The sequence below is a fragment of the Bradyrhizobium sp. CCBAU 45321 genome (assembly GCF_028128975.1).
GTDB classification, from domain to species: Bacteria; Pseudomonadota; Alphaproteobacteria; order Rhizobiales; family Xanthobacteraceae; genus Bradyrhizobium; species Bradyrhizobium yuanmingense.
On the sequence record NZ_LFKZ01000016.1, the window covers coordinates 1 to 225,779 of the forward strand.

The 225,779-nt window shown below is 63.5% G+C and carries 205 protein-coding genes and 2 pseudogenes (1 of these 207 running past the window's edge); 87 read left to right on the plus strand and 120 right to left on the minus strand.

The genetic code is table 11. From position 1 onward, the window contains the following. Positions 1-263: 263 nt before the first annotated feature. Both moaB and ypfJ read right to left on the minus strand, forming a co-directional pair. On the minus strand, positions 264-824 hold the full coding sequence (gene moaB, locus ACM43_RS04215) for a molybdenum cofactor biosynthesis protein B (RefSeq protein WP_271538261.1): 561 nt from the start codon (positions 822-824) through the stop codon (positions 264-266). A 158-nt stretch (positions 825-982) separates the two neighbouring features. After that, positions 983-1,924, minus strand: coding sequence for a KPN_02809 family neutral zinc metallopeptidase (gene ypfJ, locus ACM43_RS04220; RefSeq protein WP_036006315.1), 942 nt, complete (start codon positions 1,922-1,924; stop codon positions 983-985). Between the two features lie 418 nt (positions 1,925-2,342). On the opposite strand from ypfJ, the gene ACM43_RS04225 reads away from it, so the two are divergent. The 3 genes from ACM43_RS04225 to ACM43_RS04235 all read left to right on the plus strand — a co-directional run bounded on the left by ACM43_RS04225 (position 2,343) and on the right by ACM43_RS04235 (position 4,805). Beyond that, positions 2,343-3,473 carry a site-specific DNA-methyltransferase gene (locus tag ACM43_RS04225; RefSeq protein WP_036037228.1) on the plus strand — a complete coding sequence of 377 codons (1,131 nt, stop codon included), beginning with the start codon at positions 2,343-2,345 and terminating at the stop codon, positions 3,471-3,473. A gap of 195 nt (positions 3,474-3,668) precedes the next feature. Then, on the plus strand, positions 3,669-3,995 hold the full coding sequence (locus ACM43_RS04230) for a hypothetical protein (RefSeq protein ID WP_157287823.1): 327 nt from the start codon (positions 3,669-3,671) through the stop codon (positions 3,993-3,995). A gap of 129 nt (positions 3,996-4,124) precedes the next feature. Then, the gene (locus ACM43_RS04235; RefSeq protein ID WP_271538271.1) at positions 4,125-4,805 is read left to right on the plus strand and encodes a glutathione S-transferase family protein; all 681 of its coding nucleotides are present in this window, start codon (positions 4,125-4,127) and stop codon (positions 4,803-4,805) included. A gap of 161 nt (positions 4,806-4,966) precedes the next feature. On the opposite strand, the gene ACM43_RS04240 is transcribed toward ACM43_RS04235, so the two are convergent. From ACM43_RS04240 to ACM43_RS04255, 4 genes are all read right to left on the minus strand, one after another. Next, complete coding sequence (locus ACM43_RS04240; protein ID WP_271538273.1) at positions 4,967-6,976, minus strand: methyl-accepting chemotaxis protein; 2,010 nt, start codon at positions 6,974-6,976, stop codon at positions 4,967-4,969. A 268-nt stretch (positions 6,977-7,244) separates the two neighbouring features. Further along, complete coding sequence (locus tag ACM43_RS04245) at positions 7,245-9,791, minus strand: HWE histidine kinase domain-containing protein (RefSeq protein ID WP_271538276.1); 2,547 nt, start codon at positions 9,789-9,791, stop codon at positions 7,245-7,247. Next, a complete protein-coding gene (locus ACM43_RS04250; protein ID WP_271538278.1) occupies positions 9,788-10,372 on the minus strand; it encodes a biliverdin-producing heme oxygenase in 585 nt (194 codons plus the stop codon). Before ACM43_RS04250 ends, ACM43_RS04245 begins: the two co-directional genes overlap by 4 nt. 182 nt (positions 10,373-10,554) lie before the next feature. Beyond that, a complete protein-coding gene (locus ACM43_RS04255) occupies positions 10,555-10,998 on the minus strand; it encodes a nuclear transport factor 2 family protein (RefSeq protein WP_271538280.1) in 444 nt (147 codons plus the stop codon). 91 nt (positions 10,999-11,089) lie between these two features. On the opposite strand from ACM43_RS04255, the gene ACM43_RS04260 reads away from it, so the two are divergent. Then, positions 11,090-12,013, plus strand: coding sequence for a LysR family transcriptional regulator (locus ACM43_RS04260; RefSeq protein WP_271538282.1), 924 nt, complete (start codon positions 11,090-11,092; stop codon positions 12,011-12,013). Positions 12,014-12,116: 103 nt separating this feature from the next. Here the strand turns inward: ACM43_RS04260 and ACM43_RS04265 are convergent, their stop codons facing one another. Then, positions 12,117-12,737 carry a glutathione S-transferase family protein gene (locus ACM43_RS04265; protein ID WP_271538285.1) on the minus strand — a complete coding sequence of 207 codons (621 nt, stop codon included), beginning with the start codon at positions 12,735-12,737 and terminating at the stop codon, positions 12,117-12,119. 124 nt (positions 12,738-12,861) lie between these two features. Here ACM43_RS04265 and ACM43_RS04270 point away from each other — a divergent pair, with 124 nt between their 5' ends. After that, positions 12,862-14,139 (plus strand): flavin-dependent oxidoreductase, encoded by a 1,278-nt coding sequence (locus ACM43_RS04270; protein WP_271538287.1) that lies wholly within the window; start codon positions 12,862-12,864, stop codon positions 14,137-14,139. A 195-nt stretch (positions 14,140-14,334) separates the two neighbouring features. On the opposite strand, the gene ACM43_RS04275 is transcribed toward ACM43_RS04270, so the two are convergent. Beyond that, complete coding sequence (locus tag ACM43_RS04275; protein WP_157287807.1) at positions 14,335-14,754, minus strand: PaaI family thioesterase; 420 nt, start codon at positions 14,752-14,754, stop codon at positions 14,335-14,337. A gap of 65 nt (positions 14,755-14,819) precedes the next feature. Further along, the gene (gene mutY / locus ACM43_RS04280; RefSeq protein WP_271538289.1) at positions 14,820-15,920 is read right to left on the minus strand and encodes an A/G-specific adenine glycosylase; all 1,101 of its coding nucleotides are present in this window, start codon (positions 15,918-15,920) and stop codon (positions 14,820-14,822) included. A 201-nt stretch (positions 15,921-16,121) separates the two neighbouring features. Between mutY and ACM43_RS04285 the strand changes: the two genes are divergently transcribed. The 8 genes and pseudogenes from ACM43_RS04285 to ACM43_RS04320 all read left to right on the plus strand — a co-directional run bounded on the left by ACM43_RS04285 (position 16,122) and on the right by ACM43_RS04320 (position 25,832). Then, positions 16,122-16,619, plus strand: coding sequence for a DUF721 domain-containing protein (locus ACM43_RS04285; protein ID WP_128263036.1), 498 nt, complete (start codon positions 16,122-16,124; stop codon positions 16,617-16,619). A 139-nt stretch (positions 16,620-16,758) separates the two neighbouring features. Beyond that, the gene (locus ACM43_RS04290; RefSeq protein ID WP_271538294.1) at positions 16,759-17,415 is read left to right on the plus strand and encodes a DsbA family protein; all 657 of its coding nucleotides are present in this window, start codon (positions 16,759-16,761) and stop codon (positions 17,413-17,415) included. A 217-nt stretch (positions 17,416-17,632) separates the two neighbouring features. Next, positions 17,633-21,097, plus strand: coding sequence for a chromosome segregation protein SMC (gene smc, locus ACM43_RS04295; RefSeq protein WP_271538296.1), 3,465 nt, complete (start codon positions 17,633-17,635; stop codon positions 21,095-21,097). A 124-nt stretch (positions 21,098-21,221) separates the two neighbouring features. Next, positions 21,222-22,199 (plus strand): small ribosomal subunit Rsm22 family protein, encoded by a 978-nt coding sequence (locus ACM43_RS04300; protein WP_271538298.1) that lies wholly within the window; start codon positions 21,222-21,224, stop codon positions 22,197-22,199. A 138-nt stretch (positions 22,200-22,337) separates the two neighbouring features. Then, positions 22,338-22,898 carry a LemA family protein gene (locus ACM43_RS04305; protein ID WP_036037187.1) on the plus strand — a complete coding sequence of 187 codons (561 nt, stop codon included), beginning with the start codon at positions 22,338-22,340 and terminating at the stop codon, positions 22,896-22,898. Between the two features lie 32 nt (positions 22,899-22,930). After that, positions 22,931-24,140 (plus strand): annotated as a pseudogene (locus ACM43_RS04310) (M48 family metallopeptidase). A gap of 208 nt (positions 24,141-24,348) precedes the next feature. Further along, positions 24,349-25,101, plus strand: coding sequence for a hypothetical protein (locus ACM43_RS04315; RefSeq protein ID WP_271538302.1), 753 nt, complete (start codon positions 24,349-24,351; stop codon positions 25,099-25,101). Between the two features lie 62 nt (positions 25,102-25,163). Then, entirely contained in the window at positions 25,164-25,832 is a 669-nt protein-coding gene (locus ACM43_RS04320) for a hypothetical protein (protein WP_271538304.1), read from the plus strand. Positions 25,833-25,850: 18 nt separating this feature from the next. Here the strand turns inward: ACM43_RS04320 and ACM43_RS04325 are convergent, their stop codons facing one another. The 6 genes from ACM43_RS04325 to petA form a co-directional block, all read right to left on the minus strand. After that, a complete protein-coding gene (locus ACM43_RS04325) occupies positions 25,851-26,390 on the minus strand; it encodes an adenine phosphoribosyltransferase (RefSeq protein WP_036024845.1) in 540 nt (179 codons plus the stop codon). A gap of 9 nt (positions 26,391-26,399) precedes the next feature. Continuing rightward, positions 26,400-28,565: an anthranilate synthase component I gene (locus ACM43_RS04330; RefSeq protein WP_271538308.1), complete on the minus strand. Its 2,166-nt coding sequence runs from the start codon at positions 28,563-28,565 to the stop codon at positions 26,400-26,402. 217 nt (positions 28,566-28,782) lie between these two features. Then, positions 28,783-28,944 carry a hypothetical protein gene (locus ACM43_RS04335; protein ID WP_271538310.1) on the minus strand — a complete coding sequence of 54 codons (162 nt, stop codon included), beginning with the start codon at positions 28,942-28,944 and terminating at the stop codon, positions 28,783-28,785. 4 nt (positions 28,945-28,948) lie between these two features. Beyond that, positions 28,949-29,623: a dienelactone hydrolase family protein gene (locus ACM43_RS04340; protein ID WP_057026276.1), complete on the minus strand. Its 675-nt coding sequence runs from the start codon at positions 29,621-29,623 to the stop codon at positions 28,949-28,951. Between the two features lie 213 nt (positions 29,624-29,836). Beyond that, complete coding sequence (fbcH, locus tag ACM43_RS04345; protein ID WP_271538313.1) at positions 29,837-31,909, minus strand: cytochrome b/c1; 2,073 nt, start codon at positions 31,907-31,909, stop codon at positions 29,837-29,839. Between the two features lie 62 nt (positions 31,910-31,971). Continuing rightward, positions 31,972-32,502 carry a ubiquinol-cytochrome c reductase iron-sulfur subunit gene (gene petA, locus ACM43_RS04350; RefSeq protein ID WP_036006265.1) on the minus strand — a complete coding sequence of 177 codons (531 nt, stop codon included), beginning with the start codon at positions 32,500-32,502 and terminating at the stop codon, positions 31,972-31,974. A gap of 279 nt (positions 32,503-32,781) precedes the next feature. Here petA and ACM43_RS04355 point away from each other — a divergent pair, with 279 nt between their 5' ends. From ACM43_RS04355 to ACM43_RS04370, 4 genes are read left to right on the plus strand one after another with little or no spacing between them, the layout of a single operon-like run. After that, positions 32,782-33,249: a tRNA (cytidine(34)-2'-O)-methyltransferase gene (locus ACM43_RS04355; protein WP_271538316.1), complete on the plus strand. Its 468-nt coding sequence runs from the start codon at positions 32,782-32,784 to the stop codon at positions 33,247-33,249. 10 nt (positions 33,250-33,259) lie between these two features. Continuing rightward, entirely contained in the window at positions 33,260-33,892 is a 633-nt protein-coding gene (gene queE / locus ACM43_RS04360) for a 7-carboxy-7-deazaguanine synthase (RefSeq protein WP_271538319.1), read from the plus strand. A 20-nt stretch (positions 33,893-33,912) separates the two neighbouring features. After that, positions 33,913-34,800 carry an oxygen-dependent coproporphyrinogen oxidase gene (gene hemF / locus ACM43_RS04365; RefSeq protein ID WP_271538832.1) on the plus strand — a complete coding sequence of 296 codons (888 nt, stop codon included), beginning with the start codon at positions 33,913-33,915 and terminating at the stop codon, positions 34,798-34,800. Then, complete coding sequence (locus ACM43_RS04370; RefSeq protein WP_157286432.1) at positions 34,797-35,540, plus strand: HAD family hydrolase; 744 nt, start codon at positions 34,797-34,799, stop codon at positions 35,538-35,540. The genes hemF and ACM43_RS04370 overlap by 4 nt, the downstream gene beginning before the upstream one ends. Before the next feature lie 282 nt (positions 35,541-35,822). On the opposite strand, the gene ACM43_RS04375 is transcribed toward ACM43_RS04370, so the two are convergent. The 5 genes from ACM43_RS04375 to ACM43_RS04395 all read right to left on the minus strand — a co-directional run bounded on the left by ACM43_RS04375 (position 35,823) and on the right by ACM43_RS04395 (position 42,634). After that, complete coding sequence (locus ACM43_RS04375; RefSeq protein ID WP_271538321.1) at positions 35,823-36,806, minus strand: Bug family tripartite tricarboxylate transporter substrate binding protein; 984 nt, start codon at positions 36,804-36,806, stop codon at positions 35,823-35,825. Between the two features lie 164 nt (positions 36,807-36,970). Beyond that, a complete protein-coding gene (locus tag ACM43_RS04380; protein WP_246732427.1) occupies positions 36,971-37,342 on the minus strand; it encodes a hypothetical protein in 372 nt (123 codons plus the stop codon). Positions 37,343-37,372: 30 nt separating this feature from the next. Next, positions 37,373-40,492 (minus strand): efflux RND transporter permease subunit, encoded by a 3,120-nt coding sequence (locus ACM43_RS04385; protein WP_271538326.1) that lies wholly within the window; start codon positions 40,490-40,492, stop codon positions 37,373-37,375. 6 nt (positions 40,493-40,498) lie between these two features. Then, positions 40,499-42,199 carry an efflux RND transporter periplasmic adaptor subunit gene (locus tag ACM43_RS04390; RefSeq protein WP_271538328.1) on the minus strand — a complete coding sequence of 567 codons (1,701 nt, stop codon included), beginning with the start codon at positions 42,197-42,199 and terminating at the stop codon, positions 40,499-40,501. A 51-nt stretch (positions 42,200-42,250) separates the two neighbouring features. Continuing rightward, positions 42,251-42,634: a hypothetical protein gene (locus ACM43_RS04395; protein ID WP_036037130.1), complete on the minus strand. Its 384-nt coding sequence runs from the start codon at positions 42,632-42,634 to the stop codon at positions 42,251-42,253. A gap of 259 nt (positions 42,635-42,893) precedes the next feature. On the opposite strand from ACM43_RS04395, the gene ACM43_RS04400 reads away from it, so the two are divergent. Next, positions 42,894-43,943 carry a hypothetical protein gene (locus ACM43_RS04400; protein ID WP_128263021.1) on the plus strand — a complete coding sequence of 350 codons (1,050 nt, stop codon included), beginning with the start codon at positions 42,894-42,896 and terminating at the stop codon, positions 43,941-43,943. Positions 43,944-44,046: 103 nt separating this feature from the next. Further along, on the plus strand, positions 44,047-44,250 hold the full coding sequence (locus ACM43_RS04405) for a DUF2158 domain-containing protein (RefSeq protein WP_036024831.1): 204 nt from the start codon (positions 44,047-44,049) through the stop codon (positions 44,248-44,250). Between the two features lie 153 nt (positions 44,251-44,403). Here the strand turns inward: ACM43_RS04405 and ACM43_RS04410 are convergent, their stop codons facing one another. Continuing rightward, positions 44,404-44,757 carry a cupin domain-containing protein gene (locus tag ACM43_RS04410; protein ID WP_036024830.1) on the minus strand — a complete coding sequence of 118 codons (354 nt, stop codon included), beginning with the start codon at positions 44,755-44,757 and terminating at the stop codon, positions 44,404-44,406. Positions 44,758-44,870: 113 nt separating this feature from the next. Here ACM43_RS04410 and ACM43_RS04415 point away from each other — a divergent pair, with 113 nt between their 5' ends. Further along, positions 44,871-45,557 (plus strand): glycosyltransferase family 29 protein, encoded by a 687-nt coding sequence (locus tag ACM43_RS04415; RefSeq protein WP_271538333.1) that lies wholly within the window; start codon positions 44,871-44,873, stop codon positions 45,555-45,557. A 173-nt stretch (positions 45,558-45,730) separates the two neighbouring features. Here the strand turns inward: ACM43_RS04415 and ACM43_RS04420 are convergent, their stop codons facing one another. The 6 genes from ACM43_RS04420 to ACM43_RS04445 form a co-directional block, all read right to left on the minus strand. Next, positions 45,731-46,561: an outer membrane protein gene (locus tag ACM43_RS04420; RefSeq protein WP_271538335.1), complete on the minus strand. Its 831-nt coding sequence runs from the start codon at positions 46,559-46,561 to the stop codon at positions 45,731-45,733. A 268-nt stretch (positions 46,562-46,829) separates the two neighbouring features. Then, a complete protein-coding gene (locus ACM43_RS04425) occupies positions 46,830-47,600 on the minus strand; it encodes a sulfite exporter TauE/SafE family protein (RefSeq protein WP_271538337.1) in 771 nt (256 codons plus the stop codon). Continuing rightward, entirely contained in the window at positions 47,597-48,853 is a 1,257-nt protein-coding gene (locus ACM43_RS04430; protein ID WP_271538339.1) for a CCA tRNA nucleotidyltransferase, read from the minus strand. Before ACM43_RS04430 ends, ACM43_RS04425 begins: the two co-directional genes overlap by 4 nt. A 10-nt stretch (positions 48,854-48,863) precedes the next feature. Next, complete coding sequence (locus tag ACM43_RS04435) at positions 48,864-49,127, minus strand: DUF6111 family protein (protein WP_036013774.1); 264 nt, start codon at positions 49,125-49,127, stop codon at positions 48,864-48,866. After that, positions 49,124-49,795 carry a CoA pyrophosphatase gene (locus ACM43_RS04440; protein WP_271538342.1) on the minus strand — a complete coding sequence of 224 codons (672 nt, stop codon included), beginning with the start codon at positions 49,793-49,795 and terminating at the stop codon, positions 49,124-49,126. The genes ACM43_RS04435 and ACM43_RS04440 overlap by 4 nt, the downstream gene beginning before the upstream one ends. 2 nt (positions 49,796-49,797) lie before the next feature. Next, entirely contained in the window at positions 49,798-50,409 is a 612-nt protein-coding gene (locus ACM43_RS04445) for a DUF1285 domain-containing protein (protein WP_271538344.1), read from the minus strand. Positions 50,410-50,677: 268 nt separating this feature from the next. Between ACM43_RS04445 and ACM43_RS04450 the strand changes: the two genes are divergently transcribed. The 6 genes from ACM43_RS04450 (at position 50,678) to ACM43_RS04475 (ending at position 60,798) form a co-directional block, all read left to right on the plus strand. Continuing rightward, entirely contained in the window at positions 50,678-51,676 is a 999-nt protein-coding gene (locus ACM43_RS04450; protein WP_025038173.1) for an AAA family ATPase, read from the plus strand. Continuing rightward, entirely contained in the window at positions 51,676-52,620 is a 945-nt protein-coding gene (locus ACM43_RS04455; RefSeq protein WP_036024824.1) for a DUF58 domain-containing protein, read from the plus strand. Before ACM43_RS04450 ends, ACM43_RS04455 begins: the two co-directional genes overlap by 1 nt. Next, a complete protein-coding gene (locus ACM43_RS04460; RefSeq protein ID WP_271538346.1) occupies positions 52,617-55,427 on the plus strand; it encodes a DUF4159 domain-containing protein in 2,811 nt (936 codons plus the stop codon). Before ACM43_RS04455 ends, ACM43_RS04460 begins: the two co-directional genes overlap by 4 nt. 7 nt (positions 55,428-55,434) lie before the next feature. Beyond that, a complete protein-coding gene (locus ACM43_RS04465; RefSeq protein WP_271538348.1) occupies positions 55,435-57,498 on the plus strand; it encodes a hypothetical protein in 2,064 nt (687 codons plus the stop codon). Between the two features lie 372 nt (positions 57,499-57,870). Next, positions 57,871-58,275: a DUF2946 family protein gene (locus ACM43_RS04470; protein ID WP_271538351.1), complete on the plus strand. Its 405-nt coding sequence runs from the start codon at positions 57,871-57,873 to the stop codon at positions 58,273-58,275. A gap of 144 nt (positions 58,276-58,419) precedes the next feature. Continuing rightward, a complete protein-coding gene (locus ACM43_RS04475) occupies positions 58,420-60,798 on the plus strand; it encodes a TonB-dependent receptor (protein WP_271538353.1) in 2,379 nt (792 codons plus the stop codon). 279 nt (positions 60,799-61,077) lie between these two features. On the opposite strand, the gene ACM43_RS04480 is transcribed toward ACM43_RS04475, so the two are convergent. The 3 genes from ACM43_RS04480 to ACM43_RS04490 form a co-directional block, all read right to left on the minus strand. Continuing rightward, complete coding sequence (locus ACM43_RS04480) at positions 61,078-61,593, minus strand: GNAT family N-acetyltransferase (RefSeq protein ID WP_271538355.1); 516 nt, start codon at positions 61,591-61,593, stop codon at positions 61,078-61,080. Between the two features lie 245 nt (positions 61,594-61,838). Then, positions 61,839-62,780, minus strand: a complete 942-nt coding sequence (locus ACM43_RS04485; protein WP_271538357.1) for a glycosyltransferase family 2 protein — start codon at positions 62,778-62,780, stop codon at positions 61,839-61,841. 87 nt (positions 62,781-62,867) lie between these two features. After that, a complete protein-coding gene (locus tag ACM43_RS04490; RefSeq protein ID WP_036037090.1) occupies positions 62,868-63,359 on the minus strand; it encodes an NUDIX domain-containing protein in 492 nt (163 codons plus the stop codon). A 108-nt stretch (positions 63,360-63,467) separates the two neighbouring features. On the opposite strand from ACM43_RS04490, the gene ACM43_RS04495 reads away from it, so the two are divergent. Then, positions 63,468-64,352 (plus strand): metallophosphoesterase family protein, encoded by an 885-nt coding sequence (locus ACM43_RS04495; protein WP_157286436.1) that lies wholly within the window; start codon positions 63,468-63,470, stop codon positions 64,350-64,352. Between the two features lie 106 nt (positions 64,353-64,458). Here the strand turns inward: ACM43_RS04495 and ACM43_RS04500 are convergent, their stop codons facing one another. From ACM43_RS04500 to ACM43_RS04510, 3 genes are all read right to left on the minus strand, one after another. Beyond that, positions 64,459-65,016 carry a hypothetical protein gene (locus tag ACM43_RS04500; protein WP_157286400.1) on the minus strand — a complete coding sequence of 186 codons (558 nt, stop codon included), beginning with the start codon at positions 65,014-65,016 and terminating at the stop codon, positions 64,459-64,461. Between the two features lie 184 nt (positions 65,017-65,200). Beyond that, positions 65,201-65,410, minus strand: a complete 210-nt coding sequence (locus ACM43_RS04505; protein ID WP_036013800.1) for a DUF4170 domain-containing protein — start codon at positions 65,408-65,410, stop codon at positions 65,201-65,203. Positions 65,411-65,481: 71 nt separating this feature from the next. After that, on the minus strand, positions 65,482-67,116 hold the full coding sequence (locus ACM43_RS04510) for an isocitrate lyase (RefSeq protein WP_036013803.1): 1,635 nt from the start codon (positions 67,114-67,116) through the stop codon (positions 65,482-65,484). Between the two features lie 433 nt (positions 67,117-67,549). On the opposite strand from ACM43_RS04510, the gene ACM43_RS04515 reads away from it, so the two are divergent. Beyond that, positions 67,550-68,995 (plus strand): helix-turn-helix domain-containing protein, encoded by a 1,446-nt coding sequence (locus ACM43_RS04515; protein ID WP_271538366.1) that lies wholly within the window; start codon positions 67,550-67,552, stop codon positions 68,993-68,995. Between the two features lie 179 nt (positions 68,996-69,174). Here the strand turns inward: ACM43_RS04515 and ACM43_RS04520 are convergent, their stop codons facing one another. Then, complete coding sequence (locus ACM43_RS04520) at positions 69,175-69,468, minus strand: hypothetical protein (protein WP_036013813.1); 294 nt, start codon at positions 69,466-69,468, stop codon at positions 69,175-69,177. Between the two features lie 227 nt (positions 69,469-69,695). On the opposite strand from ACM43_RS04520, the gene ACM43_RS04525 reads away from it, so the two are divergent. Continuing rightward, a complete protein-coding gene (locus ACM43_RS04525; protein ID WP_225189523.1) occupies positions 69,696-70,496 on the plus strand; it encodes a hypothetical protein in 801 nt (266 codons plus the stop codon). A 160-nt stretch (positions 70,497-70,656) separates the two neighbouring features. After that, positions 70,657-71,004, plus strand: a complete 348-nt coding sequence (locus ACM43_RS04530) for a hypothetical protein (RefSeq protein WP_271538373.1) — start codon at positions 70,657-70,659, stop codon at positions 71,002-71,004. A 202-nt stretch (positions 71,005-71,206) separates the two neighbouring features. On the opposite strand, the gene ACM43_RS38565 is transcribed toward ACM43_RS04530, so the two are convergent. The 3 genes from ACM43_RS38565 to htpX form a co-directional block, all read right to left on the minus strand. Further along, positions 71,207-71,599 (minus strand): DUF3551 domain-containing protein, encoded by a 393-nt coding sequence (locus tag ACM43_RS38565; RefSeq protein ID WP_333919200.1) that lies wholly within the window; start codon positions 71,597-71,599, stop codon positions 71,207-71,209. Between the two features lie 210 nt (positions 71,600-71,809). Beyond that, positions 71,810-72,451, minus strand: a complete 642-nt coding sequence (locus tag ACM43_RS04540) for a tetratricopeptide repeat protein (protein ID WP_271538375.1) — start codon at positions 72,449-72,451, stop codon at positions 71,810-71,812. Positions 72,452-72,586: 135 nt separating this feature from the next. Further along, positions 72,587-73,525 (minus strand): zinc metalloprotease HtpX, encoded by a 939-nt coding sequence (gene htpX, locus ACM43_RS04545; RefSeq protein ID WP_271538377.1) that lies wholly within the window; start codon positions 73,523-73,525, stop codon positions 72,587-72,589. A 286-nt stretch (positions 73,526-73,811) separates the two neighbouring features. On the opposite strand from htpX, the gene ACM43_RS04550 reads away from it, so the two are divergent. Together ACM43_RS04550 and ACM43_RS04555 are read left to right on the plus strand one after the other, a co-directional pair. Further along, positions 73,812-75,158 (plus strand): HlyD family secretion protein, encoded by a 1,347-nt coding sequence (locus ACM43_RS04550; protein WP_271538379.1) that lies wholly within the window; start codon positions 73,812-73,814, stop codon positions 75,156-75,158. Next, complete coding sequence (locus ACM43_RS04555) at positions 75,155-77,095, plus strand: glycosyltransferase (protein WP_271538381.1); 1,941 nt, start codon at positions 75,155-75,157, stop codon at positions 77,093-77,095. Before ACM43_RS04550 ends, ACM43_RS04555 begins: the two co-directional genes overlap by 4 nt. A 39-nt stretch (positions 77,096-77,134) precedes the next feature. Here ACM43_RS04555 and ACM43_RS04560 read toward each other — a convergent pair whose 3' ends face one another. Continuing rightward, on the minus strand, positions 77,135-79,519 hold the full coding sequence (locus ACM43_RS04560; protein ID WP_271538383.1) for an AI-2E family transporter: 2,385 nt from the start codon (positions 79,517-79,519) through the stop codon (positions 77,135-77,137). Positions 79,520-79,736: 217 nt separating this feature from the next. On the opposite strand from ACM43_RS04560, the gene ACM43_RS04565 reads away from it, so the two are divergent. The 3 genes from ACM43_RS04565 to ACM43_RS04575 all read left to right on the plus strand — a co-directional run bounded on the left by ACM43_RS04565 (position 79,737) and on the right by ACM43_RS04575 (position 82,934). Beyond that, the gene (locus ACM43_RS04565; RefSeq protein WP_271538385.1) at positions 79,737-81,038 is read left to right on the plus strand and encodes a lytic murein transglycosylase; all 1,302 of its coding nucleotides are present in this window, start codon (positions 79,737-79,739) and stop codon (positions 81,036-81,038) included. 112 nt (positions 81,039-81,150) lie between these two features. Beyond that, positions 81,151-81,654 carry a DUF1993 domain-containing protein gene (locus tag ACM43_RS04570; protein WP_271538387.1) on the plus strand — a complete coding sequence of 168 codons (504 nt, stop codon included), beginning with the start codon at positions 81,151-81,153 and terminating at the stop codon, positions 81,652-81,654. 179 nt (positions 81,655-81,833) lie between these two features. Then, positions 81,834-82,934: an alkene reductase gene (locus ACM43_RS04575; protein WP_271538389.1), complete on the plus strand. Its 1,101-nt coding sequence runs from the start codon at positions 81,834-81,836 to the stop codon at positions 82,932-82,934. A 218-nt stretch (positions 82,935-83,152) separates the two neighbouring features. Here the strand turns inward: ACM43_RS04575 and ACM43_RS04580 are convergent, their stop codons facing one another. The 7 genes from ACM43_RS04580 to glpD all read right to left on the minus strand — a co-directional run bounded on the left by ACM43_RS04580 (position 83,153) and on the right by glpD (position 90,869). Next, on the minus strand, positions 83,153-84,895 hold the full coding sequence (locus ACM43_RS04580; protein ID WP_271538835.1) for an ABC transporter substrate-binding protein: 1,743 nt from the start codon (positions 84,893-84,895) through the stop codon (positions 83,153-83,155). Between the two features lie 130 nt (positions 84,896-85,025). After that, the gene (locus ACM43_RS04585) at positions 85,026-85,355 is read right to left on the minus strand and encodes a DUF2160 domain-containing protein (protein WP_157286412.1); all 330 of its coding nucleotides are present in this window, start codon (positions 85,353-85,355) and stop codon (positions 85,026-85,028) included. A gap of 10 nt (positions 85,356-85,365) precedes the next feature. Next, positions 85,366-86,172: a carbohydrate ABC transporter permease gene (locus tag ACM43_RS04590; RefSeq protein ID WP_036013847.1), complete on the minus strand. Its 807-nt coding sequence runs from the start codon at positions 86,170-86,172 to the stop codon at positions 85,366-85,368. Then, on the minus strand, positions 86,172-87,146 hold the full coding sequence (locus tag ACM43_RS04595; protein WP_157286414.1) for a carbohydrate ABC transporter permease: 975 nt from the start codon (positions 87,144-87,146) through the stop codon (positions 86,172-86,174). Before ACM43_RS04595 ends, ACM43_RS04590 begins: the two co-directional genes overlap by 1 nt. Further along, on the minus strand, positions 87,146-88,231 hold the full coding sequence (locus ACM43_RS04600) for an ABC transporter ATP-binding protein (protein WP_271538392.1): 1,086 nt from the start codon (positions 88,229-88,231) through the stop codon (positions 87,146-87,148). The genes ACM43_RS04595 and ACM43_RS04600 overlap by 1 nt, the downstream gene beginning before the upstream one ends. Positions 88,232-88,245: 14 nt before the next feature. Next, complete coding sequence (locus ACM43_RS04605; protein ID WP_057026248.1) at positions 88,246-89,322, minus strand: ABC transporter ATP-binding protein; 1,077 nt, start codon at positions 89,320-89,322, stop codon at positions 88,246-88,248. After that, entirely contained in the window at positions 89,319-90,869 is a 1,551-nt protein-coding gene (gene glpD, locus ACM43_RS04610) for a glycerol-3-phosphate dehydrogenase (protein WP_271538394.1), read from the minus strand. Before glpD ends, ACM43_RS04605 begins: the two co-directional genes overlap by 4 nt. A gap of 270 nt (positions 90,870-91,139) precedes the next feature. On the opposite strand from glpD, the gene ACM43_RS04615 reads away from it, so the two are divergent. After that, positions 91,140-91,397: a type II toxin-antitoxin system prevent-host-death family antitoxin gene (locus tag ACM43_RS04615; protein WP_271538396.1), complete on the plus strand. Its 258-nt coding sequence runs from the start codon at positions 91,140-91,142 to the stop codon at positions 91,395-91,397. Next, entirely contained in the window at positions 91,397-91,813 is a 417-nt protein-coding gene (locus ACM43_RS04620; RefSeq protein WP_271538398.1) for a type II toxin-antitoxin system VapC family toxin, read from the plus strand. Before ACM43_RS04615 ends, ACM43_RS04620 begins: the two co-directional genes overlap by 1 nt. 3 nt (positions 91,814-91,816) lie before the next feature. Here the strand turns inward: ACM43_RS04620 and ACM43_RS04625 are convergent, their stop codons facing one another. Next, positions 91,817-92,662 carry a DeoR/GlpR family DNA-binding transcription regulator gene (locus ACM43_RS04625; protein WP_036013860.1) on the minus strand — a complete coding sequence of 282 codons (846 nt, stop codon included), beginning with the start codon at positions 92,660-92,662 and terminating at the stop codon, positions 91,817-91,819. Between the two features lie 89 nt (positions 92,663-92,751). Then, positions 92,752-93,438, minus strand: coding sequence for an HAD family hydrolase (locus ACM43_RS04630; protein ID WP_271538401.1), 687 nt, complete (start codon positions 93,436-93,438; stop codon positions 92,752-92,754). Positions 93,439-93,590: 152 nt separating this feature from the next. Between ACM43_RS04630 and ACM43_RS04635 the strand changes: the two genes are divergently transcribed. Continuing rightward, complete coding sequence (locus ACM43_RS04635; RefSeq protein WP_157286420.1) at positions 93,591-94,043, plus strand: nuclear transport factor 2 family protein; 453 nt, start codon at positions 93,591-93,593, stop codon at positions 94,041-94,043. Positions 94,044-94,325: 282 nt separating this feature from the next. Here ACM43_RS04635 and ACM43_RS04640 read toward each other — a convergent pair whose 3' ends face one another. The 13 genes and pseudogenes from ACM43_RS04640 to ACM43_RS04700 all read right to left on the minus strand — a co-directional run bounded on the left by ACM43_RS04640 (position 94,326) and on the right by ACM43_RS04700 (position 110,732). Continuing rightward, on the minus strand, positions 94,326-94,517 hold the full coding sequence (locus ACM43_RS04640) for a hypothetical protein (RefSeq protein ID WP_036013862.1): 192 nt from the start codon (positions 94,515-94,517) through the stop codon (positions 94,326-94,328). A gap of 222 nt (positions 94,518-94,739) precedes the next feature. Further along, positions 94,740-95,143, minus strand: a pseudogene (locus ACM43_RS04645) (acyl-CoA thioesterase). 7 nt (positions 95,144-95,150) lie between these two features. Beyond that, positions 95,151-97,247 (minus strand): 3-hydroxyacyl-CoA dehydrogenase NAD-binding domain-containing protein, encoded by a 2,097-nt coding sequence (locus tag ACM43_RS04650; protein WP_271538837.1) that lies wholly within the window; start codon positions 97,245-97,247, stop codon positions 95,151-95,153. A 2-nt stretch (positions 97,248-97,249) separates the two neighbouring features. After that, the gene (locus ACM43_RS04655; RefSeq protein ID WP_157286423.1) at positions 97,250-98,533 is read right to left on the minus strand and encodes an acetyl-CoA C-acetyltransferase; all 1,284 of its coding nucleotides are present in this window, start codon (positions 98,531-98,533) and stop codon (positions 97,250-97,252) included. After that, entirely contained in the window at positions 98,533-100,800 is a 2,268-nt protein-coding gene (locus ACM43_RS04660) for an acyl-CoA dehydrogenase (protein ID WP_271538404.1), read from the minus strand. Before ACM43_RS04660 ends, ACM43_RS04655 begins: the two co-directional genes overlap by 1 nt. Positions 100,801-101,085: 285 nt before the next feature. Next, on the minus strand, positions 101,086-101,709 hold the full coding sequence (locus ACM43_RS04665; RefSeq protein WP_271538405.1) for a flavin reductase family protein: 624 nt from the start codon (positions 101,707-101,709) through the stop codon (positions 101,086-101,088). A 178-nt stretch (positions 101,710-101,887) separates the two neighbouring features. Further along, entirely contained in the window at positions 101,888-102,487 is a 600-nt protein-coding gene (locus ACM43_RS04670; protein ID WP_157286426.1) for a TetR/AcrR family transcriptional regulator, read from the minus strand. Positions 102,488-102,520: 33 nt separating this feature from the next. Next, positions 102,521-105,658, minus strand: coding sequence for an efflux RND transporter permease subunit (locus ACM43_RS04675; RefSeq protein WP_271538408.1), 3,138 nt, complete (start codon positions 105,656-105,658; stop codon positions 102,521-102,523). 227 nt (positions 105,659-105,885) lie between these two features. Further along, entirely contained in the window at positions 105,886-106,992 is a 1,107-nt protein-coding gene (locus tag ACM43_RS04680; RefSeq protein WP_271538410.1) for an efflux RND transporter periplasmic adaptor subunit, read from the minus strand. A 242-nt stretch (positions 106,993-107,234) separates the two neighbouring features. Further along, on the minus strand, positions 107,235-108,566 hold the full coding sequence (locus tag ACM43_RS04685) for an MFS transporter (protein WP_271538412.1): 1,332 nt from the start codon (positions 108,564-108,566) through the stop codon (positions 107,235-107,237). 289 nt (positions 108,567-108,855) lie between these two features. Continuing rightward, positions 108,856-110,016, minus strand: coding sequence for a winged helix-turn-helix domain-containing protein (locus ACM43_RS04690; RefSeq protein WP_271538414.1), 1,161 nt, complete (start codon positions 110,014-110,016; stop codon positions 108,856-108,858). 114 nt (positions 110,017-110,130) lie between these two features. Beyond that, complete coding sequence (locus ACM43_RS04695; protein ID WP_271538416.1) at positions 110,131-110,376, minus strand: hypothetical protein; 246 nt, start codon at positions 110,374-110,376, stop codon at positions 110,131-110,133. Between the two features lie 119 nt (positions 110,377-110,495). Further along, positions 110,496-110,732: a hypothetical protein gene (locus ACM43_RS04700; RefSeq protein ID WP_271538418.1), complete on the minus strand. Its 237-nt coding sequence runs from the start codon at positions 110,730-110,732 to the stop codon at positions 110,496-110,498. 372 nt (positions 110,733-111,104) lie between these two features. Here ACM43_RS04700 and ACM43_RS04705 point away from each other — a divergent pair, with 372 nt between their 5' ends. Next, complete coding sequence (locus ACM43_RS04705; RefSeq protein ID WP_128262984.1) at positions 111,105-111,746, plus strand: OmpA family protein; 642 nt, start codon at positions 111,105-111,107, stop codon at positions 111,744-111,746. Between the two features lie 55 nt (positions 111,747-111,801). On the opposite strand, the gene ACM43_RS04710 is transcribed toward ACM43_RS04705, so the two are convergent. Next, positions 111,802-113,091 carry a phospholipid carrier-dependent glycosyltransferase gene (locus tag ACM43_RS04710; RefSeq protein WP_271538839.1) on the minus strand — a complete coding sequence of 430 codons (1,290 nt, stop codon included), beginning with the start codon at positions 113,089-113,091 and terminating at the stop codon, positions 111,802-111,804. Between the two features lie 191 nt (positions 113,092-113,282). On the opposite strand from ACM43_RS04710, the gene ACM43_RS04715 reads away from it, so the two are divergent. Both ACM43_RS04715 and ACM43_RS04720 read left to right on the plus strand, forming a co-directional pair. Then, a complete protein-coding gene (locus ACM43_RS04715; protein WP_271538421.1) occupies positions 113,283-113,984 on the plus strand; it encodes a FecR family protein in 702 nt (233 codons plus the stop codon). A gap of 2 nt (positions 113,985-113,986) precedes the next feature. Beyond that, positions 113,987-115,144: a hypothetical protein gene (locus ACM43_RS04720; protein WP_271538423.1), complete on the plus strand. Its 1,158-nt coding sequence runs from the start codon at positions 113,987-113,989 to the stop codon at positions 115,142-115,144. A 160-nt stretch (positions 115,145-115,304) separates the two neighbouring features. Here the strand turns inward: ACM43_RS04720 and ACM43_RS04725 are convergent, their stop codons facing one another. From ACM43_RS04725 to ACM43_RS04735, 3 genes are all read right to left on the minus strand, one after another. Then, a complete protein-coding gene (locus ACM43_RS04725) occupies positions 115,305-115,793 on the minus strand; it encodes a VOC family protein (protein ID WP_271538425.1) in 489 nt (162 codons plus the stop codon). A gap of 34 nt (positions 115,794-115,827) precedes the next feature. Next, positions 115,828-116,256, minus strand: coding sequence for a VOC family protein (locus tag ACM43_RS04730; protein ID WP_128262979.1), 429 nt, complete (start codon positions 116,254-116,256; stop codon positions 115,828-115,830). 129 nt (positions 116,257-116,385) lie between these two features. Further along, on the minus strand, positions 116,386-116,904 hold the full coding sequence (locus ACM43_RS04735) for a cupin domain-containing protein (protein ID WP_128262978.1): 519 nt from the start codon (positions 116,902-116,904) through the stop codon (positions 116,386-116,388). 128 nt (positions 116,905-117,032) lie between these two features. Between ACM43_RS04735 and ACM43_RS04740 the strand changes: the two genes are divergently transcribed. Next, positions 117,033-117,251, plus strand: a complete 219-nt coding sequence (locus tag ACM43_RS04740) for a CsbD family protein (protein ID WP_036013900.1) — start codon at positions 117,033-117,035, stop codon at positions 117,249-117,251. A gap of 207 nt (positions 117,252-117,458) precedes the next feature. On the opposite strand, the gene ACM43_RS04745 is transcribed toward ACM43_RS04740, so the two are convergent. The 5 genes from ACM43_RS04745 to ggt form a co-directional block, all read right to left on the minus strand. Then, positions 117,459-117,923 (minus strand): FKBP-type peptidyl-prolyl cis-trans isomerase, encoded by a 465-nt coding sequence (locus tag ACM43_RS04745; protein WP_271538428.1) that lies wholly within the window; start codon positions 117,921-117,923, stop codon positions 117,459-117,461. A gap of 62 nt (positions 117,924-117,985) precedes the next feature. Further along, complete coding sequence (locus ACM43_RS04750) at positions 117,986-120,277, minus strand: xanthine dehydrogenase family protein molybdopterin-binding subunit (protein WP_271538430.1); 2,292 nt, start codon at positions 120,275-120,277, stop codon at positions 117,986-117,988. A 2-nt stretch (positions 120,278-120,279) separates the two neighbouring features. Next, positions 120,280-121,296 (minus strand): FAD binding domain-containing protein, encoded by a 1,017-nt coding sequence (locus tag ACM43_RS04755; RefSeq protein ID WP_271538432.1) that lies wholly within the window; start codon positions 121,294-121,296, stop codon positions 120,280-120,282. A gap of 4 nt (positions 121,297-121,300) precedes the next feature. After that, the gene (locus ACM43_RS04760; protein WP_271538434.1) at positions 121,301-121,915 is read right to left on the minus strand and encodes a (2Fe-2S)-binding protein; all 615 of its coding nucleotides are present in this window, start codon (positions 121,913-121,915) and stop codon (positions 121,301-121,303) included. A 167-nt stretch (positions 121,916-122,082) separates the two neighbouring features. Further along, the gene (ggt, locus tag ACM43_RS04765) at positions 122,083-123,669 is read right to left on the minus strand and encodes a gamma-glutamyltransferase (protein WP_271538436.1); all 1,587 of its coding nucleotides are present in this window, start codon (positions 123,667-123,669) and stop codon (positions 122,083-122,085) included. A 196-nt stretch (positions 123,670-123,865) separates the two neighbouring features. On the opposite strand from ggt, the gene trhO reads away from it, so the two are divergent. Further along, entirely contained in the window at positions 123,866-124,633 is a 768-nt protein-coding gene (gene trhO, locus ACM43_RS04770) for an oxygen-dependent tRNA uridine(34) hydroxylase TrhO (protein WP_271538438.1), read from the plus strand. Continuing rightward, positions 124,623-124,841, plus strand: coding sequence for a SlyX family protein (locus ACM43_RS04775; RefSeq protein ID WP_036024763.1), 219 nt, complete (start codon positions 124,623-124,625; stop codon positions 124,839-124,841). Before trhO ends, ACM43_RS04775 begins: the two co-directional genes overlap by 11 nt. A gap of 6 nt (positions 124,842-124,847) precedes the next feature. Here the strand turns inward: ACM43_RS04775 and ACM43_RS04780 are convergent, their stop codons facing one another. Next, positions 124,848-126,749 carry a diguanylate cyclase gene (locus tag ACM43_RS04780; RefSeq protein ID WP_271538441.1) on the minus strand — a complete coding sequence of 634 codons (1,902 nt, stop codon included), beginning with the start codon at positions 126,747-126,749 and terminating at the stop codon, positions 124,848-124,850. A gap of 173 nt (positions 126,750-126,922) precedes the next feature. Next, positions 126,923-127,138 (minus strand): hypothetical protein, encoded by a 216-nt coding sequence (locus ACM43_RS04785; protein ID WP_036035323.1) that lies wholly within the window; start codon positions 127,136-127,138, stop codon positions 126,923-126,925. Between the two features lie 106 nt (positions 127,139-127,244). On the opposite strand from ACM43_RS04785, the gene hemE reads away from it, so the two are divergent. Continuing rightward, positions 127,245-128,279: a uroporphyrinogen decarboxylase gene (hemE, locus tag ACM43_RS04790; protein ID WP_271538444.1), complete on the plus strand. Its 1,035-nt coding sequence runs from the start codon at positions 127,245-127,247 to the stop codon at positions 128,277-128,279. Positions 128,280-128,439: 160 nt separating this feature from the next. Here the strand turns inward: hemE and hemC are convergent, their stop codons facing one another. From hemC to ACM43_RS04805, 3 genes are read right to left on the minus strand one after another with little or no spacing between them, the layout of a single operon-like run. Then, the gene (gene hemC, locus ACM43_RS04795) at positions 128,440-129,420 is read right to left on the minus strand and encodes a hydroxymethylbilane synthase (RefSeq protein ID WP_271538446.1); all 981 of its coding nucleotides are present in this window, start codon (positions 129,418-129,420) and stop codon (positions 128,440-128,442) included. Between the two features lie 24 nt (positions 129,421-129,444). Next, a complete protein-coding gene (locus tag ACM43_RS04800) occupies positions 129,445-131,070 on the minus strand; it encodes a GMC family oxidoreductase (protein ID WP_271538448.1) in 1,626 nt (541 codons plus the stop codon). A gap of 53 nt (positions 131,071-131,123) precedes the next feature. After that, complete coding sequence (locus tag ACM43_RS04805; protein ID WP_271538450.1) at positions 131,124-131,714, minus strand: TetR/AcrR family transcriptional regulator; 591 nt, start codon at positions 131,712-131,714, stop codon at positions 131,124-131,126. A gap of 99 nt (positions 131,715-131,813) precedes the next feature. Between ACM43_RS04805 and ACM43_RS04810 the strand changes: the two genes are divergently transcribed. Further along, positions 131,814-132,179, plus strand: a complete 366-nt coding sequence (locus ACM43_RS04810; protein WP_271538452.1) for a nuclear transport factor 2 family protein — start codon at positions 131,814-131,816, stop codon at positions 132,177-132,179. A gap of 11 nt (positions 132,180-132,190) precedes the next feature. Here ACM43_RS04810 and ACM43_RS04815 read toward each other — a convergent pair whose 3' ends face one another. Then, a complete protein-coding gene (locus tag ACM43_RS04815; protein ID WP_271538454.1) occupies positions 132,191-133,135 on the minus strand; it encodes a hypothetical protein in 945 nt (314 codons plus the stop codon). A 284-nt stretch (positions 133,136-133,419) separates the two neighbouring features. Between ACM43_RS04815 and ACM43_RS04820 the strand changes: the two genes are divergently transcribed. The 3 genes from ACM43_RS04820 to ACM43_RS04830 all read left to right on the plus strand — a co-directional run bounded on the left by ACM43_RS04820 (position 133,420) and on the right by ACM43_RS04830 (position 137,044). After that, positions 133,420-133,980, plus strand: a complete 561-nt coding sequence (locus ACM43_RS04820; protein ID WP_271538456.1) for a TetR/AcrR family transcriptional regulator — start codon at positions 133,420-133,422, stop codon at positions 133,978-133,980. 70 nt (positions 133,981-134,050) lie between these two features. Next, positions 134,051-134,911: a DMT family transporter gene (locus tag ACM43_RS04825; protein ID WP_271538458.1), complete on the plus strand. Its 861-nt coding sequence runs from the start codon at positions 134,051-134,053 to the stop codon at positions 134,909-134,911. Between the two features lie 171 nt (positions 134,912-135,082). Next, positions 135,083-137,044, plus strand: coding sequence for a putative bifunctional diguanylate cyclase/phosphodiesterase (locus ACM43_RS04830; protein WP_271538460.1), 1,962 nt, complete (start codon positions 135,083-135,085; stop codon positions 137,042-137,044). A gap of 232 nt (positions 137,045-137,276) precedes the next feature. Here ACM43_RS04830 and ACM43_RS04835 read toward each other — a convergent pair whose 3' ends face one another. The 4 genes from ACM43_RS04835 to pgm all read right to left on the minus strand — a co-directional run bounded on the left by ACM43_RS04835 (position 137,277) and on the right by pgm (position 141,933). Beyond that, positions 137,277-138,257, minus strand: coding sequence for a PDR/VanB family oxidoreductase (locus tag ACM43_RS04835; RefSeq protein WP_271538462.1), 981 nt, complete (start codon positions 138,255-138,257; stop codon positions 137,277-137,279). An 11-nt stretch (positions 138,258-138,268) separates the two neighbouring features. After that, the gene (locus ACM43_RS04840) at positions 138,269-139,021 is read right to left on the minus strand and encodes a GntR family transcriptional regulator (protein ID WP_271538464.1); all 753 of its coding nucleotides are present in this window, start codon (positions 139,019-139,021) and stop codon (positions 138,269-138,271) included. A gap of 3 nt (positions 139,022-139,024) precedes the next feature. Continuing rightward, complete coding sequence (locus tag ACM43_RS04845; RefSeq protein WP_271538465.1) at positions 139,025-140,074, minus strand: aromatic ring-hydroxylating dioxygenase subunit alpha; 1,050 nt, start codon at positions 140,072-140,074, stop codon at positions 139,025-139,027. A gap of 212 nt (positions 140,075-140,286) precedes the next feature. Next, positions 140,287-141,933 carry a phosphoglucomutase (alpha-D-glucose-1,6-bisphosphate-dependent) gene (gene pgm / locus ACM43_RS04850; RefSeq protein ID WP_271538467.1) on the minus strand — a complete coding sequence of 549 codons (1,647 nt, stop codon included), beginning with the start codon at positions 141,931-141,933 and terminating at the stop codon, positions 140,287-140,289. Between the two features lie 164 nt (positions 141,934-142,097). Here pgm and ACM43_RS04855 point away from each other — a divergent pair, with 164 nt between their 5' ends. Then, positions 142,098-143,234 carry an alpha/beta hydrolase family protein gene (locus ACM43_RS04855; protein WP_271538469.1) on the plus strand — a complete coding sequence of 379 codons (1,137 nt, stop codon included), beginning with the start codon at positions 142,098-142,100 and terminating at the stop codon, positions 143,232-143,234. Positions 143,235-143,286: 52 nt separating this feature from the next. Beyond that, positions 143,287-144,057 carry a transglycosylase SLT domain-containing protein gene (locus ACM43_RS04860; RefSeq protein ID WP_271538471.1) on the plus strand — a complete coding sequence of 257 codons (771 nt, stop codon included), beginning with the start codon at positions 143,287-143,289 and terminating at the stop codon, positions 144,055-144,057. Between the two features lie 67 nt (positions 144,058-144,124). Here the strand turns inward: ACM43_RS04860 and ACM43_RS04865 are convergent, their stop codons facing one another. After that, positions 144,125-144,910, minus strand: a complete 786-nt coding sequence (locus ACM43_RS04865; RefSeq protein ID WP_271538473.1) for a response regulator transcription factor — start codon at positions 144,908-144,910, stop codon at positions 144,125-144,127. Between the two features lie 245 nt (positions 144,911-145,155). On the opposite strand from ACM43_RS04865, the gene ACM43_RS04870 reads away from it, so the two are divergent. Then, the gene (locus tag ACM43_RS04870) at positions 145,156-146,004 is read left to right on the plus strand and encodes an MBL fold metallo-hydrolase (RefSeq protein WP_271538475.1); all 849 of its coding nucleotides are present in this window, start codon (positions 145,156-145,158) and stop codon (positions 146,002-146,004) included. A 62-nt stretch (positions 146,005-146,066) separates the two neighbouring features. Here ACM43_RS04870 and ACM43_RS04875 read toward each other — a convergent pair whose 3' ends face one another. Continuing rightward, the gene (locus tag ACM43_RS04875) at positions 146,067-146,954 is read right to left on the minus strand and encodes an aldose 1-epimerase family protein (protein WP_271538477.1); all 888 of its coding nucleotides are present in this window, start codon (positions 146,952-146,954) and stop codon (positions 146,067-146,069) included. A 181-nt stretch (positions 146,955-147,135) separates the two neighbouring features. Here ACM43_RS04875 and ACM43_RS04880 point away from each other — a divergent pair, with 181 nt between their 5' ends. From ACM43_RS04880 to ACM43_RS04910, 7 genes are all read left to right on the plus strand, one after another. Further along, positions 147,136-148,239 carry a glycosyltransferase family 4 protein gene (locus tag ACM43_RS04880; protein WP_271538841.1) on the plus strand — a complete coding sequence of 368 codons (1,104 nt, stop codon included), beginning with the start codon at positions 147,136-147,138 and terminating at the stop codon, positions 148,237-148,239. A 253-nt stretch (positions 148,240-148,492) separates the two neighbouring features. Then, positions 148,493-149,632, plus strand: a complete 1,140-nt coding sequence (locus ACM43_RS04885) for a glycosyltransferase (protein ID WP_271538479.1) — start codon at positions 148,493-148,495, stop codon at positions 149,630-149,632. After that, complete coding sequence (locus ACM43_RS04890) at positions 149,632-150,972, plus strand: hypothetical protein (RefSeq protein ID WP_271538481.1); 1,341 nt, start codon at positions 149,632-149,634, stop codon at positions 150,970-150,972. The genes ACM43_RS04885 and ACM43_RS04890 overlap by 1 nt, the downstream gene beginning before the upstream one ends. 30 nt (positions 150,973-151,002) lie before the next feature. After that, on the plus strand, positions 151,003-152,271 hold the full coding sequence (locus ACM43_RS04895; RefSeq protein WP_271538483.1) for a glycosyltransferase family 4 protein: 1,269 nt from the start codon (positions 151,003-151,005) through the stop codon (positions 152,269-152,271). After that, entirely contained in the window at positions 152,268-153,659 is a 1,392-nt protein-coding gene (locus ACM43_RS04900) for a hypothetical protein (protein WP_271538485.1), read from the plus strand. The genes ACM43_RS04895 and ACM43_RS04900 overlap by 4 nt, the downstream gene beginning before the upstream one ends. A gap of 534 nt (positions 153,660-154,193) precedes the next feature. After that, complete coding sequence (locus ACM43_RS04905) at positions 154,194-158,102, plus strand: RHS repeat protein (protein WP_271538488.1); 3,909 nt, start codon at positions 154,194-154,196, stop codon at positions 158,100-158,102. Positions 158,103-158,326: 224 nt separating this feature from the next. Next, positions 158,327-159,451, plus strand: coding sequence for an acyltransferase family protein (locus ACM43_RS04910; RefSeq protein ID WP_271538490.1), 1,125 nt, complete (start codon positions 158,327-158,329; stop codon positions 159,449-159,451). A gap of 25 nt (positions 159,452-159,476) precedes the next feature. Here ACM43_RS04910 and ACM43_RS04915 read toward each other — a convergent pair whose 3' ends face one another. Further along, positions 159,477-160,958 carry a lipopolysaccharide biosynthesis protein gene (locus ACM43_RS04915; protein ID WP_271538492.1) on the minus strand — a complete coding sequence of 494 codons (1,482 nt, stop codon included), beginning with the start codon at positions 160,956-160,958 and terminating at the stop codon, positions 159,477-159,479. Positions 160,959-161,067: 109 nt separating this feature from the next. On the opposite strand from ACM43_RS04915, the gene ACM43_RS04920 reads away from it, so the two are divergent. Continuing rightward, positions 161,068-161,901 (plus strand): polysaccharide pyruvyl transferase family protein, encoded by an 834-nt coding sequence (locus ACM43_RS04920; RefSeq protein ID WP_271538494.1) that lies wholly within the window; start codon positions 161,068-161,070, stop codon positions 161,899-161,901. A gap of 1 nt (position 161,902) precedes the next feature. Further along, positions 161,903-163,018, plus strand: a complete 1,116-nt coding sequence (locus tag ACM43_RS04925; RefSeq protein ID WP_157286758.1) for a glycosyltransferase family 4 protein — start codon at positions 161,903-161,905, stop codon at positions 163,016-163,018. A gap of 17 nt (positions 163,019-163,035) precedes the next feature. Here ACM43_RS04925 and ACM43_RS04930 read toward each other — a convergent pair whose 3' ends face one another. From ACM43_RS04930 to ACM43_RS04945, 4 genes are read right to left on the minus strand one after another with little or no spacing between them, the layout of a single operon-like run. Continuing rightward, positions 163,036-164,127: an acyltransferase family protein gene (locus tag ACM43_RS04930; protein ID WP_225151646.1), complete on the minus strand. Its 1,092-nt coding sequence runs from the start codon at positions 164,125-164,127 to the stop codon at positions 163,036-163,038. After that, positions 164,124-165,230 (minus strand): acyltransferase family protein, encoded by a 1,107-nt coding sequence (locus ACM43_RS04935; RefSeq protein WP_271538497.1) that lies wholly within the window; start codon positions 165,228-165,230, stop codon positions 164,124-164,126. Before ACM43_RS04935 ends, ACM43_RS04930 begins: the two co-directional genes overlap by 4 nt. Before the next feature lie 9 nt (positions 165,231-165,239). Continuing rightward, positions 165,240-166,577, minus strand: a complete 1,338-nt coding sequence (locus ACM43_RS04940) for a hypothetical protein (RefSeq protein WP_271538499.1) — start codon at positions 166,575-166,577, stop codon at positions 165,240-165,242. A 7-nt stretch (positions 166,578-166,584) separates the two neighbouring features. Then, positions 166,585-167,820, minus strand: coding sequence for an acyltransferase family protein (locus ACM43_RS04945; protein WP_271538501.1), 1,236 nt, complete (start codon positions 167,818-167,820; stop codon positions 166,585-166,587). A 460-nt stretch (positions 167,821-168,280) separates the two neighbouring features. Here ACM43_RS04945 and ACM43_RS04950 point away from each other — a divergent pair, with 460 nt between their 5' ends. The 3 genes from ACM43_RS04950 (at position 168,281) to ACM43_RS04960 (ending at position 171,900) form a co-directional block, all read left to right on the plus strand. Further along, positions 168,281-168,955 carry a hypothetical protein gene (locus ACM43_RS04950; RefSeq protein ID WP_246732458.1) on the plus strand — a complete coding sequence of 225 codons (675 nt, stop codon included), beginning with the start codon at positions 168,281-168,283 and terminating at the stop codon, positions 168,953-168,955. Between the two features lie 31 nt (positions 168,956-168,986). After that, a complete protein-coding gene (locus ACM43_RS04955; protein ID WP_271538505.1) occupies positions 168,987-171,218 on the plus strand; it encodes a Wzz/FepE/Etk N-terminal domain-containing protein in 2,232 nt (743 codons plus the stop codon). A 394-nt stretch (positions 171,219-171,612) separates the two neighbouring features. Next, positions 171,613-171,900: a hypothetical protein gene (locus ACM43_RS04960; RefSeq protein ID WP_036013954.1), complete on the plus strand. Its 288-nt coding sequence runs from the start codon at positions 171,613-171,615 to the stop codon at positions 171,898-171,900. A 134-nt stretch (positions 171,901-172,034) separates the two neighbouring features. Here the strand turns inward: ACM43_RS04960 and ACM43_RS04965 are convergent, their stop codons facing one another. Then, positions 172,035-173,465: an undecaprenyl-phosphate glucose phosphotransferase gene (locus ACM43_RS04965; RefSeq protein WP_036024717.1), complete on the minus strand. Its 1,431-nt coding sequence runs from the start codon at positions 173,463-173,465 to the stop codon at positions 172,035-172,037. Positions 173,466-174,078: 613 nt separating this feature from the next. Here ACM43_RS04965 and ACM43_RS04970 point away from each other — a divergent pair. Further along, complete coding sequence (locus ACM43_RS04970) at positions 174,079-174,816, plus strand: metallophosphoesterase (protein ID WP_081492935.1); 738 nt, start codon at positions 174,079-174,081, stop codon at positions 174,814-174,816. 66 nt (positions 174,817-174,882) lie between these two features. On the opposite strand, the gene ACM43_RS04975 is transcribed toward ACM43_RS04970, so the two are convergent. Next, the gene (locus ACM43_RS04975) at positions 174,883-175,161 is read right to left on the minus strand and encodes a hypothetical protein (RefSeq protein WP_271538510.1); all 279 of its coding nucleotides are present in this window, start codon (positions 175,159-175,161) and stop codon (positions 174,883-174,885) included. Between the two features lie 639 nt (positions 175,162-175,800). Between ACM43_RS04975 and ACM43_RS04980 the strand changes: the two genes are divergently transcribed. The 3 genes from ACM43_RS04980 (at position 175,801) to gmd (ending at position 178,460) form a co-directional block, all read left to right on the plus strand. Continuing rightward, entirely contained in the window at positions 175,801-176,064 is a 264-nt protein-coding gene (locus ACM43_RS04980; RefSeq protein WP_271538512.1) for a hypothetical protein, read from the plus strand. Positions 176,065-176,556: 492 nt separating this feature from the next. Next, positions 176,557-177,102: a transglutaminase-like cysteine peptidase gene (locus ACM43_RS04985; RefSeq protein WP_271538513.1), complete on the plus strand. Its 546-nt coding sequence runs from the start codon at positions 176,557-176,559 to the stop codon at positions 177,100-177,102. A 266-nt stretch (positions 177,103-177,368) separates the two neighbouring features. Continuing rightward, positions 177,369-178,460: a GDP-mannose 4,6-dehydratase gene (gene gmd / locus ACM43_RS04990; protein ID WP_271538516.1), complete on the plus strand. Its 1,092-nt coding sequence runs from the start codon at positions 177,369-177,371 to the stop codon at positions 178,458-178,460. A 94-nt stretch (positions 178,461-178,554) separates the two neighbouring features. On the opposite strand, the gene ACM43_RS04995 is transcribed toward gmd, so the two are convergent. The 4 genes from ACM43_RS04995 to ACM43_RS05010 form a co-directional block, all read right to left on the minus strand. After that, on the minus strand, positions 178,555-179,862 hold the full coding sequence (locus tag ACM43_RS04995; protein ID WP_271538518.1) for a WcaI family glycosyltransferase: 1,308 nt from the start codon (positions 179,860-179,862) through the stop codon (positions 178,555-178,557). A 59-nt stretch (positions 179,863-179,921) separates the two neighbouring features. Beyond that, positions 179,922-180,896, minus strand: a complete 975-nt coding sequence (locus ACM43_RS05000) for a GDP-L-fucose synthase family protein (protein ID WP_271538520.1) — start codon at positions 180,894-180,896, stop codon at positions 179,922-179,924. A gap of 292 nt (positions 180,897-181,188) precedes the next feature. Next, positions 181,189-181,461: a hypothetical protein gene (locus tag ACM43_RS05005; RefSeq protein ID WP_271538522.1), complete on the minus strand. Its 273-nt coding sequence runs from the start codon at positions 181,459-181,461 to the stop codon at positions 181,189-181,191. 221 nt (positions 181,462-181,682) lie between these two features. After that, the gene (locus ACM43_RS05010) at positions 181,683-182,672 is read right to left on the minus strand and encodes an ABC transporter substrate-binding protein (protein ID WP_271538524.1); all 990 of its coding nucleotides are present in this window, start codon (positions 182,670-182,672) and stop codon (positions 181,683-181,685) included. Positions 182,673-182,935: 263 nt separating this feature from the next. Between ACM43_RS05010 and ACM43_RS05015 the strand changes: the two genes are divergently transcribed. The 4 genes from ACM43_RS05015 to ACM43_RS05030 all read left to right on the plus strand — a co-directional run bounded on the left by ACM43_RS05015 (position 182,936) and on the right by ACM43_RS05030 (position 187,831). Beyond that, the gene (locus ACM43_RS05015) at positions 182,936-184,435 is read left to right on the plus strand and encodes an undecaprenyl-phosphate glucose phosphotransferase (RefSeq protein WP_271538526.1); all 1,500 of its coding nucleotides are present in this window, start codon (positions 182,936-182,938) and stop codon (positions 184,433-184,435) included. Positions 184,436-184,512: 77 nt separating this feature from the next. Beyond that, complete coding sequence (locus ACM43_RS05020; RefSeq protein ID WP_271538529.1) at positions 184,513-186,729, plus strand: polysaccharide biosynthesis tyrosine autokinase; 2,217 nt, start codon at positions 184,513-184,515, stop codon at positions 186,727-186,729. A 71-nt stretch (positions 186,730-186,800) separates the two neighbouring features. Continuing rightward, a complete protein-coding gene (locus ACM43_RS05025; protein WP_271538531.1) occupies positions 186,801-187,457 on the plus strand; it encodes a hypothetical protein in 657 nt (218 codons plus the stop codon). Then, a complete protein-coding gene (locus tag ACM43_RS05030) occupies positions 187,448-187,831 on the plus strand; it encodes a hypothetical protein (protein WP_271538533.1) in 384 nt (127 codons plus the stop codon). Before ACM43_RS05025 ends, ACM43_RS05030 begins: the two co-directional genes overlap by 10 nt. Before the next feature lie 92 nt (positions 187,832-187,923). On the opposite strand, the gene ACM43_RS05035 is transcribed toward ACM43_RS05030, so the two are convergent. From ACM43_RS05035 to ACM43_RS05050, 4 genes are all read right to left on the minus strand, one after another. Continuing rightward, positions 187,924-189,558 carry a hypothetical protein gene (locus tag ACM43_RS05035; protein WP_271538535.1) on the minus strand — a complete coding sequence of 545 codons (1,635 nt, stop codon included), beginning with the start codon at positions 189,556-189,558 and terminating at the stop codon, positions 187,924-187,926. 235 nt (positions 189,559-189,793) lie between these two features. Further along, positions 189,794-191,281, minus strand: a complete 1,488-nt coding sequence (locus ACM43_RS05040) for a hypothetical protein (protein WP_271538537.1) — start codon at positions 191,279-191,281, stop codon at positions 189,794-189,796. A 27-nt stretch (positions 191,282-191,308) separates the two neighbouring features. Continuing rightward, on the minus strand, positions 191,309-192,646 hold the full coding sequence (locus ACM43_RS05045; protein WP_271538540.1) for a lipopolysaccharide biosynthesis protein: 1,338 nt from the start codon (positions 192,644-192,646) through the stop codon (positions 191,309-191,311). Positions 192,647-192,668: 22 nt separating this feature from the next. Next, positions 192,669-193,826 (minus strand): acyltransferase family protein, encoded by a 1,158-nt coding sequence (locus tag ACM43_RS05050; RefSeq protein WP_271538542.1) that lies wholly within the window; start codon positions 193,824-193,826, stop codon positions 192,669-192,671. Positions 193,827-194,077: 251 nt separating this feature from the next. Between ACM43_RS05050 and ACM43_RS05055 the strand changes: the two genes are divergently transcribed. Continuing rightward, a complete protein-coding gene (locus ACM43_RS05055) occupies positions 194,078-194,323 on the plus strand; it encodes a hypothetical protein (RefSeq protein WP_271538544.1) in 246 nt (81 codons plus the stop codon). A 131-nt stretch (positions 194,324-194,454) separates the two neighbouring features. Here the strand turns inward: ACM43_RS05055 and ACM43_RS05060 are convergent, their stop codons facing one another. The 9 genes from ACM43_RS05060 to ACM43_RS05100 form a co-directional block, all read right to left on the minus strand. Then, complete coding sequence (locus ACM43_RS05060) at positions 194,455-195,591, minus strand: glycosyltransferase (protein WP_271538546.1); 1,137 nt, start codon at positions 195,589-195,591, stop codon at positions 194,455-194,457. A 22-nt stretch (positions 195,592-195,613) separates the two neighbouring features. Beyond that, positions 195,614-196,531 carry a glycosyltransferase family 2 protein gene (locus ACM43_RS05065; protein WP_271538548.1) on the minus strand — a complete coding sequence of 306 codons (918 nt, stop codon included), beginning with the start codon at positions 196,529-196,531 and terminating at the stop codon, positions 195,614-195,616. Continuing rightward, a complete protein-coding gene (locus ACM43_RS05070) occupies positions 196,524-197,657 on the minus strand; it encodes a glycosyltransferase (protein WP_271538550.1) in 1,134 nt (377 codons plus the stop codon). Before ACM43_RS05070 ends, ACM43_RS05065 begins: the two co-directional genes overlap by 8 nt. 7 nt (positions 197,658-197,664) lie before the next feature. Then, on the minus strand, positions 197,665-198,813 hold the full coding sequence (locus ACM43_RS05075; protein WP_271538552.1) for a glycosyltransferase: 1,149 nt from the start codon (positions 198,811-198,813) through the stop codon (positions 197,665-197,667). Positions 198,814-198,863: 50 nt separating this feature from the next. Then, entirely contained in the window at positions 198,864-199,532 is a 669-nt protein-coding gene (locus ACM43_RS05080) for a class I SAM-dependent methyltransferase (protein ID WP_271538554.1), read from the minus strand. A gap of 12 nt (positions 199,533-199,544) precedes the next feature. Continuing rightward, on the minus strand, positions 199,545-200,159 hold the full coding sequence (locus ACM43_RS05085) for a hypothetical protein (RefSeq protein ID WP_271538556.1): 615 nt from the start codon (positions 200,157-200,159) through the stop codon (positions 199,545-199,547). A 142-nt stretch (positions 200,160-200,301) separates the two neighbouring features. After that, positions 200,302-201,750 carry an O-antigen ligase family protein gene (locus tag ACM43_RS05090; RefSeq protein WP_271538558.1) on the minus strand — a complete coding sequence of 483 codons (1,449 nt, stop codon included), beginning with the start codon at positions 201,748-201,750 and terminating at the stop codon, positions 200,302-200,304. 67 nt (positions 201,751-201,817) lie between these two features. Then, positions 201,818-202,561 (minus strand): hypothetical protein, encoded by a 744-nt coding sequence (locus tag ACM43_RS05095; RefSeq protein ID WP_271538560.1) that lies wholly within the window; start codon positions 202,559-202,561, stop codon positions 201,818-201,820. A gap of 9 nt (positions 202,562-202,570) precedes the next feature. Then, positions 202,571-203,773, minus strand: a complete 1,203-nt coding sequence (locus ACM43_RS05100; RefSeq protein ID WP_128262902.1) for a polysaccharide biosynthesis/export family protein — start codon at positions 203,771-203,773, stop codon at positions 202,571-202,573. A gap of 274 nt (positions 203,774-204,047) precedes the next feature. Between ACM43_RS05100 and ACM43_RS05105 the strand changes: the two genes are divergently transcribed. From ACM43_RS05105 to ACM43_RS05115, 3 genes are all read left to right on the plus strand, one after another. After that, positions 204,048-204,620 carry a hypothetical protein gene (locus ACM43_RS05105; RefSeq protein WP_271538565.1) on the plus strand — a complete coding sequence of 191 codons (573 nt, stop codon included), beginning with the start codon at positions 204,048-204,050 and terminating at the stop codon, positions 204,618-204,620. Between the two features lie 75 nt (positions 204,621-204,695). Further along, entirely contained in the window at positions 204,696-204,971 is a 276-nt protein-coding gene (locus ACM43_RS05110) for a hypothetical protein (RefSeq protein ID WP_036011249.1), read from the plus strand. A gap of 197 nt (positions 204,972-205,168) precedes the next feature. Continuing rightward, complete coding sequence (locus tag ACM43_RS05115; RefSeq protein ID WP_271538569.1) at positions 205,169-206,332, plus strand: hypothetical protein; 1,164 nt, start codon at positions 205,169-205,171, stop codon at positions 206,330-206,332. 11 nt (positions 206,333-206,343) lie between these two features. Here ACM43_RS05115 and ACM43_RS05120 read toward each other — a convergent pair whose 3' ends face one another. Next, positions 206,344-206,970: a transglutaminase-like cysteine peptidase gene (locus tag ACM43_RS05120; RefSeq protein WP_271538571.1), complete on the minus strand. Its 627-nt coding sequence runs from the start codon at positions 206,968-206,970 to the stop codon at positions 206,344-206,346. A 193-nt stretch (positions 206,971-207,163) separates the two neighbouring features. On the opposite strand from ACM43_RS05120, the gene ACM43_RS05125 reads away from it, so the two are divergent. Both ACM43_RS05125 and ACM43_RS05130 read left to right on the plus strand, forming a co-directional pair. Beyond that, positions 207,164-207,901, plus strand: a complete 738-nt coding sequence (locus tag ACM43_RS05125; protein WP_271538573.1) for a metallophosphoesterase family protein — start codon at positions 207,164-207,166, stop codon at positions 207,899-207,901. A 20-nt stretch (positions 207,902-207,921) separates the two neighbouring features. After that, entirely contained in the window at positions 207,922-208,575 is a 654-nt protein-coding gene (locus ACM43_RS05130) for a hypothetical protein (RefSeq protein WP_271538575.1), read from the plus strand. 1 nt (position 208,576) lies between these two features. On the opposite strand, the gene ACM43_RS05135 is transcribed toward ACM43_RS05130, so the two are convergent. Beyond that, positions 208,577-208,954 carry a hypothetical protein gene (locus ACM43_RS05135; protein ID WP_271538577.1) on the minus strand — a complete coding sequence of 126 codons (378 nt, stop codon included), beginning with the start codon at positions 208,952-208,954 and terminating at the stop codon, positions 208,577-208,579. A gap of 459 nt (positions 208,955-209,413) precedes the next feature. Between ACM43_RS05135 and ACM43_RS05140 the strand changes: the two genes are divergently transcribed. Then, positions 209,414-209,740 (plus strand): Ig-like domain-containing protein, encoded by a 327-nt coding sequence (locus tag ACM43_RS05140; protein WP_244941382.1) that lies wholly within the window; start codon positions 209,414-209,416, stop codon positions 209,738-209,740. Between the two features lie 77 nt (positions 209,741-209,817). Here the strand turns inward: ACM43_RS05140 and ACM43_RS05145 are convergent, their stop codons facing one another. Beyond that, entirely contained in the window at positions 209,818-210,060 is a 243-nt protein-coding gene (locus tag ACM43_RS05145; RefSeq protein ID WP_271538582.1) for a hypothetical protein, read from the minus strand. 77 nt (positions 210,061-210,137) lie between these two features. Beyond that, positions 210,138-210,380 carry a hypothetical protein gene (locus ACM43_RS05150; RefSeq protein ID WP_036035522.1) on the minus strand — a complete coding sequence of 81 codons (243 nt, stop codon included), beginning with the start codon at positions 210,378-210,380 and terminating at the stop codon, positions 210,138-210,140. A 176-nt stretch (positions 210,381-210,556) separates the two neighbouring features. Between ACM43_RS05150 and ACM43_RS05155 the strand changes: the two genes are divergently transcribed. Then, positions 210,557-211,768 (plus strand): hypothetical protein, encoded by a 1,212-nt coding sequence (locus ACM43_RS05155; protein WP_271538585.1) that lies wholly within the window; start codon positions 210,557-210,559, stop codon positions 211,766-211,768. Between the two features lie 15 nt (positions 211,769-211,783). Here ACM43_RS05155 and ACM43_RS05160 read toward each other — a convergent pair whose 3' ends face one another. The 4 genes from ACM43_RS05160 to ACM43_RS05175 form a co-directional block, all read right to left on the minus strand. Beyond that, a complete protein-coding gene (locus ACM43_RS05160; protein ID WP_244941397.1) occupies positions 211,784-212,005 on the minus strand; it encodes a hypothetical protein in 222 nt (73 codons plus the stop codon). A gap of 357 nt (positions 212,006-212,362) precedes the next feature. Further along, the gene (locus ACM43_RS05165) at positions 212,363-212,779 is read right to left on the minus strand and encodes a hypothetical protein (protein WP_271538586.1); all 417 of its coding nucleotides are present in this window, start codon (positions 212,777-212,779) and stop codon (positions 212,363-212,365) included. A 41-nt stretch (positions 212,780-212,820) separates the two neighbouring features. After that, a complete protein-coding gene (locus ACM43_RS05170) occupies positions 212,821-213,111 on the minus strand; it encodes a hypothetical protein (RefSeq protein ID WP_271538588.1) in 291 nt (96 codons plus the stop codon). 309 nt (positions 213,112-213,420) lie between these two features. Beyond that, positions 213,421-213,582: a hypothetical protein gene (locus ACM43_RS05175; RefSeq protein ID WP_271538590.1), complete on the minus strand. Its 162-nt coding sequence runs from the start codon at positions 213,580-213,582 to the stop codon at positions 213,421-213,423. A 565-nt stretch (positions 213,583-214,147) separates the two neighbouring features. Between ACM43_RS05175 and ACM43_RS05180 the strand changes: the two genes are divergently transcribed. The 3 genes from ACM43_RS05180 (at position 214,148) to ACM43_RS05190 (ending at position 216,950) form a co-directional block, all read left to right on the plus strand. Then, positions 214,148-214,321 (plus strand): hypothetical protein, encoded by a 174-nt coding sequence (locus ACM43_RS05180; RefSeq protein WP_271538593.1) that lies wholly within the window; start codon positions 214,148-214,150, stop codon positions 214,319-214,321. 580 nt (positions 214,322-214,901) lie between these two features. Further along, positions 214,902-216,494 carry an EAL domain-containing protein gene (locus tag ACM43_RS05185; protein ID WP_442869263.1) on the plus strand — a complete coding sequence of 531 codons (1,593 nt, stop codon included), beginning with the start codon at positions 214,902-214,904 and terminating at the stop codon, positions 216,492-216,494. A gap of 90 nt (positions 216,495-216,584) precedes the next feature. Then, positions 216,585-216,950 carry a VanZ family protein gene (locus tag ACM43_RS05190; protein WP_036035545.1) on the plus strand — a complete coding sequence of 122 codons (366 nt, stop codon included), beginning with the start codon at positions 216,585-216,587 and terminating at the stop codon, positions 216,948-216,950. Positions 216,951-216,994: 44 nt separating this feature from the next. Here the strand turns inward: ACM43_RS05190 and ACM43_RS05195 are convergent, their stop codons facing one another. The 4 genes from ACM43_RS05195 to ACM43_RS05210 all read right to left on the minus strand — a co-directional run bounded on the left by ACM43_RS05195 (position 216,995) and on the right by ACM43_RS05210 (position 218,858). Next, on the minus strand, positions 216,995-217,441 hold the full coding sequence (locus ACM43_RS05195; protein WP_271538597.1) for a CHRD domain-containing protein: 447 nt from the start codon (positions 217,439-217,441) through the stop codon (positions 216,995-216,997). 134 nt (positions 217,442-217,575) lie between these two features. After that, on the minus strand, positions 217,576-217,860 hold the full coding sequence (locus tag ACM43_RS05200) for a hypothetical protein (RefSeq protein ID WP_036011293.1): 285 nt from the start codon (positions 217,858-217,860) through the stop codon (positions 217,576-217,578). A 158-nt stretch (positions 217,861-218,018) separates the two neighbouring features. Further along, positions 218,019-218,462 carry a hypothetical protein gene (locus ACM43_RS05205; RefSeq protein ID WP_271538600.1) on the minus strand — a complete coding sequence of 148 codons (444 nt, stop codon included), beginning with the start codon at positions 218,460-218,462 and terminating at the stop codon, positions 218,019-218,021. A 144-nt stretch (positions 218,463-218,606) separates the two neighbouring features. After that, complete coding sequence (locus ACM43_RS05210) at positions 218,607-218,858, minus strand: hypothetical protein (protein WP_271538602.1); 252 nt, start codon at positions 218,856-218,858, stop codon at positions 218,607-218,609. Positions 218,859-219,113: 255 nt separating this feature from the next. On the opposite strand from ACM43_RS05210, the gene ACM43_RS05215 reads away from it, so the two are divergent. Next, positions 219,114-219,782, plus strand: a complete 669-nt coding sequence (locus ACM43_RS05215) for a hypothetical protein (RefSeq protein ID WP_271538604.1) — start codon at positions 219,114-219,116, stop codon at positions 219,780-219,782. A 34-nt stretch (positions 219,783-219,816) separates the two neighbouring features. Further along, positions 219,817-221,967 carry an adenylate/guanylate cyclase domain-containing protein gene (locus ACM43_RS05220; protein WP_271538606.1) on the plus strand — a complete coding sequence of 717 codons (2,151 nt, stop codon included), beginning with the start codon at positions 219,817-219,819 and terminating at the stop codon, positions 221,965-221,967. A gap of 57 nt (positions 221,968-222,024) precedes the next feature. Here ACM43_RS05220 and pobA read toward each other — a convergent pair whose 3' ends face one another. Further along, on the minus strand, positions 222,025-223,197 hold the full coding sequence (gene pobA / locus ACM43_RS05225; RefSeq protein ID WP_157285478.1) for a 4-hydroxybenzoate 3-monooxygenase: 1,173 nt from the start codon (positions 223,195-223,197) through the stop codon (positions 222,025-222,027). A gap of 50 nt (positions 223,198-223,247) precedes the next feature. On the opposite strand from pobA, the gene ACM43_RS05230 reads away from it, so the two are divergent. Continuing rightward, positions 223,248-224,153, plus strand: coding sequence for a helix-turn-helix domain-containing protein (locus tag ACM43_RS05230; protein WP_271538609.1), 906 nt, complete (start codon positions 223,248-223,250; stop codon positions 224,151-224,153). Positions 224,154-224,496: 343 nt separating this feature from the next. Beyond that, complete coding sequence (locus tag ACM43_RS05235) at positions 224,497-225,108, plus strand: LabA-like NYN domain-containing protein (protein ID WP_271538611.1); 612 nt, start codon at positions 224,497-224,499, stop codon at positions 225,106-225,108. A 23-nt stretch (positions 225,109-225,131) separates the two neighbouring features. Here ACM43_RS05235 and pcaG read toward each other — a convergent pair whose 3' ends face one another. After that, entirely contained in the window at positions 225,132-225,758 is a 627-nt protein-coding gene (gene pcaG / locus ACM43_RS05240) for a protocatechuate 3,4-dioxygenase subunit alpha (protein ID WP_271538613.1), read from the minus strand. 5 nt (positions 225,759-225,763) lie between these two features. Next, positions 225,764-225,779, minus strand: partial view of a protocatechuate 3,4-dioxygenase subunit beta gene (gene pcaH, locus ACM43_RS05245; protein WP_271538615.1) — the 3' portion only. It continues 773 nt past the right edge of the window; 16 of the gene's 789 nt are visible here — the last part of the coding sequence; its start codon lies off the right edge, out of view; the stop codon is at positions 225,764-225,766.

Consider the following 225,779-nt stretch of genomic DNA (forward strand, 5'->3'; position numbering starts at 1 on the left):
CAACTCCAGGAGTCACCTTCAGAATCGATTTCTCTCCAAATCGCAATGCCTTAGGATTACATGCGATTCCCCTGCCCCTGGAGGGAGGGTCGGCTCACATGGAGCGCAGCGAAGTGTGAGACGGGGTGGGGTGACGGTCTCTCCACATCCGACACTGCCCGAGCGGAGAGATCACCCCACCCCGCTCGCGCTGCGCGCGATCGACCCTCCCCCTCCAGGGGAGGGTGAGCTCGATCAGCTAGACAACACCGTCACCAACGCGCTCACACCGTCGCGCCCTGCGCCTTTGGCCTTCGCAGATGCTCGTCCAGCCGCGGCATGATCTCGACGAAGTTGCAGGGGCGCGTGCGGTAGTCGAGCTGAGCCGCCAGGATGCCGTCCCAGCCGTCGCGGCAGGCGCCGGGCGAGCCCGGCAGGCAGAAGATGTAGGTGGCGCCCGCCACGCCGGCGGTGGCGCGACTCTGGATCGTCGACGCCCCGATCTTGGCGTGGCTCAGCATGTGGAAGGCGATCGAGAAGCCGTCCATGCGCTTCTCGAACAGCGGCTCGATCGCCTCGGGCGTGACGTCGCGCCCGGTAAAGCCGGTGCCGCCGGTGGTGATGACGACGTCGATGCCGCTATCGGCGATCCAGCGGCGGATCACGTCGCGGATCGCCTCGACATCGTCGGTGACGATCTCGCGCGCGGCGAGATGATGACCCGCAGCGGTGAGACGATCGGCGAGGGTCTGACCGGACTTGTCGTCGCTGAGCGCGCGCGTGTCGGACACCGTGAGCACCGCAATGTTGAGCGGGATGAATTGTTTGGATTCGTCGATGGCCATGTTGCGTCTTTCGTGTCCCGGACAAGGTGCGGCGCATCAGCGCCGCGCCGCAGAGCCGGGACCCACTTCAGAGGCTTGGGCAACCGGCAATATGGGCCCCGGCTCTGCAGCGCACCGCTGAAGGCGCGCCGCGCTGCGTCCGGGGCACGAGCCTTTCCTTACAACGCCCCCGCACCGAACGTGTTGCAGGCCTGGACCGTGCCCTGCTGGTACCCGATCATGAACCATTGCTTGCGTTGCGCCGCCGAGCCGTGGGTGAAGGAGTCGGGCACGACGCGGCCGGTGGCCTGGCGCTGCAGCGTGTCGTCGCCGATCGCGCTTGCCGTGGTCAGCGCGGCCTCGATGTCGCCGGGCTCGAGGAAGTTCGGACGCTTCTTCGCCTCGCGGTTGACCCAGACGCCGGACAGGCAGTCGGCCTGCAGCTCCACCTTGACCTGGAGCGCATTGGCCTCGGCCTTCGAGCCGACCTGCTGCTGCAGCCGCGTCACACGCGGAATGATGCCGAGCAGGTTCTGGATGTGATGGCCGACCTCGTGCGCGATGATGTAGGCGGTGGTGAAATTGCACGCCGACTTGCCGGAGCAGCCGCGAAAGCGGGTCTCGACCTCGCGGAAGAAGGCGGTGTCCAGGAAGATGGTCCGGTCGGGCGGACAATAGAACGGCCCCATGGCCGACTGCGCCATGCCGCAGCGGCCGCCATTGGTAGCGTTGCGGAACAGCACGATCTTCGGGCCGGTGTACGACTGGCCGTTGGCCTGGAAGATCTCGCTCCAGCGATCGTCGAGCTCGCCGAGGATGCCGGAGATCATGCTGCCCATCTCGTCGGTCGGCGCGCCGCGCTTGCCCGAGGAGGCCTGGCGATCGGTCTGGTAGGTCGGCGCATGGCCGCCGCCGGAGAGGATCTCGGCGCCGCCGATCAGGATGCGGGGATCGATGCCGAAGGCGTAGCCGACCAGGCCGAGGATGATGATGGTGCCGATGCCGAGCCCGCCGCCGCCCATCGGCAGGCCGAACCCGCCGCCTCCGCCGCCGCCAAAGCCACCACCTTCGTCGCGACGATCCTCGATATCGTCGCTGCGGCGGAAGTCATCGTAGCGCATGGCGGCCTTTCCTCTGGGGTCCCTGATTTAAGTTTCGACGGCGCACAGAAACGCGAAAGCTCAACGCGCCACATACGTAAAATTTCCGTTGCTTTTATCAATATCGTGGCCGGCAAAAATTGCCTAGTGCGACAGCCTGTCGATGCCAGCAAATTTTTCCGAGGGCCGAGCAATTTTTTCCGAGAGAAATTTACAGCCTTTTTCCCGCCACGATCGATCTCGCGAGGCGCGCAAGCGCGAAATACACTGTAAAACAAGGCGAATGCGCGCAACAATTTGCGCGCGAACGATGATGCGGGGAGTGCTCACGAAAGCGGCGGGTTAAGTCGATTTTTACTTTGCCCCTTCAATGTAACGGCCAGTCGGTTGTTTGGTCCCGCGTCGCCGACAGCGTCGCCTGAGTCAGAGTTCTTGAGTCATGGTAGAGTCGCGTCGCGGGGCGTCTGCAAGGGCGCCCCGCACAAATTTTGAGTCCCCATCGCATCGCATCATCGTCGGCGATTGCGTCGCCGAGATGTCGAAGCTCCAGGCAGGCAGCGTCGACCTGGTGTTCGCCGATCCGCCCTACAATCTGCAGCTCAAGGGCGACCTCAAGCGTCCCGACGAATCCCATGTCGATGCCGTCAACGACGACTGGGACAAGTTCGATTCGTTTGCCGCCTACGACGATTTCACCCGCGCCTGGCTGCTCGCCGCACGCCGCGCCATGAAGCCGTCGGCGACGATCTGGGTGATCGGCTCCTATCACAACATCTTCCGCGTCGGCGCCATCATGCAGGATCTCGGCTTCTGGCTGCTGAACGACATCGTCTGGCGCAAGACCAATCCGATGCCGAATTTCCGCGGCCGCCGCTTCACCAACGCGCACGAAACCATGATCTGGGCCGCGCGTGACGAGAAAGCCAAGGGCTACACGTTCAACTACGAGGCGCTGAAGGCCGCCAACGAGGACGTGCAGGCGCGGTCCGACTGGCTGATTCCGCTCTGCACAGGCGAGGAGCGCCTCAAGGGCACCGACGGCAAGAAGGTGCATCCGACGCAGAAGCCGGAAGGCCTGCTGGCGCGCGTGCTGCTGTCCTCGTCCAAGCCCGGCGATCTCGTCATCGACCCGTTCAACGGCACCGGCACCACCGGCGCGGTCGCCAAGCGCCTCGGCCGCTCCTATATCGGCTTCGAGCGCGACAAGACCTACGCCAAGGCGGCCGAGGCGCGCATCGCCAAGGTCGAGCCGTTGCCGGAAGAGAGCCTTGCCCCGTTCATGACCGCGCGCGAGGCACCGCGCGTTGCGTTCTCCGAGCTGATCGAGCGCGGCATGATCATGCCCGGCACCAAGCTGTTCGACGCCAAGAAGAAGCTCGGCGCATTGGTGCGCGCCGACGGCGCCATCATGCTGGGCGACAAGGTCGGCTCGATCCACCGCATCGGCGCGGTGGCGCAGGGCGCACAGGCCTGCAACGGCTGGACCTTCTGGCACGTCGAGACCAAGAAGGGCCTCAAGCTGATCGACGAGTTGCGTGCCGAGATCCGCGCCGGCATGGCGGCGGAGTAGCTTTCCTCTCCTAAGTCATTCCGGGGCGCGCGCAAAGCGCGCGAGCCCGGAATCCATCCAACAGCGTCCCATGCCGCCCAATGGATTCCGGGCTCGCGCTTCGCGCGCCCCGGAATGACGGCGGCGTGAGTTGAAAGCCGCGCCAACCAGGACTAGATTCGCCCGACTAGCCCCCTCCTGACCGGTTGGGCTCCCATGCGACGACAGTCCGAGACATTGCTGCTGGTGCCGCTGCTGCCGATCTTCCTGGTCGGCATGTTTCCGATGTTCCTGATCGCGCTGCTCGGATTCTTCGGCCTGGCGCTGTTCGGCGTGCTCGTGATCTGCGTCGGCCTCGCCAGCAGCAACGAGGCGCACGACACTTTCAACCACGACGTCATCGTTCACGGCTATGCGCGCGGTTCGGAGCGCGCGGCGCGCGCCTCCGACATGCATCTCGCAGCGCGGCTCGGCCTGCGGCTGGAAGCCGTTGGTGCGGCCATGGTCATCGCGGCGGCAATCGGCCTTTGTTACGCCGCCTGATCTGCGTACCGCGCAGACACCGCCCGGCAAACTCGCCGGTTGCTCTCTCGGACGAGGTTCAGGCAAGACAAGGCTCGCCCAACGACGCCGCGTCCGCGCGCGGCAATATAGACACCGGGGAGATGCTGGATGCTCAAGTTCTATTTCAATGGATCACCGAACCCGACCAAGGTCGCGCTCTTTCTCGAAGAATCCGGCCTGTCTTTCGAGCCGGTGAAGATCGACACCCGCAAGGGCGAGCAGTTCACGCCGGAATTCCTGAAAATCAATCCGAACGGCAAGGTGCCGGCGATCGACGATGGCGGCACCATCGCGTTCGATTCGAACGCCATCCTGCTCTATCTCGCCGAGAAGACCGGCAAATTCCTGCCCGCCAACCGAGCCGAGCTCCTGTCCTGGCTGATGTTCGTGGCCACCGGCGTCGGGCCCTATTCGGGTCAGGCCGTGCACTTCAAGCATTTTGCGCCGAAGGAGCAGAACCACGACTACGCCCATAACCGCTATCAGTACGAGACTGACCGCCACTACAAGATTCTCGACGCTCACCTGAAGGACCGCCGCTACATGGTCGGCGACAGCTATTCGATCGTGGACATGGCGATGTGGGGCTGGGCGCGGATGGTGCCGTTCAAGCTCGGCGACGAGGCCTTTGCGCGATACCCGAACGTGAAGCGGCTGGTCGACGAGATCTCGGCGCGCCCGGCGGCGGCGCGCGCCATCGCCCTGAAGGACAAGTTCACCTTCAAGGCCGAGATGGACGACGAAGCGCGCGCCAACATGTTCAAGCACATGACGACCAAGGTGGCTTGATCGCGCCGCACGCTATTCGAGGCCACGCGCATGCGCGTGGCCTCTTGCGTTCGAGACTCTAAAGCGCGATGCGATCAGGATGAAGCGTCATCGCGCTTTAGGTTGGTTGTTCAAAGCATGATCTCTTCGGAAAAGCGCTGCACACTTTTCCGGATCATGCTTTAGGCGGCGTGGACCGAGCTCAGGAACTTGGCGACTTCCTGCTTCAACCGGTTGCTGTCGGCCGACAGCGAGCGCGCCGCCGACAACACCTGCGAGGAGGCCGAGCCGGTCTCGGAGGCGCCGCGCTGCACGTCGCCGATGTTGGACGAGACGAGCTGGGTGCCCTGGGCCGCCTGCTGGACGTTGCGGGAGATCTCCTGCGTCGCCGCGCCCTGCTGCTCCACGGCCGCGGCGACCGTCGACGCGATCTCCGACAGCCGCTCGATGGTGCCGCTGATCTCCCGGATCGAGCCGACAGACTCCTCGGTCGCGGTCTGGATGCCGGAGACCTGCTGGGCGATCTCGCCGGTGGCCCTGGCCGTCTGCTCGGCGAGCGCCTTGACCTCGGTAGCGACCACCGCAAAGCCGCGGCCGGCTTCTCCCGCACGCGCCGCCTCGATCGTGGCGTTCAGCGCCAAGAGGTTGGTCTGGCCGGCAATGGTGCTGATCAGTTCGACCACGTCGCCGATCCGCGCGGCGGCCTTGGAGAGCGCGCCGACGCGCTCGTTGGTCCGGCTTGCCTGACCCACCGCCTCGGTGGCGATGCGGGCGGATTCCTGCACCTGGCGGGCAATCTCGGAGACCGAGGAGGAGAGCTCCTCGGTCGCAGAGGCGACCGCCTGCACATTGGCCGAGGCCTCCTGCGAAGCGCTGGCGACCTCCGTCGAGAGGTCCTGGGCACGTGCGGCAGTCGTCGTTAACGTGCCGGCGGAGGCTTCGAGCTCGCCCGATGCCGACGACACCGTGTTGACGATCTCGCCGACGGCCTGCTCGAACTGATCGGCGAGCCTCGCCATGTCTTTCCTGCGGTTCTCGGCCTGCCGCGCCTCGAGTTTGGCCTGCTCGGCGCGCATGCTCTCGGTCTCGATCATGTTGTCCTTGAAGACCTGGATCGCCTTGGCCATGTCGCCGATCTCGTCGGCCCTGCCGCGGCCGGGAATCTCGATCTCGAGATTGCCGCCGGCAAGCCGCCCCATCGCCTGCGTCATCGAGGTCAGCGGACCGACGATGCTGCGGGCGATGAGGAAGGCCACGATGCCTCCGAACAGGATGGCGAGGCCGCCGGCGATCTCCTGCACGGTCGTCGTTCCCGCGATCACGGCCTCGGCGGTGGTGCGCGATGCCTCGTAGTCCTCCTTCAGCGTCGTTTCCGCCACCTTGAGCTTGCCGATGCTGTCGACGATGAGGGGCGCGAGGCTCTTGTTGTAGATCTCGTCCGCTTTAAGCATTGCTGCGGAGGTCGTCTCGAACGCCGTCTTGTAGGTTTCAAGCGAGGTCTTCACCGGCGCCAGCGTGGCGCGCAACGCCGCCGCCTGCGGGCTCTTTTCGAGTGCCCCGAGCCGTTGTAGTGCCCTGTCGATGCTCGCCCTGAAGGTCGCGGGGCCCTGCGCATCGCGAAGAGCCAGAAAACGCCAGTTTACGATCCTCACGAGCAGGATTCGGGATTCGAGATCGGCGACGAGGGAAGCGGTATCTTCATCGACGGCGGCGCGCGCCACGTCGACGAGCTTGTTCGTCTTGGTGGCCAGGTCCTCGCCACTCGGCAGCAGCGTCGCCTTGCCCGTTCTCGTCTCGTTGACGGCGTCGCCGAGATTGTCACGCAGGCGTCGCATTTTCGCGATCTCGTCGATCAGGCCGTTGTAGAGCGCGCGCCGCTCCTCGGAGAGCGTCCCCTGAGCGCCGACCCGGAGCAGCTCGCTCGCCGCGGTCTCGCGCTCTTGCGCTTCCTTCATTGCGGACTCGTTGCCGTCGTAGACGTAGCGCAAATTGGCCCGCTGAATAGCCTGCAGATGGGCCGATATTTCCAGCACCCGCGCCGTGCTGTCCGAGAGGGCGGATTGTCTTGCGACCTGATCCTGCACGTCCCGCAAATTCCAGACGGCAACCACCGCCATTACGACACCCACCGCCACCAGGGCCATGAAGCCTGCGTACAGGCGTCCCCTGATCCGCAAACGAAATTTCGGCATTCCCACTGTCCACCCAGATGCATGTGAATTCGAGGGGCCGAACGACTCCGGCGATCGTCACGGCCACTCCGACAGCCGCACGCCGCGCCCCGGCGGCCTACGCTGCACCGCGACACAATGGGGGACACTTCTTAATTGAACCTTCAAATTCCTCGCGCGCCCGATCTCGACCCGCACCAAATCTGCCGATTTTGGCAGCAGCTATGCAAAGCCGCATGCGAATCCGCTGTGCCATGCACGCCGATGCATGCTGTTCGTGAGGGGATGCCTATTGGGCGCCGGCCTGCTGCAACTTGCCGAGTGCATTCTCGACCACTTCCAGCGTGTAGGGCTTCTGGACCACCGGCGCGGAGGCCAATTGCTCGGGGATCGGCGCGCGCTCGCCATAGCCGGTCGCGAAGATGAAGGGCACCCCGATCTCCTTCAGCTTCTGCGCCACCTTGATGCTGCTCTCGCTGCCGAGATTGAGATCGAGCAGAGCAAAGCTCGGCCGCGAACGCTCGATCGAGCGCAGTGCCTGGTCGACGGTTGCGGCGGTGTCGACGTGGCGGGCGCCGAGGTCGAGCAGGATGACCTCCGCGGCCATCGCGATGATCAGGTTGTCCTCCACGATCAGGGCCGTGTCGGAAATCCGTGGACGGGCAGATTGCTGCTCCTCGATACGCATGGCGGCTCCCGCAATGGATGGGACGAGCTGGACGAAGTTGGGCGGAATGACGAACTTCGCCTGGACGCCCAGGAGGTCGAAACGGATCTCGGCATCGCCCTTGAGATCGAACGGCACCGACCGCTCGATGATGGTGGTGCCGAAGCCGCGCCGCGACGGCGGCTGCACGGGCGGACCGCCGCTCTCCTTCCACTCGATGACGAGGCTGGAAGACGGGTCGAGGCGCCAGACCACCTCGACACTGCCGGTGGAATCGGCAAGCGCGCCGTACTTGGCGGAATTGGTCATCATCTCATGAACGACGAGCGCCAGCGTCGCGAACGCCTTTGGATCGAGCGCGACGTCCGGACCGCCCATCTTCACCCGGTCTGCGCGCGCACCGAGATACGCGCCGGCCTCGGACTCGACCAGGGTGCGGAGCGCGACGGGTGCCCAGTTCAGGTTCGTGATCTGGTCGTGGGCGCGCGCGAGGGCCTGGATGCGGCCGCCGAGCACGCTCGCAAACTCCTCGATGCCGGTCGCGGTGTCCTTGCTCTGCGCCACCAGGGCGCGCACGAGGCTCAGGATGTTGCGGACGCGGTGATTGAGCTCGGCGATCATCAGTTCCTGCCGCTCCTGTGCCCCGCGACGCTCGCGCGCGGCGAGGTCGGACAGTTGCAGGATCACCTCCAGCAGCGTGACGCGCAGGCTCTCGGCGATGCGGATATCGGCCGCCGACCACGGCTTCGACTGCCCCGCCACCGTTTCCTGCCATAGCTCGAAGCTCTTGCGCGGGGTGAGACGCGGCCCGTGCGGCCCTTCGTCGTAGACCTTGTTGGGATCGGCGGCCCATTTCACCGATCGCGTGACCTCGCGGCGGAAGAAGATCAGGCAATCGCGCGGGGTCCGCGAGATCGGGATGGCGAGAAAGCCCGCCGCACGGTCACGGAAGGCCTGGCCGGCGGCGTAGACCTCGGCGATCTCGGCGCTGGCGAAGATCCGGCCCGGCGAAGTCCGGTTGATGAAGCCGACGAGATCCGTGACCTCGTCCTCGGTCGGCGTCTCGCCTTGAAGCGCGATCTTGTTGTCGGACCACACCGCGACGCCGTCGCATTCGATCATCTTGCGGTAGTCGCCGAGGAAGTCGACGATGGCGCGACGGCTGTGCTCGTGCGAGGCGGCGACCTCGATCAAACGTTCCTGAATCTGATGCGCGCGGGCCTCATAGGCGACGTCGCCCTCGCGCTCGCGGCCTTCCACGATCCACGAGAACATCTGACCGAACAGTTCGGAGGCCGTGCGCTTGTCGAACGAAATGTAGCGCGGCGAATAATGGTGGCAGGCAAACAGACCCCACAGCTTGCCGTCGCGCAGGATCGACACCGACATGGAGGCGGCAACGCCCATGTTGCGCAGATATTCGATGTGGATCGGCGACACCGAGCGCAGCACGCTCATCGACAGGTCGAGCAGTCCCGCATTGTGCGTGGCCGTGGACATCAGCGCGGCAGGCCGCGCGTCGACGTCGGCGATGATGCGCAGCCAGTTGCGCTGATAGAGCGCGCGCGCCTGCCTTGGGATGTCGGATGCAGGGTAACGCAGGCCGAAAAAGGATTCGAGCCCGGGCTCCGCCGTCTCGGCGATCACCTCGCCGGACCCGTCCGGGTGAAACTGATAGACCATGACGCGGTCGAAGCCGGTCAACACCTTGAGCTGACGCGCCGCCTCGCGCGCCAGATCGGCCATCCCGCGTGTCTTGCGGATCCGTTCGAGCATCAAGCGCACGAGCTCGCCGGAATTGACGCCGGGCTCGTGGACGCTCGGCTCCGCCTCGATGATCAGATAGACGCCGGAGAGATGAATCGAAAGATCGAAGGGTGGCTTGCCGGGCTGCAGCTCGACGCCGAACAGGCGTTCGGTCGCATCCGGACCGCCGAGATGATCGACCCGGCTGCGGATCGTTTCGACCGCCGCCTCGGAGATCACGCCCGACAGCGGCCGCTGCAGCAGGTCGGCAACATCCGTTCCAAGGAAGCTCGCGACGTTGTCCGACGCCATGCAGATCGTGAAATCCGAGAGCACGGCCAGCAGGAAGCCAAACGGCTGCACGCTGCCGGGAATGTGGATCGGCTCGCGATCGCAATTGGTGAGATTGACGGCCTGGTTCATGCCCGGTCCGCCGCCTGCTCGAATGCGGCGAAGGTGATGCGAGCCGCCTCGATCGCCTCGTCTTCGTCCCAGCGCTCGTCGGTTGCAAGCTTTGCCAGGAAACTTTGCCAGAATCGCCTGCCGGTGCCGTGACTGAGATAGGCGACAGCTTCGCAAGGCCGCGGATCGGCGGAATCGGCGACCATCTTCAGCAGGAACTTTGCCCCGAGACGGGAGCCTTCGAGCACATACATCGTGCCCACAACGCCGCTGCGCGTCAGTGGGGGTACGGACACCAGCCGCGGCACCGCGCTGCCGAGGCGCTCGAGATCAGCCAGGATTGCCACGCTTCGCGACCGCTCCGGCCAGTCCGGGAAAACCGCACTGACACCGGCCTCGACGAGTGCCGTCTCGAGCGGCAGCAGCGCACCGGCACTGGCTTGCAGAAAGCGTCGATAGCCGGAGAGCTCGGTCAGATCGAATGCCGAGAGCTGCGCGTCGAGGTCGCGGTGCGCAGCCGACGTTGCGTCTCTTAATCGTTCGCGGAGTCCGGAGAAGCTGCGGCCTACCTGCGTTGAAACGTCCGAAGCCCCAGCCAGCATGAATTTCCCGAGAACGCAGGTTGGCGCGGGCGCGGCGCGCCCGGCAACCGAGGGAACGTCGGCGGCATGCGAAAGTTCCGCGCCGAGTCTGCATGAGTTCCAGCAGCGTCCGACAGGCCCGCACAAATATCGCGGGCCGTGACGAACAGGAGCGGCCGGTGGACACGACCTCGTCCAAGCCGTTAGCCCGCGGCCCTCGCGGGGGCTTGCGGAAACGGGCCGAGCGCCTTCTCGGTCAGCATGGAGTCGCAGTACTCGCGAATCTCCTTGATCTTGCCGTCCTCCAGACGAAAGACCAGGCAATAGTCGTTGTCATAACGCACGCCCTCGGGCGTGACGTTATCGCCCTTGGCTTCCACCACCACGATGTCGCCATCGACGATGAAGCGATGGGCGATGGTTCGCGTACGGTCGCGCAGGCGCGTGCGGACATAGCCGTGGAGATCTTTGAGGATCGCCTCCTTGCCGGCAAAGGTGCGCGACCAGGAATATTGCCCCGTGACGACCCATTTGGCGTCGTCGGCGAGACTTGCGCTGAACAGGGCGCGGTCGCGCGCGGCCGGATCGGGATTGGCGGCCGCAGCAAAGATATCCTGCAGCAGTTTCTTGTTGGCGCTCGCGTTCATGGCGGCATCTCCTCGTGGTGACAACGCCGAGATCATCGCCGGGCCAACGTCATTCTTCAAATCGATATGAAATATGATATCTATTCACCCCATGAATTTGAATTCGCTCGACCTTAACCTGTTGACCGCGCTCGACGCATTGCTCCGCGAAGCCAATGTCAGCCGCGCGGCCCTGAGGATCGGCCTGTCACAGCCGGCCACGAGCCACGCCTTGCAGCGCCTGCGCGACATCTTCGGTGACCCGCTGCTGGTGCGCACGGGCGTACGGATGGAGCTGACGCCGCGGGCGCTGGCCCTGCGTGCGCCGCTGGCGCAGGCGCTCGACCAGGTCCGCGGGCTGTTCGTGCCCGATGACTTCGATGCCGCGCGCAGCGAGCGGCAGTTCCGCCTGATGATGCCGGATCTCGCGGTCGAGCTGTTGATGCCGCCCTTGATGGCGAAAGTGACGCGCCTTGCCCCCAACGTCCGCATCGACGTGGTGCCGTGGCGGGGACCTGCGATCTTCCACGCCGAGTTCGCCCGCACCATCGATCTCGTGATCTCGATCGGCAACGCCTTCAAGGGGTTTCATCGCCAGTTGCTCTACACCGACAGCGACGCGCTGGCGGTGCGGCGCGGCCATCCTGTGGGAGCGAGGCTGAAGCGGCGCGAGGCGTTCCTCGCCGCCCGCCATGTCGGCGTGATCATCCGCGGCCAGCCTGAGGATCTCATCGACACCTGGCTGCGCAGCAAAGGCGTCGAGCGACATATCTCGCTGGTCGTGCCGGGCTATCTCGAAGCCTTGCACGTCGCCGCGCGCACCGATCTCGTCGCCTTCGTGCCGCGCCGGCTGATCGCCGCGCTGTCGAAGCAGCTCGGCATCGTCGCGGTGACGCCGCCGTTCGATCCCGGGATCGACGAGCAGTTCATGTTCCATCCGACACGCGCGCAGATGGACCCCGGCTCGATCTGGCTGCGGCGGCTGATGCTGGAGACGGGGCGGGAGCTGGAGCAAGCCAGGCGCCAGCTCTCGTAGGGCGGGCAAAGCGAAGCGTGCCCACCACCTTTGTTGCAATCTTGGAAAGATGGTGGGCACGGCGCTCTGCGCCTTTGCCCACCCTACAAGAATCGTCGGGTTGTTACGCCTTCTGCGCCACCATCACCTTGCTCACCGCGGGGCGATCGGACATGCGCTTGAAGTGATCGGCGATCTTCGGCGTCGCATTGATGTCGACGCTGTCGCCTTCGAGCCAGGTCGAAAGCGTATAGAGATAGGGATCGCAGATCGTGTACTGATCGCCCATCACCCAGGGTCCCCGAAACATCTTCTGCTCGATCAGCTTGAAGCAGGCGCCCATGGTCTTCGGCACCATCGCCTTCATGTCGGCAAACGAGCTCTCCTCCGTCGCCCAGCGCGCGCCGCGCATCTTGTGGGCGTGGTTGATGTGCACGGTCGAGCAGAGATAGGAGTTGAACGACTGCACCTGGGCGAAGTCGAAGGGTTCGTCGAGCGGCGCGAGCTTCGCCTTGGGAAAGGTCTGCGCGAGATAGGCCAGCATCGCCGGCGTCTCGGTCAGGACGCCGCGGTCGGTGACCAGCGCCGGCACCCGGCCCTTCGGGTTGATGGCGAGATAGTCCGGGCTGTTCTGCTGGTTGTCCTTGAAGCTCAGCCGCTCAGCCGTGTACTCGGCGCCGGCCTCTTCCAGGGTGATGTAGGTGGCAAGCGCGCAGGTGCCGGTGGCGTAGTAGAGCTTGAGCATGTCGGACCTCATGGGGAAAACCGGAGGTTAACGGTCCTCCGCCGCGCCGTCCATAGGCGGCCTGTTCGCAGTTGCCCACGGCCGCCCGGCTGTGCCAAGACGCCTCCATCGGAGGGGTTTTCTCATGACGGTACTCATCGCCGGTGGCGGCATCGGCGGACTGACGCTTGCGCTCAGCCTGCATCAGATCGGCGTTCCCGTGAAAGTGTTCGAGAGCGTCGCGGAACTGAAGCCGCTCGGGGTCGGCATCAACGTGCTGCCGCATGCGGTGCGCGAACTGATCGAGCTCGGCCTGCTGGACAAGCTGGACGCCAGCGGCGTGCGGACGCGCGAGCTCGCCTATTTCTCCAAGCACGGCAAGCCGATCTGGAGCGAGCCGCGCGGCCTGGAGGCCGGCTACAAATGGCCGCAATTCTCGATCCATCGCGGCACGCTGCAGCAGATCCTGCTCGACACCGCGCTCGAGCGGCTCGGCCGCGACAACATCCTCACCAGCCATCATCTGACCGGCTGGACCGAGACGGCGGGCGGCGTGCGCGCCGACTTCGTCGACAGGGCGATCGGCAAGGCCGCCGGCACCTACGAGGGCGCGATCCTGATCGCCGCCGACGGCATCCATTCCGCCGCGCGAGAAAAGCTCTATCCGAACGAAGGCCCGCCGATCTGGAACGGCCGCATCCTCTGGCGCGGCGTCACGCCGGCCAAAGCCTTCCTCACCGGCCGCAGCATGATCATGGCCGGCCACGAGATCCTGAAATTCGTCTGCTATCCGATCTCGAAAGAACCGGATGCAAACGGCAACCACCTCATCAACTGGGTCGCGGAGCGCCACATGCCGCCGACCTATCAGTGGCGTCGCGAGGACTATAACCGCACCGCGCGGCTGGAGGAGTTCCTGCCCTGGTTCGAGAGCTGGACGTTCGACTGGCTCGACGTGCCCGCCCTGATCAGGAACTGCCCGCACGCTTACGAATATCCGCTGGTCGACCGCGATCCGGTGTCGCAATGGACCTTCGGCCGCGTCACGCTGATGGGCGATGCCGCGCATCCGATGTACCCGATCGGCTCGAACGGCGCCTCGCAGGCGATCCTCGACGCGCGCGTCATCACCCGCGAGATCCTGGCGCACGGTCCGACGCAGGCGGCACTGCTCGCCTATGAAGCCGAGCGGCAGCCCGCGACCACCGACCTCGTCCTGCTCAACCGCAAGAACGGCCCCGAGCAGGTGATGCAGCTGGTCGAGGAGCGCGCGCCTGACGGGTACAGGGTCGTCACCGACGTGCTGTCGCAAAAGGAGCTGGAAGACATCGCCGGCAACTACAAGCGCGTTGCGGGATTCCAGGTCGAGGCGCTGAATGCGAAGCCGCCGATCGTGAGCAAGGACGCCCGCGCGAGCGCTTGAGGGTCTGATCAATCAACTCGCGCGGCGCATTCCTCTTCACCTCTCCCCGCTTGCGGGGAGAGGTCGGATTGCATCGAAGATGCAATCCGGGTGAGGGGGTACAGGTCCCTCGTGGATCTCCCGTGTTGAGAGAGGCCCCTCACCCCACCCTCTCCCCGTAAGAACGGGGCGAGGGAGCGAGAGACCAGTGCCCGCTCACTTCACCACCCTCGCCGCCTCCAACAATCGCTCGCTGGCGCTTGCCGTCGCCAGCACGGTGCCGTCCTCCGCCATCAGCTTGGCTTCGACGAAGGCGATGGTCTTGCCGAGCTGCGTCACCTTGGCTTCGCCGATGATTGTCCCCGGCCTTGCCGGGTTGAGAAAATTCACGGTCATGCTGATCGTGGTGGTGTAGAGCCGGCCCTCGCTCATCACCAGCACCGCCGGACCCATGGTGTCGTCGAGCATGGCCGAGAGCATGCCGCCCTGGATGAAGCCCGCGGGGTTGCAGAACTCCGGCTTGCCGTCGAAGCCAAGCTTGATCCAGCCCTCCTCCGGACGGGCATCGAGCAGGCGCCAGCCGAGCAGCTCGGCGCATGGGGGCCTTGGGAAGTTATCGAGCGCGGTCTTGACCATGCGAGATCTCCTTTGCCCCCTGCTAGCGCAAGACTGCTGACAGCCTGCTGTCAGCAGGATGGATGCTAGAGATCCAATCCATGCGCGATGACCTTGCGCATGACGTTGGGCAGCGCCTCATCTGCCAGAGTCGCGATCGGTACCCAACGCATGCCCTCGGGCGCGCGGACCCGGGCCTCGGCCTTGGCCGTGTAGACCACCAGCTCGAGCGGAAAATGCGTGAAGACGTGGGTGACGACGCCCACCTTGCGCTGCCAGCGCGACAGCCCCTTGAGCTGCGGCGCCTGCTGCTTCGCCGTTGCATCGTCCTGGCCGGCGAGCCAGTCCGAGCCCGGCACCTCCGTCATGCCGCCGAGCAACCCCTTTTCGGGCCTCGAGCGGACAAGCAGCTCGTCGCCGCGCGTGACCACGAAGGCGGCGCCGCGCCTGAGCGTCCCGCTCTTCTTCGGTGCCTTGCGCGGGAACGTCTCCTGGGTGCCCTGCGCGCCTGCCGTGCAGTCCTCTGTGAACGGACACAGCGAGCAGGCCGGCGTCTTCGGCGTGCAGATCGAGGCGCCGAGATCCATCAGCGCCTGCGCGCTGTCGCCGGCGCGAGACTCCGCCAGCAGCGTCGCGGCCAGTTGCTGGATGAGCGGCTTGGCTTGCGGCAGCTCCTGCTCGACCGCGAACAGCCGCGACACCACGCGCTCGATATTGCCGTCGACCGGCATGGTGCGGCGGTCGAACGCGATCGCCGCAATCGCCGCCGCCGTGTAGGGCCCGATCCCCGGCAGCGCGCGCAGCCCCTCCTCGGTATCCGGAAACACGCCGCCATGTTCGCGCGTCACCGCGACCGCGCAGGCGTGGAGGTTGCGTGCGCGCGAGTAATAGCCGAGCCCGGCCCACATCCGCAGCACGTCATCCTGCGAGGCGCGTCCTAGCGCCGTGACGTCAGGCCAGCGCGCAACGAATTTTTCGAAATAGGGGCCGACCGCCTTCACGGTGGTCTGCTGGAGCATGATCTCGGAGAGCCAGACGCGGTAAGGATCGGACGCCTCGCCCGGCGCGGCGCGCCAAGGCAGTCGGCGCCGGTGGCGGTCGTACCATTGCAGGAGCGCGAGCGGGCGCGATGAGGTCTCCGGCTGAGAAGGTTCCGGCTTCGGCTTGCGTGCGGATCTGGGGCTCATTCCTCACTGTAGCGGCAATGCACTGGCCTCTCCACGTCATGCCCGCGCTTGTCGCGGGCATCCACGTCTTTCTTCGCAGGAAGAACGTGGATGGCCGGGCCTCCGCCTCGCCGAAGCGGCTTCGGCCGCGCAGGCGGGACAAGCCCGGCCATGACGGGCCCGGGGGTCTGTGGCCCGGCGTTCGAAGTGCTATAAGGCCTCATGTCCAAATCCGGCCCCATCTTCAAGCCCGGCCCCGTCAGCGCCAAACCGCTCGGGATCCTGCTCGACGACGTCTTTGCCGAGGCCTATGCCAAGCAGGGCTTTGCGGCGCGCGAGTTGGTGACGCGGTGGGCGCAGATCGCGGGGCCGGAGATCGCGGCCCATGCCGAGCCGCTCAAGATGCAATGGCCACGGCCGGTCGAGGGTCAGCCGCAGGAGCCGGCAACCCTGGTGCTGCGGGTCGAGGGGCCGATGGCGCTGGAGATCCAGCATTCGGCCGACGTGATCCTGGAGCGGGTCAACCGCTTCTTCGGCTGGAGCGCGGTCGGCAAGCTGGCCTTCCGCCAGGCGCCCCTGTCGCGGCCGCAGGCCCGGAAGCGGCCCGGCCCGCCCGACCCCAAGGCCGTCGCCAAGGTGGCGGAGAACCTGACCGACATCGAGGATGAAGAACTGAAGACCGCGCTGGCGCGCCTCGGGGCCGCCATCAAGCGAAATTGAGCCTCATTCCGCGGCCAAACTGGACCTGTCCGTAGCGCCCGCCATTGCCTCAAACGACGTTTCAAGCTAGCGACAGGCCGTCCGAGCAGGAAACCTTGACCGTCCTTTGGGCGAACCTTGCCAATCCCGGGAGCCGACCTTGATCATCACCCGCCGCGCCTTCACCACGATGCTGTCGCTGACCGGGCTTGCCGCGTTCGCCGGGCTCTCGCCGCTGCGGTTCATCACGGAAGCGATGGCTCAGTCGGCCGCCGACGTGGCCAAGCCGGTGTCGCTGCCCGACATGGCGCTCGGCCCGAAGGATGCCGCCGTCACCATCACCGAATACGCCTCGATGACGTGCCCGCACTGCGCCGCCTTCAACGAGCAGGTGTTCCCGAAGATCAAGACGGAATACATCGACACCGGCAAGGTGCGTTACATCTTCCGCGAGTTCCCGCTCGACATCAAAGCCGCCGCCGGCTCGATGCTATCGCGCTGCATCGCCAAGGACGATGCCCCGAAATACTTCGCGGTCACCGACATGCTGTTCCGCCAGCAGAATGACTGGGTGATGAAGAACACCACTGAGACCCTGACGCGGATCGGCAAGCAGGCCGGCCTCACCCAGCAGCAGGTCGAGGCCTGCCTGAAGGACCAGGCGCTGCTCGACAAGATTGCCGCCGACCAGAAATATGCCAGCGACGTGCTCAAGGTGGATTCGACGCCGACCTTCTTCATCAACGGCGAGAAGATCAAGGGCGACACCTCGTTCGAGGAGTTCGCCAAGAAGATCAACCCGCTGCTGAAGAGCTGATTCGCGCGTCAAGATCCTGATTCGCATCTCGAAAGCCGTATCTTTCCCGGCATAAATCCCTTGGGAAAAGCGGCTTTCGCCGGTTGCCCTCGCGGCGCACCGCGGCCATTGTCCAGCCGCATGAGGCGCCTCGCGCGACTCACCCAGACAGCGACATTGCCTTCCATGGTATTGTCCCGGCAGGGGGATTCGCGCCTGCCAACAGAGATGCGTGCTTATGAAAATCACCCGCCTGCGCCTTCACGGTTTCAAGTCCTTCGTTGAGCCCACGGACTTCGTCATCGAGCCCGGCCTGACCGGCGTGGTCGGCCCCAACGGTTGCGGCAAGTCGAATCTCGTCGAGGCGCTGCGCTGGGCGATGGGCGAGACCTCCTACAAGAGCTTGCGCGCGGCCGACATGGATGCAGTGATCTTCGCCGGCTCCGGCAATCGTCCGGCGCGCAACCATGCCGAAGTGACGATGACGATCGATAATGCCGATCGCACCGCGCCGGCGGCGATGAACGACAGCCAGATCCTGGAAATCTCCCGCCGCATCGAGCGCGAGGCGGGCTCGGTCTACCGCATCAACGGCCGCGACGTGCGCGCCCGCGACGTGCAGATCCTGTTCGCGGACGCCGCCACCGGCGCGCGCTCGCCCGCCCTCGTCCACCAGGGCAAGATCGGCGAGATCATCCAGGCCAAGCCCGAGCAGCGCCGCCGCGTGCTGGAAGATGCCGCGGGCGTTGCCGGCCTGCATGCCCGCCGTCACGAGGCCGAGCTGCGGCTGAAGGCGGCCGAAACCAACCTCACCCGCGTCGAGGATGTGATCGGCCAGCTCTCCGGCCAGATGGAAGGCCTGAAGAAGCAGGCTCGCCAGGCCGTGCGCTATCGCGAGGTCGCCGCCAAGGTCCGCAAGGCCGAAGCCACGCTGTTCCACCTGCGCTGGGTCGGTGCCCATGCCGACGTCAACGAATCCGGCCAGACCCACGATCTCGCCGTGCGCGAGATGGCCGAGCGCACTCAGCACCAGGCCGAAGCCGCCCGCATCCAGGCGATCCGCGCCGCCGAGATGCCGGCGCTGCGCGATGCTGAAGCGCGCGCCGCGGCCGGCCTGCAACGCCTGACCAATGCCCGCGAGCAGCTCGACCGCGAGGAAGAGCGCGCCAAGGAGCGCGTCGCCGAGCTCGAGCGCCGCCTCGCCCAGTTCGAGGGCGACATTTCGCGCGCCCAGCAGCAGACCATGGACGCCGACGTCGCGCTGCAGCGGCTCGACGCCGAAGATGCCGAGCTGAAGGAAGAGATCAAGTCGCGCGTCGAGAAGCGCTCCGGCGTCGACGAGCGCGTCGCCGAGGCCGAGGCGGTGCTGACCGAGACCGAGCAGCGCTTCGCCGAGCTCACCACCGCGCTCGCCGACCTCACCGCTAAGCGCAATCAGTTAGAGGCCAACGTCCGCACCCATCGCGACAAGCTCGCCCGGCTCGATCAGGAGATTGCGAACGTCACGGCGGAAGAGCAGAAGCTTGCCGCCGATACCGGCGGCTTCGGCGATCTCGACGAGCTGACCGCGCTGGTCGAGACCGCGGAAGAGACGCTGGCCGCCTCCGAAGCTGCGGCGCAGGCGAGCGAAGCGGCGCATGTCGCGGCACGCCAGACGCTGGAATCCTCGCGCTCGCCACTGGTCGAGGCCGACAAGCGCGTGCAGCGGCTCGAGACCGAGGCGCGCACGATCTCGAAGATCGTCAACGGCGAGACCAAGAATCTGTGGCCGCCGATCATCGACGGCATCACCGTCGACAAGGGCTTTGAAAAGGCGATCGGCGCAGCACTCGGCGACGATCTCGATGCACCGATCGATCCGTCGGCGCCGATGCGCTGGACCAATGTCGGATACACCGAGGGCGATCCGGAGCTGCCCGAGGGCGCCGTTCCGCTCTCCAACCATGTGCAGGCGCCGGCCGAGCTGGCGCGTCGCCTCGTGCAGATCGGTGTCGTCCCGCGCGAGCGCGGCGCCGAGCTGGTGTCGCAGCTCAAGACCGGCCAGCGGCTGGTCTCGCCCGAGGGCGACGTCTGGCGCTGGGACGGTTTTGTTGCCGCAGCGCATGCCCCGACCGGCGCCGCGCGGCGCCTGGCCGAGCGTGCCCGCCTCGTCGACATCGAGAACGAGCTGGAGCAGGCCCGCATCGACGCGCAGATCAAGCGTCAGGCGCTGGAGAACGCCGAGTCCGAGCTGCAGATGGCGGCGAGCACCGAAGGCGCCAGCCGCGAGGCCTGGCGCGCCGCGCAGCGCGAGCTGAACGTCGCGCGCGAGCGCCACGCCAATGCCGAGCGCGAGATCAGCCGCCATGCCGCGCGCAAGGCGACGCTGTCGGAAGCGCACAGCCGGCTCGCCGCCGATCGCGCCGAAGCCGAGGCCGCCTACGAATACGCCCAGGCCGGCATCGGCGAGCTGCCGTCGAGCGAAGACACCGAGACCCAGCTCGCCGCCGTCCGCAGCGACATCGAAGGCCGCCGCCGCATGGCCGCCCAGGTCCGCGCCGAGGCGCAGGCGCTGGCACGTGAGGCCGAGCTCGCCGATCGCCGCGTGCAGGCGATCCTCGCCGAACGCACCGAGTGGCAGAACCGCAAGGAGAGCGCGGCCTCCCATATCGACACCATCCAGGCCCGCATCGCCGAGCTCACGATCGAGCGCAGCGAGCTCGAAAACGCCCCGGCCGTATTTGCCGAAAAGCGCAGCGCGCTGATCACCGAGATCGAATACGCCGAGAACGACCGCCGCATGGCCGCCGACGCACTTGCCACCGCGGAAACCGCAATGGCCGAGACCGACCGTGTCGCCAAGCTGACGCTCGAGGCGCTCTCCAGCGCCCGCGAGGCCACCGCCCGCGCTGAGGAGCGCATGGAAGGCGCCCGCCGCCGGCTCGAGGACATCGAGCGCGAGATCCGCGACATGCTCGAGGTCGAGCCGCAGGCCGTCGCCGGCCTTGCCGAGCTCGAGCCCGGCGCCGAGCTGCCGCCGCTGCACGAGATCGAGGAAGACCTCGAGAAGATGCGCCGCGACCGCGAACGCCTCGGCGCCGTCAATCTGCGCGCCGAGGAAGAACTGCGCGAGGTCGAGACCCAGCACACCGGCCTCGTCACCGAGCGCGACGACCTGGTCGAGGCGATCAAGCGGCTGCGCCAGGGTATCCAGAGCCTCAACAAGGAGGCCCGCGAGCGGCTGCTGACCTCGTTCGACGTCGTCAACGACCACTTCAAGCGCTTGTTCGTCGAGCTGTTCGGCGGCGGCGAGGCCGCGCTGCACCTGATCGAGAGCGACGACCCCTTGGAAGCTGGCCTCGAAATCATCGCCAAGCCGCCGGGCAAGAAGCCGCAGACGCTGTCGTTGCTCTCGGGCGGCGAGCAGGCGCTGACCGCGATGGCACTGATCTTCGCGGTGTTCCTCACCAACCCGTCGCCGATCTGCGTGCTGGACGAAGTCGACGCGCCGCTCGACGACCACAACGTCGAACGGTACTGCAACCTCTTGCACGAGATGACCGGCTCCACCGACACGCGCTTCATCATCATCACGCACAACCCGATCACGATGGCGCGGATGAACCGGCTGTTCGGCGTCACCATGGCCGAGCGCGGCGTCTCGCAGCTGGTGTCGGTGAGCCTCGCCGAGGCCGTGGACATTCTCGACCAGAACGTGGCGTGATCTTGGACCGTCATTCCGGGGCGATGCGCAGCATCGAACCCGGAATCCATGGTGCGACCGACGCTGCGGATAAATGGATTCCGGGTTCTCGCTTCGCGAGCCCCGGAATGACGTGGGGTTGCTGATGATCTCCCCCACCCTTCCCGCCGAACTGAAAGCCGCCCTCGACGGCAAGCTGCAGGGCTTGTCCCGCAGCGACGCAGCCCAGCGCTCGCAGAAGATCTCGACTACGTATCGCGCCGGCGGCACCTCCAGCACGATCAAGTCGGACGCCGATGCGCTCGCTTATGCGCTGGCGCGCATGCCCGCGACCTACGCGGCGGTGGCGGCCAGCCTCAATGCGCTCACCGAGATCGCGCCTGATCTCGCCCCCGAAACATTGCTCGACGTCGGCGCCGGCCCGGGCACGGCAAGCTGGGCCGCCGCGGAAGCCTTTCCGTCGCTACAGGATTTTACCCTGCTCGATGCCAACACCACGCTGAGCCGGCTCGCGCTCGAACTGGCACACGGCAGCTCGCGATTGGCGGAGTGCCGTTATCTGCCCGGCGATGCCGGCGGCAACCTCGCCGAGGTCTCACAGGCCGATCTCGTCATCGCCAGCTACATCATCGGCGAGCTCAGCGAGGCCGATCAGCGCAAGCTGACCGAGGCGATGTGGGCCAAAGCGCGCCACGCGCTGGTGGTGATCGAGCCCGGCACGCCCGCCGGCTATGCCCGCATCCTCGCCGTGCGGCAGCAGCTGATCGCAGCTGGCGCTTTCGTCACCGCGCCCTGCCCGCACGAAAGGCCGTGCCCGCTCATCGCGCCCGACTGGTGCCATTTCAGCCAGCGCCTGCCGCGCTCGCAGGCGCACCGGCAGATCAAAGGCGCCGAGGTGCCGTTCGAGGACGAGCGCTTCATCTACGTCGCCCTGACCCGCACGCCGCCCGCGAGCCGCGCCGCGCGCGTGCTGGCACCGCCGGACGTCGGCAAGGCCGAGATCACGGCCAAGCTTTGCACGGAGGCCGGGGTCGCGCCGGCAAAAGTCCCGCGGCGGGACAAGGTGGCCTATGCCGAGGCCCGGCGCTGGCGCTGGGGCGATGCCGTCATGTCCGAAAGTTAATTTCGCTGGCCGTGCCTGCCTTGAACTCGGGCCGTTCCTGATCCGACCAAGTCTTACCTTCCCTCCGCGCCGGGCTCTCATCCTGCGTTAATTTCGTCTACCCTAGCGCCCGCCTTCTTCCCTCTTCAGGAGTTCTCCATGTCGACCGGCTGGATCGTCCTCGGCGTCATCGTCGTCCTCGCGCTGATCGCTTTCAGCGCCTACAACCGCCTGGTGGCGCTGAGCCAGCGTGTCGGCCAGGCCTTTGCCGACATCGACGTGCAGCTCAAGCAGCGTCACGACCTGATCCCGAACCTGGTCGAGACGGTGAAAGGCTACGCCTCGCACGAGCGCGGCACGCTCGACGACGTCATCAAGGCGCGCAATTCGGCGATGTCGGCGCAGGGCCCGGCGCAGGTGTCCGCGGCCGAGACCCAGCTCTCCGGCGCGCTCGGCCGGCTGATCGCGCTGTCGGAGGCCTATCCCGACCTCAAGGCCAACGCCAATTTCCAGCAGCTCGCCTCCGAGCTCTCCGACCTCGAAAACAAGATCGCGGCGAGCCGCCGCTTCTTCAACAACGCGGTGCAGGAATACAATACCGGCATCCAGCAGCTGCCCGCAGCTCTGTTCGCCGGCATGTTCGGCTTCACCAAAAAGGACTTCTTCGATCTCGGCGCCAGCCGCACCGAGGTCGAGACCGTGCCGCAGGTGAAGTTCTGATTTGAGCCGATAGGCCGGCGGGGCATCGCGTCATGGCCGCGTATGGTCTCTACACGCACATCGCCTCGAACAAGCTTCGTTCGATGCTGCTGCTCGCCGGCTTGTTCGCGCTGGTCTATGTGCTGGTCTATGCCGGCGCGCTGGTGGCCGAAGTGTTCATCGATGACAGTGAGACCGTCGCGTACTATCTCAGACACGCCTTCTCGGACCTGCTCAAGGCCGCGCCCATTGCAACGGTCGTGGCGGCGGTCTGGATCGTGATCGCCTATTTCTTTCACCAGTTGATGATCGATGCCGTGACCGGCGGCCACAGCGTCACCCGGCAAGAACAGCCGCGGCTCTACAATCTGCTCGAGAATCTCTGCATCTCGCGCGGTCTCACCATGCCGAAGCTGAAGATCATGGAGAGCCCGGCGCTGAACGCCTTCGCGACCGGTCTCAATCCGCGGCAATATTCCATCACGGTCACCACGGGTCTCCTCGATGCGCTCAACGACAAGGAGATCGAGGCGGTGCTCGGCCACGAGCTGACCCACATCAAGAACGGCGATGTGCAACTGATGGTGGTCGCCGTCATCATCGCCGGCGTGGTCGGCTTCTTCGGCGAATTGTTCTTCCGCCTGTTCACGAATCTGAACTGGAGCTCCGGCGGCTCCTCGTCCTCCGGCTCCTCCTCGTCGTCGCGGTCGTCCTCGTCGTCGAGCGAAAGCAAGAGCTCCGGCGGCGGCGCGATCATCGTCATCATCATCGCCATCGTGCTGATCGTGCTGGCCTGGCTGCTGTCGCAGGTGGTGAAGCTCGCACTGTCGCGGTCGCGCGAATATCTAGCCGACGCGGGTTCGGTCGAGCTGACGAAAGACCCCGACGCCATGATCTCGGCGCTGCGCAAGATCGAGAATCGCGGCGAGCTTCCCGGCGCGACCTCGGCCGTGATGGAGCTCTGCGTCGACAATCCACGCGAGGGCTTTGCCGACCTGTTCGCGACCCACCCTTCCGTGCAGTCCCGGGTCGACGCGCTGGTCAAGTTCGCCGGCGGGCGCGATCCGGGACCGCTGCCGGACCCCGCCGAAGAGACGGAACAACTCGAGACCGAACAAGCCGGCGCGCAGGACGGGCCGCCGCCGCTCTCGCAGGGGCCGTGGAGCGATGCGGCCGGTCCCGCGAGCCCGCCCGCCCGTTCCCGCGCCCAGTCCCTCAGGAGCCCCGGCAGCCAATCCGATGGGACCGTGGGGCCGTCACTGACGGCGTGATTTGCCGCTTCATGCGCCGGGTTTCCCGGCAATCGGGAAAATCCTCGGGAATTGCCGTAAGTGGAGCGCGAGGAATTGAATTCTCCCTTGTTTCTGCCATGTTCGCGCCCAACAGCAGACTCGGGACGTCTTTCGGGACATCGATTTGGGGCCCGGCCGATTGCGACCTCGCGATCGGGGGCGCGCGTTAGGGGACAGCAATGGCAAAGCCGGCAGTGGTTGTGGTGGGCGCGGACAAGGGCGGGGTCGGCAAGACCACGGTATCGCGCACCCTGCTCGATTATTTCTCGGCCAACAACGTGCCGACGCGGGCGTTCGATACGGAGTCGCCGCGCGGAACCCTGAAACGCTTCCACCCCGACATCACCGAGATCGTCGACATGACGACGACGGCCGACCAGATGAAGATCTTCGACACGCTCAACGCTGTCAGCCCTTCGGTCACCGTGATCGACGTCCGCGCCGGCCTGCTTTCGCCGGCGCTGGCCTCGCTGCGCGACATCGGCTTCCTCGACGCCGCCAAGGCCGGCCAGATCACCTTCGCCGTGTTCCACATCCTCGGACCCTCGATCGCCTCGCTGGAGGAGATCGCGGAGACCGCAGGCTTCATGGGGGGCGCGAAATATTTCCTGGTCAAGAACTTCATCAACGACACCCAGTTCTTCCAGTGGGACCAGGCGACCTACAATTCCTACTTCCACCGCATCAAGGACGCGACCGAGCTGACGATCCCCAAGCTCAACGAAATGGCCTATGAGCAGGTCGAGGTGTCCTCCGTCCCGTTCCTGAAATTCGTGGCCAACAAGGGCATCAGCGACGAGGCCGCGAACTATTCCTTCGTGCTGCGCGGTTATGTCCGGCACTGGCTGGCCAATGTCTGGAGCGAGTTCGACCGCATCCGCCTGACCGACATCGTCGGTTCGAAGCCGGTGACCCGCAACAGCGAAAAATAGTTGCGCAAGCCGGGTGGATACGGCTGGATTGGGCGGTGAGTTGGCCCAGATAATAGCTGTCGATGCCCGCAACGCCCGTCTACATCATCTGCTCGCCTCGCCCGCAGGTCGGCAAGACCTTGCTGGCGCGGCTGCTGACGGAATTCCTGCTGCTCAAGAACGGCAACGTCGCGGCCTTCGACGTCAACCTGAAAGAGCCGTCGCTGCTCGATTACCTGCCGAAGGTGACCGAGACCGCCGACGTGATCGACACCTTCGGCAAGATGCAGCTGATGGACCGCGTCATCGTCGATGACGGTATTGCCAAGGTGATCGACCTCGGCTTCCACGCCTTCGACGAGTTCTTCAAGATGACCGACGAGATCGGCCTGCTGAAGGAGGCGGCGCGGCGCCACGTTGCGCCGATGATCCTGTTCGTCGCCGACACCGACCGCGTCTCGGCCCGCGCCCACGAGATGCTGCGTGGGCAGATCCCGCGGATGAACCTGGTCACGGTGGACAACGAATATGTCGTCCGCGGCGAGCTGCCGCCGGCAATGGGAGGCGGCCGGCTGTTCCGCCTTCCCGCGCTGCCCGGTTTCCTCAAGACCTATATCGATCGGCTAAATTTCTCCTTCACCGGCTATCTGCGCCAGGAGAAGGACTCTTCGACCGAGTTGCACCAATGGACCCGGCGGAATTACATCGCGTTCCGGGAGCTCGAGCTCAGCCTGATATTGCAGCGGTCGTAGGCGAAACGACCAGGACGCTCAGTGCCCCTCGAACGACATCAGCGTGCGCACGGGCACGTCCATGGCGCGCAGCTTGGCGGCGCCGCCGAGCTCGGGCAGGTCGACGATGAAGCAGGCGGCAACCACGTTGGCGCCAATCTGGCGCAGCAGCTTGACCGCGCCTTCCGCGGTGCCGCCGGTGGCGATGAGGTCGTCGACCAGGATCACGCGCTCGCCGGGTGCGACCGCGTCGACGTGCATCTCCATCTCGTCGATGCCGTATTCGAGCGAATAGGCGATGCGCACCGTGGTATGCGGCAGCTTGCCCTTCTTGCGGATCGGCACGAAGCCCGCCGAGAGCTGATGCGCCACCGCGCCGCCGATGATGAAGCCCCGCGCCTCCATGCCGGCGACCTTGTCGATCTTGTTGCCGGCCCAGGGATTGACGAGCTCGTCCACGGCTCGGCGGAATGCGCGCGCATCCGCGAGCAAGGTGGTGATGTCGCGGAACATGATCCCGGGCTTGGGATAATCCGGGATGGTGCGGACGCTCGCCTTGATGTCGTGGTCAAAAGTCATTCGTGCCTCTCAATTGACCGGCGCATCCAGCCGGAACGCGTTTTCGACAATACGTAGCCCCACCTCGCCGCCGAGCGACATCAGCGATTCCGGGTGGAATTGCACGCCGGCGATCGGCAGGGTCTTGTGCTCCAGCGCCATGGCGACGCCGTCCTCGGTGCTGGCGGTGACGGACAACACCTCCGGCATGCTGTCGCGCTCGACATAGAGCGAGTGATAGCGGCCGATGACGATCTCGTTCGGCAAATTGCGCATCAGCCGTCCGCCGCGCACCTGCACCCGCGAGGGCCGGCCGTGGGCGGGATGGGTGAGCTGGCCGAGCTCGCCGCCGAAATATTCGCCGATCGCCTGCACGCCGAGGCAGACGCCGAACACCGGCAGCTTCTTCTCCAGCGCCGCATCGATCGTCGTCTTGATCCCGAAATCCTCAGGGCGCCCGGGGCCGGGCGACAGCACCAGCAAGTCCCACCTCTTCTGCTTGAGCATGTCGAGCGCATGCACATAGCGGACCACGGTGACGCTGGCGCCGACCTGGCGGAAATAATCGGCGAGCATGTGCACGAAGCTGTCGTCATGGTCGATCAGCAGCACCTGCTTGCCCGAGCCAGTGGCATCAGGCGCAAAGGTCGAGAGCGGCTTCGGCGGGTCGCCGCGCAGCGCCTGGAACAGCGCGGCGGCCTTGACCTGGCACTCGCGGTCTTCTGCGGCGGGGTCTGAATCGAACAGGCAGGTGGCGCCGACGCGCACTTCGGCGAGGCCATCCTTCATGCGGATGGTGCGGATGGTGAGGCCGGTGTTGATACTGCCGTCAAAATTCACCGCGCCGATCGCGCCGGCATACCAGCGCCGCGGCGAGCGCTCGTGGTCCTCGACGAACTGCATCGCCCACAGCTTTGGCGCGCCGGTGACGGTGACGGCCCAGGCGTGGGTGAGGAAGGCATCGAGCGCGTCGAAGCCGGGGCGCAGCATGCCCTCGACGTGGTCGACGGTGTGGAACAGCTTCGAGTAGGTCTCGATCTGGCGGCGCGCCAGGACCTTGATGGTGCCGGGCACGCAGACGCGCGCCTTGTCGTTGCGGTCGACGTCGGTGCACATGTTGAGCTCGAACTCGTCCTTCTCCGAATTCAGCAGCTGGCGGATCTGCTCGGCATCGCCGATCGCATCAAGGCCGCGCGCGATCGTGCCCGAGATCGGGCAGGTCTCGACGCGGCGGCCGTCCGAGCGCACGAACATTTCGGGCGAAGCCGAGACGAGAAACTCGCCTTCGCCGAGATTCATCAGCGCACCATAGGGCGACGGGTTGATGACGCAGAGGCGCTGGAACACTTCGGCCGGCGAGCGGTCGCAGGGCTCGGCGAACAGCTGGCCCGGCACGGCCTCGAACAGATCGCCACGGGCAAAGGCGGCGCGCGCTGTCTCGACCGTGGCCTGATATTCGCCCGGCGCGTGATCGGCAAAGCCCTGACGCGGCGTCTTCAGATAGGGGCTGTCGGCGGTCTCGCGCGGCAGGCCTTCGGTCGATTTGCCCTTCCAGGCGAAATCGTAAGAGAGCACGACGCCGCGGCCGGTGGCACGGTCGTAGGCGAGCAGGCGATCGGGAATATAGAGCACGATATCGCGCTGGTCGGTCTCGCGCGGGCGCTTCTGCACGAGGTCCTCGATCTGGAACACGAGGTCGTAGGCGAAAGCGCCGAACAGGCCGAGCAGGCCGTCGTCACTGGCGGAGAAGGCAGCGACGAGATCGCGCACCAGCGACATCACGCTGGCACGCCGCGTGCGCTGGTCCTCCTCGACCGGCGCATCGCCGCGGATGATGTGGCCGGAAAGGCGCGTCGCCGTCTTTTCGGAGATCACCACGCAGGGTTCGTGCAGCACGTCGCCGAGGAAGGCGATCAGCACCTCTCCGCGCGCGTTCAGCGCTTCCAGCTTGAAATTGACGTCAACGGTCTCGAGCTTGAGCGGCGGGTCAGAGAAGGCGAGATCGAAGCTCTCGTAGCGGCCGGGCACGGTCGTGCCCGAGGACAGCACCACGCCGCGGCGGCGGTCGAGCAGGTTGATCAGGTCGTCGAGCCGGTTGGCGCCGCCGGTGAACTGCTCGGCCACACGCGTGATCGCAAGACCGGCGCGGGTCGCGTACGCACTTCTGGCCGGGAGGGCAAAGACTGTCCTGTTCATGTCGTCGTCTTACGAAACTTGTCGAGGGAACGCCACACAGGACAAACGATCAGGCCGCCGCACTGCGTGGCGACCTTCGACGATTTTGAGAAATGAAATCGCACCGGCCACCTCTTTAGGAGGTGCGCCACCAAAGACGGGCTGGGCGGACGGCGGTGCTCATGGGCGGATACTCACCATGGCGCGGGGGCGGCGTCAAGGGTGGCCGAGCTGCGGGTCAGAGGCTACCCTTCTTCCAGAGGGCTGCCATCTCGGCGTCGCTGGCAAACTCGCCGCGCTCAGCTTGATCGAGCCCCTCGCGAACGGCCGCCCTGTGCTCCTCCGGGATCGCGAAGACCTCGCGCTCCCGACGCCTTTTGTTCTCGGATCGGTCTGGCACGCTCCTACCCCAGATGCTTCCTGAAAAACTCCGTCGCGCGGCCCCAGGCGAGCTCGGCGGCTTCGCGGTCGTGCACGGCCTGGCGCTGCTCGTTGACGAAGGCGTGCTCGGCGTCATAGCGGAACAGCTCCAGCGACTTGCCGGCGGCCTTCATGGCCTTCTCGAAGCCGTTGACCAGCTCCGGCGTGCACCAATCGTCCTTGTTGGCGAAATGGGCCTGGAGCGGGATCTTGACGTCGGCGGGCTTGGCCGCCTGCTCGGGCGGGATGCCGTAGAACACGACGCCGGCCGCGAGCTCCGGGATTTTGGTCGCGCCGATGATGGTCACGGCGCCGCCGAGGCAGAAGCCGGTCAGCCCGACCTTGGCACCGTTGCGCGACAGATATTGCGTGGCGCCGCGCACGGTCTGCGTGGTGGCGTCCATGAAGTCGAGCGAGTTCATCTCCTTGTTGGCGCTGTCCGTGTCGTGATACGGCACCACCTTGCCCTTGTAGAGATCGGGCGCCAGCGCGTCGAAGCCGGCCAGCGCGAAGCGGTCGCACAGGCCCTTGATCTGATCGGATAGGCCCCACCATTCCTGGATCACCACGACGCCCGGCGCATTGCCGCGCCCGGCATTGGCGAGATAGCCCGAGGCGTCCTTACCGTCCGGGCGCTTGAAGGTGATGCTGGTTCCCATGGTGTCCTCCGGTGAGTTTCTGGGGGATCGGTTGGCGGTATTTTGGCGGGTGGGAGCGCGCGGCGCAATCCACACTCTCGTCATTCCCGGCGGTGTGCAGCACCGAACCGGAATCTCGATATTCCGGGTTCGCGCGATCACGCGCCCCGGAATGACCAGTCAACAAAAAGCCCCCTCGCGGGGGCTTCTTCATCTCGTCTCGTCCTTCGCCGCTCAGTGCGAGGCGGCCCAGACCTTCTTCTTGGTGAAGTACATCAGGCCTGCGAAGACGATCAGGAACACGAAGACCTGGAAGCCGAGGCGCTTGCGCGCTTCCATGTGCGGCTCGGCGGTCCACATCAGGAAGGTGGTGACGTCCTTGGAGTACTGCGCGACCGTAGTCGGCGAGCCGTCGTCATAGGTCACCTGGCCGTCGCTGATCGGCTTCGGCATCTTGATGGCGTGGCCCGGGAAGTACTTGTTGTAGTACGAGCCCTCCGGGAGGGTGACGCCCTCCGGCACCTTGTCCTCATAGCCCTGAAGCAATGCGGCGACGTAGTCAGGCCCCTGCTCCTGGTACTGGGTGAAGACGTCGAAGATGAACCAGGGGAAGCCGCGCTTGTAGGAGCGCGCCTTGGTGATCAGGGACAGGTCCGGCGGCGCCGCACCGCCGTTCGCGGCACGCGCGGCCTGCTCGTTCGCGAACGGCGAGGGGAAATAGTCCGCCGGCCGGCCCGGGCGCTCGAACATGTCCCCCGCATCGTTCGGGCCGTCCTTGACCTTGTACTCGGATGCAAACGCCGCGGCTTGCGCCACCGAATAGCCGGGCCCGCCGGGCTCGGCGAGGTTACGGAAGGCGACGAAGGACAGGCCGTGGCAACTGGCGCAGACCTCCTTGTAGACCTTGAGGCCGCGCTGCAGCGCGCCGCGATCGAACGTACCGAACGGGCCCGCGAACGACCACTTGTTGCCCGGAGGCTTGTCGCCGCCTTCGGCCGCTTTCGCGCTGTCGATCGAGCCCGCGAACAACGAGCCGGCGAGCGCCAGCACGATCGCGGTCGAGACCATCGGCGTCGACCGGCTGCCGGTCTTAGCCAGCACGGCATCCGAGATCGAGTTCGGCACCGGCCGCGGCTTCTCGATGCGCGCGAGCAGCGGCAGCACGATCAGGAAGTAAGCGAAGTAGCAAAACGTCAGGATGCGGCCGGCGATGACGTAGATGCCTTCCGGCGGCTGTGCGCCGAGATAGCCGAGCAGGATGCAGACCGCGACGAAGATCCAGAAGAACTGCTTGGCGAGCGGACGGTACTTCGAGGACTTGGTCTTGGCGGTGTCGAGCCAGGGCAGGAAGCACAGGATGATGATCGCCCCGAACATCGCGATGACGCCCGCGAGCTTGTCGGGAATCGAGCGCAGGATCGCGTAGAACGGCAGGTAATACCATTCCGGCACGATGTGCGGCGGCGTCACGCCCGGGTTCGCCGGAATGTAGTTGTCGGCGTCACCGAGATAGTTCGGCATGTAGAAGATGAACCAAGCGTACAGCAGCAGGAAGCAGGCGACGCCGAACATGTCCTTGATGGTCGCATGCGGCGTGAACGGCACCGTGTCCTTTTCCGTCTTCGGCTCGACGCCGTCGGGATTGTTCTGGCCGGCGACGTGCAGCGCCCAGACGTGGAGCACGACGACGCCTGCGATCACGAACGGCAAGAGATAGTGCAGCGAGAAGAAGCGGTTCAGCGTCGGGTTGCCGACTGCATAGCCGCCCCAGAGCAGCGTCACGATGCTCTCGCCGACATAGGGAACGGCCGAGAACAAATTGGTGATGACGGTGGCGCCCCAGAAGCTCATCTGGCCCCAGGGCAGCACGTAGCCCATGAAGCCGGTCGCCATCATCAGGAGGTAGATGATGACGCCGAGGATCCACAGCACCTCACGCGGCTCCTTGTACGACCCGTAGTACAGACCGCGGAACATGTGGACGTAGACGGCGACGAAGAACATCGAGGCGCCGACCGCGTGCATGTTGCGCAGCAGCCAGCCGTAGTTCACGTCACGGACGATCAGCTCGACCGACTTGAAGGCGAGATCGGCGTTCGGCGTGTAGTGCATCGCCAGGATCACGCCGGTCAGGATCTGCATTCCGAGCATGAAGGAAAGAATGGCGCCGAATGTCCACCAATAGTTCAGGTTGCGCGGGGTGGGATAGGCGACGAAGGAGGAATGGATGAGACCAAAAATCGGCAGGCGCCGCTCGATCCATTGCAGGGCCGGATTGCTCGGCTGGTAGTCGGATGGTCCGCTCATGATGCGATCCTGAGGAAATAGTACGACGAGACGGCGCGAAGCTTCGGACTTGAGTCCGAAGCTCAGCCGATCTGGATTTTGGTGTCGGAAACGAACTGGTACGGCGGCACTGCCAGGTTCGTGGGCGCTGGGCCCTGGCGGATGCGGCCGGACGTATCGTACACCGAACCATGGCAGGGGCAGAAGAAGCCGTCGTAGCTGCCTTCATGAGCGATCGGGATACAGCCGAGATGGGTGCAGATGCCGATCACGACCAGCCACTGCTCGTGGCCCGACTTGACCCGGGCCTCGTCGGTCTGCGGATCCGGCAGGCTCGCCACGTTGACGGCGCGCGCCTCGTCGATCTGCTTCTTGGTGCGGTGGCTGATGTAGATCGGCTTGCCGCGCCAGAACACCTTGATGTCCTGGCCTTCCGCGATCGGGCTGAGATCGACCTCGATCGGCGCACCGGCGGCGATGGTCGAGGCATCCGGATTCATTTGGGAGATGAAGGGCCAGAGCGCAGCCGCGCCCCCTACTGCTGCAAATGCCCCTGTTGCAACAAATAAGAAATCACGGCGTGTCGGATGGTCCGCCGAAGACGCTGTCGTCACGATTCCAACCCTTTCTTCTTGCGCTACCGGTGGAACCGCTCCGGGGGGCGCCCAAGAGGTCCCCGGAAAGGCTGCCGGCGCCCGCGGCCCCCCGCGGCGGCAGAACTTGGCTTATTCACCTCTAAACGGGTGAAACAGCAGTCCAGAATCGTTCTATTGGCACCCTTGCCGGGCGAGCGCAAGCCCGCTAACGGCGTGGGAGCGTGCAATGCACGAATTCCCGGGCGGGCGATGTTTTATTGAGACATTTTGCGCCCGCAAGCCAACTCGCCGCCGCCCATGCAGATCGCACTTTTCCAGCCCGACATCCCCCAGAACACCGGCACGATTCTTCGCCTCTGCGCCTGCCTGGGGCTCGATGCCCATATCATCGAACCGGCGGGCTTCCCCATCTCGGACCGCCTGTTCCGCCGGGCGGGAATGGACTACCTCGACCATGTCAGGCTGACCCGCCACGTCTCCTGGGCGACATTCGAGGACTGGCGCGCAGGCCAGGGCCACCGGCTGCTGCTGTTCACCACCAAGGCCGCCACCGACTACCGCGATTTTCATTACCAGAGCTCGGACATCCTGCTATTCGGGCGCGAGAGCGCCGGCGTCACCGATGCCGTGGTCGAGGCGGCCGATGCGCGTCTGGTGATCCCGATCAAGGCGGGGCTGCGGTCGCTCAATGTGGCCATGAGCGTGGCCATGGCCGCCGGCGAGGCGCTGCGGCAGATCCGGAACCGGCAAGGTTTGACAGGTTGAGGAGAGAGGCTTGAGTTACGCGGTCAAGGAGATCTTCCTGACCCTGCAAGGCGAAGGCGCCCATGCCGGGCGCGCCTCGGTGTTCTGCCGCTTTGCCGGCTGCAACCTCTGGAGCGGGCGGGAGGCCGATCGCGCGGATGCGACCTGCAAGTTCTGCGACACGGATTTCGTCGGCACCGACGGCACGCTCGGCGGGCGCTATGGCTCTGCTGCGGAACTCGCCGATACCATCGCCGCGCAATGGACGGGGGCTGCCGCCAATCGCTATGTGGTGCTGACCGGCGGCGAGCCGCTGCTCCAGGTCGACGCTGCGCTGATCGAGGCGCTGCACGAAAGAGGCTTCGAGATCGGCGTCGAGACCAACGGCACGATCGCAGCTCCTGATGGGCTCGACTGGATCTGCGTCAGCCCCAAGGGCGGCAGCGAGCTGATCCTGCGCCAGGGCCACGAGCTGAAGCTGGTCTATCCCCAGGCCTTGGCGATGCCCGAAGCATTTGAGGATCTCGCCTTCGAGCGCTTCTCGCTGCAGCCGATGGACGGGCCTGAGATCATCGAGAACACCGCGCGCGCGATCGATTATTGCCTGCACCATCCGCAATGGCGGCTCAGCGTGCAGACCCACAAATCGCTCGGCATCAGATAGGACGCGACCCGCGAATGCAGATGGACGTGACGACGATCGAAGCCCGCAAGGCCCGCGCCCGCGCCTGGTTCGAGCGCTTGCGCGACGACATCTGCGCGAGCTTCGAGCGGCTGGAGGACGACGCGCCGCAAAGCCTCTATCCGGGCGAGGTCGGCCGCTTCAAGCGCACGCTTTGGCAGCGCACCGACCATTCCGGCGCGGCCGGCGGTGGCGGCGTGATGTCGATGATGCATGGCCGGCTGTTCGAGAAGGTCGGCGTGCACTGCTCGACGGTGCACGGCGAGTTCGCACCCGAATTCCGGGCCCAGATCCCCGGCGCGGCGGAGGATCCAAAATTCTGGGCCTCCGGCATCTCGCTGATCGCGCACATGCGCAATCCGAATGTCCCTGCCGTGCACATGAACACGCGCTTCGTCGTCACCACGAAGGCCTGGTTCGGCGGCGGCGCCGACCTGACGCCGGTGCTGGAGCGAAGGCGGACGCAGGACGATCCCGACAGCATCGCCTTCCATGCCGCGATGAAACAGGCCTGCGCGCAGCCGAGCGGTGTTGCCGACTACGACAAGTACAAGAAATGGTGCGACGAGTATTTCTACCTGCCGCACCGGAAAGAGGCACGCGGCATCGGCGGCATTTTCTACGACTGGCACGACAGCGGCGACTGGGACGCCGACCTCGCCTTCACCCAGGACGTCGGGCGCGCCTTCCTGAAGCTCTATCCCGAGATCGTGCGACGCAATTTTGCGAGCGCCTGGACGCCTGCTGACCGCGAGGAGCAATTGATCCGCCGCGGCCGCTACGTCGAGTTCAACCTGCTCTACGACCGCGGCACCATCTTCGGGCTGAAGACGGGCGGTAATGTGGACTCGATCCTGTCGTCGCTGCCGCCGGAGGTGAAGTGGCCATGAACGCCGTGCTGCCGCCGCTGCCCCGCGCCATGCTGATCGACATGGACGACACCATCCTGTCGGCCTATGGCCGGCCGGAGATCGCCTGGAACACGATCACGGCCGAATTCGCCGAAGAGCTCGCTCCGCTTCCGCCGCCGATGGTCGCAACCGCCGTGCTGGCCTTCGCGCGAAACTTCTGGGCCAGTGCGGAAGCCGCGTGGCGGATGAAGCTCGCCGAGGCGCGGCACCTGACGGTGAAGGGCGGCTTCGCCGCGCTCGCGGCCGCTGGCCACCGCGCCCTGCCCGACGATCTCGCCATTCGCCTCGCCGACCGCTTCACCGCCTACCGCGAGGAGGAGATGTTCGTCTTTCCCGGTGCGCATGAAGCAATCGACCAGTTCAAGGCGCTCGGCATCAAGCTCGCGCTGGTCACCAACGGCGCCGCCGACATGCAGCGCGCCAAGGTCGAGCGCTTCGAGCTGGCGCATCGCTTCGACCACATCCAGATCGAGGGCGAGCACGGCTTCGGCAAGCCCGAGGAGCGCGCCTATCTGCACGCGATGCAGGCGCTCGGCGTCACCGCTGAGGACACTTGGATGATCGGCGACAATCTGGAATGGGAAGTGGTGACGCCGCAGCGCCTCGGCATCTATGCGATCTGGATGGACGTGCATGGCGAGGGCCTGCCCGAAGGGTCGACGGTCAGGCCCGACCGCATCATCCGCTCGCTCGGCGAGCTGCTGCCGGACCGGCCGTAATCAGCCGGTCAAAACAAGACTCGAAAAACAACCCCATGCACAGTAGCGCGCTGCTGTAAAATCAAGGGCTTACGGATTTTACGAAAAATTTCTGACCCGTCGGGCAAAACAGGGGTATTATGGCATCGTCGCGAGGGTTGTCATCGAGCCTAGAGCGCGATGCGATCAGGATGAATCGTCATCGCGCTTTAGCTTATGTTCGAGCATGATCTTTTCGGAAAACCGCTACGCACTTTTCCGGATCATGGTCTATCGCGCTCCCGCGAGCACGCCCAAGGCAACCTATTCCACGGTGATATTGCCGGTCTCAATGACCCGCTTCCAGCGGGCCAACTCAGAGACCAGAAACTCCTGGAATTGCTCCGGGGTGTTGGCCACGATTTCGAGGCCGATATCCTCCATTCGTTTGCGTACGTCCGGTGCCTTCAGCGCCGCGACGATCTCGCCATGCAATTTTGCTTTCACATCGGCAGGAAGCCCCTTCGGAGCAGCCACCGCCTGCCACGAAAAGACATCGACACCATCAATCCCAAGTTCCTTCAAGGTGGGCACTTCGGGCAAAAGACGGGATCTGGCATCACCGGTGATGGCGAGAACCTTGAGCTGCTTGGATTGAATTTGCCCGATGACGGCGTTGATGTTTTGAAACGATACGTTGACATGCCCCGCGAGGAGATCACTCACAGCGGGCGCCCCGCCGCGATATGGCACGTGGAGACCGGTCGTCCCAGTGCGCTGCCAGAACAGCGCCGCCGTGAGATGATCGGACGAACCCGCACCCGAGCTTGCAAAAGTGATCTTGCCGGGGGTCTTCTTCAGGTGGTCAACCAACTCGGCGACGGTGTTTGCCGGAAAGTTCAAGTTGGCGACCAGGACGTTCGGTGCGCGCACAGCGACCGTCAAAAGGTCGAAGTCCTTCAGAGGATCATACTTCAGATTGGGCTGAAGAAATGGATTCGTCGCATAGACACCGATCGAGCCGACGAGAACGGTGTATCCATCCGCTGCGGCCCGGGCCACCGCTGTTGCTCCAAGCGCGCCCGTTGCGCCGGAGCGGTTTTCGACGACCACCGGCTGCCCCAGCGTATCGGAGACCTTCTGTCCGATTGCGCGCGCGACCATGTCGGACGAGCCTCCCGCCGGGAATGGAACGATGAAGGTGATATTCCTTTCCGGCCAGGCCGCGTATGCCATCGAGGTCGCGGCAAGAAGCATGATGCCAGCCGCACCAAAACGAATCTTCGATAAGAGAGTTGCATTGCCCATTGTCGATCCTCCGTTGCGACATTTTTTCTGAGGGCCTATTTTACGTGCTCATACCATCCCGATTGATGCTCAGATTGTATTGATTGATCCACTATTTATCACGGGCGCTTTGTCGCGGTGAAATCGCCGATGTGCAAACCTGCCGAGGGGTGGCGCTTCGTCAATCATTGCGCAGCGTATCTCGCGGTCAGCGAATGACCGTGCAAGCTGCCGGAGAACACCACGATCGCCTTCGGCGACAGCTCGGCCTGCAGCTTTCCCGTCATCATGTTGGGATTGGCCGGCGCAAGCGGAACGGTGACCGTCTTGCCGCCATCCTGAATCGTTGCGCGTCCCCGCATATCCTTCGTCGACAGCGGCGATCCATCGTCGTCCCCAACGTAAAAGACGATGTCGGTCCCTTTGCTGACGAATTCGATCGGATGCCCCTGCGACTTGACGACGGGGCCGCCGTTGCTGCCCTTCGTCTGCGCCGCGGCAACATCCAGCGTCGCAATCATCACAGCCGTCATGACGAGGCCGATATATGTTCTCATTGCAGGCTCCTCGGTGGTTTTCCGCGCGCATCAATAGGCTTCCGCGGGGGTGAACGTTGCGGCGTGTCCGGCCACCAGCCGCTGCAGCGGCTGTTTGCCGAACATCAGAAACAGGATCGGGGTCACGATTGTGTCGAGGACCGTGGCGCTGAGCAGGCCGCCGAAGATCGTCACGGCCACCGGGTGCAGGATTTCCCGACCCGGCTCGTCCGCGCCGATCAAGAGCGGCGTGAGCGCTAGTCCTGCGCAAAGCGCCGTCATCAGCACCGGACTGAGGCGCTCCATGCTGCCGCGAATGACCAGCCCGGCCCCGAAACTCTCGCCTTCGTGGATGGCGAGATTGATGTAGTGCGAGATCTTCAAGATCCCGTTGCGCGCCGAGATGCCGGCCAGCGTGATGAAACCGATCATCGATGCCACCGACAAGGGCTGCCCGGAGATCTTCAGCGCGGCGACGCTGCCGATCAGGGCGAGCGGAATACCTCCCATGATGATCAGCGCCAGTGCGATCGACCGGTAGCGGCTGTAGAGGACGACGAAGATCATCGCCATGGAGGCAAGCGACAGAATGCCGATGCGCCAGGACGCCTCCTGCTGGGCCTGGAACGCGCCTTCGAGACGGGTCGTGTAGCCTTGCGGGAAATCGAGCTCGCGAACCGACCTCTGAATGTCGGCAGCGATATCGGCGATGTCGCGGCGCCCGTCCCCGTTGCCGTAGACGACGATCCTGCGCTGGGTCCCCTCCCGCTGAATTTGGTTGGGCCCGTCGGTCTCGACGATATCGGCCAAAGCGCTCAGCGGGACGAACTCCGACCCGGTCGGGATCAGCAAATTGTGCAGTCCGGTCGTCGAACGGTCCTGCTCCGACAGGCGCATCACGACGTCGAAGCGGCGATTGCCGTCGACGATCTGGGAGACCTTCCGGCCATTGGACAGCGCGTCGAGTGCCTGGGTGACCGCAGCCGGCGTCAGGCCGTAGAGCGCTGCTCGGGCATGGTCGATTTGAACCCGCACTTGCGGAATCAACACCTGCTTCTCGACCTGGAGATCGACCAGACCCGGGATCGTCGATAGACGCTGGCGCACCGTTTCGGACAGCCGCCGCAACGTCTCGATGTCCTGGCCGAAGATCTTGAGCACGATCTGGGCACGAACACCCGACTGGAGATGATCGAGGCGGTGGCTGATCGGCTGTCCGATGGCCAGCGACGCCGGCAGCGCCGACAGGGCTTCGCGGATGCTCGCATAGATCTCCGCCTTCTGGCGCTTGGATGGCGTCAGATCGACATCGATCTCGCTGTAGTGCACGCCTTCGGCGTGCTCATCGAGCTCGGCACGGCCGGTGCGGCGTCCGACCGACTTCACCTCGGGCACTTTTGCGAGCAACTGCTCCGCCAATAGGCCAAGACGGTTCGATTCCGCGAGCGAAATGCCTGGATTGTACTGCAGCGACAGGACCAGCGTCCCCTCGTTGAAGGGCGGAAGAAAGCTGCGGGGCATCTGGCTCGCGGCATAGCCCGCCACCGCGACCGCGGCGGCGATGCAGACCAGCACCAGGCCCTGCCGCTCGAAGGCCCAGCCGAGCACCCGCCGATTGGCCTGCTTCAGTTTCGTGACGACAAAGCTCTCGCGGTCACCTGAATAGGCCCGTCCCGAAAGCAGATAGGAGGACAGCACCGGCGTCACCGTGATCGAGGTCAGCAGCGAAGCAAGGATCGAGACCACATAGGCGACGCCAAGCGGCGTGAACAGCCGCCCTTCGATTCCCGGAAGGGCGAACAACGGCACGAAGACGAGAACGATGATCATCGTTGCATAAACGATGCTGGAACGAACCTCCTGGCTCGCGCCGGAGATCACGTCGAGGACGGAACGCGGCGCGCTCGACGCGGCGTTCTCTCGCAGGCGCCGCAGGATGTTCTCGACGTCCACCACGGCATCGTCGACCAGCTCGCCGATCGCGATGGCGAGGCCGCCCAGCGTCATGGTGTTGATCGTGAGGTCGAAGGCGCGAAACACCAGAACCGTGACCAGGATCGATATCGGAATGGCGGTCAGCGAGACGAACGCGGCGCGACCGTTCATGAGGAAGACGAACAGGACGATTGCGACGACGATCGCGGCCTCGATCAGGACGCGCTCGACATTGCCGATCGAGGTCTCGATGAAGGTGGCCTGCCGGAACTGCACGTTGGTGATGCTGATGCCCCCGCGCATGGTGCGTTGCAGGTCGCGCAGCGTGGACTCGACATTGCGCGTCAGTGCCACAGTATCCGCAGCCGGCTGCTTCATGACGCTGACGATGACGGCGGGCTTGCCGTTATATCCGGCGTCACCGCGCTTGGTCCGCGCGGAAAAATCCACCGAGGCAATCTGCTTCAGTAGGATCGGCTGCTCTCCGCGGTTGACGACGACGGTGTTGCGGAGGTCCTCGATACGCTTGGTGAGACCGACATTGCGGATCAGATATTCGCGGCCATGCTGGTCGACGAAGCCGCCGCCGCTGTTGGTGCCGAATCTTGCGACCGCCTGCTCGATCTGATCATGGGTGACGCCGAGCGCCTGCATGGTGGCGACGTTCGGCGTCACGCGGTATTGGCGGACCTCGCCGCCGATGGGTATTACCTGGGCGACGCCGGGAATGGCGAGGAGTTGGGGCCGGACGACGAAGTCGGCGATCTCGCGCACGTCCATGGGTGAAGCCGTGCCATCGCTCGTCAACGCGATCAACATGATCTCGCCCATGATCGAGGTCACCGGGCCCATCTGGGGATTGACCGCAGCCGGCAATTGCTCGCGGATCAGCGCCAGCCGCTCCGAGACGAATTGCCGGGCGCGGTAGATTTCGACGCCCCAGTCGAACTCGACATAGACGACTGACAGACCAACGCCCGAGACGGAGCGCACCCGGATCACACCGGGCATGCCGTTCATTGACGTCTCGATCGGGAACGTCACCAGCTGCTCGACCTCCTGGGGGGCCAGTCCCTCTGCCTCGGTCAGGATGTTGACGGTCGGGCGGTTGATGTCGGGCAGGACGTCGACCGAAACGCTCGGCAGCACGAACAGGCCGTAGCCGACCAGCGCGGCGGCGACGGCCAGCACGAACAGGCGATTGCGCAAGCTGGTCTGGACGATGAGCTTGAACATGGCCGGCTACCGGATCTGGTTGATGAGGTCGGTGCCGCGAACGACGATGTGTTCGCCTTCCCTGACTCCGGCAGCCACGATCACGCGGGCGGCGTTCACCGGCACCACGCGAACCGGTCTCGGCTCGAAGCGTTCGGGCGCCGTGTGCAGCCAGACGATATTTTCACCATTGCCACTTCGAACGACGGCATTGCGCGGCACGACCAGGCCAGACACGGGCGCTCCGGCCTGGATCATCACGTTCAAGGGTTGACCGATGTTGAGACCTGCCGGTGGCTCCGGAATGGCGAAGTGAACCACGGACGCATGCTGGCGCAGCGCCCGGCTCGTTCCGACGAAGCTCAGCGCAATCTGCTGCCCGTTCGGGGCCATAGCCGTTGCGGCTTCTGGCTGCTTCAAGCCTATTTCGTCATAGGCGAGCGCCTCGACCCAGAGGCTGCCGGGGTCCGCGATCTGAAACAGGACGTCCTGCGGCTGTATGACCTGGCCCGGCGCGACCTTGGCGGAGGTGATGATTCCGTCGGTCGATGCCCGCAGCTCCTCGAAGCCGGTGCGGGAATTGCGAACGGTCTCGCGGCGGGCCCGCAGGCCCTCCAATTCGCTTTCGAGATCGTTGACCTGCCCTTGCGGCACCGCGCCGCGTTCGGCCAGCGGGCGGAGACGCCGCAGCTTGTTGTCCGTGATGGCCATCAGCTGTTCGATCTCGCCGACCTTCTCGAGGATCGTCGTGCGATCGGCGATCGGCAGATGCGGCTCGATCCGGAGGAGCAGATCGCCCTTGCGGACGGTTTGCCCGATGCGGGGGATGCCGTCATCGCCGGGAACCACGCGGCCGCCGTAGATGCTCTGCACGATGCTGCTGCGGTTGGGGTCGGCCATGACACGGCCGATCAGGGTGACGGCGGGATGAATCGTCTGCGGCTCGGCTGCAGCGGTGCGTACCTCGAGCAGACGCTGCGTCGGCTTGGCCGCGAAGACGGTGCCGTCTTGCAGGCGGCGCGGGGCATCGCTCAGCGCGGGAACATCAGGCGGATTTGGTTGCGTTGCATTGGTCCGGCCCTCGCCGAACATGACGGAGGCGAGAATGACCAAAGCCCCCGCCAACACCGCGGACATCGAGGCCGCCATGAAGCGGCCACGCCGCTTCCAATAGGCGAAGAGACCGCCGAAGCCCAAGGCGGCGAGCACGGACGCGCCGATGGCGGCTCGGTTCGAGAGAAGCCAGCCGGGCGCGTGCTTCTGCTCTGCGGGCCGGGCCTCTGCACGCGGTATGAACGAGTTGACCAGCAGATCATTTCCCCTGCTAGCGTTGATCGAGAAGATCACCTCGACCGATCCGGACGGTGTGCCGTTCGGAATCGGGGCGGTGTAGACGCCGTTCTCCTGGCTCAATGCCTCGATCGGGGCGGAATCGCCGATCGTGGCCTGCAAGGCGGCGTCCGAGACCGGCTCGTTCGTCGCGGCATCATCGATGAAGACGGACAGCCTGCCGTCTTTCAGGATGCCGACGACTTCGTAGAGCTCGGAGCGCGCGGCAATCCTCGGATAGGCTGAGGACACGACCGCCGTCTTTTCGGCGTCGCCGTGATCGTGCCCTTCATGGCCAAAGGCGCCCGACAAGCCAAAGACCAGGCTCACCAACCAGACACCGCCGGCCAGCCCAAGAGCTGCGAGCCGCCCTTTCGGGCAGCGCTGATTCATCAACATCGAAAGATCCTTCAGACATGCGAAAAGGCGGCGGCCGAAGCGCCGCCGGGACTACGCGATGCTGAAGGTACTTGGTGGCCGGACGAGTCCCTCGGGGCGCACCCCGACAATGGCCCGCGCGAGCGGCAGGTCCATGGCGCCGAGCACTTCGAAGACGCTGAGCAGGTGAACGACCTGCGTTGAGGCGATCGAGGTGCCAAACATGTCCCAGGCCACGCCGGGAGCGCCGTCCTCGTCGTGATCTGGCCCGTCATGGACGTGGCCTTCCGCGTCGTCGCCGGCGTGGGAATGCACGTGGCCGGCCAATTGATCGTGGAAATGCAGGGAACCGCTGAGCGTGACGGACGGCATCGGAATGGCGCCAACAGCCGCCTGCGCCTGCGAGACCGAGATCAGGGCCGCCTGAAGCACAAACGCGGATATCGCCACGAACATGGCCGTTCTGGCGAGTTGACGAAGATGGTGGCGGACACCGTGCGGCACGCCGAAAAACTAGGCGATGCCGACCGCGAATTCAAGGCGACGTTCGCATCGCGTGGGAGGTGGTCCAGACACCCTCCCCGTTCGATCGAGGAGCTACCGCCGCCCGATATCCGGCAGCCCGCCTGCCTCACTTGAAGTGAAATGCTTCACAAGCCGCAATCCGCGATTGCGGTAGCCTCGTGCCATGGGGCGTGGTGAGTTGGAGGCGACAATGGAGCAGGACCTTCCGAAGCAGGCAGCGCGCACGCGATCCCCGGTGAAGGCGGCGGGTATCTGGCAGAGAATTCAATCCTGGGACAGCCGCCTCTCGGTCACCAAGGGACTGACGGCCGTGACCCTGCTGACCGGCTTCCTGGGCGGATATTTCCAGTACCTGAATTCCTATGAACAGAAGGTCGGCGAGCAGGCCAAGGCGGACATGCAGAAGGCGACCGACACCTTCCTCGAGATCTCGGACGCCTTCGCCGACGTGCAGATCCAGCAGGAGACCATGCTGCGCGAGCAGTTCGGCTCGCTGAAGGCGCAGGCAAGCCCCGCTTTCATTCCGGTGGACTCCAAGACATTCGGCTCGTTCTCGGACTATTGGAAGGCGCGCACGTCGCTGCGGCGGAACGGCGCCATCTTTGCGCGCAAGGCGGAGATCTACATCGACTGGCCCAGCGACCTCGGGCGCGATCCGGCCGCAGAGCACACGCTCGACCAGGATCCCCTGACGGCAACGCTGCTCACCAAGTACAATTTCGATTGCGATTCCGACGCCAACCTTCCGCAGTTCAAGGGTGCGATCTTCAATGGCGCCGATCCGGGACGCCCCAGCGACGAATTGTGCAACGACCCGACGGCCAATGGGCTCAAATCCTACGTCAACCTCTGTGCCAGGCGGGCGGACGGCGAGATCGATGCGTTGCAGAAGGTCGTGACCATCAACTGGTGGAGCGCCAAGCACCACGTCCTGGTGATGCACCACTGCTTCGAGGTGCTCCGCGGCGGACCGAATGCGTTGCAAGCTCCGGCCTCCGGCAACGACGTGCCGAACGATCGCAAGCTCGACAAACCACGCGACAGCAATGAGCACAGGCTGCAACTTCAGGCCCGCCGGCTGGACGCGTTCATGACGCTGACCATGGCGCAGCTGGATCGCATCAGGGTGCGATACCGCCCCACCGGCTTCTTCTGCCATGTTCCGCTCGCGCGCGATGCCATCGGCTATTTCAGCAACCAGTGCCTGCCGAACCAGCCGGTCACGAGCGAGCGCAGCTGAGCCGTACCGCGGAGACACCTTCCGGCGCCGGCAGCCGGCGTGATCGGCCTGTCATGACGGCCTGTTAGCATCGGCCGTGTCGATCAACCTGAAAGGACAATCCATGGATCTGAAGGCCGGCGATGTCGTGATGCTGAAATCCGGCGGTCAGCCGCTGACCGTCGCGGAGGTGAAGGAGAACGAGGCGCTGTGCCTGTGGATGGGCATGGAAGGCGACCTGTTCCGCGAGACGCTGCCGCTCGCCGTGCTCGTGCAGGTGGAAGAAGACGACGAGGACGACGAAGACGAAGATGATGACGAGGAGTAGGCACTTCTCGGACTGCATTCTCGTGCGAGCCGAGTTCGGCTCCGGCGCGCCCGGCGATGGATTTCGCAAGTGAAGCTCGCCGCCAATGGCTCGACGGTGAAGGCGCTGTGCGTCGAGGGCCTCACCGCGGCCCCGATGACGGGCGCGGGTTGATCAGACGAGGATACGAGGCGCCGCCGTGGCCTTGTCTCCGGAATTCGGCGTCCCCGTCGGTTCGATCAAGAGGATGTGCACTTCCCCACGCGCCACCGGCCGGTGCTCAACGCCCTTCGGCACGACAAAAACCTCGCCGGGGTTGAGGGTGACCGTGCGGTCCCGCAGCTCGATGTCGAGCGTCCCGCTGAGCACGAGAAAGAAGTCGTCCGTGTCCTCGTGCTTGTGCCAATGAAACGGCCCCTCAAGCTTGGCCACCATGATGTCGTTGTCGTTATAGGTCGCCACCGTGCGCGGGGAGAAGCGATCGGTAAACGTTGCGAGCTTCTCGGCGAGATTTGCGGGTGCTTTCATCGCGTTTCCTCAGGTGAACACTTCCAACTCATATGGTGACGGGTTACGCTCCTGGAAGGGATAGCACGACGTGCTTTGGGAGCTTCATATGACGCCTTCAAGGAGCACCATGGATGAGGATCGCAATTGTCGGAAATGGCGGCGGTCCGCTCAAAATGAAGCTTGGACCATTGATTGACGGGTGCGATCGAGTCGTTCGCATCAACGAATTCCGGACCAACGGTTATGAGAAATCCGTCGGTTCGCGCCTCGATATCCACATGGTCAATAGTTGGACCAGGATCGCCGGCCGGGACGACCAATGGCGAACCGGCCAGTGTCTGTGGTTCGCCTTTCCAGATCCCGTGTCATGGACGAGGATGGCGACGGAGTACGAGGGCTTCGAGCTGGAATACCTGACGAGGTGGCATCTCGATCTTCTTCCGGAGGAGGCGTCTTCTGAAATCCACGCTCGTGCACTGGAAGCGGTCGTTTCAGGTCCCGTGCAGTATTTCAGCCAGTCATTGATGATTGATCTGGTGCGCGCAATGGATTTTGAACGCGCGGGGATCATGATCGGCAAAGACGGCAAAGTTGTACAGCCAACGACAGGTCTGAAAGCACTGTCGCTCGCGCGCCATCTTTACCCAGATGCGGAGCTGCTTGCTTTGGGCTTTGATGGCTTCCAGTCAAGTACCTACTACTGGGATCCGCAGCGAGCCGACCAGTACGACAATCACGCGTACGCTCGGGAAGTCGATTATTTCAGTCAGCTTGTGCAGCGGGGGGCGATAACGAGACTTGATGTTCGCGCGCCCTGACGGGCTGCTGCATAGCGCTGTCAGGGCTTGCGATGACGGCATTGCCTGAGAGCTGGCCGGATTGTCGGCTGACGATGCTGCTCACCGCACCGGCGGTGAGCAAATGACGACATGGATCGAGGCGAGGGTTTCGCAACGGCGAAACCCCTCCTACGAGCTGATGTCGGTCGAGATCAGAACCGATAGTTGATGCCGCCCTTGGCCGTATGAAGCTGAACCTCGGTATCCGTGAACGACGCGCCGGGGAATGCAAGCGCATTGCCGTTCGACTTTCCGAGATTGATGTAGATGTACTCGGCCTTGAACGTCCAGCGCGGGTCGAAAGCCCATTCAAGGCCGCCACCGGCGGAGAAGCCCACCTGGACCTCCGACGAGGACGCGCTTCGCGTCAGGGCCGGGAAGAAGCCGTTGAAATTGGCAATGTTCGGCGTGGCGAGATTTGAGGTGAAGATGCTGTTCTTGACGTGGCCCCAGGCGAAGCCACCGGTACCGTAGATCAGCAGGTTGTTCGCCGCGTATCCGAGACGTCCGCGGATGGTGCCGAAGACATCGATTTCCTGCTTGAGATTGAATACGCCGGTGAAGGCGCCATTGTCGCCGCCGATCGTGCCGGTGACGCTGAACGGGCGGCTCGCCGTCTCCCTGATGGCTGCGCCGCTGACATCCGCTTCCAGACCGTACACGAACGTGCCGGACTGCCAGTTATAGCCGATTTGGCCGCCGCCGAATCCGCCCTTGGGGCTCACATCCAGAGAGAACGGCCCCGTGCCACCCGTGACGACATAGCCGGGGACCGTCCCGGTTGCGAGCGCGCCCGGATCGAAGGTCGCGGTCGGATCGCTCCAGCCATAACCACCATGCACGCCAGCATAAAAACCGGTCCAGCTGAATGCGACCGGCGCGGGCGGCGCCTTGGTGTAAGCCCTGCCGAGATCGGCCGCGAAGGCGCCCTGGGACAGACACAGAGCCGAGGCCAGAAGGGCAGCAGAGACGATGGACTTCATAACTTCCCTCAATGTTGTGCGCCGTGACAAGGCGGGGCCTCGCCGCGCGAGCGCCGGTAGAACCGCCGATGACCAGTCATGCGCCAATTACTATATTACAAGCCGATTATTAGACGTGATCCCACGTCTTGGCTGTAGCGGCGGAGACACAGCGTGGAGCTGCGGAACACGGTTCACGCGCGCCAAGTCCGCCTGACGCGACGCGGACCAGACTGTAGCGACATCAGGTACTCCTCAGACGCCAAGAACGCCATTTCGGCCGGCGTCGTCAGACCATCAGCTGCCTCGCCGCTGCCGAGATCATCACCAGCCCGCCGGTGATCACGGCGGCATCGAGGATTGCGGTGTGGATGCGCACCGGCATGCGCCCCACGAAAGCTTTCGCGAGGAACGCGCCGGGTACGGCCATACCGCCGATCAGCAGCGCCAAGGCGAGCACCTGCGCGGTGACGGCGCCGGCGAGGCCGAACACCGAGATCTTGATGAGGCCGGTGCCGAGCGAGATCATCGCATCGGTCGCAATCACGGCAGCGCCTTCGAGCCCTGCGGCCATCAGCAGCGAGAGCAGGATCACGCCGGAGCCCGAGGTGCCGCCGACCAGGACACCGTAGCCGACCGACCCGGCGGCAAGCCCGGCGTCGCCGATCCTGACATCGCGGCGGCGGAGCACGCGCCGCAGCGGCACGCTCAGGATCAGCATGGCGCCGATCACGAGCGCGGCGCCGGCATTGGTGAGGCGGGTGTAGCCGTAGGCGCCGAGCGCGGTGGTCAAGCCTGCGCAGGCCAGCACGACCAGCACGCGGCGGCGGTCCGCATGGCGGACATAGGCAAGCGCGCGGCTCGCATTGGTCAGCATCGCGGAGATCGCGATGATCGGCACGACGGGCTCGGCCCCGACCAGCGGGACCAGCACCAAGGGCATCAGCGCACCGGTGCCGTAGCCGGCGAGACCGCCGATAATCGATGCAAACAACGCCATCGCTGCGACCAGCAGAAGCTGCAGAAGCGAGATATCGGCGAAGCCTGAGACGATGGTCAATCTTTCTGGTCGCCTCTGATGCGGGCCACGGCTTGATCGGCGATCGCGGCGAGCGTGGCTTCCTCGCGTGGGAAATCCGACGCGAGCCAAGCGTCTTCGGCGAGCGTCAGCACATGGCCGAGCGCGGGTCCTTCGGCGAGGCCGCGCGCGATGAAGTCGGCGGCCTTCAGCGGGAATTTCGGCGCGCTCCAGCGCTGCGGCAGCTCGGCGAGCGCGCGCCAGCGCGTCGATGTGACGTCGCCGCCGTTGCGTGCCCAGCCAAGCAATACGCGATCGTGATAGCGCTCGGGCCCGAGCCGGTACAGCAAGCGCCGTGCCCTGGCTTCGTCTTTGGTGGCGAAGCGCCACCAGCGGTGCCCCATCGAATCCAGCGCCTTGGCCTCGGCATTGGAAAGCCGCAGGCGCACGGCGAGGCGCTTGGCGTCTTCGGTGACGGCGACCGCGAGCGCGGCCAGGCGCCGCGTGCTGCTGGGGCTGAGGCCGAGCTCGCGCTCGATTGCGATCATTGTGTCCAGGGGACCCGTGTAGACGACGCCGCCGGTCAACGCCTGCAGCAATCCGCCCTCGGCCATGGCCCGCACGGCCGCAGCCGCACCACCGGCGACCAGCAGCTTGAGCATCTCCATGCGCACCCGCTCGGCCGACAGGCTGGCCAGGCCCGCGCGTCCGCGGATGCAGGCGAGATAGCCGTCGCGGTCGGGCTCGCCGGCACCGAAGGCGGCGTGGATGCGGAAGAAGCGCAGGATGCGTAAGTAATCCTCGGCGATGCGCTGGTCGGGATCGCCGATGAAGCGCACGCGCCGCGCTTTGGCGTCGTTGATGCCGCCGACATAGTCGTAGACGACGCCGCGCGCATCGACCGACAGGCCGTTCATAGTGAAGTCGCGCCGCTCGGCATCCTTGACCCAGTCGCGGCCGAACGCGACCTTCGCCTTGCGGCCGAAGGTCTCGGTGTCCTCGCGCAGCGTCGTGACTTCATAGGGGTGGGCATCGATCACCAACGTGACGGTGCCGTGGTCGATGCCGGTCGGCACGCTCTTGATGCCGGCGGCCTTGGCGCGCCGTATCACCTCATCCGGCAGCGCCGTGGTCGCGATGTCGATGTCACCCGGCGCAAGACCGAGCAGCGCGTTGCGCACGGCGCCGCCGACCACCCGCGCCTCCTCGCCATCAGTGCCGAACAGCGCCAGGACGCGCGCGGTACCGCCTGCGGTCAGCCAGGGCGCATCGGCGAGTAAAGGCTCCGCGCTCATGGATCCGCCCCTACTTTTCCGTGCCCGGCACGAGCTTGCCGTCCTCGATATGGGCGGGGACGTAGGTCGAATCCGGCGGCGCGCCGGAGAACTCCGCCAAGCCGATGAGGCCGGCGATGACCAGCACGATCGCCACCAGCGCAAGACGCGCGACGATCGCGACCGGCCATGAGGAGCGTGCGAACACACCGGACCGCGTCGCCGCCAGGAACAGCGCATAGACGGCAAAGGGGATGAGGAAGATTCCGATCTCGGTCAGAACCGTCCGGATCATGACGAATAGATCCGCTCATACAGCACACGCAGCATGCCAGCCGTCGCCCCCCAGATGTAGCGTTCCGCGAACGGCATCGCGTAATAGGATCGCGGCGTGCCGCGGAATTCCTTGCTGTGCACCTGGTGGTTCACCGGATTCATCAGGAAGGATAGCGGCACCTCGAAGGCATCATCAACCTCGGAATGGTTGATGCTGAGCGAAAAGCCCGGCCTGACCTTCGCCACCGTCGGCAGGATGCGGAAGCCGAAGGCGGTGCCGTAGAGATCGAGATAGCCGATCGGCTCGACGAAGTCTCTGGACAGCCCCACCTCCTCCTCCGCCTCGCGCAGCGCCGCATCGAGCGGCGAGGCATCGATCGCGTCGATCTTGCCGCCGGGAAAGGCGATCTGGCCGGCATGGTCATTGAGATGCGCCGAGCGCTGCGTCAAGAGGATGGTGGGCTCGGGATGATCGACCACCGCGATCAAGACCGCTGCCGGGCGCACCGGCTGCTCGCGCGCGATGATCTCCAGCATCTTGTCGGTGCCGGGATCGCCCGAGGCGGGGATGATGTTGGGATCATAGAGGCCGGGCGGCACGTCGAAGCCGAGCCGAGCCCTGGAGCGGGCGAAGAAATCCGCAGCGCCAAGCGCGACCGGCTCGTCCGTCAGGATTGGGTTGTTCAAATTCAAAGCGCCGCCCTCACCTGCTCCGCATCGGCCATGGCGAAGAACTCGCCGGCCGACTCGACACCGAACATCGGCTGGCCATCGACCATCCGCTCCTCGCCCATGTCAACCAGATCGTAATAGAGCGCGCGCGTCACCTTAGCCCAGAGGTCGGCACGGACGTGCAGATAGGGCGTCAGCCCGCCATCCTCCGCCTGCTCGAAACGCAGCCGGTGCGCCGCGTCGCAGCTGACCCAGTCGTCGACATTGGTGCGGAAGTGCAGCACGCGATGGCTGCCCTCGCCGTCCTTCTGCATCTCGACCGCCATGAACGGCGCATCGTCGACGCGGATACCGACCTTCTCCACCGGCGTGACCAGGAAATGCTTGTCGCCCTCGCGCTTGAGAATGGTCGAAAACAGCCGCACCAGGGCGGGACGCCCGATTGGCGTCCCCATGTAGAACCAAGTACCATCGGAGGCGATTCGGATGTCGAGATCGCCGCAAAACGGCGGATTCCACAGATGCACCGGAGGCAGGCCCTTTTTGGCGCCTTCGGCATTGGCAGCGCTTTTGGCGGCGGCAGTCAGTCCCTCGAGACCCCGATCGGCGCTCTGCCCTTGGTTCGCCATGGTTTGCCCTGACTTTGTGATTGGCACGATTGGTGCAGGTCTACGTTGTACTTAGGTGCGCGGTTCCATCCGGAATAGTCCGATGTGGAGGTCGCCACTTCGTGATGCCGTACATACCCCGAAGCCGATAAGGTGGGGATAGGTTAATTCAACGAATACATGGCCTTCCTGCAAGTCTAGCATGGGGCCCATGATCTGGCGTGATGACCTGACGTGACAGGCTGACGATGCAAGCAAGCCGCGTTGCACAGGCTGAAGGAGCAAGCGAATGGCGGAGAGTGTCGAGAAACTCGAGGACGGGATCGTCCGTTCGGCCGAGCAGGTGTCGAGCCAGGTTCGCGCGGCCAAGGACGCGATCGCCTCGGTCATCTTCGGCCAGGATCGCGTGATCGAGAACACGCTGGTCACCATCCTCTCCGGCGGCCATGCGCTCCTGATCGGCGTGCCGGGCCTTGCCAAGACCAAGCTGGTGGAGACGCTCGGCGTCACGCTCGGTCTCGACGCCAAGCGCATCCAGTTCACGCCCGATTTGATGCCTTCCGACATTCTCGGCGCCGAAGTGCTGGATGAGAGCACCGCGGGCAGGCGCGCCTTCCGCTTCATTGCCGGTCCCGTATTCGCGCAGCTCCTGATGGCCGACGAGATCAACCGCGCCTCACCGCGCACGCAATCGGCGTTGTTGCAGGCGATGCAGGAGCAGCACATCACCGTCGCCGGCGCGCGTCACGATCTGCCGAAACCCTTCCACGTGCTCGCGACGCAGAACCCGCTGGAGCAGGAAGGCACTTATCCGCTGCCCGAAGCCCAGCTCGACCGCTTCCTGATGGAGATCGACGTCGACTATCCCGACCGCGATGCCGAGCGCCGCATCCTGTTCGAGACCACGGGCGCGGAGGAGACGCTGGCCAAGGGCGCGATGACGCCCGATGCGCTGATCACCGCGCAGCGCCTGATCCGGCGCCTGCCGGTCGGAGATTCCGTGGTGGAAGCAATTCTCTCGCTGGTGCGCTCGGCCCGCCCGGGTCCGGACGCCGGCGAAGCCGGCAAGTTCATTGCCTGGGGCCCCGGCCCGCGCGCCAGCCAATCCCTGATGCTGGCGGTGCGCGCGCGTGCGCTGATCGACGGCCGCCTGGCCCCCTCGATCGACGACGTGCTCGACCTTGCCGAGCCCGTGCTGAAGCACCGCATGGCGTTGACGTTCCAGGCGCGCGCCGAAGGCCGCACGATTCCGGACGTGATCCGGCAATTGAAGACACGGATCGGTTGATGGCAGCGGAGAACGGGCGGGCAGCGAAGGAGATCCTGGCGATCCGACGTGCCGATGGCGAAAGCCGCACGCTCGCCGCTTCGTTGCCGCGCCTGGTGCTCGAGGCCCGCCGCATCGCCGCCAACGTCATCCACGGCCTGCATGGACGGCGCCGCGCCGGCTCGGGCGAAAACTTCTGGCAGTACCGCCGCTTCGTCTCGGGCGAACCGTCGCAGAACGTCGATTGGCGCCGCTCGGCGCGCGACGACCATCTCTACGTGCGCGAGCTGGAATGGGAAGCCTCGCACACGGTCTGGATCTGGCCGGACCGCTCGCCCTCGATGGCGTTCGCCTCGAAGACCGCGCGCGTGTCCAAGCTCGAGCGGACGCTGATCGTCGCCTTCGCACTGGCCGAGCTGCTCGTCGCCGGCGGCGAGCGCGTCGGCATTCCCGGGCTGATGGCGCCGACCGCAAGCCGCAGCGTCATCGACAGGATGGCGCAGGCGATGCTGCATGACGATGCAGACCGACTGAGCCTGCCGCCATCCTTCGTTCCGGCCGCGCTGGCCGAGATCATCGTGCTGTCGGATTTCTGGTCGCCGATCGCCGAGATCAGGACGACGCTCGCCGGGCTGTCCAGCTCCGGCGCGCACGGCACGATGGTGCAGGTGGTCGATCCCGCCGAGGAATCGTTCCCCTATTCCGGCCGCGTCGAGTTCGTCGAGCCGGAAGGCTTTGGCGTGATCACCGCCGGCCGCGCCGAGAGCTGGGCGCAGGACTACACCGCGCGGCTCGCGCTGCACCGGGACCAGATCCGCGCCGAGACCAACAAGCTCGACTGGCTGTTCACGACGCACGCGACCGACCGCTCCGCCGCCGAACTCTTGCTGTTCCTGCATGCGGGCATGCAGGTGAGCAAGTCCGGCGCACGCACCACGACGATCAAGGCGGGGCCGGCCGCATGATGGGATTGCCGCTCGCCTTCACGCAACCGCTGCTCCTGATCGGCCTCCTCAGCCTGCCCGTGCTGTGGTGGCTCCTGCGCGTGATGCCGCCGCGGCCGCGGCGCATCGAGTTTCCGCCGACGCGGCTGTTGTTCGACATCACGCCAAGAGAAGAGACGCCCTCGCGGACGCCATGGTGGCTGACCGCGCTTCGCCTGCTCGCCGCCGCGCTGGTGATCTTCGCCGCCGCCGGCCCGATCTGGAATCCGCAAACTGGCGTCGCCGGGAGCAAGGCGCCGCTGATGATCATGTTCGACGACGGCTGGAGCGCTGCATCGCACTGGGACGTCAGGATCAGGACCGCCGACGAGCTTATCGCCAATGCCGACAATGACGGCCGCGGCATCGCGCTGGTGCCGCTGTCCGAGCCGAACCGCGACATCACCCTGATGCCGGCGGGTGCGGCGCGCGTCGCGCTGCGGCAGCTGGCGCCAAAGCCCTATTCGATCGACCGGGTCGAGACGCTGGCTGCGGTCGACCGTTTCCTCAAGGTCACCGGCGACTGCGAGATCGCCTGGCTCTCGGACGGCGTCGACACCGGCCGCGGCGAGGACTTCGTGGCCGGCCTCGGCAAGACCATCGGCGACCGCAGCCTGACCGTGTTCGAAGGCGGCACCTCCTCGCCGCTGGCCCTGGTCGCCGCCGAGAACGCCGCGGCGAAGATGACGGTGAAGGTGCTGCGCACCGACAGCGGGATTGCGGTCGGCACGGTGCGCGCGCTGGACCAGAAGGCCTCGCCGATCGGCGAAGCGCGCTATTCGTTCGGCCCGCAGGACAAGGAAACCGAGGCGGCGTTCGATCTGCCGGTCGAGCTGCGCAACGACATCACGCGGCTCGAAATCTCCGGCGAGCGCTCGGCCGGCGCGGTGCAGCTGCTCGACAAGCGCTGGCGTCGCCGTGCCATCGGCATCATCTCGGGCGCGACCAGCGAGACCGCGCAGCCACTGCTGGCGCCGACCTTCTATCTCACCCGCGCGCTGGCGCCGTTCGCCGACGTCCGGCTCGCCGACAAGGGCTCGCCGCAGCAGGGCATCACGCAGTTTCTGGACCAGAAGCTGCCGATGATCATCCTCGCCGATGTCGGCACCATCGCCCCCGAGCTGCGCGAACGCCTCAATGCCTGGGTCGACCAGGGCGGCGTGCTGGTGCGGTTCGCTGGGCCCCGGCTGGCACAGGCGGAGGACGACCTCGTGCCGGTCAAGCTGCGCAAGGGCGGCCGCACGCTCGGCGGCAGCCTGACCTGGGAGAAGCCGCAGCATCTCGCCTCCTTCGCCGCCGACGGTCCGTTCGCCGGGGTCGCAGTGCCGAAGGACGTCACCGTGAGCCGGCAGGTGCTGGCCGAGCCCGACGCCGTGCTCGCCACCAAGAGCTGGGCCTCGCTGGAAGATGGCACCCCGCTCGTCACCGGCGAGCATCGCGGCAAGGGCCTCGTCAGCCTGTTCCACGTCAGCGCCGACATGCGCTGGTCGGATCTGCCGATGTCGGGCACCTTCGTCGAAATGCTGCGGCGGGTGGTCGACATGTCCGGCTACACCGCAAAGCCCGGCGCCGGCGTTGCCGGCGAAGCGACCGCTGAGACCGTGGCGCCGCTGCACATCCTCGACGGATTTGGCGCGTTCGGTCCGCCGCCCGCGACGGCGAAGCCGCTTCCTGCGGATTATCGCGACCGCGCCACATCAGATCATCCGCCCGGCTTCTACGGTCCGGCAGAAGGACCGCTCGCCGTGAACACGCTTGCCAGCGCCGACCGCATCGCCGCCCTGAACACCGCGAGCCTGCGCGCCCGGCACGCCACCTACATCAATGCCGAGCCGCGCGATTTGCGCGGCTGGCTGCTGTCGACGGCGCTCGCGCTGTTCCTGATCGACGCCATCATCATCGCGGTGCTCGGCGGCGGCATTGCCGCGCTGCTGCGCCGCCGCGCCGCGCCCGCGATGATCGTGCTCGCCCTGCTCGCGGGATTCGCGGCGCTCTCGCCGGCGCCGTCGCGCGCCGACGGCGTCACGGACGAGTTCGCGATGAAGTCGGTGTCGCAGACCCGCCTCGCCTATGTCGTCACGGGCAATGCGGACGTCGATTCCATCGTCAAGGCGGGAATGAACGGGCTGACGCTGTTCCTGGCCCAGCGCACTGCGCTCGAGGCCGGCGATCCCGTCGGCGTCGATCCCGCGCGCGACGAGCTCGCGTTCTTCCCGCTGATCTACTGGCCGATCGTGCCGGGCGCGCCGAAGCCGCCGCAGGACGCCATCAACAAGATCGACGCCTACATGAAGCAGGGCGGCACCGTGCTGTTCGACACCCGCGACGCGATCGAGGCACCGCCCGGCGCCAACGGCGCGGCGCAGACCCCGGCGATGCAGACGCTGCGCGAGATCCTGTCCTCGCTCGACGTGCCCGAGCTCGAGCCGGTGCCGCGCGAGCACGTGCTGACCAAAACCTTCTATCTGCTGCGCGACTTCCCCGGCCGCTTCACCGCCGGCCAGACCTGGGTCGAGACCTTGCCGCGCGAAGACGACGATGAGAGCGCGCAGCGGCCGGCGCGCGGCGGCGACGGCGTCTCGCCGATCATCATCACCTCGAACGACCTGGCCGGCGCCTGGGCGGTGCGGCCCGACGGACAGGCCATGCTGCCGGTGACCGGCGGCGACGCCCGCCAGCGCGAATTCGCCTACCGTGCCGGCGCCAACATCGTGATGTACACGCTGACCGGCAACTACAAAGCCGACCAGGTGCACGCTCCGGCGCTGATCGAACGGCTGGGGCAATAGGATCGACATGAACTACGGCATCGCGTTCACACCGCTTGTTCCTACCATCGTGCTGTGGCTCGCGCTCGCCGCGATCGTCATTGTCGCGCTCGTGCTGCTGCTGGCGCGCGCGCGCGGCGCCGCGGTGCGGGTGGCCGCGCTGGCGCTGTTCCTGCTGGCGCTTTCCAATCCCTCCTTCACACGCGAGGACCGGGATCCGCTCACGTCGGTCGCCGCTGTTGTCGTCGACAAGAGCCCGAGCCAGAACTTCGGCAACCGCACCCGCGAAGCTGCGCAAGCGCAGGAGGCGCTGGTCGACAGCCTGAAGAAGATCAAGGGTCTCGAGGTCCGTGTCGTCGAAGCCGGACAGGCCGACGGCGAGACCGACGGCACAAAGCTGTTCGGTGCGCTGGCCTCGGCCTTGGCGGACGTCCCGGTCGACCGCGTCGCCGGCGCGTTCCTGATCACCGACGGCCGCGTCCACGACATTCCCGCGAACGCCGCCGCGCTCGGCTTCCAGGCGCCGGTGCACGCGCTGGTCACCGGCCAGAAGGACGAGCGCGACCGCCGCATCGCGATCACCGCCGCGCCGCGCTTCGGCATCGTCGGGCAGAGCCAGACAATCTCCTACCGCCTCGACGACCAGGGCGTCACCGGCGAGCGCGCCAGGGTCACGGTCCGCCGCGACGGCGAGGTCATCAACGAGCGCACGCTATCGAGCGGCCAGGCCGCGAGCGTCGACGTCGACATCAAGCATGCCGGGCCGAACATCGTCGAGATCGAGGCCTCGCCGCTCGAACGCGAATTGACGCCGGTGAACAATCGCGCCGTCGTCGCCATCGACGGCGTGCGCGACAAGCTGCGCGTGCTGCTGGTCTCGGGCGAGCCACATTCGGGCGAGCGCACCTGGCGCAATCTGCTCAAGTCCGACGCCAGCGTCGATCTCGTGCATTTCACCATTCTGCGCCCGCCGGAGAAGCAGGACGGCACCCCGATCAACGAATTGTCGCTGATCGCGTTTCCAACCCGCGAGCTGTTCCAGCAGAAGATCAACGAATTCCAGCTGATCATCTTCGACCGCTATGCCCGCCAGGGCGTGCTGCCGATCCCCTATTTCGAGAACATGGCACGTTACGTGCGCGCAGGCGGCGCCGTGCTGGTCTCGGCCGGCCCCGACTATGCCTCGAACAGCAGCATCTGGCGCACGCCGCTCGATTCGGTGCTGCCGGCCGAACCCGTCGGCGTCACCGAGAAGCCGTTCTATGCGCATCTGTCCGACCTCGGTAAACGTCATCCCGTCACGCGCGGGCTGGAAGGTTCTGCGAGCGAGCCGCCGCGCTGGAGCCGGTTCTTCCGCACCGTCGATACCCGCAATGCGGTCAACCCGCCCGTCATGACCGGCGTCGACGGCAAGCCGCTGCTGTTCCTGTCTCGCTTCGGCGAGGGCCGCGTCGCGCTCCTGCTGTCTGACCACATCTGGCTGTGGGCGCGCGGCTATGAGGGCGGCGGTCCGCATCTCGACCTGCTGCGGCGGATGTCGCACTGGCTGATGAAGCAGCCTGATCTCGACGAGGAGGCGTTGCGCCTCCAGGTGCAGGGCAAGGACCTCGTCGTGGTGCGTCAGACCATGGCGGACAGCGTCCAGCCCGTCAGCGTGACCTCGCCATCGGGTGTATCGCAGGATCTGACGCTGAGCGCCGGCGATCCCGGCGAGTGGCGCGCCAGCCTGCCAGCGAGCGAGCTCGGCCTGTGGCAGGCCACCGACGGCACGCTGAAAGCGCTGATCAATGTCGGCCCGACCAATCCGAAGGAGTTTTCGGAAGTCACCTCCACGGTCGATACGTTGAAGCCGCTGACACAGGCGACAGGCGGCGATGCCGTGCGCGTGGCCTCTGGCTCGAGCGTCGAGCTGCCGCGCATCCTGCCGGTGCGCTCGGTCGGCATGTTCCACGGCGACGGCTGGATGGGCGTGCGGATGCGCGACGCCAGCGTCGTCAAGGGCGTCGGCGTGCTGCCGATCTTCGCCGGCGTGATCGGCCTGCTGCTGCTGCTCGGCGCATTCGCGGCGACCTGGGTGCGCGAGGGGCGGTGAGCTCCTGAGGCCCGATGAAATTCTGCCGACTGTCCATGGCTCACCTCTCCCCGACGGGGAGAGGTCGGATTGCTACGGCGCGCATTGCGCGCCATAGCAATCCGGGTGAGGTGCCGCAGCGCATCGTGAGACCGTAAGCCCTCACCCGGCTCGCATCTCCGATGCGATCCGACCTCTCCCTTCGGGAGAGGTGTTTCGAATGCTTGGCGAGCACCATTCATCCCACGCCCGTTGCCCGAAGGACACATCGGGCGGCTGCGTGCACAGGCAGCTCGCCCTGCCGTTGACATGCACGGACCGTCGGGCGATGTTATACTATAACATCGCGGCGTCCTGGGATTGACGCCTCGGTGTGGGGGTGGCGTTTTCCAGATGAAGTGGTTCCGGTCGAAGATCAGGCACGGCGCCCGGCTCGCATTGTTCGCGATGCTGGTGCAGCTCGCGCTGACGTTCGGCCACAGCCATTGGTTCGCGCAGGCCGCGCCTTTTGCTCAATCCTCGGTCCAGCAGACCGATAGCGCCAACGACGTTGCAGCGGTCGACCGCGCCGCGGTGCAGAAGCAATCGCCGGCGAGCCCCGACCGCGAGCATTCGGGCGAAGACAATTGCGCCATCTGCGCCATCATTGCGATGGCGGGCACGATCGTGTCGGCGACGCCACCCGTGCTGCTGCTGCCGCAGGCGATCGAGCTGCTCCAGCGCAGCCTCGACGCCGAGTTCGCTCATCTGACATCGACCGGCACGGCGTTCCAGCCGCGCGCCCCTCCTGCGTCCTGACTCCAACGCTTGATCACGCCCAGCCTCGCCGCCCATCGGCAAGTATCTGGGAGAAGTTGAAGTCGAATTCCGTCGCGTCGCGACGGCAGGCCGCCTCCGGTCAGCAGAGCATCATCCGGACGGCGCCTGAGTGGAATCAGGACCATGTCATTTCAATTGCGACGCGCGCAGCGCCTTGGCGGAGCAAGCCTGCTCCTGCTCGGCGCCGCCGCTACATCCGCGTTCGCCCAAGACTCGGCACAAGACAGATCGTCGACCGAGCTTCCCGCCGTCACCGTGACCGCGCCGAGCCCCATCGTGCGTCGAGCAGTGGTGCCGTCGCGCAACGCGGGCCGCGGCACGCGGACCGCGCGGGTGCGCAGCCGTGAGCAGACGGCGGAAGCGGCGCCGGCAGCCCCGGTGCCTGCCGCGCCTCAGCAAGGCGTGCTGCCTGTTGTGACCGATCAGTTCGCGACCGTCACGGTCGTGCCGAACGAGGAGATTCGGCGCAACGGCGGCGGCACGCTCGGCGATCTCCTGTTCTCGAAGCCCGGCATCACCGGCTCTGAATACGCACCCGGCGCATCGAGCCGCCCGATCATTCGCGGCCTCGACACCAACCGTGTCGGCATTGTCGAGAACGGAACGGGCAGCAACGGCGCGTCCGACCTCGGCGAGGATCACTTCGTGCCGATCGATCCGCTGGCAGCCAACCAGGTCGAGGTCATCCGCGGACCGGCGACGCTGCGCTACGGCTCCACCGCGATCGGCGGCGTGGTCAGCGCAACCAACAATCGAATTCCGGATGCTTTGCCGTCCTGCACGGCGCCCTTCCCGACTTACGGACTCCCGACCAAGGCGCCGCTGGCAAACGTGGGATCGCCGGGCTGCATCACCGCGGAAACACGGACGGCCGTAACTTCGGTCGATCGTGGGACCGAAGGTGCCGTGCTGCTCGATGCCGGCGGCGGCAACTTTGCCTTCCACGCCGATGCCTTTGGCCGCAAGGCCGGCGACTACAACATCCCGAGCTACCCGTTCTTGACGGACCCGACGCTGCCGTTCAACGGACGCCAGCCGAATTCGGCATCGCAGGCCTACGGCGGATCTGTCGGCGGCTCCTACATCTTCGACGGCGGCTACGTCGGCGCGGCAATCACGCAGCACAACGCGCTCTATCACATTCCCGGTATCGAGGGCAGCGAGTTCCTGACGCGGATCGACGGACGACAAACAAAATTCACGACAAAAGGCGAGTATCGGCCGGACGCGGCGGCGATCGATGCGATCCGGTTCTGGGCCAGCGCCACCGACTATAAGCACGATGAGGTCGGGCTCGCCGACTCTGCCGACCTCGGCTCCCTCGGCGTGAGACAGACCTTCACCAACAAGGAACAGGAAGGCCGCGTCGAGGTGCAGCTTGCGCCGTTCGACGTCCGCTTTGCCGCGCTGACCACCGCTGTGGGTGTTCAGGCGTCGCACCAGAAGCTGACTGCGCCGAGTCCGGACGATCCAGGCAGTCCGGTCAACGGACTGTTCGATCCGAACAAGAACACAAAGGTCGCCGGGTACATCTTCAACGAGTTCAAGTTCAGCGAAGCCACCAAGGCTCAGATCGCCGGGCGCGTCGAGAGCGCAAGGTTGAGCGGCACGGCGCCAGCCTTCGTCCCCGATGTGTTCGACCTCGCCGTCGATCCGGCCGCGATCGGCCCCGCAACAGCGGTCAACCGCAACTTCACGCCGGTGAGCGGGAGCATCGGCCTGATCCACAGCCTTCCCTGGGATCTGGTCGCCAGCATCACCGGCCAATATGTCGAACGCGCGCCGAAACCGGCGGAATTGTTCTCGCGCGGCGGCCACGATGCCACCACCACTTTCGACATCGGCAATCCCAATCTCGGCATCGAGACCGCCAAGTCGGTCGAGGCGGGACTGCGACGGGCGGTCGGGCCGCTTCGCTTCGAAATCACCGGCTACTACACCAAGTTCAACGGCTTTATCTACCGGCGCCTGACCGGCAACACGTGTGAGGACGGCGTTTGCCAGCTTGGCGCCGGCCTCGAACTGAATCAGGCGGTCTATTCGCAGCGCGACGCGACATTTCGTGGCGGCGAATTCCAGTTCCAGTACGACGTGATGCCGGTCTGGAACGGGATCTGGGGCATCGAAGGTCAATACGACATCGTGCGTGCGACCTTCGATGACGGCACCAACGTGCCACGCATTCCGCCTCAGCGGCTGGGCGGTGGTGTGTACTATCGCGACGCCAACTGGTTTGCCCGGATCAACCTGCTGCACGCGTTCGCGCAAAACGACATCGCAGCGATCGCGGAGACGACGACGCCTGGCTACAACCTGCTAAAAGCCGAGGTCAGCTACAAAACGCAGCTCGATCAACGTTGGTTCGGCGCGCGCGAGATGCATGTCGGGCTCGTCGGCAACAACCTGCTCAACGAGAACATCCGCAATGCCGTCTCCTTCAACAAGGACCAGGTGCTGTTGCCCGGCATCGGCGTCAGGGCGTTCGCGAACTTCAAGTTCTAGGTAACGACACACGCCGTCATTGCGAGGAGCTCTTGCGACGAAGCAATCCAGACCGCCTCCGCAGAAAGATTCTGGATTGCTTCGCTGCGCTCGCAATGACGGAGTATGACGCGCGCAGCCGCGCGTCTTCTCGACGGTCTCTTAGCCGGATGAGCTACGAGCAGTGTCGTAGCCCGGATGGAGCGCAGCGTAATCCGGGGTTCTCTCGTTGCGGAAGACCTTCCCGGATTGCGCGGCGCTCCATCTGGGCTACGGCGTTTCCAACGACGCGCGCCGCTCCTATGTCCGCGCCTTGCTCCAGTCGGGGCCGACCGCGCCCGACACGCCCTCGAAGGCGCCGTCGACGAGCTCGAACACCAGGATGCGCGCGGCATCGACGGGACCCGGCATGGTGACGCGGCCCTTGGCGACCTGCTTGAAGCCGACGCGGCCGTAATAGGGCTCGTCACCGACCAGCAGCACGAGGCGGTGGCCTTTTGCCCTGGCGTCCTTCAGCGCGCGCTCCATCAACTGACGGCCGATGCCGCGGTCGCGGAACGGCGGCTCGACGGTGAGCGGCCCGAGCAGCAGCGCGGGCGTTTCGCCGATCAGGATCGGCAATTGCCTGACGGAGCCGACCAGGAGCGTGCCGATACGGGCCGTGAAGGACAGTTCGAGCAGATGGTCGACGTGCTCGCGGATCCGGTAGGCGCTCAGCACGAAGCGGCCGGGGCCGAAGGTGCGTTCGTGCAGCCGCTCGATCGCCTGAGCGTCGCCGGCGGCTTCGGGAAGAATGGTCAGTGAGAGATCGTTCATGTCAATTCGCGGAGTAGCACTTGCGCCTGCGAAGGTCCATGGGCCTCCGTTTCGCCGCCCGGCCGGGTAGCTATAGCGTTTGAGAGTTTTTCCCTGCGGCCATCCTTCGAGACGCCCGCTGAGGCGGGCTCCTCAGGATGAGGGCGGAGTGCGCGGCCGCACTTTCAAAGGGGGCGCCGACGTTGATCAGCCTCATCCTGAGGAGGCGCGTAAGCGCCGTCTCGAAGGAGGAGGCGTGCGCGCAGTCAACCCGCGTCCCGTTTCGACGCCGGCTGCGACAGATAGGCCAGCATCTTCATCTCCCGCCGCCCCCGCGTCACGGTATCGAGCACGAGCCCTGATGACACCGACAGCAGGGCCATGATCATCAGGCCCATCGACAGCACCGCGGTGGGCAGGCGCGGCACGAGGCCGGTTTCGATGAAGGTGATCACGATCGGAATCGCCAAGATGATCGACGCCAGCGCCAGCAGGATTCCGATCACCGTGAAGAAGCGCAACGGCCGCTCGCTGCGATAGAGCTTCAGCATGGTGCCGAGGATGCGAAAGCCGTCGCGCCAGGTGTTGAGCTTGGAGAACGAGCCTTCGGGGCGCGCATAATAGGGCGTCTCGACCTCGGCGACCGGCAGCGACAATTCCAGCGCATAGACCGCAAGCTCGGTCTCGATCTCGAAACCGTCGGAGAGGACGGGAAAGGACTTGACGAAGCGGCGCGAGAACACCCGGTAGCCGGACAGGATGTCCTTGAAAGCGTGACCGAAGGTATCGGACAGGAAGCCGGTCAGCATGCGATTCCCGGTGCGGTGGCCGAGCCGGTAGGCGGCCTGGACCTGATCGACGCGAAGCCCGACCACCATGTCGAGATGCTCGTCGAGCAGCCTGTCGATCATCATCGGTGCGCTCGGCGCATCGTAGGTGGCATCACCGTCGACCAGCACATAGACGTCGGCCTCGACGTCCGCGAACATGCGGCGTACGACGTGACCTTTGCCCTGCCGCCGCTCGCTGCGCACGATCGCGCCGGCTTCGCGCGCGACCGCGGCGGTCCGGTCGCGCGAATTGTTGTCGTAGACGTAGATCTCCGCCGCGGGCAGCGCCTTGCGGAAATCGGCAACGACGGTCGCGACCGCGGCCTCCTCGTTGTAGCAGGGCACCAGCACCGCGATACGAAGTTGCGTTGTGGTCATCAGGGCAGCACTCCGAGGCTTGTCGGCTCGCGCCCGAGCGGCGTGGCCTACCGTGCGCGTCGAGCGGGTTACTAGCACAAGCCGCCCTCAGCGCCACGTCGCAATCACGGGCCTGCCATCGAGCACTTCGGCGATCCGCAGCCGCGTGCCGGGCGTGGTGCCCTCGGGCAATGCGGCATTGTCGAAGAACCCGCATTCGACGATCTCGCGGTTGGGCTCAGGGACGCGGTCCTGCCTGAACTGCCTGACCACGTAGACCGCGACGTGGTCGCGGCGGGAGACGTGGCTGTTGAGGAAGACGCCGTGCAGGATCGCCTCGCCGGTCAGATCGATGTCGCCCTCCTCCTTGAGCTCGCGTCGCAACGCCTCTTCCATGGTCTCGCCGAAGTCGACGCCGCCGCCAGGCAAATACCAGCCGCTGACGTAGCTATGCCTGACCAGGAAGACGCGATTGTCGGCATCCAGCACCACGGCGCGGACGCCGAGCGTCATGCCGCGGACGAGCAGGAAATAGACGTGGAAGAACCGCCGCAGCAGCGGCTCGGCTTTCCGTCGGGCTCGGTTCAGACGTTCTCCCATCAGGCTCCTCGACGCCCCCCGTTTCAGGCCCTGCTTGCGCGGCGCGCGCGACCTTGCCATTACAGCGGAGCAATAGCGAGGCATTCGCGCGCCATGACTCCCTTCACGCTGGCTCCCTTCACGCTCGCCCACCTGTCCGATCCGCATCTGGCGCCTTTGCCGAAGCCGCGGCTGATCGAGCTCGCGGGCAAGCGCGCGCTCGGCTATGTCAACTGGACGCGCAACCGCCACAAGTACCAGCGCCGCGAGGTGCTCGACGCGCTCGTCGCCGACATGAAGGCGCAGGCGCCCGACCACATCGCAGTGACGGGCGATCTCGTCAACCTGGCGCTGGAGGCGGAGTTCGCACCGGCGCTGGCCTGGCTCGAAAGCGTCGGCCCGCCCGACCGCGTGACCGCGATCCCCGGCAATCACGACGCCTATGTCAGCGCGACGCGTCATCGCTTCGGCGAGACGTTCCTGCACTACATCGCCGCGGACACACCCGGCGGCGCAGCCTTCCCCGCGGTGCGCCGGCGCGGGCCGCTGGCCCTGATCAGCCTGTCCACGGCGGTGCCGACCCTGCCGCTAATGGCGACCGGCACGCTCGGGCGCGATCAGCTCGCCGCGCTTGCGGAGGTGCTCGAGCGGCTCGCGGCGGAAGACGTCTTCCGCGTGCTGCTGGTGCATCATCCGCTGAAGTCCAGCGCGCGGGCGAAGCGGATGACGGACGCGCCGGAATTGCTGGGACTGTTGAAGCGCCACGGCGTCGAGCTGGTCCTGCACGGGCACGACCACATTCATTCGACGATGTGGTTCGAGGGTCCAAACGGCAACATTCCCGCGCTCGGCGTGCCGTCGGCCTCTGCGCTGGCGCACGGACGTTATCCAGCGGCGGCGTATAATCTGTTCACCATCGAGAAGGACAATGCCGGCTGGCGCTGCGAGCAGACGGTGCGAAGCCTCGGGGCTGGATTTCAGATCGGACAGATCAAGCATGTGCGGTTGATCTAGTCCCCGGCCGTCATTGCGAGCGCAGCGAAGCAATCCAGGAATCTCCGCGGAGGCAGTCTGGATTGCTTCGTCGCAAGGGCTCCTCGCAATGACGGCGGAGAGAGCCTCACCAGTTCCGCAAGACCGCCAGCACTGCAAGCCCGAACAGCGCGGCCGCGCCCAGCACGAAGCCGAACACGAACGGCCAGACGCGCGAACGGCGCGGCGGCGGCGCGGCGGTCGGTGCTTGCGGTTCGGGCTGGACCACCATCGCACGCTCGCGCTCGACCATGCGGCGCGCGACATAGTCGGTGACGGCCTCGACGATCACGGCGGTGTCGTGCGATTCGGCGAGCACGATGCGGCCGAAGCGGGTGTCCTGGACGAAGCGGTACATCCGCTTGTCGCGCCCCATCACGATGTGGGCGACGACGTCGATCCACAGCCGCGGCGTATCGCCCTGGCTGATGCCGCGGTCGAACAGGTCAATCTGATCGGGCACCTGGGCGAACAGGGGATCGAGCGCGTCGTTGAGGATCTCGAGCCGTGCCACCTCGGCGTCGCGCAAATCGACGACGACGCCGGTACGGTCGGCCGCCTCGATCCGCGCGCGCAGCAGCGCATCGCGCAGTCGCACCGGGCGCGGCTGGCCGGGATCGGTCCCGCTGGTCTCGGGCTCTGACATTGTCGGCCTCGTCCTCGACTTTCCGTCATTAACCTATCAGCAACCAAACCCTCCGCAAAGGCCCACAATTCCAGAGACTTACGGCGCCCACAGCCGTTTCACCTGTGCCAAAAACAGACGATCCCACCCAGGCAGGGCCTGGATGGGACCATCCGTCCTTGGACGTCTTCTTAAGTCGGGGCGATCAGGCCGAGACCCGCGAGGGCTCTTCCACGATCGAGAAGCGGACGCCGGCCTTGTGACGGCTTTCTTCCGAGACTTCCTTCCAGCACTCTTCGGCTTCCTTGCGGGTCTTGAACGGACCTTTGACCTGGGCCGAGCCTTCCACGAGCTTGTGGAAGTTCATCGAACCGAACTCGCCGCCGATCACCCAGAAATTGCTGCCTTTGGTCATTGTCAGTCTCCTGTTGAGGTGCGTGACCGGCCTGGACTCCAACCTGGCTTCCAGACCGGTCCGATCCGCCGTTAGCCGAACTGGTTCATCGTGTTGTGGACGCCGCCCGCCTTCAGCGCAGCTTCGCCCGCGAAGTACTCCTTGTGGTCGTCGCCGATGTCGGAGCCGGCCATGTTCTGGTGCTTCACGCAGGCGATGCCCTGACGGATCTCGGCGCGCTGGACGTTCTTGACGTAGCCCAGCATGCCCTGCTCGCCGAAATACTCGCGGGCGAGATTGTCAGTCGAGAGCGCGGCCGTGTGATAGGTCGGCAGCGTGATCAGATGGTGGAAGATGCCGGCGCGCTTGGCCGAATCCGCCTGGAAGGTACGGATGCGCTCGTCGGCTTCCTTCGCCAGCGGCGTGTCGTCGTACTCCGCCTTCATCAGCTCGGCACGGTTGTACTTGCTGACGTCCTGGCCCGCTTCCTTCATCGCGTCGTAGACCTGCCAACGGAAGTTGAGGGTCCAGTTGAACGACGGCGAGTTGTTGTAGGCGAGCTTGGCGTTCGGCACCACCTTGCGGATGCGGTCGACCATGCTGGCGATCTGCTCGATATGCGGCTTCTCGGTCTCGATCCAGAGCAGGTCGGCGCCGTTCTGCAGCGAGGTGATGCAATCGAGCACGCAGCGGTCTGCACCGGTGCCGGGGCGGAACTGGTAGAGGTTGGAGGGCAACCGCTTCGGACGCATCAGCTTGCCGTTGCGGTTGATGATGACGTCGCCGTTCTTGGCGTTCTCCGCGGTGATTTCCTCGCAATCGAGGAAGCTGTTGTACTGGTCGCCGATGTCGCCGGGCTTGTGGCTGACGGCGATCTGCTGCGTCAGGCCGGCGCCGAGCGAGTCGGTGCGGGTCACGACGATACCGTCCTCGACGCCGAGCTCGAGGAAGGCGTGGCGGCAGGCGCGGATCTTCGCCAGGAAGACGTCATGCGGCACGGTGACCTTGCCGTCCTGGTGGCCGCACTGCTTCTCGTCGGAGACCTGGTTCTCGATCTGCAGCGCGCAGGCGCCCGCCTCGATCATCTTCTTGGCAAGCAGATAGGTCGCCTCCGCGTTGCCGAAGCCGGCATCGATGTCGGCGATGACGGGGACGACATGGGTCTGGAAGTTGTCGATCTTCTCGATCAGCTCCTTCTCACGGGTCTTGTCGCCTTCCTTGCGGGCCTTGTCGAGCAGACGGAAGATGTCGTTGAGTTCGCGCGAATCGGCCTGACGCAGGAAGGTGTAGAGCTCCTCGATCAGCGCCGGCACCGCGGTCTTCTCGTGCATGGACTGGTCGGGCAGCGGACCGAATTCGGAGCGCAGCGCCGCGATCATCCAGCCGGAGAGATAGAGGTAGGTGCGGTCGGTCTTGCCGCCGAAATGCTTCTTGACCGAGATCAGCTTCTGCTGGGCGATGAAGCCGTGCCAGCAACCCAGCGACTGGGTGTACTTGGTGGGATCCTTGTCATAGGCGGCCATGTCGGCGCGCATCACGGCAGCGGTGTAGCGGGCGATGTCGAGGCCGGTCTTGAAGCGGTTCTGCAGGCGCATGCGCGCGACGGCCTCGGCCGACACGCCGTTCCAGGTCGGCTGGGTCTCGAGCAGCGCCTGAGCCGCCTTGACCTCGTCCTGATACGAGGACGGACCCTGGAGGGTGCTGATACCGCGGGGCTGGTAGTTCATGTGCCTGATCCTTTCGCTGACGACGGCGATGGCAACCATCGACATTCTTGACAATGCATTGCGAGATGCGTGTCAGGAGCTAAACGCGAAAAGGAAAAGTTCGTACAGATGGCTTGTTTTTTATTGGTGATGTCATGTAACATCTGAACGTGTAATAGATGTCACTTTGTAAAATCTGTAAAATAATAGGTCAACGGTTCTGACCTTGATTGAGTCTGGAGATCCGAGACATGCCCGTCGAATCCGCTGCTTTCTCGCTCTCCCCGTTCTTACGGGGAGAGGGTCGGGGTGAGGGGCTCTCTCCGCGAGTCCGACTCTCACCTCCCCTGCGGAAGCTCCCCCTCACCCGCCACGCCCCGAACGATGCTTCTCATCGCTCGGTGCGTGTCGGCCTCTCCCCGCAAGCGGGCAGAGGCGAAGAAGGGAGCTGGTGATGCCCGCCGATTCCGGCAAGAAACTCTTCGTCGGCCCGCGCTTCCGGCGGATCCGGCAGCAATTGGGGCTGTCGCAGACCCAGATCGCCGAGGGGCTCGGGATCTCGCCCAGCTACGTCAACCTGATCGAGCGCAACCAGCGCCCGGTCACGGCGCAGATCCTGCTGCGGCTGGCCGAGACCTATGACCTTGACCTGCGCGACCTCGCCACCGCGGACGAGGACCGCTTCTTCGCCGAGCTGAACGAGATCTTCTCCGATCCCCTGTTCCGGCAGATCGACGTGCCCAAGCAGGAGCTGCGCGACCTCGCCGAGCTCTGCCCCGGCGTCACCCATGCGCTGCAGCGGCTCTACGCGGCCTATACCGAGGCGCGCCAGGGCGAGACGCTGGCCGCGGCGCAGATGGCCGACCGCGACGTCGGCACGCGCTATGAGGCCAATCCGGTCGAGCGCGTGCGCGAGCTGATCGAGGCCAATCGCAACTATTTTCCGGAGCTGGAGCAGGCGGCGGAAAATCTGCGCGACGAGCTGAACGAGCCCGCCGAAGGGCTGTATGCCGCGCTGATCGCGCGCTTGCGCGAGAAGCACTCGATCCAGACCCGCATCATGCCGGTCGACGTGATGCGTGAGACGCTCCGCCGATTCGACCGCCACCGCCGCCAGCTGCTGATCTCGGAGCTGGTCGATCCGCCCGGCCGCGCATTCCAGCTCGCCTTCCAGCTGGGCTTAGCGGAATGCGCGCAGGCGCTGGAGACCATCATCGGCCGGGCCGGCCCGCTGGACGATGCGCCGCGGCGGCTGTTCCGGATCACGCTCGGCAATTACTACGCGGCCGCCGTGATGATGCCCTACCCGGCGTTCCTCGCGGCCGCCGAAGCGCTGAACTACGACATCCACGTGCTGGCACAGCGCTTCAATTCCGGCTTCGAGCAGGTCTGCCACCGCCTCACCACGCTGCAGCGACCGAATGCGCGCGGCATTCCGTTCTTCCTCTTGCGCGTCGACAATGCCGGCAACGTCTCCAAGCGCTTCTCCTCCGGCACCTTCCCGTTCTCGAAATTCGGCGGCACGTGTCCGCTCTGGAACGTGCATTCGACCTTCGACACGCCGGATCGTCTGCTCAAGCAGGTGATCGAGCTGCCCGACGGCACGCGCTATTTCTCGATCGCGCAGATGGTGCGCCGCCCCGTGGCGCCGCATCCGCTGCCGCAGCCGCGCTTTGCCATCGGCCTCGGCTGCGAGATCCGCCACGCCGCCCGCCTGACCTACGCCACCGGCCTGGACCTGGAGAAGGCCGAGGGCACCCCAATCGGCGTCAACTGCCGCCTCTGCGAGCGCGAGAACTGCGCCCAGCGCGCCGAGCCGCCGATCACGCGCACGTTGATCCTGGACGAGACGACGAGAAGGGTGTCGAGCTTTGCGTTCTCGAATGCAAGGGAGTTGTGAGGGAGCGGCTGCGCGTTTGGCAGGAGGAGCACGCTACACCCACCGCTGTCATGCCCCGCGAAAGCGGGGCATCCAGTACGCCGCGGCCCATCGGCTCAATCACTGCTGCCGCGGAGTACTGGATCGCCCGCCTTCGCGGGCGATGACAGTTGAATGTGTGGCGATAGCGACCCGCCCACCTACGCCAGCGTATGCACGATCACCGGCCCCGCCACGGCGCGGGCGTCGCCGGCGAGCAGCGGGCCGAGATCCTTCTCGATCCAGGCGATGGCGCGCTTGTTGGCTTCCTCCGCCTGCTCGAACTTGTCGAAGATCGAGATCGCGGTGACCGTGTCGTCGCCGCCATAGACGACGTAATAGGCGCGGAAACCGTCGACGTCGCTGATGATGGGAACGGCGCCGTCCTTGATGCGGCGCGTCAGCTCTTCCGCGCTCCCGCTTTTCGCCTTGGCCTGACGGATGGCGGCATACATGGCATCCTCCCCTTCCGGCTATGATGTGAGGGCCTCGAGCCCGGGCGGATGTTACGCCGAAGCGCGCAGCCGATCCACGCTTGGTTAACCCGACCCTAATCCGCCCGCGCGATCTGCAACCAACGGTTAAGCACGCCTCAACATCGGTGCCTTAGTCTCGCCGCACTCACTTTTCGCAAACAAGGGCGGCCTAATCTGCCGGGCGAAGTGACATCAGGGGGTTCACCATGCGCATTGCGTTGCTGCTGACCGCGACCATTGTCGGCGCGCTATTCGCCAGTCCAACCATCGCCGGGTCGCTCGATGCCGGCGCGGCGCAGCCGCTGCCGCCGGGCTTCCAGAGCTACCGCGGCTACATGTTCGACATCTCCGAGAACCGCGACCGCAAGGATGTCGACAAGCTCACCGAGAACCTGAAGAGCCAGATCGACGTCGTCGAAGGCGTCGGCCTCTCCCCGCGCGTGCTGCGCTTTTTCCACACCGTTCCGATCGTCGCGAGCGAACTCGCCTGCCTCGACGAAGGCGCCGCCACCGCCTGCTACGGCCGGGTCACGCCGGACATGCAGCGCACCGCGCCCCGGACCCTGACGGTCTGGGACCCCGCCAAGCAGCGCTGGACCAATCCCAATGCCGTCGACCTCGCGGTCGATTCGGGCCTCGGCGTGATCATGCTGCGGCCGGACATGATGCGCTACGAGAAGGAGGCCGTGCTGCTGCACGAGATGCTGCACGCCTTCCACGCGCGGCTGCTGCCGGACGGCTACGCCAACAAGGGCGTGATCACCTACTACGCCCTCGCCAAGTCGAAGGACCTCTTGCCCAAGGAATCCTATGCGATGAAGAATCCCATGGAATTCTTTGCGGTGACCGCCAGCATCTTCCTGGCCGGCAAGAGCGAATTCCACGATCCGAAGTCGCGCGAGGCGCTCAAGGAGAAGATGCCGGACTATTACAAATATCTGGTCGGCGTGTTCGGCTTCGACCCCGAGCCGGCGACCTCGAACGGCCCGGTCGCCTCGCTGAAATGAGCGGACGGCGCCAAGCCAAAGAGCCGCGCGAACAGCGCGGCTTTTTTGTTTCGCACGCTCGGTAAGCTGCGGATGACGCACAGCCGGGAATTGCCAAGCCGGGGTCCGATCTGCATAGTCCCGCCCGCATCGATACCGTTTTCGAAGGGGATGAGAGACCATGGCGGAAGCCGACCTGGATGTCGTGATCCGGCAACTGGCCAGACAGCTGCATACGGGCCTGATGACCCGTGCCAAGGAGCGGCGGGATCGCTTCAACAGCCTTGCGGCCAAGGCCAAGGGCAAGGAGACCGGCGAGCGCTTCAAGATGATGGCCAAGGCCACCATGGAGCAGGCCACTGCGGCCGCCAAGCGCCTGCAGATGTCCGCCGATAACGTCGCCGACAGCTACGCGCGGTCGATGCGCCTCGCCGCCAGCACGCCTGTTACGGTGAAGGCGGAGAAGGCAAAGGACGGGAAGCCGGCGAAGAAGGCCGCAAAGAAAGCCAAAGCGAAAAAGAAGACGTAGCCGTTGCTCCTCCCTGATCGCCGCTGCGGGTTGGCGATCTGGGGGCTCGACGACCTGTCTACTCTGTCATCTCCGGCGTGATCGGATCGCCGCGTTGCGCGTTTGCGACACGCTCCCGCGCGCCCGCCGCAATCGGGCCGGCCGCGACCTCGACGATCCCAGCCCTGGGATGCGCTGCGCCAACACAGTCGAGCGACATCCCTCACATGTATTGCCTCACACTTTGGAGAAAGCGCTCTTTCTCGCCAGGCGCGTAACCTTGGGACGCTCCATAATAGGGTTCATTGAACTGATTGTAGGGTGCAGCCCGGTAGTGGATCGGCGGCCTCGGTGGCACGTAGGTCTGGCGATGCTGACGCCGAGCGTTTCCTCTCGCCGGAGGACCGGCGTAGTAGGGATTGAGGACGCACATCTGGCCGTTTGCCGACGCCCTGCATTGGTCCATCGTCGTGAAGCTGCATCGGTAGTAAGGGGTCATTCCGCGAGAAACGACGTTCAGGCAAACGGGATAAGCCGGGTCATATCTTTGGGCCCGGGCATCTCCCGCTGTCAGGGCGATACTCACGGTCAGAATGGTCAAAGCCCATTTGCACATTGGAAGCTCCTCCAGTGGTGGACGACATGGATGCACTCTGGACCCTGCCAGTATTGATCCAACTCAACACTAGTTGAATTGGTTCATACGCGCAGCAGACAGCCGCGACAGTCTCGCTCTCGGCATCTCCCACCGGTCTCGCGGCTATACGGCAAGCCGCCTGTCCTAAAGACGTGAGAAGGTTGTCGCCGCGAATGCCGCGCCAGATTGTCATCTTCGCGGGGCGGCAACCAATGTCGGCTCGGCGCTGGCGAGTTCAGCGAGCTTGGCGCGCGCGGCCTCTCGCGCGTGACCGTCCTTGCCGGCGGGCAGCGCCAGCGCGGCCTCGAAATCGGCGCGGGCGTCGTCCGTCTGGCCGCGGGCGAGGAACGCAAGGCCGCGGTCGAGACGGGCCTGCGCATCGGAGGGGTCGAGGCGGACCGCCGTGCTGTAGCTCAGGATGGCGCGGTCGAGATCGCCCATTGCGGCGAGCGCGAGACCACGCTGGTGATAAGGTGCGGCGCGCTTGGGATCGTGCGCGATCGCCTCGTCGTAATCCGCAATGGCAAGCTCGAGGTCGCCGTTCTGCCGGCGCGCCAGCGCCCGGTAGCGATAAAGCGAAGCGCGGTTGGGATTGAGGTGGATGGCCTCATCGAAATCGGCGATCGCCCGCTTGAAGTCGCCGTGACGTAGCGCGATCCGTCCACGTCCCGCATAGGCGAAGGCGATCAGCGAGCCGCGCAGCGGCGAGAAGCCGATCACGGCCGAGCAGATGTCGGGATCATCCTCGTCGCCGCAATTGACGACCATGTGCGTGGACAAGCCGACGAGCACGCAAAGGACGATCAGCAATGGTACGGCAATTCTGGTCATCTTCGACGGTGGCCGGCAGCGCGCCGGCCACGCATCCCCTTTCGAAGGAATGGTCACGCCGAGGAGTTAACACCGGTCGGGGACCCCCCTGTGTGCGCCAGATCACAAAGCCAGACGCAATCCTTGCCGGCTCCGTCAGCCCCAGGGACTACGACGTGAGGAGGAGCGGCCCCACGGCCCGCGCGGTGGATAGTTTTCGTTGGCGCCGACCGACGGCGCCGCGCGCGCGCCTAGCTCGGCTGCCAGTTGCTGGAGGGCGGCGACGCGGTTCTGCGTCGAGGGGTGGGTGGCAAACAGGTTGTCCACCCCGTGGCCAGACAGCGGATTGATGATGAACATGTGCGCGGTCGCAGGGTTTCGCTCGGCCTCGTAGTTTGGGACCTGGTGCGCGGCGCCCTCGATCTTCACCAGCGCAGAGGCCAGCCACATCGGCTGCCCCACGATGCGCGCACCGAGATTGTCGGCGGCATATTCGCGGGTCCGGCTGATCGCCATCTGCACCAGCATGGCACCGAGCGGAGCGAGGATCATCAACAGGATCGAGCCGACGATGCCCGGACCGTTGTTGTTGTCGCGATTGCCACCGAAGAACATGCCGAACTGCGCCAGCATCGAGATCGCACCGGCAATGGTCGCGGTGATCGTCATCAGCAGCGTGTCGTGATGCTTGATATGCGCGAGCTCGTGCGCAATCACGCCGGCGAGCTCCTCGCGGCTGAGCTGGTTCATCAGACCGGTGGTGACGGCGACCGCGGCGTTTTCCGGATTGCGGCCGGTGGCGAACGCGTTGGGCTGGATCTCATCCATCACGAACACGCGCGGCATCGGCAGGCCGGCACGGCCCGCAAGCTCGGCGACGAGGCCGACCAGCTCCGGCGCGGTCGAACGATCGACCTCATGGGCGCCGTACATCGACAGCACCATGCGGTCGGAGTTCCAGTAGGTGAAGAGGTTGGTTGCGGCGGCAATGACGAGCGCGATCATGGCGCCCGAGGCGCCTCCGATCAGATAGCCGACGCCCATGAACAGGGCGGTCAGGCCAGCGAGCAGCAATGCGGTACGAAAATAGTTCATGGCCGTCTCCTAGGGCGGCCGCGGGCGAACCTCTGGCCGGCACCTTCGAAGTATGAATGCGGCCGCCGGCTGCAAGGTTCGTGCGTCGTGGAGCCGCAGACGCCAGCGGCGCCAGCCAGCCTTTCCGCCGCCACTAAAGCTTGACCGGGATTTGCGCAAAAACACACGCGGAGGCTTAGCAACCTGGAAAGCGCAATTTCCGCATAACTCGCGGTAACGGGCACGCGGCATTGGCCTTGTGCATTGACCGGGTTCCCGTTGGCCTCCCGTCAGCAAGGTGACCGCCATGGTAGACCGCTCGAGCGCCGCCTCCGTCGCCCCCTCATCCGCCCCCTCTTCTCACGACGCCAGAACTGATGCGAAGGGTTTGCAGGACTCCCTGCACGAGCACCTCTTCACCAATGACGAGTCCGACCATGCTTCCACGACGCAGCGCGGGCAAGAATCGGGGCGCCGCTGGCCGTATCTGCGGCGCGGCGCCAAGGTCGCGATCGGGCTCGCCATCGTCGCCGTTTTCGGCTGGCTGCCGCTGCGGGCGATCTGGGAAAATTCGAGCGTCGAAGCCGTGCTAAATTCCCGCCTCGTCACCTTGCGCACCCCGATCGGTGGCCGCGTCGCAGCCGCCCAGCGCGTCACTGACCAGGCCAAGCTCGAAGCCGGGACCGTCGTCCTGCGCGTCTTCAACTCGCGCGGCGATCGCACCCGGCTTGACGATCTCCGGCGGCAGAAATCGCGCCTGGAGAACGAACGGCCGAGCCTTGCGGCGAAGCTCGCTTCGGCGCAGGCGGCACAAAAGGATCTGGCGCGGCAGGCCGCGCTGTTTCGCGACGGACGCGTGCTCCAGCTCGAGGCCCGCATCGCGGAGATCCAGACCTCGATCGAGGCGGCGGCGGCGCGGCGGGACGAGGCCAGTGCCGCCGTCGAGCGCGCCTCCTCGCTGGCAAAATCGGGCAATGTCTCGACCGTCGAACTGGCACGTCTGACGCGCGAGCTCTCGGTGTCGCAACAGACCGAGCTCGGTGCGCGCAAGCGGCTGGACGCGGCCAAGGTCGAGCTCGCCGCGGCGCGGAACGGATCCTTCCTCGGCGACAGCTACAACGACCGGCCGAGCTCGGTTCAGCGCGAGGAGGAGATGCGCCAGCGTGCCGGCGACCTCGAGGCCGATCTCGCGCGCACCGATACGGAGATCGCCTGGCTCGCCAACGAGATCATCGTGGAGGAGGTCCGGTTCGCGGATCTCACCGAAGCCAACATTACGACACCCGTCGCAGGCCGCGTCTGGGAGATGATGACATCGCCGGGCGAGGACGTGCAGGCAGGCCAGCCATTGCTCAAAGTGCTCGATTGCAGCGGCGCCGTGATCACCGCCAATGTCACCGAGAGCGTCTACAACCGCCTGCAGCTCGGCGACCACGCGACGTTCGAGCCCAATGACGGCGGCGAGCCGATCTCCGGCACCGTGGTCAACCTGACCGGCGCTGCCGGCGCGCCGGCCAATCTCGCCATCAATCCGGATGCGCTGAGCAAGGAGCCCTATCGTGTGACCGTGGCCTCGCGCGATGCCGCAGCTCGCGCCTGCACGGTCGGCCGCACCGGCCGCGTGGTGTTTGCGCGGCACGAGACCGCACCGTGACGGCGGCGCTGACGCCCGGCCTGATCGCGCTCGGCGCCTTCATGGCGATCGTACCGCTGCTGAGGCGCGACAGCACGATGGCGCGCTCGTTCCTGGCCATTGTCTCGGTGACCTTGCTGCTGCGCTATCTCTATTGGCGGATCATGTCGACGCTTCCGCCGCCGCGCCTGACCGTCGATGCCGTGATCGGCTACCCCTTCATGCTGCTGGAGGCGGCCTCGCTCGTCGCGGTCGCGTTGTCGCTGCTGTTCCTGAGCCGGACGCGCGACCGCACCGGCGCAGCGAAGGTCGACGGCCGCACCACCGATCCGGGCGCGCCGCTGATCGACGTCTTCATCTGCACCTACAACGAGGAACGAGGAATTCTCGAGCGCACGATCATCGGCGCGACGGGCATGGGCTACGGCAATTACCGCGTCTGGGTGCTCGACGACGGAAGGCGGCCCTGGCTGCGGCGGCTGTCCGCCGAGCTCGGCTGCCACTATCTGACGCGGCCCGACAACCAGCACGCCAAAGCAGGCAACATCAACCACGCACTGAGGCATGTCGGGGCGCTGCCGGAGCGGCCGCAGTTCGTCGCCATTCTCGATGCGGACTTCGTGCCGCGGCCCGATTTCCTTGCGCGCACCGTCTCGCTCATGGACGATGCGTCGGTCGGCGTAGTCCAGACCCCGCAGCACTTCATCAATCCCGACCCGATCCAGACCAACCTCGCCGCGACCGACGTCTGGCCCGACGAGCAACGCTTCTTCTTCGACATCCTGCTGCCGGCCAAGGACGCCTGGGGCGTCGCGTTCTGCTGTGGCACCTCCTCCCTCATCCGCTATTCCGGACTGATGCGGATCGGCGGCTTTCCGACCGATTCGGTGACGGAGGACTATCTCGTCACGCTGCGCCTCAAGGAACGCGGACTCAATACCATCTATCTCAACGAGCGCCTGACGATCGGGCTCGCGCCGGAAGGGCTGAAGGAATACATCACCCAGCGCGCCCGCTGGTGCCTCGGCTTGATGCAGATCGTGCGCGGCCGCAGCGGACCGCTCTCGCGGGACTCGAAGCTGCCCTTCATCGACCGCCTCTCGCTGGCCGACGCCTTCATGAGCTGGTCCGCGGTCTACACCTCGAAAGTGGCGGGCCTTGTGGTGCCCTGGCTGTTCCTGCTGTTCGGCATCCAGGCGGTGCGGGCCGATCTGAGCGAGCTGTTGCGGGTCTTTCTGCCCTTCTATGTCTGGAACGGCCTCAGCATGGCCTGGCTTTCGCGCGGCCGCTCGCTCGCAATGATGACTGATGTCTCGCAACTGATTGCCGCGCCTGCCGTGCTCAAGGCGGTGGCGACCGGCCTGTTGAAGCCGAAGGGACACAAGTTCAAGGTCACCGCGAAAGGCGGCGACCGCGACCGACGCTTCGTCGAATGGCCGCTGCTGCGCATCTACGGCTGCGCACTTTTCATCACGCTCGCATCCATCGCCTATGCCTTCATCCTGCAGCAGCGCGGCGAGAACATCGCCTACGGCGGACTGGCGCTGGCCTGGAGCTTCTACAACGCGTTCATCCTCACCGTGGTCTGCTTCGTCTGCATCGAGCAGCCGCGCAAGCGCAAGGCGGAGCGCTTCAATCGCAACGAGCCGGTGCTGCTGCGCCAGGACGGCAGGTCGCATCTGGCGCGGCTCGCCGATATCTCCATCACCGGTGCGCGGCTAATCGATCCCGATCCGCCGGCGCTTGGGAGCACCATCGAGTGCCAGATCTACGGCCGCTCGATCGCGGCCATCGTGGTGCGGCGGACCATTGATGGATTTGCCGTGCGGTTCGCGGAAGGCATGGACACGCGCGTGCATGCGATCCGGGCGTTCTATGCCGGCGAGTATATCCGCGCCCATCGCGGCGTCAGGGCGCTCCCGGTCGGTAAGGCGCTGCTGATGCGGCTGTTCGGCTAGCGCCACGCACTGTTAGCGGCAAGGTCGGCTTCCTCTCCGCTAGGGGGCGGGATGCACCTCTGTCGAGCTATCCGACTCGACTGTGGTCGCTTGAGCGTTCTGGATATCGACCATCAATTGGTTTGCCATCCCCTGCAGACGGTCACGATCTCGGTCGGTGAACTCGCGCGGTTGAGTATCGATGACACAAAGGCAGCCTACAATATGACCGGATGAAGTCCGTAGCGGGACTCCCGCATAGAAGCGAATGCCTCGCTCCAGCACATGCGGATCGTCGGCGAAGCGCGGGTCTTCGATCACATCCTCGGAAACCAGCATATCGCCTGCAGCGATCACATGCGCGTCGAGGGAGCCCTGGTGATTGCCCTGCGGACCTGCTTGAACCTCTTGGGCGCGGCTGTCAGCGGGCGTCGGCTGAATACTATCGACCAAGGTCACCAGCGCGATCGGGGCGTTGAACGCCTGCGCGACTTTTCTGGACGCCTCCTCCAGCTCCTGGCGTTTCGAGGCGTCCAATCCGAGGCCGCGCAACGCTGCGAGCTGCGCACGTTCGGCGTCGGCCGTGAGCTGAGGCGCCTCGCCCAGAGTCGCCGCGCGACCGACCCATGCTTCGACCTGCTCGACACAGGCTTGCAGAGAGGCGAATGCCGCGTCTGCCGCCATTTGAGTCTTGAGGTCCCCCGTCTGTTCCGTGCCCGCGATCAAATTCCAGCAACAGGCAGCCAGCTTCACCTGGGGAGCCCGACGGCGCAGGCGGCGAAAGACATAGCGGGCATAGACCTGCGGCTGCGGGTGAAAATAGGACAGGCACACCACGTCGACCCCCTGGAGATCAAGTTGCTCCAATGCTCCCCGACTGACCACGATCGGCGGCAAGACCTTGGCGCCGATGCTGCGCTCCTCGAGCACCTGCGCGAGCATCTCCGCCGCTGCATGATCGAGCTCCGTGCGTCCCGCGAGACAGAGGACGCATGGTCGCTGCGCCGAGTGATTGCCCTCTTTCACTGCAGGCGCCTTCTCGCAGATATGGTCGTCAACCTCCCGCACAACCGAGATAGCGGTATCCGCGACCAGACGACGATAGTTGGTATCAATGCTGCTGCGCTGACGATCGTTCTCCGCCAGGCGCAGCGCTGGAATTCCGACGTTATCGTACAGCTCACACGAGGAACACTCGTCGACATAATTCTCGGCGAACTCAACCGCCTCCTCCAGGTTGCCGGCCAATAGGCGCTGGTAGAGTTGCTCCTCCGGCGCGAGCACAGGGTCGCTGCCGAGAAGTATGCCCAAGAACTCTAACTGCGGGACGTAGCGCCCGATGACGACGAGGCAGACGGTCAAAGGTGTCGCCAGAAACAGCCCGACGGGTCCCCACAGCATCGTCCAGAAGATCGCGGCGATGATGATTGCGAGGGACGACAGCCCGGTGCTGGAGCCGTAAAGCCAAGGCTCTATGACATTGTTGCTGACGAGTTCAGCGGTAACGAACAAACCGACGACCCAGAACAGCATCGTCCAGCCCGGATCGACGGCGATCGCCAGGGCAACGGGAAATATCGCAGCCAGGAAAGGGCCGAGGTAGGGAATGAATCGGAGTACCGCTGCGAGCAAGCCCCAGAGAATCGCGTTCGGTACGCCAATAAAGTAGAGTGCAAGACCGATCGGCACGCCGTAAGTCAGATTGACAACGAGCTGCATCAGCAGATAGCGGCTGACCCGGGACGCAGCATCGTTGATGGCCTGAGTACTCTTCTGAAGGTCACCGGCTCCTGCCAGTTTGATGAATCGATCGCGCAGGTCTTCGCGCTCGAGCAGCACGAAGATCACGAAAATGACGACCAGCCCGGAAGTCGCAAGCGGCGCCAGCAATGGACCTATGACCGATCGAATGAGCTCCAGCGGTCTCGGCTGTGGCGGCTCGACCCGCACGGTGACAGGCTCCCGACTCTCACTACCGGTGCCAAGCCGGGAGGATGCAGCCGCCGACTTTTTCTCATCTCCCGAGATCTCTCTGCCGAGATCCTGCATCGTCGTGGTGACGGCGTCGACGACCCCACCGCCCGGCGCCGAGCTTTGCAACGATCGGATCTTCTCGGTGATGGTGGTCTGATAATTGGGAAGGTTGCTGGCGAGCTGGACCAGTTGGCGCCCAACGACCACGGCGATCCCTGCGACGACGATGAAGGCAAAGAAAACGGCAATCAGCACTGCCGCAATGCGGGGCACTTTCCAACGTCTCAGCCAATTGACCAAGGGCGTGAGAACGAAGCTCAGCAGGATCGCAAGGGCAAAAGGAACGAAGATTTCCCGGCCGAGATAGATGGCTCCGATGGCGAGGACGATGCCGCCGGCCGTGAGCATGGGCGAGGATGCGGCTGGCACCGCCGGTGTTCGTTGCGTCGACGCCGGAGGCAACTCGGCCATAGCACGAGCCTTTCCGTAACGGTTTCGACAGGTCAACCCCGATTTCGCTGGATTGATCCCACCGAGCCAAGCGCTTGATTTCTGGATACATGCCCCGCGCACCAAGGCGGGCGACCTATCGTCCTCCAGATCAGGTGCAGGGTGGGGATGGCCTGGGGCGGCCGCTTCCCCTAAACTCCGGTCGAATCCACGCCTGCTCCTCCCCGCCGGAACCCCCATGGTCCAGACCCGATTTCCGATCGCGGCCGTCGCGCTTGTCGCATGCACGGCCACGGCATCCGCCCAAATGCTTCCGCCGCCGGCCAAGCCCGCAGCGCCGAAAGCGACAGCCCCCTCGCCGCGCGCCGCCTCGTGCCACAATGGCGCGAGCTTCGATCGCTTCCTGACTGAGGTGAAGCAACAGGCGGTGGCGGCCGGCGTGTCGCAGCGCACGATCGCGGAGGCATCGCCCTATCTTGTCTACGACCAGGGCATCGTGAACCGCGACCGCGGCCAGCGCGTGTTCGGCCAGCTCTTCACCGAATTCGCCGGCCGCATGGCCGCGGCCTATCGCATGCAGAACGGGCAGCAGCACATCAAGCAATACGCCGCGGCGTTTGCGCGCGCGGAAAAGGAATACGGCGTGCCGCCCGCGGTGATCGCCGCGTTCTGGGGCCTCGAGAGCGATTTCGGCGCCAACATGGGCAATTTGCCGACGCTGAAATCGCTGGTGTCGCTGGCCTATGATTGCCGCCGTTCGGAGATGTTCGTGAACGAGACCATCGCGGCGCTAAAGATCATCGACCGCGGCGATCTGCATCCCGAGGAGATGATCGGCTCCTGGGCCGGCGAACTCGGCCAGACCCAATTCCTGCCCGTGCACTACGTCAACTACGCGGTCGACTTTGACGGCGACGGACGGCGCGACCTGTTGCGCTCGCCGGCCGACGTGATCGGCTCGACCGCGAACTACATCGCAAACGGACTGAAATGGCGGCGGGGCGAGCCGTGGCTGGAGGAGATCAAGGTGCCGCCGAACCTGCCGTGGGAAAAGACCGACCTCACCGTACGCGAGCCGCGCTCGACATGGGCGCAACTCGGCGTCACCTATCCCGACGGCCGGCCCTTGCCGAACGACAATCTCGCAGCCTCCGTGCTGCTGCCGATGGGACGCTTCGGGCCGGCCTTCATGGCCTATCCGAATTTCGCCGCCTACACCGAGTGGAACAACTCGCTGATCTACGCGACCACCGCGGGCTATCTCGCCTCGCGCATCGCCGGAGCCGCGCCGATGCGCAAGCCGGCTGCGCCGGTCGCGCAATTGCCGTTGAACGAGCTCAAGGAGTTGCAGCAGCTGCTGGTGCGCGCCGGCTTCAACGTCGGCAAGGTCGACGGTGTGCTGGGGCAGCAGAGCCGCGCCGCGGTGAAGGCGACGCAGATCAAGTACGGCCTGCCGGCGGATTCCTGGCCGACCGCCGAGCTGCTTGCGCGCATGCGCGGCGGCACGGCGCAGGTCCTGCCCCAGACGACGGTGCGGTAGAATTTTCGCATCGCACAAGCGGCTTTCCGCGATTGCAATTTTCCATGAGGCTCCCATGTGAGTGGCTCAGGTTTTCTCCTGGGATTTCCCCACCATTTAAAGCGAGCATCACATGTCCTTCTACGACGCCGTCGTCCCCGCCTATTTGCAGATGCTGAACAGCGTGACCGGCCTGCTCACCAAAGCTGAGGCGCATTGCGCGGCCAGGAAGATCGATCCCAGCGTCCTGCTCGGCTCGCGCCTGTTCCCGGACATGCTGCCGCTGTCGCGGCAGATCCAGCTGGTCAGCGACTATCCGACCAGAGGCTGCGCGCGGCTGACGCATAGCGAGGTCCCCTCGACGCCCGACACCGAAACGAGCTTAGCGGAGTTGAAGCAGCGGCTGGCGAAAACGATCGAGTATGTCAAATCCTTCAAGCCCGAGCAGTTCGAGGGCGCCGACGCCAAGGACGTCACCTTTCCGATCGGCCCCGGCAAGACCATCACCATGACGGGACAGCAATTCCTGAGCTCGTTCTCGCTGCCGAACCTCTATTTCCACGCCGCGATCGCCCACGGCATCTTGCGTCACAACGGCGTCGAGATCGGCAAGCGCGATTTCCTCGGCGCGAACTGATTTGTGAAATCGCACGGCCGCGACAGTGGGATTTCGCTGTCGCAGCCGACATTGCACATGAATTATGCTATGCGCGCCCTGCCGCGTAGCTCGCCTGCACTTTCCGTATGGCTCATCACTTGCGCCCGATATCGCGATGCACAATTGTTCGAGACCTCTCACCGCCCGGAAGCAGTCTCATGAGCCGTTCGACCAAATTGTTTGAGACCTACAAGCTCGGCCCGATCACGCTGGCCAACCGCCTCGTCATGGCGCCGCTGACGCGCAACCGTGCCGTACCCGGTACCTTCGTGCCGGGACCGCTCGCCGCCGATTATTACGCGCAGCGCGCGTCCGCAGGCCTGCTGATCACCGAGGCGAGCCAGGTCTCGCAACAAGGTCAGGGCTACCAGGACACGCCCGGCATCTATAGCAAGGATCAGGTCGCCGGCTGGCGCAAGGTCACCGACAAGGTGCATGAACGTGGCGGCAAGATCTTCGTCCAGCTCTGGCATGTCGGCCGCATCTCGCATGTCGATCTGCAGGCGAATGGCGCAGCCCCGGTGGCACCGAGCGCGATCCGAGCCAAGGGTAAGACCTTCGTCAACGGCGGCTTCGCCGACGTCTCCGAGCCGCGCGCACTCGAGCTCTCCGAGATTCCCGGGGTCATCGACGACTTCAGGCGCGCCACGACGAACGCCCTGGAAGCCGGCTTCGACGGCGTCGAGATCCACGGCGCCAACGGCTATCTGCTCGAGCAGTTCGCCAAGGACGGCGCCAACAAGCGCCTAGATGCCTATGGCGGCTCGATCGAGAACCGCGCGAAGCTGATGCTGGAGGTCTCCAAGGCCGTCGTCGCCGAGGCCGGCGCCGAGCGCACCGGCATCCGCATCTCGCCGGTGACGCCGGCCAACGACATCTCGGATTCCAATCCGCAGGCGCTGTACGATCACATCGTCGACGGCCTCAGCGCGTTGAAGCTGGTCTATCTCCACGTGGTCGAGGGCGCCACCGGCGGGCCGCGCGACATCGCGCCGTTCGACTATGCATCGTTGCGCAAGCGCTTCTCGGGCGCCTACGTCGCCAACAACGGCTACGATTTCGACCTCGCCAGCAAGGTGCTGGAGGCGAACGCCGCCGACCTCATCGCCTTCGGCAAGCCGTTCATCTCCAATCCCGACCTGGTCGAGCGGCTGAAGCAGGGAGCGGAGCTGAACGATTGGGACAAGAACACCTTCTACGGCGGCGGCGCCAAGGGCTACACGGATTACCCGACGCTCGCGGCCGAGCCGGCGGAGTAGGTTCTTCTCCACACATGACGCTGTCATGCCCCGCGAAGGCGGGGCATCCAGTACGCCGCGGCTTCTCGGTTCAACCACGACCGTCTCTGGAATACTGGATTGCCCGCCTTCGCGGGCAATGACACCGAGGGTGTGAAAAACCCTCGCACCACAACGACAAAACAAAAAGGCCGGGATCGCTCCCGGCCTTTCGTGTTTGATGTCGCTCTACGCGCCGCTTACTTCGCTTCCGCGCGCTTGGGCGGAGTGGCGGGCCACGACTTGATCAGGGTGTCGTAGTCCACCGTCTCGCCTTTCGGCTTCTCGTTGGCGAGCTTGCGCTGCGGCGCGATGGTGCCGTCCTTCTGAGCCTTGGCGAACCAGTACTCGGCCGACTCCTTCTTGTGCAGCTTCGGACCGCAGGCGCCCTGCACGCCGGACTTCTCCAGACGCTCCAACACGGAGTCCTGGGCCGCCGCGAGAGCATCCATCGCCTGCTGCGGCGTCTTCGCACCGGACGACGCATCGCCGATGTTCTGCCACCACAGCTGCGCGAGCTTCGGATAGTCGGGCACGTTGTTGCCGGTCGGGGTCCACTGCACGCGCGCGGGCGAGCGGTAGAACTCGATCAGGCCGCCGAGCTTCGGCGCACGCTCGGTGAACGACTTGTCCCAGATGTCGGATTCACGGATGAAGGTGAGACCGACATGGCTCTTCTTCAGGCTCACCGACTTGGAGACGATGAACTGGAGATAGAGCCAGGCTGCCTTGCGGCGATCCGGCGGAGTCGACTTCAGCAACGTGGCGGAGCCAGCGTCCTGGTAGCCGAGCTTCATGCCTTCCTTCCAGTAGGAGCCGTGCGGCGACGGAGCCATACGCCACTTCGGCGTACCATCCGCATTCACCACCGGCAGACCCGGCTTCACCATGTCGGCAGTGAAGGCGGTGTACCAGAACATCTGCTGGGCGATGTTACCCTGCGACGGCACGGGGCCGGACTCGGAGAAGGTCATGCCCTGCGCCTGCGGCGGGGCGTACTTCTTCATCCAGTCGAGATACTTCGTGATCGAGTAGACTGCGGCCGGGCCATTGGTGTCGCCGCCACGCTCCACCGAAGAACCGACCGGGCGGCAGCCCTCCATGCGGATGCCCCATTCGTCGACCGGCAGACCGTTCGGAATGCCCTTGTCACCGTTGCCTGCCATCGACAGCCAGGCGTCGGTGAAGCGCCATCCGAGCGAGGGGTCCTTCTTGCCATAGTCCATATGGCCGTAGACCTTGACGCCGTTGATCTCCTTGATGTCGTTGGTGAAGAACTCGGCGATGTCCTCATAGGCCGACCAGTTCACGGGCACGCCGAGCTCGTAGCCATACTTGGCCTTGAACTTGGCCTTGTAGTCGGCATTGGTGAACCAGTCGTAGCGGAACCAGTAGAGGTTCGCGAACTGCTGGTCGGGCAGCTGATAGAGCTTGCCGTCCGGCCCGGTGCCGAACGACTTGCCGATGAAGTCGTTGACGTCGAGCATGGGGTTGGTGACGTCCTTGCCCTCGCCGGTCATGTAGTCGGAGAGCGCAATGGTCTGGTTGTAGCGGAAATGCGTGCCGATCAAATCGGAATCGTTGATCCAGCCGTCATAGACGTTCTTGCCCGACTGCATCTGGGTCTGCAGCTTCTCGACAACGTCACCTTCCTGGATGAGATCGTGCTTGAGCTTGATGCCGGTCAGTTCGGAGAATGCCTTGGCGAGCGTCTGCGCCTCGTATTCATGAGTCGTGATCGTCTCGGAGACGACGTTGATCTCCATGCCCTTGAACGGCTCGGCGGCCTTGGCGAACCACTCCAGCTCCTTCTTCTGGTCTTCCTTCGACAGCGTCGAAGGCGTGAATTCCGCGATCCACTTCTGGATCACGGCCTCGTCGGCGGCGCGAACCGGCGCCGAGACGGCGAACGACACCGCGATGATCGCAGCGGCGCTGGACATGGTCAGAAAACTATTCTTGGTCAATGGACCTTTCCTTCTCCTAAACTGTCGCATGTTGTTCCTCCGTTGCAGCGACAAACTTTTATACAGGCCCGGGTTGCTCCCGGATCTGGCCGTCCCTTCGCAAGCTTCAGACCGTGCGGAAAATGAGCGCGGCCGTGACCAGCGAAATTCCTGATGCGAGCCAGAGGCTCGAGATTTCAAACCCCTCCTCGCCGATAGGCAGCGTAGCGATCGCGTCGGTGCCGACGAGGCCGATCCAGGCGAGGTGGATGACGGCGGCCGCGATCAGCGAGATGAACAGGCGGTCGCCGCGCGTGGTCGGGATGCGCAGCACGCCAACGCGCTCGGCCTCGGGATAGACCGCGGCGAGCCAGGTCATCAGCGCCAGCGTGCAGGCGAGCGCGGCGAAGAAGATCGCGGTCGGCAGCGTCCAGGCCATCCATGCGATTGACTCCATGGTTGCCTCCTTACACGCGGCCGAGCGCGAAGCCGCGCGCGATGTAGTTGCGGACGAACCAGATCACCAGCGCGCCCGGAATGATGGTGAGCACGCCGGCGGCGGCGAGCAGGCCCCAGTCCATGCCGGCGGCCGAGACCGTGCGCGTCATGATCGCGGCAATGGGCTTTGCGTGCACCGAGGTCAGCGTGCGCGCCAGCAGCAGCTCGACCCAGGAGAACATGAAGCAGAAGAAGGCGGCGACGCCGATGCCGCTCGCGATCAGCGGCACCAGGATCTTGATGAAGAAGCGCGGGAAGGAATAGCCGTCGAGGAACGCGGTCTCGTCGATCTCGCGCGGCACGCCGGAGACGAAGCCTTCGAGGATCCACACCGCCAGCGGCACGTTGAAGATGCAATGCGCGAGCGCGACGGCCCAGGGGGTGTCGAACAGGCCGATCGCCGAATAGAGATTGAAGAACGGCAGCGCATAGACCGCCGCCGGCGCCATGCGGTTCGACAACAGCCAGAAGAACAGATGCTTGTCGCCGAGGAAACGGTAGCGCGAGAAGGCGTAAGCCGCCGGCAGCGCCACGGCGATCGAGATGATGGTGTTGAGGACGACGTATTCGAGCGAATTGATGTAGCCCGAATACCAGCTCTCGTCGGTGAAGATACGCTTGTAGTGCTGCAGCGTCGGAGTGTGCGGCCACAGCGTCATCGTCGAGACGATCTCGCTGTTGGTCTTGAAGCTCATGTTGACGAGCCAGTAGATCGGCAGCAGCAGGAAGATCAGGAACAGCCCCATGATGAGGCGGCGGCCGGGGATCGAATGCATCAGGCCACTCCTTCCCTTGGCTCGAGTGCGGGCACGGGCTTGAGCGCGGGCGAAGGCTTGGGCTCCACCGCCGGCTCGCTCGAAGCCTGGACTTTGCGTTCGACACCGGCATTGGTCATGACGGTGTAGAAGATCCAGCAGACAATCAGGATGATGAGATTGTAGACCAGCGACAGGGCGGCGGCCTTGCCGAGGTCAAATTGGCCGAGCGCGATCTTGACCAGCTCGATCGACACGAAGGTGGTGGAATTGCCGGGTCCGCCGCCGGTGACGACGAACGGCTCGGTGTAGATCATGAAGCTGTCCATGAAGCGCAGCAGCACCGCGATCAACAGCACGCGGTTCATCTTCGGCAGCTGGATCGCCTTGAACACGGCCCAGCGCGAGGCGCCGTCGATCTGCGCGGCCTGGTAATAGGCTTCGGGAATCGACTTCAGGCCGGCATAGCACAGCAGCGCGACGAGGCTGGTCCAGTGCCAGACGTCCATCACGATGACCGTGAACCAGGCATCGACGTCGTTGGAGACGTAGTTGTAGTCGAAGCCCATGGCGTTGAGGACGTAGCCGAGCAGCCCGATGTCGGGACGCCCGAAGATCTGCCAGATGGTGCCGACCACGTTCCAGGGGATCAGCAGCGGCAGCGCAAGAATGACGAGGCAGGCTGCGACCGTCCAGCCCTCGCGCGGCATCGACAACGCGACGACGATGCCGAGCGGCACCTCGATGGCCAGGATAACGAGCGAGAAGAACAGGTTGCGGCCGAGCGAGGCGAGGAAGCGGCCGCCGAGGTCGGTGGAGGGATCGAGCAGCTCCTTGAACCAGCCGACGCCGTTCCAGAAGAACTGGTTGTTGCCGAAGGTGTCCTGCATCGAATAGTTCACCACCGTCATCAGCGGCAGCACCGCCGAGAAGGCGACGACCAGGAACACCGGCAGCACCAGGAACCAGGCTTTTTGGTTGACGGTCTTGTCCATCAGGCGGCTCCCTCCACCAGAAGGCTGTCGGCATAGACGTGGACGTGGGACGGATCGAATTTCAGCCCGGCGGTGCCGTCCGCGCTGGTGAAGCCGCCAGGCGCGCGCGCCGCGAGCTTGGCGTCGCCGACGCGCACGCGAGCGAAGCGGATGCGGCCGAGATCGTCGATGCGCTCGATCCTGGCAGTGAGCAGGCTAGGTGCGGGCGCGACCACCTCGACGAATTCGGGACGGACGCCGATCTCGATCTTCGCCCCTGCAGGCAGGTTGTCGTAGCTGCGATTCAGCGCGATGACGTGGCCGTCGATCCTGGCCTCACGCCCCCTCACCTCGGCTGGCAGGATGTTCATGCCGGGCGAACCGATGAAATAGCCGACGAAAGTATGCGCCGGCTTGTCGAACAGCTCGGCCGGCGTGCCGCTCTGCACCACGCGGCCGTCGTGCATGACGACCACGGTGTCGGCGAAGGTCAGCGCCTCGGTCTGGTCATGGGTGACGTAGATCATCGTGAGGTCGAGCTCGCGATGCAGCGCCTTCAGCTTGGAGCGGAGCTGCCATTTCAGCTCGGGGTCGATCACGGTCAGCGGCTCGTCGAACAGCACGGCGGCAACGTCGTTGCGCACGAGGCCGCGGCCGAGCGAGATCTTCTGCTTGGCGTCGGCGGTCAGGCGCGTGGCCTTGCGGTTCAGAAAGGGCTCGAGATCGAGCAGGCGACCGATCTCGGCGACGCGCCTGTCAATGTCGGCCTTCGGCACGCCGCGGTTCTTCAGCGGAAACGCCAGGTTCTGCCCCACCGTCATGGTGTCGTAGATCACCGGAAACTGGAACACCTGCGCGATGTTGCGCTTCTGGGTTGACAGCGGCGTGATGTCCTTGCCGTCGAACAGGATCTTCCCTCGCGACGGCGTGATGATGCCGGAGATGACGTTCAGCAGCGTGGTCTTGCCGCAGCCGCTAGGCCCAAGCAGCGCATAGGCGCCGCCCTGCCGCCAGGTCATGGTGACAGGCTTGAGCGCAAAGCTCTCCTGCGGCGCATCGTTGCCGCCGTAGGAATGGGCGAGATCGACGAGGTCAATGCGGGCCATGGCGCATCTCCCTCCTAAGAGCCCGGTGCCGCGACCAGACGGTCGGCGGCATCGAAGACGAAGACATCATTGGGATCGAGCACGGCATCGAGCATCTGGCCCGGCTCGAACTCGTGCACGCCGTGCAGCACCGCCACCCAATTCGATCCGTCGCGGGTCAGATGCACGAAGCTCTCCGAACCCGTGATCTCGGTCACCGTGACAGTGGCGTGGAAGGCGTGACGGTCGGCCTCGCCATTGGCAAGCCCGAGTTGATGGGCACGAAAGCCGACGCGATAGAAGCCGTCGGGCAGACCGGCATAAAGCCCGGACGCGGGCGCTGCGCTCCCGCCCGCATATTGGACCATGCCGTTCCCCTTCTCGAGGCCCACGAGATTCAGCGGCGGATCCGAAAACACCTGCGCAACGCGCAAGGTCTGCGGCCGGCGATAGACATTGGTGGTCTCACCCATCTGCAGCGCCTGGCCCTCCCACATGCACACCGTGTTGCCGCCGAGCAGCAGCGCCTCGGTCGGCTCGGTTGTGGCATAGACGAAGATCGCGCCGGAGGCCTCGAAGATGCGCGGCAGCTCCGCCCGCAGCTCCTCGCGCAGCTTGTAGTCGAGATTCGCGAGCGGCTCGTCGAGCAGCACGAGGTCGGCGCCCTTGACCAGCGCGCGTGCGATCGCGGTGCGCTGCTGCTGGCCACCGGAGAGCTGGAGCGGTGTGCGCTTCAGGAACGGCTCGAGCCGCAGCAGCTTTGCGGCCTCGGCGACGCGCGCCTCGATCTCGTCGCGCGGCTTGCCCTGCACGCGCAGGGGCGAAGCGATGTTCTCGTAGACCGTGAGCGAGGGGTAGTTGATGAACTGCTGGTACACCATCGCGACCGAGCGCTGGCGCACGTCGGCGCCGGTGACGTCCTTGCCGTTGACGAACACCTTGCCCGTGGTCGGCTTGTCGAGGCCGGCGAGCAACCGCATGATCGAGGTCTTGCCTGACAGCGTCGGCCCGAGCAGCACGTTGAGCGTACCGCTTTCGAGCGTCAGCGAGACGTCACGGATGTGCGGCACGCCTTCCACGGTCCGGGTCACGTGATCGAGTGTCACGGTCATGAGCGTCCTCCCGCTTCCAGCAGGGGACTTTGCGCCACGGCATGGCTCCTGATCCAGTCGTCGAGGGTCGCGATCTCGTCGGCAGATAGTCGCAGGCCGAGCTTGGAACGGCGCCAGACCACGTCCTCGGCGGTGACGGCCCATTCATTGGCCATGAGATAGCGGACCTCGCGTTCGGTCAGCGTGGCGCCAAAGGCCTGGCCGAGATCCGCGGCCGATTTTGCATCGCCGAGCAGCTTGATCGCACGGGTGCCATAGGCGCGCGCCAGGCGCCGCGCATGCTCATGGCTGAGGAAGGGATAGCCGCGTTGCAGCTCGGCGATCAGGCCGTCGATGTCGGATACGTTCATGTCACCGCCCGGCAGCGGCCATTTGCCGGTCCAGCCCTCGCGCGCTTTCGCACTACGCAAGTAAGGCGCAAGGCGCTCCAGGGCCTCTTCGGCGAGCCTGCGATAGGTCGTGATCTTGCCGCCATAGATCGACAGCAGCGGCACGCCGCCGGGCGTGTCGAGCTCGAACACGTAGTCGCGCGTCGCGGCCTTGGCCTCGCTGGCGCCGTCGTCATAGAGCGGACGCACGCCGGAATAGGTCCAGACCACGTCGGCGGGCGCGACGGGCTTGGCCAGATATTCGCTGGCCGCCTTGCAGAGATACTCGATCTCTTCAGTCGTCGCCTTCACCTTGGCAGGATCGCCGTCATAGTCGCGGTCGGTGGTGCCGATCAGCGTGAAGTCATCCTGGTACGGGATCACGAAGATGATGCGGCCATCGGCATTCTGGAACATGTAGGCGCGGTCGTGGTCGTAGAGCTTCTTCACGACGATGTGCGAGCCCTGCACCAGGCGCACCTTGGCTTTCGCATTCACGCCGGCGCCGCGGCCGAGCACGTCCTCGACCCAGGGCCCGCCGGCATTGATCAGCGCCTTGGCCTGGATCTGCGAGCGCGCGCCGGTCAGCGTATCGACCATGCTGACGGTCCAGACGCCGTCCGACTGGCGGATCTCGGTGGCGCGGGTGCGGGTGCGGATCTCGGCGCCCTTGTCGGCTGCATCGCGCGCATTGAGCACGACGAGGCGGGCGTCGTCGACGAAGCAGTCCGAATATTCGAAGGCGCGGCTGTAGCGGTTCGGGATCAGCGGCTCGCCGACCTCATCGCGCTTGAGATCGACCGAGCGGGTCGCCGGCAACAGGTGGCGGCCGCCGATGTGATCATAGAGGAAGAGGCCAAGGCGCAGCAGCCAGGCCGGGCGCAGGCCGGCGTGATGCGGCAGAACGAAACGAAGGGGCCGGATGATGTGGGGCGCGATGCCCCAGAGGATCTCGCGCTCGATCAGCGCCTCGCGGACCAGCCGAAATTCGTAATATTCGAGATAGCGCAGGCCGCCATGCACGAGCTTGGTTGACCAGGACGATGTCCCGCTCGCCAGATCGTTCATTTCGCACAGGAAAACGGTATTGCCGCGGCCCACCGCGTCACGCGCGATGCCGCAGCCGTTAACACCGCCTCCGATGATGGCGAGATCGAAAATACGCTCCAATAGACGCATCCCCCGGCGACCGCCCGTTCCATCGAGCGGCTACTTTCGTTTTTGATTAGATCACACCGAAAAACGAAAGCAAGATGAAAGAGAGGCGAAAGGAAGCGAAAGAGGAACTTTTTGGTGGGCAAGGAGGCGGCGAGATCGGCAGGTGGACGGACAGACTTGCGGCAAGCCGCACAATCGAACGGCAGCCAGCATCGGCGAACCAGCTTGCATGTAGCAACATTTCTACATAAATTCCCCCAATCGACATGCCACGGCTTGGAGGCTCAGAAGATGGTCACCACCCTCAGCAGCCGAGAATTCAATCAAGACACCAGCGGCGCCAAGAAAGCGGCATCGCGAGGACCCGTTTTCATTACGGATCGCGGCCGTCCAGCCCATGTCCTGCTGACCATCGAGGATTACTTGCGCCTGACCGGCGGGCACATGAGCCTTGCGGAAGCTCTGGCTCTGGCGCAGGCGGATGCGGACTTCGACTTCGATCCGCCTCGCATTGAGGGCGGCATCTCTAAGCCCGCCGATCTCGACTGATGTTTCTGCTGGATACCAATGTCGTTTCCGAGCTGAGGCGACCGGACAAGGCTGATCGGCACGTCGTTGCCTGGGCAGGCGCAATTCCAGCAGCAAACTTCTTCATCTCAGTCATCTCGATTCTCGAGATCGAACTTGGCGCACGCCTGATCGAACGCAAGGACGCAGCGCAAGGTGCCATCTTGCGCAGCTGGATCAACAGCCAGATTCTGGCACGCTTCGAGGGGCGGATCCTGGCCATCGATATTGCTGTCGCGCAACGTTCCGCACAACTTCACGTTCCCAACCCGCGCGCTGAACGCGACGCGCTCATTGCTGCAACGGCGCTAGTTCATGGTTTGACGGTTGTTACGCGCAATGTAGAGGATTTCAAACCGACGGGCGTTCCGCTGCTCAACCCCTGGGACGACGCTTAGCCGCTATCTCAGCCGCACCACTGGTGCGGCTTCCGGTGCGGCATCCTGCACCTCGGCCGACGCATCGTCGACCTCCGCGCCCTTCGGCATCGCCTCGACCACCTCGATGCCCTTGCTGTGACAGATGGTGGCGAGGCGCTCGGGCAGCTCCTGGTCGGTGACGAAGGTCTGGATCTGGGTGATGTGCGCGATGCGCACCGGCGCGCTGCGGCGCAGCTTGGTGGAATCGGCGACCAGCATGACGCTGCGGGCATTGGCGATGATGGCCTGCGCCACCTGCACCTCGCGATAGTCGAAGTCGAGCAGCGCCCCCTCCTCGTCGATCGCCGAGGCGCCGATGATGGCATAGTCGACCTTGAACTGGCCGATCAGCTGCGTCGCGGTCGAGCCGACCACGGCGCCATCGGCGCGCCGCACCGTGCCGCCGGCGACCACCACCTCGATGCGCGGATGGCGGTAGAGCAGCATGGCGACGTTGAGGTTGTTGGTGATGACGAGCAGATCCTCATGCGAGGTCAGCGCGCTCGCCACCTCCTCCGTCGTGGTGCCGATGTTGATGAAGAGTGAGCAGCCGTTCGGGATCAGCGAGGCGGCGGCAGCGCCAATCGCCTTCTTCTCGTCGGCGGCGACGAAACGGCGCGCCTCATAGGCAAGGTTTTCCACGCCCGAGGCGATGATGGCGCCGCCATGGATGCGGGTCAGCGATCTCCGCTCACAGAGATCGTTGAGATCCTTGCGGATGGTCTGCGCGGACACCTCGAAGCGGCGCGCCAGCTCCTCGACCATGACACGGCCGGAGGCGCGCGCGATGTTGAGGATTTCGGCTTGGCGATGGGTCAATCCGGTCACGGCAAAGGCCTCACATCAGAACAACGCATGGTGCGGCGGTTTGCGCCCTCGGTCAATGCGGTGCCGATCACGGTTAACCGACCGAGGTCTTACCATGCCATGGCACTCGCGAGACGCGCGAGCAGCGTCGGGTCGTCGAACGCGCTCGCGGACGTGACTGCGCCTGCTCCAACCAGGTCAGAATGGCTGAGGCTGGTGCGGATGCCGACAGTCGGGATGCCAGCAGCCGTTGCGGACTGCACGCCGGTGCGGGAGTCCTCGAATGCGATCGAGGCTTGCGGGCTCGCGCCGACGAAACGCAGCCCTTCCTGATAGGGGAGCGGATGCGGCTTGCTGTGCGGCAGCTCGGCGCCGATCACCAGCGCCTTGAAACGATGCGTGATGCCGAGGCCGGAGAGCAGCAGCTCGGCGTTGAGACGCGGCGCGTTGGTCACCGCGACCATGGGAATGCCGGCGCCATCGGCGCGGTCGAGCAGCGCCATCAGGCCCGGCAGCGGTGCGATCTGCCCGGCCACCAGCGTGCGGAAGACCTCCTCCTTCTCGTCGAGGATGAGGGCGCGCCGCTCCGGCGCCTCGTGGGACAGAAAGCGATCGCCGATGGCGACATTGGCGAAGCCCTGCAGCTCGCGGGAGAAACGTGCGTGATCGAAGACGTGTCCGTGCGGGCCGAGCACCTGGTTGAAAGCCTTCAAGTGCAACGGATCGGTGTCGGCGAGCGTGCCGTCGATGTCGAACAACAGCGCCCGGCCCATTCCATCGTGTTTGGTCTCGATCATTTCCGTACTTTCCCAAATGCGCGGCGCATCGATGCGGAAGGCGTATCAATACGGCCTCGATCGCGCAATGACGCATCCACATGAGGCAGGTGACACTCGACAAAGTCGCGTGCGACTGCAACACTGATTGCAAGATCAAAAAGGAGGAAACCATGACGATCAACCGACGCGATCTGGCTCTCTCGACGCTCGCCGTGTCCGCGCTTGCGTTCGCGACGCCCGCGCTCGCCGCTTCGGCAGACGAGGAAGCGGTGGCGAAGAGGGTCGAGGCCTTCCGCCTCGCCCAGATCGCGGCCGATCCCAAGGCGCTCGGCGCGCTCTGCGCGGAGGAACTGAGCTACAGCCATTCGAGCGGCAAGGTCGAGGACAAGGCGACGTTCATCGCCAACGCGACCGACGGCAAGTCGAAATTTCTGTCCATCGAATACAAGGATCCCACCATCAAGGTCGTCGGCCCCGCAGCGATCGTGCGTTTCCACTGGCTGGGCGAGCAGGAGATGGCGGCCGATGGGAAAAAAGTATCGACCAACCTTCACATCCTGATGAACTGGCAGAAGCAAGGCGACGAGTGGAAGCTGTTGTCGCGGGCGGCGACGAAGTTGTGATGATTGCGCTTACCCTCTCCCCCTGTGGGAGAGGGTGGCTCGCCGCGCAGCGGCGAGACGGGTGAGTGGTATCTCTCCGCGAACGATACTCTCAAACGCCTGAGCATGAGGAGAGATACCCCTCATCCGGCGCCATAGCCGAAGCTTTGCTTCGGCGTTCTCTTAAGGCACGGCCGCCGGAGGCGGCCTACGCCACCTTCTCCCACAAGGGGAGAAGGAAGAAGGCAGCAACATCAAGGGCGGCAAAAAATTCCGACCACGCCTCGCGGGCCGGAATGACAGTTACGCCGCCTCCTTCACGTCGCCATTCACCAGCCTGCGCGCGGCGCGCTCGGCTTCGCGGGCGTTGCGGAATAACTGGCCTTCGAGACGGTTGAAGCGGTGCGATGAGGCGAAGAAGCAGTAGCCTCCAGAAGAACGAACGACGATACCTGCGGTCTGCGAATCGACTTCGATGATGTAGCTGTCCGGCATAGTCCGTGGCTTCCTCAGTGCGGGCAAATAACGGTGCTCGTGCCCAAAGGTTCCCTAGGGCATTGAGGCCGTTTCCACCCCGAATCGACACGCAATTGAGTACGCCGGGACCTCATCCGTTTTATGACTGGTTCTTGGCGAAGCCGCGACGAGGTGACTAGCTCGTGCCGTGTTTTGCGGCGCTGCAAGACCTCGCAGGTGGGGCAGAGCGTCGCGCGCGGATTACGTCGCGATCGGCGGATCGTTTCGCTGGATAGCCTGTGGACGGCCGTGGTCGTCGATCGAGACGTAGGTGAAATGACCGTCGGTGACGAGGAACGGATGCAACTCCTTGCGCCGCAATGCCCAGGCCTCGAGATGCACGGTCAGCGAGGTGCGCCCGACGCGCACGAGATTGGCATAGAGACGAGATCGCCGACATAGACCGCTTTGCGAAAATTCATCGCCTCAATCGCGACCGTCACGGTGCGCGACCGCGCGACCTTCGAGGCGAACACGCCGCCGCCGACGTCCATCTGGCTGAGCAGCCAGCCGCCGAAGATGTCACCATTGGCGTTGGTGTCGGCCGGCATCGCCAGCGTGCGGATGCAGAGATCCCCGCTCGGTCCGGTCTCTTGTTCGCTCATATGACTCTCACTTGAAATTGTCCCAGCCCGGATCGGGCGCGAAACGCGCGCCGAATCGTTCCGCCAGCGCGCGCAGGGTGGATACGATGTTTTCCACGCCGCGCGTGCGCGCATAGTTCAGCGGACCGCCCCGGAACGGGGCATACCCCGTGCCGAAGATCATGGCGCCATCGACCGCTTCGGCGTCGTCGACGATACCCTCGCGAAGCGCCGCAACGCAGACATTGGACATCGGCAGCACCAGGCGGTCGATCATCTGGTCGGTGACGCGCGGTCCGGTCTCCGGCAACGGTGCTTTCTCCGCCTTGCCGTCCTTCCAGGTGTAAAAGCCCTTGCCGGTCTTGCGGCCGAGTTCGCCCTTGGCGACCTTCTCCCGCAGCCAGGCCGGCGTCGGCGGCAGGAGATCGCCGAACTTGGTGCGCAGCATGTCGCCGACGTCGAGGCAGATGTCGAGCCCGACCTGATCGGCCAACTCGATCGGACCCATCGGCATGCCGAACTGCTCGGCCGCTTCATCGATCAGGCGCTGGTCGATCTTCTCGTCCAGCATCACCATCGCTTCCAGCATGTAGGGCGTCAGCGCGCGGTTGACGAGGAAGCCGGGCGAGCTCTTTACAGGCAAAGGCAGACGGTCGATCGCTCCGACGAAGGCGAGCGCCTCTTTCAGCACGTGTGCATCGTTGCCGTCATGGCTGACGACCTCGACCAATTGCAGCCGCGACACCGGGTTGAAGAAATGCAGGCCGACCAGCCGCTCCGGCCGCGCCAGCGTAGTGCGCAGGTCCTGCAGCGGAATGCTGGACGTGTTCGTCGCAAGGATCGCGCCCGGTTTCATGCGCGGCTCTATGCCGGCATAGACCTTCTGTTTCAGCTCCAGCCTTTCCGGCACCGCCTCGATGATGAGGTCGGCGTTGCGGACGCCCTCGCCGTCCATGTCAGGAATCAGGCGATCGAGCGCGTCGCGCACGTCGGTGGGCTTGCGGATGATCTTACGATAGAGGTCGGCCGCGCGCTTGACCGCGCCTGCAATCGGCTCCGGCTTCATGTCGGCGAGCGAGACGCGAAGGCCCTGCCCCGCACACCAGGCCGCGATGTCGCCGCCCATCGCGCCGGCGCCGATGACGTGGACATGCTTCACCATGCTGCCGGCGCCTGCCGCCTTCTTCATCTGCTCGCGCAGGAAGAAGACCCGGATCAGATTCTGCGCGGTCGGCGTCACCATCAGCTTGGCGAACGAGGCCTGCTCGGCCTTCAGCATCGCGGCCTTGCTGCCGCCATGCTCTTCCCAGAGATCGATCAGCGCGTAAGGCGCTGGATAATGCTCGCGCGATGCGGCCTTCGCGGCCTCCGCGCGCATGCGCTTGGCCAGCAGGCTGCGCACCGGCCCGAGATTGGCGGCGCGCGTCAGCAGACCGGGCTTGGCCCGCTTCAGGCGGCCGAACAGCGCATCCTTCACCGCGCCCTGGACATGCCGCTCCTGCGTCACGGTGTCGACGAGGCCGATCGCCTTGGCGCGGCGGGCGTCAATGGTGCGGCCGGTCAGCATCAGGGCCATCGACTGGGTCGGGTTGACCAGCGCCGTGAACCGCGCCGTGCCACCAAGGCCGGGATGCAGGCCGAGCATCACCTCCGGGAAGCCGAAGCGTGCGCCCTCGATGGCGATGCGCGCCTGGCAGGCCAGCGCCACCTCGAGCCCGCCGCCGAGGCAGAAGCCGTGAATGACAGCGACCGTCGGCAGCTTCAGTGCTTCCAGATGGTCGACCACGGCGTGCGCGGCGCGGATGCGCGTCTCCACCATGCCGGCATCGCTCGCCCCGCGGAATTCATTGACGTCGGCGCCGGCAATGAAGCCCGACGGCTTTGCCGAGCGGATGACGAGACCGGCGGGACGCTCGGTCTCGATCGCCGCGAGCACAGCGTCGAACTCCTCCATCACGTCGGAGGACAGGGTGTTGGCGCTGGCATCAGCGCGGTCGAACAGCAGCCAGGCGACGCCGTCTTCATCTCGCGTCAGCTTGAAGTGCTTGTAGGGACCATCCGGCGCAGGGCGCGGCCCGAGCTCCAGCACGCGGTCGGCGAGCACGGTCATGATCTTGGAATCCATGGTCATACCGCCTCGATCAGCATGGCGCCGCCGAGCCCGCCGCCGATGCATTCGGTGGCAATTCCGCGCCGCGTGCCGAGCCGCTTCATCGCGTTGACGAGATGCAGCACGATGCGGTTGCCGGAGGTGCCGACGGGATGGCCGAGCGAGATCGCGCCGCCGTCGACGTTCAGCCTCTCGCGCTCGATCTCGCCGGCGGCGCCGTCGAGCCGCAAGATTTCGCGGCAGAACTTGTCGTCGTTCCAGGCGGCGAGACAGCCGAGCACTTGCGTTGCGAAGGCCTCGTTCAGCTCCCAGGTCTCGACGTCCTTGAGGGTGAGATCGTTGCGCTTCAGCAGCGGCGTCACCGACATCACCGGACCGAGCCCCATGATGCTGGGGTCGAGCGCGGCCCAATGGCTGTCGACGATCGCAGCTTTCGGCGTCAGCTTGTGCTTTGCAACGGCAGCGTCAGAGGCGAGGATCACCCAGGAGGCACCGTCGGTGATCTGCGAGGAATTGCCGGCGGTGACCTGCCCCCATGGGCGCTCGAACACCGGCCGGAGCTTTGCGAGCGTCTCGGCGGTGGAGTCCGGACGCACGCCATCGTCGTGGTCGAAGAACTTACCGTCGCGGGAAAACGCCGTTTCGACCTCGCCCTTCAGATAACCCGCGCTTTGCGCATGCGCGAGCCGGCGATGGCTCTCGGCCGCATAGGCATCCGACTGCGCGCGCGTGATGCCGAAGAGATGGCCGACGACCTCCGCGGTCTGGCCCATGTTCAGCTCGGTGACGGGATCGGTCAGGCCGCGCTCGAGGCCGATGATCGGCTTGAGATCGCGCGGCCTCAGCTTGAACGCCGAGGCGAGCTTCGCTGCCACGCCCTTGGCGGTGGCAAGGCCGGCGAACCAGCGCACGCCGGAATTCGGCCAGACCAGCGGCGCGTGGCTGAGCGCCTCGGTGCCGCCGGCGAGGATCATGTCGGCATGGCCTTCGCGGATATAGCGGTAGGCGGTGTCGATCGACTGCATGCCCGAGCCGCAATTGATCTGCACGGTGAAGGCGACCATATCCTCGCCCATGCCGAGCCGGAGCGCGGCGACGCGGGCCGGGTTCATCTCGTCCGCGATCACATTGACGCAGCCGAGGATGACCTGGTCGAAGCTGTCGGGCGAGAACGGCTGGCGCGCCAAGAGCGGCCGGCCGCATTGCACGGCGAGATCGACCGGCGTGAACGGCCCCGGCCCCGAACGCGCCTTCAGGAACGGCGTCCGGCTGCCGTCGACGATGAATACCGGTCGTGCCATCAGCTCGCCGCCCTCTGCTCACCGAGTTCCTGGAAGAACTGATGCACATTGACGGTTTTCTTGTAAATCGGCGACAGCGCCTCCGGCGCAAAATCGTCGACCTCTATCACTTTTGTGACGGCTTCGCGGGCAGCGGCGAGTTGCTCGCCCTCGGCTTGCGTGATCACGCCCTTGGTCACCGCCTCCTTCCAGTCGCGGATCTGCGCAGCGCGCATGCGCCTGGCGATCGCATCCGTCGCCGCGACCAGCTTGAACGCGCGCTCCAGCCGCGCAAAGCCGCCGTCGTCGTCGACATGGGCCAGATCCGGCGTGAGGCGCTCGCGTGCCGCCGATGGCTCCAGCACGATGGCAGCGCATTGGTGCACGATTCGGTCGGACGGGCCGAGCACGCGGGCGCCGAACGGCTGGACCACGAGCCTGAGGAAGCTGGCAACGAAGCGGTTCGGCAGGTTGGCGAGAATTTCGGCGAGCCGGTTCTCGATAGTTTTGAACCCGGTCGCCATGCACCATTCCAGCGCGGCAAAGTCCTCCTTCTGCCGCCCCTCGTCCTGCCAGCGCTTCAGCGCGGCCGAGAGCAGATAGAGCTCGGACAGGATGTCGCCGAAGCGGGCCGACAGCATTTCCTTGCGCTTGAGCGCGCCGCCGAGCGTCAGCAGCGCCATGTCGGCACAGAGCGCGAAGGCCGCCGAGTAGCGCGAGAGCTGGCGATAGAAGGGCGTGGCATCGCCCGCATCGGGCACTGGGGCGAATGCGCCGAAGGTCCAGCTGCGACCCATGGCGCGGAAGAGTGTCCTGAAGCTGTGGCCGACATGCTTCCAGAACGCCTTGTCGAACGCGCCGAGGCCGCGCTCGCGATCGCTATCTGCGAGCGCGTTCATCTCGTCGAGCAGGTAAGGATGGGCGCGGATCGCGCCTTGCCCGAACACGATGAGATTGCGGGTCAGGATATTGGCGCCTTCGACGGTGATGCCGACCGGCACGGCGCGGTGGAGATTGCCGAGATAGTTTTGCGGACCGTCGATCACGGCTTTGCCGCCATGGATGTCCATGGCGTCGTCGACCGCGGTGCGCATCCGCTCGGTCGCGTGCAGCTTCATGATGCCGGAGATGACGGCGGGATGGATGCCGGCGTTCAGTGCCGCGCAGGTGAGCCGGCGCGCGGCGTCGAGCTGGTAGGCGGTCGCGACGATGCGGGCGAGCGGCTCCTCGACGCCTTCGAACTTGGAGATCGAGATGCCGAACTGCTCGCGGATGCGCGCATAGGCGCCGGTGGTGCGCGCCGCATAGGCGGCCCCGGCGGCCGACAGTGACGGCAGCGAAATGCCGCGGCCGGCGGCGAGCGCGGTCATCAGCATCTTCCAACCCTGCCCCAGCCGCTCCTTGCCGCCGATGACGTAGTCGAGCGGGATGAAGACGTCACGGCCCCAATTCGGGCCGTTCTGAAAGACCTGCATCGAGGGCAGATGACGCTGCCCGATCTCGACGCCGGGCAGGTTCGTCGGGATCAGCGCCACGGTGATGCCGAGCTCTTCCCGGCTCCCCACGAGATGATCGGGATCATAGGCCTTGAAGGCAAGACCGAGCAGCGTCGCTACGGGACCGAGCGTGATGTAGCGCTTGTGCCAGTTGAGGCGAAGGCCGACGACCTCGCGACCCTCGAATTCGCCCTTACAGATGATGCCGGTGTCGACCATCGAGGCGGCGTCGGAGCCGGCTTCCGGGCTGGTGAGGCCGAAGCAGGGAATCTCGCGGCCGTCGGCAAGGCGCGGCAGCCAGCGCTGCTGCTGCTCTGCGGTGCCGAAGCGCATCAGGAGCTCGCCCGGGCCGAGCGAGTTCGGCACCATCACCGTGACTGCGGCGGCGATCGAGCGGGTCGAGATCTTGCGCACCACTTCCGAATGCGCGTAGGGCGAGAAGCCGAGGCCGCCGAACTCCTTCGGAATGATCATGCCGAAGAACTTTTCGCGCTTGACGAAGTGCCAGACGTCCTGCGGCAGGTCGCGCGTTTCCCAGAAAATCTTCCACTCGTCGAGCATGGCGCAGAGCTCGTCGACGGGGCCATTGAGGAAGGCCCGCTCCTCGTCCGTCAGCGTCGCCTGCGGGACCTTCAGCAGCTTCGACCAGTCGGGGTTGCCGGTGAAGAGATCGGCATCCCACCAGACGTCCCCCGCCTCCAGCGCCTCGCGCTCGGTGTCGGACATCGCCGGCAGCACGCCGCGCGCCCATGAGAAGATCGGCTTTGTGATGGTGTCGCGGCGGAAGCTCATGGCGGACCTCATGCATCGGCGCGGTTGTCAGGCATTTTAGCGGAAATCGGCTGGCGGAGGCGAGCATCTCGCCTGCAACATTGACGCGGCCGGGCGGCCGCCCGAGCGATAACGGCGGGGGCGTGGGTGCAGTTCCGGGAGGGGAAATGGGTTAACTATTTGTCGACGTCATTCCGGGGCGACGCGCAAGCGTCGAGCCCGGAATCCATAACCACCATCGGGAGTATGGATTCCGGGCTCGCGCCCAACGGCGCGCCCCGGAATGACCGTGTTGAGGGAGAGGGCCTAATCCGGCCGCACCATCTCGAACATGTTTTCCGGCTTAATCTCGAAATAATCGCCGCGCCGGCCGGCGCGGACGATGGGGCGGGCGGCGGCGGTCTGGTAGACGCCGTCCTTGATCAAGGCCTTGTCGATGTGGACGGCGACGACTTCGCCCAGCGTCAGCCAGGCGTCGGCCTCCTTGCCATTGGCGCCCTTGAGGCGGACGATGTCGGACACCTTGCACTCGAAGGCGACGGGGCTCTCGCCGACGCGCGGGACATTGACGAGCTTGCCGGGCACGGCGGTGAGGCCCGCGACCTCGAACTCGTCGACCTCGGGGGCGACATGCGCCGCGGTCGCGTTCATGTGCTTGGCGAGATCCATCGTCGTCAGATTCCAGACGAACTCGCCGGTCTGCTGCATGTTCTCGACCGTGTCCTTCCAGTTGGTCGAGGAGAAGCCGATGATCGGCGGCACGTAGCAGAACGCGTTGAAGAAGCTGTAGGGCGCGAGGTTGATGTGCCCCCTGGCGTCGCGCGAGGAGATCCAGCCGATCGGCCGCGGCGCGATGATGGCGTTGAAGGGGTCGTGCTTGAGGCCGTGGCCCTTGGAGGGCTCGTAGAAGTACAGGTCTTTGTCGGTCACGCGCTGCTTCCTTTTCGTCATTGCGAGCGCAGCGAAGCAATCCAGAATCCCTCCGCGAAGACAGTCTGGATTGCTTCGCTGCGCTCGCAATGACGGAGTTTGTGGGTCCGTCCCGGTCCGCCTCCGGCGGTCATGCCCGGGCGATCAGTCTGCTTATAGGAGGAAACCCGCTGCCGCGTCAGTGGCGCGGCGACAGACCCGCGATGACGAAATCGATCATCTGATCGATGGTCGGGCCCGGCTTGGTGGCGCACTGGGCGATCATCTGGGGGTGGAAGAAGCGCATCATCGCCGTGCATGAGCAGAGCGCAGCCAGCTGCAGGTCGGGCGCCTCGAACTCGCCGGAGGCGACGCCTTGCGCGATCATCTGGCCGATCATTCCGGCAATGCACTCCATATGGGTGACGCAGACCTCCCAGTCCTCCTGCATCGCGATCTCGACCATCTCATGCAGCTTGTTGTCGCCGACATAGCGCTCGGTATTCATGCGATTGATGGTGATGAGCAGCTCGCGGAAGCGCGGCAGCACCGGACCGGGCCTTGCCACGATCCGCTGCGCCTCCAGCTCGACCTCGCCCATCAGCGAGCGGGCCACCGCCTGATGGATCGCCTTCTTCGATTCGAAGAAGCGATACACGTTGGCGGGGCTCATCCTGAGCTCCTTGGCGATGTCGCCGACGGTCGTCTTCTGGTAGCCGATCTGGCGGAACAGCCGCTCGGCCACCTCGAGGATGCGATCCCGGGTGTCGACTTCGATATGTTCCGAAACAAGGGCCATCAGTCAGGACTCGCTGGTCAGCAGTCTTCTCATCTATTCAGCCGCTTCGGCAAGCGGAATTGCGTGCGGGTCATCGCTCCCATGCTGCGGCGCGGCCGGCTGCTCGGGCGTTCCGGCCTCGTCCAGGCTCTTGCGGAACCACAGGGCGTAGAGGCCCGGCAGGTACAGCAGCGTCAGGAAGGTCGCGACGAACAGGCCGCCCATGATGGTGATCGCCATCGGGCCCCAGAAGGCCGAGCGCGTCAGCGGGATCATGGCGAGAATGGCGGCGAGCGCCGTCAGCACCACCGGCCGGGCACGGCGGACAGTCGCCTCAACGATCGCCTCGCGCCGGGTCAGGCCGTGGCTGACGTCGGTCTCGATTTGGTCGACCAGGATGACCGTGTTGCGCATGATCATGCCGGCGAGCGCGATCAGGCCGAGCAGCGCCACGAAGCCGAACGGGGCATTGGCGACGTTAAGGCCGAGCGAGGCACCGACGATGCCGAGCGGCGCGGTCAGGAACACCAGGATCAGGCGTGAGAAGCTCTGCAGCTGGATCATCAGCAGCGTCAGCATCACCATGACCATCACCGGGAAGAGGATGAAGATCGAGGCGTTGCCCTTGGCGGATTCCTCGAACGCGCCGCCCGGCTCGATCCGGTAGGCCGGCTCGAGGTGATCCATGATCGGCTTCAGCTTCGGCGTGATCTGGTTAGTGACATCAGGGGCCTGCACGCCGTCGACCACGTCGGAACGCACAGTGATGGCCATGTCGCGGTTGCGCCGCCACATGATCGGCTCCTCGTGCGCGTATTCGATCTTGGCGATCTGCTGCAGCGGCACGGCGACGCCATTGCGCGAGGTGATGGTGAGATCGCCGACGCCGCCGAGGTCGAGGCGCTCGGACGGGATCGCGCGGGCGACTACGCCGACCTTCTCGATACCGTCGCGCACGGTGGTGACCTGCGAGCCCGAGATCAGCATCGCCAGCGCCTGCGAGACGTCCTGCGGGGTCAGGCCCATGGCGCGGGCACGATCCTGGTCGACGACGAGCTTGAGGTAGGGCGACTGCTCGTTCCAGTCGAGCTGGACGTCCTTGACGCTCTTGTTCTCCCGCATGACGTCGCGGACCTGGTAGGCGATCTCGCGAACCTTGTTCGCGTCGGGGCCGATCACGCGGAACTGCACGGGGAAGCCGACCGGCGGACCGAAATTGAAGCGGTCGACGCGCACGCGTGCCTCGGTCAGGAAGCCCTCGGCGGCCGCGGTCTCGATCTTGGCCTTGATGCGCTCGCGCGCCTCGACCCCCTTGGCAACGATGACGATCTCGGCGAAGGCCTCGTTCGGAAGCTGCGGGTTGAGGCCGAGCCAAAAACGCGGAGAGCCCTGGCCGACATAGGCGGTATAGGTCTCGATGTCCTTGTCGTCCTTGAGCAGCGTCTCGGCCTTCTTCACCGCCTTCTCGGTGACGTTGAAGGCGGTGCCTTCCGGCAGGCGCAGCTGCAGGAACAGCTCGGGGCGCTCCGAGAGCGGGAAGAACTGCTGCTGGACCTGGCCGAAGCCGACGATCGAGGCGGCGAAGACGCCGACGGTCGCGACCACCACGGTGATGCGGTGGTTGACGCACCATTTCACGATGGCGCGCAGGCCGCGGTACATGCGGGTCTCGTAGACCGCGTGCGGATCGTGATTGTGGTGCGCCTTCATCTCGGGCAGCAGCTTGACGCCGATATAGGGCGTGAAGATCACCGCCACGAACCAGGAGGCGACCAGCGCGATTGCCACGATCCAGAAGATGCTGCCGGCATATTCGCCGACTGCGGAATTGGCAAAGCCGATGGGGAGGAAGCCAGCGGCCGTGACCAGCGTTCCCGTGAGCATCGGAAACGCAGTAGATTCCCAGGCAAAGGACGCCGCACGCATGCGGTCCCAGCCCTGCTCCATCTTCACCACCATCATCTCGACCGCAATGATGGCGTCGTCGACGAGCAGGCCGAGCGCGATGATCAGCGCGCCGAGCGTGATGCGGTGCAGGTCGAGCGACATCGTGTTCATGACGATGAAGACGATGCCGAGCACGAGGGGCACCGACAATGCGACCACGATGCCGGTGCGCCAGCCGAGCGCCAGGAACGAGACGAACAGCACGATGACGAGCGCTTCCATGAAGGAGTGCACGAACTCGCCGACCGCGTGCTCGACCACCTTGGGCTGATCGGCAATCAGCTTGACGTCGACGCCCTGCGGCACCGCCTTCATGAAGTCGGCCGTCGCCTTCTCGACCTCCTTGCCGAGCTCGAGGATGTTGGCGCCCTTGGCGGTGACGACGCCGATGCCGATGGCGGGCTTGCCTTCCTGGCGCACGACGAAGCTCGGCGGATCGACATAGCCGTGGGTGACGGTGGCGATATCGCCGAGACGGAACACGCGGCCGTTGCTCTCGACCGGCGTTTCGGCGACGGCCTTGGCACCGTCGAGCGCGCCGGTGACGCGCAGCGGCACGCGCTGCGAGGAGGTCTCGACCGTGCCGGCCGGCGTCACGTTGTTCTGCTTGGCGAGCGAATCGAACAGGGCCTGCGGCGTGATGCCGAGCGTGGCGAGCTTGGCATGGCTGAACTCGACGAAGATGCGCTCATCCTGGTTGCCGTAGACGTCGACCTTGGTCACGCCCGGCACCTTGAGCAAGCGCTGGCGAAAACCTTCGGAGACCTTCTTGAGCTGGGCATAATCGGCGCCGTCGCCGGTCATCATGTAGAGGATGGAATCGACGTCGGAGAACTCGTCGTTGACGACGGGCCCGAGAATGCCGGACGGCAGCTGGCCCTGCACGTCGACCAGCTTCTTGCGCAGGAGATAGAAGAGGTAGGGCACGTCCTTCGGCGGCGTGTTGTCGCGGAAGGTGACCTGGAGCGCGGTGAAGGCGGGCTTGGAATAGGTCTGCACCTTCTCGAAATAGGGCAGCTCCTGGATCTTCTTCTCGATGGGATCGGCAACCTGGGTCTGCATTTCCTGCGCGGTCGCGCCGGGCCAGATCACGGAGACGTTGACCACCTTCACCGTGAAGAACGGATCCTCGGCACGGCCGAGCTTCTCGTAGGAGAAGAAGCCGGCGACGCCGAGGATGATCATCAGGAAGAGCACCAGCGTCGGATGGCTGACGGCCCAGGCCGAAAGGTTGAAGCGCTTCATCGCACTCTCCGAAAGACGATCCAGTTGCAAACAACGACAGCCGCTCTGTTCAAACCGTCGTCGCGAGGCAGCGAAGCAATCCAGGGGGCTGGGCAGGTTCTGGATCGCTTCGCCGCTTCAGCCTTTGCTTAGGGACAAAGGCCGAAACTCACCTCACACGACGTAACTCACTTCTTTTGTCTCGCCGATCCGGGGCGACCGCAGGGCGAACCCGGAAAATGACAGGACTAGAAACTCAGTGACGACACGATCCGCACCCGCTGGCCGGGATCGAGCTTCTGCACGCCGAGCGCGACGATCTTGGCGCCCTCTTCGACGCCGCCGGTGATGACGACGTCCTTGCTCTCGTAGGACTTCACCGTGACCGGCTTGAGCGTGACGCCACCGTTGTCGTCGACGACGTAGAAGGAGGGCTTGCCGCCTTCGTTGAAGAGCGCCGACAGCGGCAACCGCGCGACGCGCTCGATCGCGGCATCCGACAGCGTCAGCGTCGCCGTCATGCCGAGCGCGACCTTGTCGTCGGCCTCGGGCAGCGAGAACTTTGCCAGATAGGTCCGCGTGGCGGGATCGGCTGCCGGCGCGATCTCGCGCAGCTTGGCCGTGTATTTCTTGTTCGGCTCGGACCAGAGAGTGACGCTGGCGACGCCCGACTTGGCGCGTCCGACCAGCGTCTCAGGGATCGCGACGACCGCTTCCTTCTCGGCAAAGCGGGCAACACGGATCGAAGCCTGGCCCGCGGCAACCACCTGGCCGGGCTCGATCAGCGTTGCGGTGACGACGCCGCGGGCGTCGGCGTTGAGCGTCGCGTAGGAAAGGGAATTCTTGGTCAACTCGACCGAGCGCTCGGCCCGGTTCAAGCGCGCACGGGCTTCATCGGCGGCGGCGCGGCTCTGGTCGAGCTGGGCGTCCGTGGTCCAGCCCTTGGCCTTGAGGTCCTTGGCGCGCTGCTCGGCGGCGGCGGCCTGGGCCAGCACGCCGGTTGCGGCGGTCTGCTCGGCAACGGCCTGCTCGGCCTGGAGCTTCAGGTCGACCTCGTCGAGGGTGGCGAGCGGCTGGCCGATTTCGACTGTCTGGCCGACTTCGACGAGGCGTTTGGCAACCTTGCCGGCGACGCGGAAGCCGAGATCGCTCTCGATCCTGGGACGGATGGTGCCGACGAAGCTGCGCTCCGGGGTCTCGGCAGCGTAGTGGGCGGTTGCCACCAGAACCGGCCGCGGCGGCTCGGCTTTCTCGGCGACGGTATCGTTGCACCCTGCCAGCGAAACGGCCATCAGGGCGAGCGCGGCTCCTGCGAAAAGCTTGGAATAGCTCGACAAAATCGACCGGACGAACATCGAAGGACACTCCTGCATCTCGATTGAGAGGAATGTCGACTGTTCACTGATAAAAGTCAATAATCGTCAGTCATCAGGAATGCGTGATCGTGAACGGGTGGTAAGGATTTGGGGACCACTGCGGAGGTGCTATCGCAGGGTAGGCAAAGCGGAGCGTGCCCCCCATTTGCTCTTGGTGGAAGGTGGTGGGCACGGCGCAAGTGCGCCTTTGCCCACCCTACCGAGAGTAACGAGCTGCGCCCTCACCGCCCCCGTTCGGCGAATTCGTGCTTGCTGTCGTGTCCGCCGACGAACACCAGGATGCCCGCGATCAACGGCAGCACGGCGAGCACCAAGAGGCCCGTCGAGGTCTGCCCCGTCGCTTCCTTGACCCAGCCGATCAGATAGGGCCCGCCGAAGCCGGCGAGGTTGCCGATCGAGTTGATCAGCGCGATGGCGCCGGCGGCGGCCGTGCCGGAGAGCCAGGCAGTCGGCAGCGTCCAGAACACGCCGAAGCAGCAGAACACGCCGATCGCGGCCACCGTCAGCGCCACCATCGTCAGCGTGGGATCGGTGAGATAGGAGGAGATGCCGAGCGCGACTGCGGTGAGCAGCAGCGGCGCGCCGACATGCATGACGCGCTCGCGGCTCGCATCCGAATGCCTCGCCCACAGGATCATGGCGATGGTGCCGAACAGATACGGGATCGCCGTGACGAATCCGGTCTGGGCGTTGGTGAGGCCGAACGCCTTGACGATCTGCGGCAGCCAGAACTGCATGCCGTAGAGCGCGCCGACGAAGCCGAAATAGACCAGGCTGAGCGCGATCACCTTCGGTGAAGACAGCGCCTCGCCGAGTGAGAAATGCTTCACCGCCTGCTTGGCCGCGATCTCCGAATCGAGCTTCGCCTTCAGCCAGGCCTTCTGCTCGGCCGAGAGCCAGTCCGCCTTCTCCGGCTTGTCGGTGAGATAGAACCAGGTGACGATGCCAAGCAGCACCGATGGGATGCCCTCGAGGATGAACAGCCACTGCCAGCCTTTCAGCCCCATCATGCCGTCGAGCCCGAGCAACAGGCCCGAGATCGGCGCGCCGATCACGGTCGAGACCGGCACCGCGATGGCGAAGGCAGCAAGGAAGCGGGCGCGATATTCGGCCGGATACCAATAGGTGAGATAGAGGATGATGCCGGGGAAGAAGCCGGCCTCGGCGACGCCGAGCAGGAAGCGCAGGACGTAGAAGCTGGTGACGCCGCTCACGACGGCCATCAGCGCCGAGATGATGCCCCAGGTCACCATGATACGGGCGATCCAGCGGCTCGCGCCGAATTTCTCCAGCGCGAGGTTGCTCGGCACCTCGAAGATGAAATAGCCGATGAAGAAGATGCCGGCGCCCCAGGAGTAGATCAGCGGCGTGAATTTCAGATCGGCGTTCATGGTCAGCGCGGCGAAGCCGAGATTGACGCGATCGAGATAGGAGAAGAAGTAGGCCAGCACCAGGAACGGAATCAGGCGCCAGGAGATGGCGCGGATTGTCGAGGTTTCGATGTCCGACTTGGTGGCGCCGGCGGAACCGGCATAGGTGGTGGTTTGACTCATGGCTTCCCGGGTTGTTGCTTTTTTCGGGTCTGCGGCCGTTTTCAGCATCGCGAGCAAAGAGTCAATGGAGCAAGCAATGCACGAGACGCAGCCGGGCACGCCTGTTGCGCCTCTACGGACCTCACTGATCCGCGCTGCTTTTGGGATTGCGTTTGGCATGTGTATCGATCGGGTTGCCATGCGCGGTCCCGCAGGGTGGGCAAAGACGCCGTAGCGCCGTGCCCACGTCTCGTCGTCGAATAGGCGGCGCGCTTCGCTTTGCCCACCCTACAAGACTGCCGTCGGAGACTCACTCCGCCAGTTGAAACCGTTCGAAACGGTCCAGCTCCTCCTCGATCACGCGCTTCAGCTCCTTGCGGCCCGCCGTCTTCCTGCCCTGCCCGACCCAGGTCCATTTCTGCATCAACAGCTTCTTGTTCTGCCGGTCGGTCTTGAGATCGAGCGCGGCGACGATCTCGTCCCCGACCAGCACGGGCAGCGCGAAATAGCCGAGCTTGCGCTTGGCTTTCGGCACATAGGCTTCGAACAGGTGGTTGTAGCCGAAGATGAGGTTGGTGCGCTTGCGCTGGATGATCAGGGGATCGAACGGCGAGAGGATGTGGACGAGATCGGGCGACACCTCATGCGGCTCAAGCGCTGCAGGCGAGGCCCAGTGCTCCTGCTTACCGGCGCCCTCGATCGCGACGGGCACGAGCTCGCCGCGGCGGACGCGCGAGGCGATCAGGCGCGCGACCGGCTTCTTGCTGGGCGCATCGAGATGGCAGACCGAATCGAGGCTGACCACGCCCTGCGAGCGCAACGCGCGGTCGAGCAGATAGGCCGTGATCTCGCTTGCCGGCGCCGGCTTCGGCAGCCTATCCCAGCCGAAATGACGCGTCGTCAACTCGTAGGTCTTAAGCATGCCCTGGCGCGCGCTGATGGTGACCGCCCCGGTATAGAAGGCGAGCTGCAGCGCCCGCTTCGAGGGCTTGCGGCTCTGCCACAGATGCTCCTTCTCGACGAGCACGTCGTCGTCGATGTCACGGATCGTCAGCGGCCCGCCGCGCAGCAGCCGCATCACCTTGCGCGTGTCGGCCGGCTTCACCGCGGCGAACCATTTGTGTCCCTCGCGGCGGTGCTCGCGCATCGCCGGCAGGAAGAAACGGAAGTCGTTCGCCGGCACGTAGGAGAGCGCGTGCGTCCAGTACTCGAACACGGTCTTGTCGACACTCTGGGCGTGGCGCAGATCGGCGCGGCGATAGGACGGGATCCGGCTGAACAGGATGTGGTGATGGCAACGCTCGATGACGTTGATGGTGTCGATCTGCACATAGCCGAGATGGGCGACAGCGGCCGAGACGGCCTCTGCGCCTTCGCCGAACGGAGCGCGGTCGGTCAGCCGCTGGGCATGCAGCCAGATCTGCCGGGCCTGTGTCGTCGAGAGCGGAAGCGGTTTGGGCGTGCGGGGCATTGCAGCGTGCAATGTAGCGGGATTCGCCGCGAGGCAAAGAAGCAGAGACGCGAAAAAGCCGCGCTGCCATCTGCTGCCAGCGCGGCCAGAACGTGTCAATTCGGCGGGAATGTCTTACTTTTTCGCCATCGCCTTCTCGGCACTCGCGTAGTGCTTGCAGGCGCCGCGCATGTTGCCTTTGCTCATGTCGGAATTGGCCGCAGCCATCGACTTCCGCGCTGCCATCTTGCTGGGCGTGTCTTCGCCGCCCAGTCCGGCAACGAGCTTTGCCATGTTCGCACTGGTGCACGCCATCTTGGCAGCCGATGCGGGGGTCAGAGCGAGTGCCACGAATGCCGTCGCGAGCAACAGGGTCTTCATCAAGTTCTCTCCTCGAATAGGCAGCCGGCCTGATGCCGGACAACGCGACTGCCATTCTTCCGCCACGAGTTTGCAGGGAAAAGACAATTTCGTTGCTGCGCTGCAGTGATACCCGCTTTTCAGCGTGCGGCTTTTGGGCGCTCCCCGACGCTGCCGGTGGCAACCTCCGGCTCGCAGATGGCCTTGCCACGTCCTTCCGCCTGACAGCGATAGACACTGCCGGTGAGGCGATCGACCAGCCAGACGTTCTCGTCGGTCGGCCCTTCGAGTCCGACATAGCGGGAGGTCAGCCCGGCGATCAGTGTCGAGAGCAGGATGGCCACCGCGATCATCGCCGCACCGATATAGATGGGCATTGCGTTCAGGGTCTCTGTCCGATCCGGCGGGCCACTGCGATGGAACTGATAGTCGCGCTGATAGTCACTTGGCCTCGGCACAGGACGGAACTCGGCTCCCCTCGCGTCAAATTATCGAATGATTGAAGTATGTTAGGCGGACATCTGGACGAATTCTTGTTCGCGGGCGGGCGGGGAGGCGACGCCTTTGCGACGTTCGGGTTTCCCGGAACCCAGAACGGCCGGCTCGAAAGCAACTGTGAATGATCGACCCGGACCACAGTGACCTCGGCTCGCCGTTTCGAATGTGACCAAGATCACATCAGAGCCGTTGAACCTGCTCTACGCTCGCAGCATCAAATCGCCATCAGGCGTAACAGCGAGGATACCACCATGACGCATTTCAATAAGTCTTTTGGACTGACGGCGATCACCCTGACAGCCGTCCTGTCGATGACGGCCGGCCTTGCACTGGCTGGCGACAACAACATCTCCGCCGGCCAGATCGTCGATGCGCTGAAGCCGAAGCCGGCGACCCGCGGCCTGTCCGTTGGCCCCCAGACCGACACGACTGTGCAGGCCAAGGAAGCGACCTTCCTGAACACCGTGCGCAACCGCTCGACCCGGTCGCTCTCGACGGGCGAGCGCGAGCAGATCGCCGAGCTCGCTGCCACCAAGCCGAAGATCGATCTGGAGATCCAGTTCGACTACAACTCGGCCGACATCGCCAAGACCTCGATGGCCTCGGTGCAGGCGCTCGGCAAGGCGCTGTCCGATCCGGCGCTGAAGGGCTCGACCTTCGTGGTCGCCGGCCACACCGACGCGACCGGCGGTGAAGGGTACAATCAAGGGCTCTCCGAACGGCGCGCCGATACCATCAAGAAGTACCTGATGCAGAATTACGGCCTCAACGGCAACGATCTCGTCACCGTCGGCTACGGCGAGACCAAGCTGAAGGATGCTGCCAACGGCGCTGACGCCATCAACCGCCGGGTCCAGGTCGTGAACATGGACACTAAGACCGCGGCGAAGTGATTCTCGGCTCCTGGAGTAAAACACGCCGCCTGCCGCAGCCCGGCGGGCGGCGAAATCATATCCAGCTTTGGAAAAGCATCAGCCGGTTGAAGTTCCCCATCGAGGTGCCGACGAAGGCCGCGGAAATCGGCAGCATCACCGCAAAGCCGGCTGCCGCGACGCCGACATAGGCCCACAACAGCCAGCGCGGCAGCCCCTCGCGGCGCAGCACATAGACCAGTGCCAGGGACGCCGCGGTCGCGGCCGGCAGATAGTAATAGATGAAGCCCAGCGTGCGCGGCAGCAATGCCCAGGCGAGCCAGGGACCGAAATAGAATGCGGCGATCAGGAATGCATCCCAGCGCCGCGCCACGATGAAATCGCGCAGCACTATGGCGAGTGCGGGCAGAGCCGGCCACAGCACGAGCGGATTGCCGAGGAAGACAATCGCGGCGATGTGGTCCTCCGCGGTCTTGTCGAACAGGAACCAGACCGGGCGCGCGAGCAGCGGCCAGGACGGCCATGCGCTCATATAGGTGTGGCCGGCGATGGCCGTCGTGGTGTTGTCGGCAAAGATCCGCCGCTGCGCCTCGATCAAGTCCGGCAGCGACAATCCGTAGAGCGGAACGAAGGCGGCAAGATAAGCCAATGCCGGCAGGACGGCGAAGCAGAGCGCGACCTGATGCAGCTTCAGGCCGGGCCAAAGCTCCGGCCGATACCAGTCGTCCGGCTTCGCATCGGCGAACAGCGTGTGCCAGCCCTGCATCAGGCGGATCACCGCAACAATGACGATGCAGACTCCGAGCGGGAACAGGCCGCTCCATTTACAGGCAGCCGCAAGGCCGAACAGGCTGCCCGCCACCGCGAACAGCGCTTGCGGCCGCTCTCTGCGAAACCCATGCATGAAGGCGGCGGTGGCGAGCAGGCCGAAGCCGAGCGCAAAGATGTCGAGCATTGCGATGCGCGCCTGCACGTACAGCATCTGGTTGAAGGCTGCGATCAGCGCGGCGGCGATCGCCGGCGACTGCGCGCCGAACAACGCGAGTCCGCACAGATAGATCGCGACGATCGCGAGCGCGCCGAACAAGGTCGCGGGATAACGCCAGCCAAGCGCGTTGTCGCCGAACATTGCGATCGATGCCGCGATCAATTCCTTGGCCAGCGGCGGATGCATCGGATTGAGCATCGGCTCCGACATCGCGGGCGTCAGCATCTGGCGCGCCGCCGGCACGTAATGCACCTCATCGAACACGAATTTTTCCGGCGTGACGACGCCGATCAACAGCGCCAGATGCGCGATCAGGAAGATCGCGACAGCAATCACTGCACTCCGCGACACCTCAGGAACCGCAGGCAATTCGCGCATCTTTTGTGGGGCTGTCTTGCGTGGCAAATTGGCTTCACCGCGGAGAAAAATAAACTGCTTCCCGTCATTGAACGCATTCTGCCGCAACTGTCACTAAGCATGACGCACGTCCCGCGCCGCTTGTGATAATTCCGCCACATCAGAAGCGCGCGCGTTCCGGTACGATCAGGGACACATCGATCGGTTGCGAAATGAATTTGCGTTTTTGCCTTTTCTCCACACTGCTCACGGCCGCAATCTGTGCGGCATCCGGCGCCGAAGCACAGACGCGCGTCGGCCAGGCTGTCGTCATCCAGAACGAAGTGGTGCGGGTCGCCGCGACCACCACGCCGATCAATGTCGGCGACAGCATGCTGCGCGACGAGACCGTGCGGACCGGCGCCGACAGCGCGGCGCGTTTCGTGATGGCCGACAGCACCAATCTATCACTCGGGCCGAGCGCCACGCTGAAGCTCGACCGCACCGTCTTCAACGACGAGCACAGCTATCGTGACGTCGCGATTCGCATGACCACCGGCGCCTTCCGCTTCGTCACCGGACGCTCCGACAAGGCCGCCTACAAGATCACGACGCCGCTCGCCACCATCGGCGTGCGCGGCACCACGCTCGATATTCTCTCGCAGCGAGGGCGCTCCGTCGTCGTGCTTCAGGACGGCGCGGCCAGCGTGTGCACGAAGAGCGCCCAGTGCGTGCAACTCACCCAGCCCGGCGACACCGCCATCATCACCTCGACTGGCGGCAAGGTGAGCATCACCAAGAGCAACACGCCGCCCTGGACCTTCGCCGCCAATTGCGCCGCGAGCGCCGGGTTGTGTGCAGTCAACCAGTACGCCGGCGCCTCGCCGACCATCACGCCTGCCGTCGCTGACGACGCCATGCTGTGCGGGCGCTGACGATGGCCAAATTCACCGTCCGGCGCCTCATCCTTGCCGTTGCGCTGGCCGCATCTGCGGCGTTTGCGCTCGTCACGTTCGATGCCCGCCCGGCGGCTGCACAGGCCTCGGAGTGCGGGTCCGAGTGCGAACCGAATCCCACGCCGTCCCCGACCTATTCCCCGTCGCCGAATCCGTCGCCCACGCCGAGCCCCTCTCCGTCGCCTTCACCGAGCCCGGCTCCGTCGCCATCGCCAAGCCCGGCTCCGTCGCCGTCGGGACCGACCGGCGCGGATTCCAGTGGCAATTCGATCGGCGGCCTCGCCAATCAGCGCTTCAACCAGATGATCACCAACCGGGTGCTCGGCACGGTGCTGCTCGGCGTCAACGAGCAGATCAATTGCGGCGACTGCGTCAGCGCGTTCGGCTCGGCCGGCTCGTTCTCGGCCGGCATCCACGGCCGCAAGGCGCTGACCAACAATCTGTCGCTGCTCGCCGGCATCGCCTACACACACTACGAAGGGGGCGGCTACGAGATCACGAGCGCACCGATCGGCGCTTTCGCGCTGCGCTACGACTTCACCGATTGGGGCTCGTCGCGCCCGTTCTTCGACGTCGGCGCGATCCTGACGCCATGGGAGAAGGCGCGCTACACGCGCAGCTACGACACCAGCCTCGGGCCGGTGAGCGTGACGAGCTCGACCAACGCGTCCAACTACGCCGTTTACGGCCGCGCCGGCTGGATGAGCCGCCTCTCGCCGCGCGACGAGGTCGCGGCCTCGATCGAGGTCTGGCAGCTCTGGCAACGCGTCTCCGGCTATCGCGACAGCGCGGTGGCGTTCAACCCGTTCGACGCCAGCATCGCTGATGGCACCGACCGCACCAGCCTCGTCAAGATCGGCGGCCAGTGGACGCATCTGTTCGGCAGCAACATCGAGACCAACATCAATGGCGGCTGGGTGCAGTCCTTCGCCAGCCACAGCGGCATCGTCGCCACAGTGACCGGCCAGGGCACGGTGGTGCCGACCATGGGCAACCAGGGCTGGTTCGAATATGGCGGCCGCCTCGGCTTCCGCGTGCAGAAGGGCTGGATCGTGGACCTCTTCGCCAACGGCACACTGGGCCCGCAGCCGGTCGGCAACACCATCCACGGCGGCGTGGGGCTGCGGATCAATTATTAGCCGGCGAGAATCCCGCCTCACATTCCGCTGTCATGCCCCGGCTTGACCGGGGCATCCAGTACGCCGCGGCCCATCGGTTTAATCACTGCCGTCTCGGAGTACTGGATCGCCCGGTCAAGCCGGGCGATGACAGTGAGTATGTGGCGAGAGCGACCCGCCCTCACGCGGCCGACTTGCCCTCGAACGCCCGCCGCAACACCTCAACGTCCAGCTTGACCATCTTCATCATCGCCGCCATCGCGCGTGCGGCTGCGGCCTTGTCCGGGCTCGACAGGAACTCGAACATCACCTTCGGCACGATCTGCCAGGCCACGCCCCAGCGATCTCTCAGCCAGCCGCACTGCTCCGCCTTGCCGCCATGGGCGAGGAACGCGTTCCAGACGCGGTCGACCTCGGCCTGATCGTCGCAATGAATCATCAGCGAGATCGCGTGGGTGTATTCCATCTTCATCCCGCCATTGAGCGCGACCAGCGGCTGTCCGGCCACGGTGAACTCGACGACGAGCACGGAGCCTTCCTTGCCGGAGGGGCCGTCCGAAACGTTGCGCTGAACGTGTGTGATCGCCGAATTCGGGACCAGCGAGACGTAGAATTTTGCAGCGTCCTCGGCATCGCCGTTGAACCACATGCAGGGCACGAGCTTGGACATGGTGAATGCTCCTCTTGAGGTCTGCTGTTTCGGCTCAGGCGTTCGCCAGGTCGGGCTGCAGAGGGGCGGCGGAAAGGTCCATCCAGTTCACGCCCCACATATGGCCGTCCGGATCCTCGAAGCTGCGGCCGTACATGAAGCCGTATTCGTCCTTCGGGCTGGGATCGGCAACGCCTCCTGCAGCCTCCGCCCTGCCAACGATGTCATCGACCTCGCTGCGGCTGTCCGCGGACAGGCAGAACAACGCTTGGTTGGAGATCCTGGCGTCCGCGATCGGCTTCGGCGTGAACTGGCGAAATTTGTCGTGAGTCAGCAGCATGGCGAAGATGGTCTCGGAAAAGACCATGCAGCTCGCGGTCTCGTCGCTGAATTGCGGGTTCTTGACCGCGCCGACCGCCTCATAGAAGGCAGTCGCGCGCTTGAGGTCGGTCACCGGCAGGTTGACGAAGATCATCTTGGGCATCGGAAGCTCCTTGGCGGGGTACTGGCCAAGGACGGATGGCCAGGCCGCCATCCGACATGACTTCCGACAAATTTTTGGACCCCGACTGCGGGGGCCCTGTCGCGCCGCTCTCCGCGCCCCTGAAGAGACTTACTTCTTCTCGTTGGGATCCCGGTGCACCGGGTCGATCCACAGCACGGTCTCGGGCTTCTCGACCGGCTCAATGTCGAGGTTGATGGCCACCGCCTCGCCGTCGCTGCGCACCAGCACGCATTCCAGCACCTCGTCGGGGCTGGCGTTGATCTCCTGGTGCGGCACGTAGGGCGGGACAAAAATGAAGTCGCCAGGGCCGGCTTCCGCGGTGAATTGCAGGCTCTCGCCCCAGCGCATGCGCGCCTTGCCCTTCACGACATAGATGACGCTTTCGAGATGGCCGTGGTGATGTGCGCCGGTCTTGGCATCCGGCTTGATGCTGACGGTGCCCGCCCACAATTTCTGGGCGCCGACGCGGGCGAAATTGATCGCGGCCGCACGGTCCATGCCCGCTGTCGACGGCACATTGGTATCGAGCTGATTGCCGGGAATGACGCGCACGCCGTCATGTTTCCAGCGGTCATCATGATGATGACCATGGTCATGGTGGGAATGCGAATGGTCATGGCCGGTCATGGGACTTGCTTTCTGTTGGTTCCGTGCGCGGCAAACTAACCCAAAGCCGCAGCCGCAAGCCATACCAAAATCGGAACCCTCATAGCCGCCCAGCGTTGTCATTCCAAGCAAACTGAAAGGAGATTTTCATGGGCAGCACGACCGACAAGATCAAGGGCACCGCCAACGAGGCGATCGGCAAGGCCAAGCAGGGCGTCGGTGAAGCCACCGGATCCGATCGGATGAAAGGCGAAGGCGTGGTGCAGGAAGTGAAGGGCAAGGGCCAGCAGGCAATGGGCGATGCCAAGGACGCCGCGAAGGATGCGATGGATCGCGCCGCCGCTGCGGCTCGCCGCGCCGCGGAGTGACGCGCGTTGGATTGAAACTGAAAGACCGGCCGCAAGGCCGGTCTTTTTGCTTGTATCGATTTCATCCGTCATGGCCGGGCTTGACCCGGCCATCCACGTCTAGACCGCACGGCACGAAGATCGTGGATGCCCAGGCCTTCGCCTCGCCGAAGCCGCTTCGGCCGCGCAGGCGGGACGAGCCCGGGCATGACGATGTAGAGACGTCAGTCACTTCACCGCGAGCAATTCCACGTCGAACATCAGCGTCGCGTTCGGCGGGATCACGCCGCCAGCACCGCGGGCGCCGTAGCCGAGCTGCGGCGGGATGATCAGCGTGCGCTTGCCGCCGACCTTCATCGAGGCGACGCCTTCGTCCCAGCCGGCGATGACACGGCCCTTGCCGATCGGGAATTCGAACGGCTCCTTGCGGTCGACGGAACTGTCGAATTTCTTGCCCTTCTGGCCATTCTCATAGAGCCAGCCGGTGTAGTGCATCACGCAGATCTGGCCGGGCTGCGGCGAGGCACCGTTGCCGACGGTGGAGTCGATGATCTGCAAGCCTGAAGCTGTGGTCATGGTCTTTCCTGCGGTCTGGGCCGAGGCCGTGGTAGAAACGAAATGCGACACGCTGGCGATCACGGTGATCGCGAGTGCCGACATCAGGGCGAGGAGCGCGCGCTGGAAACGCTGCATAAAACACCTTCCGTTTGAGGCGGGAGGTGTCTAACCCAAGGCGGTCGCCGTTTCCACCCCCTTTAGAGCTCGATATCTTCGAGCCGAACCGGCAGCCTGCGGATGCGCTGGCCGGTGGCGTGATAGATCGCATTGCAGATCGCAGCATTGGTGCCGACATTGCCAAGCTCGCCGAGGCCCTTTGCGCCCAACGGGTTGATGTGATCGTCCTGCTCGGACAGCATAATCACCTCGACGCCGGGCACATCGGCATTCACGGGCACGAGGTAATCGGCAAGATTGTCGTTGACGTAGCGCGCATTGCGCTCGTCGATCTCGGTGGCCTCGAGCAGCGCCGAGGACATGCCCCAGATCAGGCCGCCCATGAGCTGGCTGCGCGCGGTGCGCGGATTCATGATCCTGCCCGCCGCGAACGCGCCGACAAGGCGGGGGCAGCGGATCTCGTGCGTGAAGCGATTGACGCGGACCTCGACGAACTCGGCGCCGAAGGCATAGGCGATCTGGTCCTTCATTTGATGGCCGCCGACCAGCCGGACCTGCCCGCTGTGCATGGCCCTGAAGGAATCCAGCGGCGCGCCCTCCGGCTTCCACTCGCCATATTCTTCGACCACGCCGACGCCGAGCGCATCGAACGCCTTCTCGATGTCGAGCGAGCGATCGCCCTTGGCCGCCTGGGTCGAGGGAGCCGGGCTGATGCCGACGGTCTCCTTGGCCTTGTCGGCAAGGCTGTCGCTGGGCATCAGCGCCTTGAACAGGCGCTGTCGGATCTGATCGCACACCATCATCACGGCCGAGCAGGTGCTGGCAGTGGAATTGGAGCCGCCGGCAACCGGCGCGGGCGGCAGGTCGCTGTCGCCCATGAAGACCGCAACCTTCTCCAATGGCACGCCGAGCCGCTCGGCAGCAGTCTGGGCTATGACGGTGTAGGCACCGGTCCCGATCTCATGGCCGGCGATCTCGACGCGCGTGCGGCCGTCGCGCTGCAGGCGCACGCGTGCGGCGGACGGTCCCGCCAGCGTCGGATAGCACGTGGCGGCGCAGCCGTAGCCGATCAACCAGTCGCCATCCGACATCGATTTCGGCTGCGGCGAGCGCTGCGACCAGCCAAACGCCTTGGCGGCTTCGTCGAAGCACGCCATGAGCGATCGCGACGTGTAGGGCTTGCCATCGATGGGATCCCTGGTGGCGTCGTTGATACGGCGAAGCTCGACCGGATCCATGTTCAGTTTCACCGCGAGCTCGTCCAGCGCGCTCTCCAGCGCGAACAGATACGGCACCTCGGGGGGCGAGCGCATGAAGCCGGGCGTGTTGCGATCGGCACGCACAATCGAGACTAGGCTGTCCACGTTCGGGCAGGCATAGAGCCGCGTCGTGGTCTTGGTGCCGCCGACGCAATAGGCGTCGGGGCGCGAGGAGACCTCGGCCCCCTCATGCCTCAAGGCGACCAGCCTGCCGTCGCGGCTTGCACCCAGCTTGATCTCGTGACGGGTCTCGGCGCGATGAGTGGTAATGGTGAAGCCCTGGTCGCGGGTCGGGACCAGCTTGATCGGACGGTTCAGGCGCCTGGCCATGGCGGCGATGATGGCGGTGCGCGGCGTCATCGAACCTCGCGAGCCGAATCCGCCGCCGACATAGGGATTGACCACGCGCACCTTGTCGGCGTCGATGCCGAGCTGCTCGGCCACGCCGTTCTTCAGGCCATGGACATACTGGCTGCCCTCGTAGATGACGAGATTGTCGCCCATCCAGGTGCAGCTGGTCGTGAACAGCTCCAGCGGATTGTGATGCTGCGTCGGCGTGGCGTAGGAGGCGGTCAGCTTGACCTCGGCCGCGTCGAACGCCTTGGCGAAATCCCCGACCTTCGGGTCTTCCTTGAACTGCGAGTTTTGTCCTTTCGCGGCGGCTGTCGTCGTCCCCGGCGAATCGAAAGTCGCGCTGGGCGTAGCAGCGCTATAGCTGACCTTGACGCGGTTGGCCGCTTCGCGCGCGGCCTCGTAACTCTCCGCCACCACCACGGCGATGATCTGGCCGTCATGGGCGATCTCGGCCGATTTCAACGGCTGGATCGTGGTGCCGGCATAGCCGCCATTGCTGAACAGTTTCGACTCCTTCAGCTTCGGGGCGTTCTCGTGCGTGACGATGTCGATCACGCCGCGGACGCGCTTGGCATCGTCGAGGTCGAAGCGGTCGATGCGGCCCTTGGCGATGGCGCTGGTGACCAGGAACGCGTAGGCTGGATTGTCCAGCGGCATGTCCGAGGCATAGGTCGCCCGCCCCGTCACCTTTGCGGCCGCATCATAGCGCGGCACGGGCTGCCCCATATTTGTCTTCGGCCCGGGAGCTGCAGCGGTCATGGTCAGATCTCCATCGTTACGGCCTGCTGGAGCGCGCGTGCCACGACCCGCTTGCCGAGCGCAATCTTGAAGCTGTTGTGCCGGCGCCCGCGGGCGTCCGCGAAGGCGGCATCGGCCACGCGCTGTGCCAGAGCTTCGTCGAACCTCTGTCCCTTCAACAGCGCCTCGGCCTCACGCGCCCGCCACGGCACGGTGGCGACGCCGCCAAGCGCGACGCGGGCGTCCCGGATCGCCCCGTCCTGAACGTCGAGCGCGATCGCGGCTGACGACAGCGCGAATTCGTAGGATTGCCGGTCGCGGGCCTTCAAATACACCGAGCGTGGCCAGCGGCCGGAAATCGAGAACGACGAGATCAGCTCGCCGGGCTGAAGCGCAGTCTCGATGTCGGGCGTGCTGCCTGGTGCCTTGTGAAGCTGCGCGAACGGCATGCTGCGCGTACCGGCCTTGCCGGTGATCTCGACCATGGCATCGAGCGCGATCAGCGCCTGCGCGAAATCGCCAGGATACGTCGCGATGCACTGATCGGAGGTCCCGAGCACCGCATGAATGCGATTAACGCCGTCCATCGCGGCACAGCCGGAGCCTGGGTTGCGCTTGTTGCAGTTCTCATAGGAGACATCGCGGAAGTAGTTGCAGCGCGTCCGCTGCATCACGTTGCCGCCGAGCGTTGCCATGTTGCGCAGCTGGGCGCTGGCGGCGAGCTTCAGCGAATCCGCGATCACGGGATAGTTGCGCTGGATCTCCGCGTGCGCGGCGACGTCGGACATCTTGGCGAGCGCGCCGAGGCGCAAGCCGTCGCCGCCTGGCGCGATCGCCGACCAGGCATGGGCCAGCGGACTGATATCGACGATCGCGGTGGGCCTCATCACGTCGAGCTTCATCAGATCGATTAGGGTGGTGCCGCCGGCAAGCGGCTGCGCCGCCGCCTTCGTCAGCGGATCGTTGGCGGCCGCGGCGGCGCCGAGCGCCTGCACGGCCATATCCGGGTCTGATGCTCTCTGATACGAAAACGGTCGCATGCGCCTAGCCTTTCATGATCTCGGGCGCGGCCTGCTTCACGGCGGCGACAATGTTGGGATAGGCTGCGCAGCGGCAGATGTTGCCGCTCATATATTCGCGGATCTCGGCCTCGTTGCCGGCATGGCCTTCCTTCACGCAGGCGATCGCCGACATGATCTGGCCGGGCGTGCAATAGCCGCACTGGAACGCATCGTTGTCGATGAAGGCCTGCTGCATCGGATGCAGGCGGTCGTCGGTGGCGAGGCCCTCGATGGTCGTGATCTCCTGCCCCTCGGCGGCGAGTGCCAGCGTCAGGCAAGACACCACGCGGCGACCGTCGATCAGCACCGTGCAGGCGCCGCACTGGCCGTGGTCGCAGCCCTTCTTGCTGCCGGTGAGCTTGAGATGTTCGCGTAAGGCATCGAGCACCGTGGTGCGCGCATCGATGCTCAGGAGCTTGTCCTTGCCGTTGACGTTCAGCGTGACCTCGACCGGAAGCGACGGATCCTGCGCCGCTGACGCCCGCGCGTCCTCCGACGCCGCGCGCGCCGTGATCGGGATCAGCGCGCTGCCCGCCGCGCCGGTCATGAAGGCGCGCCGGTCGAATCCGGATGATCTGGAACCTGGTTTGTCGGGCATGGCAGGCCTCCGCCGCTGATCTGCAAAGCAGCGCACGCCTGCACCGCTCATCGCCCCTTAACCTGGAGCAATGGGCGCAGTTCCGGATGAAGAAGGGCGGCGCTGCAAATGCCGCGCCGCCCTTCGTCAACTTTTCCTGATCTCGCCGTGGGGAACTGCGCCGGCGATCAATAACCCAGCGCGCAGCCGTCCTTGCGCGGATCGGAGCCGCCGGTGAGCGTGCCCTTGTCCCAATCGATCCAGATCGCCTGGGCACCGCCGAGCGGGCCGACCACGCTGGTGGTCTTGTGCCCGAGCTTCTTCAGGCCCTCGACGACGGCCGCCGGCACGCTGTCCTCGAGCTGATACTGGCCCTCGTAGTGCAGACCGCGCGGCATGTCGATCGCTTCCTGCACGTCGCAGCCGTAGTCGAGGATGTTGGTCAGGAGATGAGTCTGGCCCGTCGGCTGGTACTGGCCGCCCATGACCGCGAACGACATCGTGGAACGGCCGCCCTTGGTGAGCAGGCCCGGCATGATCGTGTGCAGCGGGCGCTTGCCGCCTTCGATGCAATTGGGATGGCCCGGCTGGATGCGGAAGCCGCCGGCGCGGTTCTGGAACAGGACACCGGTCTTGTTCGAGACAATCGCCGAGCCGAAGGAATGCGCAACCGAATTGATGAACGAGCAGACGTTTCGGTCCTTGTCCACGACCGTGATGTAGATGGTCGAGGGATTCATGGGCGGCGCGACGTTCGGCAGGTCGAGCATGCCGTCCAGGCGGATCTTGCTGATGTACTCGTCGGCAAAGCCCTTCTCGAGCATCTCGGCGACGTTGATCTTCATGTGCGCAGGCGAGGCGACATGCATCTCGCGGTTCATGTAGGCGATGCGGGCCGCTTCCGCCTCGAGATGAAAGCGCTCGACGCTCACGGGCGCGTACTTGGTCAGATCGAACCGCGACAGGATGTTGAGCATCAACAGCGCGGTGACGCCCGGGCCGTTCGGCGGGCACTGCCAGACGTCATAGCCCTTGTACATGGTGCCGATCGGCGTGGTCACTTCGGTCGTGTGCGCGGCGAAATCGTCGAGCGTGTGCAGGCCGCCGATGCCCCTGAGGGTCTCGACCATGTCGTCCGCGATCTCGCCCTTGTAGAAGGCGTCGCGGCCGTCCCTAGCGATCGCGCGCAGCGTCTTGCCGAGCTCGGCTTGGCGAATGACGTCGCCGGCGACCGGCGGCTGGCCGCCCGGCAACAAATAGCGCACGGTGTTGGTACCGTTCTTCAGCTTCTCGAACTGATTCTTCCAGTCGAAGGCGATGCGGGGCGCGATGACGTAGCCCTCCTCGGCCGCCTTGATCGCGGGCTGGAGCAGCCGGTCGAAACCGAACTTGCCGTGATCGCGCAAGACGGTCGCGAAGGCATCGATCACGCCAGGGATCGAGACCGCATGCGCCGAGGTCAGCGGCACGGAATTGATCTTGCGTTCGAGGTACCAGTCGGCATTCGCCGCCTTCGGCGCACGGCCGGAGCCGTTATAGGCGACGATCTTGCCCTCGCCCCGCGGCTGGATCAGCGCAAAGCAATCACCGCCGATGCCGGTCGATTGCGGCTCGATCACGCCGAGCAGGGCCGAGCCGGCAACCGCCGCGTCCACCGCGGTGCCGCCCTCGCGCAGCACCTCGATCGCAGCGAGCGAGGCCTGCGGATGCGAGGTCGCCACCATCGCATTGGTGGCGTGGACCGTGGACCTGCCGGGGAAATGGAAGTTTCTCATCGAATGTCTTGCTCTCTTGGCCGTCGGCGCGGTTGGCGCGCCATCTCGAAAACCGCGTCTACATGGCACATTCCCGCCCCGCGGGGCAATGCTGGCATACCAGGAAAATGGCTGCTATCCGCTGAGCGTATGAACCTTTTGCAGGCTCTTGCGATGCGGGTTTTCCGGGCGCGGGCCGCCTGCTAAACGAGCGGCCATGACGTCGAGCAATACGCCTTACAAGGTCTGTGCCTTCTATCAATTCGTCGCCCTCCCGGATTACCGCGAGCTGCGCGAGCCGCTGCGCGCCTGCTGCGCCGGCCTTGGGCTGAAGGGCAGCGTGTTGCTGGCGCAGGAGGGCATCAACGGCACGGTCGCCGGTGCACGGGAGGCGATCGACGCCTTCGCTCACGAGCTCGCACGCGGCGACATGTTCGCCGGCAGGCTCGATAATCTCGAATTGAAATTCTCCGCTGCGGAGGCGATGCCGTTCGGACGGCTGAAGGTGCGGCTGAAGAAGGAAATCGTCACGCTGGGCGATGCGGCCGCCGATCCGACGCGCCAGGTCGGCACCTATGTCGATCCGCGCGAATGGAACGCGCTGATCGCAGCACCCGATACCCTCGTGCTCGACACCCGCAACGCCTTCGAGGTCGCGATGGGCACGTTCGAGGGCGCGCTCGATCCCGGCATCAAGAGCTTCGGCCAGTTTAAGGACTTTGCCGCCGAGCAGCTCGATCCGGCACGGCACCGCAGGATCGCGATGTTCTGCACCGGCGGCATCCGCTGCGAGAAGGCGAGCGCGCATCTGCTCGCACGCGGCTTTGCCGAGGTCTATCACCTCAAGGGCGGCATCCTGAGATATCTGGAAGACGTGCCGGAGGCGGAGAGCCGCTGGCGCGGCGAATGCTTCGTGTTCGACGAGCGCGTGGCGCTCAGTCACGGCTTGCGCGAGAAAAACAAGGACGTAACGCGTGACGAATGAGATCAAGACGCTGAGCGAGCGCATCGACACGCTGGAAACGCGCCTCGCCTACCAGGACGATACGATCGAGACGTTGAACCAGACCATCACCGCGCAGTGGAAGCAGATCGACAGGCTGACGCGGCAGATCACCGAGCTCAATGCTCGGCTGCAGGACGCCGAGGCAAATGCGCCGGGGCCTGCCAACGAGCCTCCGCCGCATTATTGAGCGGTGTTACTGGCCGGACGCCTTGGGCAGCAGGTCCATGACCTCGCCGGACATTACCAGGCGGTTGCGGCCTGCGGCCTTGGCGGCATAGAGCGCCCGGTCGGCAGCTTCGACCAGCGCAGCGACCCCCGCGGTTCGTTCGAACGCCGGTCGGCAGGCTGCGCCGCCAAGCGAGGCAGTGACGCATCCAGCCGCCTGATTGCTGCTATGGGCGAGGCCGGCCTCGTGAATGGCGATGCGGATCCGTTCGCCGACGCGGGCGCAGCCGGCGGCATCGATATTCGGCAGCAGCATGGCGAATTCCTCACCGCCATAACGCGCCGCCAGATCGCCGGCGCGCTGCGCTTCGGCCGCGATGATCTTGGCGATCAGGCGCAGGCAGGCATCGCCCGCGGGATGGCCGTATTCATCGTTGTAGGCCTTGAAGTGGTCGACGTCGATCATCAGCAGAGCAAGGCTGGAGCGATCGCGATAGGCGCGCGCCCATTCCTCCTTCAGGCGTTCGTCGAAACGACGGCGATTGGCGAGGCCGGTGAGACTGTCCTCGATCGCCAGCGTCTCGAGCCTGGTTTCCAGCCTCTTGTGCTCGGTGATGTCGCGGGAGATCGCAACCACACCGTCGACGCGGCCATCGTCCTTGCGTGTCACCCGCATGGTCGATTCGAGCCAGATCTCGCCGTTCTGCCGATGCGAGTTGCGGTAGGTGAGACGCGCCTCCTCCTTCTCACCGCGCTTCATCGCGTCGACGATCGCCTGGACCTCCGGCAGGTCTTCCGGATTGATACCCGCGAGGGCCGGCGTGCCGATCAACTGATTTGGACGCCAGCCGACGACACGGACTGACGAGGGCGAGACATAACGCAGCCGCTCATCGAGGCCGATCCGCGTCACCATGTCGCTGGAGCCTTCGGCGAGCAGGCGGAAATGCGCCTCCGTCTCGGTCAGCGCGACGGCCATGCGCTGGCCGCGCTGCAACTGCCGCACCAGCACGCCGCCGATGACTGCGATCAGCATCACCAGCGCGAGCACGTAGAGCATGCGGGAGATCGCCGCCGCGCGCCACGGCGCGAGCAGCTCGTCCTTGTCGACGGTAGCGAGCAGGAGGAGCGGGAATCGACTGCTGCGATTGAAGAAGCTGACGCGTTCGGCACCGTCCAGCGGCGAGGTGAAATGATAGGCGCCACTCGGCCGTTGCAGGCTCGGCTCGCGGAACAACGGCTTGTCGGCGACACTACGCCCGACGAACGTCTCGTTGCTGGGATTGCGCGCGACGATCAGTCCGTCGCCATGCGCCAGTGACACGGAGCTGTTGCGGCCGATCTCGAACTGCTTGTAGAAATGCGACAGATAGTTCGAGCTGATGGTCGCGAGCACCACGCCACCGAAGCTACCGTCCTGCTTGTTGAAGCGGCGTGACAGGGTGACGACCCATTCGCCGTCCAGCAGGCTCTTCACCGGACGGCCGACATGGGCCTCGCGCTTCGGCGAGAGCTGGTGATAGCGGAAGAAGGCATCGTCGCTGAAGGTCGTGCCGATCGTACCGGGTGAGGTCAGCCAGTTGCCCTGATCATCGATGATGGCGAGGCTGTGAATGCGCGCGATCGCCTTCTTGCGCACATCAAGCAAGGTGCGCAGCTTCGCGATCGTGACCGGGGCGGTGCCATCCATTTCCAACCGGCTGACCACGCCGACGACACCGGAATCCAGGAGATCGAGGCTGTCTTCGGCATGCTGGGTCAGCGAACGGGCAACGTTCGCCATCTCCATCTCGGCGTCCTTGAGCACCGCGTGGCGTGCCGTCCATTCACGCCAACCGCTGACGCCGAGGATGGTCGCGCAGGTCAGCGCGACGAAAGCCGCCGCGCGCAGCGGCAGGCGGCTCCATCCGGCTCGTTGGGTAGCACTCATGCGGCAGGGTCCTCCGATCGCTCGGAAACTCTGCCGCTTGTGTTATTTAATTCTGAAATCGCTACCGGACTACGCGGCGGTTTCCGCCCTTTCCAGTAGTCTTACGGACGCGGCGATCGGCGCATCGCTAACAAGACATTAGCGGGCCGATCGGAATCCGGCGCCCGCCGCCGCTAGCTGAAGATGGCCTTGACCTTGGCCCAGAGCGAAGGATGCTCGGCATCGGCGTCGGCCTTCGAGGGCGTCGGCTGCGCCGCGCTCACGGGATCGGACGCTGGGAACGTGTCCCTCAGCCCGTCGTCGAGCTTGGACTGCCGATCGGCAGCGAGCGCCTCGCGCAGGTCTTCGGCGTGCTTATCGTGCGGCGCGGGGTTGAATGTCTCAGCCATGATCTCCTCCATTGGCTGGTCAACGCGGCCCGATTGCGCTGGTTCCACTGTTCCGCTGAGGGCCGCAGCGGTGTATCAGGAGGCACAACCTTTTTCAGGACCATTCGTGCCCCAGCCTTCGACGAAACCCTTCATCGACGTCCTCTCTGGCCAGCGCCAAGCCATCCCGCCCATGTGGATGATGCGCCAGGCCGGGCGCTACCTGCCGGAATATCGCGAGGTGCGCGCCAAGGCGGGCGGCTTCCTCGATCTCTGCTTCAACCCGGAGCTTGCCGCCGAGGTGACGCTGCAGCCGATCCGGAGGTTCGGTTTCGATGCGGCGATCATCTTCTCCGACATCCTGGTGATCCCCTATGCGCTTGGACGTTCGGTGCGGTTCGAGGCCGGCGAGGGCCCGCGGCTCGAGCCGCTGGACGATCCGGCCAAGGTGGCGACGCTGGCGACGCGCGCCGATTTCGGCAAGCTAGAGCCGGTGTTCGAGGCGCTGAAGATCGTGCGCGGCGCGCTCGATCCCAGGACCGCGCTGATCGGCTTCTGCGGCGCACCGTGGACGGTGGCGACTTACATGGTCGCGGGCCACGGCACGCCGGACCAGGCGCCGGCCCGGATGATGGCCTACCGCCATCCGGAAGCTTTCTCAGAGATCATCGACGTCCTGGTCGACAACTCTATTCAATATCTGCTGGCACAGCTCGACGCCGGGGCCGACGCGTTGCAGATCTTCGACACCTGGGCCGGCGTGCTGCCGCCGACCGAGTTCGCGCGCTGGTCGGTCGAGCCGACGCGGCGTATCGTGGAGGGCGTCAGGGCCAAGGTGCCGGACGCGAAGATCATCGGCTTCCCGCGCGGGGCCGGCGCGCAGCTCCCCGGTTACGTCGAAGCCACCGGCGTCAACGCCGTCAGCATCGACTGGACCGCGGAGCCTGACTTCATTCGCGAGCGGGTGCAGAGCAAGGTCGCGGTGCAGGGCAATCTCGATCCACTGGTGCTGATCACGGGCGGCGCCGCGCTCGATGGCGCGGTCGACAACGTGCTGGCCAATTTTGCTGCCGGGCGGCTGATCTTCAACCTCGGCCACGGCATCCAGCCGGAGACGCCGATCGCCCATGTCGAGCAGATGATCAGGCGCGTGCGGGGGTGATTTGTTTCGCCGCTTCGCGCGGCAAGAGTCGAAAAACAACCCCATGCACAGTAGCCAAGTCATTGAAAAGCTTGGACTGGCGTGACTCGCCTGTGCGTTTTGACTTGTCGGGCAAAACACGTGCAAAATGACATCATCAGAGATCGTGATTTCGGCATGCTTACCGCGGCCGGCTGCGCTCGATGATCTCCGCCGCACCCTTCGCCAACAGGTCCAATCCCACCGCGCGGCCGAGCTCCCGCGGACGGTTGGCCGGCCCGGTGCGCGAGGCTTCGATGATGGTGTTGCCGGAGAGATCGAGCACGGAGGCGGTGAGCGACATCTGATCGCCCGTGATGGTCGAGAAGCCCGCCACCGGTGAATTGCAGTGGCCGTTGAGCACCCACAGCACCTCGCGCTCGGCGTCGGCGGAGGCGTGCGCAGCGGCGTCGTCGATCGACGACAGGATCTGTCGCGTCTGCCAATCCTGCGCGGCGCATTCGACCGCGACGATGCCCTGCCCTGCCGCCGGCAACATCTCCACTGCTGTGAATTCGTAGGCGATGCGATGGGACAGGCCGACGCGGTCGAGGCCCGAGCGCGCCATGATCAGCGCATCCGCGGGCCCTACAGCGCCGCCATCCGGCAGGCGCTGCTTCTCGCCATGGTCGAGCTTGCGCACACGCGTGTCGGCGGCGCCACGGAAGTGGATCACCTCGACATCGGGGAACAGCCGCCGCGCATAGGCTGCGCGGCGCACCGCGTTGGTGCCGATCTTGAAACCCTTGCCGCGGGACTGCCGTAGCGCCTCCAGCGTCACACCCTCGCGCAGCACCAGCGCATCACCAGGCGGATCGCGCGACAGCGTGGCGCCGATGACGAGGCCGGGCGTGTCCTCGTTGCCCGGCATGTCCTTTAACGAATGCATCGCTGCCTGGAGCTCACCCGACAGCACGGCGGCGCGGATCTGCGCCACGAAGGCGCCGCCTTTGCCGCCATGCGGCAGCAGCTTGCTGGTCTGGTCGAGATCGCCCGTGGTATCGAACTTGACGATCTCGACGTCGAGACCGGGCACGGCGGCGGTCAGGCGGCGCGCAATCTCTTCCGTCTGTGCCAGCGCCATCGCGCTCTTCCGCGTGCCGATCCGAAATCGAGTAGCCAAGTCGAACTTCCTTTCAGGGCGAATTTATCGCGCATCCTCCAATATCATGTCGGACGCCTTCTCGGCGATCATAATGATCGGCGCATTGGTGTTCCCCGATACGAGGTCCGGCATGATCGAGCCATCGACGACGCGAAGGCCGTCGAGCCCCCTCACCTTCAGCCGCTGATCGACCACCGCGAGCGCGTCGTTGCCCATACGACAGGTCGAGGTCGGATGGTAGATGGTGCTGCCGCGCTCGCGGCAATAATCCAAGATCTCGGCGTCCGTGGATACCTTTTCGCCGGGGTCGTACTCACTGACCACGAAAGGCTTCAGCGCCGGCGCGTTCAGTATCTTGCGCAGGATCTTGATGCCCTCGACATTGGTGGTGCGGTCGGTCTCGGTGGACATGTAATTGATCCGGATCTCCGGCGGCACGGTCGGGTCTGCGCTCTTGATGCGCAGGGTGCCGCGGCTCTCGGGCCGGAGCTGGCACACCGAGGCGGTGAATCCGGAGAAGGCGTGCAGCTTCTCGCCCATCTTGTCGGTCGAGAACGGCAGGAAGTGCACCTGGATGTCGGGCGAGGCGAGACGCGGACTGGTCTTGAAGAAGGCGCCCGCCGTGCCGGCAGCGATCGTCAACCAGCCCTTGCGAAACAGCGCATAGCGTGCGCCGGCCATGGTGCGGCGAAGCGGATGATTGATGGTGTCGTTGAGCGTGATCTTCTGCGAGCAGCGCATGACGATGCGGACCTGCATGTGATCCTGCAGATCATGGCCCACGCCGGCAGCATCGAGCACCACCTCGATGCCATGCTTGCGCAGGAGATCGCCGGGCCCGACGCCTGAGAGCTGAAGCAGCTGCGGCGAGTTGTAGGCGCCGCTCGACACGACGACTTCCCGCCGTGCACGCGCGCGGCGCAAAGCTGCGCCCTGCCGGTATTCGACGCCGACGGCGCGGCGCCCCTCGAACAGGATGCGTTGGGCGTGCGCAGAGGTCTCGATCTTGAGATTACTGCGGGACTTGGCAGGCCCGAGATAGGCGACCGACGTCGAGGCGCGCCGGCCGTTGCGCGTCGTGGTCTGAAACAGGCCGACGCCTTCCTGCGTCGCGCCGTTGAAATCAGGATTGTAGGGCAGACCGCTCTCGACGGCGGCGTCGATGAAGGCCTTCGACAACGGATCGGTCACAATCATGTTGGACACCGGGAGCGGCCCGCCCGTGCCGTGATACTGATCGGCGCCGCGCGACTGATTCTCGGCCTTCTTGAAATAGGGCAGCACGTCGTCATAGCCCCAGCCGGTGTTGCCGAGCTGGCGCCAGCGGTCGTAGTCCTCGTGCTGGCCGCGGACATAGAGCAGGCCGTTGATCGAGCTCGATCCGCCCAGCGTTTTTCCGCGCGGCTGGAACACCTGGCGGCCCTTCAGCTCGGGCTCCGGTTCGGTCTGGTACATCCAGTTGACGCTCTTCTCCTTGAACAGCTTGCCGTAGCCGAGCGGGACGTGGATCCAGATGTTGGAATCCTTCGGGCCGGCCTCGAGCAGCAGCACGCTGTGCATGCCGTTCGCCGAGAGCCTGTTGGCGAGCACGCAGCCGGCGGAGCCGGCGCCGACGATGATGTAGTCGAATTCGGGATCGGTGGGTGCGAGGGAGGAAGTTGCGTTCATGCGCTACTGTTCTTCTTGTTGGCGTGGGCGTTTCGAGCTCGTGAGTAGCACAATCAAGCCCTGACGCGCAGCGCCTCGACCAGCGACTTGAACGCACGGGCATATTCCGCGCCGGCCTTTGCGACATCGACGCGTCCGGCGCAGGCGACCGCGGCCTCGGTCACCGCGCCGAGCAGCAGCCGGGCCAGCGGCTCGACCGGCTGGCGCGCGATCAGGCCAGCCTCCATCGCTGCGGAGAGCGCACGCGGCAGCTTGCCGCCAAAATGTTGTGCGTCTATCTCGCGCCAGCGCTCCCAGCCGAGCACGGCCGGGCCGTCACGCAAAATGACCTGGCCGGTCGGACCTTTCGCGGTGGCCGCAAAATAGTGCTGGGTGCCGGCGACCATGGCGGCGAGCACGTCCTTTTCAGTGCGCGCCGTGCGGTCGATCTCGGCAACGAGGTCGCGCGAGACCTGGTCGAACACGGCTGCGAACACCGCCTCCTTGGTCTTGAAGTGATGATAGACCGCGCCCTTGGCGACCGAAGCGCCTTCGGCAATGTCGTCCATGGTGGTGGCGGCAAAGCCGTGCGTCCCGAACAGGCGCCGCGCCGCCGCCAGGATCGCTTCCGATGTTGCCGCCCGCCGCTCCGCCTGTTTGGCCATGAGTCTCGTCTAGTTGAATTCGGTACAGCCGGCCAGTTGACTTTTCGACTATCGGTCGGTATTTACCGACTATCAGTCGGTTTTAATTGTGAGGTCGCCATGCCGAGCCGAGAGATCGTCGAAGCCTTTGCCAAGCGGCTGGAGGATGGCGACTTCGTCGGCGCCATCCTCGATTACTACACTCCGGACGCCGCGACCTATGAGAACCTGGCCGAGCCCGTGGTCGGGCGCGACAAGCTCGCGGACAAGGAGCGCGGCGTGCTGGCGGCGTTCAAGAAGGTCACGGCCGTGCGGCTCGGCCCGAGCCTGATCGATGGCGACGTCGTCGCCAGCCGCTGGAAATTCTCGTTCACCCACGCCGAGGGCGCGACGCGGACATTGGAAGAGGTTGCGTGGCAGACCTGGCGAGGCAATGAGATCGCCGAGGAGCGCTTCTTCTATGATCCGAAGCAACTCGGACGCTGAGCGGGAATGCCCTATCGGTACAGCACGACCACGGCCAGGCCGACGAGAGGCGCAAGAAACTGAACCGCCTGCCATGCAGATCCGTTGATGGACCACCGTCCATAGACGATCGTGCCGGCGGGCTGTGATGACGATCCGGCCCGATCCCCGAAGGCTTTCCATCGCACCTCGGCAGGACCGAGAAAATCTTCCGGCTTGACCGCCATGTCGGCGCTGCTCAGCACCACCTGCATCATCTCGCCTTTCGGCTGGAACATGGCCTCTGCCCCGGGTGGCGCGAAGAAGCTGCGCTTCGAGGCGATGTGCTGCTCATAGAAGTCCCGCCCTACCGTGACGGCCGCAGCGTATGGACTGACGTACGGCACCCCCGAGATGCCGGGAACGACCAGATGGCCCACCCCGCGCACCTCCTGCCAGGGAATGAAGAGACCTTTGAGCCATGGCCTGTGGAAGTGGATGCCCGCGGAAGACATGGAGACGACCGCCCGATCCGCGTAAAAGTGCCGGTAAGCTGAAAACGCGATCCATCCCAATCCCAAGTAAAGCATCATCCAGCCGAAAACATTCAGCGATGGGTTCACGAGATGGCTCCAATAGAGACTGCGCATGGCGCCGACATAGCTGGAGCGGCCGCTTGGCCCGCCGACCAACACGCTGATCACACCGATCACGCCGGAGACGATGATCAGGACAAGGACGCCGATCAACAATTCCAGCAGCAAGGGCAGGCCGGACCGTCCGATCAGGCTCGTCAGTGCATAGCCTGCGAATGCCAGACCCAATAGAGCCACATAGACGACGGCCAAAACGGCTCCATTCTGGCCGCGACTCTCGGCGTTAAGCGCGACCGCAAGGCCGGCGACGCAAGCCCACATCGCCCATGGGACCCGGTCCATCCGCCACTTGTCCATCGTGTATTCGACAGTTGCCGACACGTCGGCTGAAGGCTCGCTCATGGACAGGCCCCCGGGATTTCGAACGCATCCGTGCCGACGCGGCGCATGGTCGCCTGATCGGTCCAGGAACGTATCACGCGATCAATGAGACGTCTCGATCCGCTGACGAGCAAACGGCAGCGGAGCAATTGCTGTTGACGTCCGACTGGGAAGCAGATGATCCCCAGAGCACGGTGCGCTGCGATTGCGAGGGGCTTGTCATTTATCGACTGATCGGTCTATATATCCGCATGAGGCAAAACACCCCAGCGCCGTTGCCCCGTGGCCGACCGCGAAGTTTCGACATGAACGCCGCCGTCGAACGCGCGATGGATGTGTTCTGGTCGCGCGGCTATCACGCCACGGCGCTGCCCGATCTCCTTCGTGCGACCAGGCTGTCGCGGGGCAGTCTCTACGCCGCTTTCGGTGATAAGCATTCGCTCTTCTTGCGCGCGCTCGATCGCTACATTGCGGATGCCTTGGCGCGGATGGATGTCGAATTCGATCCTCGAAACGACCCGGTCGACGGCCTGCGGGCCTATCTTGCCGGCTACGTCGAGCGCACCAGCGGCAGCAATGGTCGGCGCGGATGCCTCCTGGTGGCCACGGCCATGGAACTGGCTGGCGGGGATGCCGAAGTCGGTCGACGCGTTGCGAGCTTCTTCAAGGCGATGGAGGCCAAGGTGACGGAGGCCCTGTCCCGCGCGAAAGCGGCGGGCAGGTTGGCCGACGGCATCGAGCCAGCAACGGCCGCCCGGGTTCTCGTCTGTTTCGTTGAAGGGCTGCGCGTGGTCGGCAAGACGGCACCGGTACGAACGACATCGCAGGCCGCCGTCGACGTTCTCATCGGTCGTTTCGTCAGGTAAGGACCCCGCAATGCTTCCGCTGATGATGGGCCTATATTTGGACTGATCAGTCTTGAAAGGGACGTGCGCCATGTCTGCCATCCAGATCGTCTGCGCGATCGCCGTTCCCCTGATCTGGGGTTATCAGTTCGTGGCCATCAAGGTGGGCGTTGCGGAGTTTCCGCCGCTCTTCTTCCTCGCACTGCGCTTTCTGGCCATCGCACTGCTGCTCGTGCCGTTCGTCGCCAGGCCCACGCATCGACAGCTCGGCCCGGTCGCAGCCATTTCGCTTTTCCTGGGCGGACTGAATTTCGGGCTCTTCTACGTTGGCCTTGGGCTCGGCTCTGGAAGCATGTCGGCCGTCGCATACCAACTCGCCACGCCCTTCACCGTCCTGTTGGCCTGGCCGCTGCTGGCGGAGAGACCGTCACTTGCCACCTGCGCCGGGGTGATGCTTGCATTCGTCGGCGTGACCGTGTTGGCGGCGGAGCCGGGCCAGTCCGCGAATCCCCTTCCGCTGCTGCTTGTGGTCGGAGCAGCTTTCGCCTTCGCGGTATCCAACGTGCTGACGAAACGCTACGGCCCCTTTGACCCCTTGATGCTGATGGGATGGTCGTCGCTGCTCACGGTGCCGCAGGTCATGTTGATGTCGCTGCTGCTGGAGTATGGACAAGCGGCGAGCCTTGCGACAGCGGGCGAACGGGGCTGGCTGGCGCTCGCCTACACGATCTTCGTGGGAGGAATTGTCGGGTTTGGCCTCTGGTTCTGGCTGATCGCCCGTTGCTCGATGGTCCGCGTCGCGCCCTTCGGTCTGCTGCTTCCGGTGTTCGCCTTGCTTTCGAGCGTACTGTTTCTCGGCGACCGACTGACGCCGAAGCTGATCGTCGGCGGACTGCTCGCGATGTCGGGGGTCGCCATCACTCAGCTGAGGCCGCGCCCTCGCCCCGTTTGATGTCCGGCTTGCCGGGCGTTTGTATCGATTTGTTATCGATACTTCGTGATGAACACGCAGAAGTGGTGGCGGCCGGCGCGCCAAACGGGGGATAATTCATAGTTCGTCAAAGGTTTGCGGCGAATTCTCGGTTACGCGCCCGACGAAAGACGCTCGCTGCCAGGCTCCTTAATGCGGACTCGAACGACCAACTATGTCGCACGGCTGTTCGCCGGCGATCTGTCGGCCTTTGGCGGTCCCGCAACCGACGAGGCGGTGGCCGGGCATATCCGCGCCGAGCAGATGTCGCTGGTGCTCGGCTATTCGGTCGGGATCATGCTGGCCAATGCCTGCAACGCCATTGTGCTAGCCATCGCGCTGTGGCAGTCGCCGGACAGGATGCCCGCCCTGATCTGGGCGGCGGCTGTCGCCAGCGCCGCGATCGGATTTGGCCTGCAATCCCACGTCGCGCGCCGCATCACCAAGCCGCAATTCGTCTCGCGTCGCGCGATGTATCGGCTGGTGCGCAACGCCTTCATCCTCGGCGCGGCCTGGGGCATCGTCCCGGTCGCCTTCTTCGCCGACGCTTCCAGCGGCGGCCAGCTCGTCATTACCTGCCTGTGCGCGGGCATGCTGGCCGGCGGCGCGCTCGCCTTCGCGACCATCCCGATCGCGGCGATCGCCTTCACGGCGCCGATCTTCCTAGGCATCGCCATCTGCCTCGGCCGGAACGGCGATCTCGCCTTTCTCCTCATCGCCTTTCTCGTCGTGATCTACGGCAGCGTCCTTTTGCGCGGCGTGTTCGTCAATTCGTTCTCGTTCGCGCGGCGCGTCATCCGGCAGATCGAGGCCGAGCGCACGGTGCGGCTCGATCCCCTGACCCACCTGCCCAACCGCGTCGCCTTCAACGAAACGCTCGATGCCGCGCTCAAGCGGCTGGCGCTATCGGGCGAGGAATTCGCGGTGCTCCTGCTCGATCTCGACCGCTTCAAGGAGGTCAACGACCAGTTCGGCCATCCCGCCGGCGACGAATTCCTGGTCCAGGTCGCCAGCCGCCTGCAACGCTGCACGCGCGCCGCCGAGCACGTCGCGCGGATCGGCGGCGACGAGTTCGCGCTGGTGATGGCCAATCTGACACGGCCCGAGGATGCGCTCGAGATCGCCGAACGCTTCGTCGCGGCGTTCAGCGAGCCGTTCCAGATCGAGGGCCGCCAGATGGTCGGCGCGATCAGCGTCGGCATCGTGCTGGCGCCACGCGACGGCAACACGCCGCTCGACCTCATGAAGAATGCCGATGCCGCGCTCTACCGCGCCAAGAAGGTGGGGCCGGGCACGGTCTGCTTCTTCGAACAGGCCGACGACAAATCGTCCCGCGAGCGCAAGGCGCTGCAAGCGGACCTCGCAGGCGCGATTGCGCGCAACGAGCTGTTTCTGGTGTTCCAGCCGTTCCTCGATCTCGGCACCAACCGGATCACCGGCTTCGAGGCGCTATTGCGCTGGCAGCATCCTTCGCGGGGGCTGGTACCGCCGAGTGAATTCATACCAATCGCGGAGGAGACCGGGCTGATCCACGAGATCGGCGAATGGGTCATCCGCCGCGCCTGCGCGACGGTTGCGGATTGGCCGGAAGAGATCAGGGTCGCCGTGAATTTCTCGGCCGCGCAATTCCACAACACCGCCATCCTCCAGACCATCGTGCAGGCGCTCGCCGACGCCAGGATCGCCCCGCATCGGCTCGAGATCGAGATCACGGAATCGATGCTGCTGGCGAAATACGGTTCGGCCGCGACGGTCCTGAACGCGCTGCTGGAGCTCGGTGTCACCCTCGCGCTCGACGATTTCGGCACCGGCTTCTCCTCGCTGACCTACCTCCGCAAGCTGCCGTTCAGCCGCATCAAGATCGACCAGTCCTTCATCCGCGACATGCTGGTGCAGCCGGACTGCGCGGCCATCGTGAAATCGGTGATCTCGCTTGCGAGCGATTTGCGGATCGGCGTCGTTGCGGAGGGGGTCGAGACCGCCGACCAGCTCGAATATCTCAGGCAGATCAGTTGCGACGAGGTGCAGGGCTATCTGATCAGCCGGCCGGTGGCCGCGGATGGGGTGATGGCGCTGCTGGAGACGAAGAAATATCGGGCGATCCACGCGGCGTAGGGCTCTACCGATTGGTCCTTCGTAGCCCGGATGGAGCGGAGCGCAATCCGGGACGAGTGTGCGCCGGAGCAACACCGCCCCGGATTTCGCTGCGCTCCATCCGGGCTACAGGGATTCCCCCAGAGGAGAGAACCCTCACCCGCGCCTTCGGCGCGACCTCTCCCGCAAGCGGGAGAGGTGGAGCCCGCGGCGCCGTCTGCTTGCTCCTAGGAGAGTCCCGCTCCGGCCTCCTTCAAACCGCATCCGCGCGCAGCAACGTATCTACCGTGATCGTGCCGCGCGCCCGAGAGACGCAGGTGCAGATCTTGTGGTTGCTCTTCTTCTCGTGGTCGCTGAAGAAGACGTCGCGATGGTCGATCTCGCCGTCGACGTCGACCACGTCGATGGCGCAGAGGCCGCATTCGCCGCGCTTGCAATCGGATATCACCTCAAAGCCGCTGGCATTGAGCACGTCGAGCATCGAGCGCTCGCGCGGGATCTCGAGCTCGACACCGGAGTCCTTCAGGCGCACCCGGAACGTTTCGGTCGGCAGCGTGCCGCTGGAGCCGAAGGTCTCGTAGCGCAGATCGGGGAGCGGATGGCCGGCGCCGATCCAGGCATGGCGTGCGGCGTCGAGCATGCGCATCGGGCCGCAGAACAGGGCCAGCGTGCCTTGCGGCAATGAGGCGAACAGCGCGTCGAGATCGAGCCGGCTGCCTTTGTCGCTGGCATGAACGACGAGGCGGTCACCAAGCATCGTGGCGAGGTCGTCGAGATAGGCGGCCTCGCGGCGCGAGCGTACGGCATAATGCAGCGTGACATCCGCCCCGCGCCGCGCCAGCGCCTGCGCGGCGCCGAGGATCGGGGTGATGCCGATGCCGCCGGCAATCAGGCAATAATTGTCGCGGGTCCAATCGACCGCGAGCAGCGAGGCGGGCTGGGTGATGTCGAGTCGCGCGCCCGGCTGCAAGGACCACATGTAGCGGGAGCCGCCACGGGAATCCTCGGCACGGCGCACAGCAATTCGGAGGCCGTGCGACGAGACCTCACCGACCAGCGAATAGGACCGCGTCTCCGGCAGGCCGTCGATGGTGACGCTGACATTGATGTGGCTGCCGACCGGATAGGCCGCGGCCTCGAACTGATCCGGCTTGATCAGGAATTCGCGGACGTTCGGGGTGAGATCGCGGGTGGTGACGAGCGTTGCCGGGGTCCAGGTCTCGATGAAGCGCATGGTGACTGCCCTCAATCGGTTGCGGTCTTGAGCAGCGCGAGCGCCGGCAAGAGGTCGAGATGGGTGCGGTTGCGCAGCGCGAGCCGCAGGTTTCGCACCGCGAGCCGGGCATGCTCGCGCATGACGGCCTCGGCGCGCGCGCCTTCGCGGTTCTCGATGGCGTCGATCACGACGCGATGGTGCTCCTGGGCGATGATCAGGATCTGCTGCGCCTCCGGCAGCGCCGATTGCGCCATCACGAAGCCGCTCGGCGAGGCAAACGGCAGCGCCGAGGCGCGGTCGATCTGCCGGATCAGCGGGGGGCTGCGCGACAGTTCCGTGAGCTGGGCGTGGAAGCGCGCATTCAGCGCGACGTAGGACGAGAAAGCATCGACCGAGATCGGCACCTGCCCCAGCAGCTCGTCGATCGCAGCAAGGCACTCCTTCAGCGGCTCGAGCTCGCGCGCGGAGACGCCGCGCTCGGCGGCAAAGCGCGCCGCCAGGCCTTCCAGTGTGCCGCGCAGCTCGATGGAATCGGAGATGTCGCGCTCCGAAAACGCCTTCACCATGAAGCCGCCGGAGGGGATCGCCTCCAACAGCCCCTCCTCCTCCAGCCGCACCAGCGCCATGCGTACCGGCGTGCGCGAGGCGCCTGTCGTCTCCACCGCCTGAAGCTCGGATATGCGCTCGCCCGGCCGCAAGGCGCCCGAGAGGATCTGGTCGCGCAGCGCGAGCTGCGCCTTCACGGTTTGCGAGATGGAGCGGTCGACCTCACGCTCGGCCATGTTCTACTCCGCGGCCTGAAGGTGCTTTGGGGCGTTCTCCTTCGCCACCATCCGATCGATCAGCTTGCGCGACCACATCGCGCCGGCGTCGATGTTGAGGTTGTAGAAGATGCGGTCGGGGTTTTCGTCCATCGCGCGCTGCTGCGCTTCGAGGATCAGCTCGTCCTCGCGGAAGATGCCGGAGACGCCCTCGCGGATCTCGGTGGTGAGGCGCTGCTCACCGAGACGATAGTTGCGGACGAAGGACCAGAAGTAATGACAGGTCTTCTCGGTCTCCGGCGTGATGGTGTTGAGCACGAAGCCGTTGACGCCTTGCGAGCGGTCGCCTTCCGGTGCACCGGTCCCTGTCGGCGCGACGCCGACGTCGATCGCGATGGTGCACGGCGCCTCGAAGCGGATGATCTGCCAGCGGTCGACGAGGCCGGGCTTGCCGAGCTGCTTGGCCCAGAACGGCGGCGGCTCGATGCCCCGCATCCAGCGCGTCACCGTTACCGTCTTCTCGCCGTGGGTGACGTCGAACGGCGCCTCGGCGACGGCGTCGTTACCGATGGAGGAGCCGTGCACGAAGGTCTCGTGGGTGAGGTCCATGAGATTGTCGAGCACGAGGCGGTAGTCGCATTTGACGTGGATGGTCTTGCCGTCGCCGGCCCAGGCCGGATCGTGATTCCAGTGCATGTCGGGGACGAGCGCGGGATCGGCGAGCGCGGGATCGCCCATCCAGAGCCAGACGTAGCGGTGACGCTCGACCACGGGATAGGCACGCACGCAGGCCGAGGGATTAATGGTCTCCTGCGAGGGCATGAAGGTGCAGCGGCCCTGCGCATTGTACTTCAGACCGTGATAGCCGCAGACGACGGTGTCGCCTTCGAGCCGGCCCTTGGACAGCGGCACCAGGCGATGCCAGCAGGCGTCCTCCAGCGCGGTCACCGTGCCGTCGGCCTTGCGATACATCACGACATGCTTGCCGCAGATCGTTCGCGGCAACAGCGCCGCCTTGACGTCGGCGTCCCACGCCGCGGCGTACCAGGCGTTCATGGGGAAGGGTTTTGTCATGTCTCACTCCCACGGCTTATGAATACGTTATGTATACAATAGCTGAAGGATAGAATTGTTCAAGATAGAATCAGCTCTACCTCAATACCTTTATCCTTGTGATTGTATACATAGCGGGGGAATGACCGCGTCCGGCTCCGGCTCCGCTTACCCTCCCCTGGAGGGAGGGCCCTCCAGGGGAGGGTAGGACAGCGGCGACCTCTCGGAACAACTTACGCCGCGAACACCTTGGCTAGGCCCGCCTGGGCGTCCTCCTGGATCCGTTTCAGGTGCTCGGGGCTGCGGAAGCTTTCGGCGTAGATCTTGTAGACGTCCTCGGTGCCGGACGGGCGCGCCGCGAACCAGCCGAAATCGGTTTCGACCTTGATGCCGCCGAACGGCTGGCCGTTGCCGGGCGCCTTGCTCAGCGTCGCACGAACGGGATCGCCGGCGAGGTCCTTGAGGCCGAGCTGCTCCGGCGTGAGGGACTTCAGGATGTTCTTCTGCGGCCCGGTGGCGGCAACGTCGATGCGGGCGTAATGCGGCATGCCGAACTCGGCGGTGAGATCATTGAAGATCTGGCTGGGATCGCGGCCGGTCTTGGCCATGATCTCGGCAGCGAGCAGGCCGAGGATGACGCCGTCCTTGTCGGTGGTCCACACCGCGCCGTCGCGGCGCAGGAACGAGGCCCCTGCACTCTCCTCGCCGCCGAAGCCGAAGCCGCCGGTGACGAGGCCGTCGACGAACCATTTGAAGCCGACCGGCGTCTCCACCAGCTTGCGGCCGAGCTTTTTGGCGACGCGGTCGATGATCGAGCTCGACACCACGGTCTTGCCGATCGCGGCATCCTTGCCCCAATCCGGACGGTGCGCGAACAGGTAGGAGATCGCGGTCGCCAGGTAATGGTTCGGATTCATCAACCCGCCGGTGCGCGTGACGATGCCGTGGCGGTCGGCGTCGGTGTCGTTGGCAAAGGCGACGTCGAAGCGGTCGCGCATGCCGATCAGGCTCGCCATCGCGTAGGGCGAGGAGCAGTCCATGCGGATCTTGCCGTCCCAGTCCACCGTCATGAAACGGAAGGTCGGGTCGATCGCCTCGTTCACGACCGTTGCGTTGAGGCCATAGCGCTCGATGATCGGATGCCAGTAATGCACGGCGGCGCCGCCGAGCGGATCGATGCCGATCTTGACGCCGGCGGATTTGACGAGGTCGAGATCGACGACATTGCCGAGATCGGCGACGTAAGGCGTGATGAAGTCGTAGGCGTGGACATTGGCGGCCTTGCGCGCCTTGGCATAGTCGATGCGCTTCACGTCCTCGAGCTCGCCGGCGAGATAGGCGTTGGCGCACTTCTCGACGGCAGCGGTCACGTCCGTATCGGCCGGGCCGCCATGAGGCGGATTGTATTTGTAGCCGCCATCCTCGGGGGGATTGTGCGAGGGGGTGATGACGACGCCGTCGGCGAGGCCGCTGGTGCGGCCTTTGTTATAGGTGAGGATCGCATGCGAGATGACGGGCGTCGGCGTGTAGCCGCCATCCTTGTCGATCATGACCTCGACGCCGTTGGCGGCGAACACCTCGATGGCGCTTGCAAGCGCCGGCTCGGCCAGCGCATGGGTATCGATGCCGATGAAGAGCGGGCCGGTCAGGCCCTTCTCCTTGCGGTAATCACAAATCGCCTGCGTGGTGGCGAGGATGTGGCCTTCGTTGAAGGTGTTCTTGAATGAGGTGCCGCGATGGCCCGACGTGCCGAATGCCACGCGCTGTGCCGGATCGGACGCATCCGGCTTGCCGGCGAAATAGGCCGTCACCAGCCGCGGAATATTGGTGAGCGCGTCCGGCGAGGCCTGCTTGCCCGCCGCGGGATGAACATCAGCCACTGGAATACCCTCGTCCTGTCGTGAGTGCGGGACACCATAGCATCGGCCAAGCCCCCGCCAAGAGCACAACACGCGCGAGCGGGAAGGCGTTCCTTGGAGGCGCTGCAGTCCCGACGAGCGGCCTTCGTGCTATGCTCGGCAGCACCGCCCTTTCGAATCGTCTCATGATCCCTTCGCGCAAGCTGCTCGTGCTGATCGCCGGCCTCGCCCTGGCCGGTGCACCGGCGCGCGCCGCGGAGTTCTACACCGAGGACCTGCGCATCCCGATGGCGGAGGCCGGACCGCAGGGGCTGGAGGCCTTTCTGGTCCGACCAGTGGGGACCAAGCGCTATCCGCTGGCGCTGCTCAGCCACGGCTCGCCGCGCAAGTTCGACGACCGCGCGACCATGTCGGCGCACCGATATTATGGCATCGCGCTGGAATACGCCCGGCGCGGCTTTGCGGCGCTGGTGGTGATGCGGCGCGGCTACGGCACCTCGCCGGGCGGGCGCGTCGACAGCGTCGGCAGTTGCGCAAGGGCCGCGTACCTGCCGGCTGCCGCCGTCGCGGTTGCCGATCTGCGCACCGCGATCGATGCGATGGCGCACCGGGCCGACGTGACGACATCGGGCATGATCGCGGCCGGCCATTCCGCAGGCGGCCTTGCAACGGTGGCGCTGAGCGCACAGGCGCCGGCGGGCCTCGTCGCCGCGATCAATTTTGCCGGCGGCCGCGGCTCGCGCAACGACGACGATGTCTGCAATCCGGATGGGCTGGTGCAGGCCTTCGCCACCTTCGGCAAGACCTCGCGCGTGCCCATGCTGTGGGTCTATGCCAGCAACGATTCCTATTTCGGTCCCGACCTCGCGCGCCGGCTCCACGACGGGTTTCGCGCCGGCGGCGGCAATGCGAGCTTCGTGGCGGCACCGGCTTACGGCGAAGACGGGCATTATCTCTATTCGGTCGTGGGCCGGCCGCAATGGACGCCGTATCTCGACGCCTTCCTGCGCGAGCGCGGGCTCGGCCATGACCTCCTGAGCCTGCCCGATCCGCTGCCGCCGCCACGCCAGCTCAACGAGGCGGCGCGGGCCGAGTTCGCGCGCTATCTCGCCAGCCTGCTGCCGCACAAGGCCTTTGCGGTGTCGCCGAACGGCGGCTACGGCTGGCGCGCTGGACGTGCGACGACCGAGGAGGCCCGGCGCGACTCGCTGGCAGCCTGCATGAAATGGTCGCCCAGCTGCACGCTCTATGCGGTCGATGACCAGTTGGCGGAGCCGTCGCAGGCCAGATCCACCGACCAGAGCGCCCGCGCGCGACCGTGACGAACACACGCCAGAGGCCGGTTTGTTAACTCCGGCGCTCTATGACAGGCCCATGCTGCGGGATCGGGCACGCTTCGTTCTCGGCGCGACGTGGAGGCACGTCGCGGTCGTCCTGCTCGTGTCGGCCCCGATCGGCGCACATGCGGCCGACGGCAGCAGCGAGCTCGGCGCCGGCGAAACGCCCTGGTCGCGGGCCACGATCCGGAAGATCATCGAGAGGGAAACCAAGAACACCAATCTGCCGGCCGATATCGCCGAGGCGGTCGTCTTCGTCGAAAGCGGCTACAACCCGGCGGTCATCGGCAGCGCGGGCGAAATCGGCCTGATGCAGGTGCGCCCCGAGACCGCGGCGATGCTGGGCTTCCGCGGCAGCAACGCGGAGCTGGCAGAGCCTGATATCAACATCCATTACGGGGTGCTCTATCTCAGCCAGGCCTGGCGGCTTTCGGGCGGGGATCTCTGCCGCGCCCTGATGAAATACCGGGCGGGTCATGGCGAAGAGGAGATGACCGCGCGGTCGCAGGTCTATTGCAACCGGGCCCGCAACCGGCTTGTCGCGATGAGCGCGATGCCGGAACGGCCCGAAGCTGCGGCTGCGCCGGATCCGGCGTCCACGGTTGCAGCTGCCGCTGCGGTTGCGGCTGCGGCGCCCGTGAAACCGGCGAGCCGCCCGAAAATCCCGGTGCAGCCGAAGGCGGTCTATGCCCGTTATCGTCAAGGCACCGCGGCCGCCAGCCGCGCCTATTGGGCCGCCCACGAGGCGAGGGTCGGCCAGATCAAGGCGCGCATCGAAGCACGCTGGAAGCGCGTCGCATCGCGCTGACGGGCGATGTCCTATGGTCTGAGCATGATCTTGCCGGAAAACCCTGCACGCCTTTCCGGATCATGCGCTACAGCCGCTCGCTGAGCGCGAGCTTGTAGCCGACGCCGGTGACGGTCGCGATCACGGGCGTGCCGCTGCCGACGAGCTTGTGGCGCAGCCGCGCCACCAGCGCATCGACGGTGCGGATGTCGACCTCGGCCTGGCGGTTGCTGACCACCTCGATCAGATAGTCGCGGCTGAGCGGCCCGCCGTCGGCGCCGACGAGCGCCGCCAGCAGGTCGAATGCGGCGCGCGTCAGCGCCACCGGCCTGCCGTCATTGCCAAGCAATTCGCGCCGGGTCAGGTCGATGATCCAGTCGCCGAACGCGATCGAATTGTGGCTGCGCGCCGCCTTGCGGTCGATCGAGCGGCGCCGCAGCACGCTGCGCGCACGCGCGAGCAGATCGCGCAGGTTGATCGGCTTGGTGACCTCGAGGCCGAGAATGCGGTCGACGTCGGTGTCGCGCCGCGTCACGAAGATGATGCCCGCGTTGCTGGTGGCCTGGATCTCCTTTGCGAGCTCGAAGCCGTCGCCGTCGGGCAGTTGCACGTCGAGGAAGACGAGATCGGTGCGCGCGCGCAGCGCCTGACGGCACTCCGTGCAGGTGCCGGCGCCGACCACGTCGAAATTGTTGTCGCTGAAATAGTCGACCAGCATGGTCCGCGTGACCGGATCGTCCTCGACGACGATCAGCCGCTCGCGGCCGACCGGACGAGCGGAAGCTACCGCCGTCCTGGCGGTCCCATGTGCCTGCGTCCCGACCTGCAGATTCAAGTCGCCGCGCAACGCGCCGTCATGTGAACGGACATTCACAGCCTGTTCGAGCCCCCGAAATTGCCTGCCGCGATACTAGGCACGTTGTGATGCGCAAACAGTATTGGTCATGCTCTTGGCACATTAAGTATGAATTGGCCCACAATTCTCATTCCGCGCACCGTCGCGCCGACAGCCTCTCGATTCGGAAAATCAGATCGTACTTCGAGCGGCCGCCTGCGGCTTGCTCCCCTGTGAGCTTCGCATCTACTGTGCCTCCAAAAGCCTGCACTCGGAGGTGGCGCATGGAGGTCATATTGCTCGGCACCGGCGGCCCGCGCCCGGACCCGCACCGCATGGCGACGACCACGCTGATCAGGCTTGGCGAGGAGAACATCCTGTTCGACGCCGGCCGTGGCGTCATGGTGCAGCTTCACAAGGCCGGCGCGCCGCTCGGCGCCATCAACACGGTCTTCCTCACCCATCACCATTTCGATCACATCGGTGATCTCTACGATGTGATGTTGAATTCGTGGATGCACGGGCGCAAGGACGCGTTGCGCGTCTACGGCCCGCCGGACACCGAACGCCTCGTCAACACGCTCGTCACGCAGGTCTACGACAAGGACATCGCCTGGCGCGACCAGGGCGAGCCGACCTTCGGCGGCTGGAAGCCCGTCGCCGCAACGGACATCATTCCAGGCCCCGTGGTCGACACCGGTCGCTGGAAGATCAGTGCCGAACTGGTCTCGCATGGCGACGGCCTCGACATGTCGCCGGCCTTTCTGGCGCGCTGGATGTGTCTCGGCTATCGCTTCGAAGCGGAAGGCAAGGTCATTGCTATTTCCGGCGACACCGTCCCCTGCCCCGGGCTCGAGCGGCTGGCCGAGGGAGCCGACCTGCTGGTGCAGTGCTGCTTCCTCGCCACGCCGGAGATCAACAACGAACATTTGCGCCGGCTCGCGAAATATACGATCGCCTGCGGCGACACCGTCGGGAAGATCGCGGCCAAAGCCGGCGTCAAGAAGCTCGCGCTGACCCATCACCGTCCGCGCACCGACGATGCCATGCTGAACGCATTGCTTGATGACGTCAGGCGGGACTATGCAGGACCCGTCGTGCTCGGCGAGGATCTCACGCGCATCGAGGTCTGAGGATGATCGAAGATCGAAGCACGCGCGCCGCAACAAATCATGCGTGCGGAAGCCGTTCGGCGTCAGGACGATCCGACCTCGATCCGGAAGGATAACTTTTCCTCAGCGCCCGGCGCGATGTGCATCAGTCCCGGCTTGTCGGTGAACTCGCCATGAAAGCCGGCGGGACTTGCGTAGCCGCGCCAGGGCTCGATGCAGAGGAACGGCGCGCCCGACGGTTTCGACCAGACGCCGAGCTCGCGAAATCCGCGCCAGGACATTTTCAGCCATGGCCCGGTCGATGCACCGCCCGCCGCGGCATAGCGGACCGAAGTGCTCTCGATGCGGTCGAAGATGATGGCGTCGTCGACGAACAGGGAGTCCGACAAGGGAAGCGAGGTGCCTTTGACCGGGTTCGGCTCCGCTGCCGGCCGCAGCAATCCACCTTCGAGACGGCGGACCGGAGACGGTTCGGCGCTCGCGAAAGTCAGCGCATGGCTCTCCTTCGCCGCGCCGGGCTGCAGCGGCCAATTGAAGGCGGGATGACCGCCGAGCGAGGCCGGCAACGTCTCCTTGCCGGTGTTGGCGATCGTGAGCGTCAGATCGAGGCCGGACTCATCGAGAGCATAGGCCGCCGTCAGCCGGAACGGGAACGGATAGAGCGCGCGCGTCGTCTCATTATCATCGAGCACCAGGGTGCAGCGGCTCTCGCCGCGTTCTGCCCACACGAAGCGGCTGTCGCGGGCGAAGCCGTGCTGCGTCATCCGATACGTCTTGCCCTGATGCCGCAATTCGTCGTTGGCAAGGCGCCCGACGATCGGAAACAGCAGCGGCGCGTGACGCGGCCATTCCGGCCCCGCCTGCCAGAGGAATTCGGTGCCGCCGCCCTTCAGCGAGCAGAGCTCGGCGCCGTGCGCCTTGACGGTCGCGGTGAGCGAGCCGCAGCGGAAGGAGTGGGTGTCATCGGTCATGGCCGACCTCTACACCCCGGCCTGGCACGCAGCAAGGCGACGCCGGGCCATGCAGGCGGCGCCTCCGAGCCATGCCCGGCTGCGTCATATTTCTGTACCTAACGATTGCTCACGTGCGGCTCCTCCACCGCGAGCTCCCCGCGAACCCGGCCGGAACTCCATGAACCATCGTGGTCCTCAATTGAAATTCTTCATCAACGGCCGCTTTCTGTCGCAAAAGCTCACGGGCGTGCAGCGCTATGCCGCTGAAATGGTCAAGGCGATCGACGTGCTGCTCGCGTCGGAGCAGATTCCGGCCTCGCTGCGCAACGCAGACTGGCAATTGTTGAAGCCCGCGGATGCAAGCGAGGAACTTAATCTCGACCGGATCAAGATTCGCGCTGTCGGCCGGTTGCATGGGCACGCGTGGGATCAAATCGATCTCGCCCGCGCTGCCGCCGGAGGCCGCTTGATCAGCCTGGCCAATTCCGGGCCAGTCTTCCATCGCCACCATATTGTCGTGATTCACGACGCCCAGGTCTTTCGCAGGCCCGACTTCTTCAATTGGCGCTATCTGACCGTCCATCGCACGATGGGCCGGATGCTCGCGCGGCACGCAAGCATCGCAACGGTGTCGGGATTTTCCCGCAAGGAGCTTGCGGACGTGCTGAATCTCTCGGCATCGCGCATTCCCGTCTTCCCCAACAGCGCCGAGCACTTTGCAGCCACGAAGCCCGATCCCAGCATCCTGGCCCGACTTGGCGTTCAGCCGCAGAAGTTCTTCCTCTTCGTGGGCTCGAAAACCAAGAACAAGAATCTGTCCGTCGCGATCCGCGCCATCCAGCTGCTCGACCGGGCCGACGTTCCCCTGGTCATTGTCGGCGGCGATAACAGCAAGGTCTTTCAGGATAATTCGGGCGAAGGGGCTTCCGGCCTGGTGCTGGCCGGCCGTCTGACCGACAGCGAGATTGCGGCGCTCTATGCGCACGCATCGGCCTTCGTGTTTCCCTCGCTCTACGAGGGGTTCGGCGTGCCGCCGCTCGAAGCCATGATCTTCGGCTGCCCGGTGATCGCCTCGAGGGCCGACGCCGTCGTGGAGACGTGCGGCGACGCGGCTGCGTATTTTGACGCCACTGATGCCGATGCGCTGAAGCAGCTCATGCTCGAAAGATTGGCAATCGGCGCGATCTCGGACCAGGAACGCCGGCGGCAACAGGATCGCCTTGCACTCTATTCGTGGAAGAAATCGGCGAAGACGTTGCTCGATCACCTCGCAGTGCCGGCGAACGTCGCCAGCGCTGCGTGAAACGAGGCGCGGTTCGCCTATCGCGCGCAACGGTTCTTGCACAAACGGCTTGCAACTCGCAGCTCTTTGCCTGGTTCCATGATTCTTTTTCTTCGTTCTTGCGGTGATCGCAAGCACGAGCGCCTTGGCGCAACATCACCACATCGCTGCCCCAATATCGCTACGTATTCGAGGAACTGTGTTTCGCACTAGCGAACACAGAACAGGGATACAGATGTCCGGCTCTCCAACGCGGCCCTACGCAAGGCAAACGATGAAAGTGCTGCACATCGCCGAAACAATCCGTGGCGGGATCGCGAGCTATCTGAACGAGTTGCATCCTCAGCAGCAGGCCAGCTTCGGTGCCGAGAACGTGCACTATGTTGTACCGTCGGATCATCGGGGCGACCTCGGTGCGATCGATGACAACCAGATTACAACATTCGAACGATCCGGCCGCAGCGTCGCCGGCCTATTCCAGATGCTGCGTGCCAGCATGCAAGCGCTGGATGCCTTCAGACCGGACGTGGTGCACCTGCATTCTTCCTTTGCAGGGCTCGTGCTCCGGCCCGCGCTCGCAGCCCGCTCGGGCGGACCGCGCGTCGTCTATTGTCCGCACGGCTGGGCATTTTCGCGCGAGACCGGCCGCTTCAGTCATAAGCTGACGAAGACCGCGGAGAACCTGCTTGCGCGCACCTCGGACCGAATCATCTGCATCTCCGGCGACGAGTATAGCGAGGCGGTGCGCTCGGGAATTCCTGCCGACCGCCTCACCGTGGTCCACAACGGCATCTCGAAGAGCCGCACGCCGCAGCCCGTCGCGGCTGACTGGACCTCGAAGAAGGTCAAGGTGCTGTTCATCGGACGCCTGGACCGGCAGAAGGGGTTCGATCTGCTGATCGAAGCGGCACGCGCGCTCGAGGATGTGCTGGACGTCCGCATGATCGGCGCCTCCGTGGTCAACAAGTACGAAGGTCCGACCGTCCCGTCCAACGTGTCCCTGTTGGGCTGGCTCGACCGCCCGACCATCGAGACCCAGCTCGAGGCCGCCGACCTCGTCGTGATTCCGTCACGTTGGGAAGCCTTTGGCCTCGTTGCGCTCGAAGCGATGCGGGCGGCCAAGCCCATCCTTGCGTTCCGTAGCGGAGCTTTGCCCGAGATCGTCGTCGATGGCGTGACCGGCGTGCTTTGCGAACCCGTCGCGGTCCAGCCGCTCGTGGATGGTTTCCGGCGCGCACTCGATCTCGATCTCAAGGTGCTGGGGCAGCGCGGCTACGACCGGTTCAAGCAGCTCTATGACGTCGAGAAGACGCATGCGCAATTGCAGCAGGTCTATGTCGAGCTGCTTCAGGACGACCAGACGCCCGTCGAAGCGAAGGCGGCGCTGCAGTCGGATCTCTCCAAGAATTTCTGATGGCTGCACCGCTCCCACGCACCTTGGTTCGCGACAGCCTCCGCCTCGCGAGCCTCATCGCATCCATTCTCCTTCCGGTCTCGGTCTGCGCACAGCAGGCGCAACCGCTCGATGCCCGATTCCTGCTCGGGGTCGGCACGCATCAGGGGCTGGGCGGCCCGGTGAGCGCGCGCGGATACGTGCCTTCGGAAAACGTCGCCCAGATCAAGCAACTCGGTCTCAATTCCTTTCGCGATGATTTTCCCTGGTCCGAGTTCGAGGTTGGGGGACGCCGGATGGGCTTCACACCCCGACTTGGCAGGCTCGAAGCGCAGGTCAAGGCCGGCGTCGCGCGCCCTCTCCTGATCCTCGCCTTCGGCCATCATCTCGTTCCGAATTCCTCGCCACCGACGACCGACGAGGCGCGGCAGCGGTTCGCCGATTATGCGGCGGCGGCGGCGCAATCGGTGGTGGCGCAGCATCCGCTGTTCGAGCTCTGGAACGAATGGAACCTGGCGGCGAAGAAAGATCCTGCGTTCTCGCCGGAAAACTATCGGGCGCTTGCCGAGGTCACGCGGCCGGTAGTCAAGCGGGTGGCGCCAAATGCGCCGTTCTTGGTGGGCGCGCTCGGCGACGATCTGGGCTGGACATGGACCGAGAAGATGCTGCGGACCGGCATTCTTCAATATGCGGACGGCGCATCGATCCATCTCTACAATTTCTGCATGGGCCCGAGCAAACGCACCTCGGCCGAAATCATAGAGCGGCTCACGGCGTTTCACCGCCTGGTCGGCCAGGCCAGCGGAAACCCCGATTTTCCGATCTATGTCACCGAGACCGGGTGGACCACGGCTGCCACCAATAAATGCGGCGTCAGCGAACAAGCCCAGTCCGACAATACGGCACAGCTCATCTTGTGGGCATCGACCGCGGCGCGCTGGCTCAAAGGAATGTGGTTCTACGAACTCAAGGACAGTGGAAAGGACGCATCGGACCTGGAGCACAATTTCGGGCTCTACCGTTTCGACAATTCGCCGAAGCCCGTCGCCTGCGCGGTTCAGGGCGCCTGGGCTTTCATCCGCTCCAGCCTGAGCGCCGAGAAACGCGAGCTCGCCACCGGGGTCGTGTCGATCAATGCAACGACGACGTCCGGCGCCAGAGTTGCGGTGTGGTCCGAGACTCCCGAGCGGCGTTACGAGGTCCGGATAAAGGGCGATCAGGACGGCGCAACCTTTGCGATGCCGTGCGACTCGGCCGCAAGACCTGCGTCCGGTGCCTGGATTCCGGTTTCGACCACGCCGGTCCTCATTGCAGCGAGCAACGGTGCCATGCCCGCTTTGGAGATAAGGCCGGCGCGGTAAGCGCGATTTTGCAAAACATGAGGTTCAGTGATGAAAGTTCTTTTGACGTCCACGCTTTATCCGACGCCTCAGGCCCCCAAGATCGTCGGCGGTGCAGAGATCTTCGCGCGGCGCTTCGCCGAGGGCCTGGTGCAGCGCGGAGACGAGGTCGAGGTGATCCGGGCCGCATCGTCTCCCGGGCAGGAGCGCGAAAGCTGCAACGGCATCAACGTCCATTCCGCGCCGGTACAGAACATCTACCGGCCCTTCACGGAGCAGAAGAACACCGTCTTGCGCAGCATCTGGCATGCGGTCGACGACTGGCAGATGCAGGCGCCGCTGATCGCGGAACGCATCCGGGCCTTCAAGCCGGACGTGCTGCACTCTAACAATCTGTCCGGTCTGACCACCGCGATCTGGCGCGTTGCCGCCCAGCTCGGCGTGCCGGTGCTGCACACGCTTCACGACTATTATCTGACCTGTCCGCGCTGCTCGCGCTTCGACAAGGGACGCTCCTGCGAGCACACCTGCACGAGCTGCAGCATCCTGACCTTCCATCGCAAGCGGGCGACGCATTGGCTCAGCGCCGTGGTCGGCGTGAGCGAGCGCGTGCTGTCCATTCATACCGACATGGGCATGTTCGCGGAGACGCCGATCCGCACCGTGATCCGCAACGCCTCGACCGAGCCGCCGCGCGAGCCCTACCCTCGCCCGGTCTGCACCACGGAAGTGACGTTCGGGTTTATCGGCCGGCTCACTGAGGAGAAGGGCATTGACAATCTGATGCGGGCACTTGCCATGCTGCCCCGGGATCGCATCCGGATGCTGATCGCCGGTCGCGTCAGCGACGAGGAACAACGGCGCCTCAGGGCGCTCGCGCCGGATGCGCGTATCGAGTTCATGGGATTCGTGGTGCCGGACGATTTCTACAAGCAGGTCGACGTGGTGATTGCCCCCTCGATCTGGCACGACCCTGGTCCGCTCGTCGTCGCCGACGCCAAGGCGGCCGGCAGGCCGCTGCTCGGAACGCGCTTTGGCGGCATGCCCGAAGTGATCGAGCATGGCGTGACCGGCTGGCTGACTGAAGCCGATCCTCGATCCTTGGCCGACAGCATGCTCGCAGTCGCCTCCGATCCGCACAAGATCGACGAGATCAGCCGGCGCCTGATCGCGGATACCAACAAATGGATATTTGCCGACGTGCTGTCGTCATACAAGAATCTGTATGAACAATTGCGCGAGCAGCGAATGTCGCGCGTGCGCGCAGCAACGACTGAAGCGCCGCGGGCCGTCGGCAAGGAGCGCCTCATTCCGAGATGACACGCCTCTTCGCGATGGCGGGCTACCTCTATCAGAGCGCCGCGGCGATCATCCTGATCTTCGCGATCAGTCATCTGTTGCCCGCCGCCGACTACACCAATTTCTCGTTGGCACTGGCCTCGAGCCAGTTGCTCTGCGTCCTGATGTTCGAGTGGCTGCAACTCGCCGGATTGCGTTTCCTGGCAGCAGCCGGGGAGAACGAGGCGGCGCGGCTGAGGTGGTCGCTCTTTGCCGCGGGCCTGTCGAGCGCAGGCGCGCTCGTCGTGGTCGGCGGCTGCGCATCTCTGGCCAGCGTGCTCCCGGCCGGGATCATCGCGCTGGGCCTCGGCATCTCCGTGCTTCAGGGCCTGACCGACCTTTATTTGCTGTCGGTCCGCCTGTCCGACCGGCTGGGTGTCGCCTCCTCTCTCCTGGCGTTTCGCGCTACCGCCCTTCTGACCGGAGCCGCCGCGGGTGCGGCAATTTGGGGAACGGCGGAAGCGGCGCTGCTCGGCGTCAGTGCGGGCCACGCCCTGGGCCTGCTCGCGGGGCTGGTGGCCTATCGCACCCCCCTGGAGCGCGTTCCGCTGCGGACGATGCTGGCCGACTGGAAGGATTTCTCCCGCTACGGCATGCTGGCGGCGGGTGCGTCCGTCATCCATCTCTCGGTGCCGGTGCTGCTCCGCTTCATCATCATCGGCCGGCTGGGCGCGACGGGCGCCGGCGCCGGATTTTCGATCGCGCTCGACCTGCTGCAACGCCCGTTCTGGGTCCTCAATGCAGCGATCCACACCGTGAGCTATCCCGATGTCGTGAAGGATTTCGAGCACGGAACCGTCATGAAGTCGGTGCAATCGACGCGGCGGATGTTCGAGTTCATGGTCTGCACGACCCTCGTGCTGCTCGGCGGTCTCGTCGGCTTCATTCCGGATGCAGCCCGTATCCTGGTGCCGCGGGAGAGCCTTGATGGCTTCCTGACGACGGCACCTGTTGTGGCCGTCTTCTATTTCCTGCACACGCATCTCCAGGCGACCGTCGCGGTCGTTCCGCACCTGGAGAAGCTCGCAACGAGGCTCGTGATCGTTGCGGCCGGCCAGCTCGCGATCGTCGCTGCCGTCGCGCTGGCCGCGGCATGGGCCGGCCTGTCGCCGCAACAGGCGGTCGGCTGCGCTTGCCTCGCCACGCTCGCGACGATCGTGGTTGCGCTCGGTCCGACCCTGCGGTTCGAGGCATTCCCGCGCTGGTCACTGGTCGCGCAGGCGATGGTGGCCGCCGTCCTGATCGGATCACTCGGCGCGATGCCGACCGAGCCCGCGACATGGCTTGCCGGCAAGATCTTGATCGCCGGAATCGCGACAGCCGTCATCGGTTGGCGCGGAGATTTTCTGATGTTGGCCCGCCGCGACTAATTCGCCGCACCGGCATGGATCGGAACGCAGCGTGCGAGCAACTGAGCCGTTGGGCCACCGCGCTGATTCAGTTCCTGGACGGAACCATTGCGCCTCCCCGGTCCAACCAAATGGCAATATCCGGGAAAATACGGACGCAACCAACGCGATAGAATCTGTGTCAACTTACTCGCCCGTGAAAATGGCATCTGCCGGCTCCCTGTGCAATCCGATGACGCAGACGAAGAGTCGCACCCCAGCGCCGCGTTCGTATGACACGCTCTCAAGCCGAAGCGTTGGTTCGAACTCGCACCGCTTGCGCATATATTTAGCAGCGTGAATCGTGGAAATCTTGAAAGCGCCTTTCTCACGCCATCCTGCACGGGCATCGCATCAGCATTCTGCTGCAACACGAGTCGAGCTGTTCCTGCGCAAGGAACCGCATTTCACTCGCGATTTGTAGCTTCGATTTTTATCTGAAATTCACACTCGACAGAGAAGCTTCGACGCAAATCCCTGCGAGCAATTTCGTTCGCGCTCAAACTCGAGTTTGCAATGTCTGATCAAACCATCCTGTCCGCCAGCGGCTTCATCAACTCCATCGGCGTCAATACGCACGCCGGTTTCGGATGGACCGGCTACAACAACCTCGCGCTGATGGCCGACAGCCTCGAATATATCGGCGTCACCCATCTCCGCGACGCGATGGGGACGAGCCCCGCTGCGCAACCGGTGGTCGAGGGCCTCGCCGCGGCCGGTTACAAGTTCGACTTCTTGGTCTCCTCCGCCCTGCCGCAGACGGGGACGGCCGGACTTCAGAAGTACATCGACTCGCTCGAGAAGTTCGCGGCGACCCACGCGGGCAGCATCAGCGCCATCGAGGGTCTCAACGAGGCCAATCACCAGCCCTTCAGCTACAATGGCAGCTCCAGCCTCTCGGCCGCGGCTCAGTTCCAGAGCGCGCTCTATCAGGCCGTCAATTCCAACGCGGCGCTCGCCAGCATCCCCGTCTACAATCTGTCATTGGCCTACAACGATCCGCAAGGCTACAGCCAGCTCGGCAACATGTCGGGCTCGGTCGACTATGCCAACGCCCACGCCTATGTCAGCACCGGCCTCAATCCGAGCAACTCCATTGCGGCGACGCTGAGCGCCGTCATGGGCGCGGCACCGGGAAAGCCCGTCGTCATCACGGAAACCGGTTATACCACGCAAAACAATACCCAGTATCTCGGCGTCAACGAGACGGTGCAGGCCAAATCGATCCTGAACACGCTGGTCGTCGCCTACAAGGCCGGCGCGAGCGCGACTTACCTCTACGAGCTGTTCGACCGCGACTCGTCTGCCGCCAACACCAATCCCGAAGCCAATTTCGGCCTGTTCAACTCCGACGGCACGCCCAAGCTCGCCGCGACGGCGATTCACAACCTGACGACCATCCTGGCCGACGACGGCAAGGGCGGCCTGCAGCCGACTGATCCGCTGAACTACACCCTGAGCAACATGCCGCCCACAGGCAACAGCATGGTGCTCGGCAAGAGCAATGGCGCCTACGAACTCGTCGTCTGGGCCGAGCCGAAGCTCTGGAACGATGCCACCGATACCGAGCTGTCCAATGCGGCCCAGACGGTGACGGTGAACCTCGGCGCCGTCCATCATACCGTGAAGGTGTACGACACGCTGACCGGCACCACAGCGATCGCCAGCTACACCGACGTCAGCACCATCACCATTCCGGTCAGCGATCACCCGGTGATCATCGAGATCGACGCGCCCCCGACTACGCCGCCCGCCCCGGACACAAGGACCAGCGTCACCGGAACGGCTGCGGAGATCGTGCCGCAACTGTCCGATCTGAGCGACTCGACGGCGCTGCAGACAATCACCCTGACCGACTCCCACGTCCTGCAGGTCGCCTCGAAAGCGACCATGGACTACATGATCGCCCATTACGGCAACGCGCTGTCCAAGATCCAGGGCGGATATACGTTCTCGGTAACGAACTCGGCGGCGACCTGGACCAGCACGAAGACTTACGATTCGAGCGGCAAGCTGCTCTCGAAATCCGACACCGGCCTCAATTCAAGCGGACAGCCGACCTCGACCACCATCGTCCACAGCGACGGCTCCAAAGACGTGATCAGCTACACCGGCGGCGTGCAGACGAAATTCGTTCATGTCGGAACCGACGCAACCCGGACAACCGACACCTACAACACGGCCGGCACCCTGCTGAGCGAAGTCGTCCAGAAGTCCGACGGCTATTACTCCACCACGCTCTACACGAACGGCGTGAAGACAGCCGCCTATGTCAAGAACGCGGACCGCTCGCAGGACAACTATACCTACAACATCACGGGCAAGAGCTTCACCACCCAGGTGCAGCACCTCGACGCCTCCGGGAAGGTCACCTCGGTGATCCGCAGCCACGCCGACGGCACGCTGGACTCGACCCAGGTCTACAATAGCGACGGCAGCAGCGTGATCACGCTGTACAGCGCTACGGGAGTGAAACTGATCGAGACCGCCTACCATGCCGATCGCAGCAAGGATGTCTGGACGTACAACATCAAGGGCCAGAACTATACGACCCAGCACGACGTTTACGATTCGACCGGATTCCTCACGACCCTGACGCGCCTGCATGCCGACGGCAGCCTGGCCTTCGAGCTGATGCAAACCGCCGACGGCACCAAGACGACCAACTGGTACAATGCCGCCGGCAGCCTCACCAGCGAGGTGGTCCAAAAGGCCGACGGCTTCACCTCGACAACCCTCTACAGCAACGGCGTCAAGACTAAAGCCTATATCAAGAACGCCGACGGCAGCCTGGACAACTATGCCTTCGGCATCACCGGCCAGAGCTACACCACGCTGATCCAGCACATCGATCCGTCCGGCAAGGTCACGTCCGTCACCCGCAAGCACGCGGATGGCACGCTCGACTATACCCAGGTCGTCAACAACGACGGGAGCAGCGTCGTCACCATCTATGACTCGACGGGAGTACGGACGAAGCAATCCGAGTACCACGCTGATGGCAGCAAGGACGTCTTCCTCTACAACATCACCGGCCAGAACTACACGACCGAACACAATGTCTACGATGCAACCGGCTTCCTCACGACGCTGATCCGGAAGCACGCGGACGGCAGCATGGCGTTCAAGCTGGTGCAGAGCAAGGACGGGACCAAGACGACGGACTGGTACGATGCCAAGGGGGTCCTCACCAGCGAGGTGATCACGAAGGCCGACGGTTACAGCTCGACAACGGTCTATACCAACGGCCTGAAAACTGCGGCCTACATCACCAATGCCGACCTGAGCCAAGACAATTACACCTACAACATCACCGGCCAGAGCTATGCCACGCAGCACCAGCATCTCGATCCGACCGGCAAGACGACGGAGGTGACCCGCTGGCACGCCGACGGCACGCTCGACTATACCCAGGTCGTCGGCAGCGACGGTGGCAGCGTCGTGACCAATTACGACGCTTCAGGCCTCAAGAAGACACAAACCGACTATCACTCCGACGGCTCGAGGGATGTCTATCTCTTCAACGTCGTCGGTCAGAACTACACGAAAGAGCACGATACCTACGATACCACCGGTTTCCTTACGCACATCGTGCGGACCCACGCCGACGACAGCCTGGCATTCACCCTTGTGCAGAGCGCCGACGGCACCAAGACCTCGGGCTGGTATGACGCCAAAGGAATTATCACCAGCGAGGTGACGACCAAGAGCGACGGCTACAGTTCCACCACGGTCTACACCGGCGGTATCAAGACCGCTGCCTATATCAAGAACGCCGACGGCACGTCGGACAACTGGAACTACAACATCACAGGCCAGTCCTACACGACGCAGCACCAGCACCTCGATGCCTCGGGCAAGATCGTCGAGATCACAAGGACCCACGCCGACGGCACTCTGGACTATACGCAAGTCATCAACAATGACGGCAGCAAGCTGACCGACATCTATAACAGCGCCGGCATCAAGACCCAGGAGATCGCCAGCCACGCCGACGGCTCGAGGGACGTCTTCCTGTTCAACTTCAACGGACAGGCCGGCGTCACGCAGCACGAGAGCTACAACACCGCCAAGGCGCTCGAGTTCATCGATCAGACCAAGTCCGATGGCACCCACAACGTCACGGCCGTCGCCAGCGGCGTGACGATCCAGGGCGGGGCCGGCAATGACGTGTTCTCGGCGGCGCCGAACTCGACGACCATCGCGTACGACCACGGCCAGGACCAGATCCTCAACTTCCAGGCCGGCAGCGGGACGACGCACGACACGATCGCGATCTCGAAACTGCTGGCGGAGGACTACAGCCAGCTCCAGATCACGCAGTCCGGCACGAACGCGCTCATCACTTTCTCGGCGACCGATTCGATCCTGCTGAAGAACGTCTACGTCTCCAGCCTGACCAGCCACGACTTCGTGTTCGTCTAAGCACGGCGAAATCTGCCCAAACGGGCGCCAACAGCGCTAAGGGAGCCGGGACCGAGCAGGGTCCCGGCTCTGTTCGTTTGTCGCCTGCCTCATCGATGAGCAGAGCTGACTCCCATTCGCAATTGGATAGGCCCCATGAATTCGGGCGGGCCGCCGCGCTTGCGAACTTGCGTCACAATTCGACTCTAGAAGGGAAACGAACCGCGCAAGGACTCCGAGGCCCGATGGAAGCCAGTGAAGCAAGACGTTTTGTCGTTCTCGACTTCTACCGCTTCGTCGCCGCGCTCGGGGTCTTCATCTTCCACCTGAAGCTGATCGACAAGGGCATCTCACCGGCCTGGAACGGGTCCTATGGCCTGTTCGTGGACATGTTCTTCATCCTGTCCGGCTTCGTGATCTCCTATTCCTATCCTTCAAGCTCGACCGGCCTGCGCTCCTATGCGCGCTTTCTCGTTAGGCGGATCGCGCGGATCTACCCCTTGCATCTACTCACCTTGTTGATATTCGCCGTGCTTGCTCTCATCGGCATATCCGGTCCGACCTCGCACGCGAGCTGGACGGATTTCATTCAAAACCTCTTCCTCGTGCAGGCGTGGGGTATCACAGATCATCTCAGCTTCAACTCGCCGGCTTGGTCCATCAGCGCCGAGCTGTTCTGTTACCTATTATTCCCATTGTTCATGCTGCTGGCCGGGAAGATCTCGCCGCTGATGCTCGCGATCATCGTCGCGCTCTCTTACGGCATCCTTGCCCATGCTCACCTGCCGATCTGGCAGGAACGCTCACAGATGTACGGGGCAACTTTCGATTTCGGGATGTTACGGGCGCTTCCGAGCTTCCTGAACGGGATTCTCCTAACCGTCCTGTTCAGGCTCTCGAGCGACTATCGCAAGAAGCCGGTTGCATTCGCCGGAATAGCGCTGTTTGCCGTCTCGATCCTGGTTCTCAACTTCTTTGCCAAGCCCGACCTTGCAATCATACTGTTCTCTCTCGCGATCCTCGTCACTGCCACGGGAGAAAGCGCCTTCGCGCGGTTTCCCGGCTCCGATTGGCTCGGCCGCCTCGGCAACACGTCATATGCCATCTACATGGTGCACGAAGTGCTGTTGATCCTGCTCTTCAAGCCGGCCTGGCACTATTTCGGACTTCAGCCAAGCATGTTTCCGGTGTTTGCATTGGTCTGCTGCATCGTTCTGACCGTCGTTGCCGACGTGACATATCGCTACGTCGAAGATCCCGCTCGAAGATTGATCAACCGGCTTGCGCCTGGCGGGGCAAGATCAGCCCGCGTCCCGAAGCCCGAGCCGCTCGGTCTTGCCGAGGCCAGACAGGCGGCCAACGCAAGCTAGCTGGTGCGTGCAAGCCGAATTCTGGCTAGGTCTTAGACGATCGCCGCACACGACCCCAGACTTCCTGGCATATCCGCACCACGGCCGGCCGGGCGACCGCCATGACAACGGCAAGATAGACCGAAGAACCAAGCAGCACGAGCGCGGCGAGACGCAGCCATGGCGACGCGGCCGGCATGGTTACGGAGGCAGCAACGACTGCGCATGCCATCACCGCGGAGCCCGCAAGTGCGGGCATCAGCGCCGCGGCATAGGGCCTGATGCCGAGCGACAAGATCCGCATCGAGGCTCCGGCGGATAGCGGATACAGCAACAAGGCGCGAACGACATAGCCGACAGCGATCGCGATAAGGCCAAATGGCGCAGCGAGGATGAAGATCGTTATGTTCGAAACCGCGTAGATCAGCGTCAGCCAAGTCTGCCAGTGCGGTTTGCCGAATGCCAGGATCACCGAGTGATTGTAGAGGCCGATCGTGGTCAAGAACCCGGTGATCGACATGATCGCGAGCAGAGGGGCGGCCTCGCCCCACTTGGATCCGAAGAAACCGACGATGAGATCCGGCGCCAGAGCCGCTATCCCCGCGAAAAGCGGGGCTGTCAGCAGTGACGTGTATTTGACGAAGTCGACCAGCGTCGAACGCGATGCTTCCCGGTCATGCTGGAGGCCAGCGATGGTCGAAAAGAACACGCGGTTCAACGCATTCCCGATCACGGTACTCACGGCGTTGACCAGGCGCTTGGCAAGGCTGTAGAAGCCCGCGCCGGCGGCGCCGGTATACCAAGTGACGAAAATCAGATCGGAATTGGCATTGGCAAAGTTCGTGATTCCCGTCAGTGCCACGTAGCGCGCATAACTCAGGAGATCGATGACAGCCTGCCGGCTGACCCGGAGCCGAGGGCGCCAGGGCGTCAGGATCCAAAGGCTGACCAGCGAGATCAACGAAGTCGAGACGAGCTGTCCGACCAGCGCAACGACCCCGTAACCCTGTATCGCCAGCGCGATCCCTACCGCCCCGCCGATAGAGATTGAAGAAAGCGAGCGGATGGCGAGGGATCGAAAGAGTTGATTGCGCGTCAGCCAGGCTTCGTGCGTCCGTGACAGGCCTTGCACAGCCACCACGATGCAAAATCCCTTGAGAACGATGGCAATATCCGAAAGACCCGAGAATCGTTCGATGGCGCCGCTCGAGGCGAACAGTGCGAGTGCTGCAAACAAGGAGAGGCCCGCGATGAGCCAAAACGAGGCAGTGTAATCCTCATCCTTCGGATCGGGACGCGCCTGGACGGCAATCGCGATGCTCTCGATCAGGACTGCCCTGCAGAACTCGAGCGCCAGCGCTCCCGTTGCCACGATGCCGAGAATCTGCGGCGACAGCAGCCGCGCCATGATCATGTAGATTGCGAGCGTGAGCGCCTGCCCGACCGCGGAATCGAGCGCCGACCAAATGACGCCCGAAACGATCGAGCGCGGCTTGATAATCTCGTGGCGCAATTGGAAGCCTGTCACAATTCGGGGTTAGGTCGACAACCGTCGATGAGCCATTGGCTGCTATGGTCCAATAGTCGCCTTGTTTACGAGGACACTACGGCAAGAAAGCAGCTACATCCGAGGCAGCATGAATTTTCGAGGCAATCTACGACGGCTGATCAACGAGGTCGGCTGCGACTTTATTCATCAACTGCCCTATCCGCACGTGGACTTGTTCTTCTGGCGTCCCGACGACGGAACGATCAATTTCGGTGATCATCTTTCGATCGTTGTCGTTGACCATCTCTTGCGGCAATTCGGCTATACGCTCGCCGATGAGGTGCCGCGGCAAGCGCGCTTGTTCGCGATCGGCTCCGTGCTCCACTACGCGCGAAATGGCGATGTGATCTGGGGAAGCGGCGTAAACGGACGCCCCGGCCAAGGTGACCTCAACCACCGCGTGCAGAATTTGGACGTGCGAGCGGTGCGCGGCCCCCGTACCCGGGAAGTTCTGCAGCGCCGGGGCATCGCGGTTCCCGAAGTGTTCGGAGATCCGGCGTTGCTACTTCCTCAGCTGTTTCCAAATCGTTTTCGCCCTACTGCCAAGAAGCCGTGGGTGTTTGTTCCGAATTTGCACGATTTGAGTCTCGTCGACCCTGGCGCCGATACGGTGGTCTCACCGCTGGGATCCTGGAACCGGCGAATTGACGCCATTCTCGAAGCTGAACTGGTTCTGGCCAGCTCGCTCCACGGCATCATCGTCGCCGAGGCATTCGGGATACCGGCTCGATACGTACGGCTGAGCAGCGGAGAGGCCGAGTTCAAGTATCATGACTATTATGAGGGCACCGGCCGGTTCGCCGTCGAGTTTGCGACGAGTATTGACGAAGGTCGCGAGATGGGGGGAGCTGCGCGCCTCAACTTTGATCATCGTGCCTTGATGAGTGCATTCCCGATCGACCTCTGGAGCGGAAAGAACTAACATGGCCAAGCGCCTCCGCGTGGCCATCTACGCGCCGCATTTTGCGGAATATTCCTACCGCCTCGCATCGGGATTGGCGCATCATTGCGACGTTCGGCTTGTGCTCAACCGCAAAGACGCGAACCAGCAATGGGAGCTTGCCGATATCGCCGTGACGGCGCCGTTCGAGACACGGATTCGCGACCTCAGTCTGCGGCGCGGCGGCGCAATCGGCATCCCTGCCTCGTTCATCGACATAATTTCCTTCCGCCCGGACGTGATCCATTGTCACGAAGTTCCCGAGATCTACACGTCCAAGCTGATTCAGCTCCTGCGTCCGCTCGGCATTCCCTTGGTACTGACCGTTCACGATGCTATCCCGCACTCGGAGGGCGGCTCCGGCACCTCGCCCCGTGAAGATGCCTGGCGCGGGCGCATGCGTGCGGCCGCCTCGATCGTCACGACGCACGGCGAGAGCTGCATTGCCGATTTTCATCGCGCCTCGCCCGACTTCAAGGGCGAGACGGTTTCCAGCATGCACGGCGTGCTGATGGTTCCGCCGGACAAAAGCTCGTTCACCGAGCCCGAATCCGGACGCATCCTGTTTTTTGGACGGATGTGGGCTTACAAGGGCCTCGACGTCTTCATCGACGCGATCGACATGTTGGCCCAGCGCGGCGTCACGCATGAAGCGATCGTCGCCGGGCGCGGCCCCGAGATGACACGGCTCGGCGCCCGGATGGAGGCAATGCCGACGGTCAAGACCATCAATGCCTACATTTCGCCTGCGGATACCGGACGTCTATTTCAATCTGCTACGGTGGTTGCCTTGCCCTACAAGGATGCATCACAAAGCGGGGTGCTCGCATCCGCCTATGGGAATGCGCGTCCCGTCGTCGCCAGCGCCACCGGTGGCATTCCCGACGTCGTGACGGACGGCGTCAATGGTCTCCTGGTTCCTCCCGGCGATGCCACTGCGCTCGCCGATGCACTCGAGCGCGTGCTGACGTCGAATTCACTCGCCGCAACGTTGGCTGACGGCGCGCGGCAGACCGCGGCCGGCCCTCTGAACTGGGACCACATTGCCGAACGGTTGCTTGGATCCTATCACAGGCTCGCCGGTCGTACCGTGAAGTGAGCGCGACACGCGCTCTCTCAAGCCGATTGCCCCACTTTCAGCGGTCGAAAGAACGTGCTGCGGAACGCGCCGTCCAGCAAGCGCCTCAGCCGGACCTCGATCAGTTCATAGCTGATCGCACTTGCAGCCAATGACATCACCAGCCCAAGTCCGATGAAAGCCGCCCATAGCAGCCAGCGGTCGACGCCGGCGGCAACCAGCTTCAGGCCAACCACTTGCAAGGGGAAGAGCACGAAGGGGTGCACGAGATAGAGGCTGTAGCTGATCTTGCCGATATATTGGAGCGCCGGCGTGCTCAGGGCCTTCCCGAGGCCAGATTCCGGGGCGAGCACCATGGCGAACAGCAGAAATCCGGGAATGAGGCCCACGAACGGATGAAACAGCACCAGGCTCGCATACAGCGCGGCCCCGCAGACGAGCCCTGCGACCAGACCGAGCCGTCCGGGAATGGAAATGCGAAATCCCGTCGCGCTGAACAGCATCCCGATGCAGAAGAACGCGGTGATAGGCCAGCGCATCAGGCAGGCCACGCCCAGCAGGATCAGAGGCGCAGCCAGCAGCCTACCGCCGGCGCGCCACATCGAGAATGTCAGCGCAAACCAGATGTAGAACGCCCACTCATAGGTCAGCGTCCAGGCATTCTGCTGGGCAATGGGCAGGCCGAGCGCGTCCTGCACGAAGAACAGGTTGGCCGCAAAGATCCCGAGATAGCTGGTGAGATCGATGCCGCGGAAGAATTTGTAGGCCACGATCGGCCCGATCGCGAACAGCGCAAGATGCAGCACGACGAACACTGGCATGATGCGCAGGACGCGGTCGAAGAAGAACCGCGACAGCGAACCGTGGCGTATCAGACTGGCCGGGATCAGGAAGCCGCTGATCATGAAGAACAGCTCGACACCGTGCCCGCCGACATTGATCACCGACTGCAGCCAGGGCCAGAGCGGCGGCAGAAAACCGGGATTGGGGATGTCGTACATGCCTGCCTTCGGCATGTCGTAGAAATGATCCATCAGCACGCTCAGCGCCGCGATGGCACGAAGGCCCTGGACCGAAGGAAGGAACGATCCATCATAGGCGGCGCCCGGCTGGTGAGGTGCCTTGATCACTCTGCGGCACCCTGGGTGCTGAGCACTGGCTCGAGGACGACAGGCTTTCTTCGCGCGGAGCGGAATCTTTGCCCGAAGGAAATGCTGGGCTTCTCGATGAACGTGTATGTCATCCAACTGACGAGGATCGACAATGCCAGGATGACGACCAGGAAGATCGACCATCCGAGGGGTCCGTCGCCGAACCATACCAGGCGATGGACGTAGACAATCGCGAACGGCGACATCAGATAGACCGAATAGCTGATCACGCCGACGAATGCCATCGGGCGCCAGGCCATCCGTTCGCCGAACACGGCAAAGCCGATGAAGACAACCGCCGCGCAGATATAGGCCGATCCGATCGAATAACTGTAGAAGAAATTCTCCTGATACACGCCGCCGAACCGGCGGTCGGACAGGGTGGCGGCGAAGACCGCATACAGAAGCGTGCAGACGGTCACATGCGTCCACCGCAGCTTGCCGCCAATGACGGTGTCGCGGATGATCTTGCCCAGGAACATCGCCGATAGGTTCAAGCCGACCTCCATCACCGAGGAGACTGCCCTACTCTCAACGAAAAGTGCAGCTGTGGTTCCCACCAGCGCGGCGGCAACGACGATGGTCACCGCCGTGAAGCGCCGGTTGAGCAGCCCCATCGCAAAGAGAATGGTGCATCCGACGTAAAACAAAAGTTCGATCGCCAGCGTCCAATAGAATACCCAGAGATTCGGGACGTTCACGAAAGTCTGCAACATCGTCACGTTAGCGGCGATCTGCCCCAGCGGAAAACTCTTCGAATCCAGCAGCTGCACCGACACGAGCCCGACAACGATCGAAGTCCAATAAGCCGGATAGAGCCGGAAGAAGCGGCTGATCGTAAAATCCCGCACAGGCGTGGCGCTGTCCGGGAAGCTGAACGGAATGACGAAGCCGCTCACGAAGAAGAACAACACGACGCCGAACCGGCCAAAGTTCATGTAGTAGCCGAATATGTCGTGGAGGGGCCCGTAATAAACACCCGTCGGGTGCTTTTCCAGGATGACCTCGAACACGTGCTGGACCAGGACGGCCAGCACGGCAATGCCGCGCAGCGTGTCGATGAATGCGAGCCGTTTATGCATAGTTCGTTCTCACCTGCTTCCGCTCGCCGCCGGTACATCCGGGCGGAAGCCTTCTAATGACGGCATCGGTGGCCGTACGATGATTGGCACGGCGTCGCCCGCCCGCGCCGTGGCGGCGCGCCGCGAGAACACTTCGCTGAAGCTCAACGCGATGATCAGCAGGCCGGACGCCGGGCCGTAATTCAGAACGGTGATCGTGAACAAGTTGACGACGAAGATCAGCGTCAGCTTGTAGACGTCGGTCGTGCCGAACGTCGCCCGGAATACCATCACCATGAATGCGACGAACGGGAGTCCGAACATCAGATACGTGCCGATGTAGAAATTGTCGACGGGAACCCAGAAGGGGGCGAGCGGCGAGAACAGCTTCTGCGGATAGTTGAAGCAGCCCACGCCGCAGCCAGTCACGAGACCAACGGGCATGAGCTGGCTCAGGTAGACGAACGGCAGTTGCCAGCTGTTGTTGATGCGGTCGACGATGCTGAACAGGGTCGTGTGCGGCACCGCGGCGGTACCCGAAGCGAGCACGATCATGAAGAACGGCACCAGGATCGCGGCAAACGACCACAATGCAATGTTTCGTATCGCGGAGAAGCGCGACTTCTCCGGGAGCATCCGCACGAACACCAGCAGAATCAAGTAGAGCACGAGGACGATCATGGTCGTCTTGCTGGTCGTCAGACGGATGATGTAGACCGCAAGAGAGCCGTACAGAAGGCACCAAATCGTGCTCTTACGGATCGACGTAATTGCGAAGGACACGAGTATGAAGAAGGCCGCCATGGTACTTTCGGCAGCAAAGCCCGTGAGACGCTGATCGTCACCGCCATAGGCCCACCATAAGCGACCCGCCTCACGAACGGCGCCGAAGGACTCATATTTGTATCCGACCCAGGGCATGAAGTAGAATTTCGTCAGCAGCACGCCGATCAGCGAGAGGTAGAACGTCGCGGCGATGACCGACAGCAACTTCTTGTAGGAGCCCAGACTGGTGTCGCAGAAACAAAATCCGACGAACACCGGGAGCATCATCTTAAACGACGACATCGCCGCGTTGACCGTCCCCAGCATGAAGTAGCCGAGCACCAGCGACAGCATGATCTGCACGAGGACAACTGCAGCCATGATACTGCGATTGCGCAAGATGCAATGCACGACGAACTGGACCAGGCACAGAAGCGCAATGCCATCCGGCACGAACCAAAGCGCGTCCAAATGCATGATGCTGGTGTAGTACCGCATCATACCGCCGAAGGCATCCCGGACCAGATAGGCTGCGAGCGCGATCGCCTCGATATTGAGGCTGATCAGCATCATCCTGCGGGGTTGCAGCGCGAAGGTGCTCATGCGCGGCTCAGTTGCTCAGCCGCGCCGATTGGGCGGGGGATGGCGCAAAATCCGGGGGGCTTCCGAATGCATTTCGCAGGAGCCTGCCGCCGGGAATTTCGACATAGAGATAGGTGAGGTGCGAAACCGCGAGCACGGCGGCCAGTGAAACGACGAGATTCAGCGTCGCCGGCAGGCCTGCCCAGATCGAATCCAGGGCGGCGATTCGCCCCGCCCCCACGCCCCGCACGAAGTATTCAGCCAGCAGCACCACGAGCGCGTGCACCATATAGATCGAGTACGAACGACGTCCCAACCAGATCAGCGGCTTGGCCACCAGGATCCGCGGCACCAGCAGCGCATCCGGAAAGGCCAGCAGGCTGCCGAGGAAGATCGCGAACATCACTGGCGCGAGGAAGGTCGCGGCAGGATTGGCCTCCGCCAGGGACACCAGGACGATGCTCGCGATCATGGCGACGAATTGCAATGCGCCCTGCGCGGCAGGCCCCGGCTTGGCCGGCAGGCGATCGACGATCCTCACCATCAAGACGCCCAGGAAAAAGCCGACGAAGCAGCGTAGTAAGCCGAAATCCGTCTGAAGCTCGATGCTCTTCTTTTCGAGCACGAAGATGATGAAGACGAGACTTCCGACCGCGAGCAGCCCGGAGAGGACATAGAACCACGCCAGCGAGCGCATGCGCAGGGCAATGAGAACGAGCAGACCAAACACCAGGTAGGTGTAGAACTCAACGCTGATGCTCCAGCTCGGCGCATTCCAGCTGAGATAGTCGATGAACCCCATCGAGTGGAGAAGCAGGACGTTGAGGCCGAAGGAATAGGCATTGTTCACTTCGAACGCCGCAGGCGCGGCGACGACCACCCCCGCCATGACCAGGCCGATGCGCAGCAGGCGAAAGACGAGGTTTGCCAGCAGCATGACGATATGCAGCGGGTAGACTCGCGCCAGGCGCCGTACCATAAATTCGCGCAGCGAGAAGCGCGTGAAGTCGTTCTCGACATAGCTGAGCGCCATGACCATTCCGCTGAGAACGAAGAACAGATCGACCAGCAGCCATGCACTCCTGAAGAAGGAGCAGTTGATCCAGGCGTTGTGCGGGAATGCCGCGAGAAAGGTTGGCATCAGCAGCAGATGGTGGATCACCACGGAAGTCGCGGCGATCCCCCGGATGCTGTCGAGCGGCAGGACGTGCGCCTTCTCACGATGAACCAACTCCGTCACATCAACATTCCGTAGCTGTTGCACCGCAGCAGTGTGTATCAGGTCTCAACGCGTGATCAATCTCTGCAATCACGGAGCCGCATTCGATGCATGACGACCGACAATAATTTCAAAGCTTGCAGATCATTCGGACATGCGAGCGCCAAGTTCATGCCACTTTTCATCCGACGTGCGCCTGCTTCGGTGCGCAAGCCAATCGGCATTGGGACGATTGCGAGTATTTGCGCGCAAAGTGTGCGCGAAATTCGGCACTGTTGCGATCGAGGTCCTTGCAGCACATTGATTGCTGCGTGCCAATGTCGCACGAAAAATTCTTTCGCTAACGGGGAACAATAACGCGCGTCGTGACTTGTGTCGGCTTTGCGACGAGCGGCTGCGCGAGTGCCCGATATGTTTTCAGGTTGCAACATTCATGGGCGTGATTTGCCGATCTCGCAGGCATTGTAGAGCTTGTTTTTGCAACCGGCGAACAAGCGAGCTCGGGTTGTTTTGTCGCCAGCTTTGCACCAGCTTTTGCGTCGCACAAAAAGATGACACAGTTACCTGTCAAGTTTCACCTGTTCTCCTATTGCAACAGAAGCAAGGAACACGGATGGGCCGCGGACTAATACGTCGTCATGCGCAGCCGCGATGGCTAGCGATTGTCTTGATTGGTTCTGCGCTGATCGTGTCGAGCGCCGGTGCTTGCCGCGCGCAGTGCGTCGAATTCTCGGACCGCGCCTCGCAACTCGAACTCGACACCTTCGTGAAGTCGCCGTCCTCGCTCCTCGAGCGGTTGCGCAATGACAAGGAGAAGTTGCGGTATTGGCTCGCGCGCTACGTCGCGACGAATCCGTCGGTCCTGCCGTCCGTCCAGACGCTCATCTCGGCGTCGGCTTCAGCCGATCGCTCGTCCATCGGCGCTGCGCTGCGCCTTGCCGAAGCACGTTGCACGTCGACCAAGCCGGACGCCGCGCGCAAGATCAGGGATTTCGTGCAGCGGATCGGCGATCTCAACGTGCAGGCCGGTTATTCCGGCGCCGGAGAGGACAGCTCCGGCGTCCAGGCCCAATCGCAAATCAAGACCTCGCCGCAGCCGGGCCGCGGCGGCGCCCTGCTCGAGGGCGAGTGGAGGACCAAGCTGGCCAATCCGTTCAAGCCCGTCCCCCTTCCGAATTGATCCATGATCGTCAAAGGCAGCGAATTAGCACATGTACCAGCCTAGGGAACATTTCCAGTCGGGGCACCGATTCGGCATCGAATTCGGCGGGGCGGTCCTCAGCTTCGAGCGCGTGGCCGACGTCCTTCGCCGCCAATGGCCGATCATCGCGGTCTGTACGGGAGCTTCGCTGGCCCTGGTGATCGTCTACCTGGCCATGGCGCAGCCCATGTATACGGCAAATGCCCGCATCATGATGGATACGCGGCAGACGCAAGTTCTGGACAAGGACAGCAACGCCAGCAGCGCCCTGATCGACACGGGCTACGTCGACAGCCAGGTGGAGATCATCAACTCGGACGACCTCATTCTGTCCGTCGTCCGCCGCCTGAAGCTGACAGAAGACCCGGAGTTCAACGGCTCCAATCCCGGCCTGCTCTCTATCATCATCGGCAAGCTGACATCGCTATTCGGTTCCGGCGAACCAGCAAGCCAGGAGCGAATCGAACATGCGGTCGTCCAGCAGGTTCAGAAGAATCTGCGTACGGAGCGCGTGCTGACGACATATGTCCTGTCGCTGAGCTATAAAGCGCGGAGCCCCGACAAAGCCGCCAAGATCGCCAACGCGATCGCCAGTGCCTATCTCGTCGGCGCCCTGGAGGCCAAATATCAGTCCACCAAGCGGGCCACCGAATGGCTGCAGCAGCGCAGCCTCGAGCTGAGCGAGCAGGCATCGGCCAGCGATCGCGCCGTCCAGACCTTCAAGGCCGAGAACAACATCGTCGGAACCAGCCGCGGCCTGATGTCCGAGCAGCAATTGTCCGACCTCAACACGCAGCTAGTTCAGGCGCGGGCTGCGACCGCCGAAGCCAAGGCCCGGCTTGACCGGATCGACACGATTTCCGATCAGGATGTTGCGCAGTCGACCGTGACGGATGCCCTCAACAACTCGGTGATCACCCGTCTGCGCGCTCAATATCTCGACCTCCAGGCGCAATATGCCGACTGGTCCAGGCGCTACGGCAAATCCCACCTTGCGGCGGTCAATCTGGCCAACAAGATGGAGGAGCTGCGCAAGAACATTGCTGACGAGCTGCGTCGGATCGCAGACGCCTATCGCAGCGACTATGAGATCGCGAAGAGCCGGGAGGCCTCGCTCGAGAAGAACGTAAAGGACCTCGTCGCCCAGGCCGGCAACAAGGGCCAGGCCGAGGTCAAGCTGCGCGATCTCGAAAGTGCCGCCGACACCTACCGCAATCTCTACAACAACTTCCTGGAAAAGCTGCAGAGCGCGACGCAGAACCAGAGCTTTCCCCTCAGCGAGGCCCGCCTCATCAGCACCGCCACCAAGCCGGACCGCAAGAGCTCGCCCCGAACGGTCCTCGCCCTCGTGGGCGGCCTGGTCGGCGGCCTCTGCCTCGGCTTCGGCGCGGCATTTGCGCGTGAACTGCTGAGCGACGTGCTGCGGACCCCCGGCGAGGTCGAGGATGAGCTCGGCGTGAAATGCCTCGGCGTGCTGCCGGACATACGTCCGCCGACGAAGGCCGGCGCGTTGCTCCCGACGTCAGCGAAGACCGGCCCTCCCGATCTCTCCCGCTACGTCGTCGATCATCCGTTCTCACGCTTTGCCGAGACCTTGCGCAACATCAAGGTTTCGATCGACGTCGCGCGTCTGACCCGCGAGATCAAGGTGATCGGAATCGTCTCCTCGCTTCCAAAGGAGGGCAAGACGACGGTGGCCGCCAATTTCGCGCAGCTGATCGCCCTCACCGGGCATCGCACGGTTCTGATCGACGGCGATCTGCACACGCGCTCGCTGACGCGGGAGCTCGCGCCCAACGCCAAGACCGGCCTCGTGGAGGCTCTCAACGATCCCGCGAACCTCGGCTACCACGTGCAGCGAAGCAAGGAGACGGGACTGGATTTCCTGCCCTCCGTAGTGGCCTCGCGCATGGTCAATTCGGCCGACGTCATCGGATCCAAGGCAATGGCCGAGCTGCTCAAGGTGCTGAAGGAGCACTACGAGTACATCGTGATCGATCTCGCCCCGGTGATGCCGGTGGCCGATTCCAAGGCCGTCAGCTTCCTGATCGACGCCATGGTCTACGTCATCGAATGGGGCCAGACCACGCGAACCGCTCTGCAGGAGTCGGTTTCGGGTTCGGAAGTCCTCCAGAAGAAGCTGATCGGCGCCGTGCTCAACCGTGCGAACCCGAAGATGCTCAAGCGCATCGAGGCCTACAAGGGCAAGCACCACAACAGCTATTACGTCGAGCACGCCTAGGCGGAGGCGAGGCGCCGCTCCCACTGAACAACTGGAATGAGCTCGGGCCCGTTGCCAATTGGCAGCGGGCCTTATTCGTGCTTGGCGGTCGCTTGGATGGGCATCCCCTGCGCCCTCGCGCACGGACCGGAGATGCGGCAAGCGCTCCGGACCTGCTCGCGGGCTCCGTATTCGTCCGGAATCCACAACTTGCAGTTATTGCTCTAGCCAAAAGCAAGGATTGACGGATACGGTGGTCGCCGGGAAAATTGTGCCGGTGCCATCAGCTGTCAATATGACGAGACGATCCGAGCCTTGAGGCCTGAAAATGCCGAAACTTTAGGCATCTTTCTTTCTCGGTTCCCCGGGGCTAATCTCGGCTCATTACTCGCAGTTATTTTTCCGGTAGGCTCGGATGCTGATCGTCCTGACGATTTTGACTATTTGGGTCCTGCTCAACATTCTGTTCGTGTTGATCGTGGTCCCTCCACGCAAGCCGCTCCGCCACCCCATGGCGACGACGCTCTCACCCGCGCCCATCGACCCGAGCCGGCGCCAGATCGAGCAGGACGAGCCTTTCTCGATCCGCCATGTCATCGTCTCCGTCGCAATGGGAGCCTTCTTCGTGCTCGTGCCGCCGCTGCTCGCGCTGCGCGATGCGATCATGCGGCTCTTCCGCAGGCCGCCGCGAAATGGAACCTGAAACCCCGGGACGGAGGTTTCCGGCGATTGAGAGATCGAGCGGCTAAAGCGCGATGCGATTAGGACGAATCGCCATCGCGCCTTTAGGAGCATGATCTTTTCGGAGAACCGCTACGCACTGTTCCGGATCATGCTCTAGTAGGCCTCCTGGAACATCACTGCGGACGCGGTGCGGGCCATGATCTTCAGGTCGAGCCAGATGCTCCAATTGCTGACGTACCAGACGTCGTACTCGACCCGCTTTTCCATCAGATCAATCGTTGGCGTTTCGCCCCTGAATCCGTTCACCTGAGCCCAGCCCGTCAGGCCCGGCTTCATGTGATGGCGGTAGACATACTTGCTGATCAGCTCGTCGTAGTAATTGTCATGGGCGAGCGCGTGCGGACGCGGTCCCACCAGCGACATGTCCCCCCGTAGCACGTTCCAGAGCTGCGGCAGCTCGTCGATGCTGGTCATGCGCAGGAAGCGCCCGATCTTGGTGACGCGGGCATCCCCCTTGGTCGCCTGGGTCACCGTGTCGCCATTCTCGGCCACCGTCATGGTGCGGAACTTCCAGATCTCGAACGGCTTGCCGTTGAAGCCGCGGCGCGACTGCCGGAATATGACGCTTCCCGGCGAATCCAGCTTGATCAGCACGGCTACCGTCAGCAGCAGCGGCGTCAGCAGCACGAGCGCGAACAGAGCGACGCCGACGTCGAGACAGCGCTTCTGCAGCCGCTCGAGAATGGTGAGCGGCGGCCGCTGAATCTCGACCGCGACGGTTCCGCTGACCGGCAGGAACGGACGGGTCACGAGGTCGGCAACGGAATCGTCCGGCAGCAGGCGAATGGGCTGCGGAACGGCGCGCAAATATGGCCCGAGCTTGCGCAGCATCGGCAATTCGTTCCAGTCGATCGCCAGCAGATATTCGTCGACATCGGCCGCGCGCGACTGACGGATGACGTCGCGAATCTGCCGCTCCCATTGGCCGTCATCCCGGTCCTCTCCGAGCACGAAATGGCGCATGACGTCGAAGCCGTTCCTGCGCAAATCCTTGAAGCGGCTCGAGGTGAAGTCGAGCGGCTTCAGGCTGAGCAGGATCACCTTGCGGTCGACCAGGCGGCTTCTCGCAAAGCTCGTGCCGAACACGGCCTGCCAGACGAAGCGCAGGCTGATCAGACCGAGCCCGCCGATCACGGCGAAGACGATGACGGTGCCGCGCGACAGATTGTCCGTCGATTTCAGCAGGAAGGCCGCAACGGCGAGGATCGTGAGCGACGTCAGCCAGATAAAGGCCGCCATTCGAAGCTGCCAGACCAGATTGAGCAGGCGGTGCGTGGAATAGACGTCCCGGAAATAGGCGATCCCGACGAACACCACGCCGACAAACAATCCGGCTCCCACCGATGCACCGTCGGGCGGCGATGCGACCACCACGCCATACAGCGAAGCTCCCGCCGCGTAGCTCAGCAGGATCAACAGAAAGTCAGCAGCGATGACGACGACCTGAAAGGGCCTCTGAAGCGCACTGCCGCGCGCAGATGACAGCGCATGAGCGCTTTCAGAACCGTAAGTTGCAACAGCCATTCGAACCTCTGCGTATCGAGAGAGTGCCTGACGCTCATCGTGATGCTGAAGACTCGTCAATTCCCCGCACGGAAAGTGTTGGTCGATCGCAGCGACATTGTGGCGCTGCACGCGAAACTTTTGCGGCGCACGGACGATGTGTCGCGTTGAGATGCGCGGCGAAATTCGATGCGCTGAAAATGTCGTCACAGTGCTGACATACGAGCGAACGAACTGCCCTATTTTGAATCAAGTTCCGCATCCGATGCGACGCTATCGTTGCACGGGCCGCTGTTCGCTCAAGTTTGAGGCGCTGCTTGCTGCCGACGAACGCAAACATCGGATCACTTGCGAGAATTTCCAGAGATTTCTATCTGCGGGTGTATGCGAGAATTTGCGACGAGTCATGCAGACTTGCCGCACACGCCGAGGCAGCGATGCAATTCCTACGGCCCCCTCTCGTTCCCGAAGTCCATCAAACAAGTCGGCAAAAAATGCCGTGCCCTTCTTTTGGCGTGATCGGCACCGACAACGAGCTGCGGCCCCACGGAACTCGCGTTGTTCGCGTTGGATGGACGCTCTCCGGTGCCGGTGACTTGGGGATATTTTTCCGACCACCCGATCGATGAGCGCCATGAAATCTTTTGCGCGATCCCACCCGTCGCTTCCCAAACCGCAATTGCCGGACGGCGTCCGCATTTACGCGATCTCTGATATTCACGGCTGCGCGCATCTGCTCGAGCCCATGCTGCGGGTGATCGACGCCGACGTTGCGCGCAGCCGGCCGCGCTATGCCGTCGAAGTCTTCATGGGTGACTACATCGATCGCGGCCCGGATACGCGGTCCACCCTCGACATCCTGGTCGAGCGGAGCCGCCGGGGAAATGCGGTCTTCCTCAAGGGCAACCACGAGGCCTTTCTGGTGAGGGTGTTCGAAGACCCTTCATTGTTCGAGGACTGGATCGCCTTCGGCGGGACCCAGACATTGATGTCCTACGGGCTTGCTCCGCCCGATCTCAGGCGCGACGAGCCGGCATCGATCCTGCGCGACTTGATTCGCGCCATGCCGACCGAGCATCTGGAATTCCTGGACAATCTGCGGCTGAGCTTCAGTTGCGGAGACTTCTTCTTCGTCCACGCCGGCGTTCGCCCGGGCGTGCCGCTCGCCGAGCAGACCGAGCGCGATCTGCTCTGGATTCGCGAGGAATTCCTGCAGAGCGAGGAGCAGTTCGGCAAATATATCGTCCACGGCCATACGCCGGTCCGCAGCGCCGAACTACTGGCCAACCGCGCCAATATCGACACCGGCGCCTATGCGACCGGCAATCTCACCCTGATGAGCATCCAGGGAAGCCGCATGCTCGCGGTGTGATGAGCTTCAGCCTCCTGCCACCGATGCGCGAGACCGTCTCAGGGAGGAAATGGACGTTCGCGATCTCTAGTTGAGCAATTGCGGCTGCGCCGGCCGCGCACGCGTCTGGGCCATCCAGTCGCTCCAGGCTCGCTCGTGCTTGACGTAGAGCTCCACCCAACGTTCGCCATGCCTGGCCTCTCGGACGCGCGCCGCCTCCCCGAGCAGCTCGGCGCCGGGACGGGTGTCCGGCTTGTCCAGCGCTTCGAACTCGATCGTTTCCGAGATCGTCAGACCGACGAGCACGCGCTGTCCGCCGCCGTCCACGATGTAGCGTCGCGGCGCATCCTTCTTGGGCTCACTCATGTCGTCATGTCCCATCGGGTTCAGTGTGAAGCTGGATACCGTCATCGAATGGGACGATGCCTAGAAGGCTCGCCGGGCGTGGCCGAACGTCGAGGTCGGAGCGGGCCGCGAGGCCCGGCGCGAGGCGCTGCTGGATGAGCTCACGGCTCTTCGTTGGACGCGCCAGGCGCGTAGCGCGTATCCGAGAATGAGACCAGCGCCGAAAATGGAAGCAGAGACAAACGCAGTAGTCATGGGAGTCGTCCTGGGAGTCGTCCTGGATCGTGCGCGTCCTATCAAGAGTGAGCAGTGTGTCGACATCATGGTTCTCGAGGATTCACGAGCGCCGAAAAAATGTTCAAGGTTCGGTCTCCTTTGCATGCATGCCGCGCACGCGGCAACGCTGCAAGCCTCTGCCTGATCTCGTCTCGGCCGGAGGTGATCATCGAACACTCTCTATATATAATGACGACCACATATCTAAGAGACGTTCTCGCAGCCCGATGCATCAAGGTCCGTCAGGGTCGATCCGACGCGTCTCGGCGAGACCATGCGCCCCTGCAACCGGAAATTCGGCGTCAGCCGGCCTGCCCGTACCCTTGCAACCATCCGGAACCCGTCGCATTATCACCCATCGCATTTCATGAGGGATTCAATCCAATGAACTTCCGCGCCCTTATTCCAACCATTGCCCTGGCCGCTCTCGGCCTCACTTTGGCAGCATCCGCGACATCAGCCGCCGAGCTCGCGCTTGCCCCGTCACAGCGGGCAGCCGCCGTCCAGGGCGGGCTTGTGTTCTGGGACGACGTCTACCCGCCGGCGGTCTATGGCCCGCAGCTTCGCCCGGCCGAAGAAGTCGCAGCGATGAAGGCGCAGGCACGGCCGGTGTCCCAGCGCTGGTGGGGATATTGGTACGTGCGGTAAGTTCGGGAGCCCGGTCAGCTAAGCCACTGAGAACCGCGCACCACTAGCAATCGCCGCCGCAACGCTGAACGCGCTGCGGCGGTTTTTTAGTGAACCCCTGAGAACCACCGAGCTGACGACACGGTTCGGGCCACCAGCAGTTCGGGAAGCATGAGCTCACATCATGAGCCCACGACAGGGTACGGTCGCGACACGAACAGGATCAAGAACCTCTGCATGGACCTTAACTTCATTCGGTTATCGGCCTCTATAGAGGCAACAGGATGTGAAGCAGGAGCCGCCGACTCCAATGTCGTTACGAGATAGATCCTGCAGAAATTCAAGGCCAAGGACGACTATAGTCGCCTTCAGCCGCCGAGATCGCGCAAGCTGCACCACGATTGTGCAGCGATTGCCTCACAATTGTCATAGCCATTCCATTGCACCGCAATATACTTCGCCTAACAATCAAGGATGTCAGGCGAACTTTCGATGATCAGACATGCGGCATGCATGCTGGCCATGATGTATTGCGTTTGCAGCCAGCCCGCCCATTCAAACTACGCATCCCAAGCGGTGTCGCCACCGCTGTCATTCTCACAGTTCTGCATTCAATATCCCGAGGACTGCCGGCGCCACGATGATCGCAGGATCCGAGACTTCCGCTCCTCAATTCAACGTTGGCGAGAACTCGCTCAGATCAATTCAACGGTCAATTTCGGCATAGCGCCGAAGGATCCGCCCGCAAGCCGGCGTGACGCGGAGTGGCAGATATTCCCATACGAAGGCAATTGCGGTGACTATGCCGTCACCAAGCGGCATCTGCTGCTACGGTCCGGTTGGCCCAGTTCAGCACTCCTTCTCGCAGAGGTCGTCATCCGAGCAACCGGAGAACACCACCTCGTGCTGCTTGTGCGCGAGGGAAGAGCGGTCCTCGTGCTCGACAATCTAAGTCCGGTCGTCACGCCGCTGGTCGACGCGTTGGACCGGTTCACTATCGTGCGGGCGGAGTCAGGTACGGATCCACAGCGGTGGACGCGGGACGTTGTAGTCTTCTAAGTAGCGCTCTGACGACAACCGGCTCATGCCTGGAAAGTTATCGTCCGATCCGCTTTTTCGCGTAGCTCGGACACGGACACTTCAGCCTGGCTACGGCCAAGTGCGGAACGAACGCCACCACTGAAGTCTGCTGCATCTCGGTTGGGAGGTCGTCGGCCCCAGCGCCTGAGTCAAACGCCGTTAATCTAAGCTTGATTTTCGCCCCGGTTCACCCTCCCTAACCAGGTCAGTTTCGTGTAAGCACAAATTTCCATTTTGGGATTGATATGACAAAGAAACGAGCACTTATTACCGGCGTCACCGGGCAGGACGGCGCTTATTTGGCCGAACTTCTTCTGCAGAAGGGATACGAGGTTCACGGCATCAAGCGCCGGACCTCCCTCTTCAATACGGACCGCATTGATCATCTTTATCTCGACCCGCACGAGCCCGACCCGCCCTTCCGGCTTCACTACGGCGATCTCACCGATTCTTCGAGCCTGATCCGCATCGTTGGCCAAGTGCAGCCAGACGAAATCTATAATCTTGCGGCGCAGAGCCACGTTGCCGTTTCGTTCGAAGAGCCGGAATACACGGCGAACTCCGACGGTCTCGGCACCCTGCGCATCCTCGAGGCCATGCGTATTACCGGCTTGGATAGGAAGGCGCGCTTCTATCAAGCGTCAACATCCGAGCTTTACGGATTGGTCCAGGAGATCCCGCAGAAGGAGACCACGCCGTTCTATCCGCGTTCACCATACGCGGTCGCCAAGCTGTATGCCTACTGGATTACGGTCAACTACCGCGAAGCCTATGGGATGTATGCCTGCAACGGCATCCTCTTCAACCATGAATCTCCGGTCCGCGGCGAGACCTTCGTGACCAGAAAGATCACGCGTGCTTTGGCGCGCATCCATTTGGGACTGCAGGAAAGGCTTTATCTGGGTAATCTGGATGCCTTGCGCGATTGGGGACACGCGCGCGACTACGTCGAAATGCAATGGCTGATGCTGCAGCAGGACAAGCCCGAGGATTTCGTGATCGCTACTGGCGTGCAACATTCGGTCCGAGATTTTGTCGATGTCGCTGCCAACGAAGTCGGTATGACGATCCGTTGGGATGGAAGCGGCGTCGAAGAAAAGGGATATGACGCCAAGACCGGCAAGTGCGTCGTTTCGGTCGATCCTCGCTATTTCCGCCCCACGGAGGTCGCGACACTTCTTGGTGACCCGTCAAAGGCCAAGCAGAAACTTGGCTGGGAGCCCAAGACGTCGTTCGAAAGCCTGGTTCGAGAAATGATGAAGGAAGATCTCGGGTCCGCAAAGCGCGACGAGCTCATCAAGCAGCACGGGTTTAGATATTATCCGCGCCACGAGTAGTTCTCATAGATCGGCTATCAAGCAACTCAAGCAAGCAAATGAGCGCCCATTGCGGCGCTCATTCTTTTCGGGCCGTATCCTGCTGTCGAATGCCTCATGGCAACCGAACGGCATCCTCCACCGGAAGCCCAATATCGTTGGCAGAGCCCGTCGGGCTGGCATTCGTCCGCCCTGTCGCATTGCCCTGCCCTGTCATGGCGTCCGACCACCGGCGCACGATCGTGCGTCGATCCCAGCGATCAAGGGCTCGCCTTCTTCCTTCTTCGCCGTAATGCTCACGCAGGGCGGGCGCGTCGCTGAGCTGGCAGATTGCAAGCTCGAGAGCCGACGAATCTCCCGGTGGAATCACGAGGCCTGCATTCGTGACTTCCGCCGCGAGGCCGGTACCTTCTTCAGCCATCGCAATGACCGGCCGAGCAGATGCGAAGATCGCGCCGAGCTTCGAGGGCAACACGAGATCGGCGGCCTCGGCCTTCTGCGGAATCAGATGGAAATCGGCCGTGGCCATCAATTGATTGAAGCTGTCATTGGGCTGAAGCCCGAGAAAGTGGATATTGCGATGTCCGGCTGCAAGCTGCTCGAGCCTCATCTTGTGAGGCCCTTCGCCGGCAAGGATGAAGTGGATATGCGGATGACTTCGCTCCAGGCCAATCGCGGCCTCGATCACGAGTTCAAGACCCTGCTTGTTGGACATCGTGCCGGAATAAAGTCCAACGATATCGCTCTCAGCCAGGTTCAGTTGTTGACGGTATTTGGTCGCTCGAGCCCCCGGGCAGATCGCAGTCGTGTCGATCCAGTTTCTCACTTCCGCGGTTTTGTCGGGCCGCAATCCCTTGATCCTCAATCGCTCCACCATCGCATGAGAGATGGTTGAAACGTTATCGAATGACTTAAGGATCGCCGCTTCGACTCGAAGCATCCACTTCCGCAGAGAAGGATTGCGCAGCAAACCAAGATCGAACGCCGCATCCACCTCGAAATCCTGCACGTGAAGCCATGATTTGGCGCCGACGCGACGAGCGACGAACGAGACGAAGGCTGCCGACATCAGCGAAGGTGCGACAGCGATCATGACGTCGGGCCGCCAGGATAGCGCCTCAAGAAGAACCGGGGCCGAGCTCGTGAGCGCGAATGAAGCGTGATGGACTAGCCGTTTGACGCCAGAGGGATGTCCGGGCACATAAATCGGCGTACGCGTTACTCGAACTCCGTCAACATCTCTCGATCTGAAGTACGAGGAATTGAATGCAGGAGGGATTTTCCAGGCGGGGTAATAGGGAGGCGCCGTAATCACTCTGACTTCATGGCCTTCGGCGACCAGACTTTCGCAGAGCTCGGCGTTGTATTTCGCCACACCGATCAGATCGGGGGCATAATTGATGCCGACCAAGAGAACACGCATAAAGCCCGCCCCAATTCAAACTTCAGAATAAAAAAACTCTAGCAATCTAACTAGTCTACTCAGCGCGTTGCGCCGACTTCCAGATGACGCCCGTAGCCATGAAGATAATCTGCGTAGGCGGCTGCAAGGCCGGTCCGCAAGGCAACTTTCGGCTGCCAACCAAGTGCTCGGATTCTCGAGCTATCCAGCAGCTTGCGTGGTGTCCCGTCAGGCTTGGATGTATCGAACGCGAGCTTGCCCCCGTAGCCCACGACCTCCGCGACCGCTGCCGCGAACTCGGCAATCGACAATTCGTCGCCAGTGCCGACATTGATCGGCAGGTCACTCGAATAGTTCTTCAGAAGGAAAACGCAGGCATCCGCAAAATCATCGACGTTGAGGAATTCGCGGAGCGGCGTGCCGGTGCCCCACACGGAAACGCTGGGTGCATTGGCGAGCTTGGCTTCGTGGAAACGTCGGATCAATGCGGCCGGCACATGACTATGGTCCGGATGATAATTGTCGCCGCGGCCGTAGAGATTGGTCGGCATCACGGAGATGAAATCGTCGCCATATTGCCGACGATACGCCTGGCACATCTTGAGGCCGGCAATCTTGGCGATCGCATACCACTCGTTGGTCGGTTCGAGCGGTCCTGTCAACAATTCGCTTTCAGCGATCGGCTGCTTGGCGTGCTTGGGATAGATGCAGGACGAGCCGAGGAACAGCAGGCGCCGCACACCAACCGCGTGACTTGCGCGGATCACGCTCAATTCCAGCGCAAGGTTGTCGCAGAGAAAGTCGACGGGGAAATTGTTGTTGGCTGCGATACCGCCGACCTTTGCAGCGGCATGAATCACGACGTCCGGGCGATTGGCCTCGAGCCATTTGAGCGTGGGTTCTTCCTTCGTCAGATCCAGCTCGCGCCGATCAGCCGTGAGCACGGTGCAATTCTCCGATGCAAGCCGGCGGACGACAGCTGATCCAACCATGCCGCGGTGACCCGCGACGAAGACACGTTTGCCCGTGAGATCGTAGGTTGAAGCCGCTGTCATCGTATCCTCTATCAGCATCCGGCTGCCTGGATCGCACCACATGGCGAGATCCGGCGACCAGCCGCTTTACGCAATCACGCTGCCGATGCAGCCCCGCCGAACTGCTAACACAATCTTCACCATGCGACAGCCTGTCCCGGCCCGACAAAGATATTCATGGTGAACCTGCGCTGCGCGCACAAATGATCAGCACACAATGAAACAAAAACGAGCAAGGCAGCCGCATCAATTGCGCGACTGCCTTGAGAACGATCGGTGACAGGCGGCAGCCGCCGCTCGGTTTACTTCGATCTCAGTACGCCCGACGCAGGACCGGACCGACCGGCGCGCAAACGCGATCCATGTACCAGCCATAGGGTGTCTCGACCCGCACCAACGGACAATGGCGCCGCGGCACATACCGGTAGGGATACGGCTGCGCCCAGAACGTAACGGGCGTTACCTGGCTCCCGCCTGTGAGCAGCGCGGCCGGCGCGGGCATCTGCATTGCGGCGCTCGCTCCGCTCGCTGCGCAGAAGGTAACGGTTGCAGTCAAAAGACCTGCTCGCATCAACGTCTTGAACATCTAAAAAGCTCCTCGCCCCTGCGGATTTGAACCCCGACCCGCGCTTGCCAGACCCCAGCCGACTAACGTCACGGTCCGTAAAGCCACTCCGCAACTAGCCCAAATAGTGAACCGAACTTTACCAAGGCCAACGACGGAAATGCAACCGATGCCGGGGCGGCCGAGGGCCTTTTGGGACGATATAGCGCGCAAGTGTGGCTTCTTGGTCCTATTTTTTGGTCCTATTTGTCCTGGCTCCACGCGCCTGGAGCCGCGAGGTCGGGTGAACGGCGGTACACATCCCGCAAGAACTGGTAGCTGACCGTTTGAGCCAAAGGCACGTCTTCCTCGCCCAGCTTGGCGAAGAGAAGGATATCCCGAAGCGTCCGCCAGCGGCTTTCGTCGTAATCGCCGATGCGGCCGCCCGTCGGCAGCACCAGCGGGCGCTGCTGCTGCAGCTCGAATTTCAGCCGCTCAGGGTTCAGGCCAGCCGGTCCGGTACCCGTAAGAACGGGCACGCTCCGTGCATAGTCCGCGTAGGTGAATTGCCATCCTCGAATGAGGCCCTGAAGGACATCGGCAATCATGGATGGCTGTTCATGGACGAGAGTATTGCTCGCGAAGTAGACCAAGCCAGGAACATGGATACCGTAATCTTGCGGTTTGATGACGCTCAGCTTCACGAAGGTCGAGCTGGTGGGATCCGGCTGCTCGTCGATGGCGGCGATGATCGCATCCACCTCCCCGGACCGCAGGGCTTCGAAGCTGTCGCGGTCCGGCACCTTGGTGATCTGGCTTCGGGGCAGCCCGAGCTGCGCCATCATGGCATCGAAGACGACGTCTCCCTCACTCGCCCTGCGGTATCCGACCCGCTTTCCGACCAAATCGGCCGGCCGCCGCAAGCCGGAGCTTTCGAGCGTGAAGATCGCGACAGAGGTGTCGAGGAAGCTTGCGGCAAACGCAGTCACGGGGACGCCGCGCCAGCTCGCCAGCAGGAAGTTCTGGCCGCTCGTCACGCCGATGGCATGTTGGCGTGCAATGGTTTGGACGAAGTCGGGACCGGGCTGCGCCGACACCTCGATGCGGGAGGAGAAATATCCCTGCCTGGATGCGGCGAGCTCCCCGGCAAACCGCGCGCCATACGGCCCATCAAGGAGGAGCTTGATGGCGACGGGCCTGGACGCTGTTGGAGCTCGGATCGGCGCCGCATCGGGGCGCAGAAGGAGAAGCACAAGTCCCACCAAAGCGACGGCCGCAAGGCCAATGGCGAGGTAGCGCTTCCCTCTCGGCCGGGTCCGCCGCCGGGACTGGGTGCGAGGCAACGAGGACTTCCTAACGGGTTGTGAAATTTAACATATCAGTCGAGGCGGGATGAGCTACAATGCACGCTTGTGGGGTAAGGTTAATTTTTCCTTCGCCTTGTTCTAACAGCGATTTTGCCCGATAGCACGGCTTGTTCGGGCTAGTGAATTTTGACGTCAATGGATTTGGCAGGATGACAATTCTTTCCACAAGGCCGGTGCCCGTCGCTGATTCTGCTGCGGAAATCCGGGTTGTCGAGTCAGTCGCGCCGGCATCCCCAGGCTTTGCGCTGAGCTGGCTGCGACCTGTGGTTGTCGAACGGCTGCTGGCGGTGGTGGATGCGGCGCTGATCGTGGTCAGCGGCATCGGATGCGCGGTCGGGTATCACCTCGCCACCGCGGGCACGCTCGGCAAGGCGGACGTCTATGCCGCGGCGAGCGTGCTGGTGGCCATCAACTTCGTGCTGCTGACCCTCGTGCAGCAGGGCTATCGCCTCAAGACGGTCACCAACCTGCCCCGCACGTTCCGGACGACGCTGACGACCTGGACCTTCCTGTTCGGCGCGCTGCTGGCGATCGCCTTCACGATGAAGGTCAGCGACGAGTTTTCCCGCGGTACCACCATCTCCTTCTACCTGGTCGGCCTTGCCGCGCTCATCGCCTGGAAGACGATCGCGGCGCGCTGGACCGCGCATGCCTTGCGCACCGGCGCCTTCGCCAACGGGCGGGCGCTTCTGATCGCCGAGTTCGGCCTTGCCACCTCGTCCAACACGGTCGAGGACCTCGGCCAGCACGGCTACCGCCTGATGCGGGTGATGGAGATCCCGGCTAAGGAGCTGGCCTCGCCGCTGCTGCTCTCCTCGCTGGCGCCGCGCTTCGAGGAGCTGATCAATTACGCGCGCGAAGAGCGGATCGAGCACGTCTTCCTCTTGATCAACTGGAGCCGGCGGCATGCGATCGACAGCATCCTGGACGCGCTGAAGATCCTCCCCCTGCCGGTGCACCTGGTGCCGGACCCCAACACGGCGCGTTTCCTGCGCTATCCGCTTGTAGGCACCGGCAACACCTTCACCGCCGAGCTGCGCCGCGCCCCGCTGTCCTGGAAGGAGCGCGCGCTGAAGCGCACGCTGGACCTTTGCGGCGCCAGCCTTGCGCTGCTCGTGTTCGCGCCGGTGATGCTGGTGACCGCGATCCTGATCAAGCTGAGCTCGAAGGGCCCGGTGTTCTTCCGCCAGACCCGCCACGGCTTCGGCGGGCGCGCGTTCAGGATCTTCAAGTTCCGCACCATGCGCGTGCTCGAGGACGGCCCGACGATCGTGCAGGCGCAGAAGAACGACCCGCGCGTCACGCCCATCGGCAAATGGCTGCGCAAGACCTCGATCGACGAGCTGCCGCAGCTCTTCAACGTGCTCAAGGGCGACATGTCGCTGGTCGGCCCCCGCCCGCACGCGGCCGCCCACAACGACGAATATGAGCAGATCATCGGCAACTACGCCTTCCGCCACCACGTCAAGCCCGGCATCACCGGCTGGGCCCAGGTTAATGGTTATCGCGGGGAAACTAAGACATTAGAGCAGATGCAGAAGCGTGTGGAGCACGACTTGTGGTACATTAACAATTGGAGCTTGTGGTTGGACCTCCGGGTGATGTTCGCCACTGCGATCCGCTCCTTATGGCAACCGGAAGCCTACTAGTACGCTCTAGTGGTTGCGATCGGCTGAATCCAGATTTTCACCCTCATGCGATAGCTTTCGCGATCACCGGGCCTAGGATGCTGCAAGTCAACAAGCTGGAACCATTTTCAAAGGCTCAACAACCCGAAGAAGGTTGGCAGACATATCTGCAAATTTTGCGTCGCCAATATCCCCTCGTAGTCGGGACCTTGGCTTGCTGCCTATTGCTTGCGGTTCTCTATCTCTTTACGGCCGCCCCCAAGTTTACGGCCACGGCTTCGCTGGTCATTGATACTCGGAAAGTCCAGCTTTTCCAGCAGCAATCCATGTTGGGAGATGTTGCGGTCGATTCCGCCACCGTCGAGACACAGGTCGAGATACTCAAGTCTGAGAACATAAGTCTTGCTGTCATCCGAGATCTCAAGCTCACCGAAGATCCGGAATTCACGGGTGGAGGTGGCGGCCCGCTTGGCTTGATCGTCAAGCTAATCACTGCCGTCCTGGGCAACAATGGCCCCAGGTCTGAATACGAACTTATGCGGGCGGCACTCCTCAAGTTCGAGGAAAGTCGGACGATAAAGCGCGTCGCCCTGACTTATGTCATGGAGATTGGATTTACGTCCTTGTCGCCGGAAAAGTCTGAGCGAATCGCAAATGCGATCGCCGACGCGTACATCGTGGATCAACTCGAGGCCAAATATCAAGCAACTCGCCGAGCGAGTGTATGGCTACAAGACCGTATCAAGGAACTAAGGACACAGGCATCCGCGGCCCAAAAGGCTGTCGTCGATTTCAAACAAGCTAATAATATTGTTGATACAGGCGGTCGACTTATGAATGAGCAGCAACTGGCTGAGATCAACAGCCAGTTGATCGTCACCAAAGCTGCGACCGCCGAAGCGAAGGCTCGGCTTGAGCGCATTAACGACATCATGAAGCAGGAAATACCAGACGCATCCGTCACGGACGCGCTGAAAAATGAGACCATCGTCAAGCTCAGAAATCAGTACGTCGACATGGCGGCAAAAGAATCCGTCTGGTCCGTAAAGTATGGACGAGATCACCTTGCCGCTGTGAACTTGCGTACGCAAATGCAGGAAATCAGGAAAAACATCACCGACGAGCTGAAGAGAATCCAACAAGCCTACAAGAGCGATTATGATATCGCGGCGGCCAGGGAAGACAGCATCAAGAACAGCCTCTCCAACATCGTTTCGGAATCGCAGTTCACGAACCAGGCGCAGATCCAGCTGCGCGAGCTGGAGAGCAATGCCCAATCGTATCAAGCTATGTATGATAATTTTCTTCAACGCTACATGGAATCGGTGCAACAGCAATCATTTCCAATCACGGAGGCTCGCGTCATTAGCCCTGCGAGCCGCCCCTTGAGGAAGAGTTCTCCCAAGACCTTGATCGTGCTCGCGATTAGCATCATCGGCGGCCTCGGGATCAGCATTGGCTTGGCCATGGCGAGAGATGCCGCAGACGATGTGTTCAGGACCACGGATCAAGTCGAGATGGAACTACAAACTTCAACTGCCCTCATTCTTCCGTCCATCAAACCGGATAAGAGCGTCCGCTCCTCCCGGGAAGAATTCAACTCCTCGCTGCTGCAGTATGTCGTGGACCACCCCCTATCGAGATTTGCCGAGGCTGTCAGATCATTAAAGGTTACTGTTGATCTCAATCACCGCACACAAGGCAAGGTTGTTGGAATAACGTCGACTTTGCCTAACGAGGGAAAGTCGACCGTTTCCTCGAATCTGGCGCATCTGATCGCGCAGAGTGGCAAACGAGTGATCCTGATCGACGGCGACCTTCGGAATCCCTCGCTGTCTCGAAAGCTCGGCATAACGGCTACTACAGGCGGCTTGTACGACCTGATCGCGAACTCCTCGTCCAATGACGAGCTTCAACCTTTGGAGATTCTCCAGAATCTCGCGTTCTTGCCAGCAGGGTCGGCCCCGAACCTTGCGCACACGAGCGAGCTCCTGGCTTCCGAGCAGATGGTGTCGGTCGTGAAGAGGCTGAAGAGACAATACGACTATGTCATTGTCGACATGTCCCCGCTTGCGCCAGTCGTGGATGCGAGGGTTACGACAGCCTACGTAGATGCGTTTTTTTACGTAGCGGAGTGGGGAAAGACGAAGCGGAGTGTCATTCGGCACACATTAGCTAAAAACTCAGAAATCTACGACAGACTGCTAGGAGTGATCTTGAACAAGGCCAATACGGCTGCGCTAGGTCGATATCAATCGTATCACGGTGACTATTACTATGAGAAATATTATGCGAGATATGGCTACACCGAATGACGTGGATCGCGAGATCAATCTTGGTCTTATCTGGTGCTTGCGCGATAGGGTGGAGCGCGACCGATACCTGGGTGTTAGGCATCAACCGATCGATTAAGAGCACCGCAACCGCTATTTTGGCCGGTCAGAAATTTGATAGCAGAAATATTCGCAAAGCCGCGTCGTCTCCGCCTTCGAGCTACTCGTACACCGACGTTCGAGCGGCTGCGATAACACACCTATATTTGGCCGAGACCGGCCTGGCGGAGGGTGACAGCGCACTGACGGATCGATCCCTTGGTGAAGCAAAGCACCAGGCCATCAATGCGATACGCCTCTCACCCAATGATGGCTTTCTATGGATGTCACTTTCCTGGATCGATATCCTCGATCAAGGCCTTTCTACAAACCTCAATGCCTTCCTGGCATCGTCGTACAGGACTGCACCAAACGAGGGGTGGATCGCTCTACGCAGACTGCCGATGGCCCTTGGGGCATATTCTAATTTATCGGACATCAATAGACGATCCGCAATCAGGGATTTTGACGGGCTAGTGGAAGCGATGCTAACGAGGGAAGTAGGACAAATTCTCGAGAATGCGCCGGCACAATTGCGAGCTGAGCTTCTGGCTAGCCTCGCCTCTGCTGAAGTTAAGGCGAAGTTTCTGTTGGGCAAAGAGTTGCGGCGCCGCGGACTGCACATCACTGTGCCTGGAATCGAGCCTGAGGAAGACAGGCCATGGAATTAGCGCTTGTTAGGAGAGCCTCAATCATTGCTCTATTGGCCTACTCGAACGCTGCTTCCGCTCAAGTGAGCCCGACCTTCGTTCCTCAATCCAGTAGAAACGGAGAGGAAGGCAATGCAATCAAGGGGCCGCTTGGGCAACGATGTTTGGATATTGAAGCCGCAGCTCGCGCGCAATCGTTCGATCCAGCTATGTTCGACCATGTCGTAAGCATCAAAAATGAATGCAACAAACTAATCAGTGTAAAACTCTGTTACGCAAATTCAGATCACTGCCGAAGCTTCATCGTCCGACCCTACCAAAGAGTGGACACCATACTCGGCGCGATGAAGGGCATCACAATCTTCAGATACACCTTAACTCAAAAGCTTGCGTAGCTTGAGTTTACCGCTGTCAGTCGAAAATCCAGCACCTCGTTAGAGATCTTCAACGGCATCAACGCCGCCTATTACACAGAGAATCGCGAGCGTCACCACGAGACCTTATAGGCAACCTCCCTTCCATGGCCACGAATTAGCACGCCATCACGTCCACCCTCCAGCCTTGGACTGCTTACAAACTTCTCCGGTAAGATAAATGGAAATGGTTCTAAGTTCTTCCGGACCTCAGGAATGGCTGCGATTGTAAAATCTTCGCCGGCTCCTTCCTGGATCAATTGGTACTTCAAATCATACCGAACATTTCCATCGATTGCGGCGAAGTTGCCGTTCTGCTCGGAAGAGAGCACGACGCCCTCCATCTGAGAAAGGATTTCCGTTTGTGATGGAGCATCCTTCTTTGCGAATACTCGAAAATATACAACAATATCCGTCCCCTCAATCTCGAAATAGCTAAATTCGCCTTGGTCTGTTAGTTCACCACCTTTTTTGCTGTTGGACAAATAGCGCAGCGCTACGTAAATCGGCCCAGCGTCAAGAAGTAAAAGACCTGATGATGCTCGAACAGTAAGCTCCGCCGGAAAACGGCAAGTAGCGCTATGGATCAGCCCCTCCGCCCTCATACTTCTCATACGGAAAGCGGCATTTGAGGATGATGCTCTAAACGGATCCCGAGCGGGAATTCTGTAGACGATCATACCGCGGTCCTCATCGACAATGCTCTCCTGAAATGGCGACATTCTGTCTTGAAGAAGACCCTTGGTTCCCTCATTTGCGGACCAGTATGAATGATAACATTCCAAGAATGGGTACTTCAAACCGGCGCGAAAAAATATGGCAAAGCTTTGCGAGGACGCATTGTACATGAAAGGGGAAACGCGAAACGTACCGGAGCCAATCGCATAGTCTGAATTGAAATAAGCATTCCCGTACGCCTCCGTTCTCCCAACCGCACCCCATTTAGTGAATGCCGGGATCGTTGACTGAAGCCTATAGGGCGATACGCGCACGTCGATCAGTTCGAGCACAATTGAGTCCGGCATCCAGTTGCTCGTCGCGAGGAATCCGACGTAGAGGGGTTCTCCTCGAGCTAAGAAGTCCCGCGCAAGACGAACTGGCGCTCCAAAGTACAACCAGTTGATGTGCAGGCCCGGGCTATCCCGCTGTTCAATTTGAGAGCCAACGTTGCGATACAGCTGTGGGCGATATGCCCGGATGATAGGGGGAACAACCAAGCCCTCGAAACTATTCACCCACAGCGTTGCTATGATCACGTTTGCAACAGCATTTGCGGCAGATTTTAGTTGAGCATCTTCAGAATATTCAATGACGTTCAACAATGGAATTAAGTCAAGAACGGCATAGACTGGCGAATACTGCTCAACGTTGCCAACACTGAGCCATCTTGCAAAGGTTTGCAGAAGGAGCCTTTTGTATTCTGTTTGAACTTGGCGAGAGCTTAGGACCTTTCCCTCTCTGGTAACCCATCGATTGCTCGGGAATTTCTGAGCGAGTAGATACCACGAACTCGCAGACATAAGCGCGTGATTGGTCGTCCCGTGTTGGAAAAGATCAATCCTGCGTTGCAGTGCGGTCATGACATCTCGCGCCTGCATCTCGTCAAAACAGTTGAAATGCTGATAGACAAATCGTGTTAGAGGAGGCAACGAGAACAAATCTGGATGCAATTCCGCTTCAGAGCTTTCAAACAGGAGCATGTTGGCCATGTACTGTAGATTTGCGGCGCTTGGGCAGCTTTTCCCGGCAGAATTCGCGACTACATCGTATGATCCGTATTTAGGATGTTTCGAAGGGCTTCCCCGCGTGCGAGCGGCATCAATCACGAGCTGTTTTCTAGTCTCGACACCATGTTGTAGAGCGACAACGTCCGAATTCTCGGTGGCTCGCGCTGAAACGGTCTGAAGTCCAAAAACGACTACCGCGAGTACTGCGCAGGCAAGGTTAGTCACTGCCATTGGATGATATAATCCTTCGCTGCGGATGAGCCAGCTGCCAGACAAGCACGACCAAACTGAGCAGCAAGATCAGGATGATCGGCGAGCGTACCGTAACAGCCAGCACGCTGATGGCGGTACTTGTAAATACTATGTATATTAGGGTTTGCGACATGAGGATGATAACGACGCTTCGCAAGCAGAACTTCGTGCAGAGGTAGCGATATAGGAGAAACAGTAAGTAAACGAAGAGAAGCTTTGCTAGGAAAACCGACCAAATCCCTCCCATATAGAACCATTCCGCCTCGGCAGTGATCATTGGGCGTGCTACAGTTCCAGGATCGCGAAGCCCTAGCTGCCAAATGATGCGGTCGCTTAGGACAAGATCTTTGTCCTGGCCGAATGATGGCAAGATGGCATTTATAACGTTCAAGACCTCTCCCCAGTTGGTCTCTTTAATTTCGCCGATCCGCCCCGTAACCATGTCCATTTGGGGCAACAGAGTCAGACGAGGAAGAAATCCTGTATCAGATCCAAAAAATAGAGGAGAAATGCTGCTCCGTACTGTTGCGGTCGTTGGCAGAGCCAATCCAGTCGAAAGCGGATTGATAATGTAGAGCAAAGCTTCGACTGAAAATAACTTTTCGCTCACAACTCCAATCAGCGACGTACCACTCTCCTTGAAAGTCCGAGCGTATAGCAACACCGCTGAGAAGAGCGACAGTAGGCGAAAGCCGAGAAAAGCGAATACAATATTGCGAAAGCTAAAAATCGTTCTGGGGTAAGCCATTAAGAAAAAGACTGCCAACAATAAAACAAATGCGAACACATCGGTCCGCAAGCTCGATCGAATCGAACTAATGACGATCAGCGTCCCAACGACGATCATCAGGACATCAAGCCCACTACCTGAACGACGAGAGACTAGGCGTATCGCGAGCCAAATGTAGATAAAGGATGTCAGTACTCCTGCGTATACGTCAGGAACCGCTCCTGCAAGCTTTGCAAGAACGCCCACAATTCCGATAAATAGAATCACCGGCTGGACTTTGATGAGGTCCTCCGCCCACCTCGTCCTCCTGACGGATGCTGAAAACGGCTTAGGTCCAAGCTTTACGACCAATAACGCGACCGTGCATGCAAATTGACTACAGAATGCAACAAAAGCGGCGGCAGCTGGATCCACCAAGCCAAAGCTGGCAAGATTGCCATGAACGCTTGCATAAAAGTACGTCATAAAGGAGAACATCCAATAGACGTGTGTAAACAGAATGAACAAGATCCCATCGTTCAAAACTGAGAATGCCAATGCTGCCAGTAAAAGCATTGCCGCATGATACGCATTGGCCGGGTATTGGCCGTCGATGGCTGCATTCACAAGGATAAGGCCGGCATGGACGTACATCAACCAAGGGGCAACACTGAGCAATCGTCGGTCAAAACGATCAGAGTAAGTCCGGTCCTTGTCGGCGAGGTCTCTCAAGACGGTAGCCATCACACGTTACCTTGCAAATCGGAGTGCCTAGCTTGCGTCGATCGCAATCTGGGGCCTTCCGAGTATATTAGTGCAGAACGCGACAAATTCTCTAGCGATCGCCAGCACTATGACTATTTGGACAACTGCAATAAGTCCAGCCAACGGCTCGGCCGCTGAAAGGCGCAGCACGAGAGCGGATACCGCTCCGATGCCTACAATCAAAACGTACCACAGTGCCGACTGACTGTGAGCATTCATGACCGTCAGCACGCCGAATAGGCTCGACCAAACCATTTCTGCAATCGCAGCTGCAGCAAGAAACAACAACAACCATCCAGAAGTCTGGAGCTGACTATGAGAAAGTATGTGTATCACCTCGGGACCGAACCACACGAGAGTGCAGACATAAGCCAGCATGCCTGCCGTCAAGATCAAAACTTGCATTCGGATCAGCCGGATGGTTCGCGCGGAATCCCTTCTCCCTCGTGCAAAACTATACTCTGGCAAGAATGCCTGCGTTACTAAGTTTGCGCCAGCCACTCCTATCCGAGTAACAGTGCGAGCCGTGGAATAGAGTGCGACCTCGACGGCAGTCGCATTCGCGCCCAGTATGATAATCGGCCCCTGCAGCACAAAGGCAGTCGTAAGCGGAACTAACGTGTACGTCAGAGATGGGAAAAACAGACGCCGAATCCAAACGAACGATGCGTTCGACAGTCCAATGTGTAACCACGGCGCGATTCTCATCAGCCACAGCGGCAAAAGAAGCGTCGCGATAATGCGAACAAGCACTGATGCAAATGCGGCCGCAGCAACGTTGATCCCTTCCAAAGCGCAGCTGAGCAGAACCATTGTTTCGCTCGCTCGAAGCAGAGCTGCCAGCGTGGTTTCGGTGGCGGGGTAACCCTCCGACCTTATTCCAGCACAGAACAAATAGAAGAACTGGTACGCAACAACACCGGCGATTTGGGACAGCAGGATGATCCTGGCCTGACCGTCACTCAATGGCCCTATGCTGAAGACGCCGCCAATTGGCAAGAAATGGAGGATAACACCTGTCGCTAGAAGCAAGGCCCCCCCGGCGACTGTCAGCATCCAGAAGATACTTTGGAATACAGATAAGGCGTCAGACTTGTTGCCGCCAACAGCTAGTCTTGCGATCTCGTTCTTGGCAATTGTAGTGAACCCGAGGTCGGCAAAGGCCAAGTACTGGGGGATTGCTGTTAGGACGAGCCAAGCTCCATAAGTTTGAACGCCCCAGGCCTTGATCAGGATAGGTATCGTTGCAAGCTGAATTGTTATCGTGACAATCTGATTGAACACATGCGCCGTGAGGTTGCGGCCCAAACGGTGGCTGGTGAGCCGCGTGAGTAAGTTGCGCATGGGGGGCCTTTTGTGGTCGAGGCTAGCTGAATCTTCGCTTCAGTTGAAGAAACGGCTCTTCAAAGAAATGGAAGCTCAGCATGGCCAATCCCAATGAGGTCGAAATACCAAGCGTCGCAAAAGCGACCAATGAGGGCAGTACGCTATTCAAGTGCAGTTGGGACACTGGCCAAAGCTGAACGAGCGCAGCTCGAACGCAAACATGAATGACGTAGAGACCATAGCTGTACGTCCCGAATACCGCGAGTATCGATATATTTGAGCTCTGGCTTTTCCTGGCCGAGATCGCGACCAAGCAAACCAAGCTAGAAAAGAACAGCCCGAATACTGTAAGCCCATACACATGAACTGCCGGGTGCTCCGCCGTTGGCCCGTACTTGAACAGCAGGTAGACGGACAGTAGTCCGGACATCCAGCAAACAGGTAGAGCATATCGCCGCACCAATTTTGGATCAAAGCGTTCAGACATAATTGCAGCTACGCCACCGAAAACGATGCTATCCAATCGCGCCGGGAAGAACACGTAAATCTGAACGGCCGAAGCTCCTAACCATTCGAGCGCTATTCTGAGCACCAGCGAAAAGGCTAGTAAGGACACGGCGAATGGTAGGAGGCTTGAGCGTGGGACTAGAAAAAGCAGCGCTGGCCAAAGTAAATAGAACTGCTCTTCGGTTGCCAACGACCAGAAATGGCCGGTACCGAGTGGTGTAAATTGCTCGGTATAAAAGGTATAGAAATTTGATAGATAGCCGAGCAGGAACGGAGAGGCGGCGGCAAATGAATTAAAGCTCGGCTCTTGCAGACGACCTAACATAAACGCACAGACAACAACGGCAGAGAGAAGAAGCAGATAGGCGTAGTACAGCGGGAAAATGCGAAGAGTGCGCCGAATATAGAAATTGCGAAAGAAATGCTTGGAATGCAGCGTTCGTAGAATAATGCGAGTAATGAGAAATCCCGACAAAGAAAAGAAAAGCTCGACTCCGCACCATCCCATCCGCGCGAAGTGGATGACGCATTCATCCAACGCCGATGATTTCGGAAGATTTGGAACTTGAAAGAAATGAAAAATCATAACCAGCAGGATCGCGAGCCCGCGTAATTTGTCTAATCCTATATCTCTTTGGACGGCGGAAGCATCAAATGCTTTCGCTCGGACTGGCTGTTCTTGCGATAGCATCAGTGCACGAATCCTGAGCCTCGATTGAAATACATTGTCTCGCGCGGAAGTTTCCCCACCGGACGGGCTGGGACACCGCCATAAATTGTATACTCCTCTGTTGGTCGATCTATCAGAACTGAGCCCGCAGCCAGCACTGAGTAGTCCGGCAAGCTAGCTCCCTTCAGAATTATGACGCCAGTACCGACAAAGCAGAATCGACCAATTTGGACCGGGTCTGATGTCTGACGGCTCTGGCTGACGTCGATCGAATGAGTGAGAAGTTGAGACCTCCAACCCGCGAATGTGCTAAACTGGCCAATGGTGACCAGAGCCGTACAATCAATCAAATGGCGATGAGTGATGGCGGCATGTTCTTCGACCAGCAATCCGGATTCTACCGAGTCACCAGTGATCCAATTCAAATTTCCTATCCGGGCGGAGCGGCCCAATTCGAGTTGAGCAACGCCCTTCACGAACGTCAGATGTCCTATCCTGCTAGAATTCTCCATTCGTAGGCGCTTGGCCCCGATCCACGAGAAACCGACATAGCAGTCGGGCGCGAGTTTGTAACCCCAAAGCAGCGATAGAAAGCGCCTCCTAAGCGTCCAAGGGAACGCAAAAAGCAGGGTCTGGATGGCGTAACGGATCACAGAGAGCACCTCGCCTCTGTTGAGATCGGCGCACGGCTTCGAATTGCATCGACAACTCGCTCCACAAATTGGTCCCAAGAGTAATGCCTAAGAATTTTCTGACCTTGCTCAAGGCACTCGGCACTAGTGCCGGCAGCCAAACATCTTACGAAGAAATCAACATCCTTCCCGTGAAGATCAAGGCATGGCTCGACAGCTGAACCGAAGACCGTGGTGAAAAAGGAAACATCTGTAGGCGTAAATACACGTTTTTCGAAGGCGATCGCTTCCAAGACCGGAATGCAGAATCCCTCGCTTTCACTCGGCACCAGGAGCGCCTCGCATGACCGATAGAGTGAAGCCAACGCAGTATCGTCAACAGCGTTTAGAATAACGACCGAGCCAAGCGCGAACCTTTTTATCAGCTCGACTGTCCTAGGTTCAGTGTTTCCGGCGAGAACTAGCTTAAGTGACGAATCACGCTTCTCCACCTCACGCCAAAATTCAATCAGTTCCGCCTTCCGCTTTCGGTAATTGTCGGATCCCACGTGCAGCACGTATCGACCATCTATCAGCTCGCTCGTGCCGAGACTATGAAGCCGCCTAGAGTCAAAGGGACACCCAACGACTCGTACAGGAGTATCCACGCCCAAGTCGTGCAACTCGTTTGGCACCGGCTGCGGGTTTGTCAGCAAGCCTGAGCAGCGCCTCAAAACTGCGAGGATCGCCTTTTGCAGAAGTTGCCCAGAGAACTTAGCCTTTGGCTTGCCCGGTAACCGCCCCAAAGCCTGCCGAATTGCTATGGTATCATGAACCATGACAAGCATTTTCCGACCTGGCACGAGAGCCGCCATGGGCGCATTAGAATGATCCGATACAATCACAACGTCATAGAAGGCCTGGCGACCAGCTAACTCGACGGCGAACAGGACAAATTGATCAACATAGCCAAACCACTTTGCAAAACGACTATCGGCGGTCAAGCGGTTCAAGAAAATCGAGCTCGGCCGAACTACCTTGACCACACCGATTTCAGAGCAGGCTCTATAGAACCACTCCGCGAACAACTTCATACTGCGTTGTCTTTTTGCGTATTCTGGATGAGGGCCGACGATCAGGATTCTAAGGCCCGCGTTACGCTTCGTCGAAGGCATTCTCTCACTCCAAAGACGACAGCTAGCCAACCTTAAGACCAGTCAACGTCGCCAGCAATTTGACGGCTTGGTTTTTGGGCAACCGGCCTATGGCATGGTCCAATTCGGCCACCTTCGCGCCGACCAAAAAGCGGTACCAATATCCCTGAAGAAAGTGATAGATCGCGCCTGGCCTCCCGTCGAGGAAGCCGAGCTGGATGAAGTAACGAAAGAAAAAATAAAGCGTGGTCGACACCTCGAACGGCAGTTTGTTGAACACGCGCTCTTTCAAAACTCTCTTCCTGGATGCTTGGCCCTTATTCGACGGCGCCAGTAACTGATCGTCCTCATCGAGCAGCTCATAACGGCGAACAAGTACATCAATCGCCTCCCTAGTCGCATATTTGTTATGCTTTTCGATGAAATACGAAAGATCATTCAGATTGCAGTCCGCGAAAGTATTCTCAAAGGTGACCGCGCTGCCGTGGATAAGAACAATGTGCTCGTCCATCCAACGCTGCTCGATGCGAGCGTGTCCCGTTCGCCATATTCGGAGGAGCGTGAGCGGAAATCTGCCACCGAACCGGATCCAGCGACCCATAAATACGTGTTTACGGTTAAGGTATATGCCGCTGATATCGAGGGGGAGCGCCTCAAGCTTTTGGCAGACTTCTCTCGCTAACTCGGGCTCAATGATCTCGTCGGCATCAAGTCGCATGACCCAGTTTGTTCTGGTAGGCATATTCTCTAACGCCCACTGAAACTGATCTGCGTAGTTTCTCCAAGGATGTTCGGTAACGACGGCCCCAAGCCGTTTTGCGATGTCACACGTTGAATCCTTTGACCCCGCATCAACGACAAATATCGAACATGCGAAAGCCTCCACGGACCTGATTGCCCGCTCGATATGGCGCTCTTCATTAAGAGTCAAAATTATGACGGTTAGGGAGAGCTTACCCATGATCACCGCCCTCTAAATCGGTATAGAGGTCAAGCCAGCGACTAGAAATATTCGACCACGAGAAAGACTTTGATAGCTCCAGCGCGTTTTTTGCCATGCTTTTTCGATCATCCGATTGACTGACAATCCGATCCATAGCGGCAGCCCAAGTCATTTCGTCAAAATCAGCAGCTTCCACACCTGCCTTGGCATCCGAGATGAGTTGGGCGTTGCACTCCTTCGAAAAGACGGTGGGTGTGCCGACACATGCAGCCTCCAGCAAGGCAAGCGGCATCCCCTCAGCCAAGCTCGGGAGAAGCACAGCAGTTGCGTTTCTGAGTAGAGACCACTTTTCGCCATTGTAAGCAGGACCGAGAAATCTCACTCTTTCAGTTAGCCGCAGCGTGGCAGTTACATTCTCTAACTTGCTCCTCAATCCATAAGCATCCGGCCCAACGAAAGCGAGAAGGTGCGATTTGCGTGCAGCGGTGGTCGCGGCGTAGCTGCGGATTAGTAAATCTGGCTGTTTGCGAGGGTCCAGATAACCAAAGAAGAGCAAATAGGGCTCACTGACGGAAGACACTTCAGGGACGTCTTGCAGACTGGGAGCATTTACTCCATTGGGAATGATCCGAATCGGCCGGTCGATTCCAAGTCGATCAAAATAGGCAGATTCGTTCTGAGAGAATACGCCGACAGCTGAGGCACCGTTTACAAGTCGACGTTCGAGGAGCCACCACCACCACATTTTGATTTGGCGCCTCTTTGCCAGCATGCCCTTAGTCAGCTTCCCATGAGGCGAAACGACAAAAGGAACTCCCCTATTGATTAGCATCTGCATGGCAAGCGTGGAGAAGACACTGAAGCCCGCATGCACATGGGCCACTGTGGGCTTGGACGCAAATACAGTTCGCAGTCCTTTTACGAGAGATACAAGATCCGAATTCAGGGTGACGATGGACAATTGACCATCGTGAGATTCGCTCGCGCGCGTAATTTGCTTGCCAAGGGTCTTATTGGTACAGACCACAGTGGTCTGTATCCCTTTTGCAACGCCGCACTTGGCTAGTTCGGCAACAACATTGGAAACACCTCCACGATCTGAACTAATATCGACCGGAGAAGCACAGAAGTGAATGATGTGCATCGCTTACCTACTGAACCGCCTCTGCAGCCAGTCGGAGCAAATCGGATGCACTTTGACCAATTTCAAACTTATCGAGAAAACATCGACGAGCCTGCCGCCGCATTTCATCGATTTGTCCCGGGCTCCGCTGGAAGAAAGCCTGAAGCGCATCGTCAAAGTCACTCGCCTGCGCAACGACAATGCCACCGCCAGAGGCTTCAATCTCGCGCCATATATTCACCTTCTGCGTCGTTAAGACTGGCGTCGAACACGCCATGGCTTCAGCAAGCACGATGCCGAAGTTCTCGCCGTGGGAAGGAAGCACGAAGGCCTGCGCGCCTCGGAAGGCACCCCATTTCAGATCCCCTTCAAGCATACCCGGCCATTTGATGCGATTTGAGATTCCAAGATCAGCCGCTTGACGCATGAGCTCGTGCTGAAGACCAACCTGATCCGGTCCGGCTATCACCAGCTGCATTGCTGCAGGGGCGTGTTTAGCGAACGCTGAGATCAAGCTATCGATCCCTTTCTTGGGATGGATGCGACTCAAGAACAGAAGATAGGGCTCGTCCCTCGTGAGCTCGCAAAAATTTCGGAATGAAGCGATCTGGGCAGTGGGATCTCCACTAGGGTTCGAGGCACCATAAGCAACGACCTCGCAGGAGTAATTTTGATACCCCCAAAATGCATTCTTAGCGAGTCGCCTCTCTTCTTCAGAAGTAAACAGAACCTTTTGCGCATCTCGCAAGACTTTGCCTTCAACTCCCAACCAGAACGCCTGCTTGAAAAGATGTTTGATCGGGTAGAACTCGCGATGCCATGGGTCGAGAGAGCCATGCAAGAAGACGAAATACGGCAACCCCGTTTTTCTTAATCCCTTCCACGACCCCAGAGAAATGTAATTCCATATGCAGTGGATTATCGCGACGTCGTAATTGCAGGCGTTCGAGACCACCCAATCGGTCAAGCGGGGATTGTAACCATAAATTGGCTGGGAGGGCCCCAAGGCAATTGTCTTGAATTCGGATCGCTTGACCCAGTCAGTGCTCGGATCGTCAAGCGTCGCAATATGCGTCTCGTGTCCCATTGCCGCCAGCGCCTTCGAGGAACGCAATAGCCCCGCAATAGGTCCGCCAGTTCGAGTATCGCAGCTCGCAATTAATCGCAAAAACTTCATAGGCTCGCGCTTCCAGAATCAACAACGGTATCATTCCGGACGAAGCGGTCTCAGCGTTTCGTCGCAGTGACTATGATCTCCGCGCTTCTTGTCATCCGCCCGATAGCGGTGAGCGCACGCCTATAAGCTTCCGGACCAAAAATTTGCAGGATTGGGTAACTCAACCGGCGCCCGTTATACCAATTGACGCGATCCGAGACGACATCGAACCCCGATTGTTTGAGCAAATTGCTTAGCGTTTGCCTATTCCAACAATGCAAATGATGGTTGATGTCGTCCTCGCGAATCTCCGAAAATGCATCTTCACAGGGAACGACGACTATTAGCCTGCCCCTGGCCTTCAATAACCCTAAAATGTTCTCGAGAAAGATTTTGGGCTCCGGTACATGTTCAAGAACATGTCGGAGAAGAATCCAGTCATACTTTTGACTTGGCACCAATTCCGACCAATCGGAATAAACTTTTACACCGAAGGCGGCACAATGGCTGCGTGCGAATTGAGACGGCTCAATCGCCTCAACGCTCCGAATCTTGCTGAGCTCGGCGATATTTATACCCGTCCCAGCTCCTATCTCCAGTACAGTCTCAAGGGGCTTAACCTCTGAGAAGTAAGTCACGATAGCGTACTGCCCCCAAGCACGCATCAATCTAGGGTCTGAGAGAATATCCTGGTGCCGGACGCGATGATAATCGTCGCCCGCCGGAGTTGAATAATCCATATCAGCCAAAACTCAGCGAGGGCTAACGCTGTTCGTGCTGGCGCCCACGCCACCACTCCCGGTATTGGGCGCGCTATTGGCCGTGGTGTTGTTGCCGAACACGACGATGCCGCTGCTGCCGCCGCCGGTGGGAAAGCCGCTGCCGGTCGGGCCGCCTGCGCCGCTGCCGCCACCGCCCGCGCCGCCGCCGGCCGCGGCGATTGCCACGTCGCCAGTCGCGGCCTGGTAGGCGGCGATCACGTCTGGGTTGCCGGTACCGGCGATCGCCGTTTGGATCTCATTGGCGTAGGCCTGATCCTGCTGCGCGGCCATGCGTGCGACCTGGGCGAGCCCGGCGACGATCGCGCGCATCTGGTCGGTGGTAGTCGCAGGATCTTTCAGCAGCGCGATCAGGCCCGGCAGCGTCGTTGGATCGGAGGCGCCGAGATCGCGCACGCGCGAGATCAGCTGCGGGCCGCCGGTCGGATATTGCTGCAGCAGGCTGTTGGGGGCCGCCTTGAACTCGGAAATCACGGTGACCGGCAGCTGGCGCTGCGGCGGGTAAATGGCGGCGTTGGCGGCCGATGTGATCGTGGCGGCGAGGGCCGCGGCGGCAGCCATGCGAAGCGCGTTTCTGATAACGCTCATAAAACAACCTCCAAAAAATCAGCTGCCCCGATCTGCTTCCTCGGCCCGGGCAATATGGCTGTGCAGTGCAAGAACCTAGCGAAAGAAAGAAGGGCTGTCCATTTATACTAAAATCTTCGTAAACGGCGCAACTGCTTCAAATCTAGACAGTTTTGTGAAGCTCGCCCTTCGCCCGCGGGGCTGTTGCTGCGGTTGCCGGGCAGCCCTCGCCTCGCGGTGCGGTAGCGACGGCATCCGTCGTGGGGCGAGCTTCCCGGCTGGAGAAGGACTGCGCCAGGCCCGTGCCGAAAAGCGCAAAGAACGGAATGCTGTAGCCGGGCACCTGGAGCGTGAAGTCGAGGCACGAATGCAAGAGCGACAGCGTTGCGGTCGCCGCCGCCGCCAGCGGGATGATGACGTCGCGCCGGCGGGTGAATACGCCCCGCGCCAGAACCAGCAGCATGATGGCCCAGCCGAGCGCCACCAGCAGCGCCATGGGGATGCCTACCTCGGAGGCAAGCTCCAGCGGCGTCGAATGCGCGGCATCCCAGACGCCGCGAATCGAGATGTTGGGGCTGCGATACGGCGGGAAGGCCCATTGGAAGGTGCCCATGCCGGTGCCGAACCAGGGATTGTCGGCGATGATCCGCAGCGTGGATTTCCAGGCCTCGATGCGGCCCTCGTCGACCAGGCCCTGGCTGTCGAAGCGGCTGGAGACGCGGCCGCCGAGCAGCTGCAGCAGGCCGAGCGCGACGGCAAGGCCAGAGCCGAGCGAGATCCAGATGCCGGTGCGCGGCGGCAGGTCTTTGCGCAGGAACAGCGTGAAGGCGACGATCATCGCCAGCAGCGACAGGCCGACGCCGGCGCGCGAGGTCGTCATGAACATCGCCATCAGGCAGATCAGCAGGCAGGCGAGCTGCGGCAGGATCTCTCTCGGCGGGATCGCGCGCAGGTCGAGCGACAGCCGCCGCCACTCGATGTGCCGCTCCGGCAGGCGGCGACGGACGTCCTCCAGGATCAGCAGCATCCAGATCACCGCGGCCGAGCCGAAATAGGCCGCCGCCGTGTTGCGGTTGATGAAGGTGCCGGTGACGCTGCCGAGATAGGCCGTCTTGTCGCGCCACAGGATCATGGTGGGCTCGATCAGAAACGAGAGTACGCCGTAAAGGGCATAAGCCGCGCCCGAGATCGCGATCACCCAGACGAGGCGGCGCGCACGCATCCGATCGGCGCCGACGGTGATGCCGAGCACGATGGCAAGGATGTTGGCGAGCGGCGCGCCGAGGGCGAAGAACGCCTCGTTCTTGACGATCGACGCCGACGGAGCGATCGGCACGCCGAGCAGATCCGAGGCCTGCTTCCAGATCGGCTGGAACGGCGCGACCCAGGGATGGTCGGAGAGCTGCTCGTGCAGCACGAAAGCGTAAGCGGCGACGATCACGCCGATGCCGGCGAGCAGCCAGAGATGCGGCGTCCGCAGATCGCGCGTCGGCGCGAAGATCACCGCGATCCCGAGGCACAGGCACCAGAACGCGATCGACAGATCATTGGTCGAGCCGAACGGAAACGGCGCGCCGGCGGCCACGAAGAACAGGATGAAGGCCGCGGGCAAGCTCCATGACCAGCGAATTTTGGGAAGCCAAAGGCGCATCGTCGTTCTTGCGAGCTGTGCTCTGGGCTTAGAGGAAGCAATCGATGGGATAGATCTTCAGATCCACGTTGAGGCGGCTGTTCCGGCTCTGAGCGCGGAACGCGTAGAATAGTCCAAAGCTATCACTCCCCTGATCGAGCTTTATTCCGGGGGTTAATTCATCCGGCGGGACCAGAACGCCGATGTGCCGGGTGATGGCGGAAATCTCGATCCGCCCCTCCCCTTGCGCAAAATGCCCGCCGAGCTGGGTCACCGTGACCTTCGGCAGGCCGCGGCGCTGATGGCAGATCTCCTCCTCCCAGAGCTTGGTCTGTTGCACCAGCGGCTTGCCCGGCCCGTCGGGCACGACGATGTCGGGGAAGGACGGGCGCAGCATCCCGAAGAACTTGCTCTCCTTGGAGTTCGCCGAGAGGCGAACCGTGAAGGACAGCTCGCCCCTGGCGCCCTTGAGGCGCGACAGCACGGGAGCATCGGGCTCGGCGGACACCATCACGTCGATGCGGTGGCGGACGCCCAGCTCCGCGGCAGCGCCGAGCACCGGCCCGACCGGTGCAAGCGCGAAGGTAAGCGGGACGAGAGCCAGAAGACGGCAAAATGTTCGAAAGCGCATGAAGCCCCTTGCAAGACCGCGGGGTGACCGATGACCGGCGCGCCCGTGCCGAGTGGCGCCTTGATCCAGATCCCGGGCTCGTCGGCGCAGCAGAACCGCCTCGATTGCTAAACGAAAATGGCACCGGGACAAAGCCCCGGTGCCATCGATTTGGTCGATCAAGTCGGCGTCTTACGGCGCCAGCTTGATGTTGTTGCGGAAGATCAGGGCGTCGTTGGCGAGATTGATGCTGTCGCTGCCGGTCGCCATGATCACACGCAGGTAGTTCAGGAACTTGGCAACTTCGACGTTGCGCGAGTTCGAGACGTAGATGATGTCGCCGTTCTTCATCATGACCTTGGTGGCGAGGAAGAAGCCGCCGGGATCGCGGAAGTTCACGTTGAAGATGACCGGGATCGTCTCCGAGGTGTACTTGCTCACGTCGATGCCGAGCTGGGCCGCAACCTCGCGCGGCTCGCGACGATAGAGATACACGGCAGCCGGATCGGCCTGGCCGTCCAGGAGACCGCCGGCCTTGCCGACGGCTTCGCCGAGATTGATGCGCCAGGCGTCGAAGTTGAACTCGCCGCTCTGGCCGCTGGCGCCGAATGCCAGGAACTTCTGCTGCTCGCGGTAGACGTAGATGCTGTCGTCGGGCCGCACATAGACGTTGTTCTCGGGCGCCATCACGAGATTTTCGAATGGCACGGTGGCCCGCCGTCCGCCACGCTCCAGCATGACCCAAGTTTCGAAGCCCTGGCCCTTGATGCCGCCGGCGCGGGTGATCGCATCGAGCACGCGATCCTTCGCGCCAGCCGCGCTCGCGGGATAACGCGCCGGCGAATTGACCTCGCCGAGCACGCTGATCAGTTGGGTGCGCTGCGAGGACATCGCCACGACCGCCTGCGGCTCGATGGCGCGGTTGCCGATCCTCTCGACGATCGCGCGCTGGATTTGGACCGCCGTCAGGCCCGCCGCCTTGATCTGACCGGCATAGGGCACGGTGATGAAGCCGTCATTGTCGACCGACTGATCCGGGATCGTCACATAGTTACCCGGGCGGACGCCGGCTTCCGCCGGGATGAAGAGACCGCCTGCCGCGGCTTCGAAGATGGTGACGCTGACGACGTCGCCGATGCCGAACACGATGCTGGCAGGCGGGCGGCGGTCGGTGAACACGCCGGCGAGGCCCTTGGGCTCATGGGTGTGCAGGATCTTCACGGTGGCCGGATTGAGCGGCACCAGCTCGTAGGCCGGCGCGTTTTCCGTCTGGATCTTGTTGTTGACGTCGTCGGTGAGCGGTCCCGACCCCGGATTGGTCGAGCAGGCCCCGAGCGCTAAAGCGGCCAGCAGAAAAGCTGGCTTCAACACATAGGTCTTGGCAATAGATGACATGAATCGCGCCCGTGGGTCCCCAAGTGACGTAAATTGGTACGGCCTAGGGGGTGGTGCGACAAGGGTTCCCGCTGGTTAACGGAGCGATCCGTGGGCTACTGTTGCGTGCGGGCCACTGTTTGGGGCCTAGTTTAACCCTTTGTGACTATTTGTTGTATTTCGTGTGCCGAGTTCGACAGCAAACCGCCCGACTCAAGGGCTCGATGTGTCAAGTGCAAGGCTTCTTGACCTCGCGGCCATCTGCTAAGGCTGGGCCGTTAAGAGCAGGAAACCCGTGTCTGGCCTCCTTCTGATCCCGCTGTTGGCGGGCTCCCTCTTTGGCGCCGCCGATCGCACATGGGGCCCCGCCGTCGCCTGCCCTGGCAGCGCCGGGGCGTGGTGTCGCGGCGCGGCCGTTGTTGAGGTGGCCGCCCCTGCGTCCACGTCCGTCTGGAAATTCACCCGGACCCAAGGGGCCAAGGGCGGCGAAAGCTTCGCGGCCATCATGAAGACTGCCGACACCACCCAATCGGACCCGGACTTCGCCGGCCTGATCGTGCGCTGCGCCCCGAAGGGCAAGGTCGATGTGCTGGTGGCCTTGATCCGGCCCTTCCCGCCCCGGAGCCGCCCCAAGCTGACCATCGCGGCGAGCGGCGGCGGCACCCTGAGCTTCGAGGGCAGCATGGCGGCCGCGGGAGCGGCCGTGCTGCTCCCCGACGAGGTCTCGGCCTTTGCCGCCGGAAAGTGGCAGACGACGGCCTCCCTGTCCGTGGTGGTCAGGGAAGGCGACAGCGAGATCAAGGGTATGGTGGCGCTCAACGGGCTGCGGGAGGCCTATCATTCGCTACTGGCAAATTGCGGCCAATAGGCCAAATTTAGCCATACAACTTAAGGGTCTTTTTAGGCGGGGAATCTAGGGTCCGGAGCACGGAGAGTGTTTCGGATGACCGCCTTTTTGATTTTCAGCTTTCTCACAGGTGCCGTGCTGGGCCAACGCTTTCGCGTGTTCGTGCTCCTGCCGGTCACATTTGCGCTGGTGCTCACCATGCTGCCGGTCAGCATGATGACCAGCCTGGGCTTCCTTGACGGCATGAAGGCTGCGGCGTTCGCCGCCATCGCCCTCCAGGGCGGTTACCTCTTCGGTTCGGGCGCGCGCTTTGCCCTTGCCGCCGCACGCGCCACCCGCGTCTTCGGTCGACCCGTCAAGGCCACCCGCTGATCGCGGCGCAGGCCTCTGTTTTGAAAACCACACGCCCGCTTGTATGGTGACCTGACTCGTTTCAGGATTCCCTTCGAGCGCGCCGTTTGTCCCTCGCTTATTTTGCCCTCATCGTTTCCATCGTTTCCGCTTCCGCTCTCGGAATCGCCGGCGCCGAATTCGGTGCGCAGCTCGGGACGATGGCCGCTGCGCTAGGCTTGCTGGCGGCCGCCGCGAACACGCGCAAGGCCGACTACGAGCACTATGTCCGTGCGACCTCCTGGGGCCGCTGGATTTTGGTCGCCGTTCCGCTCTGCATCGCGGCCCAGCTCGCTCCGCTTCCGCTGCGCTTTGCGCATCCGATCTGGGCCAGCGCCCACGAGGGGATCGGTGGCCTGTCGCTCGGGCCGATCACGGCCGATATCGGCTTGACGGTGAACGCATTGATGCTGGCGCTGGCAGCGATCGCGCTGCTCGGCGTAACGATTGTCGTCGTTCGCGATCGTGGCCGCGCCGAGTTGGTGCTGTTTGTCTTGGCTGGCGTCACCGCCGTCTCGGCCTTAACCCTGGATCTGCATCGGCTCGCGCCGGCAGTGGCAGGGGCCGCCGCGACGTCCGAGCTGGCAACAACTCTGGCCGGGTTCGGTCTCATCCTGAACCTGGCGGTCATGCAACTCGCCGCAGAGCGCGCCGAAACCCGTCATTCGCTACCTCGCTCGATCGTGCTTGGTCTATTGGGCCTTACGGGCGCCTTGATCAGCGCAGCTGCGGTCTTTGGCTTTTCCGACGCCAACAATGCGGTCGCAGCAAGCTTCGGCGTCGTGCTGATCCTGCTGATCCTCGTGATCCGCAGACTGGATCTGTCGCCATTGGCCGCGAGCGCGTTGTCGGTGGCAGCCCTGATCGGCGCGGCGATCGTGCTGACCTTCCTGCTCGAGAAGAGCTCCGGACCGATCCTCCTGCGCCTCGTCCCGGAGATGGGGGCCGAAACGAAGGCTGCGCTCGAGCGCATGCTGGCCGATACACGCTGGTTCGGCGCCGGCGCCGGGACATTTTCTGCGGTGGGCAGAATCTATCAGAGCGATGCCGGCTCCGTCCTGACCACGCCCTCGGCGGCCATATCGGTGTTCGCGGGGATGGGTTGGGTCGGCTTGGTCACCATGATCGCGGTGAGCCTGCTCGCTTTGGTTCGCCTGTTCTTCGGCGCCCTGCAGCGCGGACGCGACTCGTTCTTTCCCGCTTCGGCCGCGGCCTGCGTCCTGTTTGCGCTGGTTCAGAGCTTTGCCGGTCCCGGATTGCTGCACCCGGCAGCAATCCTTTGCCTTTCGGTGATCTTGGGACTGGGGCTGTCGCAGAGCGTCAGCCAATCCGGATCACGATAGCGCGCGGGTGATCAGACCGCGCGGTCGCCGAGCGAGGCCCAGTAGTTCGGATTCTTGGGCGACTGAATGCGGACCCAGCGATAGGGCTTCTTCGACCACGGCATGATGTGGCCGGAGAGATTGTCCAGCACGAGATCGCCGGAGAAGGTGCGCACCACGACCACGAGATGATGCTCGCCCCAGCTGGTCACGACCTCGCTCAAGAGCACCGAGCGCGCCGGAAAGCCCTTGGCGATCAGATCGTGGCGTTTTGTTACGGCGTAATCGTTGCAGTCGCCGCTCGCCGGATGCAGCAGCCATTTCTCGCCGCGCAGCCCTTCCAGATTGGCCTCGGGGCGGATCGCGGTGTTGACCCGCTGGTTGACCTCCTGCATCTGCGCCATGCGCTCGGCCGTCAGTTTCAGGCGACCGCCGCGGAAGACGATCCGCTGCGGACGCGGTTTGCACTCGTCCTTGTACTTCAGGCAGAAGATGGTGAACGCCATCGGCGCCAGCGTCGGCTGGTCGAACTTGATGTAGTGGATGGCACCGCGCAGCCCCATGGGCACGCCGACGAAGGCGGCTTCCGCTTTCTGCTGCACCCCCGCAGCAACCGCGATTGCGGCCACGGCCGCCAGGAACTTTACCACTTTGCGCATGTCGCGCTCCCCGTTCTTGTTGGGGAGACGCTACGCGAGACCTCTTGAAATACGGCTCAAAGGCCACGCGAGGCTTTAATCAAAATGCGGGCTCATCGGTCAGGAACAATTAAGAATACCGATGTGTGACTTGTTCTGCTAAGAGCGGTCACGACGTTCCGCTCGTGACGCTGGAAGCGATTCGACCGACCTGATGGGCCTTTCCTCCCGCTTTCGAAAGAAGACCAAGCCTCGGCTTCCCGATGGCGTCCGCGTCTATGCGATCGGCGACGTGCACGGTCGTGCCGATTTGCTTCAATCGCTGTTAACCGTGATCGACGTCGATCTCGCCCGCTCGGCTCCCCAACGCGCCATTCAGGTCTTTCTCGGCGACTATGTCGATCGCGGCCCGGACTCACGCGCCGTTCTTGATCTCCTGATCGCGCGCTCGAAATCGCACGAGACGGTCTGCCTGAAGGGCAACCACGAGGTCTTCCTGCTCGAGGTCCTCAAGGACCCCGCCCGCCTGCAGGAGTGGCGCCACTATGGCGGCCTGCTGACGCTGGTCTCCTACGGCGTCACGCCGACGATGAACCCTTCCGCGGAGGAGCAGGTCGAATTGATCGAGGGACTGAGACGTGCGCTCCCGCCGGAGCACCTCGCCTTCCTCCAGCAATTGCCCTCGTCCTTTACCTGCGGCGACTTCTTCTTCGTCCATGCCGGCGTCAAACCGGGCGTCCCGCTCGATCGCCAGAAGGATGAGGATCTGCTCTGGATCCGCGAGGAATTCCTCGCCTCCGAGGAGCGCTTCGGCAAATACATCGTGCACGGCCATACGCCGGTCAGCGCGCCCGATATCCGGTCGAACCGCATCAACATCGACACCGGCGCTTATGCCACCGGCAACTTGACCCTGTTGACGATCCAAGGCGATAGTCTTCTCGCAATTTGAAAGCTTAGGCCGCAACTTCGGTGATCACGCTTCGCGCCATTGGCATCTTGACCGCGATCGCGCTGGCGCTCCATGCCGGCATGACGTTCTATGGCGATCTGGTGCGGCCGAACTTTCGCGCCAGCGACTTGTTCTCGGGCGAGATTCCGCCGGACAAGGCCAAGCTCGCGGCCGCGGGCAGCCTGGCATCCGTTTCGTGGGATGGCGACCTCCTGGCAAATCATGCGGCGGCGATGGCCGCCGACGTTCTGCATCGTCCGTCGGCCGAGGCAGGCGGAAGGGCCAGCGAGAACAAGACGGCCCAAGCCGCTGTCGTGGCAGCCTTGAAAGTCTCGCCGATCAGGCCGGCGCTCTGGCTCACGCTCGGGACGCTACAGGCCCAGGCCGGCGAGACGGTCACGCCTGCGGTGAAGATGTCGTACCTGACCGGGTCGGTGCCGATCGACGTTGCCTTGTCGCGCGTTCGCACCGTGACCTCGAGCGCAGCTGCAACCGACGAGGAGATCAAGCTGCTGGCGCAATCCGACATCCGGTCGGCGCTGGCGAGCCGCTCGCGTTACGAGCCGCTGCTGGTCGCGGCCTTTGTGCAGGCAACTCCGCAAGGCAAGTCGCTGCTGCTGGAGACGACGAAAGTGACCGATCCCAGATTCAACGAGATCTTGCGGCGGTACTAACTCAGCGGACCGATTTGGGGTTGACCGGCAGGAAGTCCTGATCGCGGCGCGGCTGGTCGGATCGTCCCTGGTAGATGAACATGCCTTTCTTGGTGGCGACGATGTCACCTCGCTGCAGGCTGTCGTCGCGAAGCAGGCGTTCGGTCGCGACAAGGTCCGGATCTTCCGGAATGGGCTTGTAGAGCGCCGGATGCTCGCGCCGCTCGCGCGCTGCCTCCTTGGCACGGCGCCGCGCATCCTCGATGCGCTGCCGCCATTCGTCGCGCGAGACTTCCGCCTCGCTCGGCGGAAGATAGTCGTTGATGGACGGCTCCGGCTCAGTCTGAGCACGGCATGAGAGCGGGCAGGCATAGAGAGCCAATCCGACAGCGGCCGCCATGGCCGCTTGAGCCGGCGCGCGCGCCAGTCTCCGGCGGTCTGACAGGGACTTGCAGCGAACGGGTCGCACTCCGATCACTCCGATTGGGGGCCGAGCGGTCGCCGCAACTTCAGCTGATACGGCTACCGATTGCAACATTTAGCACCGCGGCAGCCATCCCTTCAAAAAGCGAAAAACAACCCCATGCACAGTAGCCGTCACCAGCCAAATCAATGGCTTACGTATTCCCGAAATTCGATTTGATCCGTCGGGCAAAACAGGGGTAGTATGGCATGATCCGAGGCAGGCCGACCGGATGATTGGTGGACCCGAGATCCACGTCCGTGATCGCCTTACGGGGCAAACTGCTCCGTTCTCGCACCAGGTCATCACAGCCGGTTTCGGCATTCGCTGATGGAGTAGCCGAGAATGCGAGCAAGACCGACATTGCTGTTAAGTGTTGCCGCTGCGGCGTCCGCCATGCCTGGCTTGCTGGCTCACGCCAGTCCCGCCTGCGTCAAGGAGCGTACGCCGTTTGAGTTGTCGCAAGACACCGTGAAATGGACGATGTCGATCGCGCCTGGAGCCGATTGCATCCAGGGACTGCGATGGTCGTACATGCAAATCTTCAAAGTATCGGTCGTGAGCGGGCCATCACGGGGACAATTGGCGGTGGTCGGGTCCGGCTTCCGCTATTCGGCAGAAGCTGGGGCGCGCGGCAGCGACAAGTTTACACTGCTGATCTCGGGCAAGAACCGTCATGCTGCGGGGACATCGACCCTGGAGGTCGAAGTCAACCCGCAATAAAGGGTGGTAGCGCGGCTAACGCGATGAGACCAGGACAAAATCGTCATTACGCGGAGCATGCTCCAGAGCAGTACACTCTAATAGCGGCGGCTCGACCCGCTGCCCCGCGTCGTGCTCCCGCGATAGGGCCGGGCCCGCCCGTAAGTCGTCACGGGAGGCTCGATCCGGCTCGGGATATTCGGCGTCGCGTTGGGACGCGCGGGCTGCGACGGGTTGACGATGATCACATTGCGGTTGGGCGTCGACGGATCGCTAACGCCCTGGGCCCAGGCGCCCGCAGGCACCACAAGGGCGAGTGTGATCAAGACTATTCGTTTCATGCGATATCTCCCGAGCAAGAACGTCAGGGAGGCGAAGACCGTTCCTTCACGACGGCATCACGGTTCGTTGCGCGACCTCACCGCGGCACGGCGATCAGCTTGCCATTCCTCCAGACACCTTGGGCCGCCTGTCCGGTAGAACCGCTACCCACGTTCCGGACAGCCGTGGGCCGCGAGGCAGCCTGGGTGGTCTGCTTCTTTTTGTCGGTCGTCGTCACGATGCTGGAGCTCGTCGTGTTGGCCTGATCCTTGGTCCCTTGTGCAGAAGCAGACTGAACCAGAAAGGCCAAAAACATGATTGCTGTCAAAATGCCGCGCATGGTCACACACCGGAAGAAGGAGCAATGTCACAGGTTTCCGCCCAAAAGCAAGCGCTACGAAACGAACGCGCAGGACCTTTGCGGCCGGAGCATCAGCGTGTTTCACCGCAACCGACGCGATCCGGGGTGAAAAAACCTAGCGAAACGGCACTATCCGGGCTAGTTGATCGCTCTTGATGACCGAGACCGGCGACACCGCAGCCAACGCCTCGCAGGCGCAAGAGATCAAGGCCGGGCTCGTCCGCCTGTTGTCAGAGCGGATCCGCGAAGTCTCCGGCGACCCCAGGCAGATGCGGGATGTCGTCTACGAGCTGGCTCGCGTCAAGCTTCTGGAACAATTCACCCACGCCGATGCGCGGGAAGCGCGAGAGCTCCAGCAAGTCCTCGAACGCGCCATTCGGGAGGTCGAACGCGCCTTTGAGCGAAGCGAGAAGTCTGCACCGACCAGGGATGCCTCGGTCCCCGTGCCGAATTCTCCACCGGCGAACGTCCCCGTCCCCCCGCCCATTCCGACGCTCGCTGCCTCGGCGTCATCAGCCATTCCGATGGCTGCCGAGACGCCGCGGCGTCCTGCCGCACCGCCAGGATCGCCCGACCAACCCAAACGGAGCGGCGCTTTCAAGTCTCTCGTTCGATTGACCGCGATCCTCCTGCTCATTGCGGGCGCCGGCACCGCGGTCGTGTATTGGCCGCGGCTGAAGGCACAACTGACGGCATCGTCGCAGATGGCGCAGCCCGAACGTTCGGCCAAGAGCCCGGAGCCTCAGCTGACCGCGATTCCGACTCCCTCGGCCAGCGAGACCGCTGAACGAACCCCGGAGAGCGCAAAGGAGCCGGCGCCGGCGGCGCACCCCTCGATGCCCCTGCCGACGACGTTCGGCGTCTACGCCTTGAGCGAGGGCCAGCTCCATGAGCTCAAGCCAGTGCCGGGAAAGATTCCGGACCGGCGCGTCGCGATCTCGGCCGCCATCAACACGCCGAGCGCGACCACTTTGATGGACGGCGACGTCAAATTCATCGTGTTCAGGCCCGACGGGGGTGTCGATGCGACCGGGACCGAAGTTCGGGTGATCGCGAAAGTGTCCCGGTCGATGGGCATCGATGCCACGGGCAAGGCCGCCATGGTCAGCGCCGGCGATTCCTGGGTCATCCGCAGCATGTCCTACCCCTACAAGGTAGGTCCGATCGACGACCAGTCGAGAATGCTGTTGCTGCAACCGGAGCAAGACGGCTTCACGCTCGCGCCCGGCCGCTACGTCGTGGTGGTCAGGGGCATGGGCTATGACTTCACCATCGCTGGGACGATCACCGATCCCAACCAATGCGTCGAGCGCATCAATGCGGCGAACGGCGCGTTCTACTCGCCCTGCCCGCCGCCGCGGCGATAACGCAGCCTTTGTTTCCTATTTGGCCGGCTTGCTGTCCTTTGGCGCATCCGCCGGCATGTCGTCGACCTTGCCGTTGTTGGCGACGCATTTCTGGAAGTACTCGCGCTGGTCTTTGCCCGTTCCCTTGGCACTCCCCGCTGCGGGGTTGCCGATCTGCCTGGGCGGAAAGGCCTTGGCCACCGCGGCGTCGCATGCCCGCGCCACTTCGGCGGTGATGGCCGACGCCGTCGCCGGCACGGCCAATGTCAAAGCACCTGCCAATCCAACCAACGTCCGCAAATTTTTGACTGGCACCTCTTACGCTCCTTCAATCCATGAATGATTTTCGTAATCATATCAAAAAGGATCGAAGCACCAAACGGCAAACCGGTGAAGTGTCGTGCGATCTGCCGTACGTGCCGGTAGGGCTACCGCGGCGCCTCCTGACGGCGACTATGTTCACGCCTCGTCCTTCGAGACGGCGCTTGCGCGCCTCCTCAGGATGAGGCCATTTGGCGTCGGTGCTCGTTGACATTGCTGCTGCCGCGCATTCCCTCCTCATCCTGAGGAGCACGCTGAAAGCGGGCGTCTCGAAGGATGGCCGCAGACGCGTGACTAGCTGTTCAGCTGCGGCGGCTTGAAATCCGGAAAGCGCGTGAGCATTGCCGTCTTGACGAACTTCAAGTGGGCGATGCTGCTCGCCAATTCCTTGAGCCGGCGCTGGCCGTTCGAGATGTCGGCAGCAAAGAGATCCTGATGATGATTATCGAGCGCCTCCCGCTCGAGATACTCGTCGGTGCCGTTCCCGAAGGTGACGGAGGCGCGCGCAAGCGCATCGTCGACACGCCGGTTGAGCCCGGCCTGCTCCCTCTCCGCCTCCTGCAAGGCGGTTTCGATCGCGGCCAAAACGGCACCGATCCGCCCGCGGTCAGTCTCCGCATCACGCTCGGCCGAGCGGGCCTTGAAGGTTTTATCCTCGCGGCGGGAGCCGAGAAGATTGTGTGCGCGCGCTCTCAGGAACAGCTGAAACATCCGGGCCATCCCACATACGAGATCCAGGCGGGTACCATCGGTCAGACGTAGTTAACAAATCCTGAATCCGGCGCCCGTGCGGTCTGGCTTTGTGCAATCCATGCCCGCCAAGCTCCCGCGTGCTTGGAATAGAGCTCGTGCCAGCGGATCTCACCGTCGGCAACGGCTCCTTTTCGCGCGCGGACCTCGGATGTAAATTGCCCCGTCTCGTTCGATGCGAGATCCAGCGCTTCGAACTCCGCCGTCTCTTCCGGAGACAGGCCGATCAGAACGCGATGCCCCCGGGCATCGACGAAATATCTGCGCGGCGCGTTGTGCCTTTGATCAGTCATTCGCAAGGCCCTCGTTCATGATCCAAGGCCCCGGACGATCCTTCAGCCGCCGCTCAAAGCCACGAACAAACGCGATCAAAACGAGGACGCAAGTCGCGCCCAGCAAAGCAATCAAATACGCCATTCTCGCCCACCTATGCGAGCCGCGAAAATACAGGCGGCTAAACTCTCACCATGAATTGCTACGTTCTAGGTTGCCTTTCCAAAGCTCTCAAGCGCCGCACCACGTTAACCTAACTGCGCATGGTTATCCGACCCGGCCGCACGGCAGGATCAGCGTGCACTCTCATCGCGGCCATGGCTGTGCGCCTACGATGGATGCTCACTCTGCTTGGCGCCCATCGCCGCCGGCGTGTAGGGCGCATAGAGACGATATCGTGCCGATCGCCTGCGCGAGCGCCATGCCCGCACGCCGTAGCCGCAGCAAAAGCCAGCTGCAAAAATCGAAATCAGAACCAGAATTGCAAACATTTGGAATGTTCCCAATGATCGGAACGCTCCTCCCGGTACATTTCAACGTGATGCTGTGACGACTTCAAGATCATCGACGCTGAAAGTTTTGTCAGAGGAAGATGAAGTTTGTGCAACGTGATGCTTGAATTTTGGCCGTCGCGAGAACCACGAGCCCAGAGGATGACGAAATCTCTCATCGTTCGAGGGCGATATCCAGCCGGCGATGTTAACCCGTGTTCACTGCGGCAGCCGCCTCGAACGAAGCGGCCGGATGCGCTGCCTTCGGGCACAGCTGCGATATGCACGAGAGGCCGATATGTTTCTCGAACGTTTCTGGCGGCCGTCGCAGACAACAATTCTGACGAAAGCATCCGTGCTTCTACGGAGCGCCATGCACCAACTTCATCGCGGTAAGGTTGAGAGGTTAGCTTAACCCGCGTTGTTTGTTGCGAACTTTCGGCGATTGCTTATCCATCTAGCACCGGGCTGCCCCAAGCCCGGCCCCACCCAAGCAAAGCCGTCGAGCGAACATGGGTCCGCTTGGCGGCTTTGTCGTTGTGTCGACGAGAGGATCATTTCGGTTATGGCGCGCAGGCCCTGGTCGTTCAAGGAAGATCGCCGGCTCATCGAGCTGGCCAAGTCTTCAACCTCGCTGGAGCAGGCAGCGAAAGCTCTCGGGCGCTCGCCCGATGCGATCAAGCGCATGGCGTTGCGGCTTGGTCTTACGTTGAAGTCGAAGGCGGCTAAGAAGAGCTGATCTTAGAAGTGCACCGGCGCTCGCCTCGGCTTCATGGCCGGCCGCTGCAGTCCAACGGGCCCCGCATCGATAGGGCCAGCCGCCCTTATCCCGGGGTCGTTCCGGTCCGCCATCGTCTCGGACGGTGAGGTGGATTGAGCGGGTTGCCGGCGGTGCCCCGCCAGCCGCCACACTTAATTCTGCGTCCTCTTCTGGGACCCCATCCCGGGGCTGGTTCCGTAGCTGGGCGTCCCCGTTCCCTTGAAGGCGCCGCCCATCGTGTCCGATCCGGAATTCGTGCCCGTGCCACTGCGCGTCGCGGAGGTGGGTTGCGTGCCCGATGGCGTGTCTTTGGTCCCCTGCGCCGAGGCCACAGAGCTCCCCATTGCCAACGCCATCACGAGGCTTAACGTCCTGATCATACTGCTCAACTTTCCATGCTTGCTTCTAACCCCGAGCCGCCGGACCGTTGGCTGGGGGCACTCAGGCGCGCCTTTCGGGCCCGTCCTCCGTTAAACCCTATCTTAGCCCCGGCTGGCTAGGATCAATCTCCACGCCTTGCTTGAATTTTCCACCCCGCCCTGTTTTTCGCCTGAGCCGGATGAGAGTGCTGCGACCAGACCTCCCGTTTGTGGCACTCGTGCTTGCGAGCACGATGGCGTTCGCCTTGGCGGGTCATTTCGCCGCTAGCGCCGTCATTCGCCAGCACCAGGCGCATCAGCTCAATGAGCTCACCGAGGTGGTTCTGCGCCGATCGGAGCTTGCAGTCGATTTCGCTGCGGGCAGCCTGGACGAGCTCGCGCGGCGCAATTTCGCCAGCTGCGAGCCGGCGGCGCTGCAAGCCATCCGCCTGCACGTCTACCAGCGCTCGGCGATCAAGGACGTCCGCCTCGTCAAGCCGGACGGCTCGGTGATCTGCTCGGCCTATTCCGAGACGCTCGAATTCGACAAGGGATGGGTGGATCGCCGCGACATGCTGCCTTCGCGCGACAAGACGCTTTCCCTGTTCCGCGTGGAGCAGTTCGGCGGCGACGCCCTGGGCGTGCTCAGGGACGTCAATGGCAACTCCGCCCTGGTCGCCATTGTCGGTGTCAATGCCAGCCTGTTCGACATCATGCCGGCCGAGCTGCGCGCGCACAGCCAGGTGATCCTCGCCTTGAGCAATGGCGAGAAGCTCGGCGAATTCCAGAGCGAGGCCGGCAAGTCTCTGCCGGCGCCGATCGGCTTCGAGCGAGCGTCCGCTCGGCTCCCGCTTCATGCCACGATCCGGCTCGAGCACGCGGTGCTGTCAAGCTGGAACAACGAGGCCTATTGGCCAACGCTCGCAGTGGCCCTCGGACTTGGCGCGATCTTCGGCATCCTGCTGGCACGCAACCGCCGCATGGAGGGGCCAGTGGCCGATCTCGACCGGGCGCTGACAGCCGGCGAATTCAAGCCATATTACCAACCGATCTTCGATCTCCGGACAGGTCGGATCAAGGGCTGCGAGATTCTGGCGCGCTGGCTGCGCCGCGACGGCTCGGTGGTCCCGCCGATGAATTTCATTCCGCTCGCCGAATCCAGCGGACGCATCCAGGCAATGACCTGGCAGATCCTGGGATCGGCGCTCACCGAGCTCAGGCCCTTGCTCAGGGCCGACAAGAATTTCAAGCTGTCGCTGAACGTCGTGCCCAAGCACCTCCTGAGCGCCGGCTTCGTCGAGACACTGCGGCGCACGGTTCTGACGGCACGCGTCTCCGCGCGCCAGATCGTGGTCGAGATCACCGAGCGCGACGAATTGGATGATCTCGCGCGCGCCGCTTCGGTCGTGGCCGAGCTGCGGGACCGCGGCTTCCGCGTCGCCATCGACGATGTCGGCGTCGGCCATAGCGGTTTGTCGCGGCTGAAGGGCCTCGGCGCCGATACGATCAAGATCGACAAGTTCTTCGTGGACACGATCACGGTGGACGCATCGACGACCACGATCGTGGAGATGCTGGTGGCGCTCGCGAAAGACCTCAATATGAGCGTGGTCGCCGAAGGCATCGAGACCGAGGAGCAGCTCCGCGCATTGCTCGCCTCCGGCGTGGAGGAAGGCCAAGGCTATCTGGTTGCGCCGCCCCTGCCCGCCGCCAAATTCCATGAGCTGATCGAGTCGCGTCAGGTTGCGCAGCCGGGCGCGGCGACATCCGGTACGACGGCTTTGGTGGCCTGACTGGCCGGCCCACAGAGGCTTTAACGATACTTTCTAACGATGTTTTCGGCTTTCGAACCGGAGCGGCGACCAACCTTGTATGTTGGTGCCATGCGCAGGAACCACCTCATAGCAGCCGCAAGCATCTGTCTGGCGCTGATCGCTTATGCCACGCTGGCGAAGCTGTCGGGCCGGCCTGCGCTCATGGGTCACCACGAGGCCTATTGGATCGTCGTGATCGAGCGCTTCAGCGCCTATGGCCTGCTCGGCTTCCTGCTGTCGTTCCTGCTGCCCGGACGGTTTAGCCTGGCTTGCTCGCTCGTCATCGCAGTCGCCATGGGGCTGGAGCTGATGCAAGCGTTCATACCCGATCGCGATCCGGGCTTTCTCGACGTGCTGCAGAAGGCGGCGGGCGGCACCGTGGGCGTCATGCTCGCCCAGATGATCCTAGCGTTCCTGCCCAGACCACCTGCCTGAAACGGCGAGCACGGCCTCGGCGGAATGACCGGGCGACGCGGTCCTTACTTCATCATCTGACCGCGCAACTCACCGCCTGGGTTGGCGGCCGTGTGAATGTTCGCGTACCATTTTCCGCCCAGCAGATCCGCCGCCTGCGCCTCGGTGAGGGTGGCACTGCCTTCGATCGGGCTTTGCGCCGTCTTGAACGGCAAGGCGATGCCGGCATTCTTCCCGGCCTCGCCGGGGCCGTGAAAATGCGCGCCTATCGCCGGTCCCGTCAGCCCGGTGAAGGTGACGACGTAGGTCAGGACTTTCGTTTCGGTGTCGTAGGTCGCCTCCGCCTTGCCCGACCCGGTCGAGCTGTTCGGCGGCACTTCATTGCTTCCCTTGAGCTCCGCTCGCAGCTTCACGACCTCCGCGCCTGCCGTTCCGCTCGTCGCGCTAAGGCCTCCGACCAGCGCCAATGCCCCCAACAGTGCCACGGACCGTCGACACACGGCTTTGCTCATGCACTTCCTCCTGCGGATTTCGTTGGCCCCCGCGATGAAAACACCGAGGGCTGCCGGACATTCCACCGCAAAGCTTATGCTGATTCGGGACAACGCTCGCAGGAATTAGCCTTCGCAAGCGAAACACGCGCCGCTCAAGCCGCCCCGCGCCTCGTGTGACGCTCGGAGGGAACCAGGAGCTCGGCCATCTTCCGGTGGGTGTCGTGCAGCGCTTCAATGGCGCAGTCGAGATCGAAATCCGCCTCGCGGACGGATGCAAAGAACTTGGCTGTCAGCGCCAGATCGAGCTTGACGCGTGTGGCACCGTCGCGGCTCCTGCGACGATCGAGCGACAAATGGATGGCGCGATCCCTCGCCTCCACAGCATCGCAGCCGCAAAGCGCGCCGAGTTCGTCATATGTCATCCAGATTTGAGGCATGTTCTTCCACCACGCTTGATCTATCGCAGACTAGATAGCTCTCGCTTCTGAAGGCGGAGTTGCTGCAGCGCGAATTCGAGCCAACAACGTCAACGCAATGCTAAGCGCGGCGCAGACGCGAGCCGGGTGGACCGGCGCAGCTTGTTGCCGATCCACTGTCACTTGGGCGCGCCCGTCGTGAACGGATGCCGCGGCCGTGAGCGGCTGTCGAGCCCCTTAGGCAGCTTGTCGGCCTTGAGCTTCACGACCGCGCCCCTGATGTCGGGAGCCGGCGCCTCTTCCTGGCTGAAGATCAGAGTCGCTTCGAACCTCACATCGGGCGCCTGCCGGGCCGTTCCCGAACAGGTCGCCATCGCCCCGCTATAAACGCCGGAGAGCTCGACCTCGACCTCGTCGAGCCCGAACACGGTCGGCGGCCCGTCGGCATGTCGCCGCGTGGTCAGGACGGCCGTGAAATGCCGGTCGTTGTCGAACTGATAGGAGCCGCCATAGTTGAAGAAGCTGTCGCTGCCCGAGATACGTCCTTGGGCCAGATGCACGATACCGGTGCCTTGCGCGTGCGCGGTCCTGAACCACGCCGCGTATTTGCCCTCTTTCAGCATGGAGACATCCACCCGTAATTTCCACGTGTATTTGCAACGAAGCTTGAGGCGCGACAATGACCGACACGGCGAGCATTCCGCCACGGTTAATGCCCTGCAAAATCATCCGTTAAATTTCTGCGGCCGCGCCCGGCGGCAGGGACGTCAAAACAATTCGATGCCGTCGTCAGCCGTCTCCACCACTTCGACGCGGCGCGTGGTGGCGGCGGAGCTCAGCCCGAGTGTCTGCAGGAACTGGCGATGGACATCCCGCTCCCGCTCCATCGTGTAACGCGCAAATAGCTCGTCCAGCATCGCCTCGTCCTGCGCCTGCGGCTTCTGGGCGCCCGCGCTCGCCGTCTCAAGCCGCGCGGCGACCGCGGGCAACGCCGCGGAGCCGTCGTCGAGCGTGCTCATCCACCGCGTAAATCTCGTCCTTCGTCTTGAGACACCACTGCGCAGCTTTGCGATCTCCGCGATGAACCTGACCCGATCGATCCGCCAACATCTTGCCGCGGCACCATTTTTCTCCGGTCGCCGGTTTGAACCTGTTCCTGCTAAAGTGGCACCAAGACCTGAGAGTGATTCTGGTCACACTTGCCCCGGCGCCCTGCTGCTAGGCATCGAACCAGGACGGGCACCAGAGCATCGTCGAATTGGATGAGAATTCCCATGAAAAGCCTGATCGGCGCCTGTGTCGGCGCATTCTGCCTTGCGGCCCCCGCTTGGGCGGAGACTCCCGCTGCGATCGTCGAGGACGTCCAGGGCAAGGTCGACGGCATCGCGTTCATGGACTACGTGACGCCGGGCAAGATCATCAAACTCGGGCCCAAGGCCAGCATCACGCTCAGCTACCTGAAATCCTGCCAGCGCGAGACCATCAGTGAAGGTGTCGTCCTGGTCGGCGCCGAGCAGAGCACCGTGCAGCTGGGCGAGGTCAAGCGGGAAAAGGTGCCCTGCGACACCAATGCGGCAAAACTGTCCGAGCGCGAAGCGAACCAGAGCGCCGCGACGACCTTCCGCACCATGCGCTCGGACGCCAAGGGCGGGCCCGCCAAGCTGCCGACGCTCTACGGCGTCTCGCCACTGGTGCAGGCCAAAGTCGGCAGCACGCTGGTGATCGAACGCACCGACGGCAAGGAGCCCACGATCAGCGTCCCGCTCAAGCGCGATGCCATGGTCGGCGGCAAGTTCTATGATTTTGCCAAGGCCGGAAAGACACTGACCCCGGGCGGCAGCTACCTCGCCATTCTCGGTGCCAAACGCTACACCTTCCAGATCGACGCCAGCGCCACCTCCTCGCCGACCCCGATCATCGGCCGCCTGCTGCGGCTCGAATAGGCGGACTCGAATAAGCGGAATTGGCGACGGGGCGATGCGGCGGATCGGGGGACGGGACATCGTTGCGGCAATCCTGATCGCGCTCCTTGCGGGCGCGATCTTCACGTCCCCGCCGCTGCAGACACTGCAAGGCCTCTCGCTCGACATCCTCACCGCGCTACGCGGGAAGATCATCGGCGAGCGTCGCGATCCCGCGACGTCGCCGGTCGTCGTCGTGGCAATCGACGGCGAAACCTACGAGACCCCGCCCTTCAAGGGATCGCCGACGCAGACCTGGACGCGCGAGATCGGCCGGGTGCTCGGCAGTATCAGCGACGGCGGCGCCAAGGTGATCGGCTTCGACGTCATCTTCAAAAACTCGATCGAGCAATCCGAGATTCCCTTTGGTGACGCGCCGCTCGGCGCCCGCATGCGCGGATTTGACCGGGACTATCTGATCGCGCTGCGGCAGATCTCCGACAACGGCAAGCTGGTGCTCGGCGAGATCCTGAGCAATGACCATGCGGAAGTGCCCTACCGTGCGCAGCGACTGGCGGTGCGAAACAACGTCCGCGCGCTCAATGTCCACACCGACGCCGACGATGTCATCCGGCGGATGCCGCTCAGCTTCTCGATCGACGGCAAGCCGGTGCCCACAATGGCGGTCGAGCTCGCCGCCCGCGCGCTCGGCGAGAAGGTCGAGATGGCGCCATCCGGCGCGGCTGGGCTGTCCGGCTACGCAATCCCGAGCACTGTACCGAACACGCTGACGCTCAACTTCCGCGGCCTCGGCCGCGACGTTCCGACCTTCTCCTTTGCCGATCTGCGCGCCTGCGTCGAGAAAGGCGACCGCGATTTCTTCCGGCGCGCCTTCGAGGGCAAGATCGTGCTGCTCGGGACCGTCCTCAACTTCGAGGATCGCAAGCTCACCTCGATGCGCCTGTCCGGCGGCCATGACGGAACGCCGTCGGCGCGATGTGCCCTGCCCGCGGCTGCGGACACCGCGCAAAGGGCCCGCAGCGACGTCGCCGGTGTGTTCGTGCACGCCGCTGCGGTCCGGAACCTGATCGAGCGCGACGCCGTGGCCGAGCTCGGCTTTCCCTCGCGCACCCTTCTCACGATCGCGTTCGCGGCCGTCATCGCCTGCGCGGCCGGCGTGTTTGCGCCGAGTGGCGCCCTGATCGCCTGGCTCGGTCTCACGATCGTCTACGCGGTCGCTGCCGTCGGCGCATTCGTCCATGCCTTGGCGCTGCCGCTGACCGAGCCGGCGCTCGCCAGCCTTGCCGCGCTCGCGATCATGATCGGCTATCGCTTCGTGCTGGCCGACCGCGACGAGCGCTTCCTGCGCAAGAGCTTTGCCTTTTACCTCGCGCCCGAGGTGATCGAGACCATGGTGGCGTCCGGCAAGATGCCGGCGCTCGGCGGCGAGATGCGCAACGTCACCATGTTCTTCTCCGACCTCAGCGGCTTCTCGTCGATCGCCGAGACGATGACGGCGGTCGAGCTGGTGACGCTCATGAACGAATATCTGTCCGCCATGACCGACATCATCGAAGGCCATGGCGGTTACGTCGACAAATATATCGGCGATTCCATCGTCGCCATGTTCGGCGCCCCGGCCGACGATCCCGCCCACGCGCGCAATGCGGTGCGGGCCGCGCTGAAGTGCCACGAGACGCTGGCCGAGCTCAATGAAGGCCATCCCGCCTTCGCCGGTCACGGCCTGTCGCACCGTATCGGGCTCAACAGCGGCGAAGCCGTGGTCGGCAATATCGGCTCGCGCCGCCGCTTCAACTACACCGTGATGAGCGACACCGTGAACGTCGCCTCGCGGCTCGAAGGCGCCAACAAATACTACGGCACCGCGATCATGGTGTCCGAAACCACGATGGCGCAGACCGGCGATAGCTTCGCCTGGCGCGAGCTCGATGCGATCAGGGTGCAGGGCCGCGGCGAGGCGATCAGGGTGTTCGAGCCGCTGGCGGAAACCGGCGCGGAAAGCGCCGAGCAGGCGAAGGTCGCCGCAGCCTATGCGGAAGGGCTGGCGTGCTGGCGGGCACGGGAGTTTGCCAAGGCGGCCGATGCGTTCGAGGGCGTCGCGAAGATCGATCCTGCGTCAGCCCGGTTCGCCAAGCGTGCGAAAGTGCTGACGCAGACTCCGCCGCCGCCGGACTGGATTCCGGTCAATACGCTGGAAGGAAAGTAGCAACCTCTTACCCTCCCCTGGAGGGGCCCTCCAGGGGAGGGTGAGAGTGATGATCGCCTAAAACGGCAGCCCCGTATAATTCTCCGCGAGCAGCCGCTGCGCCGTCTCGGACGAGAGCAGGTAGTCGAGCTCCGTCTGCTGCAGCCGATCCTCATATTCGATCCGGTCGGGGAAGCGGTGCAGCATCATCGTCATCCACCAGGAGAAGCGTTGCGCCTTCCAGATTCGCGCGAGCGCCTTGGCGGAATAGCCCTTGAGACCGGCATCGTCGCCGCTCTGATAATGCGCGAGCAGCGCGTGATAGAGATAGTAGATGTCCGATGCGGCGCTGTTCAATCCGCGCGCGCCGGTCGGCGGCACGATGTGCGCGGCATCGCCGGCGAGGAACAGGCGGCCATAGCTCATCGGCTCGGCGACGAAGCTGCGCAAGGGCGCGATGCTCTTTTCGATCGACGGACCCGTGATCAGGCGGCCGGCGACCTCGTCCGGCAGGCGGCGCTTCAGCTCGGCCCAGAACGCGTCGTCGCTCCAGTCCTCCACCTTGTCGGTCAAAGGCACCTGGATGTAGTAGCGGCTCAGCACCTGCGAGCGCAGCGAGCACAGCGCAAAGCCGCGCTCGTGCTTCACGTAGATCAGCTCGGGCGATACCGGCTTCGTGCGCGACAGCACGCCGAGCCAGCCGAACGGATAGACCTTCTCATATTCGCGCAGCACGTCCTTCGGGATCGACTTGCGGCTGACGCCGTGGAAGCCGTCGGCGCCGACGATGTAGTCGCAATCGACGCGGAGCGTCTGCCCGTTCGAGCGATACGTCACATAGGGCCGATCCGACGTCAGATCGTGCGGCGTGACGTCCTCGGCATTGTGCACGACCTTGCCGCCGACCCGGTCGCGCGCCTCGTAGAGGTCGCGCGTCAGCTCGGTCTGGCCGTAGACCAGGACCGAATTGCCGCCGGAATGCTTGTGCAGGTCGATGTGGGAGAGCACGCCATCATGGGCGATCTCGAACCCGTTGTGGATCTCGCCCTCGCGGTCCATCCGCTCGCCGCATTGCGCCTCGCGCATCAGCTTCGCAAAGCCGTGCTCGAGCACGCCGGCGCGGATCCGGGCCAGCACGTGGTCGCGGCTGTATTTCTCCAGCACGATGGTGTCGATGCCCTTGAGGTGCAGGAGCTGGGACAGCAACAGCCCGGACGGCCCGCCGCCGATGATACAGACCTGAACTTTCATTTTTGCGTCCTCCCGTCGGCATTTTTTTGCATACGTTAAGCCTCAGACCGATGGAGGGTTTCGCCTTTGTCTTGTACTATTCGAACATGAAAAGCGCGGCCCCCGCCCCGGCCATCCGGGTCTACAATCTGTTCGGCGAGTCCGGCGATCTGCCCGATGTCGTGCATTGCGAGACGATCGCCTCGCGTTCGGTGCTGCACGACTGGACGCTGGCCGTGCACCGCCATGCCCGGCTGCACCAGGTGCTGCTGATCGAGCGCGGCGGCGGCGAGGCGACGCTCGACGGGCGCGTGGTGCCCCTAAGACCGATGCAGATCGTCAACGTGCCGGTCGGCCACGTCCACGGCTTCCGCTTCGTGCCCGATACGCAAGGGTGGGTGTTGACCATCGCCGCGGAGATCCTCGATGAAGCGCTGCTCGCCGCCGAGGGCCTGCGCGGTGCGCTGTCGCGGTCGGCTGTGGTGCGCGGCACGCCGCAGATCCGCGCCACGATGAAGCAGATCTTCGCCGAGCACGCCGCGCGCGACTTCGGCCGTGCGCATGTGCTCCGCGCCTTATCGTCGGCCATGATCGGGCTCGTGGCCCGCGCGCTCACGGGCGAGAGCGGCGGCAACGGCACCGCGGAAAGCGGGTTGTTCCGCCGCTTCGAGGCGCTGCTGGAGCAGCATCATCTGGAGCGCTGGAGCGTCGCCGACTATGCCGAGGCGCTGTCGGTGACGCCGACGCATCTCAACCGGATCACGCGGGCGGCGACCGGCGACACCGCCTCGCATCTGATCCTCAACCGACTGATCCGGGAGGCGCGGCGCAACCTCGTCTACACCAACCTGCCGGTCTCGACGATTGCCTATGCCCTCGGCTTCGAGGACCCCGCCTATTTCAGCCGGGTCTACGCCGCCGCCACGGGCGTTTCGCCACGCGCGTTTCGCGCCCGGCTCCATGGCGGCGAAGTCTGAAGCACGGGGGCAAAGGACCAGGGCACGTCTGACCCGCGCCGCAGAACGCGATGTCTCTCGTTGCCACTTACCTTCGTATATGGCGCCCCATCCTTTGGATAGAGGCGCCTTACCTCCGTACAATTGAGCGGGGCACGCCCTCGCCCTAGCGTCACAGCATTCGGCGCCCTGGCGCTGGTGGCATGGAACCTCCCTAACCTCGGCGCAAGGCGGCCAACCCTGTCCGGTCGTCTGCGCCGCTTTTTCAGCAAGCCATCGGCGCGCTCAAGTATTTTCCCGCCGATACGCCGCGCCATTTCGGGTGGACGGTCGGCTTTCGTGCCGAACCTGGGAGTTGTGCATAATGTCTTCGCTTGGGAAGAGCGCGCTCTTTATCGACGGCTCCAATTTCCATGCCACCGCTAAGGCGCTCGGCTTCGAGATCGACTACAGACGCCTGCTCAGTGAATTTCAAAGCCGAGCTACGCTGTTACGGGCCTTCTACTACACGACGATCATCGAGGATCAGGAATATTCGTCGATCCGCCCCTTGATCGATTGGCTCGACTACAACGGCTTCACCGTCGTCACCAAACTCGCCAAGGAGTTCGTCGACCCCGCGACCGGCCGCCGCAAGGTGAAGGGCAGCATGGATGTGGACCTCGCCGTAAGCGCGATGGAGCTTGCCCAGCACGTCGATCAGATCGTGTTGTGCTCGGGCGATGGGGATTTCCGTTCGCTGGTCGGGGCCTTGCAACGCCGCGGTGTCCGCGTGACCGTCGTCTCCACACTCTCCACTCAGCCGCCCATGATCGCCGACGACCTGCGCCGGCAGGCGGACATATTCATCGATCTGGTGGAGTTGAAACCAAAAGTGGGGCGCGATCCACCCGATCGACCGGTATCGCGCGAAATGCGGCAGCCACCGCAATTCCTCGCGCGCGGAACGATCAGGCGCGACGACCGGGTGGAATGATCGAAGGACGGCGGCCCGACACCTCACACGTCGAAGAACACCGTCTCCTCCGGCCCCTGCAGATTGATCGTGAAGGAATACACGACCTTGCCGGCGCGCTCGGTGCGCTTTGCGATCAGCGTCGCGCGCCGGGCCGGCTGCTCGATCAGGTTGAGCACGGGATCGGCGGCGTTGGCCGCCTCTTCGTCCGAGAAATAGAGCCGCGTGTTGAGGCCGATATTGATGCCGCGCGCGACGATCCAGACGTTGACGTGCGGCGCGCATTTGCGCCCCGTTCTGTCGGTGATCGCACCCGGCTTGATGGTCTCGAAAGTGACGAGGCCGCTGTCGAAGTCGGAGCCGGCGCGGCCCCAGCCGCGAAACTCGTCCTCCAGCGCGCCGGCGGAGCGATCGGCGGGGTGGTTGTAGCGGCCGGCCGCATTGGCTTGCCAGATCTCCAGCAGCACGTCGCGCAGCGGCGTGCCGGTGCCGTCGAGCACCTTGCCCTCCAGCGTGATGCGCTCGCCCTTGGTGTTCGGCGTCACCAGCACGTTGGAAAAATTCGTCTCGAAGATGTCGAAGCCGGCCATGGCCGGGATCAGGCCGATATGGACGTAGGGCCCGGCGGTCTGCGAGGCGGTTTCCTTGAGATAACTGAGCGGTTGCGGCATGGGCGTTAGTTCCCCGCGGTG

What these genes read in the sequence shown, in the direction of transcription:
- moaB (WP_271538261.1), bottom strand. Translation starts at nt 824, where the DNA reads ATGGCCATCGACGAATCCAAACAATTCATCCCGCTCAACATTGCGGTG.
- ypfJ (WP_036006315.1), bottom strand. Translation starts at nt 1,924, where the DNA reads ATGCGCTACGATGACTTCCGCCGCAGCGACGATATCGAGGATCGTCGC.
- ACM43_RS04225 (WP_036037228.1), top strand. Translation starts at nt 2,343, where the DNA reads ATGGTAGAGTCGCGTCGCGGGGCGTCTGCAAGGGCGCCCCGCACAAAT.
- ACM43_RS04230 (WP_157287823.1), top strand. Translation starts at nt 3,669, where the DNA reads ATGCGACGACAGTCCGAGACATTGCTGCTGGTGCCGCTGCTGCCGATC.
- ACM43_RS04235 (WP_271538271.1), top strand. Translation starts at nt 4,125, where the DNA reads ATGCTCAAGTTCTATTTCAATGGATCACCGAACCCGACCAAGGTCGCG.
- ACM43_RS04240 (WP_271538273.1), bottom strand. Translation starts at nt 6,976, where the DNA reads ATGCCGAAATTTCGTTTGCGGATCAGGGGACGCCTGTACGCAGGCTTC.
- ACM43_RS04245 (WP_271538276.1), bottom strand. Translation starts at nt 9,791, where the DNA reads ATGAACCAGGCCGTCAATCTCACCAATTGCGATCGCGAGCCGATCCAC.
- ACM43_RS04250 (WP_271538278.1), bottom strand. Translation starts at nt 10,372, where the DNA reads ATGCTGGCTGGGGCTTCGGACGTTTCAACGCAGGTAGGCCGCAGCTTC.
- ACM43_RS04255 (WP_271538280.1), bottom strand. Translation starts at nt 10,998, where the DNA reads ATGAACGCGAGCGCCAACAAGAAACTGCTGCAGGATATCTTTGCTGCG.
- ACM43_RS04260 (WP_271538282.1), top strand. Translation starts at nt 11,090, where the DNA reads ATGAATTTGAATTCGCTCGACCTTAACCTGTTGACCGCGCTCGACGCA.
- ACM43_RS04265 (WP_271538285.1), bottom strand. Translation starts at nt 12,737, where the DNA reads ATGCTCAAGCTCTACTACGCCACCGGCACCTGCGCGCTTGCCACCTAC.
- ACM43_RS04270 (WP_271538287.1), top strand. Translation starts at nt 12,862, where the DNA reads ATGACGGTACTCATCGCCGGTGGCGGCATCGGCGGACTGACGCTTGCG.
- ACM43_RS04275 (WP_157287807.1), bottom strand. Translation starts at nt 14,754, where the DNA reads ATGGTCAAGACCGCGCTCGATAACTTCCCAAGGCCCCCATGCGCCGAG.
- mutY (WP_271538289.1), bottom strand. Translation starts at nt 15,920, where the DNA reads ATGAGCCCCAGATCCGCACGCAAGCCGAAGCCGGAACCTTCTCAGCCG.
- ACM43_RS04285 (WP_128263036.1), top strand. Translation starts at nt 16,122, where the DNA reads ATGTCCAAATCCGGCCCCATCTTCAAGCCCGGCCCCGTCAGCGCCAAA.
- smc (WP_271538296.1), top strand. Translation starts at nt 17,633, where the DNA reads ATGAAAATCACCCGCCTGCGCCTTCACGGTTTCAAGTCCTTCGTTGAG.
- ACM43_RS04300 (WP_271538298.1), top strand. Translation starts at nt 21,222, where the DNA reads ATGATCTCCCCCACCCTTCCCGCCGAACTGAAAGCCGCCCTCGACGGC.
- ACM43_RS04305 (WP_036037187.1), top strand. Translation starts at nt 22,338, where the DNA reads ATGTCGACCGGCTGGATCGTCCTCGGCGTCATCGTCGTCCTCGCGCTG.
- ACM43_RS04315 (WP_271538302.1), top strand. Translation starts at nt 24,349, where the DNA reads ATGGCAAAGCCGGCAGTGGTTGTGGTGGGCGCGGACAAGGGCGGGGTC.
- ACM43_RS04320 (WP_271538304.1), top strand. Translation starts at nt 25,164, where the DNA reads ATGCCCGCAACGCCCGTCTACATCATCTGCTCGCCTCGCCCGCAGGTC.
- ACM43_RS04325 (WP_036024845.1), bottom strand. Translation starts at nt 26,390, where the DNA reads ATGACTTTTGACCACGACATCAAGGCGAGCGTCCGCACCATCCCGGAT.
- ACM43_RS04330 (WP_271538308.1), bottom strand. Translation starts at nt 28,565, where the DNA reads ATGAACAGGACAGTCTTTGCCCTCCCGGCCAGAAGTGCGTACGCGACC.
- ACM43_RS04340 (WP_057026276.1), bottom strand. Translation starts at nt 29,623, where the DNA reads ATGGGAACCAGCATCACCTTCAAGCGCCCGGACGGTAAGGACGCCTCG.
- fbcH (WP_271538313.1), bottom strand. Translation starts at nt 31,909, where the DNA reads ATGAGCGGACCATCCGACTACCAGCCGAGCAATCCGGCCCTGCAATGG.
- ACM43_RS04355 (WP_271538316.1), top strand. Translation starts at nt 32,782, where the DNA reads ATGCAGATCGCACTTTTCCAGCCCGACATCCCCCAGAACACCGGCACG.
- hemF (WP_271538832.1), top strand. Translation starts at nt 33,913, where the DNA reads ATGGACGTGACGACGATCGAAGCCCGCAAGGCCCGCGCCCGCGCCTGG.
- ACM43_RS04370 (WP_157286432.1), top strand. Translation starts at nt 34,797, where the DNA reads ATGAACGCCGTGCTGCCGCCGCTGCCCCGCGCCATGCTGATCGACATG.
- ACM43_RS04375 (WP_271538321.1), bottom strand. Translation starts at nt 36,806, where the DNA reads ATGGGCAATGCAACTCTCTTATCGAAGATTCGTTTTGGTGCGGCTGGC.
- ACM43_RS04380 (WP_246732427.1), bottom strand. Translation starts at nt 37,342, where the DNA reads ATGAGAACATATATCGGCCTCGTCATGACGGCTGTGATGATTGCGACG.
- ACM43_RS04385 (WP_271538326.1), bottom strand. Translation starts at nt 40,492, where the DNA reads ATGTTCAAGCTCATCGTCCAGACCAGCTTGCGCAATCGCCTGTTCGTG.
- ACM43_RS04390 (WP_271538328.1), bottom strand. Translation starts at nt 42,199, where the DNA reads ATGTTGATGAATCAGCGCTGCCCGAAAGGGCGGCTCGCAGCTCTTGGG.
- ACM43_RS04395 (WP_036037130.1), bottom strand. Translation starts at nt 42,634, where the DNA reads ATGTTCGTGGCGATATCCGCGTTTGTGCTTCAGGCGGCCCTGATCTCG.
- ACM43_RS04400 (WP_128263021.1), top strand. Translation starts at nt 42,894, where the DNA reads ATGGAGCAGGACCTTCCGAAGCAGGCAGCGCGCACGCGATCCCCGGTG.
- ACM43_RS04405 (WP_036024831.1), top strand. Translation starts at nt 44,047, where the DNA reads ATGGATCTGAAGGCCGGCGATGTCGTGATGCTGAAATCCGGCGGTCAG.
- ACM43_RS04410 (WP_036024830.1), bottom strand. Translation starts at nt 44,757, where the DNA reads ATGAAAGCACCCGCAAATCTCGCCGAGAAGCTCGCAACGTTTACCGAT.
- ACM43_RS04415 (WP_271538333.1), top strand. Translation starts at nt 44,871, where the DNA reads ATGAGGATCGCAATTGTCGGAAATGGCGGCGGTCCGCTCAAAATGAAG.
- ACM43_RS04420 (WP_271538335.1), bottom strand. Translation starts at nt 46,561, where the DNA reads ATGAAGTCCATCGTCTCTGCTGCCCTTCTGGCCTCGGCTCTGTGTCTG.
- ACM43_RS04430 (WP_271538339.1), bottom strand. Translation starts at nt 48,853, where the DNA reads ATGAGCGCGGAGCCTTTACTCGCCGATGCGCCCTGGCTGACCGCAGGC.
- ACM43_RS04435 (WP_036013774.1), bottom strand. Translation starts at nt 49,127, where the DNA reads ATGATCCGGACGGTTCTGACCGAGATCGGAATCTTCCTCATCCCCTTT.
- ACM43_RS04445 (WP_271538344.1), bottom strand. Translation starts at nt 50,409, where the DNA reads ATGGCGAACCAAGGGCAGAGCGCCGATCGGGGTCTCGAGGGACTGACT.
- ACM43_RS04450 (WP_025038173.1), top strand. Translation starts at nt 50,678, where the DNA reads ATGGCGGAGAGTGTCGAGAAACTCGAGGACGGGATCGTCCGTTCGGCC.
- ACM43_RS04455 (WP_036024824.1), top strand. Translation starts at nt 51,676, where the DNA reads ATGGCAGCGGAGAACGGGCGGGCAGCGAAGGAGATCCTGGCGATCCGA.
- ACM43_RS04460 (WP_271538346.1), top strand. Translation starts at nt 52,617, where the DNA reads ATGATGGGATTGCCGCTCGCCTTCACGCAACCGCTGCTCCTGATCGGC.
- ACM43_RS04465 (WP_271538348.1), top strand. Translation starts at nt 55,435, where the DNA reads ATGAACTACGGCATCGCGTTCACACCGCTTGTTCCTACCATCGTGCTG.
- ACM43_RS04470 (WP_271538351.1), top strand. Translation starts at nt 57,871, where the DNA reads ATGAAGTGGTTCCGGTCGAAGATCAGGCACGGCGCCCGGCTCGCATTG.
- ACM43_RS04475 (WP_271538353.1), top strand. Translation starts at nt 58,420, where the DNA reads ATGTCATTTCAATTGCGACGCGCGCAGCGCCTTGGCGGAGCAAGCCTG.
- ACM43_RS04480 (WP_271538355.1), bottom strand. Translation starts at nt 61,593, where the DNA reads ATGAACGATCTCTCACTGACCATTCTTCCCGAAGCCGCCGGCGACGCT.
- ACM43_RS04485 (WP_271538357.1), bottom strand. Translation starts at nt 62,780, where the DNA reads ATGACCACAACGCAACTTCGTATCGCGGTGCTGGTGCCCTGCTACAAC.
- ACM43_RS04490 (WP_036037090.1), bottom strand. Translation starts at nt 63,359, where the DNA reads ATGGGAGAACGTCTGAACCGAGCCCGACGGAAAGCCGAGCCGCTGCTG.
- ACM43_RS04500 (WP_157286400.1), bottom strand. Translation starts at nt 65,016, where the DNA reads ATGTCAGAGCCCGAGACCAGCGGGACCGATCCCGGCCAGCCGCGCCCG.
- ACM43_RS04505 (WP_036013800.1), bottom strand. Translation starts at nt 65,410, where the DNA reads ATGACCAAAGGCAGCAATTTCTGGGTGATCGGCGGCGAGTTCGGTTCG.
- ACM43_RS04510 (WP_036013803.1), bottom strand. Translation starts at nt 67,116, where the DNA reads ATGAACTACCAGCCCCGCGGTATCAGCACCCTCCAGGGTCCGTCCTCG.
- ACM43_RS04515 (WP_271538366.1), top strand. Translation starts at nt 67,550, where the DNA reads ATGCCCGCCGATTCCGGCAAGAAACTCTTCGTCGGCCCGCGCTTCCGG.
- ACM43_RS04520 (WP_036013813.1), bottom strand. Translation starts at nt 69,468, where the DNA reads ATGTATGCCGCCATCCGTCAGGCCAAGGCGAAAAGCGGGAGCGCGGAA.
- ACM43_RS04525 (WP_225189523.1), top strand. Translation starts at nt 69,696, where the DNA reads ATGCGCATTGCGTTGCTGCTGACCGCGACCATTGTCGGCGCGCTATTC.
- ACM43_RS04530 (WP_271538373.1), top strand. Translation starts at nt 70,657, where the DNA reads ATGGCGGAAGCCGACCTGGATGTCGTGATCCGGCAACTGGCCAGACAG.
- ACM43_RS38565 (WP_333919200.1), bottom strand. Translation starts at nt 71,599, where the DNA reads ATGTGCAAATGGGCTTTGACCATTCTGACCGTGAGTATCGCCCTGACA.
- ACM43_RS04540 (WP_271538375.1), bottom strand. Translation starts at nt 72,451, where the DNA reads ATGACCAGAATTGCCGTACCATTGCTGATCGTCCTTTGCGTGCTCGTC.
- htpX (WP_271538377.1), bottom strand. Translation starts at nt 73,525, where the DNA reads ATGAACTATTTTCGTACCGCATTGCTGCTCGCTGGCCTGACCGCCCTG.
- ACM43_RS04550 (WP_271538379.1), top strand. Translation starts at nt 73,812, where the DNA reads ATGGTAGACCGCTCGAGCGCCGCCTCCGTCGCCCCCTCATCCGCCCCC.
- ACM43_RS04560 (WP_271538383.1), bottom strand. Translation starts at nt 79,519, where the DNA reads ATGGCCGAGTTGCCTCCGGCGTCGACGCAACGAACACCGGCGGTGCCA.
- ACM43_RS04565 (WP_271538385.1), top strand. Translation starts at nt 79,737, where the DNA reads ATGGTCCAGACCCGATTTCCGATCGCGGCCGTCGCGCTTGTCGCATGC.
- ACM43_RS04570 (WP_271538387.1), top strand. Translation starts at nt 81,151, where the DNA reads ATGTCCTTCTACGACGCCGTCGTCCCCGCCTATTTGCAGATGCTGAAC.
- ACM43_RS04575 (WP_271538389.1), top strand. Translation starts at nt 81,834, where the DNA reads ATGAGCCGTTCGACCAAATTGTTTGAGACCTACAAGCTCGGCCCGATC.
- ACM43_RS04580 (WP_271538835.1), bottom strand. Translation starts at nt 84,895, where the DNA reads ATGTCCAGCGCCGCTGCGATCATCGCGGTGTCGTTCGCCGTCTCGGCG.
- ACM43_RS04585 (WP_157286412.1), bottom strand. Translation starts at nt 85,355, where the DNA reads ATGGAGTCAATCGCATGGATGGCCTGGACGCTGCCGACCGCGATCTTC.
- ACM43_RS04590 (WP_036013847.1), bottom strand. Translation starts at nt 86,172, where the DNA reads ATGCATTCGATCCCCGGCCGCCGCCTCATCATGGGGCTGTTCCTGATC.
- ACM43_RS04595 (WP_157286414.1), bottom strand. Translation starts at nt 87,146, where the DNA reads ATGGACAAGACCGTCAACCAAAAAGCCTGGTTCCTGGTGCTGCCGGTG.
- ACM43_RS04600 (WP_271538392.1), bottom strand. Translation starts at nt 88,231, where the DNA reads ATGGCCCGCATTGACCTCGTCGATCTCGCCCATTCCTACGGCGGCAAC.
- ACM43_RS04605 (WP_057026248.1), bottom strand. Translation starts at nt 89,322, where the DNA reads ATGACCGTGACACTCGATCACGTGACCCGGACCGTGGAAGGCGTGCCG.
- glpD (WP_271538394.1), bottom strand. Translation starts at nt 90,869, where the DNA reads ATGCGTCTATTGGAGCGTATTTTCGATCTCGCCATCATCGGAGGCGGT.
- ACM43_RS04615 (WP_271538396.1), top strand. Translation starts at nt 91,140, where the DNA reads ATGGTCACCACCCTCAGCAGCCGAGAATTCAATCAAGACACCAGCGGC.
- ACM43_RS04620 (WP_271538398.1), top strand. Translation starts at nt 91,397, where the DNA reads ATGTTTCTGCTGGATACCAATGTCGTTTCCGAGCTGAGGCGACCGGAC.
- ACM43_RS04630 (WP_271538401.1), bottom strand. Translation starts at nt 93,438, where the DNA reads ATGATCGAGACCAAACACGATGGAATGGGCCGGGCGCTGTTGTTCGAC.
- ACM43_RS04635 (WP_157286420.1), top strand. Translation starts at nt 93,591, where the DNA reads ATGACGATCAACCGACGCGATCTGGCTCTCTCGACGCTCGCCGTGTCC.
- ACM43_RS04640 (WP_036013862.1), bottom strand. Translation starts at nt 94,517, where the DNA reads ATGCCGGACAGCTACATCATCGAAGTCGATTCGCAGACCGCAGGTATC.
- ACM43_RS04650 (WP_271538837.1), bottom strand. Translation starts at nt 97,247, where the DNA reads ATGGATTCCAAGATCATGACCGTGCTCGCCGACCGCGTGCTGGAGCTC.
- ACM43_RS04655 (WP_157286423.1), bottom strand. Translation starts at nt 98,533, where the DNA reads ATGGCACGACCGGTATTCATCGTCGACGGCAGCCGGACGCCGTTCCTG.
- ACM43_RS04660 (WP_271538404.1), bottom strand. Translation starts at nt 100,800, where the DNA reads ATGAGCTTCCGCCGCGACACCATCACAAAGCCGATCTTCTCATGGGCG.
- ACM43_RS04670 (WP_157286426.1), bottom strand. Translation starts at nt 102,487, where the DNA reads ATGGCCCTTGTTTCGGAACATATCGAAGTCGACACCCGGGATCGCATC.
- ACM43_RS04675 (WP_271538408.1), bottom strand. Translation starts at nt 105,658, where the DNA reads ATGAAGCGCTTCAACCTTTCGGCCTGGGCCGTCAGCCATCCGACGCTG.
- ACM43_RS04680 (WP_271538410.1), bottom strand. Translation starts at nt 106,992, where the DNA reads ATGTTCGTCCGGTCGATTTTGTCGAGCTATTCCAAGCTTTTCGCAGGA.
- ACM43_RS04685 (WP_271538412.1), bottom strand. Translation starts at nt 108,566, where the DNA reads ATGAGTCAAACCACCACCTATGCCGGTTCCGCCGGCGCCACCAAGTCG.
- ACM43_RS04690 (WP_271538414.1), bottom strand. Translation starts at nt 110,016, where the DNA reads ATGCCCCGCACGCCCAAACCGCTTCCGCTCTCGACGACACAGGCCCGG.
- ACM43_RS04695 (WP_271538416.1), bottom strand. Translation starts at nt 110,376, where the DNA reads ATGAAGACCCTGTTGCTCGCGACGGCATTCGTGGCACTCGCTCTGACC.
- ACM43_RS04700 (WP_271538418.1), bottom strand. Translation starts at nt 110,732, where the DNA reads ATGCCCATCTATATCGGTGCGGCGATGATCGCGGTGGCCATCCTGCTC.
- ACM43_RS04705 (WP_128262984.1), top strand. Translation starts at nt 111,105, where the DNA reads ATGACGCATTTCAATAAGTCTTTTGGACTGACGGCGATCACCCTGACA.
- ACM43_RS04710 (WP_271538839.1), bottom strand. Translation starts at nt 113,091, where the DNA reads ATGCGCGAATTGCCTGCGGTTCCTGAGGTGTCGCGGAGTGCAGTGATT.
- ACM43_RS04715 (WP_271538421.1), top strand. Translation starts at nt 113,283, where the DNA reads ATGAATTTGCGTTTTTGCCTTTTCTCCACACTGCTCACGGCCGCAATC.
- ACM43_RS04720 (WP_271538423.1), top strand. Translation starts at nt 113,987, where the DNA reads ATGGCCAAATTCACCGTCCGGCGCCTCATCCTTGCCGTTGCGCTGGCC.
- ACM43_RS04725 (WP_271538425.1), bottom strand. Translation starts at nt 115,793, where the DNA reads ATGTCCAAGCTCGTGCCCTGCATGTGGTTCAACGGCGATGCCGAGGAC.
- ACM43_RS04730 (WP_128262979.1), bottom strand. Translation starts at nt 116,256, where the DNA reads ATGCCCAAGATGATCTTCGTCAACCTGCCGGTGACCGACCTCAAGCGC.
- ACM43_RS04735 (WP_128262978.1), bottom strand. Translation starts at nt 116,904, where the DNA reads ATGACCGGCCATGACCATTCGCATTCCCACCATGACCATGGTCATCAT.
- ACM43_RS04740 (WP_036013900.1), top strand. Translation starts at nt 117,033, where the DNA reads ATGGGCAGCACGACCGACAAGATCAAGGGCACCGCCAACGAGGCGATC.
- ACM43_RS04745 (WP_271538428.1), bottom strand. Translation starts at nt 117,923, where the DNA reads ATGCAGCGTTTCCAGCGCGCGCTCCTCGCCCTGATGTCGGCACTCGCG.
- ACM43_RS04750 (WP_271538430.1), bottom strand. Translation starts at nt 120,277, where the DNA reads ATGACCGCTGCAGCTCCCGGGCCGAAGACAAATATGGGGCAGCCCGTG.
- ACM43_RS04755 (WP_271538432.1), bottom strand. Translation starts at nt 121,296, where the DNA reads ATGCGACCGTTTTCGTATCAGAGAGCATCAGACCCGGATATGGCCGTG.
- ACM43_RS04760 (WP_271538434.1), bottom strand. Translation starts at nt 121,915, where the DNA reads ATGCCCGACAAACCAGGTTCCAGATCATCCGGATTCGACCGGCGCGCC.
- ggt (WP_271538436.1), bottom strand. Translation starts at nt 123,669, where the DNA reads ATGAGAAACTTCCATTTCCCCGGCAGGTCCACGGTCCACGCCACCAAT.
- trhO (WP_271538438.1), top strand. Translation starts at nt 123,866, where the DNA reads ATGACGTCGAGCAATACGCCTTACAAGGTCTGTGCCTTCTATCAATTC.
- ACM43_RS04780 (WP_271538441.1), bottom strand. Translation starts at nt 126,749, where the DNA reads ATGAGTGCTACCCAACGAGCCGGATGGAGCCGCCTGCCGCTGCGCGCG.
- ACM43_RS04785 (WP_036035323.1), bottom strand. Translation starts at nt 127,138, where the DNA reads ATGGCTGAGACATTCAACCCCGCGCCGCACGATAAGCACGCCGAAGAC.
- ACM43_RS04800 (WP_271538448.1), bottom strand. Translation starts at nt 131,070, where the DNA reads ATGAACGCAACTTCCTCCCTCGCACCCACCGATCCCGAATTCGACTAC.
- ACM43_RS04805 (WP_271538450.1), bottom strand. Translation starts at nt 131,714, where the DNA reads ATGGCCAAACAGGCGGAGCGGCGGGCGGCAACATCGGAAGCGATCCTG.
- ACM43_RS04810 (WP_271538452.1), top strand. Translation starts at nt 131,814, where the DNA reads ATGCCGAGCCGAGAGATCGTCGAAGCCTTTGCCAAGCGGCTGGAGGAT.
- ACM43_RS04815 (WP_271538454.1), bottom strand. Translation starts at nt 133,135, where the DNA reads ATGAGCGAGCCTTCAGCCGACGTGTCGGCAACTGTCGAATACACGATG.
- ACM43_RS04820 (WP_271538456.1), top strand. Translation starts at nt 133,420, where the DNA reads ATGAACGCCGCCGTCGAACGCGCGATGGATGTGTTCTGGTCGCGCGGC.
- ACM43_RS04825 (WP_271538458.1), top strand. Translation starts at nt 134,051, where the DNA reads ATGTCTGCCATCCAGATCGTCTGCGCGATCGCCGTTCCCCTGATCTGG.
- ACM43_RS04830 (WP_271538460.1), top strand. Translation starts at nt 135,083, where the DNA reads ATGCGGACTCGAACGACCAACTATGTCGCACGGCTGTTCGCCGGCGAT.
- ACM43_RS04835 (WP_271538462.1), bottom strand. Translation starts at nt 138,257, where the DNA reads ATGCGCTTCATCGAGACCTGGACCCCGGCAACGCTCGTCACCACCCGC.
- ACM43_RS04840 (WP_271538464.1), bottom strand. Translation starts at nt 139,021, where the DNA reads ATGGCCGAGCGTGAGGTCGACCGCTCCATCTCGCAAACCGTGAAGGCG.
- ACM43_RS04845 (WP_271538465.1), bottom strand. Translation starts at nt 140,074, where the DNA reads ATGACAAAACCCTTCCCCATGAACGCCTGGTACGCCGCGGCGTGGGAC.
- ACM43_RS04855 (WP_271538469.1), top strand. Translation starts at nt 142,098, where the DNA reads ATGATCCCTTCGCGCAAGCTGCTCGTGCTGATCGCCGGCCTCGCCCTG.
- ACM43_RS04860 (WP_271538471.1), top strand. Translation starts at nt 143,287, where the DNA reads ATGCTGCGGGATCGGGCACGCTTCGTTCTCGGCGCGACGTGGAGGCAC.
- ACM43_RS04870 (WP_271538475.1), top strand. Translation starts at nt 145,156, where the DNA reads ATGGAGGTCATATTGCTCGGCACCGGCGGCCCGCGCCCGGACCCGCAC.
- ACM43_RS04875 (WP_271538477.1), bottom strand. Translation starts at nt 146,954, where the DNA reads ATGACCGATGACACCCACTCCTTCCGCTGCGGCTCGCTCACCGCGACC.
- ACM43_RS04885 (WP_271538479.1), top strand. Translation starts at nt 148,493, where the DNA reads ATGAAAGTGCTGCACATCGCCGAAACAATCCGTGGCGGGATCGCGAGC.
- ACM43_RS04890 (WP_271538481.1), top strand. Translation starts at nt 149,632, where the DNA reads ATGGCTGCACCGCTCCCACGCACCTTGGTTCGCGACAGCCTCCGCCTC.
- ACM43_RS04895 (WP_271538483.1), top strand. Translation starts at nt 151,003, where the DNA reads ATGAAAGTTCTTTTGACGTCCACGCTTTATCCGACGCCTCAGGCCCCC.
- ACM43_RS04900 (WP_271538485.1), top strand. Translation starts at nt 152,268, where the DNA reads ATGACACGCCTCTTCGCGATGGCGGGCTACCTCTATCAGAGCGCCGCG.
- ACM43_RS04905 (WP_271538488.1), top strand. Translation starts at nt 154,194, where the DNA reads ATGTCTGATCAAACCATCCTGTCCGCCAGCGGCTTCATCAACTCCATC.
- ACM43_RS04910 (WP_271538490.1), top strand. Translation starts at nt 158,327, where the DNA reads ATGGAAGCCAGTGAAGCAAGACGTTTTGTCGTTCTCGACTTCTACCGC.
- ACM43_RS04920 (WP_271538494.1), top strand. Translation starts at nt 161,068, where the DNA reads ATGAATTTTCGAGGCAATCTACGACGGCTGATCAACGAGGTCGGCTGC.
- ACM43_RS04925 (WP_157286758.1), top strand. Translation starts at nt 161,903, where the DNA reads ATGGCCAAGCGCCTCCGCGTGGCCATCTACGCGCCGCATTTTGCGGAA.
- ACM43_RS04935 (WP_271538497.1), bottom strand. Translation starts at nt 165,230, where the DNA reads ATGCATAAACGGCTCGCATTCATCGACACGCTGCGCGGCATTGCCGTG.
- ACM43_RS04940 (WP_271538499.1), bottom strand. Translation starts at nt 166,577, where the DNA reads ATGAGCACCTTCGCGCTGCAACCCCGCAGGATGATGCTGATCAGCCTC.
- ACM43_RS04955 (WP_271538505.1), top strand. Translation starts at nt 168,987, where the DNA reads ATGTACCAGCCTAGGGAACATTTCCAGTCGGGGCACCGATTCGGCATC.
- ACM43_RS04960 (WP_036013954.1), top strand. Translation starts at nt 171,613, where the DNA reads ATGCTGATCGTCCTGACGATTTTGACTATTTGGGTCCTGCTCAACATT.
- ACM43_RS04965 (WP_036024717.1), bottom strand. Translation starts at nt 173,465, where the DNA reads ATGGCTGTTGCAACTTACGGTTCTGAAAGCGCTCATGCGCTGTCATCT.
- ACM43_RS04970 (WP_081492935.1), top strand. Translation starts at nt 174,079, where the DNA reads ATGAAATCTTTTGCGCGATCCCACCCGTCGCTTCCCAAACCGCAATTG.
- ACM43_RS04975 (WP_271538510.1), bottom strand. Translation starts at nt 175,161, where the DNA reads ATGAGTGAGCCCAAGAAGGATGCGCCGCGACGCTACATCGTGGACGGC.
- ACM43_RS04980 (WP_271538512.1), top strand. Translation starts at nt 175,801, where the DNA reads ATGAACTTCCGCGCCCTTATTCCAACCATTGCCCTGGCCGCTCTCGGC.
- ACM43_RS04985 (WP_271538513.1), top strand. Translation starts at nt 176,557, where the DNA reads ATGCTGGCCATGATGTATTGCGTTTGCAGCCAGCCCGCCCATTCAAAC.
- gmd (WP_271538516.1), top strand. Translation starts at nt 177,369, where the DNA reads ATGACAAAGAAACGAGCACTTATTACCGGCGTCACCGGGCAGGACGGC.
- ACM43_RS04995 (WP_271538518.1), bottom strand. Translation starts at nt 179,862, where the DNA reads ATGCGTGTTCTCTTGGTCGGCATCAATTATGCCCCCGATCTGATCGGT.
- ACM43_RS05000 (WP_271538520.1), bottom strand. Translation starts at nt 180,896, where the DNA reads ATGACAGCGGCTTCAACCTACGATCTCACGGGCAAACGTGTCTTCGTC.
- ACM43_RS05005 (WP_271538522.1), bottom strand. Translation starts at nt 181,461, where the DNA reads ATGTTCAAGACGTTGATGCGAGCAGGTCTTTTGACTGCAACCGTTACC.
- ACM43_RS05015 (WP_271538526.1), top strand. Translation starts at nt 182,936, where the DNA reads ATGACAATTCTTTCCACAAGGCCGGTGCCCGTCGCTGATTCTGCTGCG.
- ACM43_RS05020 (WP_271538529.1), top strand. Translation starts at nt 184,513, where the DNA reads ATGCTGCAAGTCAACAAGCTGGAACCATTTTCAAAGGCTCAACAACCC.
- ACM43_RS05030 (WP_271538533.1), top strand. Translation starts at nt 187,448, where the DNA reads ATGGAATTAGCGCTTGTTAGGAGAGCCTCAATCATTGCTCTATTGGCC.
- ACM43_RS05035 (WP_271538535.1), bottom strand. Translation starts at nt 189,558, where the DNA reads ATGGCCAACATGCTCCTGTTTGAAAGCTCTGAAGCGGAATTGCATCCA.
- ACM43_RS05040 (WP_271538537.1), bottom strand. Translation starts at nt 191,281, where the DNA reads ATGGCTACCGTCTTGAGAGACCTCGCCGACAAGGACCGGACTTACTCT.
- ACM43_RS05045 (WP_271538540.1), bottom strand. Translation starts at nt 192,646, where the DNA reads ATGCGCAACTTACTCACGCGGCTCACCAGCCACCGTTTGGGCCGCAAC.
- ACM43_RS05050 (WP_271538542.1), bottom strand. Translation starts at nt 193,826, where the DNA reads ATGCTATCGCAAGAACAGCCAGTCCGAGCGAAAGCATTTGATGCTTCC.
- ACM43_RS05055 (WP_271538544.1), top strand. Translation starts at nt 194,078, where the DNA reads ATGAGTGAGAAGTTGAGACCTCCAACCCGCGAATGTGCTAAACTGGCC.
- ACM43_RS05060 (WP_271538546.1), bottom strand. Translation starts at nt 195,591, where the DNA reads ATGCCTTCGACGAAGCGTAACGCGGGCCTTAGAATCCTGATCGTCGGC.
- ACM43_RS05065 (WP_271538548.1), bottom strand. Translation starts at nt 196,531, where the DNA reads ATGGGTAAGCTCTCCCTAACCGTCATAATTTTGACTCTTAATGAAGAG.
- ACM43_RS05070 (WP_271538550.1), bottom strand. Translation starts at nt 197,657, where the DNA reads ATGCACATCATTCACTTCTGTGCTTCTCCGGTCGATATTAGTTCAGAT.
- ACM43_RS05075 (WP_271538552.1), bottom strand. Translation starts at nt 198,813, where the DNA reads ATGAAGTTTTTGCGATTAATTGCGAGCTGCGATACTCGAACTGGCGGA.
- ACM43_RS05080 (WP_271538554.1), bottom strand. Translation starts at nt 199,532, where the DNA reads ATGGATTATTCAACTCCGGCGGGCGACGATTATCATCGCGTCCGGCAC.
- ACM43_RS05085 (WP_271538556.1), bottom strand. Translation starts at nt 200,159, where the DNA reads ATGAGCGTTATCAGAAACGCGCTTCGCATGGCTGCCGCCGCGGCCCTC.
- ACM43_RS05100 (WP_128262902.1), bottom strand. Translation starts at nt 203,773, where the DNA reads ATGTCATCTATTGCCAAGACCTATGTGTTGAAGCCAGCTTTTCTGCTG.
- ACM43_RS05110 (WP_036011249.1), top strand. Translation starts at nt 204,696, where the DNA reads ATGACCGCCTTTTTGATTTTCAGCTTTCTCACAGGTGCCGTGCTGGGC.
- ACM43_RS05120 (WP_271538571.1), bottom strand. Translation starts at nt 206,970, where the DNA reads ATGCGCAAAGTGGTAAAGTTCCTGGCGGCCGTGGCCGCAATCGCGGTT.
- ACM43_RS05125 (WP_271538573.1), top strand. Translation starts at nt 207,164, where the DNA reads ATGGGCCTTTCCTCCCGCTTTCGAAAGAAGACCAAGCCTCGGCTTCCC.
- ACM43_RS05135 (WP_271538577.1), bottom strand. Translation starts at nt 208,954, where the DNA reads ATGGCGGCCGCTGTCGGATTGGCTCTCTATGCCTGCCCGCTCTCATGC.
- ACM43_RS05140 (WP_244941382.1), top strand. Translation starts at nt 209,414, where the DNA reads ATGCCTGGCTTGCTGGCTCACGCCAGTCCCGCCTGCGTCAAGGAGCGT.
- ACM43_RS05145 (WP_271538582.1), bottom strand. Translation starts at nt 210,060, where the DNA reads ATGAAACGAATAGTCTTGATCACACTCGCCCTTGTGGTGCCTGCGGGC.
- ACM43_RS05150 (WP_036035522.1), bottom strand. Translation starts at nt 210,380, where the DNA reads ATGCGCGGCATTTTGACAGCAATCATGTTTTTGGCCTTTCTGGTTCAG.
- ACM43_RS05155 (WP_271538585.1), top strand. Translation starts at nt 210,557, where the DNA reads ATGACCGAGACCGGCGACACCGCAGCCAACGCCTCGCAGGCGCAAGAG.
- ACM43_RS05165 (WP_271538586.1), bottom strand. Translation starts at nt 212,779, where the DNA reads ATGTTTCAGCTGTTCCTGAGAGCGCGCGCACACAATCTTCTCGGCTCC.
- ACM43_RS05170 (WP_271538588.1), bottom strand. Translation starts at nt 213,111, where the DNA reads ATGACTGATCAAAGGCACAACGCGCCGCGCAGATATTTCGTCGATGCC.
- ACM43_RS05175 (WP_271538590.1), bottom strand. Translation starts at nt 213,582, where the DNA reads ATGTTTGCAATTCTGGTTCTGATTTCGATTTTTGCAGCTGGCTTTTGC.
- ACM43_RS05180 (WP_271538593.1), top strand. Translation starts at nt 214,148, where the DNA reads ATGGCGCGCAGGCCCTGGTCGTTCAAGGAAGATCGCCGGCTCATCGAG.
- ACM43_RS05185 (WP_442869263.1), top strand. Translation starts at nt 214,902, where the DNA reads ATGAGAGTGCTGCGACCAGACCTCCCGTTTGTGGCACTCGTGCTTGCG.
- ACM43_RS05190 (WP_036035545.1), top strand. Translation starts at nt 216,585, where the DNA reads ATGCGCAGGAACCACCTCATAGCAGCCGCAAGCATCTGTCTGGCGCTG.
- ACM43_RS05195 (WP_271538597.1), bottom strand. Translation starts at nt 217,441, where the DNA reads ATGAGCAAAGCCGTGTGTCGACGGTCCGTGGCACTGTTGGGGGCATTG.
- ACM43_RS05200 (WP_036011293.1), bottom strand. Translation starts at nt 217,860, where the DNA reads ATGCCTCAAATCTGGATGACATATGACGAACTCGGCGCGCTTTGCGGC.
- ACM43_RS05205 (WP_271538600.1), bottom strand. Translation starts at nt 218,462, where the DNA reads ATGCTGAAAGAGGGCAAATACGCGGCGTGGTTCAGGACCGCGCACGCG.
- ACM43_RS05210 (WP_271538602.1), bottom strand. Translation starts at nt 218,858, where the DNA reads ATGAGCACGCTCGACGACGGCTCCGCGGCGTTGCCCGCGGTCGCCGCG.
- ACM43_RS05215 (WP_271538604.1), top strand. Translation starts at nt 219,114, where the DNA reads ATGAAAAGCCTGATCGGCGCCTGTGTCGGCGCATTCTGCCTTGCGGCC.
- ACM43_RS05220 (WP_271538606.1), top strand. Translation starts at nt 219,817, where the DNA reads ATGCGGCGGATCGGGGGACGGGACATCGTTGCGGCAATCCTGATCGCG.
- pobA (WP_157285478.1), bottom strand. Translation starts at nt 223,197, where the DNA reads ATGAAAGTTCAGGTCTGTATCATCGGCGGCGGGCCGTCCGGGCTGTTG.
- ACM43_RS05230 (WP_271538609.1), top strand. Translation starts at nt 223,248, where the DNA reads ATGGAGGGTTTCGCCTTTGTCTTGTACTATTCGAACATGAAAAGCGCG.
- ACM43_RS05235 (WP_271538611.1), top strand. Translation starts at nt 224,497, where the DNA reads ATGTCTTCGCTTGGGAAGAGCGCGCTCTTTATCGACGGCTCCAATTTC.
- pcaG (WP_271538613.1), bottom strand. Translation starts at nt 225,758, where the DNA reads ATGCCGCAACCGCTCAGTTATCTCAAGGAAACCGCCTCGCAGACCGCC.